The following is a 223,967-nucleotide window of genomic DNA, read 5'->3' on the forward strand; positions in this document are numbered from 1 at the left end:
TCGAAGGAAGCCATGCAGGTGCTGGCGGATCAGCTCATCGACAATATCGACGCCTTCGTCGCGGGCGAGCCGCGCAATGTGGTGACGGCGTAAAGAAGGGAAGGAAATGATCCCGATTGTCTCCCGCGCCGTCATGCCCGCGCTTGTCGCGGGCATCCACGCGGTGCAGCAGCGGGGCATTCCCAGCAAGCGATTTCGTAGCGTCCCGGCGTTATGGCCGGGACAAGCCCGGCCATAACGCGTGGCGGGTTTGCGCCTGAGGAACACTAATGACCAAGAAGCTTCTTTTCCTTTTCGACACGGATCCCGTCGCCAGCGTCTTCGACACGGTCGTCGGTTACGACGGCGGCGCCGATCACATCATCGGTTATGGCGGCGTGACGCCGGAGAGCGTCGGCGCGCTCGTCGACGGCTGCATCTACACGCGCGGCCCCAAGGAAAAGCAATTTACGGCGATCTTCGTCGGCGGCGGTTCGATGACCGCGGGCGAGGCCGTGTTCAAGGCGGTGAAGAAGCGCTTCTTCTCCAACTTCCGCGTCTCGGCCATGCTCGACTCCAACGGCTCGAACACGACCGCCGCCGCCGGCGTCGCGCTGCTCGCCAAGGCCGGCAATCTCAAGGGCAAGAAGGCCGTCGTCCTCGCCGGCACCGGCCCCGTCGGCATGCGCGCCGCCGCCATGCTGAACATCGAGGGCGCCGAAGTCGCCATCACCTCGCGCGACAAGTCGCGCGCCGACGCGGCCGCCAAAGCCATTCAGGAGCGCTTCGGCTTCACGCCCGTCGCGATCGAGGCCAAGGACAACGCCGCCCGCGCGGCCGCCGTCAAGGGCGCGCAGGTCGTGTTCGCGGCGGGCGCCATCGGCGTGACGCTGCTCGACGAAGCCGACTGGCAGAACGATCCGACAATCGAGCTTCTCGCCGACTGCAACGCGCAGCCGCCGCTCGGCATCGGCGGCGTCGAGGCGATCGACAAGGCCAAGGAGCGCCACGGCAAGATCGTCATCGGCGCGCTGGGCCTCGGCGGCCTCAAGCTGAAACTGCATCGCGAATGCGTCGGCAAGCTGTTCGAAAGCTCCGACCAGTTGTTCGACTGCGAAAACATTTACGCCCAAGCGAAGGTGCTGGCCTGATATGAGCGCGAAGACGGAAACGATCGGCAAATTCCTCGACGAACTCGCGAGCAGCGCGCCGACTCCTGGCGGCGGCGGCGCGGCGGCGCTCTCGGGCGCCATGGGCGCGGCGCTGGTGTCGATGGTCTGCAATCTGACCATCGGCAAGAAGAACTATGAAGCCGTTTCCGAGGATCTGAAGAAGACCCTCGCCCGCGCCGAGGCGCTACGTGAAGAGCTGACCAAGGGCATCGACGAGGACGTCGTCGCCTTCAACACGCTGATGGGCGCCTATGGCCTGCCGAAGGCGACGGACGAAGAGAAGGCTGCGCGCACCGCCGCCATCCAGGAAGCGCTGAAGGTCGCGACGCTCGCCCCGCTTGCGACCTGCAAGGTCTGCTACGAGGTGATCGCGCTGTCCAAGGAAGCGGCCGACAAGGGCAATCTCGGCGTCATCAGCGACGCGGGCGTCGCCGTGCTCGCCGCTAATGCGGGTCTGCGTAGCTGCGCGCTGAACGTCTTCATCAACGCCAAGTCGATCAAGGACCGAGATTTCGCCGAGACGCAGCTTGCCGAGGTCAATGCGCTGCTCGCCAAGGCGGCGGCCGAGACCGAAGCGGTCTATGAGGTCGTGCGCGGAAAGATTGGCTAACGCCATGAACGGCGGCTGACGCGCCTGCGCGCGCCGGCCGCCCAATAAGCGCGAAAGAACCGCGAGGGAGGAACCGATGGACGTCCACGAGTATCAAGCCAAGGAAATTCTGGCCGCGCATGGCGTCGCCATTCCGCCCGGCACCGTGGCCTTCAGCCCGGACCAGGCCGTCTATGCGGCGACCGAGCTCGGCGGTTCCCATTGGGTCGTCAAGGCGCAAATCCACGCCGGCGCGCGCGGCAAAGCGGGCGGCGTGAAGCTCTGCCGCACTTATCACGAAGTGCAGCAGGCGGCGCGCGACCTTCTCGGCAAGCGTCTCGTGACGGGGCAGACGGGGCCGGAAGGCAAGCCCGTGCAGCGCGTCTATGTGGAGGTCGCTGATCCCTTCGAGCGCGAGATTTATTTGGGCTACGTTCTCGACCGCAAGCTCGAACGCGTGCGCGTCATCGCCTCCAAGCATGGCGGCATGGAGATCGAAGAGATCGCGCGCACCATGCCCGACGAAATCCTGCAGGTGATCGTCGAGCCGGCGGTTGGCCTGCAGCAGTTCCAGGCCCGCGAGCTCGCCTTCCAGCTCGGCCTCAATATCAAGCAGGTCTCGCGCGCGGTGCAGACGATCATGGGCGCCTATCGCGCCTTCCGCGACAATGACGCGACCATGCTCGAGATCAATCCGCTCGTCGTCACCAAGGACGACAAGGTGCTCGCGCTCGACGCCAAAATGTCCTTCGACGATAATGCGCTGTTCCGTCGCCGTCACATCGTCGAATTGAATGATCCCTCGCAGAGCGATCCGCGCGAGGCGCAGGCGCATGAGCACAGCCTGAACTACATCGGTCTCGACGGCGAGATCGGCTGCATCGTCAATGGCGCCGGCCTCGCCATGGCGACCATGGACATGATCAAGCACGCTGGCGGCAATCCGGCGAACTTCCTCGACGTCGGCGGCGGCGCCTCGCCCGAGCGCGTCGCGACGGCCTTCCGTCTCGTGCTGTCCGACCGCCGCGTGAAGGTGGTGCTCGTCAATATCTTCGCCGGCATCAACCGCTGTGACTGGGTCGCGCAGGGCGTCGTCGACGCGGTGCGTCAGGAGAAGATCGAGGGCGTGCCGCTCGTCGTGCGCCTCGCCGGCACGAATGTCGAAGCCGGCAAGAAGATCATCAGCGAGAGCGGCATTCCGATCATCCAGGCCGATACGCTCGCCGACGCCGCCCAAAAGGCCGTCGCCGCGTGGCAGAGCGTGAAGTAAAGCGCCGGGAGGGCATCATGAGCATTCTCATCGACGAAAAGACGCCGATCCTCATCCAGGGCATCACCGGCGACAAGGGCAGCTTCCACGCCAAGGAAATGATCGACTACGGCAGCAATGTCGTGGCCGGCGTCACGCCCGGCAAGGGCGGTAAGAGCCATCACGGCGTGCCGGTGTTCAACACGGTGAAGGAAGCCGTGCGTGAAACGGGCGCGCAGGCCTCGATCACTTTCGTCGCGCCGGCCTTCTGCGCCGACGCGATCATGGAGGCCGCCGACGCCGGCATCCGCCTCATCTGCTCCATCACCGACGGCATTCCGGCGCAGGACATGATGAAGGTGAAGCGCTATTTCCTGCGCTTCCCGAAGGATCGCCGGCCGATGCTCGTCGGCCCGAATTGCGCCGGCATCATCTCGCCCGGCAAAGCCATGCTCGGCATCATGCCCGGCCATATCTACAAACAGGGCCCGGTCGGCCTCATCTCGCGCTCCGGCACGCTCGGTTATGAGGCCGCCTCGCAGCTCAAAGAACTGGGGCTCGGCATCTCGACCTCCGTGGGCATCGGCGGCGACCCGATCAACGGCTCGTCCTTCCTCGATCACCTCGTCCTCTTCGACAAGGACCCGGAGACGGAAGCCGTGCTGATCATCGGCGAGATCGGCGGCCCGCAGGAAGCCGAGGCTTCCGCCTGGATCAAGGAAAACTTCTCCAAGCCGGTCGTCGGCTTCGTCGCGGGTCTCACGGCGCCCAAGGGAAGGCGCATGGGCCATGCCGGCGCCATCATCTCGGCGACGGGCGACAGCGCGGCGGAGAAGACCGAGATCATGAAGTCCTACGGCCTCACCGTGGCGCCCAATCCGGCCGAGTTCGGCTCGACGGTCGCGAAAGTGCTCAAGCGGGCCTGACGGCGCCATCATCGAGCTTTCGCGTTCTCGATATAGATCGTGAAAGCTCGGTTGCCGTCTTCTTGTGAAGGATGCGCCGGCGCGGACCGCCGGCCTGGCGTTTCGTACGCTTTTAGGGAGCTTCTATGACCGCCGAGAACCAGAACACGACAAGCGCGATCAGCCTTCCCTCGGCTTTCGCGACGCGTTCTGTCACGGAGGCTTCCGCCTTCCTGCGCGAGCAATTGCTCGCCGTCATCCGCCGCCATATGCCCGAGATCGAGGCCGTGGTTCGCGACTCGAAGGCGGGCGCAGGCCTTGCGCCGAAACAGATGGCGCGCGCGCTGCAGGCGCAGGGGATTATCTTCCAGCTCGTCTCCATCGCCGAGCAGGCTTACGCCATGCGCCGCCGCCGGCGCATCGAGCGCGAAAGAGGGCACGACAAGCTGCTCGGCACGTTCGATTACGTGCTCTCCAGCGCCGCCAATGCGGGCGTCGGCGCGGCGGAAGTGCGCGCGCAATTGCAGACGCTGCGCATCCGCCCGGTCATCACGGCGCATCCGACCGAAGCCAAGCGCGTTTCGATCCTCGAAAAATACCGCCGCATCTATCTGCTGATGCGCGAATTGGAATCCACGCGTTGGACCGACCGCGAGCGCGAAGCTTTGGTGAAGTCGATCTACGACCTCATCGAGCTTTTGTGGCTTACCGGCGAATTGCATCTGGAAAAGCCCACGGTCGAGCATGAAGTGCTCTGGGGACAGCATTTCTTCCAGGAAAGCATCTTCGATCTCGCGCCGGAGCTTCTCTCCTCCTTCGAGCGCGCGCTGAAGCGCCACTATCCGCAAGAGAAGTTCGAGGTCACGCCCTTCTTCCAGTTCGGCTCCTGGATCGGCGGCGACCGCGACGGCAATCCATTCGTCACCAATGAGGTGACGCGCCAGACGATGCGGCTGAACGCGACGGCGAGCCTCAATTATTATCGCAACCGCGTCGTCGATCTCGTGCGCATGCTGTCGATCAGCGAGCGCGCCGCCGTGATTCCGCCCGCCTTCAAGGAAGAGCTGTCGCGCCGCCTCAAGGAGCTGCCGGACGGCGCATCCATCGCGCAGCGCAACTTCAACGAGCCCTATCGCCAGTTCGTCACGACGATCCTGCGCAAGATCGACAACACGCTTGCGGCGACGAATGACGAGCCGACGACGGGTCCGCGCTATACCAGCGCAGACAAGCTCATCGGCGATCTGCTGCTGCTCGAATCCGTGCTGATCGACGCCAAGAGCGAGGCGCTCGCGACCGACCTCGTGCGCCCGCTGCGCCGCGCTGTGGAAATCTTCCGCTTCAGCACGGTGCGCCTCGACATTCGCCAGAACACCACGCGCACCACCGCGGCGCTGCAGGAGTTGTGGCGCATCAAGACCGAGGGCGAGACGCCGCCGGAAGCGACGTCCGACGAATGGCGCGCGTGGCTAATGAAGGAGCTCGAAGCGCCGCGCGCAGCGCCAATCCCGCGTGACACGCTGACTGCTGATACGCGCGACATCATCGAGATGTTCGAGGTCGTCGCCGATATGCGCGCGCGGCTCGATCGTGAGGCCTTCGGCAGCTTCATCCTGTCGATGACCTCCTCCGCCAATGACGTCCTGGGCATCTATCTGCTGGCGAAAGAGGCGGGCCTCTTCGCCGACGCCGCGGGCGTCGACCATCTCACTCTACCGATCGTGCCGCTCTTCGAGACGATCACCGATCTGCAGGACGCGCCGGCGATCATGCGCGATCTGCTGCAGATTCCGCTCATCCGCCGCTGCACCCGGGCGCAGGGCGATCTGCAGGAAGTCATGATCGGCTATTCCGACTCCAACAAGGACGGCGGCTTCCTGTCGTCGAACTGGGAGCTGTTCAAGGCGCAGGCGCGGCTCACGGAAGTGGGGCAGGAGATGGACATCGCCATCGCCTTCTTCCATGGCCGGGGCGGCTCCGTCTCGCGCGGCGGCGCGCCGACCGGCCACGCCATCGCGGCGCAGCCGGCGGGCTCGATCCGCGGCCGTTTCCGCGTCACCGAGCAGGGCGAAGTCGTCTCCTTCAAATACGCCAATCGCGGCACGGCCGCCTATCAGATGGAGCTGCTCGCATCCTCCGTCTTCCAGCATGCGTTGAAATCCGAGCGCGAGGACGCGCTGGTGCCGCGCAAGGATTTCGACGAGGCGCTCGAGGAAATTTCCTTCGCGTCCTTCGCCGTCTATGAGCGGCTCGTCTCCGACCCGGATATCGTCACTTATTTCCAGGCTGCGAGCCCGCTCGAAGAGATCTCGCTGCTCAACATCGGCTCGCGTCCGGCGCGCCGCTTCGGCGCCAAGAGCCTCGCCGACTTGCGCGCGATCCCCTGGGTCTTCGCCTGGGCGCAGAACCGCCATTCGATCACCGGCTGGTATGGCGTGGGCTCCGGCCTCAAGGCCTATCTCGATACGCATGGCGATCGCGGCCTCGAATTGCTGCGCTGGATGTTCGAGGATTCGCGGCTCTTCCGTCTCATTCTCGATGAGGTCGAGAAGACGTTGGCGCTCGTCGATCTCTCGATCGCCAGGGCCTACGCCAGTCTCGTCGCCGACGAAGCCGTCCGCGAGAAGATCTTCAAGATGATCGAGGACGAATATGCGCTCACCCGCGAGATGGTGCTGCGCGTGACTGGCGATCGCGATCTCACCGACCGCTTCAAGGAATATGCCGCGCGGCTAGAGCACCGGCTGCCGGTCATCAACGAAGTCAATCGCGAACAGGTCGAATTGCTGCGCCGTTTCCGTTCGGCGCAAGACGAGAACGAGAAGGAGGCTGTGAAAGCGCCTCTGCTCATCTCCATCAGTTGCATCGCCGCCGGCCTCGGGGCCACTGGCTAAATGCATCCTGACGCGCTTCCAGCAGGCGCATCTTTGGGACCAATGAAGAAAGGAAAGTCGTTATGAGCTTTACCCTGATCGAGCAGGCCACGCCGCGCCTGCACCGCTCCGAACTCGCCGTGCCGGGCTCCGCGCCGGGCATGTTCGAGAAGGCCGCCCAGTCGAAGGCCGACCAGATCTTCCTCGACCTGGAAGACGCCGTCGCGCCGGACGACAAGGAGCAGGCGCGCAAGAACATCATCCAGGGCCTCAACGACATCGATTGGGGCAAGAAGGTGATGACGCTGCGCATCAACGGCCTCGACACGCAGTATTGCTATCGCGACGTCGTCGACGTTCTCGAGAACTGCCCGCGTCTCGACGTCGTGCTGATCCCGAAGGTCGGCGTGCCGGCCGACGTCTACGCGATCGACATGATGATCACGCAGATCGAGCAGTACAAGAAGCGCACCAAGCGCATCGGCATCGAAATCCTGATCGAGACCGCGCTCGGCATGGCCAATGTCGAAGCCATCGCCCAGTCCTCCAAGCGCCTTGAGGCCATGTCCTTCGGCGTCGCCGATTACGCCGCCTCGACCCGCGCCCGCACCACCGTCATCGGCGGCGTGAACCCGGACTACGGCGTTCTCACCGACAAGGACGAGAAGGGCAACCGCGACTACTACTGGATGGATCAGTGGCACGCCGCCCAGACACGCATGATGGTCGCCTGCCGCGCCTATGGCCTGCGCCCGATCGACGGCCCGTTCGGCGACTTCAACGATCCGGAAGGCTATAAGGCCGCCGCCAAGCGCGCCGCCGTTCTCGGCTACGAAGGCAAGTGGGCGATCCACCCCTCGCAGATCGAGCTGGCCAACGAGGTCTTCACGCCGTCGGAAGCGGAAGTGAATAAGGCCCGCCGCATCCTCGATGCGATGGCCCAGGCCGCCAAAGAAGGCAAGGGCGCCGTGTCGCTCGACGGCCGCCTCATCGACATCGCCTCGATCCGCATGGCCGAGGCGCTCATCGAGAAGGCCAACGCCATGGGGGCGTAATGAACTCACCCTCTCCCCGCTTTTGCGGGGAGAGGGATTCTCCCTTCTCCCGCTTGCGGGAGAAGGCGTGACGGATGAGGGCCCTCACCCGACCCCTGCTGAGGCAGGGGCCACCCTCTCCCGCAAGCGGGAGAGGGAAGTCAGCTTCATCTAGATTGCCGATCGTGAGCGTCCCCTCTCCCGCTTGCGGGGGAGGGACAGGGAGGGGGCGCCCCAAAGCCCCGCATCTTTCTGGAAAACCGCTAATGTCCGACGACCACCGCCAGCTTCTCCGCGCCATGTTCGACGCCGCCGTCGGCGCCGCGCATCCGTCCCTTTGCCTGCCCAAGCACCTCGAAAAGGTCGCGCCGCCCAAGGGCCGCACGATCGTCATCGGCGCCGGCAAGGCGGCCGCCTCCATGGCGGCGGCGGTCGAGGCGCATTGGAAGGGCGGGCCGCTCGAAGGCCTGGTCGTCACCCGCTACGAGCACGGCGCCGAAACCAAGCAGATCGAGGTGATCGAAGCCTCGCACCCGGTCCCGGACGCCGCGGGCCGCGAGGCCGCCAAGCGCATTCTGCAAAAGGTGCAGGGCCTCACCGAGGACGATCTCGTGCTGGCGCTCATCTCCGGCGGCGGCTCGGCGCTGATGGCGCTGCCGGCCGAGGGTGTGACGCTCGAAGAAAAGCAGACCGTCAACAAGGCGCTTTTGAAGAGCGGCGCCAATATCTCCGAAATGAATTGCGTGCGTAAGCACCTCTCGGCGATCAAGGGCGGCCGTCTTGCGCGCGCCGCCGCGCCCGCGCGCGTCGTGGCGGTGATGATTTCCGACGTGCCGAACGATGATCTCTCCGTCATCGCCTCCGGCCCCACCGTGCCCGATCCCTCGACGCGCGAGGACGCGCTCGCGGTCATCGCCAAATATAAGATCGACGCGCCGGCCGCCGTGCTGAAGCATCTCGCGAGCCCTGATTGCGAAACGCCCAAGCCCGGCGACGCCATCTTCAACCGCGTCGAGAACATCCTCATCGCGACGCCGCAAGGCTCGCTCGACGCCGCTGCGGCGGTCGCCAAGGCCGCGGGCTTTACGCCTTGCATCCTCGGCGATCTCGAAGGCGAGTCGCGCGACGTGGCGCTGGTTCACGCTGGCGTCGCCAAGCAGATCGCGCTCCACAATCAGCCGTTCCAGCCGCCCGTCGCCATCATCTCCGGCGGCGAGACGACCGTCACCGTGCGCGGCAACGGCAAGGGCGGCCGCGACGCGGAGTTCCTGCTGGGCCTGATGCTGGCGTTGGAAGGCTTCGGCGGCATCTCCGCCATCGCCTGCGACACCGATGGCATCGATGGCGTCGAGACCAACGCCGGCGCCATCATGACGCCCGACAGCTTCGCGCGCGCGCAGGCCAAGGGCGTCGATCTCAAGGCGCTCTTCGCCAACAACGACGCCTTCACGGCCTTCGAGGCGCTCGGTGATCTCGTGGTGACGGGGCCGACGCGCACCAACGTCAACGACTTCCGCGTGATCCTGGTGCCGAAGCAGGGCTGACGACACGCGCGGCGCAAGCCTCTTTGGGAAGCTGCGCCGCGCAATATAAAAACACTACAAGCGTCGCCGTTTCCAAACGAGCCAGTTTGGAAACGGCTGCGCGTCGGCTTGTGCCGCCTCGCATCAGGGCTCCGAATCCAGGTTAACAAACCCTACGCAGCCGCGTCATGCCCGCGCTTGTCGCGGGCATCCACGCCAGGACATTGCGACGCGCGGGTGCGTTATTCCGCTCATGTTCTCAGCTTTCCGCGTCGGCGCGGCGTGGATGGCCGCGACAAGCGCGGCCATGACGCCAGTGCACGTCTACTCGTTAACCCGAATTCGGAGCTCTGCGTCCCAAGTCAACCAGCTTGACACAGCCTCACGGGCCCTATTCATTCAAGATAACGGTTCCTTTCGGATCAAAAGGGAATGCGGTGCGGGCTCTTCGGCCCAATGCCGCAGCTGCCCCCGCAACTGTAAGCGGTGAGCTTGAAGCCAGACAGCCACTGGGCGCAAGCTCGGGAAGGCGGCCTCACGTGACGACCCGCGAGCCAGGAGACCTGCCGTTGTTCGTGGTCACGCGCGAAAGCGCCGGGCGGGGTGCACCGGGGCGGTCATCGGCTTCTGTCGTAAGGCGACGAGGTTGCGGCCATTCGCAGTGACGGTCCACGTCCGCTGCGAGTCAGCCCATGTTTTTGCGCCGCCGTTTTGGCCTGCTTCTCTCTATCACTGTTGCTCTCCCGAACGCCGCTTCCGCCCAGCAAGCGTTACCAACCATCAGCATTAGCGCGCGGCCGGCGGCGCGCGTAGCGACGCCCGCTCGCCCACGACAGCCTCTACCCTCGTCGCCGGTCATCGCCGCCGCCACGCGGCCCGCGCCCTCAGCGAGCGATCTTGCGGGACCCACGCCGCCGCCGATCACGGCGGCAAGCGAGAAGTTCTTCACCGGCAAGGACGTCAATTCCATCCCTTTCGCGCGCCCTGGCGAGGCTCTGGAGATCGTGCCCGGCCTCGTCGTCACGCAGCACTCAGGGGACGGCAAAGCCAACCAATATTTCCTGCGCGGTTTCAACCTCGACCACGGCACGGATCTCGCGCTCTATCTCGACAGCATGCCGCTGAACATGCGCACCCATGGGCACGCCCAGGGCTACGCGGATTCAAATTTTCTGATCCCCGAGCTGCTCGGCTATGTGCTTGCCCGCAAGGGCCCCTATGATGCACAGGACGGCGACTTCTCCTCGGCCGGCTCGGTCTATCTCCAATACAAGGACAAGATCGAGGCGGGCTTTTATCAGCTCACCGGCGGCAATTTCGGTTATGGGCGCGCGCTCGCCGTCGCGCCTTACAAGGATTTTGCCGGCGGCTCCGCCTATGGCGCGGTCGAGTCGCAATATTACAACGGACCCTGGGAGCGCGGCGACAATCTGCGAAAGTTCAACAGCGTGTTTCGCTGGTCGCGCGGCGCGCAGGAGGACGGCGCGTCCGTCACCTTCATGGGCTACGCCAATAAGTGGTATGCGACCAACCAGATTCCGGAACGCGCGGTCTATGCCGGTCTTATCCCGCTGTGGGGAACGCTGAACCCCACTGACGGCGGCGACACGACGCGCTTTTCGCTTTCCGCGCGCTGGAGCCAGACGGAAGGCAATCACGCGAGCCGCGTCGAGGCCTATGTCGTCCGCTCGACGCTCGATCTCTACAACGACTTCACGTACTTTCTCGCGAACCCGTCCCTCGGCGATCAATTCCGTCAGTTCGACCGGCGCTGGATCGCGGGCGTCAATGCCCAGCACAATATCAAATGGGACAGTTTCGGGCTGCCGGTCGAGACGCGCTTCGGCTTGCAGGGCCGCTATGACGATATTCGCCTCGGCTTGCAGGACTCGTTTAGGCGTACGCCCTATGACACGATCCGCAACGATGCGGTCGGCGAGGGCAGTATCAGCCTCTGGACGGATACGAGCGTACGTTGGACGCCTTGGTTGAAGACGGTCGCGGGCGGGCGTTTCGATTATTTCAACGCCAATGTCGCTTCGCTGCAATCGCTCTGGGGCGCGCCGGTCGTGGCGACCAGCGCCGGCCTGCCCGCCTTCCTGTGGACAGGCCCGTGGAACAGCGGCTCGAAGGACGCCGCGCTCTTCAGCCCCAAAGCGTCGATCATTCTCGGCCCCTTTGCGAAGACGGAGCTCTTCGCTAATTACGGCGAGGGCTTCCACTCGACCGACGCGCGCGGCGCGGCGCAGAGGTTCGACACGTCTACTTTATCGGATCAAGACACATTCATGCGCGTCGCGCCCATTCCGCTGCTGGTGAAGTCGCGCGGCGCCGAGATCGGCGCGCGCACGAAATTCATCGAGGGGCTCGAGTCGAGCGTCAGCTTTTTCTGGCTCAATCTCGACTCGGAAAATCAATTCGAGGGTGACAGCGGCACGACGACTTACGGCCGCCCGAGCCGCCGTTACGGCGTCGAGATCGCCAACCATTACCGTCCCATGTCCTGGATCAATTTCGACGGCGACGTCGCGCTTGTGCACGCGCGTTATCGCGGCTTCGACACCGCGCAGACGCTCGCCTACGCGGATCTGTTGACGCCGGACGCTATGCCTTACGGAACCTTCCTCGGCAACGCGCCCGGGAATTTCCTGCAAAACGCCGTCGCCGTGACGGCGATGGGCGGGCTGGAGCTGGGTGAGGCGACGGGCTGGTTCGGGGCGATCAAATATCGCTACATCGGCTCCCGTCCGCTGACCGAGGACGGCTATCGGAAATCGCCGGCGACGGGTACGGTCAATGCGAGGCTCGGCTATCGCTGGTCCGACGGCTGGCGGTTGCAACTCGACGCCTTCAACATCTTCAACTCGCGCTCCGACCAGATCACCTATGGCTATGGCTCGCTGTTGCCGACCGACGCCCTTTACAGCCAGTGTCGCGTCAATATCGCCCCCACGCAGGTCTGTGCGAGCGGCGTGATGGATCGCCACTTCAAGCCCGTAGAGTCGCCCGCCGTGCGCGTGACTTTCTCGGGGCCGTTGAACTTCGACACGTCGGTGACAATGCTGCCGGATGTAGCGGAGCCTCTCCGAGCGTTTTCGAACTAACGCGGGGCCACCGACAGCTTCGCCCGCGCGCGGGCAAAGGGCGTTGACGTCGAGCGCGTGGGGGGGCTCCGCTGGGGAGCCGCCCCAGGGCGCCGAATTCGGGTTAACGAGCAGACGTGTACCGGCGTCATGGCCGCGCTTGTCGCCGCCATCCACGCCGCCCGACCCGGAAAACTGAGAACATGAACGGAACAAGGCCGCTTCTTCTCCCCGCGTGTCGTAATGTCCTGACGTGGATGCCCGCGACAAGCGCGGGCATAACGCGGCTTCGTAGGGTTTGTTAACCTGGATTCCGAGCCCTGGGAGCCGCCCGCGCGCCATAGACCGTCAAATGATTTTTTGCTATCGTTCGATGTGTGCCTCTGATGGGCCAACGGTCCGCGTAAAGGGCTCAGCCCAATCAATATGCCAAGTGCATAGAACCTGACTTCCTGCCCGATCGACGCGGACACCGGGCAATGATGGAAGGAAGGTTTCATGGCTCCTCAAATCACTGCGCGCGCCTCACGGGCCTTGCCAGAACGTCCCAATCTCGAGCACCTACGAAAGGAAGCGAAGCAGCGGCTGAAGCTACTTCGCCACTCCGATCCATTGGCCGCCCTTGCCGTAGCTCAACGGGAGGTTGCTCGCGATTATGGTTTTTCCAGTTGGCGGCGCTTGGTGGCGCTATTCCGTCCGACCGCCGGGTTTGCTTCGGATGCTCTCGACTGGCGGGATCATTGGGCGCGGCAAGCCCGGATACTGGAAGCCCGGGATCGCGGCGATTGGCGCGCGATGGAGAAGGCCTACCGAGAGCTGATCGCTAATGCCCGGCCAACCCAGCGCAATTCACTGGAGGCGGATTTCGCCTTTTCCCTTGTGCAATATTCTAAGAAGCCGGAAGAGGCCCGTCGCATATTTGATCGACTGATGCGCAAGCCGACGCCGGAGACCATGGCTTACTGCGCGCGGTTTGCTCACATGATCGGCGAAACCGATATATGGACCAATGGGAAGCCATGCTTCGCCGCGCCATAGCGCTTGGCGACAATGCCGTGGCGTTCAATCACTATGCCAATTTCCTTTGGAGAAAGCGCAACAATCGCTCTGAGGCGGAGCGCTGGTTTCGCAAGGCAGCCGAAATGGACACAGGGTCTCCTGGGTTAGATGCTGCAATGCGTGGAATCTACGCGACGTTCCTCTGGGAAGGGGGCGACCCGGTCACAGCCGAAACTTGGTTTCACTTGGCGTTCCTCAAATCACGGATGGATTTGCAAGCGATATCGGCTTTCGCGGCAATGCTGACAGCCATTGGCCGCGTCGACGCGGGACTGGCTTTGGTGACGGAGCTCTTGAGCCATCCGCGTTTGCAGGAGTCGCCAAAGCGTATCGCTTGCGGGTTCGAACTGCTCGGCTGGTTCTTGCGCTACGCCCACGGCGATGAGGGCATGCGCAGACACGCATTGACCGAAATCCGTGCGCGCCTCGCCGGCTGCCAACCATTAGGACGATTTCTTGACCTTAGTCGCAACGCTAAAGCCGCCGCAGCCGCCGGGCACCCAGCCACCGATCTCGTTGCGGCTTTAGTAAAAGCGATGCAATCCGATGCCGGCAGAGCCACAGAGGCGCTTGCCGAAGTCGAGCGCTGCCCGGCATGGCGGGACTAAGACAGGCAGTCGGCGCTCTAACCAACTGAGCTACTCCCCGCGCGGCGCGTGCCCCTTTGGGAGCTGCGCCGCGCGTTGTGGTTCCGCGCCACCCGCCGACTTTTTCCCGCGTCGCTCGAAGATCAGCGGCGTCGCTGAGCGTCAGGCGTGAGCCTCGTTGAGCTGTTCATTATCCAATCCACGCGTTCCGGCCACCAGGACTCACGGAGCGCCTTTCAGGATTTCGTCGGCGGTCTTTTTCTGCTCCTTGCTCAAGCTCGCATAGAGTGGTTGCAGCGCCGCGTCCAGCACGCGCAAGGCCTCAAGCTGTTCGCTCAACTGGTCTTCCTTGATCTTGATCGACTCTGGCAGGCTGGCGGCCATCATCGAGCGACTCTGCTCCTGCGCCACTTTGCAGCTCTGGTGCTGCTTTTCCTTGTTTCCCCGGAAAACATTGGCGAAGACGTTCCACTGAGACTCCTGCGCGGCCGTGATTTTGAGCTCGGTCTTTATGTAGGCGAGTTGACCGTCGACGCGCTCATAGGCGCGGCACATCATGCCGTGCCTCGCCGTCGTCGCGCCCCCTTGCCCGATAGCGCCGGCGTCCTGCGCGCTGACGGGGCTCAAAAGGCTCAGCAGCGCCGCCAACGCGATTGCAAGCTTGCTCGATTTCATGACGCTTCCTCGTATGGACCGGACGTTGCGCCGGCCGGATGAAAGGGGCAATTTCTTCGCCGCGCCGAGATCCCTCGGAGGCTCACCAGAGCGGCACGCCGTAAGATACAGCGGTCAGGGGCGCATCGTCGTAGGCGGCGGATGCATAGCCGTAGTCATAGACAGGGGCGGCCCCATAGGCGTAAGGCGGCGCATAGGCGGCCGGAACGCCGTAGCCGTAAAGAGGATAGGGAGCCCCGTAAAACGGGCTTGCATAAAGCGGGTAGGAGAAGGCGAAGGGCGAGTATCCATAGAAGGCGCTCGTCAGCCCGAGGCCGAGCGCAAGCCCAGCCAAACCCAATCCCCAGTTGTAACCGCCCCAGCCGCAGCAACCATAGCCGCCCCATCCGTAGAGCGGATATCCGACCCCATAGAGGGGGGCGGCATAGTAGGGAAAGGCCATGGGTGGATAAGCATAATAGGCGCTCGCCAATCCGAGCCCAAAGGCAAGTCCGGCCGCGCCCAGCCCCCAACCGTAACCTGGCCAGCCATAGCCGCCCCCGCCATAGCCGGGCCAGCCGTAACCTCCCCAGCCTCCGCCGTAACCTCCCCAGCCGGCGCTTCGAATTAACCCGCCCGCCAGGCCCCGCATTCCATTGTAGCCGAGGGGCGGGCCGAAACCGCGCGGACCGGCAAAGCCCTGATGGCCGCCGAAGCCGCGTGGGCTCGCAAAGCCATGCCCGCCGCCGAAACCGCGCGGACCGCTGAAGCCGGGGATTCCGCCAAAGCCATGCCCGCCGCCGAGACCATGGCCGCCGCCGAAGCCGGGTAGTCCGCCGAAGCCATGCCCACCGCCGAAACCGTGCCCACCCCCGAAGCCGGGTAGGCCGCCAAAGCCATGCCCACCCCCGAAGCCGTGGCCGCCGCCAAAGCCATGTCCGCCGCCTCCGAAGCCTCCGAAACCGCCGCCTCCACCGCCACCCCCAAAACCGCCATGCCCGCCGCCAAAAGCGGGAACCAATGTTGCGTCCAGCGCCAGCGAAAGAGCGACGAGTGCGACAAAGAGCGGCTTGAACAGCTTGAGCATGCGCCTTTACCTCCGCTTGCGAGCGGGCTTTTAATGAATCCGCGAAACGTCGCGGCGGCGCGCCGAAAGCGCTCCAACGGGGTTGTTTTGTGAGAGCAATGAGCCTTTTCCGCGGCGTTATTGGCGCGGGATATTTCTCGACGACATCTCTATTGCTGTCGCTACTTGCGAAAACCCAGAGAAGAGCGCGAATCTGCGGGCGGCTCGGCTGCTTAGTTTGGTTTGAAAAAACTGGCAGGCGTAACGAGGATCGTCTGCGACGAGCCCGGGAAAATCGGCAAATGGCGATTCCTTTGGCGCGCCCTTGGGTCGCGTCGTGTAACCTACTTGGCGCCGGGTGCGTTTTCCGCTCGCGTATCACGTGAGTATGAGAAATCGCGCACAGTATAAAAACGCAGGAACATTCTTATCCCAAAAGCATGTCGGCTTTTGCAGAATGTGTTCTGAGGTCTGTCTGGTGAGTTAATGGCGAGAGAGACGGGGCTCGAACCCGCGACCTCCGGCGTGACAGGCCGAATATTTAATCGAGTTTTCAAAGCGATAGGTTTCGGAACTGCTCAGGAATAGCCGTTTAAAATCAGTGACGGCCAAGGGCAGATTCGGAATGAATAATTCCCCGCGGAGCGGTCGCCGCGCCAGTAGAGGGTAGGGCGCCCTTGAGCGAGATAACGACGCCGAGAGTATCGGGCCCGATCAGCACGAGGGCTCTGAAACCTCCCCTTTGCGCACCTCGGTGCGGAAAAGCCCTGATCTTCCCTCTGGAGCGCGAATGGCCTACCCTCCCGCAAATGCCGCCCTCAGCCCGTTACATCGGCCCCGCCATGGACCTTGCGAACATGCGCAGCCTGGGTGTGTGCGCCGTTAACGTGCAATGTGCCTGCGGTCGCCGAGAGAGCGTCGATGTGTCGGGGCTGCCCGGCTCGGTTGAAGTGCCGTCACTCAAGCGGCGCCTGAGATGCACGGTCTGCGGCGGGAGACCAAGCGACGTGCGGCCGGATTGGGCGCAGCACAGGGCGAGCGGGATGGGGCGGTGAGGCCAAGCTTGGTGGCGGCCCGTAAGGGCTGCGCTTGGGCGTTATGAGAGCGGAGAGAAACCGCCGCCCTCATCCGAAATGGCCGGTTATATATTTTTTGGTGCACTCTTTTTTCGGCCTGGTGAAAATCTCGTCCGTCTCGCCGAATTCGACGAGTTCGCCCAAATACATGAAGGCGGCATAGTCGGAGACGCGCACGGCTTGCCCCATATTATGCGTGACGATGGCGATCGTGTAGACCCTCGACAATTCGTCGATCAGATTTTCAATTTTTGCAGTGGCGATCGGGTCGAGCGCTGAACATGGCTCGTCGAACAAAATAACCTCGGGCCGAGCGGCAATCGTGCGGGCAATACACAGCCTTTGTTGTTGCCCGCCTGACAGGCTCTGGCCGCTGGAGCGAAGTTGGTCCTTCACCTCGTCCCACAGAGCGGCCGCCCGTAATGCCTCCTCGACCCTTTGGTCGACTTCCCTTCGCTTGAGCCGCTCGAAAACCTTGATGCCGAAGGCGATATTGTCGCGGATCGACATTGGGAAAGGCTCCGGCTTTTGAAACACCATGCCGATTCTGGCCCGGAGCACCGCGAGGTTGGTTTCCTGGTGCAAAATATTCTCGCCATCGAGAAGGACTTCACCTTCCGCCCGCTGGTCCGGATAAAGCTCGTAAATGCGGTTGAAGACCCGCAAGAGCGTCGACTTTCCGCAACCGGAAGGGCCGATGAAGGCCGTCACCTTGTTCTCATAGAGCGGCACGGAAATCGACTTCAGCGCATGCACGTTTCCATAAAAGAAATTCAGTGAGCGCGCGGAGATCTTGGGCCGAGGCGGGGTCGCGGGAACGGGAGTAGCACTGCTCATCGAACCATGCCTAAGCAGAAGCGCGACACTTAACGATAGGTTCAAGATTTATTATGTGTTTTCAAACAGTTCGCATTTAAAAATGACAACCAGATGACGCAGTAAGCCGAGTGACGCAGAGGCCGCGAAACTCATGACACGCCTCGCACACGCTGGAGGATGAATCGATTAATGCTCTCGCCCCGGTCCCTGGCGGCTTACTCTCGTGAAAGGTCGGGCGATGAGGAACTCCCGCTTTAGTTTCGCCGCCTAGCTGGCTGCTCTTTGTGATTGTATTTTTAGCAGTGCTGTCCCTTGAATGAGCTGTTCCAAATTCGCAGATGACCGTTCGGTGACTCTCTGGAGAGGAGGACTCCATGGCGCTGTTCGAAGATCTGCTGGAAGAAGCATTGGGACCTGTAGCGATCGGCATCGGAGCGCTTCTTGTGGTTCCGGCTGTGTTTCCCTCCGTTGGCCGCGCGCTGCGGCCGGTAGCCAAGGGAGCAATCAAAGCCGGCATCTCGATCTATGAAAGCACCGTTGCGACGTTCTCAGAGGCGACAGGAGATCTGATCGCCGAGGCGCGCTCGGAGCTTGAAAGCGAGTCCCGTCATGTCGCGGGCCCGAAGGGCGCAGCTGCCCACGCCTCTTAAAGGCTTGTTCCGAGGGTGCTGGTTCGCGCCCTCGGCGCTTTGCTGCGTTGCAGGCGCGGCGCGAGCGCCGTCCCCTGCTGGATGTCTCTCAAAGCACCGGCAGTCCCGATTAAACTTTTTCCGCTTGCCGATCTTCGCGAAGTAGAAGCCCAATCTCGTAGATGCGCCCTATCACCTTATTGTCAGCGCCCGGGCGAGTAACGGCAAAGAAGGCGGCGCGTCTTATGGCCTTCAGCGCCGCGTCAGGAATTTCTTCCTAACGCACTCAATCAGCTTCGATCCGCTGAACCCTTCAAGGGCGCATTCGGCGAGACCAGCCGCAATTAACTTTTCCTGAGCGTCGAACATGTGAGCTAAACCGTGGCAGTTATCTTATTGTTTTCAAGTATTTGGAGGGGAATGACGCTAGACAACGCGACAAGGTGTCGCTGGTTGCTTGCCGCATTGGGCCGGGGAGCGCAGGGCGCTAGGGCAATTCCAGAAGGTTTATCTACGGCTTTCGCGCCTCGACCACTTAGGAACATTTGCGAACATATTTCTCCCTCACCTATGGGCATGGTGAGCCAGTCAAAAAGTATAAACAAACAGGTGCTTGGATTTTTCTTGGTAGGCTGGAGGAAGACGAAATATACATGCAATTCAATACCATATAAAAAAGTGAGGGAAAACTAGACCTAGGGAGACGCTTATCTTTTCGCTTTCGCTCCCTCACCTTTTTCCAGAGTCAAATCTCGGGGAGAAAGCCCGATGAGCGGATGATCCGGAGCCCAAAAGGGCGGGCATGCCTTGCACAAGGGCGAGGGCGCGGCGTTTTGTCCAGGGCTGCCAAGCTTGCTGTCGCATGATCGGTACGGTCTTAAACCTTGGCGTTGAGCAAAGGTCGCCTCTTTGTCAGCCCAAACAGCCTGAGCGCGCCAAGCCCGCGCTCAGGCTGTTTCTTAGCACGGCGTGGGGCCGTCGCGTCAGCTGACCGCGCCTTCTGATAGAAGTCTTGCAAGCTGGGTGCACAACTCATCAGCTTGAACGGGCTTGTTCAATACAGAGATCTCTTCAGCAGCCTCGGTCGAGTAACCGGTAAGCATCAGCACCGGTAGATCGGGGGCGTAACGGCGCGCTTCACGCGCAAGCTCCGCGCCGGTCATACCCTTCATTGCAAAATCGGTAATCAGCGCATCGACGGTATGAGGGGCGCGAAGGTAATCCAACGCTACGTCGCCGGAGGGGGCGTCAACAACCCGATAACCGCACTCCTCGAGCATCAAAGCGATGCCGTGGCGAATGAGATCATCGTCGTCCACGACGAGAATTGTCTGGCCCTCGCCAGAACACGTCGACGCATGCGGCAATATGGCCTCCGGCTCGGCCTCCGCGCATGGCAGGTAGAGGGTGACAGTCGTTCCCACGCCAATCCGGCTGGAGACATGAACCGCGCCCCCCATCTGCGACGCCATCCCGTGGACCATTGATAAACCGAGCCCTGAGCCCTTGCCCACCTCTTTGGTAGTAAAAAACGGCTCAAAGACCCGGTCGACCGTCTCTTGATCCATGCCCGTGCCCGTATCTTCGACCTGAACGACGACATACGGGCCATCCTTGAGATCGGATGACGCGGATAGAGGATTCGCTGAAGTGATCGAGGTGTTGAAAGCGCGCAGGGTGAAGGTCCCTCCTTCCGGCATGGCGTCGCGGGCGTTGATCGCAAGATTGACGATCGCGGTCTCCAGTTGCGCGGCGTCGACCAGGGCTGGCCGCGTGGAGGCGTCGATCTCGCTGCGGCAAGAGATCAACCCACCCATGGTGCGCTCCAGCAGGTGCAAGATTCGCTCGAACAGGCGGCTAATATCCGTGGGCGCCGGTTGCAAAGCTTGACAGCGGGCAAACGCAAGGAGGGATTGAGTCAGACGCGCCCCGCGCTCGACGCATCGCTGGGCCGCTTCGAGCAGGCGACGCTCCTTGCCGGCAGGAACGTGACGGTCCAGAACCGTCATGCAGGATGCGACGCCCTGAAGGACGTTGTTGAAGTCGTGCGCAATGCCACCCGTAAGCCGGCCAATCGCCTCCAGCTTCTGCGCCTGGAAAAGCGCGGCTTCCGCGCGTTGACGTTCAGCCATTTCGAGTTCGAGCTGGCGTCGGGATTCGGCCGCCGCCCGCTCCGCCGCCACGCGCTCGGTGATGTCGCTGCATGTGCCGATCCACTCGCGGACGCTGCCATCATCTTCGATGACAGGCGCCCCACGCGTGGAAAAATAGCGATATTCGCCGTCTGACCGTCGCAACCGATAGTCGATCTCGTAGCGTGTCAGGGCCGTTACCGCGCGCGACCAGGTTGCGACAACCCGCTCTCGGTCCTCGGGATGCAGGGCATCGGCCCAGCCAAAGCTAGACATTTGCTGGGCTGTTTGCCCGGTGAAGGCCCCCCACGACGGTTGGTTTTCAATCACCTTGCCGTCCCGGTCCGTGGTCCAGACGATATCGGCCGTGGCCATGATCAAGGTCCGATAGCGTTCCTCGTTCCGTCGTAGCGCCTCTTCGGCGCGCTTGCGATCGGTCACCTCGTTGAGCGAAAAAACCAAGAACTCGATCTCGCCTGCCGAGTCGAAAACAGGCGCCAGCGTCCAGTCCCAATAGGTGACGCCGCGCTCAGGCTGGTCAGGAAAGACGAATGCCCGACTGAAAGTTTGGCAGGGACGCTTTGTGCGGACGACTTCGTCGAAGATAAGCTTCGTGTCCGACGGATACATTTCGAAATGATTCTTGCCGACGAAGTCGGCGACCTGCTTTCGGCATGCCCTAGCGTAGGTCTCATTGACGCGGATGAAGTTGTACTCGCGGTCTAGGATGACAAGGCCGCTGACGTTGCTGTTGAAGACAACCTCCGCAAGCTTGGCGCGTTGGAGCGCCTCCATCTCCGGACCTTCTAACGCCGAAAGCGCCACATTTCGCTCCGTTTAATGCAAAGGCCGAGGCGTGTTCTTTTGGGCCTTTATGCCCCGCACGACCAAAATGTCACGGACAAAGGAAAAACCCCGGCGCGGCCATCGCGGCGCCGGGTCCTATTTGTGCAAAAAATGCACAAAAGTTCAAATAGATGTGAGGTGATTTTTAGTGCGACTGACCGGGCGCCTTAGGTTGTCGCGCTTCAGGTGGTTCGTCATCGAACTTTGAACCGCGCGTCTGATCTTAAGGCGAACCGGCGTCGCCTCGCGCAACTCAGTCGCTCGCTTGCGTATCACGGGCAGCCCCCCCAAAGCACGCACCGGATGCTCCAGGCAAACATCAGCATTAATCCGGTGAGGACGGCAACTCCCGCTAAACTTGGCCGCAGGGGCCATCCAAGGTTAGAGAAAGTGACCCAGTGGAATTTGATACAATAACCCCAGGGGGTGAGCTGCATGGCGCCGGTCCGGATTTTGGCATAGCGTCCCTGATTGGTCTTAACCGCAAGCACCACACCCTCGGGAATCCCGTTAAAGCCAAAATCGGGCCACGGCGTATTGGAGTATTGCTGCGCTTTCAACGTGTCGAGTGACACCGAATCGAAGTCCGGCTTACCAAGAACCGCGAGTAAGGCTCCGTTTACCGGCACGAAGCCGCAGTCCCCGGAAAACCAGAGGTCTGCGTCGGGTGGAACGGTATTTCCGTCGGGCGGATCACTTCCAAATAATACGACCCCACCATCGAAGTCGAACCCCTGCCACACGATAACTCCGTTGTCTCCTTCAGAATAAATACCAGAAAGAAAATTTGCCCCGCTCATCTTTGTAACCCTCCTCGTTTACCGGGCTCCCAACGAAGCTCTCTCCGCGACCGCTGCCGGTCTCCTAGGCAGTTTCGCCGTGGCGTTTCAGCGCAGCGCAACACTAAGCAACCGAGCCAATCGCGCGCCAGCCAACGCCACCTGCTGTTGCGCGACGCGATGGGCGTCCGCCTGATAGGCGTCGGTCAGCGCGAAAGGTCCCGCGCCGTCGCCGATCGGCCCGGTATAGACGAACTGCTCCGCCAATCGCTCGCTTTCGCTCACCCATTTCGCAGGGTCGTCGATGGTGGCCGCTGTTGCGTCGGGGGCGGGCAGGGTGGCTGCAAGAGTGTCGGCGTCTGATGGCCCGCCCCGATCCCCCAAAAGCCCATCCCAATAGGCGTGCAGCTTGGCCCCACAGGTGAAGGCGAGGCAGATGGTTTCGTTGTTGCCGCCCCGATCGCCTTTCGGGAGCGCGCGAGAGAAGCGCGTCGTGGCGTGCAATGGCTGGTGGACATCGCCTACCAGGTGGAGAAGCCAGACGAGATCGTAGGACTTCACGTCATCGTTTACATCGGAGGCGAGCGCTTTGCGAAAGGCTTCAATTTGCGTCAGCGCATTCGGCGCCTGAGGGGATTGGGCGGGCGTTCCATCCGGCGAGAAAGGCATGTCGACGAAATGCCAATAATCGTGGACCTTGTGGTCAGCGTAACCGATGTTCGCGGCGGCCTCTTCGCCATCATGGGCGACCGAGCCGCGTTCGTAATCGTCGCGCCGCTTTATGTCGTCGGCCCAGGTCGCCGCATGAATAAAGGCGACGCGGTCCTGCTGGTCGGCCGGCAGGCCGCGCACCCAAATGTCGAAATCTGGGTTGAGCCGTAACAGCGAGGCGACGCGCGCCCGCGCCGAGGGCGTAAGCTGCTGATAGGCGACCGCGGCGACGGTCATATGGCCCATATCCCACCAGGCGCTGGCGGAGGGTGAGAGAAATAGGAACGAGAGGGCCGTGGCCGCTCCGAGCAATCTTTTCATTATATCCCCTCCTTAGAAAAGCCCGCTGCGGGAAGCTCCGCCTTGCCGCTCAGCAGACGCCGATCAACTCGCAGAGTTTGCTGACAATTATCTCGACAGAACCAGCGGCGGCAGCCACGAGGGCGGCGACAACTGCCAAGGCCACTTGGCTGCTCACGCTGAGGAGCGCCGCTACCGCGACGACCGGCGCCGAGGTCGTTGTGAGTAAGGCGACGGCGCCCACTCCGATAGCGGCGACGCCCACCGCAGCGACATAGCAGGCGATTTGACATGCCGTGCAAACCCAAAACGGCACGCTATCCAGCGATTGTCCGGCGGCGATGGCGGCGTGCAGTGCCTGCACTCCGCTGTGTGAGCGATAGAATCTATCGAAATCTGCAACGTATTCATTGGGAATCGCATATCCAGCTGCGTCGAAGACGGAGGCTGGCGCTGCGAGCAGCAGTTGGAAGTAGTTAGAGTCGGCGTGGGCGGCGTTGAAAACGGTCTTCACAACCGAGACCGGAGCAGGAGGTTCGACGCCGGTGGCTTCGTTGATGGCCGTCTCTTTTCCATTGACGGTCCAAAACGCCGCTTGCATCGTCCAATATTCGTCGAGTTTCACTTTTCCGTCGTTCTCGCTCCAGGAATAGATTGGCTGGTTGTCCTGGGCGGCATTGCTGTTGATGCTCAGAAAGATCGGGTGAACGGGATCGAACATGCCGAGCGCCGCGTAGGGCCCGTTTTGATAATCTTGCCACGCTAGCCGCCACAATTGTTGGGCGATCTGAGACCCGTAGGGGGCGACAGTAACAGCCGTGTTCGGGCCATTGTACTGCAAAGCCAAGCGCGGACCGTGATTTGGGGATGGGATTGTGAAAGCCAACCCAATCCAAGATCGGTCGTTCTGCGTCACAGTGAGCGCTTCCCGCCGCCAGAGTTGGGTGGAGGACCACTTCGGGTCGTTTGCCCTCTGGAGCACCGCGCTATAGACGCCATCATTGTTGTGGGAACCCAACGTGACCGCGGCCGGCGCCCCGTCGCCGTACTTCACTCTGCTAACCAGTTTTATGAGATCAGCCATTGGAAACCCCTCGTTTGAAAATCGAGGGACCGTAGTGTGTCGCACGGGCGCCAGTCAACGGCTGCGTAGCAATCCCATGTCCAGACAGATTCAGATATAGGCGATGATTACGGCCACTTTAATCGGCCACTGACGCTTTACCCTAAGCCTTCAGGCTTCAAAGGGCCGTCTTCGAAAAAGAAAGTCTGCCGCTGGCGGAACATGCCTCGACGCGCACCCCTGCCGCTCGTTGACCGGCGGGGCAAAGTCTAGCGTGGTGATTTGAGCTGAAACCTAAGCGGCTTGCGGATAATCCCTCGTCGCAAGCCCGTGCGGCCCGACCAAGAATTCACTGGCCGGGCCGCCTAGGGCTCTGACTGCCAGAAAGGTGCATTTTATGTCTTGCTCACTGACAAGCCGAGTTAATGCTTCCCTTTCTAGGCAGGGCATCCTGAGCGGTTACTCTAATTTGCTGCGATCGACCGGCCTTCATTGGCCGGCTCTGCCGTTCGCAATTTCCTCTGGCGGCTGCCAGATTATTTTTGACGCCACGCTGGCGTTATTGCTGTTACTCGCCTTTGTAGGTCCCCGATGGTCTGCGACCGCCTTTTCAGCAATCTGCCACTCTTCATCGCTCCAGTTTTTAGACGCTGTTTGCGCCGAGGGCGAACCCACGGAAGGGATCATCGCTGTGATACCTTCCTTTAGCTTCTGGCCAAGCGTTTCTTCGGAACCTCGCGCTGATCCATAGGCGTTGGGTGGGACTTGCTTGAGTTGAGACAGGAAATTCTCATTCCAAGGCGTCTCTGCTGAAATGTTCTGGGCGATTGCAAGGTCTGCCTCGGGGAGGCTTGCGACACGACGGTAATTTATCGAGTTCGCCGCGTAGCCTAAAACCACCAGCGCCGCCAATATTGCGGAAGCCCCGACGACGTGTCGATTGATGGTTGATGGCAGCTTCATCATAACTCGCTCCTGATTTGGCAGGGAGGTATGGAGTAAGGGCCTTCGGCCCAACCGATGCGCCTATAGGTAGCGTCAACTAGGTGATTTCCAGTCTTGCCAGGGAAGATGGAAAACAGGCTGAAGCTTTCGGGGTTGCTTGCCTGAGAAGCAATGACCTTCGCAGAGGTGGAGAGGAAAATGGCTGCACTGACGGAACTTGCAAAATTGGACGGCGTCGTCCTCGCATTTGAGTTCGCCCCGGACGGCCGCCTGCTTGATCACGAAGCGACCGCCGAGACGCCGCCCGGGATGACTGAGATGGCTGCGGCTGCACAGTTTTGTGCGTCGGTAACGACCAACTTCAACGCGCTTGCCGAAGCATTCTCCAAACTGAGCGGCATGCAATGGATACCCCAACAGGGGTGGGCGTATTCCGGGGGTGAGTATACGATAGCCATCGGCTGCAACGGCTATCGCGGGGTTTTCATCAAGACCGAAAAGGCCGACTTCAACCAACTGTTTGAACTGCTGGTTGCCAGCAAATAGCTGGCTTGCGATGAGCGCAGCGCGGGCTATGGATGGCGCAGCCGCGCGGATAGGTCCGTCCCGGCGATCGGCGCGCCATAGCGTCGATGAGGGGGCGGCGTTAATATCGCCCCCATGTGCGGACGGTTCACACAATCCTACACATGGGCGGAGGTCGAGCGCTTCCTGAGCGTCATCGGCCCGGCGCGCAATCTACGGCCGCGCTACAACATTGCGCCGACCACTCCAATCGACGTCCTACGGCTTGGGGGGGCGGGCCGCGAGCTCGTCTCCATGCGCTGGGGCCTTGTCCCGTCCTGGTGGAAGAAATCGCTCAGCGAACTGCCGGCGACCTTCAACGCCCGCGCCGAGACGCTTGCCGAAAAGCCGATGTTCCGCTCGGCGCTCAAGTCGCGTCGCTGCATCATCCCGGCGTCGGGCTTCTATGAATGGACCGGCAAGCCGGGGGCAAAAACGCCCCACTATTTCTCGGCGCGCGACGGCCGCCCGCTGGCTTTTGCGGGCCTATGGGAGTGCTGGCGCGATCCTGAGACACAGGAGCCCATGGAGTCCGCAACGATTGTCGTGGGGCCCGCAAACGAGTGGATGCGGCCCTTTCATGACCGCATGCCCGTCATTCTCGACTGGTGCGACGCCGGCGCCTGGATGGCGGGAGAGCGCCTTGGGGAGCTTCTTTGTCACCCGCCCGAGAACGCGCTACACGAATGGATCGTATCGTCGCGGGTGAACCGCTCTGGCGTCGGGGACGATGATCCGGCGCTAATCGAACCCTCGCGGGCGGCCTAATTATGCTGCCGCCCAATCCCGCTCGCCCTAGCTTGTGTCTCACGTTCCCGGCTTGCGCGGCCGCTGCCTTTGTCAGTGATCGGCGTGCGCTCCCCAGTGCCCGTGGCCAATCGGCGTCAAAAGCACATGGAAGAGAAGAACGCCGAAGCGGCGCTTCTGCGCATCGTCGAGACTGTCGAAGAGCGGCTTCGCAGCGTCCGCGAGCTTGCTTAGCTCTGCGCCCCGTGAAGTAAGCCCCTGAGAGCGCAGTCGTAGCCCCTCGACGACGTTGTGATGCTCGCGAATGTCTTTCCATTTCCCGCGGAACTCCGCGGCGCGATCCGCGCGAGCTTTCCATACCTCGCGCAAAGCGGTTTCGAGCGCGGGCCATGATTTTTCCTGCGCCGCAGTAAGCTTCAAACCCGATTTTAGCGCTGCTACCCGGGCGTCCAAGAAAGCCGCGCGGTCTTCAGGAGAGAAGCCTTGATCCCCGGCCTGAGCGGGCTGATCGGTTGCGGGTGGGTCGGCAAGGGCGGTCCCTGCCAGACCTGCGGCAGCGAGCATCGCCGCGGACATCGTGGTGAGGAGTCGTTTACGCAAGACGCAGCCTCGATGGTGTAGGAATGGACGGTTAGCCCGATGTATGTCTGCACCTAAGAATGGCAAATTAAGCTTCTGTAACCAGTGACTTGCTCGCTCGAGCGATCAAACAGCGAGGGGCTTGAAGGGCAGCCACGCGGCTCTACCTCAAAAATATCAAGGGCGCGTCATCCGCCCATCCCCATCCCAGGGGATCCGCGCCCAGCCCGGCCCTGAGCGGCCGGGCTTCGTCGCTTTCGAGGAGGTGGAAGCCAATATGGACGAAGCCGCTGGCGTCATTGCAGAAGACAAACAAAGCGAGCCGGAACAGCCCGGCATCACGTTTGAGCAATTGCGAGAGGGCCGCTGCAAGTTTCCGCTAGGGCGCCTTAGCGACCCGCCAGAGCGCTTCTGCGGGGAGCCGGTGGCGATGAGCTCGCCATACTGTGGCGCGTGCAGGCTTACCGTCTACGCGCGGAGCGTGCGACGCCGAGGTAGACTGCGTTCAAAATCCGGAAACGTTGTCGAAAAGCCCAGACCACGGGTGACCGTCTAGTTTCGGCTGCCCTCGATTCGCCCCCCAAGCCCCCGAGGGCGCAGGTCCTCGGTAGCCCACCGGCGCCGAGGGCCTGCTTTCTAAGTTTCAAGAGCGCGAGCCGCGCTCAGGCCACTGGCGCAGTGGATGGCGCTGATCCCAGACTACGCATGCTAGCGAGGTCCTTTGCAGGGCCGGTGTAGGCGGAGGCCGCGGCAAGAGTTTCACTGCCTAGCGCAGCTTTCGTAGTTGACGAAATGCGCAATTACGCCATGTCCGCCCAATTGCCGGTTCGTCGGCAACGGAGGAAGACGCCCATGACGTATCTCATGCTCCGAGCGACCCTTGCTGGCGCAGCGCTGTTCTCTGGCGCACTACTCGCTCAAGCTCAGTCAGTCCCACCGATCGATGCTCCTGCTCAGATGGCGCCAGCCCCCGATGACCAAGGAGGCCCCGCCGATCTCCCAACTACGCCAGGCGTGCCCGAGCCCGACGACGACTCGGATGGTGGCTGATACAGAAGCGGGTTTCTGCAACTGCAGGCTATACAGAAGGGTGATCACCTGCTCGCGCAGCTAGCGGGCTCTGATGCGCATCTAAACAAAGCCCGCCCCTATAGAAGCCGTCGAGGCGCTGCGTCGATGCGCCAGGTGGGGGCAATGCAGCGGGCGGCTCGGCGCGGGAGCCGAAGGGCTTGTCCCAGAAACCGAGCCGCCTTACCCGGTTGGCAGATGACGGCCGGGCGACCTTGTTTTACACCGCCATCAACCGCCCGCAATTGGGGGGAATACTCAGCAAGCACTCGAGCAGCGCGCCGCTTGGTCAAGCGCGACCGTGAGTTACCAAATACGTAGATTTACGAAATTGAAAAATAGCCCCGAGGTGCGGCAATCTGTCGCAGAGCGAGAAGAGTGAGGGCGAAAAATGTTGAGTGTTCAGGGTATTAGCGCCATCCCAGGCCTGCCCGCCAGTGAGTTAGTCCTAGGGTTAGGGTCGTCGCCCGCCAAGCCCCGAGTGTTGCTCTCGTCCTACCTGCTCAACCTCTGGCGCGGACCTGAAGCTGTGCGCGACATGATCGTAGCTGACTTCTGCTCAGCGACCGATATGGGGGCGTCAGCGCACGCGGCTGACTTGTTGGCGGTTCTGCGTCAGTTCCTCGACGATTTCCCCGAAGCGCGTGTTTTTTCGTGCGCCTGCCATCAGCTGGGGTGAGAGCCTGTCTACGTACTTCGCAACATAGGCCGCGCCACCTACTTTGAGCGCCTATGCTGGCATTGTCCGCCAAACGCCGCCAAGCCCTGCATGAACCCTGCCGAATTCGAGAGCAGCGTAGGACCTCACGTTCAGCCGCCCGCGACCGCCATGGCGAGGCCACCCATCGTCGCGACAACGATCGACAGCAGCACTGCGTTCGCGATTTGCGCACGGATGAACATGCCCGAGAAATTAACGCCCTGCCTTGGTCATCACAATTAGCAGAAACCGAGCGGTGGATTGTCGCACGGAGGCGACGCTACAGGATTGCGGACCTACGCCTTTGACCAGAGAAACCTTGGAATTCTCGCCACGTTTGCCGCAGGTGAGGGTCATCTAGCGGTATCGTGGGATGTTTTTGGGCAAAGCGATCGTCAAACGCTCTGCGAAAATGGCGGTCTTTGCCAATTGCCGGGTCAACGCGGCGGGCTCGGTTTGGAGCAAGCCCGGTGTTGCAGTCACCTCCCAAAAATGGGAGGTTGACGAGAACGCGCCCAAATGACGCAAAACGCGGCGATAGCCTGCCTTACTTGCTGACGTATTTCGAAATTCCGGGCCAGAACCAGGCGATCGTCACTGTCCCGGCAATTCCAAGCAGCCACCAGAAGAGCTTTTCCCCGCCCTGGCGGGCGCCGATGCGCATGGCGCGCAAAAACTCCATATCCTTGCGCGTCTCGGCGCGCTCTTCGATGTCGTTGCAGTCGATCCCGAAGGTGCGCTCGATTTTTTCGGCCACAACCGCCCGCGTATCCGCCATAGCCTCGCGGACAGCCTCCTTGATCTCCTCTTTCGTGAGCTCCGCCATCGCTATCCCCAATGCTTCCTGATTCCGACGAGCAAGGCCCCGCCGATGACGATCGCTAACGCGACAAAGATCGCCGTCTGAGCTTCGGCGGGCGCCATGGTCACCGCGCCCCGAAGTCGCGCCGCACGTCTCCGTAGAAGGCGGCGTCGCCGGCAAGGCGGCGATTGGCTTCCTCGGCCGCGGCGCGGTTCTCGAGCGCGAAGACGTCGAGCCGCTTTCCTGCCGTCGCCACGGGAAGCGCGACCCCCGCGCCGAAATTAGCGGGCGGCTCCGGCAGGCGCTCCCGCTCCATGACCGGCTGCGTCGAAGTCGCGCACCCGGCGAGCAAGAGCGTCGTCAACGACACAAGGGCGAGCCGCCTCCGCAGGGATAGCGGCGCGGATGGGAGCGGCGTTCTCGGCAGGCTTTGCGACATGGGCAGGCTCCGATTTGAGGCGATCGATGATCTGTTGCTGTGCGCTCGCGGCGGCGGCGTATTCCTCGGCGCGCTGTGTCGCCGCGGCGGCGATCTCGCGGGTCGCCGCTTTCTCGCGGGCGAGCTCGGCTTGGTGTGCGGCCGCAAGCGCGGCGCGCTCGGCCGCCTCTCGCGTAGCGCATGCTTGCGACGCGTGATGATGACCGACGCCATAGGCAACGGCGGCGGCGAGGATGATCTGCCCCAGGCGCGAGGTCACAAAGGACGAGGCGGCCGAGGCGATGGGCTGGAGGGCGGAAAGGGCTGCGAAGATGGGCATGGGCGGCTCCGGGGCGGCGCTGATCAACGGGAGGGATTGACGCCGCTACGCGCGTCATCCACACGCGCGGCCTCAGCCTGTGATGCGCCGCGCCAAATCTGCCAGAGCGCCACGATGACGAGGATCGCGCCGGCGACGATCGCCAGCGCTTTCCAATGGCCCTCGGCCCAGGCCAGCGCGGCCGAGCCGCTCTGCACGGCGCCCGTCACGGAATCGGCCGCGTCCGACATCTGCCCGGCAATGCTGTTGACTGTCGAAGTGGTAGCGGTAACGGCGGCGACGCCTGTCGTGAGGTTCGCGAGGCCAACCTTGACGCGATCCGTCCCAGCGATGGTGCGTGAGCCGGTCGCGCGCAGATCGCGCGCCGTTACTTTCCTCGGGGCTTCTTCGACGCCCGACACGCGCGAGACTTGAGTCTCGGCGCTAAGCAGCCGCACGGTCTTATCGTAGGCCGTCTCGCGCTCGGGAAGACCGTTCTTCCCGCCATTGATGTGCAGGGTCTGCCGGGTCACATCGCCGGAGTCGGCATAGGGCTGGACGCCGAGCAACTTGTAGAGGGCGCACGCGTATTCGAGCGCATAGGCCGGATCGGTCAGCCGCTCCGCGGCAACCTCCGCCGACACGCCGAACAGCTTGCCCAGCGCGGTGACGTTTTTGCGGCCCGTCTCGTTCCACACGCCCTTGCCGCGGAACGTCCAGCCGTCATCCGTTCCCGGCCGATTGCCCATGCGATCGCCATAGACCTTGATCGCCAAGGCATGCGGATTGTGAGCAAAAGGCGCGGCGCTCGCGACGGTCGGGAAGCGCTTGGGCCAGACTTCATGGAGGCGCTCGGCTGTGTAATCGAGATCTTCGTCGAGCCGCTGAAAATATCCGCGTCTGTTTCCAGTCTCGACAGCGGCATGCGCAATGATGCAGGCCTGCCGGCGCACGGTCGTAATGCCATAGCGCGGAAAGACATCGTCGGCATGATCGGCGATCATCGCAATGATATCGTCACGCCCATGCGGCGCCAGCGCGCGGAGAACGCGTGTCCAGTTGGTCATTGGTGCTTCCTCGGGATTTTGTGCAAAAAAATGCACGAAAGTCAGATCGAAGGCGCGCGGATCGCGATAACGCCGCGAAGCGAACGGCCGCAGCGATTCTCGACCCGCCCATGCTCGTTGCCGCCGATCCCGCATGTGCGGCCATCGGTCGAGACGAAGACGTGATGCGGCTTGGAGACGATGGCGCCCGGCACAAGGCGCGACGGGCGCCCGAAACGCGCCCAATCCCGCGCGCGAAGGATATGCGGGTTGCGGCCGGTGTAGAGCGCGACCCACTCGCTCATTGCCGCCCCGCACCACGGACCGCGAAAGCCGGTGAAATTTCCGCGCCCGACAAAGCTCTGCGCGACCGACGCGAGCCCGCTGCGATGCATCGCAACCCACGACGCCGAACCGCCAAACAGATCGGAGAGAAAATCGGCACGCGCGGGCGTCGAGGCGATGGCGAGCGCCATCGCCCCCGCGAGGAGGTGCTTTTTCATGGATTGCCTTCGCGCTATTGAGTGAGCTGGAAGCGGCGGGGATCGCCCGTTACAGCGAGTGTGTGGCCCAGTCGACCGCGAAAGAGAGCTGCTTGCCGCCTCTCTCGCTACTTCACGACGTCGACAGTTTCTTTCGGGCGCCCATTCGGCCAGAAGTGACGTGGCGCGCATGTTTCACAGAGCGTCGCCCTGCAATCCAGGCACCTGATTTCACCCCCGTAGGCGATCGCGCTTTTGCATTCGATGCACTCAAACGCCTGCGCCTCGCGATAGGCGCTTATGGCCTCGGAAACCAGATTCCAGTCTCTTTTCCGATAGCCGCTTTCGGGTGGCTTCTCGCCAATTTTCTCGAAAGCCGTTTCGAGCGCGGCGCGCGTGTCGCGCCAATCGCCGAAGAGCATCTTTTTCGCCCTACGAAGTCGGCCAGGTCGCCGCGTCGATCTGCGCGAGCGTTGTGATGGCTCCGGAGTTGATCTGCTCGATCAGGCTCTGTGCGGCGCCAAAGACTTTGTCAGACCACGTTCCAACCGGCACGGCGAGCGCGACGCATTGAGCGCCAGTGAGCGTGTATTTATTCCAGCCGTTATCGAACCAATCTCGCTTTTCCGTGAGGCCACGAGCGACCTGATCGAGGCCCCACGCGCAGAAGCCGTTCAGATCGTGCCGAGTTTGCGGAAGCCCGTCGCAATGGATGCTAATCGTTGGATGGCCGCTCGCGGCGACGTTGACGACGATGCCCGCGACGAGGATTTTGTCTCTGGCGGCTGTAGTGTACGCAATGAGGTTGGCTTTGGTCGGACCAGGGGCCGGAGACGGCGTGTTCCCAGCCTCAAGCCATGTTTGATAGACCTGCCAGTCGTAGTTGCTTTGATCGTCAGGAATTACAACTCCATCTCCTCGCCTAACATAGTTTGAATTGTCAATAACGGTATAATTCATCATCATATCTCCGCCGAGAGTTCGACCACGCCGGATGCATAACTACTGCCAACATAGCATTGCTGCATCGTCCCAACTGGCTGACCCGTGACATTTAGAGCAAATGTTAACATATTCCCAAGATACCCATAAAACATCCCAAAAGATGCATCTACATTATTGATAGTCATTCCAGAGAACTGCCTTACTGAAGGCGTAGCCCGCATTGCGGCAGGCAAGAAAAATACCGCAACGCAACTTGCGCCTGAGTCTATATAAGCAAAGAACAATCTCGCGTAGGTTCCACCTTTCCAAATATAAAAATATCGGTAGCACATGGATTCTTCTGTTCCTGGCGGTCTCCGCTCAAAAATCGTCGCATACGCCCCCGGCTCAAACTGCGGCAGCAGCAGCGTCCCTATCGAAAACTCGACATTCGTCTGCGTGTTCGCCGCGATGCCGAGAACCGTCTGCGGACAGGTCGCGTAAGAGCCGGTTCCCGTATAACCCGTTCCTTGCCACACGCGCGCTTGCGCCGTCCCTTGGTGCGACAGCGTGTAAGTCCCGCCTTCGATCATCGACGATTCGATCGGCAAGATCAGCGATCCCGCCGTGATCGTGATCGCAGTGTCGATGCCGCTCTGCGCGAAAGTGTAAGTGCAACCGCTCGCGCCCGCCTTTACGCCGTCGAGACCATAGGCGCCGGCAGCGAGCGTCACCGTTCCCGAAACGGCGCGCTGATTGATAGAGAAATTGCCGTTACGCAGGCGATTGCGGAAGCCGGCTAGCGTTCCATCGCCCATACCCTGCGGGAAGGACGGCTTGCCCGTAGTTTTGTCGACGTTCAGCCATTCCTTCCACGCTGAACCGTCCGGACTCACCTTGCCGTGGAAATTGTCATCGCCGAGAAGCCCGAGCTGCGCATGCGCGGCAAAGCTCGTCTCATAGATCGTCGCGGCGTCATTCGCGCTCGCAACCTTGTTGAGGTAATGGCGCATGCTGTCTGTTGGCGCGTTGAAGAGCGCCTGCGGAGCCCTCACCGACAGCGGATTGCTCGGGTCGGGCGGCGTCCCAATGCCAACAGCCGATGCAAAGACGTTTTGCTCGCCCTGCCAGACGGTCCATTTGCTTACGCCGTCGCTCTCGAGCGCGATCGCCGCATAGGCGGCGTTGAGGGTGGCGCTCGTTGCGCCGGAAACCGTGTCGGAGCCGTTCCGATTGACGGCGATATAATTCGCCCCCGAACAGGCGCCGCTTTCGTCGATTACCCACAGCGGAACGCCGGTCGGGAACGCGCTCGCCGCCGGCAATTGCACTGCGCGCGCGGCCGTGAGCGACGTGAAGGCGATGATCCGATCCGTCGCTGTCGCGGTGTAATTCGCGTCCGCAACGGCCGTGCGCGCCGCCGTCACGACCTCCGACAGCTTCGCCATCGGCGTGCCGCCTGCCGTCTCGCCATCCTGCAGATGCAGGCGCTTCGTGTCCGTGTTGTAGATCGCCTCGCCCTGCGGGCCCGTATAGGCCGCCACGTTGGCGTTCGTGTCGCGGCGAAGCTGAACCTGCGATGCCGATCCTGTCATTACGTCAGCGCTCCTAGATCGACGACGCGGCCGAACGGACAGCCGGTCACCGTTCCCCAATCTTCCTGGTTCGCGACGACGTCGGTCGCCGCGCCCCAATCCTCGTTTTGATGCAGTTGCAGCCCCTGCCAGACGGGCGTGATCGCGCCGTTGCCGGTGGGCGTGTAGGTGTAGACGGTCAGAGTCGAAACATCCTGCCAGCCAGAGCCGAAGACATTGAAGCTCTGGAATTTCAGATAAAGCGTCTTGCCGATGTAATTGGGCGGCAAGGCAAACGCCGCGACCGCCCCGTCGAGGCGCGCAAATGCAGCGCCGCTCGCATGCGCCAGCGGGCAGGAATTGAAGAGCCCGCGCGCCAGCCCGGTGAGATTATATTTGTTCGCCGCGGTGAGCGTCGCGGTTTCGAATCCGAGCAATTCGCCGTCGACAAGGCAAAGCGTTTGCCCGGCTTGCGCCGCCGCCTGCGTCGAATTATCGAGCGTCCCGCCGCTTTCCGAAAGGTCGACCGCGAGCGTGTTCGTCGTGTCCCACCCGGTCGCGCTCGCCAGCGGCGCCGTCAGGAAGCCCTGGCGGATCGGGTTCCGGATCGTCGCGATCTGCTGATAGGAAATATTGTCGAGCGATGCATAGACGTTGCATCCGCCCCAGTTCGGATCGGCCGCGCCATTCACGCTCGCCGAGGCCCCGAGCCAGAGTTGCGGCGTATTGTTCGTGAGCGACGGCGGCGGTTCGAAGATCAGCGGCGCATTGACCGGGCCCGCCTGCAGCGCCTGATTCAGCGACCCGCCACCCGATCCGGAGACGGCGTAGGTCTCTGCCGTGGAAACGCCCTGCGCCAACTCTTCGGCGATGATCGTTAGCGCGCCCTCTTCGTCCTCTTCGATATCGATAATGCGGACGGGATATTTCGAGAGGCCGAGATTGACGTCCGTGAGGGTGACGACGTCCATCGGGTCGAGGCGGCAATATTCCCACGACAGTTTGAAAGTGAACTGCTGACGGATGTAAATCTGCCGCTGCAACAAGGTCTGCGCGACGGTCTGGGCAACGGCGAGATCGCAAATTTCGTGCGCAGTGATAGAGCTTCCGACCAGCAATCCAAATTGTTCGATCGCCGCCTGATCATGCACGGAGACCGGCGTCGCCTGATATTGCGGCTGACCCTGGCCCGCCGTGACGCCGGCGCGGTTCAAAACCTCCAGCCATTGAAAATTCGGGATCGTGAAAGGGTCGAGGCGCTGAACCGTGACTGGATCGTCGCCCGCGGTATAGAGGAAGTCGTGATCGTCGAGGTCGTAAACCGGCGTCACAGGCGCGATCCAGGTCACGCCATTGACAGTCAGATTTTGATCTCCATACGGAACGAAGCGCAGCCGATCGCCGGACCAGACCGCCCCCGTGATCAGCAGCTGCGCCCAGCGCTGCAGAATGCTCGCGCCGCTCTCTTGCTGATTGACCAGCGGCGAGAAGCAAATGCCGGTCGCCTTGCAAAAGGTCTGCAGCGAGGAATCGCTGCTCGAGCCGAAGAGGCTGGTCGCGTCGATATTGGCGCCTGGGAATTTGCAACCATATTGCGGGTTGGTCAGGAAATCGGCGATGACCGGCGCCGGATCGGCGTCGACCCCATTGGCGCCCGTGCCGTAAAAGAAGCCTTTGACCTCGAAATTCAGATTGCCGATCGTCGCATTCGTGCCGAGGTCGTAGTTATTCGCGGCGATATAGGCCGTCCCGGAATAATTGAGATTTTCCTGCGGATAGGCTGCCGCAAGATAGCCCCACCCAGCCTGCCCTTGTGCGCCATTGAACAGCGAGAGATGCAGGATCGCCAGCGGGTCCGTGTTTATCGGCTTGCCGAAGGCATTGAATACCGTCGGTGTTTTATATCGATAGGAGATATTGCCGGATTTGCCTGCGTCGGCGCTGTTGAACGTATAGACGCCTGCCGCGACGGAATATTGGCCCGGCCCGGGCGCGCCTGCGACCTGGACCAGCAAAATGCCGGTCGAATTATATTTGACCGAAACATTTTGGACGAAAGACGCCGCCTGGCGAACGGTTATTTGATAGGGCGACACGGCCGGAACGACCCAGTTCTCAGCCGTTTGAGTTGTCGCCCCATAGATTGAATTGTCTTTCCAGACCTGCCCGATCCCCTGAACCGGCCCCTCGCAAAGGCCCATCATCAGGTCGCAGAAATACTCCCAGCTCGAGATGGTGTATTGGGTATGTGTGTGCCCAAACCATCCGCTCACGCCGCTATTCGCGACTTGCTGCGGCTGCAGGTTCGGGATGAAATGAAAGCCGTTATAAAAGATCAAGTTCGGCGCGAGCTTGTTCATCCCGTAGCAGATCGCGACCGGGATCGCGTTGCTCGACGTTTGGATTTGCAGCCCCGAATATTGGGGCAGCGGCATCGCCGATTGCTGCGACTTGGCGGAGGCTCCGCGAAGAAAGCTCATGCTGCGGCGCGCCCGATCACGTCAAAGAAGCGCACAGCGCGGCGCGGATCGGCCATTTCGGCGTTGGAGCCCACATCTTCTTCCAAAACGATCCTTGCCGGGCAGGACGCATGGACGATCGTCAGCGGCGCGGGCCGTGTGACGATACCGCCATGGCTGTAGCAGCGCCCGACGCGAAACAGCGCCACGTCGCCGGGTTGTGGCGTCTCAGCCTCAACCGACCGCGCAAGCAGCGCGTCGAGATAGCGCTCTTCGTCGCGATGCAGATGCCAGTCCGGCGTGTAGGGCGCCGGGCGAAAGGGCTCGACGACCCCGAGATCGGCGAAGACGCGGAGGATCAGAAATCCGCAATCCACGCCAACGCCTTTCAAGTCGGCGCCGTGGTGGAAGGGCGTCCCGATCCACGTCCGCGACTCGGCTATGACCTTTTGGCGGAGATGCATCGTCATCAGAGCGCGCTCTGCGGCGGCGGGATGAAGGGGAAGCCGCGAAACCGGCTGAGATTGTTGAAGACGCCCTTGCAGGTCGCCATCGTGTGATCACAGCCCCAATAGACCGAGAACACGTCGCCGACCGCCGGGACCTCGGGGAGCGGATACATCAGCGTGAGCGACGCGCCGGGCGAGACGGCCTTTATCGTCGCGCGCACGCCGGAATTGACGCCGGTCGAGAAAACAAGCGACCCCTGCACATGCTGCGCGAGCGCGCCGGTGAAATTGATGACGGCCGCCGTCGATCCGGAGCCGGCCGCGCCCTGCGTTCCGAAGGCCGATCGCGCCAGGTTGCAGTTTTCATCATAGAGCGTGTTGAGGCACATCGGCGAATAGACATTGCGCGGCATTTGCTGGTCGAGATGGACCAGCATCGTCGCCACACTGATCTCTGCCTGCGTGCGGCCGACCTGGTCCACGGTCGAGAGACGCCCGAGAAACATCCTTATGCCGCCGGCGAGATTGCCGCCGACGAAATCGGAGAAGAAGACGCGGTCGCGCGCGATGACGCAGCCGTCGAAAGCGCCGTCGCGCAGCCCGACCAAAAACTGCGCGCCCGCATTCGAAATGAGATCGCCGGGCCGCGCCGCGATCGTCACATTCTGCCGGTCGACGTTGAAGCCGATCGTGGATTTATATTTGAGCCCCTGGATCAGCGGGCCGTCGCAGCGGAACAGATTGCCCTTGTAGAGGATCGGAACGTCCGCATTCGTGTAAGTGAGCACCGTTCCCGTGGGCATGGAAAAGGTGAAACACTCGGCGAAAGCGAGCGTCGAGTCGAGTGACGTCCGCGCGGAATCGAGCAGCGTGGCGAGTGCGGCGGGGGCAGGTTTCAAGCGAGCACGCTCCTGAACTTGATGCTCTTCCCCTGCCAGAGATGGTTCATGATCTGCGTCAGCTCGATATTGTCGTCCATGAAGCGGCAGACGAACCGGTAGGAAAAGTTTGCGGTCACCGGGACGCCGGCCGCTGGAGCCGCCGCGAAGCTCAACACATTGGGCGCGACGAGCGACCAGCCCGAGGATTGCGCGACGCCGTTGAGATAAACCGCCGAAACGATCGTCACCTTGCCCACATTGTCGAAGGCGCCCCCGATCGCGCGGCGGAATTTGAAGCCGGTCGTTGCGCCGTCGCCGGTTCCGAGGCTCTGTGCGGTCGCGGCGTTGTCGGTCGGGTCGGTATAGAGAAACGTCCCGAACGCGCCCTGGCATTGGATGTAGAGCTCCACGATCGCCTGCAGCGTCTGCGCGCCGAGCCCGGCGTAGAGCGCAGCGTCGGAGCCGAGCCCGTCGAAGCCGATCTCCCATTCCCAGATATTGCCGTAGATCGCGGTCCGGACCTCGCGGCCCGAGTCGTTGCCGCTCGCCACATTGCTTGCCGTGACGGGCCGTTTGACCGGGAAGAGCTGCCCCTTGAGCGAGGGGAAGACGAGGGAGGTCGTCACGTCAGGCGGCGAAAGCGACCGAGCCCCAATCCTTCACGGTCTGGAGCTTCAGAGATTTGAGGTCGAAGAGGTTGTAAGTGAATTGCTCGAGGTCTTCCGTGTCATCCGAGAAACGGCAAATCCACGTGATTGTCGCATCGATCGAGACGATCGCGCCGAGCGCCGGCGCGGTTGAAAGCGTGACAGCCGCCGGGCCGCCGGTCGATTTGCTCCACGCGCCGGAAGCCTGCGCGATCCCATTCACATAGACGGCGGCGATCGCGATCTTGCCCGGCGCCGGCGTCGCCATCTGGCCGAACGGGTAGGAGACGAAGAAGGTCTTCGTGGACCCGTCGCCCGTTCCGATCTGCGCGCCGGTCACGTTCGACAAATTCGGGAAGGCAAACCAGAATGGTTGCGTCTGCCCCTGTTGCTGCTTGAAGAAGCCGAGCAAGGCCTGTAGCTCGCCGGCGCTGTCCGCACGCAGAAACTCATAGGTCAGCTCGATTTCGTAGAGCGGATAGACCATTTTGGCGCGGCGCGAGGATTTGCCAGAGGCGTGATCATGCGTTTGCGTCGCGAATTTGGGCCGCATCACCGCCGACCATGCCAGGCCCGGCAGTGACGGGAAGGTCGCGAGCGCCGGCATGGCAGGAGGACTCGGCTGCGCGGGCGACGCGACCCCCGGGAACTTGCCGTTGAGCCAATGGCTGTTGGCCCAGTTCTTCCCGTCCGCCCAGATGTCGAGGCGCAGCGGAAAGGTCGGGAAAGGCCGCGCGTCCCAGTTCCAGGCGAACATCATGTCGGTCGCCATCATTGGGACGCTTCCGACCGTCCAATTATTCGCCTGCCAATAGGCGTTGAACGCCTGGTGATAATTGATGCACTGCGCATTATCGATCTTGGGCGCCGAGCCGTCCGGCCGCCAGACTGTCCAGAATTGCGTGCCGCCCGCGACCGAGCCGAGATCGAAGAAGAGGTTCGGCTCATTGGTGCATTTGTCGTTACAGGGTGAGCCATATTCCATGTGCATGATGGATTTTGCGTAAGGAACCCATGAGGTCGGGTTGCCGCGCGGAATCCATCCCTGCCCATCGCCATTGTCGTAGACGGCCTTGTGTTGGTTGCTCCACCACCAACGAACCTTCTTGAGCGCGAGCAGCTCTTGCCCGGCCGCATAAGCGTTGCGCGATTGCGTGAGCCGGTCGCCCTGCGGGGCCGTCACGATCTGCAGCGTGCCGTTCGGGTCATAGGCCTTCGACGAATTGTAATCGCCATACCAATAGTTGAACTTCTCGCCGCCTTCGATCTGCGATTGGAGATAGGCGATGCTGTGGATGTCGGGCGCGCCGGCGAGGCCCAGGCCGATCGTGTTTGGGCTGGCGACGGGCCAGGACGAAGGCGGCGTCCCGCGCCAGTTCAGCGCGTCGAGGCCGCCGTCGCCCGTCGTCCAATCCGACAGCGGGAAGTAATTGTCGAAGGAAACGAGATCGATATTCGCCGCCGAATAAAGATCGTCGAGGTGCGGCCAGACGCCGTTGTAGGGTTGGCCGCCATAGGTCCCGCTGTGCGGCGCGCCGGTCCATTGCGACCAGTCCGGCGAATAGGTGATGAGGTTCTGGCGCGCAGCGAGATTTTTCGCCAAGCCGGCGCCGTCGAAGATTATGCGGATATCATTCGCGAGCGTGACGAGGCCTGTGACGAAGGGATAGTTCCAATGGTTCTTTCCCGAACCGTCGACCGTGCCTTGCGGGGTCCAAGTTGAACCGCGGATCATCTCGAGGCCGCGCAGTTCGCCGTTGATGCAGAACAGGTTCACGCCGCCGGCGACGACCGCGAGATTCGCGTAATGCAGGATGAAGCGGCGGAAAGTGAAATCATATTTGCCGTTCGACGGCAGACCGCTGTTGGAATAGTTCACGGTCAGATTGGCTGCGTCGCGCGTGAACATCGCCGTTGTCGCCGTGCCGAGGAAATGCGCGACCGCCGCATCGGCCGCCGTGCTCATATCGCTCGAATAGACGCACATGCCGCGCCAGGGCTGGCCCGTGACGTCCATATTCATCTGGACATAAAGCGCGACCTTGAGCCCGCGCGCCTTGACCGCCTGAATCGCGCGCACCACGCTCTGATCCGAGCATGTTCCGCCATAAGCGGAATTGACGCCATCCGGCCGGCTGATCGGGATCAGGCCGTTGTTGCAATCCGCCAGGGTGAGGCCGGATACGCGCCAATAGCTTGGCGCGAGGCCGGCGTCCGATGTTCCATCCGCTGGAGCGAAGGCGCCAACCTGTGTCCCGAGCCAATAGGTCGTCGACGGGTAGACCTGGCAGGCCGAAGCGTCGAGGCTATTGCCCATCCATTGGATGACCAAGGCTACAAACTGGCAATTCGGCAGATCCGCCTGCAGCTGATCCAGCGCATATTCGAAATCGGTCTTCGTTCCGCCCGGCGCGTAATAGGTGTTGATGGGCAGGAACGCCGACGCGCCGGGCTGGCGCGCGGTATAGGGGACCGTGTCGTATGTGAACTCGCCACTGGACGGTATGACGTTGATGGCGCCGATCCAGGGGAAGCTCATCTCGGATTGAGCGCCCCAATCCCAAGATGGGCGCCGTCGCGCACCATCTTCCCGAGCGCCTTCATGACCTCGCCGCGGTTGGACATGAGCGTGTCGTGGACGCTCTTGCCATCCATCGCCTGGATATTGAGATGCAGGGCGGGCGAGATGTTGAACGTATGGCCGCCCCCGCCATTGTCTCCGCCGGACCCGCCGCCGCTTTCCAGCATGTTGCGAAGCGCCGACGCAGGGCCGGCCGGCATGATCAGCTCGTTTTTGTGGACCAGCGCCAGCTGCGTGCTGGGAAGGTTGTAGGCGCCCGTGTCGAACGCGGCGACGCTCGCCATGCCCGCCACGGTCGCCATGGCCGCGCCCGCCGGCGCAGCGGCGGCCGGGCCCAACACTGGCGCAAGGAAGCCGAACACGCCAGCGAAGGTCTCAGCCGCGCTCGCCATGATGCTTTTGATGATCGAGAGCGCCTTGGCCGCGAGGCCGGCCGCCGCCGCTCCGGCGTCGATCCCCTGTCGCGCCGCCGCGCCGGCCGCCGTCGCCGCGGTCATTGTCGTTTCGCCGGCCTGCGTCAGGATAACGCGGGTCAGCATGGATTTCGCCCAATCCGCAACAACCTGGACGCCCATCTGAATAAAGTGATTGACGACCGTGCGGGCCATATCGCGAACCACGTCGGAAAATTTCTTCGTGCCGTCGATCAGCTCCATGACCGAGCCCGAAAAGCTCGACGCCATCTGGTCGACGAGCTGATGCCAGGGCTGGATCATTTTCTCGACGGACTGTCGATCGATCTTTTCGAGATCGTCGGCGTGTTTCTCTTCGAGCGCCTTGATCTTGTTGTTGATCGCCTGGATTTGCTGCGGCTTCTGATTGTTGAGCGCCAATTCCTTCTGCAACAGGCCGCGCTCGGCGGAATATTCTTCGTCGATCGCGGCGCGGGTCAGGGCGAGCTTTTTGTCTTCCGAAATGAGTTTGAGCTTCGCCTCTTCGTCGTAGAGGCTTTTCTTTTGCTCGAGCCCGCGTCGCAGCTCGGCAATCTCGCCGTCGATTTCCGTGCGGGCTGCGGCGAGCGCGTCGCCGGCGCCTGAGCGGTGTGCTTTCTTCTCAGGCTCCGGATCGCCCGTGACGCGGCCGCCGAAACCGGGCGTTGCCGATGCGGGCTTCTTCGCACCCTCGCCCCACACCGTTTGCAACGTCGCCTTTGTTTGCTCGCCGATCTTCTTGACGGTCGCGCCGAAATCGACCGCATCCGTCTTGAGGTTGGAAAGCGTCTTGCGCGCCGCCGCACCCGGGTCGCCCTCGGCGCCGAGCGTGACGATCGCGCGCCCAAGCTCCTTGACGACCGAGATCGCGCCGCCAGCCAAATCGACGATTCCAGAGAGGGCCGCCTTCGCCGCCGCGAACATCGTCTCGAATCCGGCCGTGACGAGCGCGAGCGCCGTCACAAGGCCCTTAGCCGCCGCCGCGACAGCGTCGAGCACGAGCGACGTCGCGCCGCCTTCGCGCGAAGCATTGGTGAACCCCTCGACGGAGCTGGCGAGGTTCTGGATCAACGAAGCAAGGCCCTGGATCGCGCCGTCGATCGCGGGCTTGAGGCGCTCATAGACGGCGAGGATCGCGCCCTCGACGGCCTGCTTGAATTCGCCCCACGCCGCGCTGGCGCTTTCCGTGATGGAGATCGTCCCCGCGATTGCTTCTTTCAGGCTCCCGGAGATCGCCGACCCCGAGCGATCCGCTGCGGCATAGAGCTGGTCGAGAAAGCCGACGCCCTGCTGCATCGTCGGATAGAGCTCTTCGAAATTCTTGCCGAGGAGCTTCTGAAACGCGGCGTAGCGATTGGCCGAGTCGCCGTTTTGGTCATAGGCGACCTGAAGCGTGCGCAGCAGGCCCGCCAGGTCTTTCGATTTGAGTTGGTCCGCGCTGACCCCGAGCGCCGAGGCGGCGGCGAGAATATTCTCGTCGCCTTCCCTGGCCTTTTTCGAGACCTCTTGCAGGCTTTCGGCGAGGTCCTTCACCTCGACGCCGCTTTTCGAGGCAACGGCGCCCAAGCGATTCAGCCCCTCGCCGGAGAGGCCGAACTGCGAGGCCATATGCTCGGCCTCCTTGCCGGCCGAGACGGCGTTGAGCCCGACGAAGGCGGCGGTCGCGGCGGCGACGATGGGAGTAAGCCCCCTCAGCGACGTCGCGATCGCTGTGAGCGTGCCGCCGACGCCCGCGTTGCCCATCGAGAAGATTTCCGCGATGCGGCCCCCTTCCATGGCGAGCGCCCGCATCGGGCTTTGGCCCGCCGCCAATTCATCCGCCAGCGCCTTCGTCACATGCATCAGCTCCATCTGCTGCATGCGGTTGAGGCTAGTCGATTTCGCGTGTTCGTCGAGGGCGCTCTTGCCGTCCTTGATGTCTCCCGTCGTCTTTTTCTGCGAGGCGCTCCATGCGTCGAGCCGCCCGGTCATCGAATTGACCTCGGCGCTCCATTTCGAGAGCGACGCAATCATGGGATCGGCGTCGCTTCTCATCTTTTTGATGGAGGCAGAAAGCGAATTCACCTCGCGCTGAGCCGAGGCAGCCTTTGCAGCCGCCTCCTTGAGCGCGCCGCCGAGATTGTCATTGGCCGTGGCGCCTGCGCTGGCGGCCTCCTTCGCCAGACTGCGCACTTCGGCGTTGAACTGCTGCAGGCGCGCCTTCGCAACGGCGACGGCCGAGTCGAGGCCGGTCGTATCGGCGCCGAAAGAGACTTTGACAGCGCTGTCGCTAGACATGCTCAGCCCTTCTGCCCAGCGAGATGCCGGTTCTTATGCGCGAACACGCGCAGCTCCGCGATAGAGAGGCAGCCCTCCGGCGGCGGCGCGTCATAATCCGGCGGCGGCTTGACGCCGAAGAAGGCGCGCAGCAGCGCATCAGCGGACGGGTAATCCCGCCAATGATCGAAGATCATTTCGACGTCGGCCATGCACATTTCGTCGATCTGCTCATAGGATCGTCCGGCCGCCATGAGGCGGCCGTAGATCACGCGCCAGTTGCGTTCGGAGTTGGCGCTCCCGCGCCTTCCCCCGGCTCAGCCTTCTTGAAGCCGCCGAGCTGGAGGATGGCGTTGAAGGCCGCGATGATTTCGCCGGTTTCGCTCTCGAGGTCATCCAGGACCACGTTGCCGTGATCGCGGCTGAGGGCGATTCCGATGACTGTGAAAGGTATGTCACCCGCCACGCTGTCCGGCGCGGAGACCGCTTTTTCGATTTTGCGGATTTGCGCGATCGTGAGCGGCTTGATCGTGAACTTCTGATCGCCGAAAGCGATCTCGATAGGGTCAGGGCGCATTGAAGCTCCTTAGGAAATTTCCGGAAAGACGAGCTTGCCGACATTGCCGACCGGATCGGCGAAGATCGAAAAGTCGAAGTCCGGCATCTGAAAGTCTTCGAGCTTCGACGCGATCGACATCTTCGGGCAGACGCATTTGTTGAAGCGCGCGACGAAGGGCTTGTTGTTGCGCGAGGTGTAGTAGTCGAGTTGGAATGTCGGCGAGAAACCGAGCAGATGGTTCGTGATCGGCAGGGTCTGGCCCGTCGTGACGGTCGACGTGTAGCTGATCAGGACAGCCGCGCTCGCATCGCCGCTGTAGAAGGTGTAGACGCCAGCCGAGACGGAGTATTGGCCGATCGCGGTCACCGCCGCGACCTTCGTGAGCGGAAGTCCCGTCGCCGCATAAATGACGCCGAGGTCTTGATCGAAGGTGGCGCTGTTCGTGACCGTGACGGTGTATGTCGTGACTGCCGGAACGCTGTGCGCCTCGCCGGAGTTCCACTGGATGCCGCCGCTCTGGAAGGTCTCGCCGAAGAAGACGCTGTTCCAGGCGATCCCCGAAATCGTCGCCGCTTTCGCCTTTCCGGTGATCTTCACCGTGCCGCGCGCCACGTCGAGCGGATATTGGTTCTGGCCGTAAAGCTCTTTGACGTTGCTCGAGAAATCGGTCGAGAATTCGTTGGAGTAGCCGATATTGATCGGCGTCGCGTTCTGGATGTCGGTTCGCGTGACATACAAGATGCCGGGGCCGAATGCGTTGAGCATCGTCGCTTACTCCTTTGCGGCGAGGCGGCGCTTGAGGTCTTCCTTCGCCGCATGAAGAAAATTCCAATTCTCGGTGACGCCGCCGATCGCGGTTCCCGGGAAGGTGGCGTTGAACCAGGCGTCGACGATCGCCGATACGGGCGATGGCGATGGCGTCGGCGCGGGCGCCTCCGCAACTGGCGACGGAGGAATGAGAGACGGCGGAATAGCCGCGCCGAGGTTCGGGACGAGCGGGAGATCGGTTGCGTTTGGCATAGGCTCTTGCGCCGGCTCACGCTCGCGCGCGCCGGTCGCCTCCTTGCTGTTACGGAAATCAGGGGATCAGGATGGAGATCGGAACGACCTGGACAGATTTGCCGCTATTCGCATCCTGACCGACGACGGACTCGCCTTCGATCATTGCCGAAAAGACAAGGCCGCCGAGCGTGCATCTGTTAGTGGCGCGATCGTCGGGAGCGAGCGCCGCTTCGATCGCATCCATGCAATCATTGAGCGGCGCTTCGGGGATGGCGTTCTCATCTTCCATCTCGACGCCAGTGTAAACGAAGGCAATGAAATTCAGCGTGCGCTTCGGCGGCAGGTTCGGAGATGGCCGATCGAATTTCTCCGCCTTTTTGACCAGCATCAGCATCGGTAGCTGGTCGATCGGGACGGATTCGTTCGGATCGCGATTGCGCCGCCCCACGGTCTTGAATGCCCCGCTCGCCGCAAACTTCTGGAGAAGCGCGGAGATGATCTGTTCGCGCGTCGCAGCCATCAGAGCGCGCTATCGACCGCGTTGCGCAGATCGGACAGGATTTGCTTGCGCATTTCTTTGAAGGCTCCGTGGATCGGCTGTTGCGCCTTAAGGATCGCCGGCTTTGTCAACACAGCTTTCGCAAAGACGGTCTTGCCGCCGGCTTGGAAGGCCAGAACCTTGGCGACACTGGGGACGATCTTATGCGGCGGGATCTTCGCGCCATATTCGACCCAGATCGCATAGAAGGAGCGGCGCGACCCCTTCGAGTCGCTACCGGTCGGGTTGGCGCCGACTTCGGCCGTGACGCCGGTCGACCCGGAACGAACCTCGCCGGTGACGCTGGCGCGCAGCGCGCCGGTCCGGACAGGAGTCTTGGCTTTGACGTTGTCGACCAGTTGGCCCTTCAGATCCTCAACCACCCTTTCGAGGTTCGAATGGATCTGTTGATCCATCCTGTCGAGGCGCGGGATCAAATTATCGACGTTCGATTCGATCTTGAACACGCTACTGCACCTCGACGACAGTCAGTTCGATCGCGCCGGCGAGCTGGCGCTTATGCGCATCCACGCCGGTCACGTTGCATTTCGTGCCGTCCATCAGCAGCACGCGGTCGTTCTTCTTCACCGGCAGCGGGAAGTGCGCGTCGGCGAGGTCCTGTGCAACGACGATCACCTTGCGCTGGCTTTGGGTGATGGCGCCGATCTGCGAAGACCCATAGCCGGTTTCCGAGACTTCATTCGTTTCCGGCGCATAGGCCTGAACATTCGCCACCACCGTGGCCGAGAAGGTCACGGTCTTTGGCGCCGTGCCGCTCACGCGCTGCACCGTCACCGTTTCGCCCGTCCGCGCGAGGGCGCGACGATACGCGGCTTGCATGGCGAAATCGACCATCAGCGCGCGCAGCCTGTGATGTTCAAGAGCGAGCTGCTTCCGTAGGCGCCGGCCACGACGACGACGGCGCGGAACCGGTCGCCAAGAATGCCGTCGACGGTCTGTCCGGGCGTGAGCGCCTGGTTTGTCGGGATGATCGGCGTCGTCTTCGGAGTCAGACCGGAGAGATTGAGCATCTCCGCGCCGCCCACCGTGGTGAATTGGACCGCAGCAATGTCGATCCACGAATTTCCCTGGTCGATCGATGTTTGAAGGTAGGCCGTGACGCTCGACCCGCCAGAGCCATAGAGGAACTGCGCCTGGAAAGTTATAGCCTGAACGCCGTCGAGACCTTCGACGAAGTCGCCGATCAGCGTTCCGGGCCCGACAATCTGAAAGGCGACGCCGTTTTGCGTGAGTTGGAAGGGACCGGGTTGGTTCACGATGGCTCCTAAGCGATGACAGGCACGCGATAACGCGCGACAGCGTCGGCGACTTGCACAGGGAGATCGCCGGGGCCGCCGGGGCCTGTTCCCCAGAGATATTGTGCCGAATAGACGCCCTGGACGTTCTCCTCTTTGACGCCGGGATCGCGCATGCGCGAGAAATGACGAAACTTCACGTAGCTGATGCAGGCGTCCTCAAGGTCCGAAGGGACGCTCGCATAGCCAGCTTTGTATTGCACGACGATCTGCCACTCATCCCATGGAATGGGATAGGTGTTGACGTCGTAGCGGGTGAGCTGCGCGAGGTCGTAATTCGCGATGTAATCCGAATTCTCCGCGAGAGCTCTGCTGTTCTCGCTCAACGACGAAATCGAGACGAGCGGCCAACGCGTAAGCTGGATCGGGTCAACGCCGCCCGCCGCGATCCGCATGGGCGGGTCGCGGCGCGGATAGAACTGATCCTGGATCGCCTCGACTGCGAAGACGCGATTGCAAAAATTGGCGATTGCCTTCGACCCGGCGGTGATATAGCGCGCCAGCACCTTGTCGCGGGTCGCGTCGGACGTCTTGAGATCGAGCTCTTCCTTGACCGTCGCGAGCGTTGTCAGATCATGGCTTTTCGCGGCGGTCACGACCGTGGAAACGGTCGTGAACCGCGCGGGCGCGCCGTAATACATCCTTAGGCAGCCGCGGGCGCGGTAAGGGCCGTCGGAGCCAACGCCGTCGTGGCGGCCGCCGGGAGTGTGGCGCTCTGAGATCCGGCGGCATTCGTGCTTTCAAAGAACTGCGCCATCTCTTCGAGGACTGTCTCGTATTTTTTCGTCATGTCCGTCAGATCGGCCTTCGCCTTGGCGAGATCGGCCGAGATGGAATCGTGCGCATCGGCTTTCGCCATCAGATCGGAGAGAAGACTCTGGTGCGCCTCCATTGCGATTCTGAGGCGGGTGATGAGATCCATCGGGTTATCCTTTCAGAGGGGGAATGTCGGGGAGTTGGCGCCCACGGCGGGCGGTTTTTGCTGGAAGCGCTGTAGCGTCCGGCGCCGTCACGAGATCGGCGGCGCGGTCGACCACATTGTCCACTGCGGGTTCGGTTTTATTCGTCGTCTCCGCCGGCAGCAGTGGCTTGACGCCATCGATCGCGACCGCTGCGCCCGCCGCGACAAGCGCATCAGCCTCTGCGCCAGTGACGCGCAGAACCATGCCGGCGCCGAGGAGGGCGCCGATGCGATGGCTGACATCCAGCGCCGGGAAGCCGGGCGGCGGTTCGCGGCGATAATCCATCGTCAGCCGCACGCGCTCGAGTGGCGCAGAAAATGTCGCCGGGTTGATCTCGGCGACAACCTGCTTGCCGTTCGCTGATCCGAGGATAATGACGCTGTTGCTCATGTTAGCGCCGCTTCGTCCGGTAGGTCTGGCGCTCTTCCGCAGCCTGCTGCTGCACGGGCGCCTCAGTCGGAAATGACGGCGGGTTCGGATCGACGTCGCCGGCCTCGACGAGCTGCGCAGCGACAACGTCGGGAACGACGCGCGTGTCGCCGGCGCTATGCGGGCGCATGTCGCGGGTGAAAGTGACAAGCTTCATGTTGCCTCGCAGATTGACCGCGCCGGCGACGCCGGCGCGGCAGGAATTGCCTGTTACGCAGGGGCGCGGTCGCCGCAGGAGAGCGTTGCGACCGTTAACGCCTTCGCTGTGTCGGTGTTCGCCGCCGAAAAAGCGGGCGTGTAATTGAGCCGGACGTAGCGATAAGCGTCGGTCAGATCCTGCGCGTAATTCCACTCGCCGTTGACCGTTCCGCCGCCGCCCGGTCCCGTCGCGACGACGCCGGGCGCGGTCGGGGTCGATAACGTCGACCAGTTCGCTCCGTCCTGCGAATGCTGGACGAGCGGGGACGTGATCGAAAACGTGTTGGCGGCGCCGAGAGTCGCCGACCAGATTAGCGACAGAAGCGCGGAGCCGGCTAGCGCGCCGTTGTTCGGGTCGAGGCGGTCGATCGTCGAGCCTGTGACGGCTGCCGCCGCGCCGGCGGTCTGAGAGACGAAGGCGGAAGCGACGACGTTGCGGACATAGGCCGCGACGTTGCGCAGAAGAACAATCGTGTTCATGTGGGTTTCCCGAGGAGAGGAGGAAGAGTGAGCGCGGCGGCGCGCGCCGCCGCGTCACGGATCACGATCAGCCGATGGCCGGCGCCCAGCGCACGCCCTGAATCACGGCGACGGCCTGATCATGACGGAGCTGGAAGTCGTGCTCCGCGATGGCGCGGATGATCGTCTGGTCGCTTTGGAAGGCGCTGATCGTATTGCCGAGCGAGTCGACATAGGTGCCTTCCTGCGACACGGCGAGCTGCATCTGCATCGAGTCGAGGACGATGGCCTCGCTCATCTCGGCCAAGAAGACGAAGGAGAGGTCCTTGTTCGTCCCTGCCGCATCCCAGTAATTCACCGGGATTTGCGTCGAGGTGAAGAAGGGAGAGTTTAGCCATATCCCCTTGTTCATCTCGTCGCGATAGACGTACACGCCGAGGCTGTTCTGGACGTTATAGAGGTAATTTTTGATCCGCGGATTGAAGAACCACGCGCGCTTGTCAGCCGGCACATTCGCCGCATCGAGACGGTTGATCGCGCCGCCGGCCTCGCTCGCAACGGTCGCGAGAGTATAGGCGGAAGTTGAGGTGATGAAGTTGCCGCCGGTCGAATTGGCCGGATCAGCGCCATTCACGGCCATGACCGAATTCGCGGACTGACTCCAGGCACCCGCCGTGCCGCCATTCTGCGTCACCCATCCATTGGCGAAGGAGAGGAAGCCGCGCGGGCTATCCGCCGTTCCGTCGCCGAGGAGGAAGGCCAGGTCCTCGCGGAGTGCCAGCACCTTCACTAGATCGTCGCGCACGAAGGCGTCGACGGCCGGATCAGCGTAGCGCATCATGTCGTTCGAGACGGGCACAAGAGCTGTCAGCTTCTTGTAGCTCGCGACGATCTGGCGCAGAGACGGCTGCGACGGCGAGATCGTCTTCGTTTCCGAGCCATAGCTCGCGGTCGCCGGAGACGCTTGGCCGGGGAGCGTCATCGTGCCACGTGGCATCGGCATGTTACGCGGGCCGGCGGCGCGAACGACCGCCTTTGCGCGCAGCAGCTCGATGATCTCATTGGCGACGTCCGGCGGGACGATGAAGCCGCCCGCCGAACCGGTCGCGGTGACCAGCGCCTTGGTGACGGGATGGTTTTCGCCGTAGAGATCCTTGGCGGCCGTGCGGGCGTTGTAGATATTGCCGCCGCCGAGTGCGATGGCTTTTGCCACAGCGCCGAAGATGATCGACTTCTCCTTGACGTAGCGGTCAGTCTCGACCGCCGCCGGAACCTTGATCTCTTGGCCCGGGGCCGGCTGAGCGGTCGCGGCGGCAAGGGCCTGAGCGTCCTTCGCGCGCTTGATCTCTCCATCCTTTGCTTCGACCTCTGCTTTCAGTCGGTCATATTCCGGCTGGTCGGCGTCGGAGAAATCCTTCTTCGAGGCGTGGGCCTTGAAAGCGTCATAGGCCTTCTCGCGCTCTGCCTGGAGCTCGTGAATCTTCTTCATTTGTCTTCTCGCGTGATAGGTCGCCTCGGCGCGCGGCGCGGCCGGTCGGCGATCGATGCTTTAGGGGGACGATCGGCGTGTCGCGCGATCAGGCTATGTTCGCGAGCCTCAACAGCTCGATCTCGCGCTCGCGCCATGTCAGCGCTTTCGACGCGCCCGCATCCGTGTCGGATTCGGATTGTTCTTCTTCGCTCTCGTCTTCGGCAGGAGCTTGGGAGATCATCTTGTCGAGCGCCTCATGCGCCGACTTGATCTGTTCCATCGCGCCTTTGATGCACTTCTCATTTTCGTCGGAGAAGCGGCGGCCGGCCTTCGCGCGGAGCGCCGCGGCGCGGAGCAACTTGGCGGCACGCGATGGACCGGCCGCGGCGTAGGATTTCTGCTCTGCCGGCAGAAGGTCGGAGAGGCTGGCGAGCGCTTCGCGCGTTTCCTCTTCGCTCATGGCGATGAAAGCCTCGCCGGCGGAGCGGGCGATCTCGGCGAGGATCTCCGGGAGCGCGCTGTCATCGCCTTCGTAGTCGCGTTCCCATTCGGCGCCGAGCGCGAGGCTCACCAGCTGCTGCACGACATAGGAGAGATTGCCGAGATCATACATGCCCTTGCGGCGTGCGACCACGAACGCCTTGACGCGCCGAGAGAGCCGTGCGGATTTGCCGTCGTCTTTCATCTTCGCCTCGTAATGGTCGATGACCTCACGCGCCTTCTTCGCGACGTCGTCAGGCAAGTCAGCTTGGGGGAGGCGGGACGCGGCGGCGCGAATGCCGCTCGCGACGGCCGTCAAACGCCCGTCGACAACTTTCGCAAAGGGGAGCTCGTAGGAACCCTTCAGGTCTGAGTTGCCCGAGTCGTAGGCAAGAAACCCCTTGCGCGCGAATGCGCTGTCCGGATCGTCGCCGTCTAAATCCGCTTTTTCGAAGATCGACTCGGCCGCTTCCGGGCCGTCCCAATCCGAGTCCTCATCGAGAGGCAGGTTGAGCGAGGCGCCAACCTTCCATTTCTCGGAGTTCGCCTTTTCCAGAGAGCGCGCAATGACGAGCGCCTCTGGATTGGCGGGGACAGAGACGAGGGACAGCTCGAGTAGCGACCAGCTCTTGATGCGATCGCCACCGCCACGGATTGGTTCTGCGTCGGTGGGTTCAAATCCGACCGAGACCGCGTTCAACACGCCCGCCTTTGCGAGAGCGCAATACTCATCCGCTTTCGGACTGGCTCCGGCAGGTGCGAAGTCAATCGTCGCCTCGACGCGGCCGTTTTTGATCTCGACTTGCGCGGTCCCGATCGGGCAATTCGGATCGTGATTGGCGAGAACGACCGGATTGACGCGATATTGCGTGAGGTCGCATCCGTCGGGGACCATCACATCCTTGACGCGGTCCGGCGTCGCCGTGCTGGCGACGACGCGGATTTGACGTGGCCCGAGCGCGTCATCCTTAATCGCCGCGCCGGCGATGAATTTGCGCTTCATTCCTCTCCAGGCTCCTTGTTCCCACTACCCGGCGGACGTCCAGCGCCATCCGGCGCCTTCCCGGTGAGATCGCTGCCGAGCTCGACGGTGTTTGCAGGAACCCTGAGCGTTCCAACTTTCGGCTTCGGCGACATATGCTCGGAAATGCGCCATTCCTCCGGGCTGATCAGGCCAGAATTGGAGGCCAGACGTCCGTTATTGATCCGCGTCGCGACATCGGCGCGCAACAGCGCGGATTCGTCGAAGCTGATTTCCAGACCTTCTTCGTCTAGGTCAAAGGTCCGTTCGAATTTCTGCTCCCAGCGCTCGAGATCGGGCATGATCGTCTCATTGACGTAAGCCTGGTCAGCCTGAGCCTGATTGAGCTTCGAATTCGCGTCAGTCACGCCGACCTTGTGTGGCGGCATGCGAAACCAGCGCGTGACGTCTTCGACCGAGAATTTGCGCTGCGCCAAAAATTCCAGATCTGCAGCGCTGAGCGTCATAGGCTTCCATTCGAGCCCCTCCTCGAGGATCGGAACGGCGCCGGCATTCTGAATGCCAGCAAACATGCTCGACCATTGCGCCTGAAGGCGCTTGGCTGCGGCCTCTGAAAGCTGCTTGGCGATTTGCAGGACGCCGCTCGGGCGCGCGCCGTTCTGCATCCAGCGCGCGGCCTGCTGCTCCTGCGCCATGGCGAGGCCGATCGAGTCACGCGCAAAGCTGAGGCGGCCGGAGCCCGCCGTGACGTTGAACGCCAAGCCGCGCAAATGGAACATATCCTCAGCCGGGATCGCGACAGGCAGATCGCGGAGCGCCGCAATCTGAAACAGGCCGATCCGGTTGGTGTTGTAGTAGATCGACCCGTCCGACGCCTCGAGCACCATGACGGCGTCGGGGTTCACCGGGATAAGTTCTTTTGGCCGGCCGCCACTGTCGCGCAGAATGACTGCATAGGCATTGCCACGCAGCAGGAGGGCGGCCTGCATCTGTTCGACGAATTCGAACCATGTCTGCGCCCGATTGGGCCGCTTGAACAGCTTCGCGACGGGATGATCTTCGACGATGTCGAAACTGCCATCCTTGAGCGGCCGTCGAAGCGTCGGCGCGCAGCGGGCGACGTCTTCGCTGCGGATCGAGACGCAGGCGTAGACGGTCGAAACCGTCATCGCCGTCGCCTGGCTGATCAGGACGCCGGCGGCGGAAGGGATCGCCCCGAGAGTCGGAAGAAAGCCCTGAGCCGGAATGCCGCCGCCGATCGATTTTGTGACGGCTGGCGGCGCCGGGGATTTACGCGAGAACGGCCACATGGATCAGCCGCCGATCCTGAGAACGCGCATTTCCTGTTCTTCGTAGATCGACGGTTGGCGGGCCGCGGAGGGCTCTGGATTCATGCTCATCAGCGCAGCCGCGTCGAAAAGCGCCATGAGCGGATCGATTTTCGCCGTGCCGCTCGCCGCCTTGGTGATGAGAGCGGCGTTTCCCTTGAGTTCGACTTTGGCGTTGGACACGGCCCAGGCAAGGAGGCCGGAGCCGGTATGCCAGAAGCTAGCGTCAGCGAGCTTGCGCTCAAGCGTCTTCATCGGGCCCATCAGCTTATAGCCCTGCGAGACCCCGCAGATTTGGTCATCATCGATCCCGGCTTCCGCCAGGGCGTCGACGATCGCGCCGACCCCGGCCGGGTCGAGGCCGATCGCCGCCTTGTCCGGCAGCAAACCAGCATCCGCGAGACGCCGCACAATGGCGACCAGGCCTTTGACATCCTCGCCGAGCGTTTCGACGATGGTGAGGTCGCCCTCGGTCTCGAAAGTCGTCAGCTCTTGCGAGATGCTCTTGCGCCGTGCGAGCGCCGCGCGAAATGCGAAGGCGTGTCCCCAGGCGAGCCATTCGCGCGTCTCGCGATCGCGGCCGATCACGCCGAGACCGAGAAGATCGTCGAGGCCGCCGCCATCGATGCCGACGACGGCGACGTCGCAGCGCTCGATCAGCGTTTCGAGCGTAAGACCGGGGAGGCCGGCGTCGGCCCAATGATCCGCGCCCACCCAGCGGTCCGAGCGCAGGCCAAGACCGACCTCAATATTCAGATGCTGCGAGGCCCAGCCGATAAGTTCGGCTTCGCCGTCCTGTTTCGCGGTCTGGTAAAGCGCGTAGAGGCGCGGGATTGTGATGGAGCGGCCGAGATTTGGGGTCACCATGGGCCAGAGCGCCGGGTCCTCCCATGGATAAGCGCCGTCGGCGTTCTTCTTGGCGCGCCCGATTTCCTCGGGGAACTCGTAGAGCACTGCAAGTAGAGCATCAGCGCGGCGACCGTCGCGGACATCGCGAGCGCGGGTGAGCTCGCGCTTGAAGACGCCCGCGGGAGGCCGCTCCGATTGCGTAGTGATGAAGGCCAAAAAAGCCTCGGGCTGAGAGATCATGCCGCTGCGCAACTGCCTGATGACGCGATCGGCTTCCGGCGCCGTTCCAATGAGGTGCACTTCGTCGATCAACGCGCCGACCGGCTTCGTGCCGGTGAGGACGTTTGGGTCGAAAGATTTGATCTGCAGAAAGCCGCCGGTTTTCGAGTCCGTGATCTTCTTGATGTGGTTTTGCACATGAAAGCGGCCGGAAAGATAAGGGTCGAGGGCGATGGCGCCGAGAGCCTGATTGAATGATAGCTCGGCGATAAGCTTGGTCGGCGCGACGAAGAGAAACGCGGCATTCGGGCGCTCGTTGAGGATGAGCGCGGCGAGCATCAGCAAGGCGCCGCCGGTCGTCTTGCTGTTCTTCTTGGGCACTAGAGCAAACAGCTCCGGAACCATCCGATGGAGAGTTTGTGGCGAGACCGAACCGAGCAGCGCCGCGGCGATCTCACGGAACCATTGACCGGACGCCGACTCCATCGTCGGATTGTCCTTGACGTCCGCGAGCCGCAAACGATTGAATACAGCGACAGCGCGATCCGCCTGGTCGCGGAAGATCGGCAGGTCCGGGATCAGGGAGCGACCCTCCCGGATGCGCTCGCGCCAATCCGGAACGGCGAAATTCCATGCAGCGGTCAATGCGGTCTGTTCGACGCGCCGAGCAGGCGCTCCCATTCGCTTTTCGCGTCGATCGCAGTTTCCGCCGCGTCGTCATCACCGGCAAGCGGCAGGTCTGCCTGACCGGGCGGTGGCGGCGCTTTCGTCGCGAGCAACGCTTGCGTGATAGCGAAGCGATAGCGAGGATTGAGGCCGAGCCTGTCTTCGAGAGAGGCGAGGCACGCCTCGATATCTTTGCGCATCCGAAACTCCGGCCGGGGCCGGACCAGCTCCTCGACATGCTCCGAAGACGTCTTGTAGCTGTGACCCTCCTTTTCGAGAGTGTCGGTCAGCGAAATCCACTCGGCCATGTATTGGACGTAACGCCCCAGCGCGTTGTAATCGGTCGACTGCAGAAAGCGGATCGAAGCCAGCTCCTCGTGCAACTTCACCCAAAGCGCGCGGGCCACACGATTGACCAACCACTTTGGCGCGCTGCCGCGAGTGCTTTTAGGTTTCCGGGCCATCAGACCATGTGAAAAAAAGTTTTCAGACTTTCAGCGGTCAAAAATCTGCGCGTGAGGGGCAGTCCGATTTCTAGTCGGCACGCCGGGCGCGGATTTAACCCCCACCCCCAACCGACCAACAATCATTGGTGGGTTACCGGGCGCGCCTTGCTGCCTTGGCTTTCGCCGTCTTCCGATTGCTGCATGGGGCGCAAAGGGTCTGGCCGTTGTTTGGGTCGAGCCGCGCGCCGCCGTCCTCGATCTCGACGACATGGTCAGCGATCAGTCGGACGCCGTGCCCATGCGCGCCACACTCGACGCATCGATGGCCATCCCGCTGCTTCACCTCCGCGGCCCAAGCCTTATGGGCGGCAGACTGGTAATGCGCGGCGTTCGCTCCGCCGTCTGACGGGAGCATCCTGACGCGCGACGTAGGCGCCGCCTTGATACGCGGTTTGAGGAGCTTGAGGGCCAAGGGCAAGCTTCGCACTTACGCCCGCTTGCGCTGGCGTAGTTTGACGTCGGGCTCGATCGGACGCTTTCGGCATTGCACCACGAGCGCGACGTGGCCGGCTTCAACAAACAAGGGCGCCGACCCGCCGAATTTAGACGTATCGAGTATCAAGCTGCGACGGTTGTCAACCCTCTCGACAACGCCCTTCCATCCGATCGCAGGCCCTTGCGTCACTTCGACAGTGTCGCCAACAGCTATTTGCATAGCCATGACGGCGGTCCCGAACGAGTCGGATTTCTTGTAGAACTCAATCATTTCGGCCGACACGACAACCGGCCTTTCGCCATCCTTGCAGCGCACGACGCCTGCCGCCAAAGGCATGTGGAAAATTTTCTCACAGAGCCCCTTCGTCATCGCCACGCGGAGGAAGATCAGCGGCCCGAAGCGCGAAACTTTGCGAACCGAAGCAGCGCGCCTCATCACGCCGCCCGCCATGATGCGTCGAGTTGTTCGCACGACCTCCACCAAGTGGAGCACTTCTGCGCTTCCCATGAAGGCCGCTTCCAGCGCGATCGAAAGTTCGAACTCCTTCCCCTCGATTGCTTCAACCACATACCAAGCCGGCTCCTGTTCGGCTTGTTCCCAAAACTTCCGATTGACGTCGTTTGCCCGCGCCGTTTGCGCCATCGCCGCTCGCCCTTCCATTTCATCGCCGAACGCCATCCACGCCACACCGACTAAAGTGTCCCACCTGTCCCACCTTGATCAAACAAAAAATAAAGGTGGGACACGCATAACCGTATGATCTCACGCCGTTTGTCCCACCTGTCCCACCTGTCCCACCTATTTTGCCATTCCGACCGCGCCGGCCCTTTTGTCCGAACCGCCGAAAAAGGTGGGACAGGTGGGACAGGTGGGACGACGCCCCTGAATTCAGTTGCTTACAGTGTCCCACCTCTATGCTGCACATGCGAGAAGGTGGGACAGGTGGGACACTTTCAACTCGCGTCTAGCTCCGCTTCTTCGTCGGGCACGGCTTCGCCCCAAGGAAACGCCTGCTTCAGCGCCGCATCGAAACTGCGCTTGCATTGCCCAAGCGAGGGGAAACGCAGGCACCAAACGCGCCGCGTGACCTGGACGGTCTTCAGTGTCTCTTCGTCCCAGACCTCGACTTCTTCGACGGAGCGCACGCGCTCGACACCCGGCACTAAGCGGCGCAGCGCAATCCCGAACTCAGTCTCGCTCGCCTTGCGCCGAACGCCGATCCTCTCATTTGTGCGGAGGTAATCGTTGAAGAGCGTCGCGGCCGGCACTTTCTCGCGCCAGGCGCCCGCACGATGCGTCTGCGCGCCGTCTTCGAGGCGCTGAAGCCACCAGGCCGCAATCGGATCGAGCGACCGAATTTTCTGCTCCAGTAGCGCAGCGGTTTTCGGAATCACGCGGAGGTTAGGCGCGTCCGGCGCGTCGAGATCGACCTCCAGCAAATCCGCCAACAGCGCCTCTCTCCCGCCATCGTTCAGCTCGGCGTAAAGCTTTGCGAAGCGGCCGTGATCTTCCTTCCAATGCTCCGCCACGTCGAAACAGGCGAAGCGGCGTTCATCCATGCCGGCCGGCACAACCCAGCTTTCATTGGACGAGAAGAGCAGCCGCACATAATTGTCGAGGCGTATCGGATCGACGCCCTTGGCTTCGATCATCTGCTTGGGCGCAGTGACGAGCCCCTTCAGCCGGCCTTCCGCCGCCTTGTCGCCGGCCCAAATGCCCTCATCCACCTGCAGAAGGATGCAAGAGCCCATATGGGCGTTGAACTGGCCGACAAGGTAACGCGGATCGTCGACGAGGAAATAATGCGAAGCGAAGAGCGAGCCGATGACGTCGCCGACGACCGTCTTGCCCGTGCCCATCTTGCCGCGCAGCACGATCGCCGTGCCGATGCGCTCGCGCGGCCTCTGGACGAGATGCGCGAACCAGTGCCAAACCCAGCGATAGATTCGATAGTCGCTATCGCAGATGTTCGCCTTCACGTGATCCTGAAAGGTGAAATATTTCTTCCAGCGCTCCTTGGCGGGCGTTTGCCTGTCCGGCGAGACAGAGAAACCTCGCCACAAATTGAAATAGCCCTTCGTCCCCGGCGCGTTGTTGGGATCGGGAAAGAACTCGATGCCGTCATAGGTGCGCCGCCGCGCGTGCTTGAGCCAATAGGGCGCGACGGACACATAGCGGCGGACGGTCTGGTAAGAGCCGTCTTCCTGCCGCTCGCGCTTGAGCACGGGACGAAACTGGTTCTGGAAATAGGCCTTGAAGGCGTCGACCGAGAGAACGCGGGTGCGATCCTCGATCGGCGCGTCGGGCATTTCGCGTATGACAACGGCGCGCGAGCCCATCAGGACGAAGCACCACTCGCAGTTGAACTCGTCTATGAAATCGCGCGGCCCATCATCCCCATCTTCCGGCGGCGGCGCGTCATTCTCCGGCGGCTCAGCGTCGCCGCCATTCTGCGCCTGAGCATCGCCAGGCGCAGCGGCCGCATTGCCCGACGCCAACGCCGCCTTGCGCGCGCCTGGGAAGGCCAGGATTTCGGCGCCCTCGACAACCTGGACGATGTCATCTTTTCCCATCACGCCGCCTCGCCCTCTAACGCGCGCATGCGCATATCGTTGAAATCCGCGCCCTCCTTGCTCATCGCGAGCTTGATGGTGAGAGAGGGATATTCACGCGAAAATCGCTTCGCCCCGCGAAGCAGCGCGAGCCGCGTCGTGAAAGGATCGCTGTCGCCGTCGCCGAGCAGGATCAGCTCTTCGACGGAAGGCGGCACATAGATCACGCGCCAATCGTCCTGCGGCGCGACAAGCGTGTCGTCGCGCACCAACACCGCGCGCGTGCGGCCGCGCGCGTCGACGAAGGTTTTCGTAGGGTGCTTGATGCGGCCCTTGGCCTTGCCGCCGAGATTGTCGAGATCGACGCTCGTCCGAAACTCCGCCCCCTCGACGAGCGGCGAGCCCGCTTCGATCAAAGACCAATAGACGGAGAGAACCGTCTCTATGCCCTCGCCGAGAAACCAGCGCCTCGGTTCGTCGCCGCCGGAGACCATGCGGATCGAACCGCCCTTGAGCGAGCCGCGCACCTTCTTCGCCGGCAGCATCATGCCGGTTTCCGGATCGACCGTTTCCGCCTTGCCCCTGGGCGCGTCGAGATCGATCCAGGTGACATGCACGCCCGTAAAGCGCCCGTCGACGCCTTCGATCGCCGAAATCATCGCCGGGCCCTTGCGGGCGATACAGCGCTTCGTTTCGTTCCAAAGCTCCATTTCCGGCGCGAAGCGCAGGCGTGACGAAGGGTGAGGGCGAATCCGCCGCTTTTCGAGATAGGCCTCGACGGGCGTGCCGGAGAGCTGGAGAGATCGCCGCCAAAATCCCCAGGCGCGGCGACGCTCGGCTTCGCGAAAAACATTGCGTTCATGCGCGCGCCGCTCTTCCTCGGCGATACGCTCTTCCTCGCGCCTGGCGAGCTGCGCCTCGCGCTCGCGCCGCTCTTCAAACGTTTCGCTGGCCTCGCGCCCCGGCGGCGGCCGCCCTGTCACGGCCTCGCACGCGCCGACGAAATCGAGCCCGTCGATATGTTGCGCAAGTGCAATCGCGTCGCCAGAAAAGCCCGACACGCGGCAGTTCCACACATTCTTGCGCGTGTTCACGGAGAAGCGATCCTGCCCGCCGCATCCGGGGCAAGGTTGCCCCGCATCACCCGGTCTGATTTTGATCCCGCGCAGCGTGCAATAGCTCGCGACGCTCACGCGACGCGCTTCTTCGATCCAGTCTCGCCAAGCGAGATCATGTGCGATGGTCATGCAGACTCGCTTTCTTGGCTTGCGCGCACGCCGCGCCATAGCTGGGCTCGACGCCGCGCTTTTTCGCGTTGCTGAGCAATTGATCGATCAAATTCCCACTGGAGAGATCGAGCGCGTCGGCGCATTGAATCGCCGTCAGCCCCAGTCGGCGCAGCGCCACGGCGACGCGCTGCTTCTCGGTCAGGCCGTCGAATTCCGCGTCGCTCAATTGCTCGGCGATAATCGTCGCGATGGCGGCGCGATCGAGCGGCCCGCGCTGGAGCCGACGCCGCACTTCGTCGAGCGGCAAGACCTTGCGTGCGATATCGTTCATTGTCGCTCCCCATCGATCGCATCGAGGACATGGCCGGCGAGCCCTTGCGGGCGGCCTTCGCCGTCGCGCGAGATCGCGCTCGCCAGTTGCGCGGCTGCTGCCCCATGCTGCAGGGCGAGCGAAAGCAACAGCCCCGTGTCGCGCGCCAAATGGTCGAACAGCGTCGTTGTCTTGACGGCGCTGATGAAAACTTCCGCCAGCCGGCCATTGTCGAAGCGGCCATAGGTGACGCGGAAACTTTGGCCTTCGAAAAAGGTCTCAAAGCTCTCGCCCGCGCGGCGGCAGGGGAGGGGCTCGCGACGCCCTTGCGCGTGAATCTCGTCAGCCAAGATGCCTCCGATGTTCTCCGCATGCCCAGATGATGCTTTCCGGCCGACGCACGTCGCCCTTGCCGAAAGGCCCAAAGGCGCCGCAGATGACGCAACGATGCGGCGCCGGCGCGAGGGTGCGCGGTACAGTTCGCGGCGCAACGCGCGGCTTGCCCGGCGCGCGCCGAGGGACCGGAACAAAGAGATCGAGATCGCGTTGCATCTTCGCCCCTCTGGAAACGACCCGGGCCGCGACTTTTATCAGCCGCCCGCCGCGGCCCGGCACTCGACGCTACACGCAACGAAACAAGCGCGAGTCGCTGCGCTACGCCGCGCGCCTCACCTTCTTGCGCCGCTCAACGATCGCACGTAGCGCCGCGAGGTGCGCTTCAATCTCGCAAGCATCGATGAAATCAGCGTCGCTATGTCCCGCGCGCGCAATAGCCAGATCATTTTCGAGCTTTCCGATTTCGCGTTCGGCGGCGCGGATGTATTCGCGGCGGGCTTTTTCATAGAGTTTTACACGGATGTCCTTCAGGCGGCCGCGGAACAGATTTTCCAGCGTTCCGGGCGCTTCCTGCATGCGCGCCGCGAGCAGCGGGCGCGCTTCGTCGCGCGTCACGCCGAGCAGCTTGGCTTCGCTCGCCTCGGCGAAATCGAGCCAATTGCGCGCGCGAATTTCGAACCCTTCCACGATGGACATTTTATCCATTCCCTCTGGACGCATCGACGCTCACTCCCATGCGATTAGAGACGCATGGGGGAGATGACGAACACTCACTCACTGAGCCCCGGCGATTGCGGCGCCGCGGTTAGGCATTTGAGCGCGCGGGACCGTAGTTCCGCGCGCTTCTCATTCAGACCTTCGAGATGCTGTACGAACTCCTCGAATTCGCCCGCGATCTCGCCGACGAAATCCGCTTCCTCTTCCGCATCGGCACGGTCCAGAATGGATCGCAGGTCGGAGAGATCGCGCGTGACGCGCACGGCGATATCAGACGCCGAGGCGAGCAGATCGCCGGCGTCAGGTGCGATCGTGCCGTTCATTGCGCGGCCTCCTCAGTCCCGGCGGGCATGGCGGGTGCATCGTTCTTGAAGAGGAAGAAATCGTTCGGCGTCACAGCCCCTTCGGTTGCGGCATAGATGCGTTCGAGAATTTCTTTTTTTGGGAAGCGATCGCCTTGGGCGTACCGCGTGACGGCGGCCTGCGAGATTCGGATCAGCCTACCGAAATCGGCATGCGTGATGTCGTTTTTGGTGAGGTAATCGGCGAGCTTCATGCACATAAAATACCAGACTGGAATAATTATGCAAGAGCAATATACCATTATGGCGTTAGACTGGCGCAAGGGTGCCAATTACCATTTCGGTATGAACGCGCTCAAAAAAATCCGCGAAACGAAAGGCGTCTCTCAGGCGAGGCTGGCCGAGTTGGCCGGCACGACGCAGCCACAGATTAACAGGCTTGAGGCCGCGAAGCGGAAGCTGACGAAGGAATGGGCTGAGCGCCTAGCGCCACATCTCGGCGTCAAGCCAGTTGAGTTGCTATTCGGCTCTGAAGATGAGGCGTCACCGCAAGCGACCGGCGAGGTCGTGAACTCTGACGGGGAAAAAATCACTCTACCAGAGGGTGCCATCGGCGAGGTTGATTCCAGGGCGGGGCTTGGCGGAGGCCAGCACGTGCCGGAGGCTTTCGAGGCTACCGATGAAGGGTGGCGCGTCGTTGACGCTATGAAGCCAGAGCCGTGGATTCTCCCCCCGAGTTTCGTGCGGAGCGGGTTCCGCGCACCTATCTCAAGCATTATTGCTATGACGACGCAGGGTGAGAGCATGGCGCCTACGATCAATCACGGTGATGTGGTCTTTATCGACACGACGCATCAGCGGATTTCGCCGCCGGGCCTTTACGCCATGCGCGACATTTATGGTGAGATCATAGTTAAACGACTTGAGGCTTTCAGAGAAAAAGGGGAGGCCATGGTCAGGATCGAATCGGACAATCCCTCACATGGGGAACGCTTTGAGCGTATCGCCGATATCCAGATAGTCGGACGAATTTGCGGGATGATGAAGCTGGTATAGGGACGGTAATGGGCTGGCAGGGACAACATAACCGAGACGAAGCCGACGAGGCCGAATGGCGCAAGCTGCCGTTGCGTCAGCGTTATGACTGGCCGAGCCTCGCTCTGTTTGGGGCCTTCCTGGGTGGTTTCGTCTATGCGCTTTGGCAGCGTGAGTGACTAGCCGCCCCAGGACCACGGGGCGATCATGATAAATTGTCTAAGGCGGGTATTGTGAGACTCTGAAATGATCTGAAATGTGTCAGGCTGAAATTCCGGCCCGGAATACGTCGCCGCGCAACTGATCCCCGCTTCGGGCGTCGACCGACCAAATATTTTATGCAGAAGCGACAATGGAGTTGGCGACCGGTGTTCGAGCATCCTCAAATACAAGTCTATGCGTTCGAGGGAATACCCGTTGATCAGGACCTGTGCCTGATGGACGAGAAGTGGATGGTAGAATTCGAGGCCGCGCTGATAAAGTCATTAGACGACGAGGGCGACAGCGCATATTCGGTGGGGTATTATTCAGCGGCAATCGCCAGAGCCTTAGACTGCGATCATATTGAATTGTCTTGGTATCCCAACCGAATCGATCGCTTTCATCAGATCCGCGTCACGCTCCCGCGCTCGGCATTCATTACGTGTATAGCGAGCTGGCAATATGATTATGACCCGGTGATTTTCGTCCGTGGCGATTGGCTGTGCAGTCTACATCTTCGATCGCATTCAATATTCGCGCTCGTTGATGCTATAAACGTGAAAAAGGCACTCGCCAGTGGCGTTCTGACCCGCTCGAAGCTGATCGAGCTACGGGACCGCATCGATGAGATTGCCGCGAAAAACCCCTCCGTCGCCTTCATGTCCTTTGCCGACAGCATACTATTGAAAAGCAATTACTTCGTGGGTCAATATGATAGCGGCACTAAGTATACGTATGAGCCAGAGAGGATTCTTTGGCTCCTACCCGAGATAAGGTCTGCCTATGCCGGCGTGTTGGGACTGGATATATATGCAGTCATCACGCAAGGTGGAAATGAATATTATGATGATGCGTTAATGCATCTTTCGAGAAGTGGAAACCATTTCTCTTTCAACAGTCTTGGCCTTCCATTTGCACAGACTCAGGCGATAGAGCATAGCGCGCGCAGCAATTAGGAAAAAAGCACACGATCCAGCAGGCGCCTATCTGGACGAGACTGTTTATCACTCGCTGCGTTTCAAGAGCGGGTTCGAAAAAAATAAGAGACCAAAGTTCCCCTACGAATTCGCTATGGTAACGGGGTCAAGCTATTATTACCCCGTTAGCTTCGAGTTGCTGTCTGATAGTCTAGAACCATCCGCATAAAGATCGTAGGCCTTCTGCCTCGATCGTTCATCTCACACTCGGGGCTTAAGAACCGCGCCCCTAGAGAGCAGGCTAAATAATCGCCTGGTCATTAAAACTCGACCCGATTCTAACCGGTATTTTCGCGCTAGCTAGCTCGACTGGGCCTAGGGGGAGGTCTTCCTCCTTTTGTCTTTTCGCCGGAACGCCAAGCTCCATGCCATAATGGCATTGACAGAAAAAACCAAAATGGTATCGTCTCTCCACGACTGCCAGTAAATTCCGCTGCAGCCTGGAGGACTAAGATGCACATTCTGACCGACAACCAGTTCGTGACGTTTCTTGTCACTACGCCCTGCCTCATCCTCGCCGCCGGCTTTGCCGCGGGGCAGTGGCTATTCCGCGATCTCCTCACTCACGCCGAATAGGACCGGGGCGCCATTTGCCGCTCGGCCGGCGACAAGCCTCTTTCAGTCGCTCATCAATACAAGCGCGAAAGCGAAAGACCATTTCGCAAATCGGATTTTCCAATGACCACAACGCTCCCCCTTTCGAGCATCACGCGCATTTCGCCGCTCAATCCACGACGCGGAACAGACGACGTCGCCCAGCTCGCCGCAACATTCGCCGCAATTGGCCTCAAGCAGGATTTGATCGTTTGGCCGACGCCGGGGAAGCCCGGCGAATATGAAGTGCTCGACGGCGGCCGCCGCTGGCGGGCGTTGACGCAGCTTGCCGCCGAGGGCGGTCCGGCGCCACGCGGCTTAGGCGATTTCGACGCCATTCCGGTCGAGATACATGAAGGCGACGAAGCCTCGGCGCGCCTTGTCGCGCTCGCCGTTTCCACGACTTCGCGCTCCTTGCATCCCGTCGACGAATATGAGGCCTTCTCCGAGCTTGTCTACGCGGGCATGCGTCTCGCCGATGTCGCCAAGGTCTTTCACGAAACCGAAAAGCATGTCCGCCAGCGCCTGGCGCTCGCGGCGCTCGCCCCGCGCGTGCGGGAAATGTGGCGCAAGGGCGAGATGTCGCGCGAGGCGGCGGAGGCCTACACAATCGCGCCGCTGGAGGCGCAGGAGGCGCTGCTCGACGATTGGGCCGCGCGTGCGCCCCACAAGCTCGATGACGCCTTCGCCATCCGCGCCGCGCTGCGCGGCGACGCCATGGTCGCAAGCGAGCCAGTCGCGAAATTTCTCACCGCCGACGCCGAGCGGCTGGAGGCTTATCTCGAAGCCGGCGGCCGCGTGCTCGACGATCTCTTCGCCGAGCGTCCCGGCCTGCGCGATCCTCGCATCGCAATTCGGGTCGCCAATGATTGCCTGCGCAAAGAGGCGGAGCGCATCGCGGCGGCCGAGGGCTGGGGCTTTGGCCTTGCGAAGGGCGATCGCGCCATCTTCGGCGGCATGGCCGATCCGCCGTTCACCGACGACGAGGACGAACGGCTGAACAAAATCGACGACGCGCTCGAAGAGGAGGGGGCGGACTACATCGCGCTCAATGAAGAGCGCGAAAACATCTTCGCGGCCGCGACGTTGCGCGCTTTCTCTCTCGACGAGCGCGCGCGCGCCGGCGTTGAGGCGTGGCTGAATAGCGAAGGACTGATCTGCTTTTCCCGCGGCGTCGCGCTCCCCGACGAAGCCGCGAGGGCGCCCGGCGGCGATGGGCCAGAATCGCCGCCGGGCGAGAGCGGGCACAAGCTTGCGCTCGCAGATGAACACGCTGAGGCCGAAGATGTTCCGAAGCCTCTCGGCGAGCTTGGCAAGCAGCTGCGCGCTGTCATCGACGTTGCCGCGACGGCGGCATTGCGCGACGCCACGCGCCAACGGCCCGATATCGCCATGATGCTCGCTGTTGCGGCGCTCGGCTGCCAATACGGCGTCTTCAGTATCGGCCTGCGCCCCGTGCAATCGCATGAGCCGGAAGACAATGAGCTGCTGAAGCGCATCCGGCCGCTCAATTTCCCCGATGCGCTCGCCGCATGCGCCGCGGCGTCGACTTGCGATCTCACTGTCGCCTTCGCGCGGATCGTGGCCGCGGGGATCGAAACGCAAGGCGTCGGCTTCGACGCGATCGGCGTTCTGTTCCGCAACGTGGCCGAGCGCGGCGGAGACGTGACAGGCGCGCTCTTCCGCGCCGTCGATCGCAAGGCCTTCTTCGAGGCCGCCGAAAAGGAGCGCACGCTGCGCGTCGTTGGCGCGCTGATCGGCCCGGCCGAGGCCGGCCGCGTGAAGGGCTGGAAGAAAGACAAGCTCGCCGAATATGCGGCAACGCTCTCGAAAGAGCAGGGCCATCTGCCGCCGCCCTTTTCAAATTGGATGGCCTTCCCCACGCGGCCAGGCGCGCTGGAAGAGGCGATCTATTCCGAGCGAGAGACGCCGCTCGCGGAGGCGATGCGCGATGCGATCGACGCCGACGAGGGCAAAGCGGCGCGGCCGGCGCGAAAGGCGAAGAAACAGCCCGCTCCATTCGACGCGAAGATCGCGGAAGCCTGTTCCGCCTATCCGGCCCTGGGCCGGTTCCTGCGCAGCCAGGTTCACTTCGGAAACGAGGCGCTCGACGCCGGTCGCCTGAAGGCCAGCGAACTTTACGAGGCTTATTCCGCTTTCGCCCAAGCGAACAAATCGAAACAGGCCGCCCTTCGCGAATTCGGCGAAGTCATCGCCGCGATCGGCGTTGAAAAGAAGCGGTTCAAGACGGGCGTTCATTACCTCAACATCGCGCTGCGTGATCCGCAGCCAGCAATGAAAGGGGCGCAATGATGGAACGGCTCGCTCTGCAGCATGCCGACGACTCATTCGGCGTCCTGTCCGAAGGAACGACGCTCGAACAGGCGCAAAGGGAGCGCCTCTTTGCCGATATCGACTCGCGTATCGTTCGCGTGTCTCTCACGATCTTGGAAACGGTCTTCGATCCGAAGCTCGAGCCCGCCGCCGACGCGCCCGAGCGCTGCCCGCAATGCGGCCGTAAGTTTGCGGAGTAGGCAATGGCTGGAAGCGTCAACAAAGTGATCCTCGTTGGCCGCCTGGGCCGCGATCCCGACGTGCGCACGACGCAAAGCGGCCAACTCGTCATCAGCTTCTCTCTCGCGACGGACGAGACATGGCGCGACAAGAATTCCGGCGAGCGCAAGCAGAGAACGGAATGGCACAACATCGTGATCTTCAACGAGGGCCTCGCGAAGATCGCCGAGAGCTACCTGCGGAAGGGCTCGCGGGTCTATGTCGAGGGCATGCAATGCACGCGCGACTATACCGATCGAGACGGGAACGCGCGCAAGGTCACCGAGGTCGTGTTGAAGCAATTCCACGGCGAGCTTTGCTTGCTCGACGGCGGCTCCCGCTCCGCGCCGGACGAGGGCAGCTACGGGACCGAGTCGACGCGCGGGGCGACGCAGCAGCCGAAGCGCTATGACGATCCGCGCATGGCGATGGGGGAGGAAGCGCCTCAGCGCTTGGCGGATCAGCTCGATGACGACATTCCGTTTTGAGGCGCCAGATGAGCGTTCGTGCCCCCATCCGTCAGCATGATTTGACGAGAGCCATCCGCGCCCTTGCCGCCGCCGGCATGCCTGTAGCGGCCGTTCGCCTCGACGCGAGCGGCGCGACGATCTTGACGAGCGTGACGCCGGGCGCTCTGCTATCGGCCGGAGATGGGCTGGGTGGCGCGATGGCCGAGACAACGGCCGACGCGGCGCTCGCACGGCTTGACGCGTTGGACGCGGCGGAAACCCATGGGAAGCATCAAGATACCCTATTACCGGGTTAAGCGCGGCAACGGCTTTTGGGAGCCGACGCGCGAGATGCGCGAGGCCGGGTTGGAGCCGCTCGCCTGCGGCCCCGACGGCCCGGATGCCTGGTCGAAGGCGCAAGCCCAAAACGCGCGATGGAAGGCGATCAAGAGCAAGGTCCGCGCGGCGACGCCGACGCAATTGGCTCCGCGAGGATCTCTCGACGAGGCGTTCCGCCGCTATCGCGCGACGCCGGAATGGTCCGCCAAGGCGGAGCGCACGCGAGAGGACTGGGATAGAGCCTGGAAGCATATCGGGCCGATATTCGGGCCCATAGCTCCCTCCGCGGTCACCCTGGAGCTCATCAGCCGTTTCCGCCTGCGCGTCGAGCGCGACGTCTCGATCCGCGAGGCGCATCGCTGCATCAAGATTTGGCGCGCTCTTTGGCGAGTTGCGGCCGCCATGGGCTATTGCCAGCGCGACGCCGATTCGTCGCTTGGCATTCGAAATCACGAACCAAAGCGCCGGCAGGAACTCTGGACGCACGCGGAGGCCCGTCGTCTTGCGAAAGCAGCATGGCGCAGCGGCTATCATGGCCTCGCCGCCATCATCGCGGTCGCATGGGATTCGAGCCTCTCGCCGGTCGACGTGCGCGCCCTTACGCCGGGGCAACGCACGGCGCCGGATGTCTTCTCCGTCTCGCGCGCAAAAACAGGCCGGGCCGCTGCCGCGACGCTCTCGCGGCCCGCGCGGCGTGTCTTAGACGCCTATCTCGCAAGGCTCGGAGCGGAGATCGCGCCGACCGCGCCGATTTTTCGGAACCGCTCCGGCGCACCCTACAGCAAGGACACGCTTGGCGACGATTTCCGCGACATCCGGGAGATGGCCTTTGGGGCAGGGGAGCGGCGCACGCTCGCTGACTTCCGCCGCAGCGGCGCCGTCGAGGCGCTACGGGGTGGGGCGGGGGCGGAGCAAATCGGCGCAAAGCTCGCGAACGATTTCGCGACCAGCACGAACCTGCAGAAGACCTACGCGCCAGTTGATTTGGAGACGGTGAGAAAGGTGGATGAGGCGCGGAAGCGGGCAAGGTTTAGAGGCGAATAAAATTACGGGCGCCAAAAATCTTCCGGAGTGCGTTTCATCCAAAGCGGTCATTTCGAGCGGGCATCTGATCGTGAAGCAAGGTTTAAATGTTGCATACAGTTCTTCCCGCGTAGTTCTCACCTGATCTTTGCGGCGGAGTAACAAGCGGGCTCACCGTAGCTAATTATCAGGGAGTAGCTGGAGTGGCAAAATTTCTTACTGGTTCAGACCTCAGCTCGAAAATTCTTGATCTGCTATCCTTCGAGCATGTTCAGTGCGCTGTTGCATTCTGGGGAGATGGAGCCGCTAAGATTCTAAAAGAGTCTTCACCAAAACATTGGAAAACCGCGAGGATAATATGTGACCTGTCGATGGGCGGGACATACCCACCGGAATTAGAGAAGCTAGGAGCACCTGGCAACGAGAAGCTCCGCTATCTGAACGGGCTTCACGCTAAGGTATACATATCTGACGGAGGAGCTGTCATCGCGTCCGCCAATATGTCCTCTAACGGCATTGGCTTCGCGGAACGAGGTCAAGCAGGACTCATCGAAGCGGGGACGTTTCACGCCCGTGAAGAGCCTGCGTGGGACGAAATAACAAGTTGGTTTAATCGAGCATTCGCAGATGCAAAGCTAATTGACAAAGACGCGCTGGGACTCGCTTGGCGGCGTTGGTCACCTCCAAAAGGTGCCGGAAAAACCAAGTGCATTGCGCGCACGGACTCGCTTTTGGACATGGTCCGGGTGAATCCAGAATTATTTGAAGACATTGGGTTCGTTTTCGTACGATACTTGAGCGATAAAGTCGAAATAGAACGCGCTCGTCGGTCGTTAGGGAAAGTGCACCCAGCGAAGCGTAAAGAGATAAATGAATGGCCATCTAGCAATATATTCGCCGGTTGGAGCGAATCCGAAATAAGAAGATGGCCGTCAACTTTTTTTGAATTCTGGATGCCCGGAGAAAAACTGTCAATAATGGCGCGCGAAGTGGCTTATTTCAACCACGATGACGGCGCGGTTTTTGCTAAATCGGCATGGCAGGCAGTAAAGGCCAGGCTTGATGGGGCACTGCCAACAAGGAATGCGATTGCTAAGGCAGACGGCAAAATTGCCAAGATAATAATAGAGCGCAGCGACGAGGGGCAATTGTTTCAATCGCCAGACGAGCTGTGGAAAGTCCTTGTCAAACTTCAAGCGGACAAAGGCTAGCTGTTTTCTCATTCCGGGCTCGCCGACGGGCGACGACGCCGGATCTTAATTTAACCATAAGGCATTTTTTCAGTGCCAAACGGGTTGTAATCTGGAAAAGTCGAGTTAATATTTCAAGTTAATTCGTGGATATTGATCCGGCTGCTTTCGGAAACGCGCTTTGAGTGAAAACGCTCCTTCTTCTCCGTTCTCTGCGGCCGAGCAGGGGCTAGGATATATATATCAGGCGCGTCTAGCGCTTCTCAAGCTTTTGAGCTTTCCTGAAAGCAGTTGCGTTTTCATCGAAAAAGATGACGACGTTGAGCTTCTCGATGAAGCAGGAAGGCCGTCCTTAGCGTCTCTCAAGCATAAGGCAGTCGGCGAGACCTTGACTGATCTTTCGCCCGATTTCTGGAAATCTGTTCGGATTTGGCTGACGGTCTATAATCGCGATGGGCGCATCGCTTCTGGTGCCAGATTCTTTCTTTTCACTACAGCGGCAGTTGCGAATACGTCGTTGCTCAGCGTCTTCCTAGAAGGTGCGAAACCTCCGGAAACCCCTGTGACCACGCTGATGAAGGAAGTGCTTGAAAAAAGCACCTCAAAAACCATCATCCCTATCCGAGAAGAGCTCGGGAAACTGGAAGAACAAGAATTCGAAGATTTTCTGTCACGCGTAGTGATTTTCGATCGTAGCCCCAGAATAACTGAGGTGCCACAACTGATCGTAGATCAGCACCTGCGAACCGTAAGGCGCGAGGTTCGGCCTTTCGTGTTTGAGCGTTTGGAAGGCTGGTGGATAAATAGAGTCATAGAAATGCTTTCAGGTAAGAGCGCGGAAGGGGTTTTCGGTTATGAAGTTTCCGATAAGCTACTCAGTTTCGCGGAAGAGTACAGATCAGACAACCTTCCGATAACATTTCGAAACAAGGTTCCAGATAGTAAGATCGATGCAGAAAGCGATCCGCGGCTTTTCGTCGAACAGTTGCGCTTTATCGGCTTAAACGCAATTAGAATTCAAAGGGCAATTGTAGATTATTATCGAGCGTTCGAGCAGCGCTCCAGCTGGGCGCGAGAAAATTTACTTATTTCTGGGGAAATTGAAGAGTATGAAGATAGGCTTGTCGACGAATGGAGTCGCTACAAAGAGGTTATATTCGAACGCCTAGACGACGACAGTGGAGAAGAGGCTTGCATTGCGGCTGGCCGAGAACTTTACAAGTGGGCAGAGTTTGAGACAGATAGATTGAGGATTAGGGAGAGGGTGACCGAGCCATATGTGGTGCGTGGTTGCTTCCATATCCTGGCAAATGTGCGGCCGACACCGCGCGTTTTCTGGCATCCGAGATTTCTTAAGCGGCTTGAAGAGCTTTTCACCGAGGCGGTGGCATGAAACGGTGGGATCAGCGACCTATAGAAATAAGAAATCTTTTCAATCCCGCGTTTTGTGGGTTAACGCTTTTCCATGCGCTGAGGGGATATGAGGATGATGATGTGAGGGGGATGCCTTTTTCATTGTCATTACTCATCTTGCCGTTATGCCTTCAGAAAGAATCGCGAGAGATTTTCGCGCGATCAAGCAGAAGCTACCTCCTTAAAATTATCGAAGCTAACCCGCAGTTGCTTGTAGGATTTGCACAGCGCGTGACCGATTTGCTTCCATTTACGTTTGAAGCTCAAGGGTTGCTAATGCATTTTGATTGTTTTGAGGTGGCGGCAGACGGGCGATTCAAGACTAAGGCTGAGCGTGTGCGTAAATCTATAACTGGCACTGATGAGACCAAGGCCTGCCAGAGAACGGCAAGATATCTTGGGAAAGAGTTCGCTCGGATATCTGACAGGATGACCATCTATACCTCATTCGGTATCAGGCCATGAAAATCAAGTCCATCCACATCTACAGCCATGATGGTCGACGCAGAGACGTTACGTTTAACGTAAACGGGCTAAACATCATCACTGGCCGCTCCTCGACGGGCAAATCAGCTCTCTCTGAGATAATCGAGTATTGTATGGGTCGATCTACCTTCAATATTCCAGAGGGCGTAATACGTGATCGAGTCTCGTGGTTTGCTGTAATCTACCAGTTTGAAGGGGAGCAAGTGCTTGTCGCCAAGCCATCGCCAGGGCCAAAGCATAGTAGCTGCAGCCAGGCGATGATTCGTCGGGGGAACGAGATTTTCATTCCAAAATTTGACGAATTAGTCGTGAACGACGACGATGATGCTGTGGTGTCATTGCTCTCAGGCCTTGTTGGTATCCCGGAGAACAGGACAGATGTTCCAATTGAGAATAGTCGCGTTAGTTACGATGCCAATATAAAACATGCTATTTATTATTTATTCCAAAAGCAAACGATCATTGCGAATAAGGATCAGCTATTTTACCGGCAAAACGAAGCTTATCAGCCGCAGGCCATCAAGGACACGCTGCCAATTTTATTGGGGGTTTCTTCAAGAAAAAAATTTGAACTTGAGAGTAAATTAAGAATATTACAACGGGAGCTGAGACTGCATTCCAAACTTTTGGAGCAGGCCAGGAATGCAATCGAGACGTCTGAGGAAAGAGGTTTGGGCCTTCTTTCGGAAGCCATTGGGGTGGGAATCTTGGCTTCAGATCAAGATGCGGGCCAACCCATGTCGGAGCGTCTCCGAACAACTCTTGGATGGAAGCCCACGCCTATCCCGGAGGACGACGGCCAGAGAATCTCGGCGATTGAGAACGATCTTGTATCTTTGAGGCAGCAGCGGCGCGAGGTTCAAAAAAGGATCGACGCGGCTCAGCAATACGCAAGGCGTGCGGCGGGATTCGAGACCGAGGCCGTCGAGCAGAGAGATCGTCTAAATTCGATTAAGGCTCTGCCCGTGAATAAAGAAACGGGTGCGTGGCAATGGCCATTCACTGAGGCAAATTTGTCGTTGGGGAGCCCAATTGCGAACGTATTGCTCGCAGAATTGGAGGCTCTGGACCACGAGATATCTCTGGTCACCGGCGAGCGACCGAAATTGGACGCATATCTTTCGCAAGAGCTGGAAAATGCTGAGCGCCTGGTTGCTAAAATTAGGGAAAAAGAGATCGAACTTTCGGCCGCAATAGCTGCTAACGAAATGTTGGCCAGTATGGAAAATCGAAACAATGCGGCGTCGAGGGTCGTCGGGCGAATAAGTCTCTTTTTGGAAAATCTAACGTCCTCTGGCGAGCTTGTTCGTTTGGAGGCAGAGGAAAAGCGTTTACGTGCCAAAGTCGAGGACATTACGAGTAAGATCGGCCTCGACGATTCTGACCAGAGGTTAGCGTCTACGCTGAATTGCATATCGGCTAATATGTCAGCTTACATATCGGCGCTCGGAGGGGAGTTTGGTCAGTACCCGGCCCGGTTTGATTTGCAGAGCCTGACTGTTGTTATTGATCGTCCCGGTCGACCCATTTACATGCCGCGCACGGGAGGTGGTGAAAATCATCTAGCATACCATCTGGCCGCGCTATTGGCGTTACATGGGTTTGCCGCCAACAATCGTCAGCCGCTTCCACGGTTTCTCCTTATTGACCAGCCCACGCAGGTCTATTTTCCTTCGGAGGCGGTCTACAAAGAGGCGGGAGGTTCGATCGAGAGAACGGAGATCGATGCCGATCTTGAGGCAGTGCGCAAGTTATTCGAAGTTCTTCGAGATTTTACAACCACCGACGCGCCCGGTTTTCAGATCATTGTCACCGAGCACGCGAACCTCCGGGATGAATGGTTCCAAAAAGCGCTTGTCGAAACGCCTTGGACCAAGCCACCCGCTTTGGTGCCGGATAATTGGCCAGATTTACCCGACAGTCCGGCCTAGGCCGTGGCGAGTTTTCGGAACGCATTCCGAAAAATTGCCGGAACGCTTTTCGGAACCGGGTACCAAGTGGCTGATTTTATGGCGAGAGAGACGGGGCTCGAACCCGCGACCTCCGGCGTGACAGGCCGGCGCTCTAACCAACTGAGCTACTCCCCCGCGCGGCGCGTTGTTCGCGCGAGGACTGCGGGATAGGGCAGCGGGATTTGGATGTCAAGCGCTTGTCGCAGGAAAGGCGCCGAGCGCTTTTCTTTCCCGTCGCGCTGGGATAAGCCATGCCGCATGGCGATGCCCGGTTTCCCTAGCGTCGCGGCGAAAAGACCCCGTTCATGATAGATTATCCACAGGCCGGCGACGATCGGCCGAGCGAAAGCGACATCCGCCGTCGGCGTATCCGGGTTCGCGCTTGGCGGCGCGGCATGCGGGAGCTCGACATCCTCATCGGCGGCTTTGTCGACGCCCGCATCGACGCGCTCTCCGAAGCCGAGCTCGACGAGCTCGAAGTCCTGCTCGATCTTCCCGACGCGGAGCTGTTGAGCTGGCTCGCGGGCGGCGCCGAGCCGCCGCAAGAGCGGGACACGGCCCTACTTAAGGCCATCATCGCCTTCCACACGCACGACGGACCGATTCATTGAACAAGACGGCCCTGAAGACCAAGGGCGCCGCTAGCGCGCTGGAGAGCGCGCGGGCGCGTCTCGCCAAGGGCGAGAAGCTGCTGTTCGCCCATGCGCCGGAAGGCTTCGACGCATTTCTTTGCGCCGATCTCGCCCGCGCGCTGGCGCGCGAGGCCGAGGGGCGCCCGGCCGTCTTCGTCCATGTCTCGCGCGACGCGGGCCGTTCAGCGGCCTTTAGAGACGCGTTGCGCTTCGCCAATCCCGATGTCGAGGTTTTGGACATCCCCGGCTGGGACTGCCAACCCTATGACCGCGTCTCGCCGCACGCCAATGTCGTCGCACGGCGCATGACCGCGCTTTCGCGGCTGGCGCGCGCCAGCTCCTCCGCCGAGCGCCCGCGCATCGTGACGACAACGGCGGATTGCCTGCTGCAACGCGTGCCGCCGAAGAAAATGGTCGCGGCGGAAAGCTTCTCGGCCGCGCCGGGCAATGTGGTGAAGCTCGACGAGCTGGCGTTGTGGCTGGAGGCCAACGGCTTTCTGCGCGCCAGCACGGTGCGCGAGACCGGCGAATACGCCCAGCGCGGCGGCTTGATCGATCTCTTTCCGCCGGGCATGCCGGCGCCGATCCGTCTCGATTTCTTCGGCGACACACTGGAATCGATCCGCAGCTTCGATCCCGAGACGCAGCGCGCCACCGGCCAATTGCGCGCGCTCGATCTCACGCCGATGAGCGAGTTGCGGCTCACCTCCGACACCATGCGCCGCTTTCGCCAGAATTATGCGGCGCGCTTCGGTGGCCAGACGCGCGGCGACGCGCTTTACGAGGCCGTGAGCGAGGGCCGGCGCCATCACGGCATGGAGCATTGGCTGCCGCTCTTCTATGAGCGCATGGATACGCTCTTCGATTATCTCGGCGACGCGCCCTTGATGCTCGACGCGCTGGTCGAAGAAGCGGCGCGCGAGCGCGTGAAGCAGGTCGCCGATTATTACGACGCCCGCAAGGAGGCGCACGACCTCGATCCCGCCAACTCCAATTACAAGCCGCTGGAGCCGAGCGCGCTTTATCTGAAACTGGATGAGTGGCGCGACGCGCTGGCCGAGCGCGCCAACGCCCAATTCTCGCCTTTCGCCTCCGAGCGCGCCGACGCCGTCGATTGCGGCGCGCGACCGGGCCGCGATTTCGCACCCGAGCGCAACGAGCCGGAAGTGAATGTCTTCCAGGCGGCGGCGGATCATGTGCAGACGCTGCGCGGCGCCGGCAAGACGGTCGTCGTCGCCGGCTGGTCGGACGGCTCCTGCGAGCGTCTCGGCCATGTGCTGCAAGAGCACGGGCTCAAGGAGCTTGCGCTCGTCGGCTCTCTGCCAGCGGCGCTCGCCAAAGGGCAGGGGGGCGTCTCGCTCGCCGTGCTCGGCGTCGAGCATGGCTTCGAGACCGACGCTTATGCGCTGGTGGGCGAGCAGGACATTCTCGGCGATCGTCTCGTGCGCCGGCGGCGCAAGCGCAAGGCGGAAAATCTCCTCGGCGAAGTTGCGGCGCTCACGGCGGGCGATCTTGTCGTGCATGTCGATCACGGCATCGGGCGCTTCGTCGGGCTGGAGACGATCACCGCCGCCGGCGCGCCGCATGATTGTCTGGAGCTGCATTACGCTGGCGGCGACAAGCTCTATCTGCCGGTCGAGAACATCGAGCTTCTGACCCGCTATGGCGGCGAAGACACCGACGCGCAGCTCGATAAATTGGGCGGCGTCGGCTGGCAGACGCGCAAGGCGCGGCTGAAGAACCGCATCCGCGAAATGGCGAAGGGCCTCATCGCCATCGCCGCGCAGCGGCAATTGCGCCAAGCGCCCAAGCTCATTCCGCCGGAAGGCGTCTGGGACGAATTCTGCGCACGCTTCCCCTATGACGAGACGGAAGATCAGCTCGCCGCGATCGAGGCTGTTCTCGACGATCTCGCGTCGGGACGGCCGATGGATCGGCTCGTTTGCGGCGACGTCGGCTTCGGCAAGACGGAAGTCGCGTTGCGCGCCGCCTTCTGCTCGGCGATCAATGGCAAGCAGGTCGCGGTCGTCGCGCCGACGACACTGCTCGCGCGCCAGCACTACAAGACCTTCACTGAACGCTTCGCCGGCTTGCCGATCAAGATCGGACGGCTGTCGCGCATGGTGGGAACCGCGGAAGCGCGCGAGACCAAGAAGGAGCTTGGCGAAGGCAAGGTCGAGATTCTCGTCGGCACGCATGCGATTTTGGGCAAGGGCGTCAATTTCTCCGACCTCGGCCTCGTCATCATCGACGAAGAGCAGCATTTCGGAGTCGGCCACAAGGAGCGCTTGAAGGAGCTGCGCGCCGAAGTGCATGTGCTGACGCTTTCGGCGACGCCCATTCCGCGCACGCTGCAACTCGCTATGACAGGCGTGCGCGAGCTTTCGCTCATCACCACGCCGCCGGTCGATCGCCTTGCCGTGCGCAGCTTCATCTCGCCCTTCGATCCGCTGATCGTGCGCGAAGCCCTGCTGCGCGAGCGCTATCGCGGCGGACAGGCGTTCTTCGTCTGCCCGCGCATCGAGGATCTGGAAGCCGCCGCCGCTTTCCTGCGCGAGAATTTGCCGGAGGCGAAATTCGTCATCGCACATGGGCAGATGAGCCCGAGCGAACTCGAAGACAAAATGTCGGCTTTCTATGACGGCAAGTTCGACATTCTGCTGTCGACGACGATCGTCGAGTCTGGCCTCGATATTCCTTCCGCCAACACGCTCATCGTGTGGCGCGCCGATATGTTTGGCCTTGCGCAGCTTTATCAATTGCGCGGGCGCGTCGGCCGTTCCAAGACGCGCGCTTACGCGCTCTTCACCACGCCGGCCAATCGCACCATCACGCCACAGGCGCAGAAACGTCTCGAAGTGCTGCAATCGCTCGATACGCTCGGCGCCGGCTTCCAGCTCGCGAGCCACGATCTCGACATTCGCGGCGCCGGCAATCTGCTCGGCGACGAGCAGTCGGGCCATATCAAGGAAGTCGGCTACGAGCTGTATCAGCAGATGCTCTCGGACGCGATCACGCTGCTCAAGGCGGGCGTCGAGGAACCAGAAGAGGAGGTGTGGTCGCCGACCATCGCCATCGGCGCGCCGGTGACGATACCGGAGGATTACATCCCCGATCTCACCCTGCGCCTGCAGCTCTACCGGCGCCTATCGACCCTGGAGACCGACCACGACATCGAGGCCTTCGCCGCCGAGATGATCGACCGCTTCGGCCCCATTCCGCCCGAGGTCGAGCAGCTTCTTGAAATCGTCGCGATCAAGGCGATGTGCCGCCGCGCCCATGTCGAGAAAGTCGATGCGGGACCGAAGGGCGTCATCATCGCCTTCCGCGACAATCTCTTTGCCGACCCGGCCGGGCTCGTGCGCTATGTCGCGGAGCAGGGCGCCTCGGCCAAGGTTCGGCAGGATATGCGCATCGTCTTCATCCGCGAATTCGACACGATGAAGCAGCGTCTCGCCGGCACGCGGCGTATCCTGCGCGCGCTCGTCGGCATTGCGGAGAAAAAGCCGAGCTGACGCGCGATTGGTTCTTCTGCTGCAACGTTTCTGATAGCGTTTCGTGCGGCCGCTCTCGAGCGGCCGCATTTGTTTTAGGCTTTGAAATTTGCCGCCTCGCGACCGATTTGACACGCGACAATTCGCGGGGCGCCGCCGAACGGCGTTCTGTGGCATTGTTTGGGTTGGCGCGGCGGCCAGGACGTATGCTTTGCGGATCAAGAACGTGAGGGAGAGAAAAATGAGAGCTTCGGCCCTTTTCATGACGACAGGCGCGACCGCGCTTACGCTCGCCTGCAGCTTGGTTCTGGCGCGCGCCGAGCCAATAGACCATTCCGCGCATGGAGCCGCCGCGCCTGCGCCAGTTCAATGGGTCGACCCCGGCAAGGGCCAGGCTCCGACCGCCACCATCGCTCAAGCGCCAACGGGAGATGCGTCGAAATCAGATGAGCACGCGGGCCACCATGGCGCCGGCGAAGGCATGGGCGGCATGGATCACGGCGGCGGCATGATGGGCGGCATGGGTGGCATGATGGGGGGAATGGGCTCCGGCGACGGCATGGAGCATGGCGCTGGCGGCGGCATGATGGGCAAGATGATGCACAAGATGATGTGCGGCTTCGCCGACCATCTCGACGGACGGCTGGCATATTTGAAGGCCGAGCTGAAGCTCACCGACCAGCAGCAGTCGGCGTGGAACAGTTTCGCCGACGCGTGGCGCGCCGCGGCGCAGAAAGCGAAAACGATTTGCGCGGCTCCCGAGGAGGCGCCCGATCAGTCCAAATCGCCTGTGCTCGCCAAGCTCTCCATGATGGAAAAGCACATGGTGAACCATCTCGAGATCGTGCGCGCGCAAAAAGCGGCGATCGAGCCGCTGTTTACCGCGCTTTCCGACGAGCAGAAGAAGATCGCCAGCGAAACCATGACGAGCATCATGAAGGTCGGCAAGTCCATGGGCGACGGCGGCATGATGGGTGGGATGATGGGCGGCATGGGCGGCATGATGGGCCACGGCGGCGGTGGCATGCAGCACTGAGATTAATCTAGCGCCCGCCGTCATTGCGAGCGAAGCGAAGCAATCCAGAGCCACATCGCGGCGCTGGATTGCTTCGTCGCTATGCTCCTCGCAATGACGGCGGGCGCTTGCATTTCTTTTCTTTGTTCCCCGCGCCGCGGTGATTCCCTGCTACGGCCCTAAAGCCGTCACATTGTCCACGGCTTTATTGGCTGTCCGTTTTAGAGACCAAACCGCCATGTGCGGCGTCCCGGACGTGCGGGCGCTCGTTGAATGCGCCCATCCAAACCAAAGGACAGAGATGAAACGAATCCGCGTTCTCGCGTGCTTTGCGCTTGCCATGACGGCCGTCCCGGCGCTCGCCAAGCCCTCCGCCGTCGAGGCGGTCAGCGCCGTTCTTTCGCGCCCGACGCAGGTCGCCCGCAAGGTCGAGATCGGCCGCCAGGTCGCGCGCATGTGCAATGTGACGCTTTCCGGCGACGATCTGAACAAGGCGTCGGCCTTTGTCGAGGCGAACCGGGGTAAGGGCGCCGCCTGGGTGGCGGATCAGATCAGCAAGAGCGAGCTGAGCTATGTCTGCGGCGACTGATCGATAGGACCGCGAGCCTTCGGGCTCGCTCCGAAAATGCGCGGACTCAAAAGGCTGAAGCGCATTCTTATCGCAAAAGTCTATCAACTTTTGCGGAATGCGCTCAAAGGCCTCGATCCTTATGGCTTGCCACTTGCTTCGCGGTCCGTCGTCCCGACAGCAAGAGCGCTCCCATGACCGTCGCAGAACTCATCGACAAGCTTCAGCAACTGCCGAGCGAAGCCGTGGTGCTGCTCGAAAGCGAGGCGGGGTTCACCCGCATCGCCGGCGTTACTTTCGAAAAGAGCGCGACGGCCGGCCTTCCCGACGAGGTCGTTCTGTTCACCGACGCCGAAGAATAGGCCGGCACCGCGCGCCTCACTCCACCGAGAACTCGCGCATCATGCCCATGTCCTCATGTTCGAGGTTGTGGCAGTGATACATGAAGCGGCCCTTGAAATCGCCGAAGGGCTTGGCGATGCGGACGCGTTCGCCTCCAGTGACGATGACCGTGTCCTTCAAGCCGCTGTCGATCAGCCCGTCCTTGAAGGTCGCATAGGCTTCCGGGTCGTCGCCGGCATAGCTGCGGCTCAGCACCTCGAATTGCTGGCCGTGCAGATGAACGGGATGGGCCATATTCATCATGCCCATCATGCCCATGCCGCCGCCCATCATCCCCCGGCCCATCATGCCGCCCCCCATGCCCATGCCGCCACCCATCATGCCGTGGCCCATGCCCATTCCGGCCATGCCCATGCCCCCGCCATGGTCGTGGAAGACCTCGAAAAGCTGCACCGTATCGACGGGCACGCGCTCGATGTCCAAAAGATCGTCGGGGGAATAAGTGCGGCCGTTGATCATCACCTGCATATGCCCCATGGACAAGGCGATAGGGCGCGCGTTGTCGCTATTGGCGATCTCTTCCGGGCGGTAATGTTTGATCGTCGAGAGCTTCTCGGGAAGCTTCGGACTGTCGCTCACGGCGCGCGTCACCGTAACAGTGAAGAGCGGATAGTGGTCGCCGACGATGAGCCCCCCGCTCATGCGCTGCGCCATCGGCGGCACGAGGCCGTCGAACGCGCCGCTGCGCATGACGAGCCTGGAGCCAACCGATCGCCCGCTGAAATCGACCCATAGATCGAGGCGCTCGCCCGGCGCCATCATCGCGTAGGGCCGCGTTTCAGGCTTCTCCAGCAGGCCGCCGTCGACGCCGATGATTGTCAGCGGCGTGCGGTCGTCCCATTGCAGCTTATAGATACGCGCGTTGGAGCCGTTCAGGATCCGCAGGCGATAGGCGCGGCTCGCAACATCGAACCTGAAATCGGGGCGGCCGTTAACGAGGACGCTGTCCCCATAGAAGCCAAACATGCTGCGATGCATGCCGCCGCCGTAAAAGAGCTGATTATCGTCGGTGAAGCTGCGGTCCTGGAGCACGATGGGGATTTCGAATTCGCCCGACGGCAGGCCGAGCGCGCGCTCCTCTTCGTCTTCCACGATGATGCCGCCGGCGAGACCGCGATACACCTGCGTCGCCGTCGCCTCATGCGTATGGGGGTGGTAGAAATTGAAGCCAGCGCGATTGCGCATCTCGAATTCATAGACATAGGTCTGGCCGGGATCGATCGCGGCCATCGGATGGCCGTCCGCGTCCATCGGCACATGCAGCCCATGCCAATGCGTAATCGTCGACTCAGGCAGCTCGTTCTTGAGGTGGATGCGAATCTTCTGGCCTTTCACGAATCGCATCACCGGGCCGAGATAGCTGTCTGGCAGGCGCGTCAGCGTATTGGCCGGGCCTTTGAGCAGGTTGCCGGCGTAGCGCCAGACCTGCGTCGGGCCGTCGGAAAGAATCCGGACAGAATCGGTTTTGCAGGCGAGCTCGATGTCGACATCGGGATTGAAGCTCTCGGTAGCCGTTCTCGGCGCCATATGCGCCATGGCTTCGCCTCGGGCGGAGGAGGGGCGGGCGACGGAGGGAATTGTCAGGGTCGCAGCGGACAATAGGAAATTGCGTCGCGTGAGGCCGAGGTTGTTGCGCATGATTCTCCCTTGGCGCCAGAGCGCTCATTGCATTAGTTAATCCTCATATAAGTGGCGAGGGGCGCGCATAAAACCCCCGCTTAGCAAGGCGTTATTCGGATCGTCCCCGATTAATCGCCCCGAAAAACGCCAGAAGATTTGCGAAGCAGGCGGGCCTTATGGCAAATTCCCCCTTGATTTCACCCAGGTTGGCATAAAGCGGCCCCACCGGACGGGTTCCTCCATCGAGATGAACGAAACGGTCAGAGAAAAGCCGCGGGGCGTCGCGCTCGTCGCTGTCGCGATGGAGCGGCTATTCGAGCCGCGCGCGGGCGGCTGGGCGCCGCGTCCGCGTTTTTGGGCCTTTGTTCTCATTGGCCTGCTGCTGCATCTCGCGATTCTCGCCTTTCTGCTGTGGGAGGATCGCAACGCGGATTTCCCGCCGCCGCCCGAAGAGATTCCCGTCGAGGTGATCACCGAGCCGCCGCCGCCTCCCGAAGAGAAGAAGGAGGAGCCGCCGCAGCCGCCCGAGCCCCCGCCGCAGGAAAAGAAGGAGGAGCAGAAGCCGCCGCCCCCACCGCCGCCGCCGGTGGAGGACGAGAAGCCTGCGACCGACGCGCCCAAGCTGGAGAGCAAGGAGAAAAGCGAGCAGAACACGCCGGAGGAGGCGAAGGAGGCCAAGACCAAGCGCAACGAGACGGAGAAATTCGCGCCCAAGGACGACAAGCCGCAGGGACTCAAGGACGGCGAGGACAACGCGGAAGGCGACAAGACGCCCGCGCCCACGCTCGACAAGCAGGTCGACGACAAGCCGGACGCCGAGATCATCGAGCGCGCGGAGAAGAGTCCCACGCCACAGGAGAAGCCCGAGCCCACGGAAAACAAGCCGGCTAAGAAAGGCGACGCCATGTCGATCGCTGACCAGATCGCGGCTCTGGCGCCTTTGCCGGATTTCAAGCTCGCGGCGCCGCCCAAGCTGTCGCCGGTCGCCGGCGGCCAGGCGAAGACGACCTATCTGACGATCCTCTACGGCCTCATCATGCCGCATATGCGCATTCCACCGCGCGTGCGCGCATTGCAGATGCCCTCCAAAGGCGTCGTGGCTTTCTATATCGACGAGTTGGGCAATCTCACCCATCAGGCGGTTTATAAATCGAGCGGCTTGCCCGATCTCGACTCCGCCGCGCTCGCCGCGGTGCGCGCCGCCGCGCCATTTCCGGCGCCGCCGCGAGGGCTGCCGCATTCCATGTTGTTTACGTACGCGACGAAGTAGCTCCCCCTCCCCAACCCTCCCCCGCAAGCGGGAGAGGGAGCAGATTGTCGCCTTCATCGACAATGCCGATCGCGAGCGCCCCCTCTCCCGCGCATAGCCCGTCGAAAGACGGGCGTCTTCCAGACGCCCTATGGCGGGGGAGGGACAGGGAGGGGGTCAGGCAATTAACGCAATCGCCGACACGAGCCGCCCATAATCCGGCTCCTTGCGATGCACGCTGCGGCGATAGCTGAAGCAGCGCGACTCGTCAGTGTAAGTGTCGATCCCCAGCGCCTTGAACGACGCAACACCCAACCGCGCGACGCGATGGGCGATGAAGCCCTGCAGATCGAACATGGCATGACCCTCACGAACTGAGGGCGTGAAAAAGCGCGCGTAGCCTGCGTCTTCTTCTGTGAAGCGCGCGGAAAACTCCGGCCCGACTTCATAGCTCGCCGCGCCGATCGCAGGACCCAGCGCAATGTGAATGTCGGCGCGGCGCGCGCCCTGCGCCTCCATGGCGGCGACGGTCGCCTCGATCATGCCGGTGAGCGCGCCCTTCCAACCCGCATGGCAGGCGCCGATTACGCCGGCGCGCGCGTCGGCGAAGAGCAACATGCCGCAATCGGCGCCCGTGACGCCGAGCGCGAGCGCGGCGTCACGCGTGACGAGCCCGTCGCAGCGCGGCCGCGTCTGTGGCGCCCAGGGTGCGCTGACGGTCAGCGCGTCGGCCGAGTGGATTTGATAGGGCACCAGCAAGCGCTCAGCCGCGACGCCAAGATGCGCGGCCATGCGTGCGCGGTTCTCGGCAACGCGCTCCGGCGCGTCCATCGAGCCGACCCCGCCGTTGAGCGAGCCATAGACGCCTTCTGACACGCCGCCCGCGCGGGTGAAGAAGGCATGGCGCACGCCGGGCAGGTCGAGGTTAGGCGCGGTGAGGGCGGTGGGGATGGTCATGCATGCGTTCCTGTATCGACCGTCATTGCGAGCGGAGCGAAGCAATCCAGGGCCACATCACGGCTCTGGTTTGCTTCGTCGCTTCGCTCCTCGCAATGACGGGATTTCTATACAATGAAGCCCGGCATATCCGGCATATCCGGGTGCGTCACCGCCATGACCTTGAACAAGGCCCCCATTTGCCGGCGCGGGTCCTGCGCGCCTGTCAGGCGGTCGAGAGCGTCGATGATCGCCCGCTGCTGCTCCGGCGTCGCGCGTTTCATCAGCGTTTCGGCGCGACGCTCGATGCCGAGCTGCAGCAGGAAATGCGCCTGCGTCACCGGCCCCATGACTTTGGCCCCGGCTGCGCGGGCGGCGCGGGCGAGGGCGGCGAAATCCACATGGGTGGTCAGATCGGCTTCGCCGGGGGCGGCGAGGGGGTCGACATAGGCGTGTTTCGCCACAGCCTGCAGGCTGTCGCCGAGAGACGTTTCGAGATAGCCGTAGTCGATGACGAGAAACGCGCCGCCCTCGCGCACCAGCCGCGCGGCGATCTCGCTCATGATGCATTGCGCGACGGCGCCCACCTCGATGATCGACCCTTCGCGCGCCGGCACGTTCAGCGAGGCCTCGACCTGGTCGGACAGGCCGAAGGTGAGCTCGCCCATGGCGTCGACGCCCACGAGCCGCTCGCGCCAGCCTTGCGCCGTCTTGACGTAGTGGCGCACCGGCAGCGCGTCGAAAAATTCATTGGCGAGAATGATGGCGGGGCCCGGCGGCGTGTCGTTGACATCGGCGCTCCAGCTCAAGGGCTTCGGCGCGTCGGCGAGCGTCTGCTCCTGGATCGCGCGCAGCGCCGGACTGGTCTCCACAAGATGCACGCTGATGGCGTCGAGGAACGGCGGGGCAATGCGCGCGACGCGCAAGACGTCCGACATCAGCGTGCCGCGTCCGGGGCCAAGCTCGACGAGCCGCGCGGGAGAGGGCGCGCCCGCCATGCGCCAGGCCTCGCTCGCCCAGACGCCCAGCAGCTCGCCGAACATCTGGCTGATCTCCGGCGCCGTGACGAAGTCGCCGACCGCGCCGAAAGGATCGCGCGTCATGTAATAGCCGTAGCTCGGATGTCCGAGGCAGAGGCTCATATATTGTTCGAGCGTCATCGGCCCTTCATGGGCGATCTGCGCGGCGATTTCCTGTTTCAGCGCGGTCATGCGAGCGCGCTCCGGCGGCGCAGCGAGAAGACGAGGATGGCCGCGCCGATGAAGACGAGCGGCAGCGACAGGGCCATGCCCATGGTGAGGCCATTGGGCAGCGCCTCCTGCACAGGGTCCGGCTCTCGGAAGAACTCGCAGAAGATTCGCGCGGCGCCATAGCCGACGCCGAAAAGCCCGGTCACGAGTCCCGGCCGCTTCAAGGCGCCGCCGCGCGCCGCCAGCCACAGAAGGATGAAGAGCGCGACGCCTTCGAGCCCTGCTTCATAGAGCTGGCTCGGATGGCGAGGCATGTCGCCGGCGCCCGGAAAGACCATGGCCCATGGCACGTCGGCGGGCCGCCCCCACATCTCCGGCTTGATGAAATTGGCGAGGCGCCCGAAGAAAAGGCCGATCGGCGCAACCGCCGCGCAAATATCCGAGATGGTGAGGAAGGGCAGGGCGCGCGAGCGCGCGAAAAGCCACATGCCGATGATGCAGCCGATGAGCCCGCCGTGAAAGGCCATGCCGCCCTTCCAGGTTTGGAAAATCTCGAGCGGGTGGGCGAGGTAGAAGGAGGGGTCGTAGATCAGCACATGGCCGAGCCGTCCGCCGATGATGATGCCGAGCGCGGCGTTGACCAGAAGATCGTCCACGCCCTCGCGCGTCGGCCGCGGCTGGTTCGCGGCCCAGAGCCGCTCGTTGGCGACGAGCGCGCGTAGTCCCATCCAGCCGAAAATGAAGCCGCCGATATAGGCGAGCGCATACCAGCGGATCGGCAGCGGGCCGAGATGGACCGCGACCGGATCGACGATGGGGAAGGGCAGGAGGAAGAAAGGCATGAAAAGGATCCGGCGCGGCCCGGATTTCGCGCCGCGTTAAGCTTTCTAGCGGCGGCGGGTGAGGATGTCATGTCCCCCGACGCCGTCATTGCGAGCGGAGCGAAGCAATCCAGGGCGGCAATGGGGCCCTGGATTGCTTCGTCGCTCCGCTCCTCGCAATGACGAGAGAGCTTTTAAGCCGCCTTTTGCTGCGCTCCGAACCGCCCGTAGAAGGTCTCCCCCTTCGCCGCCATGTCGCGCAGAAGCTGCGGCGGCTCGAAGCGGGGGCCGTGCTTGGCGGCGAGCTTGTCGCAGAGCGCGACGAAGGCCTTCGTTCCCATGCCGTCGATATAGCTCAGCGTGCCGCCGGTGAAGGGCGCAAAGCCAAAGCCGAGGATCGAGCCGACATCGGCCTCGCGCGGGTCGGTGACGACGCCCTCGGCGAGCGTGCGGGCGGCCTCGACCGCCTGCGTGACAAGGAAGCGCTGCTTGAGCTCCTCCACGTCGAGCGTATCGGGATCGAGCTTCTCTTCGGCGAGCGCCGAGAGGCCCGGCCAGAGGCTCTTCTTGCCATCCGGATGGTAGTCGTAGAAGCCCTTGCCGTTCTTGCGGCCGAAGCGCCCTTCTTTTTCCACCATGTAGCCGAGCACGCGCTCCTGGGCGGGATCGATCGCCTTTTCGCCGAGGTCCTTCTTCGTCGCCTGCAAAATCTTCCAGCCGAGATCGAGCGCGACTTCGTCGTTGAGCGAGAGAGGGCCAACCGGCATGCCGGCCATGCGCGCGACATTCTCGATCATCGCCGGCGGCACGCCCTCGGTGAGCATGATCTGCCCTTCGCGCACGAAGTTCAGCACGCAGCGATTGGCGTAGAAGCCGCGCGTGTCGTTCACGACGATGGGCGTCTTCTTGATGATGCGGATGAAGTCGAGCGCCGTGGCGAGCGCGCGGTCGCCGGTCTTCTCGCCCATGATCACTTCGACGAGCAGCATCTTCTCGACCGGCGAGAAGAAATGGATGCCGATGAAATTCTCAGGCTTTTGCGCCGTCTCGGCGAGCGAGGTAATTGGCAACGTGGATGTGTTGGAGGCGAAGATCACATCGCCGCCCACGACGTCCTGTGCGCGCTTGGTGACGTCGGCTTTGACCGCGCGGTCTTCGAACACCGCTTCCAGCACGAGATCGCAGCCCGCGAGCGCGGCGTAATCGGCGGTCGTGTGAACGCGCGCGAGCAGCGCATCCTTCTCCGCCGGCGTGGCGCGGCCCTTGGCGACAGAGCCCGAGATGAGCTTGTCGATCGTCGCTTTTCCCTTGTCGGCGCTTTCCTGGTCGCGGTCGATCAGCACGACATCGAGCCCGTTGAGCGCGCTGATATAGGCGACGCCCGCGCCCATGAAGCCCGCGCCGAGAATGCCGATCTTCTTGAGATTGGTCGGCGGAACGTCGGCGGGACGATGGGCGCCCTTCTCCAGCTCGTTCTTCGAGAGGAAGAGCGAGCGGATCATGGCCGCAGCTTCCTTCGAGCGCAGAATATGCGCAAACCAGCGCGCCTCGACGGTGAGCCCCTGATCCATCGGCAATTGCAGGCCTTCATAGACCGCATGCAGAATGGCGCGCGCGGCAGGATAGTTGTTGTAGGTCTCACGACGCAGAATGGCGTTGGCGGCGGGCCAGATCATCATGCCGGTCGGCGAGAACACTTTGCCGGACGGATTCTTGAAGTCCTTCACGTCCCAGGGCGCCAGCGCCTTGCCGCCATTGATGATCCATGCGCGGGCGCGCGCCACGATCTCTTCACGAGGCGCGACCTCGTGAACGAGCTTCGCGCCGAGCGCCGCTTTTGGCTTTGCCTGATCGCCGCGGAACAGGAATTGAAGGGCGTCGCCGGTCTGCATGATGCGCGCGACGCGCTGCGTGCCGCCGGCGCCGGGGAAGAGGCCGACCTTGATTTCCGGCAGTCCCACTTTCGTTTTCTCGTCATCCGCCATCACGCGATAATGGCAGGCGAGCGCCAGCTCGAAAGCGCCGCCCAGGCACACGCCGTTGATGGCGATGGCGAAGGGCTTGCCGCAGGTTTCGAGCTTTCGATAGAGCAGCGAGAGCTTGCGCGAATTTTCGAAGAAGAGCTTGTTGGCGACTTCCTCGCCTTGCTCCTTCAGCGCCTTGGCGTATTGCGCCGCGCCCTGTTGCAGCATGGAAAGATCGGCGCCGCCCGAGAAGGCGCTCTTGCCCGAGGCGATGACGCAACCCTTGATGTCGGCGTTGTTGACCACGGCGTCGATGACAGAGTCGAGCTCCGCCATCACTTCCGGGTTGATGACGTTCATCGAGCGGCCAGGCATGTCCCAGGTAAGGAGCGCAACGCCGTCGGCGCCGGTCTCGAAGCGGAAATTGGCGAGGTTCATTGTTTCGCTCCCAAAAGATCTGTTCGACTCCCTCTCCCGCTCGCGGGAGAGGGTCGCCCCGCGAAGCGGGGTCGGGTGAGGGCCCTCATCCGTCATGCCTTCGGCATGACACCTTCTTCCGCGCGCGGGAGAAGGAGGGGCGCGTCAAACCCGCTCGATAATCGTCGCAGTTCCCATTCCCGCGCCGATGCAAAGCGTCACGAGCGCCGTTCCCTTGCCCGTGCGCTCCAATTCGTCGATCGCCGTGCCGACGAGCATGGCGCCGGTCGCGCCGAGCGGATGGCCCATCGCGATGGCGCCGCCGTTCGGATTCACTTTCGCGGGGTCGAGATCGAAGGCTTGCAGGTAGCGCAGCACGACGGCGGCGAAAGCCTCGTTGATTTCGATGAGGTCGATGTCGTCGAGCGTCATCCCTGAGCGTTCGAGCACCTTCTTCGTCACGTCCACGGGGCCGGTCAGCATGATCGCGGGTTCGGAGCCGATATTGGCGAAGGCGCGAATGCGGGCGCGAGGCTTCAGACCAAGTTTTTCGCCGGCTTCCTTCGAGCCGACGAGAACGGCGGCTGCGCCGTCGACGATGCCCGAAGAATTGCCGGCGTGATGCACGTAGTTCAGCTTTTCGATCGCCGGATAGGCCTGGATCGCCACCGCGTCGAAGCCGCCCTGCTCGGCGAAGAAGCCGAAGGAGGGCTTCAGCGCCGCGAGCGACTGCATATTGGTGTCCGGCCGCATATGCTCGTCGCGGTCGAGGATGGTGAGGCCGTTAACGTCCTTCACCGGCACGACGGATTTCGCGAAGCGGCCTTCCGTCCAGGCGGTCGCGGCGCGCTTTTGCGACTCGACGGCAAAGGCGTCGACGTCGTCGCGCGTAAAACCGTATTTCGTCGCGATGAGATCGGCCGAGACGCCCTGCGGCATGAAATAAGAGGGAATGGCGATGGTCGGATCGACTGGCCAGGCGCCGCCTGAGGCGCCGATGCCGACACGGCTCATGCTCTCGACGCCGCCGCCGATGGTGAGATCGTGCTGGCCCGACATGATTTCGCCAGCCGCGAAATTCACCGAGTCGAGGCCGGAGGCGCAGAAGCGGTTGATCTGCACGCCGGGCACTTTGTACGAATAGCCTGAGGCGATTGCCGAAGCGCGCGCAATGTCGCCGCCTGCTTCTCCAACAGGGTCGACGCAACCGAGAATAACGTCGTCGACCTCGGCGCCGGCAAGGTTGTTGCGCTCCTTGATCGCGGTCAGCGCCGTATTGGCGAGGCCGAGCGAGGAGACCTCATGCAGCGAACCATCCGGCTTGCCGCGCCCGCGCGGCGTGCGAACGGCGTCGTAGATATAGGCTTCGGGCATGATGTTTCCTCTTTCTTATCGCTTTCCCCTCTCCCGCTTGCGGGAGAGGGTGGCCCTCGCGTGCGCGAGGGTCGGGTGAGGGCCCTCATCCATCATGCCATGAGTCATCTCAAAGAAGCTTGCGGCATGACGCCTTCTCCCGCGAGCGGGAGAAGGGATTCGCTTGCTTAAAACATCTCCGGCGCCAGTGACATCATCGTGTCGGCGCCGCTCACGATGCGCGCGAGGCGCAAGCTCGTCTCGGGGAGCATGCGCTCCATATAGAAGCGCGCGGTCGTCAGCTTCGCCTCCATCAGCGCTGCAGTCTCGGGCTCGCGCGCTTTCTTCTCCATCGCCGCGGCGGCGATCTTCACCCACATCAAAGCGAGCGCGACGCGGCCCAGCAGATGCATATAATCATAGGACGCCGCTCCGGCGTTGTCGGGCTTCGCCATGGCGTTCTGCATCAGCCACATGGAGGCCTTCTGCAGATCGGCGAGCGCCGCCTGCGCGGGCGCGACATAGGGCTTCATCGCTTCATTGGCGCTATGGCCGCCCAAAAGCTCCGCGCCTTCCTTGAAGAAAGCCATGATGGCGCGCCCGCCCTCGCGCGGCAGCTTGCGGCCGACGAGGTCGAGCGCCTGAATGCCATTGGCGCCCTCGTAGATCATGGCGATGCGCGCGTCGCGCACGAATTGCTCCATGCCCCATTCACGAATATAGCCATGCCCGCCGAAGACCTGTTGCGCCTTCACGGCGTTCTCGAAGCCGACGTCGGCGAGCATGCCTTTCAAAACCGGCGTCATCAGGCCCAGGCGATCGTCCGCCGCCTGTCGCGCCGCCCGATCGTCGGAGCGATGCGCAATGTCGCTGTCGAGCGCGGCCGAGAGCGCCAAAGCGCGCGCCGCCTCGTTGAAGGCCTTGATCTCGAGCAGCATGCGCCGCACGTCGGGGTGCACGATGATGGGGTCGGCTTTCTTGTCCGGATATTGCGGGCCCGTCAGCGCGCGGCCCTGCAGGCGCTCCTTGGCGTAGGCGAGCGCGTTTTGATACGCGACCTCGGACTGCGCGAGCCCCTGCATGGCGACGCCGAGCCGCGCCTCGTTCATCATCACGAACATGGCGTTGAGGCCGCGATTGGCCTCGCCGATGAGATAGCCCGTCGCGCCGTCGTAATTCATCACGCAAGTGGCGTTGCCGTGAATGCCCATCTTTTCTTCGATGGAGCCGCAGGAGACGCCGTTGCGTTGCCCAAGCGACCCGTCGGCGTTCACCAGCACCTTCGGCGCGATGAAGAGCGAGATGCCCTTCACGCCGGCCGGCGCGCCCTCGATTCGCGCCAGCACGAGGTGGATGATGTTCTCGGAAAGATCGTGCTCGCCAGCGGAGATGAAAATCTTCTGGCCGGTGATGGCGTAGGAGCCGTCTGCGCGCGGGACCGCCTTGGTGGTGAGGAGCCCCAGATCCGTGCCGCATTGCGGCTCGGTCAGATTCATCGTGCCGGTCCAGCGGCCTTCGATCATCGCCGGCGCATAGAGCTTCTTTAGCTCCTGCGAGCCATGCGTGAGCAGCGCCGCCAGCGCCCCCTGGGTGAGCCCCGGATACATCGCGAAGGCCATGTTCGCCGAGGAGGCGAATTCGCTCATGGCCATGGTGAGCGTGTAAGGCAGCGCCTGGCCGCCAAATTCCGGCGGCGCGGAGAGGCCGATCCAGCCCCCGCCGGCATAAGCCTCGAAAGCCGGTTTGAAGCCTGCGGGCGTCGTGACGCTCCCGTCCGGATGGCGCTTGCAGCCATTGGCGTCGCCGGATTGGTTGAGCGGCGCGAGAACCTCTTCGCAGAGCCTACCCGCTTCGCCGAGAATTTGGCCCACCAACTCGGGCGAGGCGTCCGCGAAGCCTTCCAGATTGCCGAAACGTTGAATGTTCAGAACGTCGTTGAGGAGAAACAGCGTGTCGTCGACGGGCGCTTTATAGCTCGGCATCAAAGGCTCCTTGCAGATTCCCCAGAGCCGGGTGGCCCCGACTCGGGGGAGGGACGCCGTTCGCGTCTTAGGTAGAGGGGGCCGCCGGTCCGCGCAATAGGACATGAACGCAGCTCAAAACGGCTTTGAGGGAATGTCTAATTCAGCGATCTTATCCGCAGCTGAGCGATTCGCTTGCTCGAGCCGATCAGATTTGTGTGACCTGAGTGCGCGCGCCCTCGACGCCCAGACTGCGGTTAACGGCTTATTTACCTTGATTGACGGAAAGTCGCCGTCAACGACGCCGCGGCGTCGAGCGTAAAGCGCGATTCGCGCGGTCCCTGCGTCGGTTCTCCTAGTTCCTCTCGAGCTATCCGTCAGTCGGATCCGCCGGACATAGACTTATGAGCAAGGGTCTTTCCCGCAAATACCGTGGTCCCGATTACGATGCGCGCGACGCCGCTCGCGCTGAGGCGCGCCGTTCGGGAAAAAGCCTCGGCGACTGGCTCGACGACGCGATCCGGGAGCCCGCCCAGGATGACGACGAGAACGAACTCGATTCGGACGAGGGCGATCGTCTGGAGGAAATCACTCGCCGCCTCGCCCGCCCGAGCGGCGAGCGCCGTCGTGAACGCGACGATTTCCGTCAGCCGCGTCGTTGGCGGGACGACGTCGATGATATGCGCGCTTCCTCTCGACGGCGTCGAGAAGACGCCTTCGAGGAGGATGAGGAACGCGCGCCCCGGGAACGCGACGGCGTTGCATCCCGTGAGCGCCTTGAGCGGGAACCGGTCGGGCGGCGGCCGCGCGACGAGCGGCGCTTGGATGCGGAGGCCATCGTCGCCGAGGCGACGGAGGTGGTCGAGCGCCGCGTCGCGGCCAGCGAGCGCCACGCGGCGCGCGCCTTCGAAAACCTCGCCGATCTGATCAAGCGCGGCCAGCGCAGCGGCGAAAGCGTCGCGATCAAGCGTGCGGTTTCCGCTTTCGCTGAACGCGCCGACGCCAGCGAGCGTCAGACCGCGCGCGCTTTGAAGAATCTCACGGGCATGCTGGAGCAGCATCAGCGTGGGCGCGAAACCGCGGAGGAAGGGCTTGCCTATCTTGCCGAACGACTCGGACGCATCGAGTCGCGGCTTGCCGAGCAGCCCTCTTCGAATGTGAGCGTGCGGCCGATCCGCTCGGCCTTGGCGCGGCTGGAATCGCGGCTCGATCGTCTGGCGAGCCCCGAACGCGACGCGGATGTCGAAGCGGCGTTGAGCGGCCTGGATCGCCGCCTCGACGATATTTCGCGTCGCCTCGAGAACGAGCAAGCGGCGCCTGCCGCGCCGGCGGCAAACGCCGCGATGAGCGGCGCTAGTTCCGCCGCCTTGGAGCAGGGTCTGCGCTCGGGTCAGCAACTTCCCCGCCGGCCCCTCGTCGACGCCATCGCCGAGATTACACAGCGCCAGCGCGTCCTCGACGAGTCCGTCGCGCCGCCCGCGCCCCCGGCGCCGGCTCCCGCGATGGAGCTTTGGGAAGGCGAACCGCCCGCCAAGCGCTTCGCCGCGCTGACCGCCTCGCTCGAAACCCTGTTGCAGCAAATGGAAAGCCTTCGCCAGCAGGGCGGAGAGCGCGCCGACCAGCAGCTGGTGACGATGCGGCAGGTCGAGGGGCTGCGCCGCGAAATCGAGGAAATGTCGCGGGCCGTCGGCGATCTCGCGCCGCGCGCCTCCGTCGCCGCCGTCGAGGCGGCGCTGCGCGATCTTTCGCGCCGCATCGAGACGCAGCGGGATCGCGGCGTCGCAGAGGACCTTCTGGCGCCGGCCGAGCGGATCGCGGGAGAGCTGCGGTCCGTCGTGAAGGAGCTCGATCCGAGCCCGATCCTGCGCAGCCTCGACGCGGACATTCAGGCGATTGGCCGTCGGCTCGACGCCATGCAGCAGCCCGACGCCGCCGACATGGCGGCGATCCATCAGCTTTCGGCGCAAGCGCGTGAGATCAAGGACCAGCTTGCCGCCATGGCGGCGCGGCCGCTGCCGCTCGAAAAGCTCGAAACCCGGCTTTTCGATCTGACACAGCGCGTCGACGGGCTGGCGCATGCGAGCGCTGGTCCGGCGCAAGCCGCCGCCGCCCTGGACATGGGCGAATTGGTGCGGTCGATCCGCTCGATCGTCGCTTCGGAAACCAGCACGAGCTTCGAGACCTTCAACAGCCGTCTCGAATATCTCGCGGGCAAATTCGACGAAGCCGTTCTCAGCGCGGGCGCCAAGCGCTTCGACGAGCTGGGGCAGCGCATCGATGCGCTCGGCCGTACGCTTGGCGAACGGATTGAAGGCGTCGCCGCTCAAAAGCCCACCGACACAGCGGCGCTCGAGCAGTTGATCGCCAATCTGGGCCGTAAGGTCGACTCCGTCCTCGACGACCGGCCGCATGCGCCCGGTTTCGAGGAGCTTGGCCGCAAGCTCGAGCGCCTGGAAAAGCGTTTCGATCCGGCGGAGATGGCGGCGCGTCCCGTCGCCGATCGGCAATTCGCCGAACTGGCGCAACGCATCGACGTCGTGCGCGAAACCGCGGCGCAGAGTCTCGACCGCAGCGCGCCCGACAATCCTCAGCTGGACGAGATCGCCCAACGTCTCGAGCGCATGCAGAGCGCGCTCGCGCAGCGCGCCGAGGAGTCCTATCGCGTCGAGGCGCAGCACAAGGACCTCACGGCGCTGGTCGAGCAGCTCGCCACGCGCATGAATCAGGCGCTCGATCCGCGCGGCGACGCAGAGGCGTTGAAGGCCCTCGAACGCCAGATCGGCGCCCTGTCGCAGCGCCTCGACCGCAGCGATCGCAACGGCGCGGCGCTAGCGGGCGTCGAAACGCGGATCGCCGCACTCGTCGCGCAGATGGAGGACACGAAGGCGGCGACGACGCTCGCGGCCGAAGAAGCGGTGCGCCGCGCCACGCAGGATATTCTGCGTCAGGCGAACCCCGCGCCGGGCGCGCTTCGGGAAGCGCTGGAGCGAGAGCTTTCAGACATCCGCAAGGCGCAGGATGAAGCCGGCGAGCGCACGCATGAGACCTTGCTCGCCGTGCACGAAACGCTGGAGCGCGTCGTCGATCGTCTGGCGATGTTCGAGGACGAGCTGACCGAAATTCGCGCCGAAGCGCCGACCGCCGCGCAATTCTCCGCCCCCGCCGCATCCCCGCGTCGCGGCGATGCGCGCGCGCCGGAGCTTGCTGTCGAGCCGCGCTCGGCTCCCCGTGCGGGCTCGGGCGACGACGAAAATCTGATGGATTTGCTGGTGCCGCCAGGCGCCCCGCGCCCGCCGCGCCGTGAGCCCGGATTTGCGTCGCCCAGCGCCAAGCCGGAGAGGTCCGAGCCGGTTCAGACCGACTTTATCGCGGCCGCGCGCCGGGCGGCGCAGCAGGCGGCTATGGACGCCGAGACGGCCGAAAAGGCCCAGCAGGCGCGGCGCGCGTCTGGCCGGCAGGCAAGCGCGTCGGCTGCGGAGCAGAACCAGGCCAAGGGGGGCTTGGTCGGGGCCATTCAGGAACGTAAGCGTCCGCTACTCCTCGGCCTCGGCGCGCTGGTGCTGCTCATCGGCGCCTATCAGATCGCGCGCGTCGGCATTCAAAGCGCAGACGTCAACGCTCATGCCAATCACGAGATGAGCGAAGCGGATCCGGTCGGCGCGGAAACAGCGCCGAGCGCCGAGGCCCCGTCCGCCGCGCCGGTCGAGTCGGCTCCGGCGGCTAAAGCTGGAACGCCCGCCGAGCCCGCCCGCGCGCCCGAGACGCCGAAAGCGCCGCCGCCGCCGCGCATGATTGCGCCGCATACCGAAAACAAGCCTGTCGACCCGACCCCGGTCGGATCGATCTCCAGTCCGAATCCGCTGTCGGCGCCCGACGCCATCGGCGTCATCAAATCCTTGGCGCAGCAAGGCATGCCGGCGGCGCAATATGAGCTGGCGGTTCGCTATGCCGACGGACGCGGCGTCGCGCGCGACGCAAAAACCGCTGCGGAGTGGTTCGAGAAGGCGGCGAGCCAAGGCCTGGCGCCGGCGCTATACCGGCTCGGCTCCTTCTATGAGAAGGGGGTAGGCGTCGAGCGCGACTATGCGCGCGCCCGCAAATACTACCTTTCCGCCGCCGAGGCCGGCAACGCTCGCGCCATGCACAATCTCGCGGTGCTGCTTGCCGAGGGTGGGGACGGCGGCAAGCCGGATTACCCCGCGGCCTCGGGATGGTTCCACAAGGCGGCGGAATATGGCGTGCGCGACAGCCAGTATAATCTGGCGATCCTTTACGCTCGGGGGCTCGGCGTCACGCAGAGCCTTACCCAGTCCTATTTGTGGTTCTCCGCAGCAGCGGAGCAGGGCGACGCCGACGCCGGCAAGAAACGCGACGAGGTTGCCGCGCGGCTCGACTCGAAGGAGCTTGCGACCGCCAAATCCCTGGCGGCGGGTTTCCACGCCAAAGAGCCCGTTCGCGAGGCCAATGACGTTCTGCCGCCCAAGGGCGGCTGGGAGAGCGTCAAGGATCCGAGCGCCGCGAAGGGCGGGACGAAGCCAGCACAAAAGGCTAAACTGTCCGCGATTTGAGCGGTATGAAGGACGCCAGCCGTCAAGTTTTCGCCGCTCATTGCGGTTAATCGACGCCTGACGCATAACGTCGCGACGTCGCGGGCTTTTAGGGCCCGTGGCCGCTTCTTGGGAGAATCGGGATGAGAAAGACCACCGCCGCGATCCTCGCCGTTTCGGCGATCGGGGCTTTGACGCTTGCGGCCGCGCCGGCCCGGGCCGATTCGGCTGGCGCCGCTGTGGCCGCCGGCATCGGCGGCTTCGCGCTCGGCGCCATTGCTGGCGGCGCGCTGGCCCAGCCGGCTCCGCCGCCGCCCGTCTATTACGCCCCGCCGCCTCCGCCGCGCTGCTGGGTCGAGCGCCGCCCGGTCTTCGACGAATATGGCGTCGAAATCGGCTCGCGTCCGCGCCGCATCTGCGAATAAGCGACCCTGCGAATAACGCCATTTCCGTTTGAGCAGCTCGCATTGGGGGGTGTCATTCCCAGCGGGCTGAAAGCCCGACCGGGAATCCCGAGCCGCAAAGCGCTGGTTTTGCTCTGGATTCCTGATCGATTGCTTTGCGAGCGTCGGTAATGACACCGAACCAATCAAGCGGAATCTCATAAAAGAGGCAGAGCGCCGGACCGCCGCACGCGGTCCGGCGCTCTGCTTCTATTTATGGCACGTCGGTTGCTCGTTCTTCGCCGCACCAATTCCAATGGCGAAGAGTACCCACATGACGAGCATTCTCGATACCGCCTTCAAGACCCTCGAGGAGCAGGGCCGCCTTCTCAACGCAGTCCTCAAGGGCCCCACGGAAAAGCCCGGCCGTTATGGCTTTCGTGGCGAATTGGCGCTCATTTTCGCGGAGACGCTCGCCGATGAAAAGCGCCCGCCGGAGCGTTCGGTTGATCAGGTGATTGCCATCGCGAATGTCGGAGAACCGACAATTCCGTTCTTCGCTTGTTATCTTCATTCCTTCGAATGGCTGACGAACCTCGCCGAGGTGACGAAGGGCCTGTTCTCGCCCGAGGGGAAGTATTTCATTTTCTGCAACAACATCGACCTCCTCGCCAAATATGAGGTCGAGATCGACGGCATTACCTATAATGTGCTGCCGATCGACGAGGCGACGGTCTATAACGAGGTGCTCGAGCTGCTCTACCTGGAGAAGGGCGACCTCAAGAAGCTCTCGACCGCCGGCAAGACCGACGCCATCGCCGACGCCGCGCTGGGCTTCAACGCCAAATATGATGTCATCAGCTACGCCCAGGGCGTGGAGCGCATGGGGCCGGTCCGCAACAGAAACGCGAATCGCCCGGTGTAACGCACCGAACCAATCAGGCTGATCTTGTAACTTCAAATAAGCTCGACGCCGGCGAGTTTCCTCGCCGGCGTCACGCCGGCGCATGGCCTGTGGGGCGAGCCTTTTGCTTATGGGGCTTTCGCGCTGCCGTCGCCTTTTGCAGCTCTGTGACGAGGAAGGGCGCCAGCGCGGCGGCTAGGGCGACGGCGCCATCCATGATGCTCATCGGCGCAACGCCGAGGAGCCGCCGTATCGGCGGCAACGCCGAGATTGCCGCCTGGGTGACGAGGGAGCCGGCGACGACGCCCATGAGCAGCCGGTTGGGGGGGAGCTCTCTACTGAAGGCGCCATGCTCCCGCGACCGGCAGGCCAAAGCGTGCAGCAGCTGGGCGGCGACGATGTTGGTGAAGCAGATCGTGCGCGCGCGCGGCGACGCGCCATATCTCCAGACGCCGTAGAGATAGGAGCCGAAGGAGGACGCCGTGATCAATCCGGCGTCGCGGCCAAGGGCGGGCGCCGAGCGTGCGTCGATGATATTCTCATGCGCCGTCATGGGCGGCGCGCGAAGGACGTCGCTATGCGGCGGCTCGAGGCCTAGCGCGAGGGCCGGCGCGACGTCAGTCACGAGGTTGATCCACAAGAGCTGGGCCGGCGTCAGCGGCTGTCCGAGGCCCGCAGCCGGCGCGATCAGCATCAGCAGGATCTCGCTCATATTAGTTGCCAGAAGATAACGGATGGCGCGTCGGATATTGGCGTGCGTTGCGCGCCCCTGTTCGATCGCGGGGATCAGCGACTGAAGCCTGTCGTCCTGCAAGACGATGTGCGCCACGTCGCGCGCCGCCTCGCTGCCGCTCAATCCCATGGCGACGCCGATATTCGCGGCTTTCAGCGCGGGGCTGTCATTGACCCCGTCGCCCGTCATTGCGACGACTCGTCCCGAGCGCTGCAAAGCCTCGACGATTTCGAGCTTTTGGCCCGGCGTGACGCGCGCGAAAACATGGGGAGGCTGGCGCTGGTGGTCGGGCGCCGCTTTCAAATCCGCAATCGCGTCGGAGTCGACGATGCGCAGCTCGCCATTGCCGAGATCGAGGGCGCGCGCAACCGCCTCGGCGGTTTTCCGCTGATCGCCCGTGATCATGACGGGGCTGACGCCGGCGCGGCGCAAGGTAGCGAGAAGCTCGGCGACGCCGGGACGCAGCGGGTCAGCGAGGCCGATCAGCCCCAGGAATATCAGTGCGCCGGCTGGCGGCGCGTCGCCTGCGAATTCCTGATAGGCGGCGCCCAGCACGCGCTGGCCCGCGCCAGCGAGCCGGGCGTTTTCCGTCTCGACATCGGCGCGCAGCGCATTGGTCATCTCGATCGCCTCGCGACTCATCAGGATGCGGTTGCAAAGAGCGAGGACTTCTTCGGGACTTCCCTTGACCGCGGCAATCGTCGTCCCGCGCGATGTTTTGTGAAGGGTCGTCATGAAGAGCTGACGCTCGGTTCGATAGGAAACGCGCTCGAGCGGATAAGCGCGGCGCAGCTGCGCAACGTCGATGCCCGCGTCTTCCGAGAATCCGAGCAGCGCCGCCTCCGTCGCGGAAGGCGGTCCATTGCTCATGTGTTCTTCGCCGGGCGTCGGCGCCTCGTTGCACAAGGCGACGATCTGCGCCAATTTTTCCAACCAGGGAACGGCGTCGAGGCGGATGGGCGCCTTGGAGTCGTCGCATATGCGATCGTCCGCGCTATGATAGACGCGACCACCGCAGCTGATCTCGGCGACGGACATTCGGTTGAACGTTAACGTTCCCGTCTTGTCGAGACACACGACCTCGACCGATGCAAGCGTCTCGACCGCGTCGAGACGGCGGATCAGCACATGGTGGCGGCGCATTTCCCTGACGCCGAGCGCGAGCGTCGTCGTTGCGAGAGTCGGCAGGCCTTCGGGGACGGCGGCGACAGCCAGAGCGACAGCGTTTTTCAACGTGGCGAAAAAGCCATAGCCTCGCAATAATCCGACGAAAAAGACGGCGACGCAGGCGCCGCTGGCGATCAAGGTGAGCTGCCGCCCAAGACGGCCCAACTGCTTCTGCAAAGGGGTTTCCGGCGCATTGGCGAGGGAAAGGAAGCTTTGCAGCCGCCCGATCTCGGTGGCCGCGCCCGTGGCGACGACCGCCGCCAGCCCGCTGCCGCCCGTGACCGCCGACCCGCGATAGACGATGTTCGTGCGATCCGCGAGCGCGACATCCACACAAAGAGGCTGCGGCAATTTCTGCACAGGCGCGCTTTCGCCGGTCAGCGTGGCTTCGTTGACCATCAAACCGTCCGCGGCGAGCACCCGCGCATCGGCTGCGATGATAACGCCGGGGCGCAGCTCCAGCACATCGCCCGGTACGGCGCTTTCGATGGATATTGTCTGACTTTTTCCCTCTCGGATAACCGGAACGCCGCTGTCGAAAGGCTGCGAAAGCGCACGCACGGCGCGCTCGGCGCGACTTTCCGTGACAAAGCCGATCCCGGCGTTGAGCGCCACAACCGACAGCACGACCACGGCGTCGGCGCCGCCGCCGGTAAAAAGAGACAAAGCGGCGGCGCCAATGAGCAGCGCGACGGGGAGGCTCTTGAATTGCTCGAGCAGGATTTCCATCCGGGCGCGGCCGGGGATGGTCGGGAGCGCGTTTTCCCCGTAACGCCGCAGCCGGCTCTCGAAGGCTTTGATCGACAGCCCTTTCGTAGAGCTGCGCAGTCGCTTCAGCGCTTCGTCGACCCCTAGCAAATGCCACGGGGCCGGACGCGGCTGTCCGCCCTTGGGCTCGAGCCGACCCGCGCGGTAGCGGGCGAGCGCGTCTTCGATGATGTCGGTGATCCGCGCATTCGTAAGCTTGGGGTCGAAGATGACGAGCAGCGTTCCCGTTGCGGTGCTGGCGCTTGCCTCCTTGACCGCGCGCCCGCTTCTGAGCGCGCCTTCCAATGCGCGCTTCAGCTGCTGGCCTCCCTTTAGGCCCGGCACGCGCACTCGGAGGCGCCCCGGCACAACGGCATGGAGGAGGGTCAGTTCGTCGTGGCGCAGGGGCGCAAGCGGTTCGGCCGTCAACGTCGGCTTGCCCCGAGGGATTTCTTGACGGCGCCGGACGGCCAATCGCGCAGGGCTTCTCCCGCATACCAGAGAAGGGTCAGGCCAGGGGGCCCTATATTGCCGCGCGCCAGCTGGGCGATCCCAAAGACAAGCAGCGCCAGAACAACGGAGGCGCGCGCGTCCTCGCCTGTCAGGCGCGTGAAGGAAGCGCTGATAGCCTCGAGCCGCTCGCGCATTTTTTCGAGATCCAAACCTGCGGCCGGCGCCGAGCCTTTGATTTCGAACGGCGCGTCCGCGCCGATCGCGCTCAACGCCTCCGCTACCCTTTCACCCTGCAAGAGAATGCTCGACGTGCTGGCGTTGGCTTTTGCCTCGACGCCCGGAATTCGCTCCAGCCATTTCGAAGCATGGGCGAAAAAGCTCCTGTCGCCGCGCCGCTCAGGTATCTTCAATCGAATCCTGGAAGGCGTCTTGTGAACGACATAGGCGTCGGGCCTCTCAGCCATGGACCTTCCTCTCAGGCTCGTGAGAGGACTTCGCGCCGAATGGCACGACATGCTCCTCGGCCCCGTCGCCATTGGCTGCGACGCTCCGCTCTTCTTCGAGCTCGTTCTGAACTTCGGCAACGACGTCGCTCATCGTCTCGGTGATCTCGCCGACGACGCCCCGCGCCCGCTCGAACAAGCGGAACCCCGCGCGCACCGCGCCTTTGGCGAGGGAATTCGTCTTTCCGTCCTCACGACGCAACAGGGTGGCGGTGGCGGCGCCGGCCGCCCCGGCAGCCAATGCGAGCATGAGACTGCGACCGATGTGCGCCATGGCGATCTCCCAAAAATCGAGCCCGGCGCCGAAGTCTTTCCTTTCGGCGCCTTATTTTCGAAGCGGGCGGCGGATAGTGAGTGATAGAGCCGCATAGCCGCCCATCAAGCGCCGCCGCAGGCAAGTTGCGCGAATGGAACGGGCGGAGATCGCGGCGGCGAATGAAAAACAACCCTTATTGGGCTACCCTTCCCGCATGAAGGCGAATCACCTCCTCCTGGCCTCGGCCGCGCTTCTCCTCCTTGCGGGTCCCGCCCGCGCGGAATGGTCTTCCTGTCTCTCGGGCCTGCGTCACGCGGCGGCGGGCGCAGGCGTCAGCCAGCAGACGATCGCATCGGCGACGAACGGCCTGGAGCCCAATGACGCCGTGAGCTTCATGGACAAGCAGCCGGAGTTCACGACCCCGGTCTGGGATTATGTCGCCGGCCTCGTCGACGAGGAGCGCGTCGAGGAAGGACGCGCGATGCTGCATAAAAACGGCCATGCGCTGCAGTCGGCGGAGGCGCATTACGGCGTCGACCCGGCGACCGTCGTCGCGGTGTGGGGCGTCGAGAGCGATTTCGGCAAGAGCTTCGGCAAGCGCCCGGTCGTGCAGTCGCTGGCGACGCTCGCCTGCGAGGCCCCGCGCCGCAACGATTATTGGCGCAAGGAATTCGTGGCCGCGCTCAAGATTTTGGACAGCGGCGACATTCGCGCCGACGAGTTCATCGGCTCCTGGGCCGGCGCCTTCGGCCACACGCAATTCATGCCGTCGACCTTCCTGGGCACGGCTGTCGATCTTGATGGCGACGGGCGTCGCAATATTGCGAGCTCGGCCGCCGACTCTCTGGGCTCCACCGCCAATTATCTCAGAAAGAGCGGCTGGCGCTCAGGCGAGCGCTGGGGCTTCGAAGTGCGTCTGCCCGATGGCTATTCCGGCCCCTCCGGCCGTAGCCATAAGCAGCCGATGTCCTTCTGGGAGTCGCGCGGAATCACTCGCCTCGACGGGAGCGGGCTGGGCGGCGGAACCGCGGGCCTGCTGCTGCCGGCGGGCCGCAACGGTCCGGCCTTTCTCGTGACCAAGAATTTCGACGCGGTCTATGCCTATAACGCGGCTGAATCCTACGCGCTCGCCATCTGCGTGCTCTCCGACCGGCTGCGCGGGCGTCCAGGCATTCAGACGCCCTGGCCCACGGATGATCCGGGCCTGTCGCGGGCGGAGCGGCGGGAGCTGCAGTCGCTTCTCATCCGCGCGGGCTATGAGGTCGGCGACCCCGACGGCGTGATCGGGACCAAGACGAAGGAAGCGATCGCCGACTATCAGGGCCGCGTCGGCCTGGCCCGCAACGGCAGGGCGAGTTTGAAGGTCCTGCAGGCGCTGCGCGGGCGCTGACAACGGACCGCGAAGCCTTCCGGCCGCCTGGCGCTGGGTTTCTCTGGGAAATGCGAGCCCTGAAGGCTCGCGCTCCAGGGTCTCTTTAAATGGCTTCCGCCCCTTTACGAGACGAAGACAAAAGCTGGGGCGCCTCCTCCTTGGCGGCGGCCTTTTCCGGCGTCGTCGAGGCGATTTCTTCCGCGACCCAGGCGCTCCCAACCTCCCAGACGACGGCGAGCACGACCGGCCCGACGAAAAGGCCGGCGACGCCGTGGGCGAGCACGCCGCCAATCACGCCGATGAAAATGATCGGGATCGGCGTCGAGAGCCCGTGTGCGAAGATGAAGGGCTTCAGCACATTGTCCATGTAATTGACGCTGAGCATGCAAATCGTCAGGCCAATCGCGCCGGGCGTTGAAAGATTCGTCCAGGCCCAGAAAACTACTGGCGCGACGATCAGCAGCGGCCCGATCTGAATAATGCCGAGCACCAGAATGGCGATGGACAGCAGATTGGCGCCCGGGACATTGGCAAGATACATGCCCAGGCCACCGATCACCGCCTGCATGATCGAGAGGCCCATCACGCCGCGCGAGACGGCGTTGATCGTGGCGCCCGCGAGGCTGAGATATTTTTCGCCGTTCGCCGGATCGATGCGCCGCGCCAAGGCCCGGATGCCGATCATGAGCTGGTTCGCATAGGCGAGCAAAAAGCCCGAGAGAATCACCGACAAAAGGAATTTCAGCGTGCCGACGCCGGCATTGCGGGCCATGTCCAACAGATATTCGCCGACAGGCTTGAGCTCCGGCAGGATCTGCGCGAGCGCGCTTTTGAGATTGGTCGAGGCGAGTTCCCAAAATGCGTGGATTTGCGCGCCGATGATCGGCCAGCTCTTGATCGATTCCGGCGGCGGCGGGACGGCAATGTCGCCATTATTCAAGCCGGCGATCACGCCTTTGACCGGGTCGATGACGCCGACGCCCATCCATGTCACGGGGCCGATGACCAGGAACAACGCTGCGGCGGTGATCAGCGCGGCGGCGATCGTGCTCCGGTCGCCGAGCCAGGACGAGAGTTTGTCGAAGAGGGGAAAGAGCGCAACGGCGACAACGACGCTCCAGACGATCATCGCCCCGAAGGGCTGGATGATGACGAAGGTCCAATAGATCAGGAAGCCGATCACGAAGAGCCGGATCGACAATTCGATGAAAATTGCGTTGAAACGCCCTTGGGCGGGATTGAAGATGTTCGTCTCGTCAGCCACGCGGTAAACCCTGTGATGTGCTGCGTCGCGGCGGAGAGTGGACGCGTGTTGCTCGTATGGCAAGGGGCGCCCGTTCCTTTTGACGGTAAACGCAGCGACCGCCTTTTTCCTCGCGCGGTCAACGCATTCGCCGCCGCGCCCCCGTCGCCGGTAAGCATAATAGGATATGTCGAAAACGAGCGGGGACGCCTCCGCAAAGCGAGGCCCGCGCGTGAAACGGCGTTTATTTCCCGCCTTCTCCGCATATCTGGCGCCGCGCTTCCGCCAATCCAATCGTTACAAAGCGCCTCAAATGCGGGTGGTCACGGCAACCACTGCGTTACGGGCGCATGATACCGCCGTGCACAGCTAACGTTGAGCCGAGGCTGCGATTGTTTCGCGGCCGATGAAAGTGGCTCACGGCATTCTCGTGACCGGACAGGAGCTATTTCGTATGGCAGAGATCGACGAGGCCGAGGCCGCCCATGGTCCCGAAAGCGATCTCGCAAAGCTGGAGCAGGCGCTGGTAGAAGCGCATTACCTCGGCCTGTCCTTGCGGGCGCTGGCCGGGAACCGCAACTTCCGCTATGCGGCGATTACCGTCTCTATCGCAGAATTGCTGATCGGCTGGGCTCGGTTCGTCGGAGAGCGCCTTCAGCAGGGCGAGAATCCATTCGTCGCGGACCCCGGCCCTCGCAGAAAGGAATAATGGCGGATTTTCGACATGCGCCGGCCTTTTCGAATAGGATGGGGAAAGTCTTCCTAACGAATCAGGCGCTATGACCATCAGACTGCACCAAGGCGACCTCCCGTCGGCGGCCGCGATATCGCCCATCGTCGCCATCGACACCGAAACGCTGGGCCTCAATCCGCATCGCGACCGGCTGTGTCTGGTCCAGCTTTCCTTCGGCGACGGCGACGCGGAACTGGTCCAGATCGCCAAGGGCCAGACCAGCGCGCCCAATCTGGTGCGGCTCCTCACCGACCCGAACGTGCTGAAGCTATTCCATTTCGGGCGGTTCGACCTGGCCATTCTCGCCAAGACCTTCGGCGTCATGCCGTCGCCGGTCTATTGCACCAAGATCGCCTCCAAGCTCATCCGCACCTATACCGATCGGCATGGTCTGAAGGATCTCGTACGTGAGCTGGCCGGCGTCGAGATTTCAAAGCAGCAGCAGTCGTCCGACTGGGGCGCGGCGACCCTGACGGACGCCCAGCAGGCCTACGCCGCCTCCGACGTGCTCTACCTGCATCAGCTCAAAGAGAAGCTCGATGCGATGCTGGCGCGCGAGGGGCGGACCGATCTCGCCCAGGCTTGTTTCGATTTCCTGCCGGCGCGCGCGCAGCTCGATATCGCGGGCTGGCCCGAGACGGACATCTTTTCCCATGAGTGAAGCGCCGGCGCCTCGAATTCGCCACCCCGCCGCCCGATGATCCAGGGATGAGCAACAGCGACGCCGCCGACGCGAGGCAGGCCCCGGCTCCTGGCGGCACTTCGTCGCCCGGGAAGGGCCGGCGCGCGCCTCCGCCGCCGCCGGGCGGCCGAGACCGGCTCGCCGCCCTGACCGCCCGCCGCGAAAGCGCCTTTCCCGAGGCCCTGCGCCATACAGCCCGCGTCACGCGGCTGCGGCGCTGGATTCTTTGGGGCGTCGGCGGCACGGTCGGCCTTGTTGCGCTCGGGCTCGTCGCAAGCTCCCTGCGTTTTTTGCCCATCGATCTCAGCCTGTCGCGCATCGCCCTCAAGGGCACGCGCATCGTGATCGAGACGCCAAAGCTCGTCGGTTATCGCAAGGACGGCAAACCCTACGAAATCCGGGCGCGGGTCGGCGTGCAGGACATTACGACGCCGGAGCTTTTTAATCTCGACGGCCTCGATGTGCGCGTCGAAACAGAGGGCGTAGCGCCCGTTGTGCTCACCGCGGCCAAGGCCCTCTATAGCGCGAAGGACGACCGCGCCGATATGAGCGGCGGCGTGGCCATCTTCGATAAGAAGAATTTCGACATGCGGATGGAGTCCGCCGCCATGGATTTCAGGGCGAGCATGATGACCTCGGATAAGCCGGTCACTCTCAAGATAGACGGCGGGCAGGTTGTTGCCGACTCGGTTGAGTTTGCGCAAAAAGAGCGCCGCGCGAGCTTCTCCGGCAATGTACGCTCTGTGCTTTACGGCGAGGACGGGCCGCCGGCCCAGGCAAGCGAGCCGCACGCGGCCCAGTGAGACAAGCATGAAACGTCAGACAATCTTTGCCGGCCTTGCCGCGCTGTTCATCGCCGCGTCGGCGGCGCCCGTCGCCGCCAAGGGCCGTTCGGGCGGCGTGCTACCAGGGGCCACCGCCAAGGACCCGCTCAATATTGACGCAGGGAAGCTCGACTATTTCGACCAGGAGCAGAAGCTCATCTATTCTGGCAGCGTGATCGTCACCAATGGCCCTTCGACGCTGAAGGCCACGCGCCTCACCATCTTCCTCGAGGGCAAGGGCGCGCCGGGCGGCGCGAACAGCAACGACCGCGTGAAGCATATCGAGGCCGACGGGCCCGTGACGCTCGTCTCGAAGGATCAAATCGGCACGGGCGACCACGGCAGCTACGACAAGGCCGAGAGCAAGGTCTATCTCTCCGGCAATGTGACGCTGACGCAGGGCGACAATATCGTGAAAGGCGACAGGCTCGTTTACGACGTGACGAGCGGGATGGCGACCGTGCAGGGCGGCAATGCGCAAGGCGGGCGGGTGCGCTCCACCTTCACGCCCGGTTCCGCCAAGGGGCAGTGACTCACTCCGGCGCCAGCGCTTCCTTATGGAGGAGGCCGAGCATGCCGCGCCGCTTGGCCTCGTAATAATAGCCGCCGGCGTAGAGCCGGATCGCGCGCGTTTCGCTCCCACCCGAGAGCTTATAGGCGTTGGCGAGATAAGGCACGGCGTAGGTGAGGTTGGTCTCGGCGTCGAGCAGCCCGTGCGCCGGGCCTGAATAGCCCATGCCCTTGGCGGTATCGTGCCGGATTTGCATCAAGCCCCAATAGGGGCCGTGGCGGGCGGCCGGATTGTAATTGCTCTCACGCCGCACCGAGCGATGGATGAGTGATTCGGGAATATCGTAGATCCGCGCGAAATGGGCGATGCGGGCGTGGAGCGCATCCTTGCCGGTCAGCGCCGTCTCCGGGCGGGGCTCATTGACGTAGGATTCTGGGGCGGAGGCGACTGGCGATTCCGTCTGGACGCATCCGGCGAGGACGAGAGCCGCCAAGGTCGCGGCACAGGTCATTGACTTCATTCAATACATTCCCTCGATGCGCCCCCGTGAATCTCAATCCGGCTAGCTCGCCACGTCGAGATGGCGAAATCGTGGCGGTAGGCGGGGAGCCTGTGGACAAGCTGAACGGCGGCCATGTGCGCGACCGCACCGTGGCTTAGTAAACAAAGCGTCATCTTGATCGTGTTCGTAGCAATTATTTCAGGGGCAAATCGAGGGGGCTCATGTTTTCAGGAGAAATTTCAGGGATATCGGCCCGGCCGCTCCTGGCGGTCGGGCCTTTCGATCCCGCCGGCGTCGACTAGCTTCTTCCTTCAAGGAAGAGGGCGAATGGCGCGCCGGGACGACAAGAAGGCTTACTGGTCGAACGAGGTCACGCGCCACAGCAATGCGCTCGATCTCGAACCGGGCGTCTTTACGCAAGATGACCCCGAGGAGATCGCTCAGTCGCTGAAACGGTCGGCGGAGGCGAGCACGCGCCGCAAGGCGACGCCATTTCGATCGGCTATGTCGATGCTCACCTTTTATATCAACCGCGCCGGCAAGGATTTGGCCCCGGAGCGGCGGCATGTCCTGGAGGCGGCGAAGGACAAGTTGCGCCAGGCGTTCGGGAGAAAGTAACCGGACGATCTGCGCGAGGCGGGCGCGACCCAGCTCAGGCGGACAATTGATGAAATCTTGGAAATGACCTATTTTCCGTCAAAATAGTCATTTTAGCGAGCGGCCATGTCGAGCTATCCGATTGCAAAAGCTAAGGAACAGCTGTCTCGCCTCGTAGATGAAGCATTGAGCGGCGAGACGGTGACCATTACGCGCCATGGCAAGCCGGTTGTGAAACTGCGACCAAGCTAATCCGATTTCGCAACCAAGCTCTCGGCGCAGGACGCTCTACATCTCGCGATCGCTTGTAACCGAGAGCATCATCTCGTGACTTTCGACCTGCGCCTCGCTGAGGCGGCGCGCGTAAAATCGGTCAGCATGGTTTTACCCGGCTAGCGCAGGAATTCGCTGAACGGGCAAGCGCGTGCCGCGCTCGCCGTCAGCGCAAGCTTACCTTGCAAACTTCTTGTATTTCAGCCGGTGCGGGATGACGCTGTCGATGCCGAGGCGGCGTTTCTTGTCTTCCTCGTAATCGGCGAAGTTCCCCTCGAACCACTCCACATGAGAGTCGCCCTCATAGGCGAGGATATGCGTGGCGATGCGGTCGAGGAAGAAGCGATCATGCGAGATGATGACGGCGCAGCCGGCAAAATCCACGAGGGCTTCCTCGAGCGCGCGCAGCGTGTCGACGTCGAGATCGTTGGTCGGTTCGTCGAGCAGCAGGACATTGGCGCCGCTCTTGAGCATTTTGGCGAGATGCACGCGGTTGCGCTCGCCGCCTGAGAGCTGGCCGACTTTTTTCTGCTGGTCGGAGCCCTTGAAGTTGAAGGCCCCGCAATAGGCGCGGGAGTTGATCTCGCGCTTGCCGAGATAGATCACCTCATTGCCTTCGGAGATCTCTTCCCAGACGGTCTTGTTGGCGTGCAACGCGTCGCGCGACTGGTCGACATAACCGAGCTGCACGCTGTCGCCGATCGCGATCGTTCCTTTGTCGGGCTTTTCCTGGCCCGTGATCATACGGAAGAGCGTGGTCTTGCCGGCGCCGTTCGGGCCGATCACTCCGACGATGCCGCCCGGCGGCAGTTTGAAGGAGAGATCGTCGATCAGGAGGTTTTCCCCGAACCCCTTGGTGATGTGCTCGAAGTCGATGACATTGCCGCCGAGGCGCTCCGCCACGGGAATGACGATCTGCGCGGTTGTCGGGGCCTTGTCGCTCTGCTTGGCGACGAGCTCCTCATAGCGCTGAATGCGCGCCTTGCTCTTCGCCTGGCGGGCCTTGGGCGAGGAGGCGATCCACTCGCTTTCGGCTTCGAGCGCGCGCTGCCGGGCCTTGTCTTCAGAAGACTCCTGCATGAGGCGCTTCTGCTTCTGCTTCAGCCAGCTGGTGTAATTTCCCTCGTAGGGAATGCCGCGGCCGCGATCGAGTTCGAGAATCCAGCCGGTGACATTGTCGAGGAAGTAGCGGTCGTGGGTGACGATCAGGATCGCGCCCGGATAATTGCGCAAATGTCCTTCGAGCCAGTTCACCGTCTCGGCGTCGAGATGGTTCGTCGGCTCGTCGAGCAGCAGCATGTCCGGCTGCTCGAGCAGCAGGCGGCAAAGCGCCACGCGGCGCCGTTCGCCGCCCGAGAGCTTGGTGACGTCGGCGTCGTCGGGCGGGCAGCCGAGCGCGTCCATGGCCTGATCGACCTGGCTGTCCAGGTCCCACAGGCCCTTGGCCTCGATCTCGTCCTGGAGCTTCGTCATCTCGTCGGCGGTCTCGTCAGAATAATTCATGGCGAGATCATTGTAGCGATCGAGAACGGCCTTCTTCTCGGCGACGCCGAGCATGACGTTGTCGCGCGCGGTGAGCGCCGCATCGAGATGCGGCTCCTGCGGCAGATAGCCGACGCGCGCGCCTTCGGCGACGAAGCCTTCGCCGGTGTATTCCTTGTCTATGCCGGCCATGATGCGCAGCAGGGTCGACTTACCCGCGCCGTTGACGCCGAGGACGCCGATCTTGGCGTCCGGGTAGAAGGAGAGATGAATATTGTCCAAGACCTTCTTTCCGCCAGGATAGGTCTTGGTGAGGCCCTGCATGTGGTAGATGAACTGGCGCGCCATATCGCCTCGCAACGAGAGAAGTTGGCGCCGTGTTTAGAGCATTTTCGCGCCCATGGGGAGGGGCTGCGCGCGGCCTGCATCGGCGGTTCATGATGAACTCCCGGTCGGGCGCTGGGCTCGACCGGGATGGCAGAGCGTCAAGGCGTCCGCATGAAGCCCATGACCGTCGCGCTGAGCGTGCTGCCGGTGAGGACGAGCGTGGCGCCCAAGGCGAGCAGCGCGCAGAGATTCAGCGTCAGATCGTTGACATTGCCGGCCAAGGCAAGAATCCCGAGCACGATTGCGGCCAGCCCCGCGAGCGCCTGCAACGCCGCCGAGCCCGAAGCCATTTCGCTTGCGAGCATTTCGCCGCCGATGAGCGACTGCCCCGACGTCATCGCCTGCATGCGCGAGGCGCGGCGCAGCAGGAAGAGATGCCAGACAGCGTTGCTGCTCAGGACGAGCGCCGTGCCGTAAGCGATGACGGCCACGGGCATGAGCACGCCCGAATTAATGCCCAGCAAGGCCAGAATGCCGAGCACGATGCCGGCAGCGCCGACCAGGAAGACGACCGCCAGGCTGTTGCCGCCGAACTGCTCGGCGGTAAAGCCTCTCGTCTCGGCGGGAAAGGCGATCTGCGCATATTCGGAGACCATGGCGCCGCCCTGGATGAGAAGCGCGACTCCGAAGACGATGGTCGCGATGGCAGTCATGTAGACGGGCGCGATATTGACCAGGCCGCAGACGGCCAGGACGATTGTCGCGACGCCGCCGATAGCGTCGATCAAGCCGCCGTAAGCGACCGCATTTTCATGCGTGGCGACCTCTCGGGTGATGGACATTTCTTTACTCCGGCCATGGCCCCCGGGGCCGGTAGCTAGCGCCATATTAAAGGCCAGCAAGCAGAGCGTTCCTTGCTGAAGGGCCATTGTTGCATTTTGTGCGGCGGGCGTCCTAAGCCGGCATTCATAGGCGGAGCAATGAAAGCCTGCTTAGGTTTCTTATTTTGCAGGATTAGCTGCGGAAAACCGGTTTCCACTTTTCCGCAATCCTGCTTAGAAGCGAGCGTTGGTTCAAACGGGCGGAGCGCGCATGAACATTCTTCTCATCGGATCGGGCGGTCGCGAGCACGCTATCGCCAATGCGCTGGCGAAGAGCCCGCTGCTCACCCGCCTATATATCGCGCCCGGCAATCCGGGGACCGAGCGGGTGGGCGAGAATATCGATCTCGACGCCGGGGATCACGGCGCGGTTATCCGCTTCTGCCGCGAGATGGGAATTGCGCTCGTCGTGGTGGGGCCGGAGCAGCCCTTGATCGGCGGGCTCGTGGACGCGCTGGCGCGCGCCGAAATTCTGGCCTTCGGGCCGACGCAGGCGGCCGCGCAGCTCGAGGGCTCCAAGGGCTTCACCAAGGATCTCTGCCGCGAATATGGCATTCCCACCGCGGCCTATGAGCGCTTCGCCGACAAGGACAAAGCGCTTGCCTATCTGCGCGAGAAGGGCGCGCCCATCGTCGTGAAGGCCGATGGCCTCGCAGCGGGCAAGGGCGTCGTCGTGGCGCAGACGCTGGAGGAGGCCGAGCGCGCCGTGGAGGCGATGTTCGCGGGGCTCTTCGGCCGTTCGGGCGCCGAGGTGGTGGTTGAGGAATTCCTCGAAGGCGAGGAGGCGTCCTTCTTCGCGATTTGCGACGGGGCCCGCGCGGCGCCTTTCGCCACGGCGCAGGACCACAAGCGCGTCGGCGACGGCGATACGGGGCCGAACACCGGCGGCATGGGCGCTTATTCCCCGGCCTCCGTCGTGACGCCGGATATCGAGCGCCGCGTCATGGCGGAGATCATCGAGCCCACGATGCGCGCCATGCAGGAGAAGGGCGCGCCCTTTACCGGGGTGCTCTACGCCGGATTGATGCTGACGACGGAGGGGCCGAAGCTCATCGAATACAACAACCGCTTCGGCGATCCGGAAGCGCAGGTCATCCTGCCGCGACTGGAGGATGATTTGCTGTCGATCATGCTCGCCGCAGCGCGCGGGGCGCTCCCCGAGGCGCGCCCGCATTTCTCCGACCGCGTGGCCCTCGCCGTGGTGCTCGCGGCGAAGGGCTATCCAGGCACGCCTTTGACCGGCTCGGAAATTCGCGGCGTCGCAAACGCTGAGGCAATGGCGGACGTCATCGTCACGCACGCCGGCACGCGCCTGGAGGGCGAGCGGCTGCTTGCTGCGGGCGGCCGCGTGCTGAATGTCACCGCGCTCGGCGAAAGCGTCTCGGAGGCGCAGGCCAAAGCCTATGCGGCGGTCGATGCCATCCAATGGCCGGGCGGCTTTTGCCGTCGCGATATCGGCTGGCGCGAGGTCGCGCGGGAGCAGCGCTGCTGATTGATCAGCGAGTTTAGAGCAAACCCGCTCGCATTGGGGATTGTCATTCCCGGCGGGCTGAAAGCCCGACCGGGAATCCAGAGCCACAAGAGCACTGATTCTGCTCTGGATTCCCGATCGCTCGCGCTTTGCGAGCGTCGGGAATGACGGAGGAATATTCGAGAGGTCTATATCACACAGCGGTGCAACGCCGCGTCGTCGCAGCGCTCACCGTCCGCCGCCTTCTTATTCGAAGTTCATCTGGAAGGTGGTGATGGTGCGGTCGAAAGAGTCGACAGGGATATAGCAGAAGGCGTTAGTGGCGACCGGCGCTTCCTTGCAGTGCGAATGGTTGCCGTCCCATTCGTAGCCGGCTTCCTTCATGCAGCCCGTGATGGCGCGGTGTAGGATCGACGGATCGGCGCCCTGGCGCGCTTCGGGATGGGCGCTTTCCGCATCGAGCTCGCAAAGAGAGGTTTTGAGTTGCTGCTCTTTGAGGAAGCCGACGGAGCTGCCGTAAAGGATGATCTCCAGCGCGCCGAGAATCAGCGCGCCTCCGGCAAGAGAGGCCACCGCGTAGCGGGCGTCCTTGAGAAAGCGGATGTTGATGAAATAAAGACCGCCCGCAGCCAGAAGGCCGCAACCGATAATGAGGGCGAAGGGAACGAGAAAGACGGCGAGGTCTTGGTTCATAACAATACTCCTCCTTCTTGCACCGGCGATCGATCAGATCGCGGTCACGACAAAAGCAGGAGTCATCAGCCTTTCCGGCGGTTAAGGGGGCACCCCATCCCCTCGGCGCGGCGATTGTCTCGCCCACGCTCAATGCGAGTGACCTTAGCCTCGATTCCGGCGCAGCGTCAATCGCTCCGAACTAAGTCAATTACGAAAATTGCCGCAGGAGCCATAGGCCGGTGATCAGCCCCGCCACGGACAGGCCAACCGACGCGGCCACATAGAGAGTCGCCACCGCCATCTCGCCGCGTTCATACAGCAAAACGGCCTCCAGCGAGAAGGTCGAGAAGGTCGTGAAGCCGCCGAGGATGCCGGTCGTGAGGAACAGGCGCCACTGCTGGGGAGAGTCGCCCTTCAAGGCGAAATAGCCGATGATCGCGCCCATCAGGGCCGAACCCAGGACGTTGATCGCCAGGGTCCCGAAGGGAAAACTCGAGCTGGTCACGCGAGCGACCAGCAGGTTGACCCCGTGACGCGCGGCGGCGCCCAATCCTCCGCCGAGAAAGACGATGAGAAAGCCCATAGCGACCACGTCTCCAGATGCATGCGAAAAATCCGTGGTCGCAATAACAGCTCAGGTTCAACTCACATAGACCTTATCCGGCAGTTCGTCGCCTTCTTCTCCGGGGGGCGCGGCGCGTGCGAGCAGGCGTGCGCATTCGTCGATCGTTACGACGAAACCTTCCGCGCAGCGGCGTTGCGCGAGGCAGGTCAGCAAGGGCTCGAGCGCCGCCTTCCATTCCGCGTCGGAGATTTTACCGTTCAGTCCCTCGTCGGCGATGATGCGGGCGTAATGCTCAGCGAAGGAGACGAAGATCAGCACGCCCGTGCGGCCTTTGGTGCCCGATATGCCCCGGGAAAAAAACTGCTCGATCGCCACCCGCTCGGCGCGGCGCTTCTTGACGAGGCGCGGGGTGAGCGCAAGCCGGATCGGCGGCCAGGAGACGATGAGCGCCGAAACGATGAAGACGCCGATCTGCGCGGCGTAGATCGTCTTGGCGGAAAGATCAGTGAATTCGGCGAGCGGCCAGGGCGAGACGAGCGCGAAAAAGGCGGCCCAGAGCGGCGGCACATAGGCGTAGTCCGATGCGCGGCGCGCCAAAGCGCAGACGATTTCGCCGGAGGTTTTCTGCTCCGCCTTGCCGATTGCCTGGGCGATTGCGTCGAGGTCTTGCTCCGTCAGCAGCATCACCAATCTCCCGAGGCGCCGCCGCCGCCGGACGAGCCGCCGCCGCCCGAGAAACTGTCGAAGCCGCCGCCGTCGCCGCCGCCCCACGAAGAGCCGCCGCCAAAAGAGCCGCCGTCGCCCCAGTCGCCGCGGCTCGGCGGCAGGATGACGATCGGCGGGCCGCCGCGGCGATAGTGGCGGTAATCCTTCGGACGTCCGGCGCTTCGCGCCATCATGATGAAGATGAAAACGAAGAGCGCGAAGATGAGCAGGGGAAGAAGTTCGTCGACCATCGAGGGCGCAGGCGCAGCCTTCTTCACCCATTCCGCCGAGTCGCCGCTCAGGATTTCGATGATCCCTTCGACGCCGCGCTCGATCCCGGCGCCATAGTCGCCCGCCTTGAATTTCGGCGCGACGGCGCTGGCGAGGATCACCTTGGAGAGCGCGTCGGTCAGCGTGCCTTCCAGCCCATAGCCGACCTCGATGCGCATTTTGCGCTCGCTGGGCGCCACGAGGAAAAGGACGCCATTGTTCTTTTTGGCTTCGCCCAGCTTCCAGGCGCGAAAGAGGCCGTTGGCGTAGGTCTCGATGTCATAGCCGTCGAGCGTCTTGATTGTCGCGACGACGAGCTGGATGCTGGATTTGTCTTCGAGGTCCTTGAGCTTCGTTAGCAGGCTGGCGCGCGTCGCCTCGGGGATGACGCCGGCCTGATCGACGATGCGGCCGGTGAGCGCCGGATAATTCGGGGCGGCCAAGGCCAGCGCCGCGAAAAGGCAGAAGACGAAGACGAGAAAGCCCCGCAGCACCAAGGTCCGAGACGCAAGGGCCGGCGCGTTCATGTCAGGCGCCGGCGCAGCGGGCGCAGCGGCCGGCGATCTCCACGACGCGCGTGCGCGCCTTGAAGCCCGCTTCGCTGGTGAGCGCGGAAAGCTCGCGGGCGAGGCCGGGCGAGGTCGCCTCTTTCACCTCGCCGCATTCCTCGCAAATGAGAAACACCACCGGCTCCTCGGCGCCGTGGCAATGGCCGCAGACGACGAAGGCGTTCTTGGATTCGAGCCGATGCGCCAGGCCATTGTCGAGGAGAAAAGCGAGAGCGCGATAGACCGAGACGGGGGCCGGCCGCTTGCCGTCTGCGCTCGCCATGAGATCGATCATCTCATAGGCGCCGACGGGCCGGTTGGCTTCGACGAGAATGTCGAGCGCGCGACGGCGCGCGGGGGTGAGCCCCGCGATGGTTTTGGCCGTATCTTGCGGCGGATGGCTGCTCATGACGTCATTGTAGCGGCCCGCCGGGCGAAAGACGAGGCCGCGCCGTCACGGCTTGGCGCAGGCCGCGACGAATTTCGTCACCTTCTCGGCGGCGCCCTTCAGCGGCGCAGTCTGTTTGGAGGGACCGACGACCGCGACCAATGTCTCGCCCGTCGCCATCGCTTCGAAGATGGGGTCATTCGCCGGCAGCCGCCCTTCGAAGCTCGGCACGCCCGCTTCTTCATTCGGCAAAAGCTTGCCCGCGATTTTCGTCTGAACGTCGCCGATGGAAAGCGCCGCTGTGGCGCTCTTGCCGGGTTTGAGCTTCTCGCTCGTCTCGGAGACGAAGAAGGTCACGACGCCGCTCTTGGGCTTGCAGCGAAAGGCGCCGAAGCTGTCGTCCGTCTCGGGAACGCCGTAGTTGAGAAAGATCAAGTCTGGCTTCTTTTCCTCAAGACCCGAGAGGGTCCAAACCCGCTCGTCCTTGGCGGGCGCCGGGGCGCAGAGAATGAAAAAAGCGCAATTGGCCAGGGCAAATCTTGCAAGCGAGTTCCTGATCACGGGCTTCTCCTGGAGAGGGAAGGCAGAAACGGAAGCCTAGCGCAGTTCGACCCGCCTCGCTTGTGCTCTTTCGCACACCAAAGATCGCGGCTTCTGTCATCCCAAGCGGGCCGCTGACCACTCGCAACCCCAGGCCCAACGCTTGCGCGCGGCGGCGGCGGGCTTATAACGGCGCCGACCAAGCACCAATACCGAGCCCGACATGACCCGCGCCAAAAAAGACATCAAGAAGGTCGTCCTCGCCTATTCCGGCGGCCTCGACACCTCCATCATCCTCAAATGGCTGCAGACGACCTATGGCGCGGAGGTCGTCACCTTCACGGCCGATCTCGGCCAGGGCGAGGAACTGGGCCCGGCGCGCGACAAGGCGCTGCTCCTCGGCGTGAAGCCCGAGAACATCTTCATCGAGGATCTGCGCGAGGAATTCGTGCGCGACTATGTCTTTCCGATGTTTCGCGCCAACGCCGTCTATGAGGGGCTCTATCTGCTCGGCACCTCCATCGCCCGTCCGCTGATCGCGAAAAAGCAGATCGAGATTGCGAGACAGATGGGGGCGGACGCCGTTTGCCACGGCGCGACCGGCAAGGGCAACGACCAGGTGCGCTTCGAGCTCGGCTATTACGCGCTGGAGCCGGACATCACCGTGATCGCGCCCTGGCGCGAATGGGATTTCCATTCCCGCACCGATCTCATCGCCTTCGCCGAGGCGCATCAGATCCCGATCGCCAGGGACAAGCGCGGTGAGGCGCCTTTCTCCACCGACGCGAACCTGCTGCACACCTCCTCCGAGGGCAAGGTGCTGGAAGACCCGGCGCAGGAGACGCCGGACTACGTCTATTCGCGCACCGGCCATCCCGAGGAGGGGCCGAACGAGCCGCAATATGTCACCATCGATTTCGAGAAGGGCGACGCGGTCGCGGTCGATGGCGTCGCGCTGACGCCGGCGGCGCTGCTCGCCAAGCTCAATGAGCTGGGCCGCCAGCACGGCATTGGCCGGCTCGATCTCGTCGAGAACCGTTTCGTCGGCATGAAGTCGCGCGGCATGTATGAGACGCCCGGCGGCTCGATCCTGCTCGTCGCCCATCGTGGCATAGAGAGCATCACGCTCGACCGCGGCGCGGCGCATCTCAAGGACGAGCTGATGCCGCGTTATTCTGAGCTGATCTACAACGGCTTCTGGTTCTCGCCCGAGCGCGAGATGCTGCAGGCCGCAATCGACAAGAGCCAGGAGCTCGTCACCGGCCGCGTGCGGCTGAAGCTCTACAAGGGATCGGCGACGCTCGTCGGCCGCGAGAGCCCGTGGTCGCTCTACGACCAGGATCTCGTGACCTTTGAGGAGGGCGGCACCTACGACCAGCGCGACGCCGAAGGCTTCATCAAGCTCAATGCGCTGCGGCTGCGCACGCTCGCCAAGCGCGCGGCGCGCGGGGCGAAGAAGTAATCAGACGAAGATAAGGCGGGCGCCTTCCCCCTTAGGGGAGGGCGCAGCGCATTCGGCGACGCGCTGCCGGCTCAAGGGTAGCGCGCGAAGCCAATAAATCGCCCGATAGTTTTTATGTAAGTCGCACGCCCGCAATTCTTTCGAGGCTCGTCAGTGACTGCGTCCAGGCTTCTGGTCTTTTTCACGCCCTTCGGCGCATCGAACCTCGTCTTGTCCGCCTGCGTCGGACTCGCCGCCGGGCTGTGGCTCGTCGGCCTGCGGCGGCCGGCCGCCGCTTTCATCTTTTCCGCCGGCCTGTGCGCGGCGCTGATCTCGGTGGGCAAGATCGTCTTCACCGCCATCCATGGTTTTGGAGAGCTTTACAGCCCCAGCGGGCATGCGGCGCTGGCCTGCTTCTTCTTCTGCTCGTTCGGCAGAATGGCGCAGACGACCCGGTCCCCGGCGGGTTACCTTTTTGCCGCCGCGTCCTGGTCGGTCGCTTTATTGGTGTTCTTCAATCGCTTCCTCGTGGGCGGCCACACTTTTCCCGATGCGGTCGTCGGCGCGTCGGTCGGACTGGCGTGTTCGGTTTTGTTTTTCCGTCTCGCCGGCCCGTTCGACGTCAAGGCGCGCCTCCAGGCGGTCGCGCCGACGCTCGCCTTCACGGCCTCCGTCGCCAGCTATCTCGCTTTCGGCGCGAATATTTCGGAGCGCGCCTTGATGGAGGCCGCCTTCTGGCTCAGGGCAAATCTTGGCCTGTAGCGCGACGACTTATTCGCTCGCGGCGGCGACCGCCACTCTATTTCGCTGGAAGGGAGGCCGCCAACGAAAGGGGAGCATCGCGAGCCGCTCCCCATCGTAGTGGCGGGGCCCATCCAGGGTAGGAAATGAGCTAAACCCACGCTTGGAGCCCCCCAAGGCGCCCCTGCCTCGCCCTTTTCTATTCCCTTCGCCGCCCCGCTCCTGTAAAAGCCGCCGCATCGCAACATAAGTCGCCGCCGCGTCTTCCGGGCCAGTTCAAGCCTGACGGAACGGGTCGCGGCTGTTTAATCGAAAGCCGCCATGCAGCTGCGCAATATCGCCATCATCGCCCACGTCGACCACGGCAAGACCACGCTCGTCGACCGCCTCCTCCAGCAGTCGGGCGCTTTCCGCGAGAACCAGCGCGTCGCCGAGCGCGTGATGGATTCGAACGATCTCGAAAAAGAGCGCGGCATCACGATCATGGCCAAGGCCACGTCCATCACCTGGAAGGATGTGCGCATCAACATCGTCGACACGCCCGGCCACGCCGATTTCGGCGGCGAGGTGGAGCGCATTCTCTCCATGGTCGATGGCGCCATCGTGCTGGTGGACGCTGCCGAAGGCCCGATGCCGCAGACGAAATTCGTCGTCGGCAAGGCGCTCAAGATCGGCCTCAAGCCCATCGTCTGCGTCAACAAGGTCGACAAGCCGGACGCGCGCGTCTCGGAAGTCGTCAACGAGGTCTTCGATCTCTTCGCTGCGCTCGACGCCACCGACGAGCAGCTCGACTTCCCGATCATCTACGGCTCCGCCAAGCAGGGCTGGATGGCCGAGGAGCCGACCGGCCCGCAGGACGGCATGGCCCCGCTGTTCGATCTCGTGCTCAAGCATGTGCCGGAGCCCACGGTCGAAGAAGGCGGCTTCCGCATGCTCGGCACGCTGCTCGAAGCGAACCCCTATCTCGGCCGCATCATCACCGGCCGCGTCTTCGCCGGCAGCGTGAAGCCGAACCAGGCCGTGAAGGTGCTCGACCGCACCGGCAAGGTCGTCGAGCAGGGCCGCGTCTCGAAGATTCTCGCTTTCCGCGGCATCGAGCGCCAGCCGATCGACGAGGCGGAAGCCGGCGACATTGTCGCCATTGCGGGCCTCGAAAAGTTCAACGTCGCCGACACGCTTTGCGCGCTCGAGGTCAACGAGCCGCTGCAGGCGCAGCCGATCGATCCGCCGACGCTGTCCATGACCTTCCTCGTCAATGACTCGCCGCTCGCGGGCACGGAAGGCGACAAGGTCACGAGCCGCATGATCCGCGCGCGACTGATGAAGGAGGCCGAAGGCAATGTCGCCTTGCGCGTCGAAGACGCGCCGATGGGCGACGCCTTCATCGTCTCTGGCCGCGGTGAATTGCAGCTTGGCATTCTGATCGAGACCATGCGCCGCGAGGGCTTCGAGCTGGGCGTCTCGCGTCCCAAGGTCGTCTTCAAGAAGGGCGAGGGCGATGAAATTCTCGAGCCCATCGAGGAGGTCGTCATCGACGTCGACGAGGAGCACTCCGGCGTCGTCGTGCAGAAGATGGCCGAGCGCAAGGCCGAAATGATCGAGATGCGCCCGTCCGGCGGCAATCGCCTGCGCCTCGTGTTCCACGCGCCGACGCGCGGCCTCATCGGCTACCAGGGCGAATTGCTCACCGACACGCGCGGCACGGCGATCATGAACCGCCTGTTCCACAGCTACGCGCCTTATAAGGGCGAGATTCAGGGCCGCCGCAATGGCGTGCTGATCTCGAACGATCAGGGCGAGGCCGTGGCTTACGCGATGTGGAAGCTGGAAGATCGCGGCCCGATGATGATCGAGCCGGGCTGGAAGGTCTATCGCGGCATGATCGTCGGCGAGCACACGCGCGACAATGATCTCGAGATCAATGTGCTCAAGGGCAAGCAGCTCACCAACATCCGCACGCAATCGAAGGACGAAGCGGTGCGCCTGACGCCGCCGATCCAGATGACGCTCGAAAAGGCGCTGGCCTATATCGAGGACGACGAGCGCGTGGAAGTGACGCCGAAGTCGATCCGCCTGCGCAAGGTCTATCTCGATCCGAACGACCGCAAGAAGTTCGGCAAGGCGAAGGCCGCGCTGGTGGAGTGAGGGGCAGCTTAGGGGCGGGGCGCGCGCTGCGCCTTGCCCCGCCGCCGATTAGCTCGACAAAGCGCCTGCGTCTCGGGCGCGGAAGAGAACGCCCGCCTATCCCATGCGTTCAATCAGCGTTCCTTGCACGGGAGCGCTGTCATGCCCAAGCAATCGCCAGAACAGAAGAAAACCGTGAGCCGCGTCATGCACGAATACAAGCATGGCGAACTCGAGAGCGGCACAGGCAAAGAGGTGAAAAACCCCAGGCAGGCGATCGCCATCGCCCTGCATGAGGCCGGCGCCTCCAAGGAGGAAACCCCGCAAAAGAACGCAGAGAACCTCCGCAAGACCAAGGCGAAGGAACGCAGCGGCAAGACGGCTGAGGCGCGAAAGGACGGCGGTTAGCTTCTCTGTCATCCTCGACGCTCGCAAAGCGAGCGATCGGGGATCCAGGGCAACCCGCGCTATCTTGGCTCTGGATTCCCGATCAGGCCTGCGGCCTGTCAGGAATGACAAGTCCCAATGCCAGTCGTTCAAACCATCTTGTTACGGCCGAATGTAGAGATAGCCGTCGCGCTGCAATTCCGCGAGACGGACCGTGCCGGCTTCGACGATCTGAAAGCCGGGCGTTAAATCCTTTTCTTCCATATTGTGCCCGCGCAAGGCGACGGCGCAGATGTAGGGCGTCATCCCACGCTTCGAGAGACCCGCGAAGCGCTCCTGCGTGACGCCCGACCCCTCGCGATGGAACGCGCGGACGGCGGGGCCGTGCACGACGAGGGCGAGAGTCGTCGGGCCGGCTGCGTGCTCATAATGCACGCGCATATTGTGCAGGACGAAGTCGGCCTTCTCGAAATTCGAGAGATGATAGACCACCTTCATCGGCGCGCGTTCCTCGCCCGCCGCCCGCGCAACGCCGAACCAGCCGGTCGCCGCCACTAAAGCCCCCTGAAAAACGCCGCGTCTATCCATGTGCGCCAGCCCTCATGCGAGAAAAGAAAACTATGGCATAGTCCGTGAAACGTCAGAAGCTGGGGAGGGGCGCGTGCGATTTTTAAGATTTGTCGTGGCGATGAGCGCGGCGGTTGTGTCCTTTGTCGCTCGTGCCGACGAGCCCTCGCGTATCGAGAAGATGATCGCCACGCAGGGCAAGCTCTGCTTCGCGAGGGTCTATGACGGCGCCCATCTCGCCGCGCATCCGCGCCAGAAGGTCGAGCGGCTGTTTTTCATGATCGGCAAGGACAAGGCCGCGACCTATTGGGAGGACCCCAATCTGCGCCACAGCGAGGAAAGCCCGCATAAGCACGCCAATCCGGAAGCGGACGCCTCCAACCGCGACACGACCCATGTCGCGGCGCTCGTCACCCTTCGCGGCGCCAAGAAGCCGGAGAACGTCTCAGGCTGGTGCTACAAAAACGATTACGACAACAAGTCGAAAGCCAGCCTGCAATGCGGCGGCGAATGCGATCGCCATATCGGCGGGCTCCGAGCGGAGGACGATGCGCATATGATCTTGGATGGGGTGGGAGCCGACCTTCTGATGGATCCCGAGGAAGGGGAGTCGGATAGCGCCGCAACGAAGCTCGGCTCCGACGATAGAAGCTTCCGTCTGGAGCAGAGGCCGATCGAGGAATGCGTTGCGGAGGCGAACAAGACCAATTCGCCCTATGCCCGCCTGGGTGCGCCGCTGCGCGAGCGGCTCACGCCCGAGGTTCCGTTTTGCTATGGCCGCGATTACTCGGCCGAGCATCTGGCCTCGCATCCGCAGCAGCAGACGGTTTCCGTGCGCGTGTGGCGTGACGAAAAGCAAATCGATGCGGACCGCGCGAAAAAGCTGTTGCCCGACTGGCCGGACGGCGCGAGCGTCTCGGCTTCGGTGACGACGCGAAAGAACGGCAAGCCTGCGACGCTGAAATATAGCTGCACGCCATTCGAGGATCAGTGGGAATGCAGCGCCACCTTCTGCAAGACGGGCAGTGAGGCGGATTGCGCGCCGCAAGACATCGAGAACGCCAAGGCCACAGGCTGCACAACCGGCGAGTCGCGCACAATCTATCTGCGGCGCGGCGAGAAAGGCGTGATGACGCTCGGCGCCCCCAATATGGGCCTGCAGCTCGAAGCCTATTGCGGGCAAGAGAAGAAGACGCAGAGCGACGACAAGGTCTATCGTCTGGAGTCCATGCCGCTCTCAGCTTGCGAGGGGCGTTAATGCGAGCGGATTCTCTCACGTGGTTCACTGTCATTCCCGACGCCCGCAAAGCGGGCGATCGGGAATCCAGGGCAAACCAACGCTGTTTTGGCTCTGGATTCCCGATCGGGCCTCCGGCCCGTCGGGAATGACCCACCGCAGGTCACGTCACTTCACCGCTTCGAACTGCTCCAGCGCGAGTTCCGCCTGTTCGGTCGCCTTGGCAATGCGTTTATCGGAGTTCGTGCCTTTGGCAAGCTTCACCGCCTTGCGCATGAGCTTGATGCCCTTGCGGATCTCGTCGACGGGCGTCTGCCAGACGGCGCTGCGGGCGCGGTCGATCGCTTCGTCGGCGTGCTCGACGAAAGAGCCGGCCTGAAGCTGCTTGCCCGCCGCAATGGCTTCCTTGGTTTCGGCAATCGCGTCCTCAAGGTAAGCGGGGTCGGCGACGGCCGGTTGCGCGAAGACTCCGATGCCCATGCTCAAAGCAATGATGGTTAACCAGCGCGACAACATTCTTTGCCCTCCTCGAGCGGCGATGTCTGGAAATGCGTTTCGCTAATAGCGCTTATTTTTGCCTCGGCCTCAACCGCGCTCAAATCTGTTCGAGCGCCGCCATCAATGCGACGAGGTCCTGCGGCAGGTCGCTCTCGAACATCATCTCCTCGCTCGTGATCGGATGTTCGAAGCCGAGCGTCGCCGCGTGGAGCGCCTGGCGGCCGAGCCTTTCCACCGCCGTGCGCGCCTCTTCGGGGAGCTTAGCGACCTTGGTCTTGAAGCCCGCGCCATAGGTCGCGTCGCCGATCAGCGGATGGCCGATATGCGACATATGAACGCGGATTTGGTGCGTGCGACCTGTTTCGAGCTGGCAGCGGATCAGCGACGCGACGCCATAATCGGCGATCTTTTCCCAATGGGTGATCGCCTCGCGTCCCCGCGACTCCGGCACAACGGCCATGCGCTCGCGCTGGATCGAATGGCGGCCGAGATAGGTTTCGATCGTCCCATGCGCGCGGTCGGGGACGCCCCAGACGAAGGCGAGATATTCGCGCGTGAGCGAGAGCGTGCGGCCATGGTCGGCGAAAAGCGCCGAGAGGCCATGATGCGCAGCGTCGGTTTTGGCGACAACGAGCAGGCCTGTCGTGTCCTTGTCGATGCGATGCACGATGCCGGGCTTCTTCACGCCGCCGACGCCCGAAAGGCTTTCCCCGCAATGGGCGATGAGGGCGTTGACCAGCGTGCCGCTCTCATGTCCGCTCGCGGGATGCACGACGAGCCCCGCCGGCTTGTCGATGACGATGAGATGCGCGTCCTCATAGACGATATTGAGCGCGATATCCTCGGCCTGGGGTTCGGCGGGGGCGGGCGGCGGCACGTCGAGCGTCACGGAGTCGCCAGCCGACAGCTTCTTTGCCGGATCATTTATCGCTGCGCCGCGAAGCGTGACGCGCCCTTCCTCGATCAGCGCCTTGATGCGGCTGCGGGAGAGATGCGCCGCGACGAGCTCCGGCCGTTCCGCCAGATAGCGATCGAGCCGCCCACCGCTCTCGCCTTCGCTGACGAAAAAGTCGAAGCGTTCGCCTTCTGCGTCATTTTGCTGAATTTCATCCGCCGTCATATAAAGTTTACTTCCGCTTGCTGGGGGCCCGTGCTAACTGGGGCGCGACAAAACGCCGGTCAAGAAGCGTGACAAGAGATGGGACAAATCCATCCCCGATTCGCATTTTCCGCCGCCGTTCGCGTGGAGGCCGCTCACATTAACGCCGCCGCCGCTCCGTTCTGCGCTGTGATCGGCGCCGGGCCCGCCGGGCTTTTCGCCGCCGAGATGCTCGCCCGCGCTGGCGCGCGCGTGGTCATCTATGAGCACAAGCCGAGCCCCGCGCGCAAATTTCTCATGGCTGGCCGTGGCGGGCTCAATATCACGCATAGCGAAAATCTCGAGCGATTCATCTCGCGCTACGGCGCGGCGGCGAAGCGCCTCGGGCCATATGTGCGGGCTTTTCCGCCCCAGGCGCTTCGCGATTTCTGCGCCGAGCTCGGCGAGGCGACTTTCGTCGGCAGCAGCGGCCGCGTCTTTCCGGCGAGCTTCAAGGCGTCGCCTTTGCTGCGTGGCTGGCTCGGGCGCCTCGCCCAGCTCGGCGTGACCATTGCTTTGCGTCACTCCTTCCTGGGCTTTGCCCAAGACGGGACTCTACGGCTGAGAGGTCCTGACGGACATGAAGTCTCCCGGGCGGCCGGCGCCGTGGTGCTGGCGCTGGGCGGCGCCTCCTGGCCGAAGCTCGGCTCCGAGGGGGGCTGGGTCGGCCTCTTGAAAGCCACAGGGATCGAGGTGACGCCGCTATCAGCGGCAAACAGCGGCGCGCTTGTCCGTTGGAGCCCGATCTTCCGCGCGGATTTCGAGGGCCAGCCGATCAAGACCGTCCTGCTCCGCCATGGCGAGGCGACGGCGCGCGGCGATATGGTCGTGACGGCCAAGGGGCTCGAGGGCGGGCCGGTCTACGCGCTCTCCTCGCGCCTGCGCGAGGCGACGACAAAGGGCGCGACGGCGCTTCTCGTTGATCTGCGCCCCGACACCAGCCAAGTCTGCCTTGCCCGCAAGCTGTCGCGTCGTCCGCCGAAACAGTCTCACGCGACCTTCCTGCGCCGCGCCGGCTTCTCAAAGGCCGAGATCGGCCTGCTGCGCGAGGCGCAGCCGGAGGGCTTGCCGCGAGACGCCGAGGCCCTGGCCACGCTGATCAAGAACGCGCCGCTCACGGTCACAGGAGTCGCCGGGCTGGAGCGCGCCATTTCAACGGCGGGCGGCGTCGTCTTCGAGGAACTCGACGCCGACCTCATGCTCAAGAAAATGCCGGGCGTCTTCCTTGCGGGGGAAATGCTCGACTATGACGCGCCGACGGGCGGCTATCTGCTTCAGGCGGCTTTCGCCACGGGGCGCGCCGCGGGCAGGGGCGCCGCCCGCTATCTGGGCTTGCTAGGCGTGGCCGATCAGGCGGGCTTATCGCCGAGCCATTTGCCGAATTCGCGCGCGCCCGAGGCGTCGAACAAATACAGCGTATAAAGCTCCGGCGGACCCATCTCCATGCCCGGCGAGCCCATCGGCATGCCGGGCGCGGCGACGCCCGTGATCTTCGGGCGGTCTTTCAGCAGCTGGACGACGGCCTGCGGCGGCACATGGCCTTCGATGACGTAGCCGTCCAGCTCGGCGGTGTGGCAGGAGGCCATTTGCTCCGGCACGCCGAGCCTGGCTTTCACGGCGCTCATGTCGGGCTCTTTGATCTCTTCCACAACAAATCCCGCCGCCCGCATGCGCTCGGCCCAGCCGCCGCAGCAACCGCAGGTCGGGCTCTTGTGCACGATCATCTTCTTGCCGTCCTCCGCGCGCGCGGCGCCGGAGAGAAGCGCGCCAGCGGCGGCGCCGAGAAAGAGCGTCGCCTGACGACGCGACAATTTGAGCGGCACGGTCGGAGTCCTTCGTCTGGTTGGGTTTCAAGCTGAAGATAGCGCGACATTACCGAACTTTAAATTGCCGAGCGCCGGCTGAGACGAAACAATCCGCGACGTGGACAGTCATTTAGGACATATCATGCGTCGTTCTCTTCTTGTTATCGTCACGGCCCTGACTCTCTGCGGCGCGACCGCCGTCGCGCAAGCGGCGAACGCCGAGCCATTCGTTCGCCCCCACCACGTTTCCGTGCAGGACATCGCCGCCTTTGCCGATGCCCGCATCGCCGCATTAAAGGCGGGTCTCCAACTCAAGCCCGATCAGGAGAAGAACTGGCCTGCGCTGGAGACGGCGCTGCGCGAGATCGCCAAGACCCGCGTCGCCCATTTCGAGGAATGGCGCGACAAGGCGCCGCCCTCTCTCGAATCGGATCCCCTCGGCGCCCTGCGCCAGCGGGCGCAACATATGGCCGCACGCGCCGGCGAATTGGATAAGGTCGCCGCCGCCGCCAAGCCGCTCTACGACAATCTCGACGAGGCGCAGAAGCGCCGCTTCGGCGCGCTCGTCCACGCGGCGATCAAAACGCATATGGGCCACATGGGCGGCCACATGGGTGGCGTGGAGCATATGGGCGGCAGGGGACCGGGAGAGTTCGGCGCCGGTCTGGATTGATTGGCGAAAGGCGTCTGAAGACGCGCGCATACTGCTGACAAAGTGGCGTTGACGCCCCTCGTGCTTCAAGACGCCTGCTGCGCAGGCTCCTCAGCATGAGGGTCCTCTGCATCTGCGCCGAACACTTAGGCCTCATCCTGAGGAGCTCGCGTCTCGAAGGACGAGGCCGCCTCGCAGGTTTGTCAACAAACCGAGCGCGTCTGAAGACGCGCGGTCCAATTCACGGAGCGCGAGCCTTCAGGCTCGCATTTTCACCGCAACCGGGCTTTAATCGGCCCATGCTGCCCTCTTGCTTCTGGTCCGAGCTTTCCCTGCGCGACATACGCGCGCATGACATGTCTGGCGTCATCGCCGTGCTGCCCATCGCCGCCGTCGAGCAGCATGGGCCGCATCTGCCGCTCGGCGTCGACGCCATGATCATGGAGGGGTGCATCGAGCGCGTCGCGGCGCGTCTGCCCGAAGACCTCGACGCCGTCTTCCTGCCGATGCAGAGCGTCGGCGTCTCGCTCGAGCATCGCGACTTCCCCGGCTCCTTATGGCTGTCGCACGAGACGGCCTCTCGAATGCTCCTCGACATCGCCGAAGGCGTCGCGCGCGCCGGCGTGAAGAAGCTCGTGCTGATGAATTCTCATGGCGGCAATTCGGCGCTGATCTCCACCGTCGCGCTCGACTTGCGGGCGCATTTCGGCCTTCTCGCCGTCACCTGCTCCTGGGCGCGCTTTGGCTATCCCGACGGGCTCTTCTCGGCGCAGGAGCAACGCCACGGCATTCATGGCGGCGAGATCGAGACCTCGCTCATGCTCGCCTTCCGGCCCGAATTGGTCGACATGGGGCGCGCCAAGAACTTCCCGCCGGCGACGCTCGATTTCGAGCGCGACTTCGCCTGGCTGCGCGCCGATCGGCCGGCGGGCTTCGGCTGGCTGACGCAGGATCTGTCGCCCTCGGGCGCCATGGGCGACGCCTCCCGGGCGACGGCCGAAAAGGGCGAGGCGACGGCGGATTATTGGGCGACGGCTTTCATCGAATTGCTGCGCGATGTGGAGGCTTTCGATCTCGCGCGCCTGAAGAACGAATAGCGGCGTCACGAAGACGGCCGTTTCACGCAAGGCGGCGTAAATAGGCTCCGCCGCGAGGAGTCTCCCCGATGAGCGTCGAGAAGATCGCGCCGCTGCCGCCAGTGACCACGGATGCGCAGAGCCTGCGCGTCGCCAATCGGGCGCCGGCGCCGCCGGCGGCTTCCGCTGCCGCGCCGTCGCCGACAGCCGGCGCGCCGGCTGAGGGAATGTCGCATCTTTTCGACAGCCTCGTTCTGCCCTTGCCGGACATCAAGACCGGCGAGGACCGCCTGCTTTCGGCCGCCGTCGCCAAGGCCTCCTATGCGCAGGAGACCTCCCGGCCGATGATCGCGGAGCTGCGCGACGGCCGGCTGACCGAAGAGTCGATTCTGCGCGAGGCCGAGACATTGCTGCGCAACGCCGCGGAGGATCGCGGCGTCCCCGTGCGCCGGCTAATCGAGTCGGCGTATCAAATCCCGCTCGATCGGCTGCCGTCGGAAAATTCGCCTCAGTCTGTCTATGCGCTCAAAGGGCGTATCCCGGCCTATGACGCCAACGGCGGCGTGCGCTTATTCGATCTTTACCTGGCGCGAATAGACGCCGAGCGGTGGGAGGCCACGGTATTCCCGCATGAGCTGGCGCAAGGCGGTCCGGCCTTTCCCTATCCCACGCGGACAATCGATACCTATCGCCTGCTCATCGACCCCGGCGCGGGGCTCGTTCTCGCCAGCGTCATGGAGCAAATGATGCCGCGCCCCGTCGTGCGGCCGTCCGACACGCCTATTCTTTCCCCCACGGCCCTGCGCGGCATGGTGATCGCGGCCGTTCTCGCGGCGATCGCGCTGCTGCTGGCCAATCTGTTTTCCTGGCGTATTGCGGCGCTTTTCGCCGCTGCTGCGTTCGGCTTCCTGGCGCGCGTCCTCTTCGAGCGGAAGCCACGCTCCTAGCGGGCAGGCGCCGCCGCACGACTCCCTCCGAACGGCTTGAGCTTTAGAATTCTTTTAGCTAGGCGATAGGCTTTGTTTACTCAGTTTGGGTCGGAGTCAGAGAAGAATGGATAAGCAAAACGCGGCTGAGGGAGCCCGAACGACCTCGCTCTGGCAACCGGCGTTAGCGGCTTTGGCGGTTGCGCTGGCCCTGGTCGTCGCGGCGGCCTTCGCCGAACGGATCGACCGTAATGGCTGGCTGGAGAAGCAGCGCGACGAAGCGGTCGCTGATTTGGAGGCGATGAGCAGCGGGGCGACGCGGGATCTGACGCAAAAGGTCGCCGTCGTGCAGGGCCTCAGCGCATTGGTCGGCGCCAATCCGAACATCGACCAGCAAGCATATTCGAATTACATCCGCCCGTTCATCCGCGAGAATCCAGACCTGCGCCGGGTTTTCCTCGTGAAGAACGGAAAGGTGGCGCGGATCGAGCCCTTCACCGAAAACCGCGCCGCGCTCGACCGGATCGAGACGCATATCCTGGCGTCCGATCCTTCTGTGGCGCGGTCGATCGAAAAGGGAACGCCCGCTCTCGTCGGCCCCTTCGCGTTACGCGACGGCGAGCCGGGCTTGCTCTATGCGCGTCCCGTTTTCACTGAAGGATCTCCGGGTCCTGGCGCCAAACCCGCTTTCGTCGGCATAACTCTCGAAGCCGGACCGGCCGTAGAATGCAAATTCGGTCTTTGCGAGCCGCGCCCGAAATATCGCATCGCGATGAAGATCTTTGTCGATCAGCAATATCGCGGCATGTTGCGCGGCGAGCCGGGTCTCTTCGACGCTGCCGGACAGCCAGCGCTTACGGCCGTGCGCTTCCCCGGCGTGCGGATCGAGATCGCCGCCCTGCCTTCTGACGGATGGAACCAGGACTCGCCCAATCGGTGGGCCATCCGCGGCCTTGCGCTTCTTCTTTCCCTCTTTTGCGGAACGGTCGCCTTTGTTTGGCTGCGCGGCGCGGCCGGCTTGCCGCTCGGCAGCCGCCTGTGGGCTTTTGGGGCGTCTGCTTCCGTGTTTCTGGTTCTCCTCGGGCTGGCGACGATCCTCGATCGGCTGGAAGTGAGCCGCGCGGCAGGCGCCTCTCGCGACGCCACGCAGAAGGAACTCGGCCTCGTCACCAGCCGTGCGACGCGCGACGTGACGGAAGAGCTCTCGGTCAGCAGCAATCTTTCGGCCTTTGTGTCGGCGCATCCGGATTTCTCCGATGCCGAGTTCCGCCAATTCGCCCAACGGCTCCGGCGCGGGAATCCGGACGTCATATCGATTCGCCTCGCGCGCGGCGGCAAGATCAGCCACGTCGAGCCTCCCGATTCGATCGATCCGGCGCTGATCGGCCACGATCTGGCCCATTCCGCCGCCGACGCGGCCGCGAACCAACGGGCCTTGGAGACCGGGCTCCCCGTGTTCTCCGGCCCGGTCAACATGCCCAACGGCGATCAGGCGTTCCTCTATCGGCGTCCCGTGTTCCTTGGGGATCAAGGGCCGTCGCGCGACAATTTCTGGGGCTTCGCCACGGTGCTGATCGATCGCAAGGCGCTCGTCTGCCGCCTGGGCGTTTGCGCTGAGCCGCAGAAATACCGCTTCGCCATGCGGTTGGAGCAGGATGGGACGGCGCAACCGGCTTTTCAGGGCGATCAGAAACTTTTCGACGAGGGATCGGACGCGCTGGAGACGGCGGTGCGCCTCCCCGGAGCGCAGATCGACATTGCCGCCGTTCCGTTCGAGGGGTGGTCCGGCGGCGCCGATCGCCGCTGGCTTATTTGGACGCTGGCGATCCCCTTCGCCTTCACATCCGCCGGCGCCCTGCTGTTCGTCTTCGCCCGCTGGCCAGAGGCCAGCTTACGCGTCCTGGTCGGGCTGGCGGCTTTCGCCGGCGGCAATATTGCGGCTTATCTCGCGCCCGACATCGAAGCGCTCGTCAAGGCGACGGGGCTCGGCGTCGAAAAAGCGGTTTGGCCGAGCATCGTCGCCTGGATCGCCTTTGCTTGCGCCTACACGTTCAATTCCTGGCTCGAAGGGCACGTCTGGAAAGCGGTCGCGGATTCTGCCGACCCGCAGCGCGCGCCGGCGATATTGCGGTCGGTCGTTTCCTTCCTGATCTATGGCGTGGCCCTGCTGTGGGCCGGCCATTTTTTGTTCGGCCTGGATTTGCAAGGCGTGGGGCTGACATCCGGGCTCGTCGGGATCGTGGTCGGTTTCGCTGTCCAGAAACTCATTCTCGACTTCTTCGCGGGCGTCATGATCGGCATGGAGAAGCCTTTCGTGCTCGGCGACTGGATCGAGATTTCGAGAGGCGAGATTCGCGGCATGGTCACAGAGATGACCTGGCGCACCACGACGATCCGCACGACCTCGCCGGACTATGTGATGGTGCCCAACTCGGTGCTCGCCGGGGCGACGATCGTCAATCGCTCCCGTCCGGCCTCTTGGTCGGAGTCAACCATCATTGTCTCGACCTTCGCCGGCGTTCCGACCGCTCTTATTCGCAAGGCGCTGGAAGAGGCGATCGACGCCGCGCTTCCCCAAATCGACAACATCAGCCGCGAAAAGGCTCCCCGTGTCGAGGTCTACGACAGCAGGGAAGGCCAAATTCAATATATCCTGCGCTTCTATGTTCACTTCGGGCTGAAGAGCGACGCCCCGGCGAGAAGCGCTTTGCTGGCCGCGATCCAAACCGCTTTCGACGCTCATGGCGTCGAATTCGCTTGGGGTAGAACGGGCCGCCCCGAAAAGAAAACGCCGGCGCTTAACGGCGACGGCGCGATGAAGCCGGTCGGCGCTTTCGAGCTTGGCTAAGCTAGGGGCGGCGCCTCAGGTTCCCGACGGCGCCGTCCAGGGATAGGTCCAGGTCTCCGTCAGCGTGCGACCGTTCGCGCGCAGGAAGAGCCGCAGATCCGCGGTGTCGCCCGGTTTCACCGAGACGTCGAAGAGCGCCCGCAGCCCGTCGATATGTTGATTGGCCGTCACGCTCGCGCGCAGCACACGGCCGGAAGAGGTGGAGGCGACCGCTTCGACCTGCGCCGGATCGGAAACATAGTAGCTGAGGTCGCCGCCGGCAAAGTCCACGAGAAAACGCCTTGCGCCGGGATTGTTCGGCTCGGACGAGCCGAGCGCCCGCGCCGGCGCCTCGAAGGTATGGACGACGCGACCGTTCGGCGCGAGGCGCGGCATGTCGAGCCCGGCGGTGACGCGGTAGGCGAAGGAGAAGGGCTTGTCGGGCTCGGGGGGCGTCGCGGGCGCCCAGCTCGCCACGATATTGTCGTTGGTTTCGTCCGGGGTCGGCAGCTCGATGAGCTCGACGCGGCCCTCGCCCCAATCGCCGACAGGCTCGACGAAATAGCTCGGCCGGTTCTGATAGGCGAGGTCGAGGTCCTGATAGGATTCGAAGGTGCGGTCGCGCTGCAGCAGGCCGAATCCGCGCGGATCGCGATCTAGAAAAGACGACATGCGTTCGCGCGCCGGATTGCCCAGCGGGCGCCAGAGCCACTCGTCCGAGCCGGTGCGAACGAGCAGCCCGTCGGAATCATGCAGCTCGTCGCGGAAGCCGTCGCGCACGCGGCGGTCGTTTTCGCCGGTGAGATACATCGAGGTGAGCGGCGCAAGGCCGAACTTCACGCCCGCACGGCGCGGAAACAGCGTCGCCTGCACGTCGAGCGTGCTTTCCTGCCCGACCGTGAGATCGAAGCGATAGGCCCCCGTCGCCGCTTCGCCGTCGAGCAAAGCGTAGATCGTGATGTGGTTGTTGCCCGAAACCGGCGTCTCCACCCAGAACTCGCGGAAGAAGGGGAAGGTCTCCCGGCTCGTGCCCGCTTCGACGCAGAGCGCGCGGGCCGAGAGGCCATATTGCTGATCGCGACCGAGGAAGCGGAAATAGCTCGCTCCCAGAAACGAGATCGCCTCATCCTCGACGTGCGGATCATTGACAGGGAAATGCAGGCGGAAGCCGGCGAAGCCGGTGTTGACCGCGGGCGACTTGTCGAGCTTCAGCCTGCCATAGTCGAACATGGCGGGCGAATAGGGAATCGGCGCGGCGATGCCGTCGCGGATCGTGTTGATCGTGACGGCGCGGCGGTAGAGGAAGCCCAGGTGAAAGGTCTGGAGCCGGAAGCCGCCGGTGAGATTGGAAAACAGCGCGTGGTCCGGCTTGTAGCGGATGTCGCGCCACGTGTCGTACTCGAGCGCATTGAAAGGGTCGGGCAGGCGTGGCGTCGCATCTTCGAAAGGCGCCCGGGCGAGACCGCGCGCGCGCGCCACGACTTCGTCGAAGCCGAATTTCGGAGCGGGGCTTTGGCTCTGCCCGTAGGCGGGAAAGGCGATCTGCGCGCCTGACGCGGCCAAGGCGCCGATCATTTGGCGCCGGGTGATGTTCATCATCTTCGATTACCGAAGCAGCGCTTGTTTTCTGCATCTGCATGTGCAGCGCGCGGCTAAAGCTGCTCTAGCGTTAACGCCCCGGTTGCGCAAGCCGTTGCCTCTCCCGCGCTCGCGGGGCGCCGCCTCGACTACGCTGCGCCATGGCCGAAAAAATTCCCGACAAAGGTCAAAAAAGGCTTGTGTCGGACCGAAAAGGGCGTATCTACAGCCTTGCCCAAATCGCACGTGCCTGTGGTCGTGTGTCGGTCGGCGGGGATCCGGACAAGAGGCCGGTTAACCACCGTTAAAAAAACCGGCAGCCGGAGGCGAACCGGCGAACTCCGCTCTCAGCGGAGGATCGCGACTTAAAGCAACGACGGACCGGGCTTTTTTGGTCTCTGTCAGCCCTCCAAAGGCCGACTTACCGAAGAGGCTTGTCTTTCTTGCCGGGCGTGCGGAAAGGGTTCTTCCCCTTCCAATCGAGGCTGTTCTGATACCGAGCGACATGCGTCTGTGCGCGTGTTTTTCGTTGTCCGACTGGCCGACGGCGCATCACCGGATTGTTCGCGCGCAAGCGTGGCGATCCTGGATTGCTGGCGCATTCAACCGTCGTCGCGTCTCCACCACGCGCGCGAGGGAACGGCGTCGTGCATCCGCCGAAGCAACTTGGTTCCTGGCGCGGCTCGACCCGCGCCCTTCGAAGGGGATGCCGCAATGACCGACCGTATCCAAGAATTCCTCGCCGAGCGCCGCCGCGGCGGCCGCGACACGGGTCCCTGCCTCGTCGTCGATCTCGATGTCGTGCGCGAGAACTATCTCGGCTTCGCCAAATCGCTGCCCGACACGCGCGTCTTCTACGCCGTGAAGGCCAATCCGGCGCCGGAAGTGCTCTCGCTGCTCGCGTCGCTGGGCTCCTGCTTCGACACGGCCTCGCTCGTCGAGATCGAGCAGGCGCTCGCCGCCGGCGCTACGCCTGATCGCATCTCCTTCGGCAATACGATCAAGAAGGAGCGCGACATTGCGCGCGCCTTCGAGTTCGGCATCCGCCTCTTTGCGGTCGATTGCGTCGAGGAAGTCGAGAAGATCGCGCGCGCCGCGCCGGGCTCGAAAGTGTTCTGCCGCATCCTCTGCGACGGCTCGGGCGCCGAATGGCCGCTGTCGCGCAAATTCGGCTGCGTCCCGGAGATGGCGACGCGCGTGCTGGAACATGCGCATCGCCTGGGCCTGCAGGCCTATGGCGTCTCCTTCCATGTCGGCTCGCAGCAGACCGACCCGCGCAAGTGGGACGGCGCGCTGAAGTCGGCGGCCGACATTTTCCGTGATCTCGCTGAGCGCGGCATCAATATTCAGATGGTCAATCTCGGCGGCGGTTTCCCGACGAAATATCTGAAGAACGTGCCGGCGGTGAAACAGTATGGCAACGCCATCTTCCGCGCGTTGTCGAAGCATTTCGGCAACCGCATTCCGGAGACGATCATCGAGCCGGGCCGCGGCATGGTGGGCAACGCCGGGATCATCGAGGCGGAAATCGTGCTGATCTCGAAGAAGTCGGAAGCCGAGGGCGAGCTGCGCTGGGTCTACCTCGACATCGGTAAGTTCAACGGCCTCGCTGAGACGATCGACGAGATGATCCGCTACCCGATTCGCACGGAAGCGGACGGCGCGCCGACCGAGCCTTGCGTCATCGCGGGCCCGAGCTGCGATTCGGTGGACGTGCTCTATGAGAAGGCGCCCTATGCGCTGCCGATTTCGCTCGAGATCGGCACGAAGGTGCTGATCGAGGGAACGGGAGCCTATACGACCACCTATTCGGCAGTCGGCTTCAACGGCTTCCCGCCGCTCGAGACCTTCATCATCTGAGCGATTCGTCGCTCGACTCGCAACGTCATGGCCGGGCTCATCCCGGCCATCCACGCCAGCGCGATCTCGCATCGCGTGGATGGATGCGCGCGTGGGCATGACGCTCGAAAGAACATGATCCCATCCCGCAGACGCATGCGTCTGCGGAGCGAGATCGAAATCCTAGTAAAACCAGTCCCGTACGGCGGGCGCGTCGCCACGCGCCAGGCGCGAGGGTCGCTTGTCCTCTGAGGGAGGAACAGATGACCTTTAACCTTCACACCGACCTCTTCGCGCCCATCGCAGCCCCCGTGGCGCTGCCGAGCGCGTCCTTTGCGATTCGCGAAGAGACGGCGGCGGATGTCGGCGCGCGCGAAGCCCTGCTCGACGCCGCTTTCGGACCCGCGCGATTCCTCAAGACCTGCGAAAGGCTGCGCGAGGGGCATGTGCCCGCAGAGGGGCTGGCGCTTGTCGCCAGGGACGATGAGGGCGAGCTGCTCGCGACGATTCGCTTGTGGCCGGTCTTCGCCGGCGGACGCCGTCCGGCGCTGCTGCTCGGCCCGCTGGCGGTCGCCGAGCACGCCCGCTCGCTGGGGCTCGGCGGCGAGATGATGCGCGCGTCTCTGGATCGTGCGACGGCGCTCGGCCATAGCGCGGTGCTGCTTGTCGGCGACGAACCCTACTATCGTCGCTTCGGCTTCGAGCGCCGCTTCACCGAGGAGCTGACGCTACCGGGCCCGGTGGAGCGTGCGCGCTTTCTGGGGCTGGAACTAATCCCGGGCGCGCTCGAAGGCGCCAGGGGCCGCGTGAGCGCGGCGCCTGCCGAGGCGCCGCTGACGCTCCCGCGCGCGGCCTAGAAAAGCGCGAGCGCGTAAGTCGACAGCGGGAAGGCGAGGCCGAGGCCGAGCGCTATGCCGGCGATGACGTCGCTCGGATAGTGATGCGCTGTCGCGATCCGCGACCAGGCCATGGAGATCACGAGGACCACCGCGGAAGCGCTCATCGCCGGCCACGCAAGGACGATCGGCGCCAGCACGCCGGTCAGCGTCATGGCGTGGCCACTCGGGAAGGAGTGCTCGTCCAGCGTCTTCAGCAGCGACGGCAGGCGCTGATCGACATGGAAGGGGCGCTTGCGGCAAAAGCGGCGCTTGATGATCGGATAGAGAATGTGCAGCAGCGCGGCGTTGGCGGCGGCGAGCAGCACGACATGCCAGCCCCGCCAGCCGAGCCCGAGGAAGACGATGGTGAGGAGGATCGGATAGATCCAGCCATTGCCGAGCTTGCTCACGCCAATGGCGAGAAAGCGGATAGCCTTGGGCCGCGCCGAGCGGGAGAAGAGGTGAACGGCGGCAAGATCAGCGTCCAGAAGACGTTGCAGCCATTGGCCGGAGAGGCCGGTTTGCGGGAGGGATGACGCATCGCGCGTCAGCTTCGCCGCTAGATCCGTCGTAAACGCCATGACGCAAGGCTAGGGATATTGCGCTGCGTTTTCGCGACGTTGCGACTGCGTTTGCGTGACGGTTGGATTGAGCTTGCATGACGGCGCTGTGATGGTTCAGTGACAGCGTGGCCGTATCACTCCGTCATTGCGAGGAGCAAAGCGACGAAGCAATCCAGGGCCGTGATGTGGCTCTGGAGTGCTTCGCTCCGCTCGCAATGACGGTTTCTCCGCTCAAATCGCCTGCGTCGCCTCTCTCAGCCACCGGCGCGTCTTGGCGTCCAATAGCGGCGAGAGCGTCTTGCGCACATAAGCGTGATAGGCGTTGAGCCAGGCGCTCTCTTCGACGTTCATCAACTTCGGCTCGATGCAGTTCAAATCGAAAGGCGCGAGCGTGATGCTCTCGAAGCCATACATTTCGCGCTCGGCGCCGGCGATCTCACGCTTTTCTACGATGATGAGATTTTCGAGCCTGATTCCATATTCGCCGGCGCGGTAATAGCCGGGCTCATTCGAGAGGATCATGCCGGGCTGCAAGGGCGTCGCGCCCATCTTGGAAATGCGCTGCGGCCCCTCGTGCACGGAAAGATATGAGCCGACGCCATGGCCGACGCCATGATCGAAATCGAGCCCCGCCTCCCACAAATAACGCCGCGCGAAAGCGTCGAGCTGCGCGCCCGTGACGCCTTTGGGAAACACCGCCCGCGCAATGGCGATATGGCCCTTGAGCACGCGGGTGAAATGATCCTTCAATTGCTTCGAGGCGCGGCCGACGACGACCGTGCGCGTTACATCCGTCGTGCCGTCGATATATTGCGCGCCGCTGTCGATGAGATAGACGCCCTTGCCGATCTTGAGATTGCTTTTCTCGGTCACGCGATAATGCGGGATCGCCGCATGCTCGCCGAAGGCGGAGATCGTCGGGAAGGAAATGTCGCGCAGATCGCCGCTCTCGCGGCGGAAGGTCTCCGCGGCTTCGGCCGCTGTGATTTCGGTGAGCGCGCCCTTGGGCGCCGCTTCGGCGAACCAGGCGAGGAAGCGCGTCAGCGCGGCGCCGTCGCGGATATGCGCTTCGCGCGCGCCGGCGAGCTCGGCTTTGTTCTTGATGGCCTTTGGCAGCGCCGCGGGGTCGTCGGTCACGCGTGGCTTGCCGCCGGCGGCGCGCAGCGTCTCGACGAGCTTCACGGGCGCAGTGGCGGCGTCGAACATCACCGTCTCGCCACACTTGCCGGCTTCCGTCAGATCGCTGATCAGCTCGGAGGGGGCGCGCAGCGCAAGGAATTTTTCCAGAGCGGCGCGCGTTTTCGCGTCGAGCTTGGCGTCGTCGACGTAAAGCGCCGGCGCGCCTTCCTTGGGCAGAAGCGCGAAAGCGAGGACAATTGGCGTATGCGCCACATCCGCGCCGCGTATGTTGAACGCCCAGCAGATGGCGTGCGGATCGGACATCAGCGCCGCGTCGGCGCCCTTGAGCGCCTCGCGCAGCTTCTTGATTTTGGAGGCGGCCGTTTCGCCCGCACAGCGCGCGGGATGGATGGCGACAGGCCCCACGGGCTCGCTCGGGCGATCGGCCCAAAGCGCGTCGATCGGATTGGCGTCGAGCGGGACGAGCGCGATCTTCTTGCCCTCGACCGCCTTGGCGAAGCGCTCGATCTGGCCGCTCGTATGCACCCAGGGATCATAGCCGATGCGGGCGCTCTCGCGCGCATGCTCCGCGAGCCATTGCGAAGGCGCGGTCTCAGAGATGTCGACGGGCGTGATGATCTTGCCGTCGATCTCCTGGCGCACCTGGATCACATAGCGCCCATCGACGAAGATCGCCGCTTCCTGCGCGAGAACCACGGCGAATCCGGCGGAGCCGGTGAAGCCTGTCAGCCAGGCGAGGCGCTCGGCGCTTTTGGGCACATATTCGTTCTGATGCGCGTCGGCGCGCGGAACGAGGAAGCCGTCGAGGTTTTGGCGCGCGAGTTCCTCGCGCAGCGCGGCGATCCGCGTGGCGCTGTCATGCGAGGAGGAGGCGTCGGCGAAGGATTGGAATTTTGCTTCGAACATGAAGCAAAGCTAGTTCGTGAAGGGATCATGAGCAATGGTTTGTCGTCGCCGCAAGCGCCCCCTCCCTGTCCCTCCCCCGCGATCCGCGGGAGAGGGGACGCTCGCGATTAGCATCGTCAATGAAGGCTGCAATCTGCTCCCGCTCCAGCGATAGCGGGGGAGGGCTGGGGAGGGGGCTATCGCAACCGCAGCGCCATCAGCGCCTCGCCGAGATAATCGCCGTCGCCGAGCTTCGCCGCATGGGGCTCGACGCCATAGGTCTCGAAACCCCAGCGTTCGTAGAATCGCTTCGCTCGCGGGTTCTCATTGACGACTGTCAGCGTGACGATCTCCACCCGAGCGCGGGCCTGTTCGATCAGCGCTTCCATCAGCCTGTCGGCCGCGCCCGAGCCACGATGCGCCGCGCGCAGATACATGCCCCAGAGCAGCGCCTTGTGACCCAACTTCGCGCCCGAGAAAAAGGCCAGCCCTGCGGCGCCCGCAAGCGCGTCGCCGGCGAAGTAGCCGACGACGAAATCGCGCTCCAGCCGAGCCGCCTTCTCTGCAGCTCCGCCGCCCGCCTCGTCCTGCGGGGCATAGCGAAAGCAGCGCGGCTCGAGGCGGAAGGCCTCCAACCGCAGATGATGGAACGCCTCCGCATCCGCAGCGCGGAGGCGGCGGATCGTCACCGCGCGCCGCCGCGTCTCAACACCAGCGTCGCCCAGCCGTCGATGTCGCCGCGTTCGGCGAGCGAAAAGCCCTGGGAGCGATAGGCCGAGAGAACGCCGGCCACGTCGCGGGCGAGGAGGCCCGAGAGCACCAGCTCCGCCCCCGGCGCTGCGGCTGCGGCGATGGACGGCGCGAGCAGCCGCAAGGGCTTCGCCAAAATATTCGCGAGGATGAGGTCGTATTTTCCGACGATGGCTTCATGGCGCAGCCCCACGGCCACGACCGGCCGCACATAGGCGCCGGCGTTATTGGCCACCGCATTGGCGCGGGCCGTTTCGACCGCGACAGGGTCGATGTCGCCGCAGGCCACAGGCTGATGCAGGAGCTTGGCCGCCGCGATCGCCAGCACGCCCGTCCCGGTGCCGACGTCGAGCACGCGGCGGGGGCGGCGGCGTTTCAAAACGCGATCCAGCGCGCGGAGACACCCTAGCGTGGTGCCGTGGTGGCCGGTGCCGAAGGCGAGCGCCGCCTCGATCTCGACGCCGATGTCATTCGCTCGCACCCGCTCACGATCGTGCGAGCCATGCACCAGCACGCGGCCGGCGCGCACCGGCTCGAGCCCGGCGAGCGATTTCTGAACCCAGTCTTCCTTGGCGATCTCGGAGAATTCTGCGCGCGCGGCGGTCTCGGCGTCGGCCACCACCTCGATCAGCGCGCGGATTTCATCTTCGTCGGGCGCATCAGCGAAATAGACCTCGACCGTCCAGACTGGGCCGTCGTCGACCTCGAAGGCGCCGGCGGCTGTCTCGGTGGGGTCGAACGTCTCGACGATGATGTCCGCGACGGCGCGGGCGCGCCGCTCGTCCGTGGAGAGGCGCAGCACATGGCTGGCGCCGTTGGGGGGAAGGCCTTCGAGCATGAGGCGCGCTTAGCACGGCGAGCCGGGGCGCGTCACCTTTTGGAGGCGATATCGTCCTTCGTGGAATTCGCCTCGGCGCCAGGGGCATTGAGCCAGACTAACGCAAGCCCACTGTTTGCCTGCTGACCCCGCGCGCCGTTAACGCGCCGCGGGGCGCTTGCTGTCGCTAGAGGGGGCGCTCTGCGACTACCGCCACCGCGATGGCCCCCGCCGCGTTGCCGTCCTCCTTTCCCGCATCGCTCTCGCCCTGTATGGTCCCGCTCGTAAGGGAGCGGAAATGACCGAAAAACTAACGGTTTGTCTCGTTGGGCCCAAGAAGGGCGGCAAGTCCTCGCTTCTGGCGTCGCTCGTCGATTGCGTCGCGCAGAGCGCCTTCGGCTATCCGCCCCGCTTGCGGCCGGCGCTGCAGCCGATCTCGCAGGCCGAGTTTGCCGCCGGGCCGGTCGACCTGCGTCGCGCCGATTTTTTCGCGGCCGAGAAGGGCGACTATGAGCGCCTTAAACAGGAATTCTCGGACGGCGGCGTCGCAACCGACACGCTGAACACCTACGAATATTATTTCCGCCTCTCGGTGAATGGCGAGGCGCCGCCCGAGGTCGTGACGCGCGGCCCCTGGTTGGTGGAGATCGTCGACTCGGCGGGCGAAATCGCCGCGCCGCCGGATGGCGCGGAGGTCGCCATTCTCAATGACGTGAAAGCCAAGCTCGCGCGTCAGATGCTGGAGGCCGATGCGCTGGTGATGGTGCTGCCGCTGGTGCGGCTCGAAGATTCAGCCTGGATGGGCGCGCTGGCGCGGCTCGTCGACCGTCTCGCGCTCGCGCGTGAAAAGAAGCTCAAGCGCCTCGTCGTCGTCTTTTCGCAATATGAGCGGCTGTTCACGCGGCTCGGACCGAGCGCTTTCACCTATGCCTGTGATCCGGCCGTGGCGCTGCATGTCTTGCGCAAGTCGCTGCGCTCGGCGCAATGGCTCTCGCGGCTCAGGGCGCTGGAGGCCGTCGGCGTCTCGGTGCGCTACACGGTCTGCTCGGCTTACGGCTTCGCCAAACGCTTCCAGAACCCGAATATGGACCCGCATCAGCCCGGCGAGCGCCGCTTCCGCCGTCCCGGTCTCGAAGGCGCGCGCGTCCACAGCGAATATTGGCGGCCGTTTCTGACCGCCGAGCCCATTCTCTACGCCGCCCTCGGCCTCGACAGCGCCTTCACATTCTCCCACATTCAAATCGACGCGCGGGAGGAGGAAATTCTGGCCGCCGCAATTCTCGCGTAATGATATTTTGCTATTTTTCGTAAAACGCAAAATGCGTTGCGAGGGCAAGGCTTATGGCTAGGGGAGCGCCGTCTGGCGCCAGTGAGGCGGTCGTCACGTTTCATCGCCTGCATTACGGCAAGCTCGGCGAGGGCGAGGAGCGACGCATTCCCGCGTCCGAGGGCTATGCCGTCACGCGCCGTTCTGCGGGCCTCGATCGCGCCTGGGATCCGCATCTTTCGCCTTTGCGTCTGACGGGCCTGCGCCGATTCGAGCCGGACGCCATCGACATCGGAGCGCGCAGCGCCGGTTGCCTGGTGGCGCGGGCCGTTGGCGACAGCATGATTTTCATGCGCGCCCGCTTCCGGCCCGAGGATGGCGAGCGCGGCTCTGGGCGGCTGCATCAACAGGCGGCGATCCTGGTCGGCTCCTTCGAATCCTTTCGCGGGCATCCGGCTGGCTGCCTCTCCATCGCGGCGCATGATTTGCGGGCGTTGCCCGATCTCGCGAGCGAGGGCGCGGCCGTGCGGCTGAACGAGGCGCCGCTCCGCTGGCGGGTCTCGCGGCCAGATCCCGAAGGCGTGCGCCGCATTTTGGAGCGCGCGCCCTGGGCCTTTCCAATGCTCGAAACGCTGCTCGACGGCGCAGATAATTGCGCCGACGCCTGCCGCGACTTCGGCGCTCGCGACTTCCCCGATGAAGGCGCTTTCCTCGCCGCCGTGGGCTTCGTGCTGGAGCTCCTGCCGTCGGCCTATCCACGCTGGCGCGACGTCAGCGTCGTTTCGGGCCTCGCCAATCCGTTGCCGGGCCTTTGCCTGCGTTATGTCCCGTCCCTGGGACGAGCGCAGGCGGCGTGATCGCCCGGATCGGAGGGATGCGCCAAAGAAATGTCATGCAGGTGTAATTTTATCAGGCTAAGTATTTGTACCACCAACACTAAAGTCGGCTGCCAGATGGTCCTTCACCTGCACCATGTTCCGGGACGACTGCGGGTCTGCCTCGCCAAGCTCATCGGCGACTCGCGCGCGATTATCCCCCTTCATTCGGCGTTGCTTGCCGTTCCCGGCGTGAGATCGGCTTCGATCAACGCCCACACCGGCAGCGTGACGGTGCTTTATCACCGAAACGACTTCGACCTGGAGGCGTTTTGGGGAACGTTGCGGCGGCAGGGTTGTCTCAGCGACCCGTCGACCGCCGAGCCCGCCGTTTCATCCAGGCGAGATTCCGTGGCGGCAGGCGCGGCCTCCGCTGTTGGCGAAGCGCTGGCCTCTGCGGTCGTCAAGCACCTTTTCGACCGTTCGGCGCTCTCGCTGGTCAAATTGCTGGTCTGATCGCGAGCAGCTCGATCCTTTGAGATAAATCGCTCGCCCGGGCGCCCGCGCGCCGCTCTTGAATGCGCGTTTGGCGCAACTATCGTTTCATCGACAGATCGCCTCGCCCGGAGAAGAAGGCGTCGGCGCCTATTCGGGAGACGCGCCATGACGGACAATCATGGATTTCACGTCGCGCACGCCACGCCTCGGCGGCTACGACTCCAGGCGCCGCACAAACGCGGCGATCGTTCATTTTTCCGGTCCGTGCAAGACCAGCTGTCGCAATGGCCGGATGTCGAGCGCGTGGACGTCAATCCGTTTTCCACGAGCGTCGTGATCCATTCTTCGGACGCCAAAGCGGTAATGAACTTGCTCGAGTCGAGCGGCATGCTGCGGGTGATCGAAGCTCTCGCGCCGGCCCATGAGGCCGAGCTGGAACGCCGCCCGCCGAAACCAACGCAGGGCAGGCCGGACGCGCAAATCCAGCAATGGAGCCGCGGCCGCGTCAATGTGGCGCGTATCTCGGTTTTTGCCGTTGTGGGGGTGAGCGTCGCAATCAAGCTGGCGCGCGGCAACAATGTCGCCGCGGCGGCCATGGTGCTGCTCTATGGCGGCCGGGCGGCGCAACGCTGGTTGGGTTCCCGTCAGGGCGGGAAGCGCGCCGCCGCACCTTTCGTCCGGCCTCTGCTACCATCGGGCGGGTGAGGGAGCAGACTTTGCCGCTTCTGCGGAGTTCCGGCTAACTCAAAGATTTTGAGAGTATTTTTTATACACGGCTTTCCCTTGAAGGCGCGATGCGAATGCGCACATGACCCCCCGATGACACCCTAGAGGAGGACGGCATGGCCCTGTTCGAAGATCTCATGGAAGAAGCATTGGGACCCGTGGCGATCGGCATTGGGGCGCTTCTCGTCGTTCCGGCGTTGTTCCCCTCGGTCGGGCGCGCGCTGCGGCCGGTAGCCAAGGGAGCGATCAAAACCGGCATCTCCGTCTATGAGAGGACTGTCTCCACCATAGCCGAGGCGACAGGCGATCTTGTTGCGGAGGCGCGTTCCGAGCTCGAGAGCGAGTCGCACCAAGTCGCGGGCCCGCAGCGTCACGAGCCGGCTCACGGGCACGCCCACGCGCCGGCCGGCTGATCGGATTGCACTAAGCAAAATGCTGGCCGAGGGCGCTCAGATCGCCGTCGGCTGAGCCTTTTTACATCCGCGCGACGACGACGAGACGGCGCACGTCGCCGCGCTTATAGGCCTGTAGAAAAGCGTTGTAGTCTCGGAAGGAGACGCAGCCATTCGAGTCGCCGTTTGGACCCAGCATGAAGGTATGGGCAAGGAGACCGGCGCGCCCATAGATGTTGTTTCCGCCGACGGGCGTGAGCCGAAGCGCCTCCACGCCGTGGAACAACGCCTCGCGCGGCGAAAGGGCGTAGATGCTCGGCGGGGTCGGGCCCTTCATCCGAATATGCACAAATCTCGGGTCGTCGAGATGCTGGCCGAGGCCGGAATGCGCCTCCAGCTTGGTCCCGTCCGGCATGTAAACCGTGTGGGCGGAAATGTCGTAGACCGCCGTGCCGGCGCCGGGGCGAGCCGCCGCGGTCGATTGAGCGGGGACGGAGGGCGCGACCGCGCTGGTCAGGCCGCCAAAGAGGCCGCCGGTCGTTTCCTGGGGAGCATAGGCTAAAGCCTGGGTCTGCCCCGGAGCGGCGACCGCCTGCTGCTGTCGGCGCGCGCCGCGGCCCAAGGCGGGCTGGGGCTGGGCAGCCTGCTGCTGCTCGGCGCCGGCGCCGCCGAAAACCTTTTCGAAGAAGCTGCGGTTGTCCGCCGGCGCGGGCGCCGGCTCGCTCGGCAGCGCCGCTTGGCGCATGGGCGCCGGCTCGGACGCGTGGCTCATGGAATTTTTTAGCTCGGCCGGGCGACGCGGCGGCAATGGCGCGCCCTCTTCCTCGGCGCCCTGGGCTATGTCGGAGGGCGTCGGCTCGACGTTGTCACGAGGCGCGGCCGACTCGATCTTGGCGTCAAGCGCGGCGGACTGTTCCAGCGCGGGCGCCGTCGCCGTGGCGCTGCGCGCCCAGGGGCCGAGCCCCACCACCATTGGGCCATAGGGATTGGGGCCGGGCGTCGGCTGCGCGGCCTCAGCGAGGACCGGGGCGGGCGTCGGCCGCTGCGGAAGTTCATGCCAAGCGGCGAAAAAGCCCGCGGACAGCGCGCCCGCGCCCAGCACCGTATAAGCGAGCGGCCGGCCATGGTCGCGTGACAACATGCCATGTAGCGTATGGGTTTTCTTCAACGTCCGCCCCCGAAAGGATCGCCGGCGCGCGCCACCTGCGGCTTTCGGAGTCCGACTGCAACCGAATCGACACCCCAGCCAGGAACTTGGCGCGCGCTATAGCGCCATGGCAACACTTTGGAAAAGCATCACGGCCTTGCTTGGGCTCAATTCGGGCGAATTCTTGGCCGTAAACAGGCTCTTCGGGGAACGGGGCCGGAGCGGAACGGGCGGGAATATCTCGCCCAGTCAGTGCCTTAGAGGTGGGAGACCACCGCGAGGCGCCGGATTTCGCCTCTCTTATAGGCGTTGAGGAAGGCCTCATAGTCGCGGAAGGAGACGCATCCGTTCGAGTCGCCGTTGGGACCGAGCATGTAAGTATGCGCCAGCAATCCGGCGCGATTGTAGATCGCCCCGCCGCCGCCCACAGGATTGAGCCGCAGCGCCTCCACGCCATGGAACAGCGCCTCGCGCGGCCTCAGGTCATAAAGATGCGGCGGAGTCGGCCCCCTCATGCGCAGATGCACATAGCGGGGGTCGTCGAGGTGCTCGCGCAGGCCGGAATGGGCCTCCAGCCGCTGGCCGCTCGGCATGTAAACCGTGCGGGCGGAAATGTCGTAGACGGCCGTGTAGCGGTCGAAGCGCGCGCTCGGATTCGACGGCGCCACGGCGCTATGCAGCCCGCCGAAAAGCCCGACCGGATCGGAAGGGTTGGCATAGGCCATGGCCTCGCGGCGATTTGCTGACCCCGGCCCGGCGGCCTGCGGCGCGCCGCCGAAAAGCCGCTCGAAGAAGCCGCGGTTGTCCGCCGGAGCCGCCGGAACGGCGGTGGCGCCCTCGAGGCGCGATATCCGGCGCGGCGCCGGTTCCTGCCGGGCGGCGAGAGGTTGCTCCTTCGGCGCCGCCGGCAGCAGCGCGGCCGAGAGCTCCGTCGGCCGATGGGGCGGGGTCGGGACATCCACCGTGACATGGGGAGGCTCGACGATCGTTGCGACGCCGGCGTTTCTAAGCTCAGAGGGGCGCGCCGGCGGCGTCGGCGGCTCGGGGGTCCTCGCCAAAGGCGCGGGCGTCGCAGCCTCGGCCTCCGCCACGAAACGATACTGCGGCTTCGAGCGGGCCTCACGCGGCGCGAAGGCGCTCGTCGCATGCGGGCCAATGTCGGAGAGATAAGAGCCGCGCAGGCCAATATTGTTCACGCCTGCGGCCTCAGCCTCGGGCGCCGGGTCGATGGGCGACTGCGGAAAGAGCAGGGCGCCTGCCAGGAGGCAGATGCTTATCGCCCCGAGCGCCGGAACGATCCGGCGGAGTTCTCGGGACGAAAAAACGCGAGGATACTGAACCATGTTACGCATGGTTCGACGCTAGCGCCGGGAACTTTCGGAATGGTTGCCAAGCCCTTTCCGCTCAACCAGGCTTTTGGCTTAAATTGAGACGATCTCCGCGCGCCGACGCGCCCATTGACCACGCGGCGCGACAACCGTAACTGCTTCGTCGCAAGATCCGGCGGATGGGTTGCGGCAAGGGGTTTGGGATATGAGCGCCAATCAAAGCAAGGAAACTGCCGCCGCGAACGCGTCTCCGCGCGATCGCGGGGCTGCCGACTATCTCTCCCCCACGCGCTCCTTCCAGGGCCTGATTCTCACGCTGCAGAATTACTGGGCGGCGCAGGGGTGCGTCATTTTGCAGCCCTATGACATGGAGATGGGCGCGGCGACCTTTCATCCGGGGACCACGCTGCGCGCGCTCGGCCCCAAGCCCTGGCGCGCCGCTTATGCGCAGCCATGTCGGCGGCCCAAGGACGGGCGCTATGGCGAGAACCCAAATCGTGTGCAGCATTATTATCAGTTCCAGGTGATCCTGAAGCCGTCGCCGCCGAATCTGCAGGAGCTGTATCTTGGCTCGCTCGCCGCCATCGGCCTCGACGCCCGGCTGCATGACATTCGTTTCGTCGAGGACGACTGGGAGAGCCCGACGCTCGGGGCCTGGGGACTCGGCTGGGAGTGCTGGTGCGACGGCATGGAAGTCTCGCAGTTTACCTATTTCCAGCAGGTCGCCGGCTTCGAATGCGCGCCGGTCGCGGGCGAGCTGACCTATGGGCTCGAGCGCCTCGCCTGCTATCTGCAGGGCGTGGACAGCATCATGGAGCTGAATTTCAACGGCCGCGACGGCGACGAGAGGGTCACCTACGCCGACGTCTTCCTGCAGGCCGAGCAGGAATATTCCCGCCACAATTTCGAGGCCGCTGATACGGCGAAGCTTTTCGAGAATTTCAAGGACGCCGAGGCCGAGTGCCGGCGCCTCCTCGATTTCGGCGCGGGCTCGGGCGATGAAATGCACCGCATGGCGCTGCCGGCCTATGACCAGTGCATTAAGGCGAGCCACGCCTTCAATCTGCTCGATGCGCGCGGCGTGATCTCGGTGACCGAGCGCCAGAGCTATATTCTGCGCGTGCGCGAATTGGCCAAGGCCTGCGGCGCGGCTTGGCTGAAGACCGCTGGGGGCGGGGCCAACGCCTAAGACGACGTCGCGAGGCCTTCCTTTTCTCCAAATATTGCCCACGCTCCTGCGCGCGCCCGATGGCGCTCGCCGGTGGCTTTGCCTCGGCTTGAAACAGGAGCTTGACCCTCCCATTTCGTAATGAGCGTCGTCGTCCGGCATGTGTGTTGGCGCACATTCTGTCGGCCCTATGCGAGGCATAAACGCGTCGAGACGGGTTGCCGTCTTGCGTCGCGCGGCAGGCGCGACGCGGGCGCGCCCGCCGGAGCCTTGTTCAGGAACCCGGGGTTTCGGCGGCGCGCGCCTTGACAGTGTACTGTGTTTGTTCTAATTGTGTTCTCGTTCTGCTCCCGCTTTGCAGGGTCGTCATGCAACGCTACGCCTTTTCCCTTTCACGCGCCCGGCGGGCTGTTACCCCTCGCGGGCAAGAGCTCGATTCTCTCGCAGGGTCGGAGGCGCTACGCGGCCGCTTCTTTTCCTGGCGCGGCGCAACGGGGCGGCGTTACGTCTGTTCGGTGTTTCAGCGCGGCGAGGAGGGCTTTGTCTCCGACGTGGAGAGCGGCGCGCTCATTGGCGTCGCGCGCGACGGCGGAGTCTTGCGGCCTGTCTGCGTTCTCGCGGCCGGGGAGCGCCGCTCCCGCGATACGCTGGGCAGGCTGGCGCGCGAGCTTGGCGTGGCTGAATGGCACGTGCATTTCTGCCCTGAGATCGAGGCGGTGCGCGATCTGGCCGGGTCGCTGCTGAATTGAGTGCATGTCGCGTTGGTGGCGTTTGTCGCGTGCTTGGCTTTGATGAGGCGTTGCGTGGGCGTTCGTGCTGCTTGTTCGTGAGCGTGCCAGTCGGCGTTTGAAGTCATTCCCGGCGGGCTGAAAGCCCGACCGGGAATCCTCTCAATGGCCGGGGTTCGCCCCGGCCTTTTTTTGCGCGGGGGCCGTGCGGCAGGAGCATTGGTCGAGCCGGCGGACGACTTCGGCAAGCTTGGCGTCATGAATGTCGAGCTGGAGCAGATGTTCGTATGTGTTCCGGACATAGGCCGGGTTGTCGCCGGCGAGCCCGAGCCCTTCGGCGATGAGCTTCGTCATCTCATCGTACGGTAGTCTCCCGGCATATTGGCAGTGGCTGCGGTCGACCACATAGGCCAAGGCGTTGACGCAGCCCCCCTCGGCGAAGCGGACGCCGACTGTTTTTTCCAGATAAACCGAGGTTACGAGCTCCCGCTCACGCAGGTAATCAACAGTCCTTTCCCGGTCTTTCGCGGCCACGCGGAAAGCCACCCCCTGGCAGGAGCCGCCCCGGTCGAGGCCAAGCACAAGCCCCGGACGCTCCGGCGTGCCGCGATGGACGTGGGAGAAGATGCAGAGAGAGCGGTGGTAGCCATGAACCCAGGCGAGGGCGCTTTCGACATAGTCGAAGCCTGGGCGCCACATCAGCGAGCCATAGCCGAAAACCCAAAGATCGCCGCCAGAAGCCGTCGCCGCCAAGCTCATCCTCGAACGAGAGTTAGGATCATGAGGCCGTCGCGATTCACCTCGACGCCCCATTTTTCCGGCTGAATCCCTCCAGCGCAATAGGAAAATGGGGGCGCTTTCGCCGCCGCCGTAAGGCCCGCGAGATCGCTTCCCGAGGGCGCGCCGTTCTTCCCACAAGATATTGCGGGCGTTTCCTTGCATTCGTCATTCTTTTGTGGCGCATTTTTGCCTATGAAATTCGAGCGCCTCAGACTTCTTGGCTTCAAGAGCTTCTGCGAGTCGGCCGACTTCCTGATCCAGCCGGGCCTCACCGGCGTGGTCGGGCCGAACGGTTGCGGCAAGTCGAATCTCGTCGAGGCCCTGCGCTGGGTCATGGGCGAAAACTCCTACAAAAACATGCGCGCGTCCGGCATGGACGACGTGATCTTTTCGGGCGGCGGCTCCCGTCCGGCGCGCAATTTCGCAGAAGTGGGCCTCGTCCTCGACAATTCCGCCCGCCTGGCTCCGGCAGCCTTCAACGACGCCGACACGATCGAGGTCACCCGCCGCATCGAGCGCGAGCAGGGCTCGACCTATCGCGTCAATGGCAAGGAAGTCCGCGCCCGCGACGTGCAGCTCCTCTTCGCCGACGCCGCCACCGGCGCGCGCTCGCCCTCGCTGGTGCGCCAGGGCCAGATCGGCGAGATCATCTCCGCCAAGCCGCAGGCCCGCCGCCGCATTCTGGAGGACGCCGCCGGCGTCGCCGGTCTCCATACCCGCCGCCATGAGGCCGAGCTGCGGCTCAATGCGGCGTCCGAAAATCTCACGCGCCTCGAGGACGTCCTGAAACAGGTCGAGAGCCAGGGCGACAGCCTGCGCCGTCAGGCGCGCCAGGCCGCCCGCTACCGCGAGATCGCCGCCAAAATCCGCCAGAACGAGGCGCTCGTCGCTTTGGTTTCCTATCAGATCGCCGCCGACAGTCTGCGCGACGCCGCAGCGAAGCTCGAAGCCGACATCGCCGATGTTCAAGCCCGCACGCTGGAGCAGGCGGAGAGCGCGAAGTTTCAGGCCATCGCCGCGCATGAATTGCCGAAGCTGCGCGAGAAGGAGGCGGAAGCCGGCGCCGCCGTGCACCGTCTCGTCGCCGCGCGCCAGTCTCTCGAGGCCGATGAAGAGCGCGCCAAGCAGCGCATCTCGGAGCTTGCCCGCCAGATCGAGCAGTTTATGCGCGATCTCGAGCGCGAACGCGCGTTGATCGAGGACGCCGCCCAGGTGGCCGAACGGTTAGAGGAGGAGCGCGCCGAGCTGCTCGGCGCCGACACTTTCGACGGCGAGCGCGAGGCGGAAGCGAATGCCCGCCTTGCGGAGATCGAGGCGGCGCTGGTCGAGACCGAATCAGAACTCTCCGACGCGCAACAGCAGCTCGCCGGGGTCAACGCCCGCCGGGCCTCGATCGAGTCGGCGTTGCGCGATGAAAATCAGCGCGTCGCGCGCTTCGAAGCGGAGCTCACCCGCCTCGATACGGAATTTGCCCTCATCGCCGGCCAGGGCGGAGGCGCCGAAGAGGCTGAACGGCTCGCCGAAGCCTTCGAAATGGCGGTCGAAGCAGCCCACGCCGCCGACGAGGCCGCCCAAATGGCGGAAGAGGCTCAGCGGGCGGCGCGCGACGCCGAATCCGCCGCTCGCCAGCCGGTGGAGCAGGCGGCGCTGAAGGCGCAGCGGCTGGAGACGGAAGTCCGCACGCTCGAAAATCTGCTCCAGTCCGGCTCGGGCGGGCTCTGGGCCCCCGTGGTCGAGAGCATGACAGTCGAGAAGGGCTATGAGACCGCGCTCGGGGCGGCGCTCGGCGACGATCTCGACGCCTCCGCCGAAACCTCCGCGCCCGCCCATTGGGCGGTCACCTCCAACATTGGCGATCCTGCGCTGCCGCCCGGGGTCCGCTCGCTCGGCGAGATGGTCGAGGCGCCGCCGGCGCTGCGCCGCCGTCTGGCGCAGATCGGCGTCGTTCTGCGCGCCGAGGGCGAAAGCCTGCGCAAGCTCTTGAAGCCCGGCCAGCGGCTCGTCTCCAAAGAGGGCGATCTGTGGCGCTGGGACGGCTTCACCCAGGCCGCCGAGGCTCCGACGCCGGCCGCCCGCCGTCTCGCCGAAAAGAACCGGCTCGAAGATCTGCGCACTGAGGCCGAACGCGCCCGCGCCCAAGCGGATGCGCTTGCCGAGGAGCTCGACGCCGCGCGCGAGGCCACCCGTCTCGCCGCCATGGCCGACGCCGAGGCTCGTGACGCCCAGCGTCGTTCCCGCGCTCAGCTCGAGGAGGCGCGTGAGCGCCACAGCGCGGCGGAGCGGCGTCTCGCACAGATCGGCCAGCGCCTCTCGGCGCTGGAGGAGGCCAAGGCCCACACGCTCGCCAATCGCGACGAGGCCGCGCAAAAGCGCGACACGCTTTGCGCGCAGCTCGATGCGCTGGAGGAGCCCGCGTCGCTCGCCGGCATGCTGGAGAGTCTGCGCTCTCGCGCCATGGTCGAGCGCGCCCAGGCGGGCGAGGCCCGCGCCGCGCTCACGAGCCTGCGCAACGAAGCGAGCGCCCGCGCCTCCCGCATCAACGCGATTGCCCGCGAGATCGCTTCCTGGGCGGAGCGGCGCGACCGCGCCCAGGATCGTCTCGGCGAATTGGAGGAACGCCTCGAATCGGCGCGCGAGGAGCAGGAGCGCCTCGCCGAATCGCCCGACGCCTTCCTCGAACAGCGCCGCGCGCTGATGAACGCGCTCGAAGACGCCGAAGCCGCCCGCCGCGCCGCCTCGGACGCCCGCGCCGAGGCCGAAACACGGCTCGCCGAATCGGATCGCGCCGCGCGCGCCGCGCTCGACGCCATGAGCGCCGCCCGTGAGGCCAAGGCGCGCAGCGAAGCGCAATTGGAGGCGGCCAAACAACGCGCCGCCGACATAGAGCGCGCCATCCAGCACGATCTCGAAACGACCCCCGCCGCGCTTGCGGGCATCGCCGGCGTGAAGGAGGGTGACGAGCTTCCTGAGATTGCCGAGGTCGAAAAGCGGCTCGAAATTCTACGGGCTGATCGCGAGCGGCTCGGCGCTGTGAACCTGCGCGCCGAGGAAGAGCTCTCCGAGATCGATTCGACGCGCGACAAGATGATCGCCGAACGCGACGATCTTGCGGAAGCCATCAAGAAGCTGCGCGCCGCCATCGCCAGCCTCAACAAGGAAGGCCGCGAGCGCCTGCTCGCCGCCTTCGACAAGGTCAATGCGCATTTCAAGGAGCTGTTCACGATCCTCTTCGGCGGCGGCTCGGCGGAATTGCAGCTCGTCGAAAGCGACGATCCGCTGGAAGCGGGCCTCGACATTCTCGCCCGCCCGCCGGGCAAGAAGCCCGCGGCCATGTCGCTGCTCTCAGGCGGCGAGCAGGCGCTGACCGCTATGTCTTTGATCTTCGCGGTATTCTTGACCAACCCCTCGCCGATCTGCGTGCTCGACGAAGTCGACGCGCCGCTCGACGATTACAACGTCGAGCGCTTCTGCGACCTCATCGACGAAATGCGCAAGAAGACCGACACGCGCTTCGTGACGATCACCCACAACCCGATCACCATGGCGCGCATGGACCGGCTCTTCGGCGTGACCCAAGCCGAGCGCGGAATTTCGCAGCTCGTGTCGGTGGATCTGGAGCAGGCGGAGAAGTTCGCGCTGGCGAGCTGATGAAGCGCGGTTTCCTGAGTTGAAATCAGCTCTCGGTAGAAAACACCGTCGGCAGGTCCCGCCGTCCATCGAGCACTCTGACGACCTCGACTGCATCGACGGCGACCCGGCAGAACAAGACTGTAGGGTAGACAACGATCGACCGGACGCCCGGGCGTAATTCGTCGCGTTGCCGGCTAAGGAAAGGGTGCTCAATCAGCCGGTTGGCAGCTGCATGAATGTCGCGCAGATGAGTGTCCGCGATTTCAGTTGAAAAACGCCGCGCGCCTTCGCCCCAAATGTCGAGCAAATCTGCTTCCGACTCGGGCGACCAGAAGAGGCGGAGCTTATGGTCGGAAATGGAGCGCGTGGGCGCGCGAGATCACATCCTCGATATCGAGTTCTCGACCGTCACCCGCGTCGAGCGACGCAATCCCATGGTCGAGGTCTGTGCGCAATCGACGCAACGCCTCGACATATCGATCGAGGTCGCGCCCGATTCGATTCTGATCGCTATCGGAAAGCTCGTGGGCCTTTGCGATTGCCTGGTCGAGAACATTGGATGACATCTATGCATTATAGCACGCTTGAGGCGGCAGGGCACGTCCGGGCAGCCAGCGGCGTCAGCGTCGAGGTTTCATTCCGTTTCCGGCCGCACTGGGGCTCTTCGCAAATGCACAAACTTTAAGCCGGCGCAAATCGTCCCGATCTGTCCTTTTTCATTCAAAATCAGTTGTATTGCGCAATTCCCAGCCGCCTTGACTTCACCGTGGCCCGTCAATATGTTGCGCGCGGCTCGAAAGGGGACGGCTGAAAGGCCGGGCTTTTTCGATCAAGCCGCTCCCGGAACCGGATAATCCCCCGAACAAGCCGCCCTCGGCCATGGTTCAATTTTGCGCGCCAATCCGGCGCGACGGAGAGAGCCGATGAACGAGGACGACAAGCGGAACGCCGAAATGGACGCGCTCAACGCGCGGCTCGAGAAGCTCAACGCGGCGCTGCGTCAGCGCGAGGAAGAGCAGATCGCCAAGGAGGCGCCGCCGCCCGAGAGAAGGGGCCTGTCGCGGGCGTTGAGCGTCGGGCTCAATGCGTTTTCCGAATTCGTGGGCGCAGTGCTGGTTGGCGGGCTGGTCGGCTGGAAAGCCGACGAATGGCTCGGGACCAAGCCCTGGCTGATGATCGTCTTGCTCGGTCTCGGCATAGCGGCTGGTTTTTGGAATATTTATCGCGTGGCGAAGCCGCAGGCTTGAAGCCGTCGCGATCGAGACGAGACCTAGGGCGCGGTTGTCGCGCGATCAATCGAGGGCCGGGCGGAGACGCCCGGGCAGGGACGATGAGCACAGAAGCAGCGGCCGCGCCGAATCCGATCGAACAGTTCGAACTGCACCGCTACTTCCCGCATCAGATGGCGGGCGTCGAAACCTCCTTCACCAACGCCTCGCTCTACATGCTGCTCGCCGCGCTCGGCGTGGTGTTCCTGATGGTCCTCGCTACCTCGCGCAAGGCGATCGTGCCGGGCCGCTTCCAGGCGCTGGCGGAGATGCTCTACGAGTTCGTCGCGGGCACGGTGCGCTCGACGGCGGGTAAGGAGGGGATGAAGTTCTTCCCCTTCGTCTTCTCGCTGTTTTCCTTCATCCTCATCTCCAATCTGATCGGGCTCATCCCCTACACCTATTCGGTGACGAGCCAGATCGTCGTGACGGGCGCCTTTGCGTTGCTGGTCATCTCGCTGGTGACCGCCTACGGCTTCTATCGCCACGGCTTCGGCTTCCTGAACCTCTTCGTGCCGCATGGCGTGCCGCTGCCGGTGCTGGTGATCCTCGTGCCGATCGAGGTCATCTCCTTCCTGTCGCGGCCGGTGTCGCTCTCCATTCGTCTTTTCGCCAACATCCTCGCGGGCCACGTGACGCTCGCGGTGTTCGGCGGCTTCGTTGTGCTGCTGCTTGCGGCCGGCGGCGTCTATCAGGCGCTCGCGCCGGTGCCGCTGCTCGCAATCGTCGCGCTCTATGCGCTGGAGCTGCTTGTCGCCTGTCTGCAGGCCTTCGTCTTCAGCGTCCTCACTTGCGTCTATCTCAACGACGCGATCCATCCGGGCCACTGATAAACATCCAACAATAAACGCTGGTCCTTAGAAACAGGAGAGTATTATGGCTACCGAAATGCAACTGGTTGGCGCGGGTCTCGCCGCGATCGGCACCGGCGCTGCGGCGATCGGCGTCGGCATCATCTTCGGCAATTTCGTCAACGGCGCGCTGCGCAATCCGTCGGCGGCCGCTTCCCAGTTCACCAACGCCATCATCGGCGCGGCGCTCGCGGAAGGCCTGGGCATCTTCGCCTTCGTCATCGCGCTGCTGCTGTATCTGAAGGCCTAAGGCTTTCCTGATCTCTTTGTGGGGCGCGCCTCGATTGCGCGCCTCGCATCTTATGCCCCGTAGAGGCGTCCGCGTCCCATCGCGCGCCGCGTCGAAGACTTTGGATCATGTCCATGGCGATCATCTCTTCCGCCCACGCCGCTGAGGCCGAGCAGGAAACCCAAGCGACGCATGAGTCGGTGGGCGCGTCGGGCGGCGAAGCCCATCACGAAGGCGGCTTTCCGCCCTTCCAGACCGAGAATTTCGCGCCGCAGCTCTTCTGGCTCGTCCTGATCTTCGGCTTCCTCTACATTCTCATGTCGCGCATCGCGCTGCCGCGCGTCGGCGGCATCATCGAGAATCGCGAGCAGAAGATCGCCTCCGATCTCGACGCCTCTCGCGAGATGCAGGCCAAGGCGCAGGCCGCGGCCGCCGCCAATGACGAAAATCTGCGCTTGCGTCGCGAAGAGGCGCAGGCCATCGGCCGTGAGGCTCAGCAGAAGATCGCCAATGAGACGGCTGCGCAGCGCGCCCGCGCCGAATCCGAGGCCGGCGAAAAAATTCGCGCGGCCGAAGAGCGCATCAACGTCGCCAAGTCCGCTGCGCTCGCCAATGTCGAAGAGATCGCGCTCGACGCTGCAGCCTCGATCGTCGAGAAGCTGACCGGCGTTCCGGCGGATCGCGCCCGGCTTGCCGCCGAATACAAGTCCGTGAACTGAGGAGACGCGTTTCCATGCATTTCGACGCGGAATTCTACGTCGCCGTCGGCTTCACGATCTTTGTGCTCGTGCTGCTCTGGGTCGGCGCCCATTCGAAATTCGCTGCGCTGATCGACGCACGCATCAACCGCATCAAGAGCGAACTCGCCGAGGCCGAGCGTCTGCGCGCAGAAGCCGAGGCGCTGCTGGCGTCCTTTGAAAAGAAGCGTGAGGAAGCCGAGGCCGAAGCCAAGGCGATCGTCGCGCAGGCGAAGGAAGAGGCCGAACTGATCGCCTCCGAAGGCAAGCGCCGCGTCGAGGAATTCACCGCGCGCAGCGTGAAGCAGGTCGAGCAGAAGATCGCTCAAGCCGAGGCGCACGCCGCCGCGGAAGTGCGCGCTGCCGCCGCCGACGCGGCCGCGAAGGTCGCCGAGCGCGTGCTTGCCAGCGGCGCAGCCGGCAAAGACTTCGTCATGGCCGGCATCAATGACGTAAAATCGCTCGCCGAGCCGGCCCGCTACGTCTCGAACTAATCGAGCGGCGCGCCTTAGCTCAGCGTTTCCTTTTTGATGGGCCGGCAGCCTTTTAGCGCCGGCCCTTCTTCTTTTTGTGAACCGGCGCGTCATCGGCGGCGGCGCCATCGGTGAAGCCGACGAGGATTTCATAATCCTCCTGAGCCTTCGCGACCGTCGGCGCGACGATGGGGTCGGCAAGAAGACGGAAATCGGCCCGCGCGGCGCCCGAAGGAATGGCCGCGCTCACCCGGTAAGTTTTCGACGATAAGATGGAATCGTCCTTGGTTCGGCGCAGCGCCACGCGGATAGCGCCCCCGTAAGACCCAGGGGCGCCGACGGGACCCAACATGGCGTCACCCTCGATCCCAACCCTGATCGCCAGATGATCGCCTTCAACGATGCACTCCCGCGCCGTCGATTTGATCGACAGCTGGTGATGCACGGACGCCGCATCGGCGCCAGCAGGCGAACGAATCATATGCGATCCGTTCTCATTCACGATGACAGGGCAGTCGGCCGTGGCGCCGGGCGCCAGGGCTTCGCCTTTCGAGTCGCCTCCGAACCAATCGGGAACGCCGACCTTGGGAAGCTCGAATGCCGCCGCGCCGAATGTGGAGAGCCCCGCGGCGACGGCCAGCGCTCCTAAACCAATAAAGCCAGCTTTCATATAAACGCGCCCATCCTTATGGAAGCTTTGCGAAGCCTTCTTTGAAGCCCTGGAGGGTCAGCGGAAGGCCGATTCCTTCCTCTGGCACCTGATGAATGATGAAGGTCGCCGTTTTGCCATTCTTGAGCTGCTCGATCAGCTTGTCGTCCATGACGACCTCCGCCACGCAACCTGTTGGCAGACATTTGACAAAACCGGCGCGACCAATGTCGGTTTCGTCGATTTTCAGACCTAGCCCATTGGGTAGGAGAACCCCGAGCGGCGCGATCACCCTGAGCAAACGGCTTTTTCCGTCGCTCGTCTTCAAGACGATGACGACCAGATTGACGTTGCTCTTGTCTTCGGCGACGACGCTTTGGATCAAGGCGCATTGCTCTGCGGAGGCGCCTAATGGCGTTTCGCAGCGAATTTCCCAGTCGCCGAACTTGGATTTCACGACGCCTTGCGCGGTCGCCGCGCCGACACAGCCGATCGTCAGGATCATTCCGGCAAGGCCCGCGACTGTTTGTCGCAAGGGGGCCACGTATGACGCGGCGCGCAAAGGATTCATGGTCGCTCCAGCAGCAGTTGCTCTTCTTCGCCGATCCTGCGATCCAATCTCGGCCGCATAGCGGCGACCTGCGATGAGGGCCGCCGTTGCCTAGCAAATGGACCCGTCCTGTCAAGCCGACGCGAAAACCCGGGAGACTTTGGCGATAGCGCGACGTTTTGTCATTCAAATGTGGCGTCGCAGTAATTGCGCGAGGCTGCCGTTTGTGGTTGAACCGGGCCGGGTCGGGCGAGAGCTTTTGGCGGCGGAAGCGCGTCCGAAAATTGCATGAAAAACATCGAAACTGGCTGACGAATAAGGTGCGAAAGGCGACCTGCATGTCCAAGGGCAATCGAAAATTCATGTCTGGAGGAGCGCTCGCTGCGCTAGTTGCGCTTCCGGTCGTCCTCTTTGCGGGCCTCGCCTTTGCTCAGGTGGAAGGGCAACCCACGCCGGGCGGCATCGGCCTCCCTGCGACGGTTACTGACGTCGGGCACGAGACGCAGTTTTTCTACAATGGCATCCTTCTGCCGATCATCACCTTCATCGCCCTGTCCGTGCTGGGTCTGCTGCTCTACGTATCGTGGCGGTACAATGAGCAGTCCAATCCGGTGCCGTCGAAGCTCACGCATCACACGGGCCTCGAGATCGCCTGGACGCTGCTCCCGATCCTTATTCTGGTCTTCATCGCTATTCCGTCCTTCCGCATTCTCGCGCATCAGGTCGAAATCCCCGAGTCGAAGATCACCATCAAGGTGACGGGCAATCAGTGGTACTGGTCCTACAAATATCCGGAGGATCAGGGCGGCGGCTTCGGTTTCGATCAGCTCATGAAGCAGGAGAACGAGTTGAAGGACGGCGAGCCGCGCCTCCTCGCCGTGGACAACGAAGCCTATGTCCCGGTCAATGAAGTCGTGAAGCTGCAGATCACTGCGGCGGATGTCATTCATTCCTTCGTCATTCCGGCTTTCGGCGTCCGCATGGACGCGGTGCCGGGTCGTCTCAACGAGACCTGGTTCAGGGCTGAGAAGGAAGGCGTCTATTACGGCCAGTGCTCCAAGATTTGCGGCAAGGACCACGCCTTCATGCCCATGGCGATCCGCGTCGTCAGCCGCGACAAATATGATGCGTGGTTGGTCGAGGCCAAGAAGAAGTTCGCGGCGGCCGAGTCGCATACGCGCCTCGCTTCGAACGAACAGGCCCGCTGAAACAGACGCAAGACAACATAAGACATCGAGGAACAAACGATGGCGAGTTCGACTGCCGGAGCGCATGACCATCCGAGAGGCCTGCGCCGCTTTCTCTTCTCCACGAACCACAAGGATATCGGCACCCTTTACCTGATCCTCGCCGTCATTGGCGGGATGGTGGGTCTGCTGATGTCGATCGGCATTCGCGCCGAGCTGATGTATCCGGGCATCAATGTATTCCCGGGTCTCGCCAAGCTGATCAACGGCGCCGATCCGTCGATGGGCCTCGATCCGGCTAAGAACCTCTACAATGTGTTCATCACCGCCCATGGCGTGCTCATGATCTTCTTCATGGTCATGCCGGCGCTGATGGGCGGGTACGCCAACTGGTTCGTGCCGATCATGATCGGCGCGCCTGATATGGCGTTTCCGCGCCTCAACAACATCTCCTTCTGGTTCCTCGCGGTTTCGCTGATCCTGCTGGTGCTGTCGATGTTCGTCGAGGGCGCGCCGGGCATGCTTGGTTTCGGCGGCGGCTGGGTGTTCTATCCGCCGCTATCGTCGAACACCGGCCATCCGGGTCCGGCGATGGATTTCGTGATCCTCTCGCTGCATCTCGCGGGCGCGTCGTCGATCCTGGGTTCGATCAACTTCATCACCACGATCTTCAACATGCGCGCGCCGGGCATGACGCTGCACAAGATGCCGCTCTTCGCCTGGGCCATGCTGGTCACGGCCTTCCTGCTGGTTCTCACGCTCCCGGTTCTCGCCGGCGCGATCACCATGCTGCTGACGGACCGCAACTTCGGCACCATGTTCTACGATCCGGCCGGCGGCGGCGACCCGCTGCTGTTCCAGCATCTGTTCTGGTTCTTCGGCCATCCGGAAGTCTATGTGCTGATCCTGCCGGGATTCGGCCTCATCAGCCACATCGTGTCGACCTTCTCGAAGAAGCCGGTTTTCGGTTATCTCGGCATGGCCTACGCCATGGTCGCCATCGGCTTCCTGGGCTGCATCGTGTGGGCGCACCACATGTATACGGTCGGCCTGTCGCTGAACGCGCAGCGCTACTTCGTCTTCGCCACAATGGTGATCGCGGTGCCGACCGGCATCAAGATCTTCTCGTGGATCGCGACGATGTGGGGCGGTTCGATCAGCTTCCGCGCGCCGATGATCTGGGCGATCGGCTTCATCTTCGTGTTCACCATGGGCGGCGTCACCGGCGTCGTTCTCGCGAACGCCTCGGCCGACCGCCAGCTCCACGAGACCTATTTCGTGGTGGCGCACTTCCATTACACGATGTCGCTCGGCGCCGTCTTCGCCGTCTTCGCGGGCTTCTATTACTGGTTCCCGAAGATGACGGGCTATCTCTACAATGAGACGCTCTCGAAGGCGCATTTCATCGTGCTCTTCATCGGCGTCAACATGACCTTCTTCCCGCAGCATTTCCTCGGCCTCGCCGGCATGCCGCGCCGCTACATCGACTATCCGGACGCTTTCGCGCTCTGGAACTACATCTCCTCGGTGGGCGCGTTCATCGGCGGTCTGAGCATGCTGATCTTCTTCTATGCGATCTTCGAGGCCTTCTCGAAGAAGCGTGAAGCGGGCGCTAATCCGTGGGGCGTGGGCGCCACGACGTTGGAATGGACGCTGCCGTCGCCGCCGCCGTTCCATCAGTTCGAGGTCCTGCCGCGCATCTCCGGCCAGGGCCACCAGTAAAGAGAACAGGGTTGGCGCGGCTGCCTGGCCGCGCCAACCCCTGCACTAGAGAACGACCGAGCTCGCGTTTTATCTAATCAAGAGCGAACCAAGCGATGAGCGACGCTTCCTATCTCGAAGGCGCCAAAGCGGCGCGTAGCGTGCCGCAAATTCCGATCGCCGCGCCTTCGGATTATTTGCTGCTGCTGAAGCCGCGCGTAATGTCGCTGGTCGTTCTCACCGCGCTCGCCGGTATTCTGCTCGCGCCTGTTCCCCCGCATCCGCTCGTTGCTTTCGCCGCGCTTCTCTCCATCGCCGTCGGCGCTGGCGCCTCCGGCGCGCTCAACATGTGGTACGACGCCGACATTGACGCGATCATGACGCGCACGGCGCGCCGCCCGATTCCGGCGGGTCGCATGGAGCCCGAATCGGCGTTGGCCTTCGGCCTCGTGCTGTCCATGCTTTCCGTGTTCACGCTGGGCTTTGCGACCAACTGGCTGGCCGCCGCGCTCCTGGCTTTCACGATTTTCTTCTATGTCATTATCTACACGATGTGGCTGAAGCGTTCGACGCCTCAGAACATCGTCATCGGCGGCGCTGCGGGCGCCTTGCCGCCCATGGTCGGCTATGCCGCTGCGACGGGGCAGATCGGCCTCGCAAGCATCATCCTCTTCGCCATCATCTTCGTCTGGACGCCGCCGCATTTCTGGGCTCTGGCGCTGGTGAAACATGACGATTACGGCCGCGCCGGCGTGCCGATGATGCCGAATGTGCTTGGGGCCGACCGTACGCGGCGCGAGATTCTCGCTTATTCCCTGTTGCTTGCGCCCCTGGGCGTGGCGCCATGGTTGATGGGGTTCGCGGGCTTTGTGTATGGCGCCGTGGCGATTGTCGCGGGGCTCTATCTCACATGGCTCGCTGTCGAGGTCTATCGCAAGCGGGAGGGCGATATCGCCCGCCGGGCCTCGATGAAACTGTTCTTTTTCTCGATCTCCTATCTCTTCCTGCTGTTCCTGATCATAGTCGGTGAGCGCCTGCTGACGATCGCCGGAATCATCTGAAGGGAGATGAGATGAACGTCGAGCACAACCCGAATATCGAAGAGGGCGTCGTCCTCACGCCGGAGCAGGCGCGTAGCCGCCGCGCCCGCAATATCGCCATCGCCGTGACCGTCGCCTTGCTCGCGGTGCTGTTCTACGCGCTGACCCTCGTCAAGCTCGGCGGCGCCGTCGCCAATCGGCAGATCTGACATGTCCGAGCCCGCTCACAAGCCCCCCAGGAAGCCCGGCGCGATCGCCGCGGCGCTGGTCGTCGGCTCTTTGGGCATGCTTGGGCTTTCCTTCGCCTCGGTTCCCCTCTATCGCGCCTTTTGCGCGGCGACCGGTTTCGGCGGAACGCCCCAGATCGCCAAAGCGAACCCAACGGTGCAGGGCGAACGTCGCCTCGCCGTCCGATTCGACGCCAACGTCTCTCGGGAGCTCCCCTGGCGTTTCGAGCCCGAGGTTCCGAAAATCTCTTTGCGCACGGGCGAGACCACGACCGTCTATTACAAAGCGACCAACCTCTCCGATAAGGAGACCCGCGGGCAGGCGGCCTATAACGTCAGTCCCGATCAGGCGGGCGCGTTTTTCGTGAAGGTCGCCTGTTTCTGCTTCGACGAACAAAGGCTCGGCCCGGGTGAGACGGCCGAATGGCCCGTCGTCTTCTATCTCGACCCTGCGCTCGAAAAGGACGAGGCGATGCGCCGCGTCGAGGAGATTACGCTTTCCTATTCCTTCTTCCCGACCAAGGCGCCGGCCACAGCCAAGACCAACGCCGAAGTCGGGCAGAAGCCCAAATCCTGACCGCCGGCGGCGCCGGGGGGATTTCAACCTGGAACACGCCGGGCGACCGGCGAATGACGAGGAAAAGAAGAATGGCCGACGGACACGCGAAACCGCAACATGACTATCATCTTGTCGATCCGAGTCCGTGGCCGATCGCCGGGGCCTTCTCGGCGCTGTTTACGGCCATCGGCGCCATCATGTGGATGGCGCAGCACAAGGGCGCCCCGATTTATGGCCAGACCTGGGGCGGCGTGCTCTTCTTCGTCGGCCTCGCGCTGATTCTCGCGGTCATGTACGCCTGGTGGAGCGACGTGGTTCGCGAGGCGCAGGTCGAAGGTCATCACACGCCCGTCGTCCAGCTCCATCACCGCTACGGGATGATCCTGTTCATCCTCTCCGAGGTGATGTTCTTCGTCGCCTGGTTCTGGGCCTTCTTCAATTCCAGCATCTTCCCCGGCGACATCTGGCAGGTCACGCGCACTGAGATCTTCCATGGCGTATGGCCGCCGCAAGGCATCGAGGTTCTGAGCCCCTGGAAGCTGCCGCTGCTCAATACGGTGATCCTGCTGACCTCCGGCGCGACGCTGACCTGGGCGCATCACGGCTTGCTTCACGACAACCGCGATCAGCTCAAGAAGGGCCTGATGGCGACGATTGGCCTGGGCCTGCTCTTCACCCTGATTCAGGGTTATGAGTATGCGCACGCTCCCTTCGCCTTCTCCTTCGATCCGGCGCATCCGGCGGCGACCAATTACGGCTCGACCTTCTTCATGGCGACGGGCTTCCATGGTTTCCACGTCATCGTCGGCACGATCTTCCTGATTGTCTGCCTGGCGCGCACCCTCAAGGGGCATTTCACGTCGGGCCAGCACCTCGGCTTCGAATTCGCCGCGTGGTATTGGCACTTCGTCGACGTGGTCTGGTTGTTCCTGTTCTGCTGCATATATGTGTGGGGGAACTGGGGCGGCGCGATGGAGTAATCGCGCGGCTGCGCGGTTCGCGCGCCCGCCTCATAGCTGAAATCGACGGTCACGGCGCCGCCGTGGCCGTTTTCTTTAGGAAGCGAGCTTGAAAATGGCTGAAGAGCAGATTTACCCGCCGGCGCAAATCTATATCGACGGTCTGCTCGGTAGGTGCCCCCGCTGCAGCAAGGGCCATATGATCAAAGGGCTGCTGCAGGTTGCGCCCAAATGCGAAGTCTGCGGCCTTGATTTCTCTTTCGCCGACACAGGCGATGGCCCCGCCATTTTCGTGATGATGATCGCAGGTTTCCTCATTGTCGGCCTCGCGTGGTACATTGAGGTCGTCTATCAACCGCCTTATTGGGTGCATGCGCTCATCTTCCTGCCGTTCTCGGCGATCGTCTGCATCGGCCTGCTCCGGCCGGCAAAAGGCCTTTTGATCGCGCTTCAATATTTCAACAAGGCCGAAGAGGGTCAGCGCGAATCATGAGAGCGGGCGCGCGGGCGCTGCTATGGCCCGCAGTCGCAACGGCGCTGGCCTGCGCTCTGCTTGCCAGCCTCGGCGTCTGGCAGGTCAGGCGCCTGGGCGAAAAGGAAGCCTTGATCGCGCGCGTCGAGGCGCGTGTACATCTTGCGCCGAACGCGCTTCCGCCAAGCGAGGCCTGGTCGACGCTTGCGCCTGCAGATTATGAATTTACCCATGCCGAGACCAGCGGGCATTACCTCCCGGGCCGCGACGCTCTGATCTTTATGAAGCCGCCCGAAGGCTATGGCCTGGAGCCCGGCTATATGGTCGTGACGCCCTTCGCACTGAAGACCGGCGGCGTTCTGCTTGTCGAGCGCGGGTTCACCCCCGTCTCCAAGATTGATAACGCCGAAGGCCGCGCGCCACCCGCGGGCGAGACGGAGATCTCCGGCTTGCTGCGCGCTCCACAGATGCGAAACCCCTTCACGCCGGCGGACTCTCCCAACCGCCTGATCTGGTATACGCGCGACCCTGCGGCGATTGCCGCCGCCCTCGGCGTCGGCGGCGCGGCTCCCTTCACATTGGCCTTGATCGGCCCGACGAGCGCAGGCTCCAACGGCTTTCCGCGCCTTGTCGAGGCCACGCCCGAATTCGTGAATAATCACCTCTCCTACGCCTTTACCTGGTTCTCGCTCGCCGCTGCGCTTCTTGTCATTTTCGTCCTATATGCGCGCGGGCGCTCGGGAGGCGCCGCTTAAAGAGGCGACGAGCCTTGCGGCCAGCGTCGATATGGTATGAAAAGGCGTTGACGCGTCATGCTTCGCGCCGCCTGCGAGATGGAACTGAAATTGCGCTACCTTTCGACGCGTGGCGAAGCCGCGCAGCTTGATTTTGACGACGTTTTGCTCGCTGGCCTCGCTACGGACGGCGGTCTCTACACGCCTCTCGCCTATCCGCATGTCTCGCCCAAGGACATCGCCGCCCTTGCGGGCCAATCCTACGCCGAGACCGCCGCGCGCCTTATCGCGCCCTTCCTGACGGAGGAGGCCTCCCGGGAGGCGCTTCGTGATCAGACGCAGGCGGCCTATGCGAGCTTCCGGCATCGCGCCATCGCCCCGCTGACGCAGATTGCCGACAATCTCTTCGTGCTGGAGCTCTTCCACGGCCCGACCCTGGCGTTCAAGGATCTGGCCATGCAGCTCCTCGGCCGCATGATGAACGACGTGCTGGAGAAACGAAATCTGCGCGCCACCATCGTCGGCGCGACCTCCGGCGATACGGGCGCCGCGGCGATCGAAGCGTTTCGCGGCCTGCCGCGCGTCGACGTTTTCATTCTTTATCCGCACGGCCGCGTCTCCGACGTGCAGCGCAAGCAGATGACCTGCGTCGCCGATGAAAATATCCACACCATCGCGTTGCAGGGCACATTCGACGACGCGCAGAACATTCTAAAGCGTCTGTTCCGAAACCAGCCGTTTCGCGAAGGCGTCGGCCTCGCCGGCGTGAATTCCATCAACTGGGCGCGCGTCGTCGCCCAGACGGTCTACTATTTCACGAGCGCCGTCTCTCTCGGCGCGCCGCATCGGCGTGTTTCCTTTGCCGTCCCGACAGGAAATTTCGGCGATGTGCTCGCGGGCTATATCGCCAAACATATGGGCCTGCCGATCGAGCGGCTGATCGTCGCCACCAACGCCAACGATATTCTCGCCCGCGCCATTGCGACCGGGCGCTACGAGCCGCGCGGCGTGACCCCGACGCAATCACCCTCGATGGACATACAAGTCTCGTCGAATTTCGAGCGCCTGCTGTTCGACGCCGCCGGACGCGATCATACGGCGATTCGCGCCGTCTTCGCTTCGCTCGAGCAATCCGGCGCCTTCGAGATCCCCGCCGCCGCGCTCGCCGCCATTCGCGCAGAGTTCGACGCGACCTCGGTCGGCGAAGCCGAGACGACCGATGAGATCGCGCGCACATGGCGGGACGCCGGCTATGTGCTCGACCCGCATACGGCGACCGGCGTGCGTGCGGCGCGGGCGCGGCTGACGCAGGACCCCTCAACGCCCGTCGTCGCGCTATCGACCGCTCATCCGGCGAAATTTCCTGACGCCATTGAACGCGCCATTGGCAAGCGCCCGCTTCTCCCCGAATCGATTGCGGCGCGGCTCGAAGGGCCCGAGCGCTTCACCATCTTGGAAAATGACGAAGCGCGCATCGCCGCCTTCATTGCGGAGCGCGCCCGAGCGGCGCGAGCATGACTTCCATGGCTCTCTTTGGCGTCTTAGGCCGTCGCGACATGCCCATCAGGGGCGAGGGGCTCTATCTGCGGCCCTCCGAGATGCGCGACTATCTGGAGTGGTCGTCGCTGCGTGAGAGAAGCCGCGCCTTCCTTACGCCATGGGAGCCGATCTGGCCCGTCGACGATCTCACGCGCGCAAGCTTTCGCTATCGGGTCCGCCGCCATGCGGAAGAGATGGCCCGGGACGAAGCCTATTCCTTTTTTGTTTTTCGCGAAGAGGATGACGCCCTCCTGGGCGGGCTCTCCTTCGGCCATGTGCGACGCGGCGTTTCTCAGGCGGCAACGCTCGGCTATTGGATGGGCGAGCCCTATGCAGGCAAGGGCTATATGACTCGCGCGGTGCGCGCCGCCTGCGCCTATATTTTCGAGAAACAGGGCCTGCATCGCATCGAGGCGGCCTGCTTACCCACGAATGAGCCTTCCAAGCGGCTCCTGGAGCGCGTTGGCTTCAAGCATGAGGGATATGCCCGCTCCTATTTGAACATCAATGGCCAGTGGCGCGACCATCTGCTCTTCGCGCTTTTGGAGACGGACCCCATCCCGCCGGGCAAGCCGGTGTAACGCTAAGTCTCCGCTCTGCATGGTTTATCCGAAATCGCTAACGCGCGTTAATCGGATTTCGAGCATCGAGAAAGCATTCGATTGAGGGTATTCCCAGCGACTTGCTGATTTTCCTCGGATTATGCGTAGGCTCTAACAGCCAAGACGTGAGACGAGGATTGTTCCGTGAGTATCGAAAACATCGACGCGACGGTTGTGGGCGGCTGTTCGGTGGCTTGCCTCGGGCTCAAAGAAACAGCGCGCTTGATGTTGGACCTCGCACGCGCGCCGGCGCGAAAGGAAGGTCCTTATTACTTGACCTCCGTCAACGGCGAAGTGATCGCGCGCCGCTTCTTCGACCGGAAATTTGCCAAGTCGATCGACTGCGCCGATTCGATCGCCGCCGACGGCCAGCCGCTGGTTGTGGCCTCCAAGCTCTTTTCAAAGAAAAAGCCGTTGCCGGAGCGCGTCGCGACAACGGACCTCTATCCGCTTGTTGCGCGCATGGCGCAGGACGCGGGCGCGAGCTTTTATCTCCTGGGCGCCTCAGAGGAGGTCAATCGCGCCGCCTATGAGGCGACCAAGCGCATGGTGCCGCGCCTCAATATTGTTGGCCGATCGCATGGGTTCCTGAAAGGCGCGGCGCTCGAGGAAAAGCTCGACGAGATCAACGCGCTCGCTCCGGATATTCTCTGGCTGGCCATGGGCGTGCCGCTGGAGCAGCAATTCGTGCGCGACCATGCGCGCCGGCTCAAAAACGTGAAGATGATCAAGACGTCGGGCGGCCTGTTTGACTTTGTCGCCGGCGCCAAGAAGCGCGCCCCAACCTGGATGCAGCTTATCGGCCTAGAATGGGCGTTCCGGCTCATGCTGGAGCCGCGTCGGCTGTTGAAACGCTATCTCACCACGAATCCTATCGCGGCCTATTTGCTGCTGACGCAGACGCATTAAAGCGCATGCGCTCGGGCGGGCTCGCAAAGCGAGCGACCGGGAAGCCAACCAGCGATATTCTGGCGTCCCCGGTCGGCTTCCAGTCGGCCCATCCCCTCAAAGCGAATTATTCAAGCGGATACGGCTTCAAGCCGCCCGGCCAGTTTTCCCCAAAGGGCGTTGCCGGCTTTGAAAACATAATCGAGCTTGGCGCTTGTCACGCTCTGGGCGCCCTTGCCGATCAACCAATCCGCGAGGGCCGCGACCTGTTTGGCAGGACAGGCGAAGGTCGTCGTTTCGCCATTGCGTTCTCGCAACGTGGCGCCGAAATTGGTCTGAGCCTCGCCTAAAGCCTCGTCGCTCAACGAAATTGCCGCCCGCACCTCGCGTGTCGCGCGGGCTTCCTCTTCCGCCGCGATGCGCGAGAGAATGACGCGCGCGGCCTCCTTCGCCGTTTCGCTCCAGGGCGCTGAGAGCGACGCCACGAGATTGGCCTGCGAGCGCAGGATCACGCCGTCGTCGAGAATCTTGAGCGCGTTGGCGGCGAGCGTCGCGCCGGTGGTGGTGATGTCAACGATGAGGTCGGCGGAGCCGGCGGCGGGCGCGCCTTCGGTGGCGCCGGAGCTTTCCACGATGCGATAGTCGCCGACGCCATGTTGCGCGAAGAAGCGGCGCGTGGTGTTGAGATATTTCGTCGCGACGCGCAGGCCGCGCCCATGGCGCGCGCGAAAGCTGTCGGCGATGTCCGCGAGATCGGCCATGGCGCGCACGTCGATCCATGCCTGTGGGACCGCGACGACGACATTGGCGTGGCCGAAGCCCAGCGGCGCCAGCAGCTCCACTTTGCTCTCTGGATCGGCGATCTCCTCGCGCACCAGGTCTTCGCCGGTAATGCCGAAATGAACGTCGCCGCGCGCGAGGCGGCCGGTGATCTCGGAGGCCGAGAGATAAGCCACTTCGGCGCCGTCGAGCCCGGCGATGGCGCCGCGATAATCGCGGGCGCCGCGTCCCTGCGTCAGCTCCAGGCCGGCGCGGGCGAAGAAGGCGTTGGCGTTTTCCTGCAAGCGGCCCTTGGAGGGCGTCCCCACGATGAGCTTCTGCGTCATGCCGCGTCTCCCGCGCGCGCGGCGCTGGCTATTCTATCGATCCAGATGGCGGCGCCCACGGCCGGAATATCGGCCTTGGCGCCGAGCGTCTTCAAAAGCCGGTCGTAACGGCCGCCGCCGATGACAGGCGCGTTTTCGCCCGCGGCTCGCGCTTCGAAGACGAAGCCCGAGTAATAATCGAGATGGCGGGCGAAGCTCGCCGAGAAAACCATGTCGTCGAGGTTCAAGCCGCGAGCGGCGATGAAGCTTGCGCGGGTGTCGAAGGAATCGAGCGCCGCCGTGAGATCGAGCCCGGCGTCTTCGGCGAGTTTGCGCAGCGTCGCGGAAGCGATGTCCGGCGCGCCCTCTACGGCGAAGAAGGCCTCCGCCAGGGCGCGTTTCTCAGGCGAGACGCCGGCGCCCTCGGTGAGCGTCGCCTGATCGAGGAAGCGCTCGGCGATCTCCGCCGCGCTGCGGCCGCCGACCGGCGTGATGCCGGCGATGGCGAGAAGGTCTTCCACCAGCCGGCGGGCGTCGGCGGGATCAACCTTGGCGAGCGCTGCGAGCACGCCGGATTGTTCGGCGCCGCGGCGGCTCGGCGGCGTGAATATCTCCGCGATCGACTGGGCGCGCGCATGGCCCGACTCGACGCGTCGGCGCCAAACCGGCGGCAGGTCGAGCCCGTCGAGAAAGGCCGACACCAACCCGGCGTCGCCGATGCTCACCGAAAGCGTCTTGGCTCCGCCGGCGGCGGCCGCGTCCAGCGCCGCGCCGAGAATTTCGGCGTCAGCCGCCTCACGATCGTCGCGGCCGAAGCTCTCTATGCCGGCCTGCAGAAATTCCCCATCGCCCGACGCCTCGCGCAAAGGCGCGCGGAAGATCGAACCGCCATAGGCGAAGGCGGCGGCCTCTCCCGCTTGCGACGTGGCGAGATAATCCAGGCAGACGGGAATTGTATATTCCGGCCGCAGGCAGAGTTCGGCGCCGGAGGCGTCCGTCGTCAAATAGAGATGGCCGCGAAAATCCTCGCCCGAGCGATCAAGAAAGACGCCTGCGGGCTGCAGGAGCCGGGGCTCGTGGCGCGTAAAGCCCGCCCGTTCGAAATGCGCAAGAATGGCCGCGAGCCTATCGGCGGCGATTCTCTCGGGGGCTTGGCGATCGGTGGCTTTGTCGGCGGTCACGCGGGAATTTTCCTCTCGATTTTGCGTTTTCTTTAGCAATTGCCTGGGTCGCGCGCACCCGCTTTCGGCGCGAAAGGTGAATGTGGCCCATCCAAAGAAAGAGCCGCGGGGACGCCGCGGCTCGATTACGATCGGAATGTGACGGGAAATGCTCAGCGTCGATGCTCCCAGCCCCGGCGCGAAGCCTCGGAGTGGCGTTTGGGGTCGCCGTGCCAGCCTCGATGCTGAGAAGACTGGCCGCCGCGCTCTTCCTCGCGGCCGCGCGCGCCTCGCGCCTCGTCGCCCCGGCGTTCCTCCCAGCCGCTGCGGGCCCCGCGAGGCTCCTCCTCGCCGCGCCGGCGTCCTTCCTCCTCGCGGCCGCCCCAGGGCGACCGGCGCTCTTCTTCCTCCCACCCGCGTCCTTCCTCGCCGCGCCGGCTTTCCCAGCTTTCGCGCCCGCGGCCGCCACCGCGCTCGGCGCCCCGGCCAGGCGGCTCGGCCCAGACTTCCTCCTCCTGGGCCAGCTGGATATGCAGGGTCTTGGGCTGCGGCAGCAGCAGCTCCTCGGAGAATTGCTCCATCAGCTCCTCGCGCCGCGCCGTCATGCGCTTGCCGAGCGCCGCCGTGTCGACGCCGCCTTCCAGCGCCTTGGCGAAGATGCTGTCGGGGCTCTTTTCCTCCTCCTGGATATGCCGGCGCATATATTCCGCCAGCACCATCACCTTGGCGTCGAAAAACGGATCGCTCTGCGGCGTGCCCATGGCGATTTCCGCGGTGAGGATTTTCGCGGTGTCGTGCTCGACCTGCGCTTCGTCGAGCAGCGGGTCGTCCACATGCTCGCGGCAGGCCGGATAGAAGATTTCCTCTTCCAGCTCCGCATGAATCGTGAGCTCGAGGCAGATCTGCTGCGCGAGCTTGGATTTCTCGGCGCGCCGCTTCGCCTGCTCATATTTGTCGAACAAAGATTCGACGCGGCGGTGGTCCGACTTCAGCATTTCGATGGCGTCGGCTTTCTGCTTTTCACCGTTGCCGCTGGTCTTCTCCTGCATTCCCTTGGTCGAACCCTTTTCGTCCCATTCGTCCATCTGCTTCGCCATGGGTTTCCTCGACGCGCTTGACTGAAACGCCCCTTTCAGCCGTTCGAAGCGCGTAACGCGGGGCGTGCTTGGGCTGTTCCAAATGGCGAAGGCGGGGCAGGACGCGGGCATAATAGCTTTCTTGGCGCGTTCCATCCCGGTATGCTGGGCAAAATTGGAGAGCGAAGATGGCTGACCTCGAACGGCTCACCGTCACCCTGCCGAGCGATATGGTCGCCGCTGTGAAATCCGCCGTAACCGCCGGGGACTATGCGTCGGCGAGCGAGCTCGTGCGCGAGGCCATCAGCGAATGGAAGACCAAGCGCTATGCGCAGGCTCAGGAATTCGAGGCGCTCAAAGCCGATATTGACAAAGGCCTGGCTGACGTCGCCGAGGGCCGAACGAAGGATTTCGACGCCGAAAGCATTATTGCCCGTGGGAGAAAGCTATTAGCCAACCGCTCCGACTCCGCCTGACAGAGACGGCGGAAGCCGACCTCGCTGAGATATGGGCCTATATTTCAGAGGATTCGGAGCATGCGGCGACGCGCTTGCTCGAGCGGGTCAAGAAGGCCTGCGTGCGTCTGCTAGAATTTCCGCTATCGGGAGCGTCGCGTGAGCAGCTCGGTTGCGGCCTACGCGTGATATTCCAAGGCAATTACGCGATTTATTACCTTGTCCAGGCGCGAGAAGTTGTCGTCGTGCGCGTCTTGCACGGCGCCCGCGACGCGGCCGCGCTCGCGGAGCAGGGCGGCTTCGCCGCCAACTGAGGCGGAACTCCCCGCCGAGCTCACTTTCCCGCCCGCTCCAGCAATTGCTCCAACGGCTGCGCGCTCACCCCCTTAGGCGGCGCGAAAGGTTCCTCCACGGAGGCGACGAGGGAGATGGCGACGATGGCCGCAGCGCCAAAGATCGCCTGCGCCAGCAGCTGCGACCTTGCGCGCTCGAGATGCACGACGGCGAGGGCGATCTGCGTGATGAAGGCGATGATGATCACCGCGGCCCATTTGCGGTCGTCCGGATAGGCGCCCGCGATGGCGAGACGCTGCTCGCGCGCCGAGCGCAGCTTCATCACCGTGTCGACCAACGCGCGCTGGAAGGCGGGCTCGATTCTGGCGCTGCTTGCGGCTCGCGTCAGCCCATTGAGCGCCGCCTCGGCCTCGGGCGCCTCCTCGCCGTTTTGCATCGTCTTCCATTCTAGCCCGACGACCGACTCGATATAGTTGCGGATGGCTTTCGGCAGATCGCTCGTGTCGGCGCCATGATTGCCGTCCAGCGCCATCAGCGTCACCAATTGCTCGCGCTCCAGGGCGACGGCGCGATAGGCGCGGCGGTTGGCGTCCCAGACATCCTGCGACAGGAACGTCATGAGAAGACCGAAGAGCGTCGCCGGCACGCCCACGAAAGGCGGAACGACGCCCTTCCAATTTTGCGTGCGGGGCGCAAGGGGCGAGGCGAAGCTCAACCAGCAGAGGAATAGCGCCAGCGCCGTCATTGTCCCACTCAGCGTCAGCGCCATGACTGTTGTCGTCTGGGACATCCACCAGTGAATAAGCGTCAGGTTCTCCACTATTCCCTCCGGAGCCGAAAACTTGGCCTCTTGGGTAAGGTGGAGGGCGCCGAACGGCAAGCGTTGCGGCTCGGGCTTCGCTTTACCAGGCTCTTTCCAAAGCTGCTTGTTGGCGTGCTACTGGAGTGGTTTGATTGTCCCTATATCGAAAAAGCAGGGTTCTCGCGGCGATGCCCCAAACGATGATCGAAATCTCCCGCTTTCTGACTGGCGTTCCGGGCCTCGATGAGGTCTTGCAGGGAGGGCTTCCGCGCGGCGCATTGATCTTGGTCGAGGGGCCTCCTGGCAGCGGGAAGACGACCGTCGCATTGCAGTTTCTGCTTGCCGCCGCGCAGAGGGGAGAGACCTGCCTGCTGGCCTCCAACGCCGAGACGCCCGAGCAGCTCAAGCTCATCGTCGCATCCCACGGCTGGAGTCTGGAAGGCGTTCACGTCACCTCATTATCGGAGGGGTGCAGCGGCGCAGAGGAGGCTCCCGCCTTGGATTATACGCTTTTTCCGGAAGCCGAGGTGGAGATCGGCGAAACGCTCCAGCACCTCTTCTCGGAAGTAGAAAGATTAAAGCCGACGCTGTTGGTCCTCGACACGATTTCGAGCCTGAGAATAGTCGCGCCCACGCCCGCCTTCCATCGACGCCAGCTCAAGCGCATTCGGGATTTCATGGCCGCGCGCGCCTGCACGACCGTGATGCTGGACGAAGCCTCGATGACCGAAAAGGACTTGCGCAGCCAGACGCTTTCCGACGGTCTTATCGAGCTGCAGCAAGTCGATTTCCATTACGGCGCCGATCGGCGTCGCCTCAGGGTTCGCAAGCTTCGAGGCTGCCGATATCTGAGTGGCGCGCATGATTTCACGATCATGACGGGGGGGCTCGAGGTCTATCCCCGGCTCGTCGCGCAGAGCTATGCGGACGCCCCGTGTTCGGAGGCGCTCGAAAGCGGAATTCCAGAAATCGACACGCTGACCGGCGGCGGTATTCCGCGCGGCTCGAGCACGCTCGTCGTTGGGCCCGCCGGTATCGGCAAGTCAACAATATCCACGCTTTACGTGATTGCTGCGGCGGCGCGCGGCGAAAAAAGCTGCGTGCTTCTCTTCGACGAGAATGTCGAAACCTATATGACGCGAAGCGAGGGTCTCGGACTCAAAATGAGAGCTGCAAAGGAGGCAGGGCTTGTCAGCATTATACACCTTGATCCGGCGGAGCTCAGCGCGGGCCAGGTCGCCAGCCTTCTCATCCGTCACGTCGAAGCGGATGGCGCGAAGGTGGTGGTCATCGACACTTTGAACGGTTACCTTCAGTCTGCGACAGAGGAGCCGAGCGTGTTCCTGCACATCAGGGAGCTCATCTCCTATCTGAGCCGTCGCCAGGTCATGATACTGATCACTCTCACCCAGCACGGGATTCTCGGTCTGGAGATGGCGACGCCGATCGATCTCAGCTTCCTCGCCGACAATGTCTTCTTGCTGCGTTACTTCGAGATGAAGGGCGCCCTTCATAAGGCTTTGTCGGTCGTCAAGAAGCGGACTGGCGGGCACGAACACACAATTCGTGAACTCACGGTGGGGAACGGCCGCATTGATGTCAGCGAACCTCTCGAAGGGTTTAGCGGGGTGCTCACCGGCACGCCTGTCTTCGCGGATGAGGCCAGCCGGAAGGGGATATGAATGAGTTGGCGCGACTCCTGCGGAGCCGGCGGCGACGGGAAGGATTTTCGCGTTCTGATCCTCACGCCGCATGGCCGCGACGCTGTTCTCGCCCAGCAGACGCTCAGCCGCACGGGCCTGCGTAGCTGCGTCTGTTGCGATCTGAAGCAACTCTGCCTGGAGATTGCCGGAGGAGCGGGCGCGGTAATGGTCTCGGAGGAGGCGCTGCCGCGCGCTCACCCGGGTGAATTGGGGGCGCTGTTTGGCGCGGACCCCCCTTGGTCTTCCTTGCCGATTGTCGTCCTGCTGGGGAGAGGCGCCTCCTTCCATAATTTTCCGTTGCTGCGTGCGCTCGAAATACGGCCCAATGTCAGCTTCCTGGAACGGCCCGTTCCGAGGCGCACGCTGGTCAGCGCGCTTCGCGCCGCCATCGAGGCGCGCCGCCTGCAGTACCAAATTCGCGACGCGCTCAATGAGCAGAAGGCGGCCAATCGCAAGAAGGATGAGTTTATCGCCACGCTGTCGCATGAGCTGCGTAACCCGCTGGCGCCCATCCGAAGCGCGGTTTATGTTTTGAGAAGCTTGGGGGACGACGCGGGAGCCAAAGACAAGGCAGGCAGATTGCTCGCGATGGTCGAACGGCAAACGGACCATCTCGTCCAGCTTGTCGACGATCTTCTAGAGGCGTCCCGCATTACGACCGGCAAGGTCGCGCTCAAGCGACGCCCTGTCACCCTCGCCGAAACAATCCATCAGGCCTTCGAGATAAGCGAGCCTCTGATCGCGAACGGGCGTCACAATTTGAGCGTCTCGCTGGAGGAGGAGCCGCTGGTCGTAGACGGCGATCCGGTGCGCCTCACGCAAATATTCGCAAATCTCCTCAATAACGCGGCGAAATACACGCCGCCCGAGGGCCATATCGAGGTCTCGCTCAAGCGGGACGGGGAGCGCGCTATTGTCAGCGTGGTAGACGATGGGATTGGCATTCCTCAGGGAATGCTGTCCCACATCTTCGATCTCTTTTCGCAGGCCGACCGGGCCGCAGGCCGCATGCAGGGTGGCCTCGGCATTGGGCTCGCCCTCGTGAAGAGCCTTGTCGAAATGCATGGCGGCAGCGTGGTCGCGTATAGCCGCGGCTCCGATCAGGGTAGTGAATTTATCGTGACTTTGCCTTTGGCGACTACCGCGAGCAATGATTGCGAAAGCGCTGATGGCGTCACGCCGATGCGGCTTTACCGACGGGTCCTGGTTGTCGACGACGAGGTCGACGTCGCGAATAGCCTGGCCTTGTTGCTCGAAACCATGGGTGCCGAGGTTCGGGTCGTCTTCAGCGGCGTCGAGGCGCTTTCCTGCGTGGTCGAATTCAAGCCCGATGTCGCCTTCCTCGACATCGGCATGCCGGCGATCGACGGCTATGAAGCTGCGCGGCGGATACGCGCCATGCGCGAAGGCGCGGGCCTCTGCATGATTGCTCTGAGCGGCTGGGGGCGAGACGAAGATCGAGAGCGAGCCCTTGAGGCGGGTTTCGACCAGCATCTGACGAAGCCCGTGAGCGCCGACGCCTTGAGAAAGGTGATGGCTTCAACGGCGTGTCATTGATACGCGGATAGTATACGAGCCCTCTTGCATCGCCGTGCGACCTCTGCCACATAGGGCCCGGGAGGTTGGCGTTGGACGTTTCACTCGCCAACCGGGTCAGATCCGGAAGGAAGCAGCCCTAACGAGCTTGAGCGGGTCTTCGTCCAGCCTCCTACCTTTGGTCCGCGCGAGGAGCTGCTGATGAGTGAGGCGTCTTACCGCGGCTCCTGCCAGTGTCAGGCCGTCGTCTTCGATGCGACGCTCGACCTCGACCACACCATCACCTGCAATTGCTCCCGATGCCAGCGGCTGGGCTCGGTGTTGAGCTTCGCGCCCGCAGAAAAGTTCCACCTGCAAAAGGGCGCCGAGGCGCTGACCGAATATCGCTTCAACTCGAAGAAGATCGGTCACCAGTTCTGCAAAATCTGCGGGATCGAGCCTTTCGCTTATGGCGAGACGGCGGAGGGCGCGCCGACGGTCGCCGTGAACGTCAACTGCCTTGATGGCGTCGACCCACGTGCGTTGAAGCCGGCGCATTACGATGGGCGAAGCCGTTAGATTTTTGCCGCAGGGCGGTAGAAAAGGCGTTCGCAAGCCTTTAGTACTTCGTCATGGACGACGCGCTGTTTTCTGATCCGCAAGGCGCCGGCGCGCCTCCCGCCGCCTATCGCGTCCTTGCGCGCAAATATCGGCCTTCGAGCTTCGCCGATCTTATCGGCCAGGAGCCGATGGTGCGCACGCTCGAGAACGCTTTCGATCTCGGCCGCATCCATCAGGCCTATCTGCTGACCGGCGTGCGCGGCGTCGGCAAGACCACGACCGCCCGCATTCTCGCCCGCGCCTTCAATTACGAGCTGCCCGCCGCGGACGGCCGCCCGGCGGTCAACCAGCCGACGATCCATATGGATGCGCTCGGCGTGCATTGTCAGGCGATCATCGACTCCCGCCACGTCGACGTGCTGGAGATGGACGCCGCCTCCCACACCGGCATCGACGACGTCCGCGAGATCATCGACAACGCCCGTTATCGCCCGGTGATGGCGCGCACCAAGGTCTATATCATCGACGAAGTGCACATGCTCTCCAAGGCCGCCTTCAATGGCCTGCTGAAGACGCTGGAAGAGCCGCCGGAGCATGTGAAATTCATTTTCGCCACGACCGAGATCGACAAGGTGCCGGTCACCGTGCGCTCGCGCTGCCAGCGCTTCGATCTGCGCCGCATCGACGCCGGGCTTCTCGCCGAGCATCTCCGCAAAATCTGCGACAAGGAGAGCGTCGAGATCGAGCACGACGCCCTCGCCATGATCGCCCGCGCGGCGGAAGGGTCTGTCCGCGATTCGCTGTCGCTGCTCGACCAGGCGATCGCCTATGGCTCGGCGCACAGCGCCAATGGAGCGATTAAAGCCGACGATCTGCGGCTGATGCTCGGCGTCGCCGACAAGTCGCGGGTGATCGACCTCTTCGAGGCGGTGATGGCGGGCGACGTGGCCAAGGCCATCGCTTTGCTCGAAGACCAATATAACGGCGGGGCCGATCCGGCGCAGGCGCTTCTGGAAATGGCGGAGTTCGCCCATCTGGCCACGCGCCTGAAGCTGGCGCCGGAGACGGCGCAGTCCGCCGCGCTGACGCCGGAGGAAAAGCGACGCGGGCAAGACGCCGCCGAGCGGCTCTCCGTGCCGGCGCTGACCCGCGCCTGGCAGATTTTGATGAAGGGCGTCGACGAGCTGCGCGGCTCGCAGCGGCCCTTGCAGGCGGCCGATATGGTGCTCGTGCGGCTGGCTTATGCCGCCGATATGCCGACGCCCGGCGACGTGCTCAAGCAACTCGGCTACGGCGCGCCGGGAGCGGCCGCTGCGCCGACCGCCCCTGCGAGCGCCCCGCGCGGCGCGCCCGTTGCAACGAGCATCGCCGCGCCGGTCTCACGCGGGCCTGTCGCCGCGAGGCCCGCCTTGGCGCAGCCTGCGCCCGCCGCGCCCGGCGTGGCTATCGCAAGCTTCGAGGCGCTTGTCGCCCTCGCCGAGGAAAAACGCGAGATTCGGCTGAAAATCTCGCTCGAATCCGACGTGCGGCTGGTGCGCTTCGAGCAAGGGCGTATCGAATTCGAGCTCGCGCCGGGCGGTTCGCGCGAGTTGGCGTCCGCTTTGATGCAGAGGCTGCAGCTCTGGACAAATGAGCGCTGGATGGTGTCGATCGTCGCCGCCGGCGGCGCGCCGACGCTGAAGGAAAAGCGCGACGCGCAAGAGCGCGAGCGCCGCTCGGGGCTGGAGGCTGATCCGGTTGTGGCCAGCGTGCTGGCGCATTTTCCGGGGGCGCAGATTATCGCCGTGCGCAGCAGGGACGACCAAGCCTCGCGCGCTGGCGTGGAGGAGGCGGATGAGCAATATGACGACATGTCGCCGCCCGAGGAAGATTGAGGAGAAGCGTCGATGATGGACTTCATGGGCCTGATGAAACAGGCGCAGCAGATGCAGGCCAAAATGGCCGAAGCGCAGCTCGAACTCGAAAACGTCGAGGTCGAGGGCGAGGCGGGCGGCGGCCTGGTGCGGGTGAAGCTCTCCGCCAAGGGCGCGATGAAGTCGATCTTCATCGATGAGAGCCTCGTGAAGCCGCAGGAGAAGGAAATCCTCGAAGACCTGATCCTGACCGCCCATATGCAGGCGCGCGCCAAGGCGGACGAGGTGATGGCGGAGAAGATGAAGGCGATGACCGGGGGGCTGCAACTGCCGCCGGGCTTCAAGCTGCCATTCTGATCCAAATCATGGACCGTCATTGCAAGCGGAGCGAAGCAATCCAGAGCCGTGATGACGCTTCTGGGTTGCTTCGTCGCTGCCGCTCCTCGCAATGACGGAAGCGCTCGATGGCTGAACGCGTCGCTGGTCCTGAAATAGAGAGGCTCGTGCAGCTTCTCGCGCGGCTGCCGGGGCTCGGTCCGCGCTCGGCGCGGCGCGCCGTGCTGCATCTCATCCGCAAGCGCGAGGAGCTTCTGAGCCCGCTTGCCGACGCCATGCGCGTCGCGCAGGAGAAGATCGTCGGTTGTTCGGTCTGCGGCAATATCGATACGAGCGACCCCTGCACCATCTGCCGCGACGCGCGGCGCGATCCCTCGATCCTGGTGGTGGTCGAGACGGTCGCCGATCTCTGGGCGCTGGAGCGCGCGGGGCTGCTCAATGCGCGCTATCATGTGCTCGGCGGCGTGCTTTCGCCGCTCGACGGAGTCGGGCCGGAAGATTTGACGATCGCAAGTCTGATCGAGCGCGCGCGCGCCGGGGAGGTTCGCGAGATCGTGCTCGCCGTCAACGCCACCGTCGACGGCCAGACGACGGCGCATTACATCGCCGATCTCCTGGTGCCGATCGGCGTGAAAGTAACGCGCCTCGCCCATGGCGTGCCGGTCGGCGGCGAGCTCGATTATCTCGACGAAGGCACGCTGGCGGCGGCGCTGGAGCGGCGGACAGTGTTTTAGGCCTGATCGTCCGGGTCGCAGCTGTGCTTTGCGAAATCCGCTCGACCGGTTCGTTGTCATTCCCGACGCTCGCGAAGCGAGGATCGGGAATCCAGAGCAGCGTCGTCATATTTGCTCTGGACTCCCGATCGGGCCTTTGGCCCGTCGGGCATGACAAAGCCGTTCGAGCTGCTCAATTCGCGCGGTGCTTCAGTTTCCTTCTTGGCTTATTTGGCCGGCGTCTTCGCGGCGATGATCTTGCCAAAATCGTCGACGGTGATTTCGCCGGTATATTTGTCGCCGTTCACAAAGAAGGTCGGCGTGGAGTTGATTCCGAACTTCTCATTGGCGCGGTTGCGCACGGCGTTCACCTTCTCGTAGAGCGCCTGATCCTTCAGGATCGCTTCGAATTTATCCTGGGGGAGACCCGCCTGCTTGAGCACATTGGCGAGACCATCCAGCGGCTTGTCGACGAAAGCCCAGTTCTTCTGCTGCGCGAAGAGCAAATCCACCACCGCGTCGCGCTTGTCGCCGAGTTCGCGCGCCAACATGAAGGCGGCGGTGGCGAGCGGGTCCAGCGGAAACTCCCGCAGAATGAATTTTGCCTTGCCCGTGTCGATGTAATTCTTCTTGAGCGCCGGATAGACCTCGTGGTGGAAAGCCGCGCAATGGCTGCAGGTCATGGAGGCGTATTCGACGATCGTCACCGGCGCATTGGCGTCGCCCTCGACGATGTCGGGCAGGGCGTTCGGAGCCATCAGCTCCTCGACCGAAACCTTGCCGGCGGGGGCTTTGTCGGCGAGCGCCGGACCGGCGATGAAAAGCGCGCCGGCGGCGACGATCAGGCGGCGGCGGGAAAGAGAGAAAAACGAAAACGACATGTTGGCCTGTTCCTTGGGAGAGGGCGCAGCGACCATAATCGCTCCGCCGCTTCGGGCAAAGATTCTTTGGCGGAAGAGGAGAGTGCTATTTGCGCTTGGTCGGAATGCCGTGAGTAGGCCGGAAGAAATAATAGACGAGCGCAATGGCGGCGAAGACGCCGCCCGCCCAAAAGACGACGTCGCCAATCATCAGGTCCTTCATGCTGAAGCTCGCAACGCTGATGAGAAGGCCCGTGATCGCGAACCACAAAGGCGTCTGGCTGCGTTCTTCCTGGGGTTGCGGCCGCGGGCGGTTCGGGAATTGAGACATTGTTGTTTCCCCCTTTGAGATTTTTTGGGGATCATACAGCGTCCTTGGCTGAACAAGGAAGGAGGGCGCGGGCGGGGGCAGGAGGCGACAAAGGAAGAAGGAGACGCCGCTTGCGGCGCTCGTCATTCCCGACGCTCGCAAAGCGAGCGATCGGGAATCCAGAGCAAAACCAGCGCTTTTTGTGGCCTCTGGATTCCCGCTCGGGCCTTTAGCTTGCCGGGAATGACAAGTCCCCACGCGAGCTATTCAAGCGGAAACGGTATTACGCTGCGCTCGGCAGCTCCATCGCGGCAGGCGCGCTCAAAGCGGCAAGGGGGATTTGCGCCGCGACTTTGACGCCTCTCGCGGCCTGGCCGATTGTCAGCCTCCCGCCAAATGCGGCGACGCGCTCGCGCATGCCCAGAACCCCTTGCCCGGTCGACTGATCGAGTCTGGCGGGGTCGCCGCCGCCGTCGTCTTCAACTGTCAGAGCGATGATTCCGTCATTGGCGGCGAGGCGCTCGACTCGCAGATAGACGTCGTGGGGATCGCCATGGCGCATGGCGTTCGTCAGGCATTCCTGGGCGATGCGATAGAGGCTCGTCGAGACGGAAGCGGGAACGGCGGCGAGGTTCCCCAAGACATCGAGATGGACGACCGCCTTGGGCGACGTCTGCGCGTTCCAGCCGGCCACGAGCTGCATGAGGCAGGCCTCAAGGCCCAATTCCTCGAGATCCTGGGAGCGAAGCCGCGCGAGGGCCTGACGCAGGGTGGCCATCATGCGCTTGGCCGTTCGACCGATGGCGCGTGCGTCTTGCGCGAGGTCGGGCCGATCGGGCGCGCCCGCCTCGATCGCCGCGGCGAAGGCGATGGTCGCGGTGAGGCATTGTCCGAACTCGTCGTGAAGATCGCGGGCGAGCGCGCGGCGCTCCTCCTCCTGAACTTCGAACAGGCGTTTCGTCAGCGCCATGCGCTCGGCGGTGATTTGCGCAAGGCGCGCCGCCAGATCGTTCACGGCGCGGGCGATCAGGCCGAATTCGCCCGCGTCCGCAACGTCTATGCGACCCCGGTAGTTTCCGGTCTCCAGATCGCGCAGGCCGGCCACGATCCGTCCGGTCGGCGCCAGAGCATGGGCGATGGCGAAGGCGGCCAAGAAACAAATTCCGATCGCCATTGTCGCGGCGACCGTCAGGACCACCGAAATCTGGCGCCAGGCCTGACGAACCGCCGCGGCGGAATCGGCTGTCGCGACGACGAGAGCGTCGGGATCGCGCACCGAAACCCGACGAGCGACCGACGGCTGCCCGCCGAAGAGGCTCTCATAGGCGGCGGCGAACCATTGCGGGGCAGGGGTGCCCACGCCTTCGATCTGGCTGCACAGCCGGCGCGGTTCCTGATTGGCGCCGGAGCGGAAGGAGATGCAAACGCCCGGCGCGATCAGCTTGAGCGTCTCCAGCGTTTCCCATTCGGTCTGGGGCAAGAGCAGCCGATCGTTGCGCAGGCTTCGACGCCAGAGGATCTCGCGCCAGAAGAGATTTTCGAGCCCTATCGCGCTGCGTTCGGCCGAGGCCACCGTCTCCGAGCCGATCGTGCGGTGGGCGTCCGCCATCACCCAGCCCGCTGTGATCGCCAGGCACAGCAGGACGATGCCGATGAGGCGCAGGATGAGACGAAGCATCAATTGCATCATAGGCTCCGGAACAAGAAAGCGGGCGTCCGCGAAAAGTAGCCGACGGCACAACCGCCTTCAACGATGCGGCGGCGTCTCGGCGCGACGTCGGGCAAATTTCCCAAAGCGGCGAAGGTCGTATTCCCAAGAAAGCTGACCAAGCGCGCGCGATGAGTGGGCATCGATCAACTCGAGGTCGAAACTCAAAAGGAGAGCGTCTTGGAAGTCTTGCTCATCGGTTCGGCCGCCTGCGTCACCGCCCTCATAACGACCGCCTGGCTCATGACACTGGCGAAGTGGTTTCCGATCAAAGCGATCGATCGTTTCGTCGTCGATTACAAGACGATGATCAGGGCGCATGTCGACTATGCGCTGATGGCGCTCTTCGGCGCGGCATTCTATGGAGCCGGCGTGGAGTTGCCGGTGGTCGCCTGCTGGTGTGTCGCGGTTGGCGGTTTCTCGAATCCAACCGTGTTCACGATTGCCGCTTTCGACCCGAACTTCTGGAGCAAGAAAATCTGGCGCGCCTATACGGCGCTCAGCTTTACCGTGTCTTCGGTCGGGTTCTTGTGGATCGCCTATGCTTTCGCCGCACATGCGATAAAGCATTGGGCCTGAGCCGAGAGGCGGAGCGGCGCCCCGAGGCGACACTATACGTGTCTTACAAACGAAACGGGCCCCGAAACGGGGCCCGCAAACTTGTCGCCCGCAGGCGTATGTCGTCGATCAGCGCGAATAGAATTCGATGACGAGGTTCGGCTCCATCTGGACCGGGTAGGGCACCTCGGTCGCGTGCGGGACGCGCGAGAGCTTGGCGGTCATCTTGGAGTGATCGACGTCGTAATATTCCGGCACGTCGCGCTCGGCGAGGCCGACAGCTTCAAGAACCGTCACAGCCTGCTTCGAGGATTCCTTCACCTCGATCACATCGCCGACCTTCACGAGATAGGACGGGATGTTCACGCGGCGGCCGTTGACCCGGATATGGCCGTGATTGACGAACTGGCGCGCGGCGAAGACCGTCGGCACGAATTTGGCGCGATAGACGATCGCGTCGAGACGGCGCTCCAGCAGGCCGATGAGATTGTCGCCCGAGTCGCCCTTCATGCGGATGGCTTCGGCGTAATACTTACGGAACTGCTTCTCGGAGATGTTGCCGTAATAGCCCTTGAGCTTCTGCTTCGCCTTGAGCTGCGTGCCGTAGTCGGAGAGCTTGCCCTTGCGGCGCTGACCGTGCTGGCCGGGGCCATATTCGCGGCGGTTCACGGGGCTCTTCGGGCGGCCCCAGATGTTCTGGCCCAGGCGGCGATCGAGCTTATATTTGGCTTCTGCGCGCTTCGTCACTTTACTTTCGTCCTCTCATAATCGCGTCCGATGTGCGAGAGGCGAAAAAGACGGTAAAGCGCCCGGAGCGGATCGCTCGGGCGCAACGCCTTCAAAATCGCGCCTCTTCACACGCGCCCGGCGGCGCCGGGGATGAAGAACGCGCCCTCCTCTGCCGGAAGATCACCGGCCGACAGGCGTACGATCGAACGCCACGGGTGCTGGCCTGAAGCGGCGTTCCCGCCTCAGGATCATGGGGAGCTAAAGAAAGTCGCTCCCCGAGTCAAGTCGTTTACGGCCAGTCGAACGGCAGGCCCTCGTCGTAGGGCACGATCATGTCCGTGTTGTAGGGCGGCCGCTGCGGGGCGGTCTCCTGCATATACCAGCTGCGCTGATTGGCCTCGATCGGGTCGTGATTGAGATAGGTCTGCTGCAGCATGTAGCGGTTGGTGCTGCCAACCGGCACCTTGGTGCCCGGATCAAGCCAGCTGCGGCGCTCGACCTCGACCGGGGCGCGGCCGTTGGCGGCGAGCTGGCTATGCGAAACGGAATAAGCAGGCCGGCGATGCGACTTGGCGAGGGCGTCGCCGCCCGCGGCGATCGCAATCAGGCAGGCGAGGCCCACCGAGAAATTCAGTCCTTTGCGCATCTCCAACCTCTTGAGCTCGACGCTTTGCCTACATCATATATAGTATCGCACCGCAAAAGCGAGACGAAGCTTGCCTATTGTTCGCCTTCGGCCGCCTGCTGCACGACGGCCGCCGGTTGCGCCGCCACATGGGCTTTTTTCTTCGCTTTGGCGACCGGTTTGCTGACGCTCGGCTTGCCGGCGTTCGCCTTGGCGTGCGCCGCCTTTTGCAGCGGGATGGAGGCCGTGAGATCGTCGCGCGAGACATTGGCGCAGCCCGGGCCGCGCGCGAGCTCCGCATTGAGGAAGAAGTCGTTGAGCGCCTTGTTGTCGGCGCCCGCCGAATAGCTCAACTTGTCCAGAGCGCAGGCGAGGGCGACGCGGTCCATCGGCTTGCCCGCCGCGCCGCAGGCGATGCCGGCGATTTCGAGCGACGCCTTGGGTTCGACGAGGCGCGTGGCGAGGCAGGCGCGTTCGCTCGCCTCGGCGCCTTCGCCGCCCGTCTGGGCGAGGCGGATATCCGCCGTCTCGAAGGCGCCGAACCGAGTGGAAACCGTCGAGCGCTGGGCGATCTTTGCGGCGGAGAGGCCGGCCGCCGAGGCGTGATTCTTCATATCGAGGTAGAAATCGGCGTTCGTCGCCCGGGGATCGAGATTTGGATGAACGTCGATGCGCAGGAACGTCCCGCTCCCGGCGAATTGCCCGATCGTCAGGCTGTCGACGCGTGGCGTCCCGTCTTTCTTCTCCCCGACCGCGACCACTTTCTTCTCACGCCTGAACTCGGTCGAGGCGATATCGAGCGCCGCCCCGACCGGACTTTCGATCTCCGTCGACGCCTTCGCCGTGATCTTTGCCGGAGTCTCGACGGCGACCGGGCCGGCGTCCGCCGTCTCGGGGGTCGGCGCTGGCAGGCGAATCAGTAATGCGGCGCCGGCGAGAATGACAGAGGCGACAACGCCCATCCCCAGGGCGGCTTGGGCGCCCTCCGGCCGCGCACGCAGCGGACCCCGGTAGACGGTTTCGGCAGGGTTATGGTCGAAAGAGGTCGCACGCATCGCTCAACTCCGGCGCTCGCGCGCTCAGCGCGCGTCAACATTTGCCGCATGTTGCGCAAATCTAGGAAAAACTAAGGTTAACGGGGCTCTAGCGCCTGCCGGCATGGTAAATGGACGGTAAATCGGCGGTCCCCGGCGTTCATCGAACGAAAAAAAGGCCTGCGCGAGCGGGTCGCGCAGGCCTTCCGATTTTCAAACCTCAGATCGCTCGGAGGATTAGCCCTTCTTCGGACCCTCTTCGCGGGCCTTCAGGGCCGCGCCGAGGATGTCGCCGAGCGACGCGCCCGAGTCGGCCGAGCCGTATTGGGCGATCGCCTCCTTCTCTTCGGCGACTTCCAGCGCCTTGATCGAGACGGCGACCTTGCGCGCCTTGCGGTCGAACAGGGTGATGCGGGCGTCGACCTTCTCGCCAACGGCGAAGCGCTCGGGGCGCTGGTCGGCGCGGTCGCGAGCCAGCTCGCTGCGCTTGATGAAGGTCGTGAGATCCGAGCCGGCGATCTTCACGTCGAGGCCGGAATCCTTGACCTCGATCACCTCGCAGGTGACCACGGCGCCCTTCCTGATCTCGCCGTCCTCGCCGCCAGCGGTGGCGAAGGGATCGCCCGCAAGCTGCTTGACGCCGAGCGAGATGCGCTCCTTCTCGACGTCGACGTCGAGAACCTGGGCCTTGATCACGTCGCCCTTCTTGTACTCCTCGATGACCTGCTCGCCCGGACGGTTCCAGTCGAGGTCGGAGAGATGGACCATGCCGTCCACATCGCCGTCGAGGCCGATGAAGAGACCGAACTCGGTCTTGTTCTTGACCTCGCCTTCGACTTCAGAGCCGACCGGGTGCTTCTCGGCGAAGGCTTCCCACGGATTCTGCAGGGTCTGCTTGAGGCCCAGCGAAATACGGCGCTTGACCGGATCGACCTCGAGCACCTGAACGTCGACTTCCTGGCTGGTCGAGACGATCTTGCCGGGGTGGACGTTCTTCTTGGTCCAGCTCATCTCGGAGACGTGGACCAGGCCCTCGATGCCCGGCTCCAGCTCGACGAAGGCGCCGTAGTCGGTGATGTTGGTCACGCGGCCATGGAACTTCGCGCCGATCGGATATTTGGCCTCGATGCCCTGCCACGGATCCTCGAGCAGCTGCTTCATACCGAGCGAGATGCGGTGCGTCTCGTGATTGATCTTGATGATCTTCACCTTGACGGTCTGACCGATGGTCAGCACCTCGGACGGATGATTGACGCGGCGCCAGGCGATGTCGGTGACATGCAGCAGGCCGTCGATGCCGCCCAGGTCCACGAAGGCGCCGTAATCCGTGATGTTCTTCACGACGCCGTCGATCACCTGCCCCTCTTCGAGGTTGGCGACGATCTCGTGACGCTGCTCGGCGCGGCTCTCCTCCAGCACCGTGCGGCGGGAGACGACGATATTGCCGCGGCGGCGGTCCATCTTCAGGATGTGGAACGGCTGCGGCACGTTCATCAGCGGCGCGACGTCGCGGATCGGACGGATGTCGACCTGCGAGCGCGGCAGGAAGGCCACGGCGCCGTCGAGGTCGACGGTGAAGCCGCCCTTGACCTGATTGAAGATGACGCCCTCGACCTTCTCATTGGTCTCGAAGGCCTTTTCGAGCTTGACCCAGCTCTCCTCGCGACGCGCCTTGTCGCGCGAGATGACGGCTTCGCCCAGCGCATTCTCGACGCGCTCGAGATAGACCTCGACCTCTTCGCCGACGGCGGGGGCGGGATCACGGCCATAGCCGGTGAATTCCTTGAGGGCGACGCGGCCTTCGGTCTTCAGACCGATGTCGATGACGGCGACGTCCTTCTCGATGGCGACGACGCGCCCCTTGATGACGGAACCTTCGAAAGCCTCGTTATCGCCGTAGCTCTGCTCGAGCAGGGCGGCAAAATCTTCGCGCGTGGGGGCGCGATCGGTCGTGGCGGACATTTGTTCTCCTGAGAGCCCTGGTCGGGCGGCGCCGGCTTGGGGTTGGCGTTGCGGAGGGTTTCGGCGATCGGAACGTCTCGGGCGCGGCAAAACGCTCTCAAAGACGAAAAGTTCGTAAAACGAACTGGCCGGCGCGGCCCGATCACAAAAACCAAGTGACACGCGCCGAGCGAAAGGTTCGACGCGCTGGGGGTTTTATCAGCGCGTCGCCGGCCCCGCAAGCGCCGCCGTGCGCCTTTTATCATGTTGCGCCGCACTTCTGTAGCGGCTGCGGCCACGTTGTATTAGTAATCACTGCATAGTGTCGCAATCTGAGCCAATACCTGCTAGCTAGACAGGCGCCAATGACAACGCCTGAGCTCGGGGCTGTCTGGCGTTCGTGTGCTGGAGAATTTTATGAAGCCGAACATCCTTTCAGGCGCCGCCCTGGCTGCGGCTGCTCTCTCTCTCGCTATTGCTGGGGCCGCTCCTGCAGAGGCCAAGCACAAGGCCCATCATCGTCCATCCAAGGAGACGGCCGAGAAGCACAAATGCAGCGGCAAGAACAGCTGCCCTGCCAAGGCCGAGAGCAAGGAAGCGCCCGCCGACGCCAGGCCAGCCGAAGGAAAGCCGGGCGAGGGCAAGTAATTCTGTTTCGGCGCACGAGGCCAATTGGCGGCGCCGATTATCGCCCCTCGTGGGGTTTTTCGAAGGAGGAAGTGGATGAAGACGAAAATCGTTTCGGGGGCGGCGTTGGCCGCTGCGGCTGTCGGCCTGGCGCTCAGCGGCGCTGTCGTCAGCCCCGCCGCCGCCCATGGGTCGCATCTGTGCAATATGTCCAAGGGCCAGTGCGGCGGCAAGACCGCCTGCATGACCAAAACCGGCGTCTGCAAGCACAATGTCGGAAAGAGCAAGGCTTCCTGCCGCCATGGCTGCCATCACAAGTCGTCCTGCCACCACAACAAGGGCGCTTGCAACATGAAGAGCAAGTGCCACACGAAGTAAGGTTTTGGCGCCGGCTCCGCTGGGGCCGGCGCCCATTTTAGGCAGGGGACGTTCGAATGCAGAAGCCAGCCCCGCTCGGCTATGGTCTTGGCCTCCGCCCCATCTATTACGATGAGATCATGTCGGACCGGCCGCCGGTCGACTGGTTCGAGATCATCTCCGAAAACTACATGGTCGCGGGTGGACGTCCGCTCTCGATGCTGGACGCGGTTCGCGCCGATTATCCGATCGTCATGCATGGCGTCGCCATGTCGCTCGCCTCGACCGATCCGCTGGATTTCGACTATCTCGCCCAGTTGAAAGCACTGATCGAACGCGTGCAGCCGGCCTGGGTCTCGGACCATGTCGCCTGGACAGGCGTCCATGGCCTCTCGCTGCACGACCTTCTGCCGATCCCCTATACGCGAGAGTCGCTCGACCATATCGTTGAGCGCATCTGCCGGGTGCAGGATTTTCTCAAGCGCCAGCTCGTGGTCGAGAACGCTTCGACCTATGTTTCCTTCGTGTCGTCGGAGATGAGTGAGCAGGACTTCGTGAAGGAGATGGCCGAGCGCGCCGATTGCCTGCTGCTGTTCGACATCAACAATGTCTTCGTGTCCTGCTTCAATCACGGCTATGATCCGGTCGCCTTTATCGACGCCGTTCCGGTCGAGCGCGTGGTCCAATTCCACATGGCAGGCCATACGAACCACGAGACGCATCGCGTCGACACCCATGATCAGCCGATCTGCGAGGAGGTCTGGGGGCTCTACGAACATGCGCGACGCCGCTTCGGCGACGTTTCGGCGATGATCGAACGCGACGACAATTTCCCGCCTTTCTCGGAGCTGCTCGACGAATTGCAGCGCATGCGCGACATAGACGCCCGCATCGCGGCGGAAAAGGCGTTGAGCGCGGCATGAAGCTCGCCGACTTTCAGGCGCTATTCCAGGCGCGCATACTCGCTGGCCCGAGCGACGAGGATGCGCCGCTCCTGGAGGAGCTGCGCGAGTCGCAGCGGGGCGCCGGGCGCGACGAGCTTCTGCATGTCTATCAGTCGGGCTACCGCATCCGGCTGGAGAGCTTTCTCTATGAGGATCATCCGGGCTTGCGCGCGCTGATCGGCGATGACGCCTTCGAGGCGCTGATCGGCGAATATGTGGCCGCCAATCCGCCGCAGTGCCGCAACGCCCGTTGGTACACGACCGGCCTACCAGACTATATGCGCGAACATGCGCCCTGGCGCGGCGACGCGCGCGCGATTGCGATGGCGTTTCTGGAGCGCGCGATGGTCGACGCCTTCGACGCGCCGAACGCCGAGCCGTTCACAATACAGGCGCTCGCGGGCATTGCGCCCGAGGACTCGCCGCGCCTCGTTTTCGAATTCCATCCAAGCCTCATCCTGCTGGCGCAACCGGCGGGCGTCCTGGCCGCTTATCAAGATGCAGCGGCTGAGGATGAAGAGGAGCCAGGGGAGGAGGCTGGCGAAGGCGACTTCGAGTCCGAGCCCGCGGAGGGGACCGAAACCGTTGCGGTTTGGCGCTGCAATGAAGAGACGGCCTATCGCGAGCTCGAGCCCGCGGAATATGTCGCGCTCTGCGAAGCCAGGGCCGGCCGCGCCTTCGGCGACATCTGCCAGATGGCGGCCTTCCAGCAATCGGGCGACATCGAACCCGAGCGGCTGGCGCAATTTCTGGCGAGCTGGTTCGATGACGGCATGGTTACCGGCGTGTCGCTGCGCGATTGAGGCTTCAAATCCTACGCTTTTGCTATAATTAAAGGGCGAGCGGCGACGCGTCCGCTCGACGGCGGAGGCATGCGCGTGAACGAGACCAGTCTTTCGGCGCCCGTAGATGACGCCAGCGTTCTGCGTCAGGCCGAGAGCTGGCGTCGGATGGGACGGGGCGTCGCCCTTGCAACGGTCGTAGAAACTTTCGGATCGGCGCCGCGCCCCGTGGGCTCCCATCTTGCCGTCGACGAAGCGGGGGCCTTCTGCGGCTCGGTATCCGCCGGCTGCGTCGAGGGAGAGGTCATAACGGCGGCCCAGGACGCCATAGCCGACGGCGCGCCGCGTTTTCTGGAGTTTGGCGTCGCTGACGAGGTCGCCTGGCGCGTCGGCCTCTCCTGCGGCGGGCGCATTGCAGTTCATGTCGAGAGAATTGACCCAGACCGCCTCGTCTTGCTTTCCGCCCTGAATGGCGAGATCGCCGCTCGGCGCCCCTGCGCCGTTATCACGCCGCTGGATGGCGGCGCGATGCAGCTTATTCGCGCGGGTGATTTTGCGGCGCACCCGCGCGCGCTACCCGCGCAATTGCGCGACGGCGACAGCGGACTCGTCCTGCACGAAGGACGGCGGCTTTTCATCAGTCACCACCGACCGGGGCCTCGTCTCCTCGTCGTCGGCGCGGTGCATGTCGCGCAGGCGCTGGCGGCCATTGCGACCCTTGCCGGTTTCGACGTGACGGTCATCGACCCGCGCGGCGCCTATGCCTCGGCCGAGCGCTTCCCCCAGGCCCGGCTCGATATGCGCTGGCCCGACGAGGCGCTGCCGGAGATCGGGCTCGACGCCGCCACCGCGATCGCGATTCTCACGCATGATCCCAAGATCGACGACCCCGCGCTGCGCCTCGCGCTCGCCTCGGATTGCTTCTACGTCGGCGCTCTCGGATCGCGCGCCACTCATGCGCGGCGCGCCGAACGCCTGAAAGCAAGCGGGGTAACGCCCTTCGCGCTGGAGCGCCTGCGTGCGCCGATCGGCCTCGACATCGCCGCCATAAGCCCGGCCGAGATCGCGGTGTCGATCCTGGCGGAAGTCATTCTCGCGCGCGGCCAGAAGCCGCTGCGCCAGCTGCTGCAGCACGCCACTGCAACAAGCTGTGGCGCAGGCTGATGAGCGGGACGCCGAACGTCGCCGCCATCATTCTCGCAGCCGGGCGCGGCGCGCGTTTCAGCGCGAACGAAAATAAGCTTTTGGCGCCGCTCGATGGGAAGCCTCTGTTGCGTCACGTCGCCGAGGCGGCGCTCGCTTCGCGTGCAAGCCGCGTCATTGTCGTGACAGGAGATAAGCGCGACCAGATCGCGGCGGCCCTCGCCGGCCTGTCGATCAGCTATGCGCATAACGCAGATTTCGCGAATGGCTTGGCGTCCTCGCTACGCGCCGGACTGGCCGCCGCCGCCGAGGCGGATGGCGCGCTCGTTCTACTCGGCGATATGCCGGGCGTTGCAGCGCCGGTTCTCGATGCGCTCATCATGGCGTTCGGAGACGCACCCCATTGCGCCGCCGTCGTTCCGGTCTGCCAGGGCTGGTGGGGAAACCCGGTTCTGCTCGCGCGCGCGCTCTTCCCGCAACTGACTCGGCTTCAGGGCGACGAAGGCGCGCGGCGCCTGTTGCGTTCGAGCGAGGGCGTCGTCGAACTTCCGCTCGACGACCCAAACATATTGGCGGACGTCGACACGCCCGCCGACCTCGCTTCGTTTAGACGAATCTGATGTTTGCTTCCTTGAGCGGGATCGACCGGATGCGCTTGCCCGTCGCCGCGAAATAGGCGTTGAGCACCGCTGGCGCGGCGACGCAGATGGTCGGTTCGCCGACGCCGCCCCAGAAGCCGCCGCTCGGCATGACGATGGATTCGACCTTCGGCATATCCTTGAGGCGCATCGACTCGTAGCTGTCGAAATTCTCCTGCTCGACGCGGCCGTCCTTGATGGTGATCCCGCCATGAAAGAGCGCGGAGAGGCCATAGACGAAAGAGCCGGAAATCTGACGCTCGATCTGCGCCGGATTGACCGCGTGGCCGGGGTCCGTCGCCGCGACGATGCGATGGATCTTGATCTTGTCGTCCGCGGCGACTGAGATTTCCGCGACCGCTGCGACATAGCTGCCATAGCCCATATAGCCGGCGATGCCGCGATGAATGCCTTCCGGCGCCGGCTTGTTCCAGCCGGCGCGCTCGGCGACGGCCTCGAGCACGCCGAGATGCTTGGGATGATTCGCCATCAGCTTGCGCCGGAAGGCTAGCGGGTCCTCGCCGGTCGCATGGGCGAGCTCGTCCATGAAACATTCGAGATAGATGGCGTTTTGGTTGATGTTGACCCCGCGCCAGAAGCCCGGCGGGACGGGCGGGTTCCGCATCGAATGTTCGACGAGGAGATTGGGGAAATCATAGCCGATCTGCGCGTCGCCCGTCGCCGCCAGCCCCTGAAACACCGCCGGATCGACGCCGTTCTTCACCGCCTGCGGCCGCACGCTGGAAAGGATCGATTGGCCGGAAATGCGCATGTGCAGGGCGGTGAGCTTATTGTCGGCGTCGAAGGCGCCGGTGAGCTTGCATTGCGTGACAGGGTGATATTTGCCCTGCGTCATATCCTCTTCGCGCGACCAAAGCAGCTTCACGGGCGTGCCCGGAAGCTGCTTCGCGATCAGCACCGCCTGGGTCACATAGTCGGTAAAGCCCTTACGCCCGAAGCCGCCGCCGAGGATGAGCTTGTGCACGTCGCATTTTTCGGGCGGTAGGCCCGAAGCCTGAACGACCGCATCGAAAGCCGCCTCGCCATTCTGCGTGCCGGTCCAGACCTCGCATTTGTCGGGCGTATAGAGCGCCGTCGCGTTCAGCGGCTCCATCGCCGCGTGGTTCTGGTGTGGATAGCTATAGACGGCCTCGACGACCTTGGCGGCTTTGGCGATGGCCGCCTGCGCGCTGCCGTTCTGATTGCCGGCGACGGCGGGCTGCGAATCGTGCAGGCCCTCCGCAAGCCATTTCGCCGTGTCGGCGCTGGAGGTCTTGGCGTTCGGGCCTTCGTCCCAAACAATGGGAAGCGCGTCGAGCGCCGTCTTCGCATGCCACCAGGTGTCAGCGACGACGGCGATGGCATTGTCGCCGACGCGCACGACCCTCTTCACGCCCTTGAAATTGGCGATCTTGCTTTCGTCATAGCTCGCGAGCTTGCCGCCGAACACCGGGCAGGCCTTGATCGCGGCGTTCAGCATCCCCGGCAGCTTGACGTCGACGCCATAGGTCATCTTGCCGGTCGTCTTGTCGGAGGTGTCGAGTCGCAGCAAGCCCTTGCCGGCGATTTTCCAGTCGCGCGGGTCCTTGAGCGCCACGTCGGCCGGCGGGGGGAGCTTCGCGGCCGCGTCCGCGACCTTGCCATAGCTCGTCGCGCGGCCCGAGGCGGCGTGGGTGATCACGCCCTTTTCGGCCCGGCATTCTTTCGCGGGAACGTTCCACTCATTGGCCGCAGCCTGGATCAGCATGGCGCGCGCGACGGCGCCGCCCTTGCGCACATAATCCTGCGAGGAGCGAATGCCGCGGCTGCCGCCGGTCGAGAAATCGCCCCACACGCGGCTGCGCGCCGCGTTCTCGCCGGGCGTGGGATATTCCGTCGTCACCTTGGTCCAGTCGCAATCGAGCTCCTCGGCGACAAGCTGCGCAAGTCCTGTCAGCGTGCCCTGGCCCATTTCCGACCGCGCAATTCGGATAACCACCGTGTCATCCGGCTTGACCACGACCCAGGCGTTGACCTCGGGCTTTGTCAGCGGCGCGGCCGTCGCCGTCTCGCTCCCGAAGGGGATGTCGAGGCCGAGCGCTAGGCCGCCGCCGAGCGAGGCGGCGCCGATGAGAAAGCCGCGGCGGCCGATGTCGTCGATGCTGTTGCTCATATCGATCGTCCCTTAGGCCTTGGCGGCGGCGTGGATGGCCTCGCGCACCTGCTGGAAGGTTCCGCAGCGGCAGATGTTGGTGATGGCGTTGTCGATGTCCTGGTCGCTCGGACTCGGCTTCTCTGCGAGAAGCGCCGCGACCGCCATAATCATGCCGCTCTGGCAATAGCCGCATTGCGGCACGTCGAGAGCAATCCAGGCCTGTTGCACGCGATGCAAGACGCCGTTTTGCGCAAGGCCCTCGATCGTCGTGATCTTCTTGCCCGCGGCGTCGCCGACCGTCACGCTGCAGGAGCGCACGGCTTGCCCGTCGATATGGACCGTGCAGGCGCCGCATTGCGCGATGCCGCAGCCATATTTGGTGCCGGTGAGCCCCGCATTCTCACGCAATGCCCAGAGGAGCGGCGTATCCGGCTCGACATCCACGTCGATCTTCGCGCCATTGACGAAAAGAACCGTCATTGCATCTTTCCTCGCCGCTCGATTTCATTTCCGAAATCCTACCAAATGAGAGGGGTTTCGCCAAGCCACTCCCGCGATTTGCCCGCCTATTTAGGGCGACGCCGATGCGCCGCGAGGGCGGCAATTTTGGCGCGGCGGAAGAGAAGACACGTTGGTTTAGCAATGAATGCAAGGGCGCGATTGCGAATCACCTTGTAAATCGTTAGCAATTTGCATTGTCGGCGCGGGCACGCGGCATTTGGCGGCCAATCGCGACGAGGAGAAAAGCTTATGGCCAAGGCAAAAACCACCAAGGCTGCCGCGACCGCCAAGGTCAGCGGCAGGGAAGCTCCCACTGTTCGTCCGGTCAAGGAGACCATGACGAAGGCGGCGCTGATCAACTATATCGCTGAGCAGAACGAGCTGCCGCGCAAGACGGCGGCGGCGGTCTACGCTACGCTGGAAGGCGTGTTTCTGGGTTCGGTGCATCCCAAGGGCGTCGGCGAATTCACGCTGCCGGGCCTTTTGAAGGTGACGCTGCGCAAGGTGCCGGCGCGCAAGGCCGGAACGCTCGTGCGCAATCCCGCCACCGGCGAAATGGTGAAGGCCGCAGCCAAGCCCGCGAGCGTTCGCGTCAAGATTCGCGCGCTTTCCAAGCTGAAAACGGCGGCGACCAAATAATCTGGCGACATCGCCGGCGGCGCCCTGCCGGTCGGCGATGTCCGCGGCGTTTTAACTAAAATCATTTCTCGCGCCGTCGCGCGCGCTTCATATTCGGGGTACAATTTCCCTCGAACAGCCAAGCGCAAGAATGAGCGATGTCGGAAGCAGCGAGCGGCGCCATCCCTGAACGTTCCGTGATTTCGGTCGACGGGCTGGGCGCTTTGATCGAAGCCCTGCGGCTCCGGGGCAGGCGGGTCGTCGCGCCCACGATCGGCGACGACGCCATCATCTATGACGAAATCGACAGTCTCGACGATTTGCCGCGCGGCGTCACCGACGAGCAGGAGCCCGGCCGCTACAAGCTTGCGCAGCGTGAAGACGGCGTCTTTTTCGGCTATGCGGTCGGCCCGCACTCATGGAAGAAATTCTTGCACAAGCCGCTGCTGAATTTGTGGCGCGCCAAGCGGCAGGGCAGTGCGATCGAGGTCGAGGCCGAGCCGCTCGATCCGCAGAACTATGCTTTTCTCGGCGTGCGGGCCTGTGAGCTCAACGCGATCGCCATACAGGACCGCGTCCTGATGGGGGGCGACTATGTCGACCCGCATTACAAAGCGCAGCGGGAAGGCGCCTTTATCGTCGCGCTGAATTGCAGCAAGGCAGGCGGGACCTGCTTTTGCGTCTCGATGAAAACCGGCCCAAAAGTTACGAATGGCTTCGATCTCGCGCTTACGGAGCTTATGTCGGCCCACGCGCATGAATTTCTCGTCGAGGCCGGCTCCCCGGCAGGCGCCGAGATTCTCGCCGAATTGCCGCGCCGCCCCGCGACGCAGCAAGACCTCGACGCCGCAAATGCGATCATCGCGCAAACCGCCGCCTCGATGGGTCGGCGCATGCCGGACGAAGACCTGCCGGCGCTGCTGATGCGTAATCTTCAGCATCCGCGCTGGCAGGAGGTCGCGCAGCGCTGCCTGTCTTGCGCCAATTGCACCATGGTCTGCCCGACCTGCTTCTGCACCTCCGTCGAGGACCACAATGATCTCGCGGGCGTCGAGTCCTCGCGCAGCCGGCGCTGGGACTCCTGCTTCACCATGGATTATTCCTACATCCACGGCGGGTCGGTGCGGCCGAGCGTCTCGTCGCGCTATCGGCAGTGGATGACGCATAAGCTCGCAACTTGGCACGAGCAATTCGGCACGACGGGCTGCGTGGGCTGCGGCCGCTGCATCACCTGGTGTCCTGTCGGCATCGACATCACCGAGGAAACGCAGGCCATTTTCGACAGCGAGAAAAGCGCGAGGAACCCCTGATGGAGAACTTAGAGCGCATCCTCTCCGACCATCCATTCTTCCATGGGGTCAATAAGGGTTTCGTCGAGCTTGCCGCGGGCTGCGCCAAGAATGCGCGTTTCGAGGCCGGCGATTTCATCTTCCACGAAGGCGAGGCGGCCGATCAATTTTACCTTGTCCGTGAGGGCCGCGTGGCCTTGCAGGTTGCGGCTCCGGGGCGCGGGGCGGCGACCTTTCTCACGCTCGGCGCGGGGGAGGTTTTCGGCGTCAATTGGCTCGTGCCGCCCTATCGCTGGGTCTATGACGCCAAGGCGCTCGAACGCTGCCGCCTGATCGCCATGGACGCGAAATGCCTGCGCGGCAAATGTGAAGCCGACCACAGCCTCGGCTACGACATCATGAAACGCCTGATGCCGGTGCTGATCGACCGTCTGCATGAGACGCGGCTGCAATTCCTCGACCTCTATGGCTCCCACGGCTGAGACGATGATGTCCGAGACAGCGGCTCTCCTGCACGCAAGGCCGATGGTTCCGCAGATCGCCCATGTGCACCGGCGCCGCCATGACGCGCCGGACGCCTGGACATTGGAGCTGGAAATGGCGAGCGGCGAGCGTTTTCATTATGCGCCCGGCCAGTTCAACATGCTCACCGCCTTCGGCGTCGGCGAAGCGGCGATCAGCGTCAGCGGCGACCCGGCCGACGGCCCGCTCATCCATACGATCCGCGCCGTCGGCCCCGTCTCCAAAGCGCTCACGCAGCTCGGCCCGGGCGACCCGATCGGCGTTCGTGGGCCTTTCGGCGTCGGCTGGCCCATGGCGCAGGCCGAGGGCAGGGACGTCGTCGTCGTCGCCGGCGGATTGGGTCTCGCACCCTTGCGGCCGGCGCTCTACCGCCTGCTGGGCGAGCGCGATCGTTTCGGAAAGGTGACGCTGCTCTTCGGCGCGCGGCGGCCGGAAGAGATCGTCTTTCGGCGCGAGGTCGAGCATTGGCGCAGTCGGCTCGACATAGACGTCGAAGTCATAGTGGATCATGCGACGGGCGACTGGCATGGCAATGTCGGCGTTGTCACCAATCTGATCTCGCGCCTCGGCGTCGACCCGGCCAAAACCCTCGCCATGGTTTGCGGCCCCGAGGTTATGATGCGCTTCGTCTCGATGGCGCTCGTCGACAAGGGCGTCGGCGAAGAGGCGATCTATCTTTCGATGGAACGCAATATGAAATGCGCCATCGGCCAGTGCGGCCACTGCCAGCTTGGCCCGACCTTCATCTGCCGCGACGGGCCGGTCTTCACCTATGAGCGGCTGAAGCCCCTTCTCGCGATCAAGGAGCTTTGACATGGAGGCCAGGAAGCCGCGTCTTGCGGTATGGAAATTCGCCTCCTGCGATGGATGCCAATTGAGCCTGCTCGATTGCGAGGACGAGCTTCTCGCCATCGCCGGCGCGATCGACATCGCCTATTTTCCCGAGGCGACGCGCGGCGAGGTCAAGGGCGTCTATGACCTCTCGCTTGTCGAAGGCTCGGTGACGACAGCCCATGACGTCGAGCGCATCCACGAGGTGCGCCGCCGCTCGAAAACGCTGATCACCATCGGCGCCTGCGCCACCTCCGGCGGCATTCAGGCGCTGCGCAATTTCGCCGACGTGCGCGAATATATCTCCATCGTTTACGCGCATCCCGAATATATCCACACGCTCGAAACCTCGACGGCGATCTCGGAGCATGTGCCCGTGGATTTCGAGCTGCGCGGCTGCCCGATCAACAAGGGACAGCTTGTCGACGTCGTCTCGGCCTTTCTCGCCGGTCGGCGCCCGAACACGCAGGCGCACAGCGTCTGCATCCAGTGCAAGCTCAAGGGCAATGTCTGCGTGATGGTCGCAAAGGCGACGCCCTGCCTGGGGCCGGTGACGCATGAGGGCTGCGGCGCGCTGTGCCCCTCTTATGACCGCGGCTGCTATGGCTGCTTCGGCCCCAAGGAGACGCCCAACGCTCCCTCCCTGAGCGGCTGGTTCGCCCGCATGGGCATGGACTCGAAGGGCCTCGGACGCATCTACCGCACCTTCAACGCCAATGCCGAACCCTTCCGCAAGGAGAGCGAACGCCATGACGCGCAAGACCGTAAAGGTTGACGTTCTTGCCCGCGTCGAGGGTGAGGGGGCGCTGAAGGTCGTGCTGCGCGACGGCAAAGTCGAGAGCGCCGAGTTCAACATCTTCGAGCCGCCGCGCTTCTTCGAGGCCTTTCTGCGCGGCCGTCATTTCGCCGAGACGCCGGACATCGTCGCGCGCATCTGCGGCATTTGCCCGATCGCTTATCAGATGAGCGCAGTTCACGCGCTCGAAAATCTTTTGGGCGTGAAGGTCGAGGGCCCGCTTCGCGATCTGCGCCGGTTGATCTATTGCGGCGAATGGATCGAGTCGCATGTGCTGCATATCTACATGCTGCATGCGCCCGACTTTCTGGGCTATGACGGCGGCGTGCAAATGGCGCGCGACCATGGCGAGGCGGTCAAGCGCGGCCTGCAGCTCAAGAAGGTCGGCAACGAAATTTTGCAGCTGCTCGGCGGCCGCGAAATCCATCCCGTGAATGTGCGCGTTGGCGGCTTCCATCGCGCGCCGCGCAGGCGCGAGCTGGCGCCCCTTGCCGAGAAGCTGAAATGGGCGCGCGAGGCGGCGCTGGAGACAGCGCGCTGGGTCGCGACCTTCAACTTTCCAGAGCGCGAGCGCGACTACACTTTCGTCGCGCTGCGACATCCGGGCGAATATCCCTTCAATGAAGGCCGGATCGTTTCCAACAAGGGCCTCGATATTCCGGCGTCCGAATATGACGCGCATTTCGAGGAGACGCATGTCGCCCATTCGACCGCGCTGCATTCGCATCTGCGCAATGGCGGCGGCTCTTATCTGACGGGACCGATGGCCCGCTACAATCTGGCCTTCGATCAGCTATCGGCGCTGGCGAAAGAGACCGCGCGAGAGATCGGCCTCGGCGAAAGCTGTCGCAGTCCCTATCGCAGCATAATGGTGCGCGCGGTTGAGACGGTCTACGCTTGCGACGAAGCGCTGCGTGTGATCGAGAGCTATGAGCAGCCCGACCGGCCTTTCGTCCCTGTGGAGCCCCGCGCCGGCGTCGGCTATGCCGCCACCGAGGCGCCGCGCGGCACGCTCTATCATCGCTACCATATCGACGACACGGGCACGATCACCGACGCGCAGATTGTGCCGCCGACCTCACAGAACCAGGCCTGTCTCGAAGAGGATCTCCTAGACTTCATCGGCGGCTTCTCCGATCTGCCTCACAAAGAATTACAGTGCCGCTGCGAGCAAACCGTACGCAATTACGACCCCTGCATTTCCTGCGCGACGCATTTCCTAAAGCTGGAGATCGACAGGGGTTAACGCCGTGACGCAAGGCCGGGTGGTGGTCATCGGCGTCGGCAGCCTCGATCGAGGCGACGACGCCGCCGGCCGTGAGGTTGCCAGACGTCTGCGGGTCACGTGCGAGAGCCATGCCGAAATCCTCGAGCTCGAGGGAGAGGCGACAGGCATTCTCGCGGCGCTCGAAAAAGCCGAGGCTGCATTCGTCATCGACGCCTGCCTATCGGGCGCGGCAGCGGGAACCATTCGACGTTTCGACGTTGCCGAGGGGCTTCCGGCGGCCCTTAGCTTTGGCCTTTCATCCCACGGCTTCGGCCTCGCCGAAGCGGTGGAGCTGGCGAAGGCGCTCGGCGCATTGCCGCCGCGTTGCATCGTTTACGCAATAGAAGGCGAATCTTTTGAGATAAGCGCGCCCGTTTCCGCCGCTGTCACTCGCGCGATCGAAGAGGTCGCGATGCGCGTGCGCGATGAGATTCACGTTCTTCTGAGGCGCGAATAATACTATCTCCGTTTGAACAGCTCGCATGGGCTTGTCATTCCCGGCGGGCTGAAAGCCCGACCGGGAATCCAGAGCCACAAGAGCACTGGCTGCTCTGGATTCCCGATCGCTCGCTGCGCGAGCGTCGGGAATGACACGGGCCCAATCAAGCGGATCTCGTATAACGCTTCGCTTGCGTTTCAGCGCGACACTGAAGCCCTCAGCCGCTCGGCCGCGCTCTCGGGTGTGATGTCCCGTTGCGGCGAGCCCAGCAATTCGAAACCGACCATGAACTTCCGGATCGTCGCCGAGCGCAGCAGCGGCGGATAGAAATGGCCGTGAAAATGCCAGTGTGGATGCGCGGCGCCATCACTCGGACGCTGATGGAAACCCATCGAATAAGGGAAGGGCGTGGAGAAGAGATGATCGTAGCATTTGGTGATCTGGCTCAGAATATCCGCGAGCGCGCGCGAGTCGCTTTCGCCGAATTCGTCGAGGGCGACCATGTGGCGGCGCGGCAGCAACATCGTTTCGAAAGGCCAGGTCGCCCAAAACGGCACAAGCGCGACAAAGCCGTCGTTCTCACAAACGATGCGCTCGCGCTTCTCGAGCTCGAGCGCCAGATAGTCACATAGCAGGCACGATCCGCGGCTCTCGAAATAAGCGTGCTGGCGGACCGATTCTTTCAGGATTTCGTTTGGCACGCTCTGCGTCGCCCAAATCTGGCAGTGCGGATGAGGATTGCTCGCGCCCATCATCGCGCCGCGATTTTCGAAAATCTGAACAAAGCCGACCAAGGGATTGGCGTCGAGGCGGGCGAATTCTTCCCGCCAGAGTTCGACGACCTTTGTGATGTCGTCCACGCTCATGCGGGACAAGGTGAGATCGTGGCGGGGCGAGAAACACACGACGCGGCAGAAGCCCGGCTCCCCTTGCGCGACGATCAGACCCTTGTCGTTGACCTCTTCCCGTGGCGCGTCCGCCAGGAGCGCGGCAAAATCATTGTCGAAGGAGAAGACGTCTTCGTAAGCCGGATTGCGCTCGCCATTTGCGCGCGCGTTACCGGGGCAAAGATAGCAGCCGGGGTCATACGACGGGATGACGGCCTCGGCTTTGGCCTCGGTCTGGCCCTGCCAGGGTCGGTTCGTGCGATGCGGGGAGACGAGCACCCACTCGCCGGTCAGGGCGTTGAGGCGGCGGTGTGAGTCGTGTTGCAATCGCAGCATATGGGTATCCGTCAAAATATGGCGGGCCCGGCTCCGGGGCCGGGAAAGCAGGTGAAGATCATCGGCGATAAATTTGTCGCCTTTTCGTAGGCTGGACCGACAGCGTCGGCAAAATGCGCAGCTGCGGACGCTTCGACGAGCGCCACGACACAGCCGCCGAAGCCGCCGCCCGTCATGCGCGCGCCGTAGACGCCGGGGACGGCGCGGGCAAGCTCGGCCATCAGATCAAGCTCGGCGCAGCTGACGTTATAGTCATTGCGCAGGCTCTCGTGAGAGGCGTTCATCAGCTGCCCGAATTCGGCGAAATCGCGCGCCTCCAGCGCGGCCACCGCGGCGAGCGCGCGGGCGTTTTCGGTGACCACATGCCGTGCGCGCTTGAGGATCGTCGCCGGAAGACGCGCCGCATGCTCCTCCAGCTGCTCGACGCCGACATCGCGCAGCGCCGTTACGCCTTCGATCGAAGAAGACAGAAGCGCGACCGCTTCCTCACACTCGCGGCGACGCTGGGTGTATTCGCTGCTTGCCAACTGATGGTGAACCATCGTGTTGCAGATCACGATCCGAACCGACGGGTCGATGCGCACGGTTCGGTGTTCGAGGCTGCGGCAATCGAGCAGCAAGGCGGCGCCTTCGACGCCGTGGCAGGAAATGAACTGGTCCATGATCCCGCAGCGCATGCCGACGAAATTATTCTCGGCGCGCTGGCAGATTTTGGCGAGATCGAGAAGGTCGATCTCCTCGCCGGAGACGTTCAGCAGCGCATAGCCGACCGCGACTTCGAGCGCCGCAGAGGCCGAGAGCCCCGAGCCCATCGGCAATGTGCTGAACACCATGATGTCGGCGCCAAGCAGCCTGTAGCCGGACTTTTCCAGTTCGACGGCGACGCCGCAGATATAATCGCTCCATGCGCCAACGCGGCTTTGCGGCTGGTCGAGATCAAACGAAAAATCGCTGTTCAAATTGACCGAGTGAATGCGGATCACGCCGTCCGACCGCCTTGCGATCGCTGCATAAGTCGAAAGATCGAGCGCCGCCGGCAGCACGAAACCATCATTGTAGTCCGTGTGCTCGCCAATCAGATTGACGCGCCCGGGCGCGCGGAAAACAAGCGGCTCCGCGCCGAAGCGGCGCTGGAACAGAAGCGGCAGATCCTTGGCGTCGAGCGTCTGCATATCGATCCGGTCGGTCCCCTGATTGCCCAGCTTCACCTTACAAAAATCTCATGTCACGCCCAAGGCGCGGGGGTAAAATGGCTGGCCTTTTTACGTATATTCGCGTAGGGATTTTTCTCATCGCGCAGATCGCATATTCGCAGTTCAACATCATCTTCTATTCGTCCCTCGGACGGGCCAGGTTTCTGGCCAGGGAAGACCTCGGTGAAGAAAGCGCGTATCAGCCTCGATGGCATGTGGGAGTTCCAATATCTCGGCGGCGGCGTCTCTGCGCGCGCCGAGCGGCGGAGCATTGTCGTTCCCAGTCCCTGGCAAGCTCAGTTTCCCGACTTGAGCATGCGCGGCGGCGTCGGCGTTTATCGCCGCAGCGTCGACGTGCCGGCGGATTGGTTGTCGCAACGCATCTTCATCCATTTCGGCGCCGTGTTCCATATAGCGCATCTGTTCGTGAATGGCGCCTTGGTCGGCAGCCATGTCGGCGGCTTTCTGCCCTTCTACTTCGACATCACGGACCGCCTCGCGGGGGGGCGCGCCGAGATCGAAGTGCGCGTCGAAAGCCCGACCGACGACCCTGCCGAATTCCCCCACACGCCATTCGCTGAGATGCCGTTTGGCAAGCAGAGCTGGTATGGCCCTCTCTCGGGCATATGGCAGTCTGTCTATCTGGAGCGCAACATTCCCGATCGGGTGACCTGCTTGCGCGTGCGCGCCGATCTCGACTCCGGCGACATCGCCGCTCTGCTTCAGTACGAGCGCGCGCTTTGCGCGAGGACGGAAGCCTTATTGGAAGTGTTCGGCCCGCAGGGAGAATGCGTGGCCTCGACCAAGACGGAGCTCGCCGGCGGCGCCGAGCATACGACGTTGCGCGCCCAGGCGCCGAACCCGCAAGCTTGGTCGCCGGATGCGCCCAATCTTTATCGTCTGCGCGTGCGACTGATGCGGGACGGCGCGGTCATCGACGAGAAGGAGACGACGTTCGGCTTCCGCAAGATCGAGACGCGGGAGGGGAAACTTTATCTCAACGGCAAGCCCTTCTATCTGCGCGCGGCGCTGGACCAGGATTACTATCCGGATACGATCTGCACGCCGCCGTCGCTGGAGTTCATCGAGGATCGCTTCCGCAAAGCCAAGGCGCTCGGCCTCAATGCGCTGCGCTGTCACATCAAGGCGCCTGACCCGCGCTATTACGAAGCGGCCGACAGGCTGGGGCTGCTGGTCTGGGCCGAATTGCCGAACGGCGGATATTCCACCGAGCGTTCGCGCGAGCGTAAGGAGACGACGCTCAAGGGCATCATCGACCGCGACGGCAACCATCCGTCGATCTTTTGCTGGACGCTCATCAACGAGAACTGGGGCGTCGATCTCGTGCACGACGCCAAGCATCGCGCCTGGCTGCGGCGGCTCTATCTGTGGCTGAAGGCCTATGATCCGACGCGCCTCGTTGTCGATAATTCGCCGCTCGCGCCGAGCTTCCACGTGCAGAGCGATCTTGCGGATTACCACTTCTACGCGGCGATTCCCGACAGCCGCCATGATTGGGACCGTTTCGTCGACGCGCTCGCCGATCGCGGCGATTGGCTGTTCAGTCCCGAGGGCGACGCCGTGACGACGGGCCAGGAGCCGCTGCTCTGCTCGGAGTTTGGCAATTGGGGGCTTCCCGATCCCGAGAAGCTCAACGACGCCGTTGGGCGTGAACCCTGGTGGTTCGAGACCGGTCACGACTGGGGCGAGGGCGTCATGTATCCGCATGGCGTGCTCAACCGCTTCCACGATTGGAGCCTCGACCGCGTCTTCGGCAGTTTCGAGGCGTTTATTGAGGCCACGCAATGGCAGCAGTTTCGCGCTCTCAAATATGAGATCGAAGCCATGCGGCGGCGCGCCGAGATCTCAGGCTATGTCATCACCGAGCTGACCGATTGCCATTGGGAGTCGAACGGCCTCCTCGACATGCGCTCCAACACGCGCGCCTTCCACGATGTCTTCCACAGGATCAACGCCGATACGGTGATCGTGCCGCGTCTCGAGCGCGCGGCCTTTTGGTCGGGGGAAACGCTGCAGGTCCCCGTGCGCATTGCGCATGGCGGTTCGGATGCGCTCGACCCGGGAACGCTGGAAATACTATCCGACTGGTCGCAGACCCTGCCGACGCCGCGCATCGAAGCGGGCTCGGTGGCGGAGATGGGCGTGATATCCTTCGAGCTGCCCGACGTCGAAAAACCGTCGATGCGCTGCGTTTCGTTTCATCTGCGTGCGGCCAATGGCGAGATCGTCGCTTCGAACGAGTTCGAGTTTGCGCTGCATCCGGCGCGCGCCACGCCGCCGGCGCTGTCTCTATGGTCGCCGGAGCCCGATGTGCGGGTGCGCCTTCAGTCTTATGGCTATCGCCTCGCCACGGGGATGAATGACGCGGATGTCGTCGTGGCTCTGCGCAATACGAGCGAGCTTGCGGATCATGTGCGCGGGGGCGGGCGCGCCGTGCTTCTCCCTGAAGACGAAGGCACGCTGACTCCGTTTTTCCCGCACTGGCAAAATGTGAAGGTCGTGGCGCGCGACGGCACGCTGTGGCGCGGCGACTGGGCTTCGTCCTTCGCCTGGCTGCGGCGGCGCGGACCTTTCCACGGCTTGCCCGGCGGCCCCATGATTGACCAGACTTTCGACCGCGTTATACCAACGCATGTGATTTCGGGCTGCAACCTCCTCGATTTCCATGCGCGCGTGCACGCCGCTCTGGCGGTCGGTTGGATTCACAAGCCTGTGGGCCTTGCGGTCGAGCGCTTCTATGGCGAAGGCCATATCGTAATCTCGACCTTCCGGTTGCTGCGCGATCCCCCCGGCGTGGATCCGACCGCGACGGTCCTGTTCGACGCGCTGATCGACACGGCTGCGAAAAAAACAGAGACGCCCGCGGTAGAGCCGGTCAAGCTCGAATCTGCGTGACCCTCTCATCACCATTTCCGTTTGAACAGCTCGTATTGGGGGATGTCATTCCCGGCGGGTTGCCCGACCGCGAATCCAGAGCCGCGAAACAAAATACGCTGGTTTTGCTCTGGATTCTCGATTGCTCGCTTTGCGATCGTCGAGAATGACACCCCAACCGATCAAGCTAATTTTGTATCACGTAGATTCGCAGCGCGGCGCCGCATCTTTGACCTCGCGATCCACAAAGGGCGCGAAAGGCTCGAAATTAGCGTGGAACATCTCGACGAGCTTGCGCGCCGTATTCGCGTAATCCTCGCGGGACGACCAAGTGGACGCGGGATCGAGCAGGGACGAGTCGACGCCCGGCGCCAAGAGCGGCGTCTCTAATCCGAAATAAGAGTCGCGGCGGAACGCGCCGTGCGCGAGCGCGCCGTCGAGAGCGGCGCGCAATAGCGCCCGGGTTGTCGCGATCGGCATGCGTTTTCCGTCGCCGAACCGCCCCTCCGTCCATCCGGTGTTGAGGAGCCAGCAATTGACGCCGTGGCGCGCGATGCGCTCGCGCAGCAGATTGCCATATGCGGATGGATGGCGCGGCATGAAGGGCGCGCCGAAACAAGTCGAAAACACCGCTTGAGGCTCGCGCAGGCCATTCTCGGTTCCTGCGACGCGCGCGGTATAGCCCGAGAGAAAGTGATACATCGCCTGGGCCGGATCGAGTCGGGCGATCGGCGGCAGGACGCCGAAGGCGTCGCAGGTCAGCATGATGATGTTTTTGGGATGGCCCGCGCGTCCTTCGCTCGATGCGTTGGAGATGAAATCCAGCGGATAGGCGATACGCGTGTTCTCCGTTTTGCTGTCGTCGTCGAAATCGACGCGGCGCGTTTCCGGGTCGATCCCGACATTTTCTAATATGACGCCGAAGCGTTCTGAGGCCGCATGGATCTCGGGCTCGAATTCGCGGGAGAGACGAATGGCTTTTGCATAGCAGCCGCCTTCGAAATTGAAGACACCGCTTTCGCCCCAGCCATGTTCGTCGTCGCCAACGAGCGCGCGTTGGGGATCGGCCGAGAGAGTCGTTTTTCCTGTGCCGGAGAGGCCGAAAAAGACAGCCGCGCCGCTGGCGTGGTCATTCGCTGCGCAATGCATCGGCAACACGCCTCGCGCCGGAAGAAGAAAATTGAGAAATGTGAAAACCGCCTTTTTGATCTCTCCCGCGTAGCGCGTGCCGCCGATCAGCGCGATGCGGCGCGTGAAGTCGAGGGCGATCACCGTCTGCGAGCGGCATCCGTGCCGGCTCGGAGTCGCCTTGAAGGAGGGCGACACTAATATCGTGAGATCCGCAGCCGAACGCGCCTCTCCGCGCGGCGGCCGGATGAGAAGATTGCGGATGAACAAGGAGTGCCAGGCGAATTCGCACTGGACGCGTATTCGCAGCTGATGCTCAGGGTCCGCGCAACACAGCAGATTCTGGGTGAATATGTCGCGCTCGCGCGCGTGCTGCGACATATCGTCGTAAAGCTGGTCGAATTGCGCCGCGCTCATCGACTGATTGTTATCCCACCAGACCGCTTTATCTGTGAGTTCGTCGCGGACGACGAATTTGTCGTTCGGGGACCGGCCGGTATGCGGCGCGGTTTCAACGACGAGCGCGCCGCTTCTTGCGATGACGCCTTCCTTGCGTTTCAGCGCCTCTTCATAGAGCCGGGCGGCTTCGAGGTCATGAAATTCATCGAGGGAGAAAGTTGCTTCAACCGGACGATCGAACGTCACCCTCGTCTGCGCCGTCATTTTTCCTCGGTCCTTTTCGCGCTAATCTCTGAGAGAACGCTTGCGCGCGAGCCCGTGTTCCGACTTGGCCGTCAGCGCGCCCGCGCTATTGCGGAGGAGGGGATTATGGCGGAAACGATCGGCGGCTACCTTATTCGGCGCCTTGGCGAGGAAGGCGTCGGCCATGTCTTCGGCGTTCCCGGCGATTATTGTCTCACCTTCTTTTCCTTGCTCGAAAAGAGGTCGCTGCAAATCATCAATACCTGCGATGAACAGGGCGCGGGTTTCGCCGCAGACGCCTATGCGCGCATCAACGGGCTCGGGGTTGTCGCTCTCACCTATTGCGTGGGCGGCCTGAAGGCCGCCAATGCGATCGCCCAGGCTTATGCCGAGCGTTCGCCTGTCATTCTGATCAGCGGGGCGCCGGGCGCGCGCGAACAGGCGCGCAATCCGCTCCTCCACCACCGGGTTCGCGATTTCGATACGCAGCTCAAGGTGTTTCGGGAGCTTACCGTCGCGACCGCCGTGCTCGACGACCCGACGACAGCAGCAAGTGAAATCGATCGGGTGATCGCGCTGGCGCGGCGTCACAGCCGGCCGGTCTATATCGAATTGCCGCGCGACATGGCGCTTGCCGAGATCTCGCCGGCGCCGATCAGGCCATTGCCCGCAGAGGCGAGCGATCCGGAGGCGCTCGCCTATGCGGTCGCCGAGGCCGTGGACAAGATCGCGGCGTCAAAACGCCCGGTCATTCTCGCGGGAGAGGAGCTGCATCGCTTCCGTCTGCAGGATCGCCTCATGGCGCTCGTCCAAAAGTCGGGCATTCCCGTTGCGGCCAGTATCATGGGCAAGTCGGTGTTTCCGGAATCGCATCCCGCTTACATGGGCGTCTATGAAGGCGCGATGGGCCGCGAGGATCTTCGCGATTACGTCGAGAGCAGCGATTGCCTTGTTCTGCTCGGCGCGATGATGACCGACGTCAATCTCGGCATCTATACCGCGCATATCGACCGCCATTCGGCCATCTACGCCGGCAAGGACCGGGTCGCCATCGGGCTTCACGCCTATGACGACGTGCGGATGGAGGATTTCATCACGGCGCTGGCGGAACGTCCGTGGGAGAAGCGCGCGATCCCGCCTTTCGTCCATCCCGAGCATCCGGGGCCGTTCGAGGCGAGCGACCGAAAGATGACGGTCGAGGCTCTGTTCCGGCAGATCAACGCCTTCCTGGAGGAAGAGATGATCGTAATCGCCGACCCCGGCGACGCCCTGCTCGGCGCCTCGGACCTTTTCATCAGCGACGGCGCACATTTCCTTGCCACCGCTTATTACACCTCGCTCGGCTTCGCGGTGCCGGCGTCGCTCGGCGTGAAGGCGGCCGCCCCGAGGCTGCGGCCGCTCGTGCTCGTGGGCGATGGGGCCTTCCAGATGACCGGGATGGAGATTTCGACCGCGGCCCGATTCGGAATGAATCCGATTGTGATTCTCTTCGACAATGACGGATATGGCACGGAGCGCCCCATGCTCGACGGCGGTTTCAACGACATCAAGCGCTGGAATTATGCGGGGCTGGATCAGGTGATCGGCGGCGGCCTCGGCGTCAGGGTCGAGACCGAGCGCGAGATGGCCGCCGCTCTGGCCCGCGCCCGCGCCAATGAAGCAGGGTGGTCGCTGATTCAGGTGACGCTGGACCGCGACGACAAATCGCCCGCCCTAAGGCGACTGACCGCCAAGCTCGCCGAGCGTGTTGGCGGCAAAATTTGAGGGCGGGATTTTGAGGTTGACAGGCGGGGCGCGAGCAACGCATATGCCGCTACCGATTGGCCGCCTCTGGCGGCCAACTCTCGCTCAATGCGAGAAGATGGGGGAATGTCCCGAGCGGCAAAGGGGGCGGACTGTAAATCCGCTGGCTAAGCCTTCGTAGGTTCGAGTCCTACTTCCCCCACCATTACATCAAAGTTTTGTTGGGGCTCGTCATGAGGCGTAAGCCCACTTCAGGCTTCGCGGGCTACGGGCGGGGCCATCAGTCGATCGGCAAACCGACTGCGATATCGCCGACTATCCAGTCCGCCATCTTACTCAAACTTGATGCAAAATCCTTATGTTTCGGATGCGCCGCGTAGTTCCGTAAAGCATCCTCATTTTCAAAAATCGAAACGACCATCAGGTGGTAATTTTTACGCCGATCCAGATTCCAGTCTGCTTTCCAAAAGAGAATGCCGGCGTCACGGCCGCCGCAATTATTCCCGAGCTGACGGAAATTAAATAGCGCCTCTTCTCGCGCAGCCTGCGAAAGCTCCGAGTAAAACGATACCAGGACCACATGCGTTAATTGTGTGGAGCTCATTTTTTGGTTCATCCGCTGAGTAGCTGAACCCATCGCCTTGCGCGTTGTAAGGCGCGCAAGATGACCACACGGTTCCTTAACGAAGGCGCTATGGCGGCGATTGCCCGCCTCGGTCGCGGGGAGTTTCTGTCTGCCAATCTACGAAGCGCTCGCTCATCCTCAGCGATCACACGCTCCTCAAAGCTCCCTGGGGAGTCCGTGCAGCCGTAACGTAACGAGCGAGAGGGGCTGCTGCTTCGGCCCTCAGTTTCTCGGACTGGCCTCGTTCTTCTGACCCGTAGAACGAGCGTGAGTTCCACCGGGCGAAAATTTGTCGGCTGGCGGGGGCGCGCCGGGGGCCGCAAAGCCGACGATATTGGCCGGACGAGCAGGCGGCAGCAACAGGCTGGGCGCCGCTGCGCGGGCGGCTGAACGGACCGCTGTAATTGGCGCAGCCAGCGCCGGGCGGGCGGAAACATGCGCCGCCGGCGCCGCCGCAGTCAGCGTGTTGAAATTCGAGCGGTCGAGGCGGGCAGGAACAAGATCGGCCTTCTCTGAGAACGTCTTCTGCCCGGGCCTGGCGTTGTCTGCGTCATGCGTCGCGGCGCCCTGCGGCGCATAGGCGAGGGCGGGGTCGTCCTTGTTTGCCTGCTCGTCCGGTTGATCTACAATTTTTGCGATGGCGTGGGAGGCGCTGTTGCGGCGCGCTTGCTCCTGCCGCCGCTCGGGTGGGGGCGGGGCGTCAGTCTCGTGCGAGGCGAGGGCCATAAGCCCCGATGGGCGTCGAGGAGGCGTTGGCGCGTTTACGAAATGATGTGGCGTCGACGCTTCTGCGGGTTCGCTTTCCGGCGTGTCAACGGAAGAGCGCAGCTCTCGCGCGCCATTGGGCTCGAGCGCCGCGACCTCCGTCGCCTTTTGCTCGAGCGGCGTCGGCTTATCGAGAGAGGCGGGTCGTCCTGGCGGTGGCAGCGGCACATGGGCGTATTTCGGCTTTCTCTCTTCTTCTTGCGGCGCCTCGGCCCCAGTCTCCGTCGAGGCGGGCGGCGCAGCGGTCAACGGCGCGCGGTTCGACTCGGGCGCAACCGCGACGGCGCCTGTCGCCGTCATAGCCGTCTCGCCGCGCGGGAGGTCTGTCTCGGCTCTGGCGATCTGATTGCGCCCGCGTCGGCTGGTCGGTTGCTCGACGCCGCCTTCTTCGCCGCCCTCGGCATCCGCCGCCGCGCCGCGTGCATTGCGCGGAGCGAGCGCGGCCCATTGTTTGCGCGTGCTCGGCGGCGGCGCGGCGATCTCGGCGTCCTCGTCCTCGCCGCTGCTCATGCCGAACAAGGCTGCGAAGAAGCCGCCGAAGCTCCGTCGCGGCGCAGTGACATAGGCGCCATTGCCGCGCGCTTCGATTTCCGCTTTCGCTACATCATAGCCCGGGAGCGGCTGGCCATTCGTCGGCAGATGGACTGTTTTCCCGTCCGGGAAAAGGCGAACGAGCTGGTCATAGCTCATGCGCGGCCAGGAGCGCACATTGCCGACGTCGAGATGCACGAAGGGCGTGTTGGCGTTGGGATAATAGCCGACCCCGCCGCGCTGCATGCGCATGCCGATCTCGCGAACGTCCGACATCGGCATGCCGGGCATGGTGGTGTCCATCGCCTTGCCGAGCATATGCTGGGAATATTTGGCGACAGCGCGCGAACGGGCGCGCAGCATGGCGTTGGTCTCCGGCGAGCGATAGGCGGAGACGACATTGATGACCTGATTGCTCGCGCCGGCGGTGCGATAAGCCTCCCACACCACGTCGAAGAGGCGGGGGTCCATGGTCGTCGGTTCGTCTCGGCGCCAGTCGCGCAGGAACCAGTTCAACTGCTCGAGAACGCGGGTGTCATATTGGCCGTTGACGAGATAGGTCGCGGCGATGTCCTCGCCCGTATGGGCGTGATGGAGATAGATCGTGCGCGTGTCGCCGTTCGCTACGGCGGTTTCCGTGATGCTCGGCGTAAGGAAAGCCATAAAGGAGGCGAAAAAGCCGAGTGCGATCGAGAGCGGCGGGTTGGGGTGGCGTTTGTCGCTGTCGCGCGGCGTCGTCAATAGAATCGCTTCCCCGTCTGGGCTCGTGGCCGGGCCTCGTCAGCCTGGCCTGAAACCATGCTAGTTTTACCTGGGCGCCCGGGATGACTTGTTCCCGGTTTGCCAGAAGATCCGCCCGCCAAGTCGTATTTCCGCAAACGCCATGACGGCTATGTTAACATCATGGCCAAAAATTGCTCAACAGCCGGCCTTAGGCTTGCGGGATATCGTTAACGCGTTTCGAGGCGGACGAATTTTGCGCTGAGAATCGGCTGGGATCCCGGGATCTGCGAGAAACGCGGCTGGGCGTCATTCGTCGTAAACGCCTCGGACGGCGGGCGTCGGGGCGGAAGCGGCACATCGACGCGGAGGGCCCCTATCGGCGCCTCAGAGCGCGCGACGGCGTCGGACGTCACCCGCGCGTCGATGCGTTCACGATCGGCGACAGCGACCCGAATGGATCCGCTAGGCTGCGCCTCCGGGCCGGAAAGCGCGCTGGCGACGGCGCTTTGCACTTTGCTCGCAATGTCGCCCCAAGAACTCGGATTAGCCGTCGGCGCGGCGCTCGCGACCGAAGCCGCCGGCGCCTGTCGTTGCCTGCGACTCGCGATCAGCACGGGATTGTCGCCTTCGCAATTTCGCATGCCGAGCGCGATCAGCTCCCGGCCGCTCAGCACCCTGTATTCGCGGGTCAAATAGCCGAGTCGAGCCTGCACCGCCGCCGGATAGGAGGCGAAAAGCTTGGAGGAAATGCCGAGATCGACCTCTCTCGTGAGCGCATTATAGGCCTGATGGAATTTTACCTGAGCGTCCGGATAGACGCAGACATTCGGCAGGCTGAGCGCCAGCGTGCAGGCGGAACGGCACTCGTGAAGCCGCACCTCGCGATTTTCGCGGCGGTATTGCTCGGTCTGCGCCTCATAGTCCGAGACGAGCCCGCCGACGTCCTTATAGACGACGACCGGGGCCGGCGACGGCGGCGGCGAAAGATAGCCCAAGACGCACCTCTACGCATTACGGACGCGACGCGATCAAGGGAATGTTCACCATGTTAGGGTGAACAATATCTTAAAGAGCAAATCAGCTCCTGATGCCCACGCGAAGGCCCGGCGAGGGTCGTTCTTGCAGAACATTGCGGCGAAAATGGAATAAAGCTGCAGGACGTCCGCCTGTCCTTAACGACATTTCTCCGGTCGGCTCCACGATCGCCGATGTTTCGACCAGCCGGCGGAAATTCTGCTTGTGAAGATGGCGCCCGGCAATCGCCTCGACTGTCCGTTGAAGCTCGGTGAGCGTAAAAGCTTCCGGCATCAACTCGAAAATGACGGGCCGATATTTCATTTTGGCGCGCAGCCGGCCCATGGCCGTCGCGAGGATGCGGCGATGGTCGTGGCGCATCGGAGCGCCGAGCGGCTCGAGCTTTCCTCGCCGCGCCGCCGCTTCGCGCCCGTCGCGCAGCGCCTCCTCGATCATTCCGGCCTCATAAAGAAGCTCATAGCGCTCGAGGACATTCTCCTCGTTGAAGCCGCGTGCGCCGAACAACAAATCGACTCGCTGTCGGCGCGAAAGCGTCGCCGCCGAGACGGCGTTGGGCGCTTCCTCCACCCATTCGCGCAGGCCGGGGAGGATCGTGGTTTCGATGATCTCCGGCCGGGCCTTGCGCCAATCTTCCCAGGGAAAGAAATCATGCCAGCTGCGCCAGGCGCCGACGGCGGGACGTCTGATGTCGTCGCAGATGCGCGTCAGCGCCAGATAGCCGATGGAGACGACATGGGGATCGCGGTCGCCCGCTCGAGCGTGGCGGCCCCGATCGCCGAAGGTGTAGAGCTGCTCGACATAGCCGAGCGGCGCGCCGGTCTGCTCGGCCACCCAGGCGCGCAGGCCGATCTCGAAGGTGCGGTGGCGAACGGGGTCGAAGGGGCCGGCGGGCAGGGCGGCAACGCCGCTCTCGTCATCGGCGCCGGTGGTGAGTATCAGCGGCTCGTCGCCGCGTACGGCGACGATCGCCGCGGTCAGCCCGATCTCGACCGGCGGGGAGAGTGTCTCTGCACGTATTTCCAGGCTTGTGTCGGTCAGGCGAGCTCAAGCGCGAAAGGCGCCCCCTCGAAACAATCGGCCCCCCGGCCGATGGCGGCGATGGCCGCCACCATCCGTCCCTCGCGTCCCATGCGTCGGTCGGCGAGGGCGACGAGCCGGCGGTTCGGGGTCGCTGTGGGCGAGAGGCGGCGTAAATCCTGGGCGAGCTCGAACTCGCAGCGATGCGGCGCCAGCGCGCAGGCGGCGATATAGGCAGCCGCCGGAGAACGGCTCACGCCCGCGTAGCAATGGATCACCATGGGATTTGTCTGATCCCATTGTTCCAGGAAGGCGAGCAGCCTATCGATATGCTCTTCGCCCGGCAGCACGTGCCCATCGACCGCTTTATCGATGTCCGAGACGGCGATGCGCAAATGGCGCTCGCGCGTGATTTCGCAAGGGCGCACCAAGGAGGCGCCGGCGGTCAGAATCGTGATGAGCGAGCGGGCCCCACTGGCGCGCACGGTGTCGACCACTTTGGTCATGGAACAGACGTAAAGTCGCCCGCACGACATCTGAACCCTCTTGGCCTTGCCCTAGCCGCGGTCGATATCCTGAAACCGGGCGAGGAACCGCGCCTGTACAGCATCTATGGGCGCAGGCGCAATCTCGTCCTTCAGCGCCTGCAACGAGATAGCAGGGCGACCGAAGATGCGCTCGGCTTCTCCCCGTGTAAAGCCGGCGAGCGACACCGCCTCGAAAAATGCCGCCGCCCGGTCGGCCCGCTTGGCGAGCTTGAGGAGGGCGGGCGAAGGCGTCGCCTGGAGCGAAAAGCGTAGCAATATCGCTGAGAGAATCCTGTTTTCAACGGACTTGTAAGCGTCGCCGATGACCGCCTTGAAAGGAGAGATCATGTCGCCGATGACATATTCCGGGGCGTCGTGGAGCAACATGAACAGCCGTTCGGCGCGGCCCACCGATGGCTCGATCTGCGCCGCGATCCGCTCGACGAGCAGGCTATGCTGGGCAACGGAAAAAATATGAGGGCCGAGCGTTTGCCCGTTCCAGCGCGCGACGCGGGCGAGGCCGTGGGCGATGTCTTCTATCTCGATGTCGACCGGCGAAGGGTCGAGAAGATCGAGCCGCCGCCCGGAAAGCATCCGCTGCCAGGCGCGGGGCGGGGCGTCCTTGGCCGCGCGTTTTTTGATCGGCGCCTGCGTCATTCAGTTTGATTTCCGAACGTGACAATCCACGAGATGGTCGTTCACCATCCCCACCGCCTGCATGAAGGCGTAGACGATCGTCGGGCCGCAGAATTTGAAGCCCCGCGCCTTCAAGTCCTTCGAGAGACGCAGCGAGATGGCGCTCTGCGTCGGAACGTCGCTGATGCGTTTGGGATGATTGACGATTGGGGCTCCGTCGACGAAGTCCCAGAGATAGGCTGAGAAGCCCTGCCCAGCCTCGATCTCCAGCCAGGCGCGCGCCGACAGAATGGCGCCCTCTATTTTGGCGCGGTTGCGAACAATACCGTCATCCTGCATCAAATCATGCACGCGCTGGTCATTAAAACGGGCGATCGCTTGAGGATCAAAGCCGTCGAACGCCTTTCGAAACGCCTCACGCTTCCTCAGGATCGTGATCCACGAGAGGCCTGCCTGAAAGCCGTCGAGAATGAGTTTTTCGAACAAGGCTCGACTATCCGCTTCGGGTTGCCCCCATTCTTCGTCGTGATAGGCAATATAAAGTGGATCGTGTCCCGGCCAGGGGCAGCGGGCCAGCCCGTCTTCGTGTAGAATGACGCTGTCCCCCCAGCTTGCCGGTTGTTCGCGGGCGGGCGGCAAGAGGCTTTTCTCCATCAGAATAGGTGCGGCATCGAGGCAATTCGCTTTATCGCCTCTTCAGATTGCGTTCACAACATCAATCGGACTATCGTTGCGCCGCCGCGAGACACGTCGCTGACAAAAATGGCGCCCGCTGTGCTTGACCGCGCCGTCGCAAGTCGCTGCCGAATATCAAGCGGCTTCCATAAGGGAGAATTTATATGGTGATCCGTCTCGTTGTTTCCCGCGCTGCGGTCGGCCTCGTCGCCATGGGCCTCGGCGTGGCCATTTCGGGCGAAGCCTTCGCCCAGGCCAATGTGCTGAAGGAATGCGGATCTCGTTATCAGGCCAAGAAGGCCGCCAATGAACTCGCCGGCCAGAGCTGGCAGGATTTTCTGAAGGATTGCCGCGCGAGCCTCGCCGAGCCGGCCGCCGCCCCGGCTGAGGCTGCGAAACCCGCCGCCGAGCCGGCGAAGCCCGCCGAAGCTGCGGCGCCGACGCCTGCGCCGGCAGAGGCCGCCAAGCCGGTTGAATCCGCTAAGCCGGCCGAAGCTGCGAAGCCGGCCGAGGCCGCAAAGCCCGCCACCGACACCAAGGCCGCCACGCAGTCCCGTCAGAAGAAGTGCGCCGCCGAGTGGAAAGCGAAGAAGGCCGAGCTTCTCAAGACCGATAAGAAGATCACCTGGCCGAAATACTGGAGCCAGTGCAACAAGCGTCTCAAAGAGGCCGGCGAATAAAAAGGCGCGATTCCCATGCTGGCGCCCGGCGGTTTCGCCGGGCGTTTATTTTGCGAAAATCCTATCTTGCCCGGCTCGCTGGATCATGTCACAGGACTGAAAAGATTGAGCATCTCTTGGGAGGCGCGGGTGGAAAAAGGCGAATTGCGAAAGCTGCAGGCGTTTCTGCGTCGCTCCTTCGGCAATGAGGATATCCGCGTCGGCCTCGATCCGAAGAACACGGAAAACGCCGCGGTTCACCTCGGCGAGCGCAACATAGCAACCATCTCGGTCGACGACGAGGACGGAGACCGTTCCTTCGCGTTCGAGATGAAGATCCCCGTCGGCCGCGAGGTGCTGCAGTCCTATCTGCGGAAGCTTTTCGAGAACGACCGGCTGACCATCGTGGCGCGCGGGCGCAAAACCGACTCCGTCGAGCTCAACAGCGACGGCGAGTTTCTCGGAGTCATCTCCGCGGACGACCCGAAACTATCGAGCTTCACGCTGCAGATTGCGATTCTCGACTTCGATCTCGAGGAAGAAGAGTAATCATTACCATTTCCGGTTGAACAGCACGGTTGGGGTGTTGTCATTCCCGGCGAGCTGAAAGCCCCACCGAAAATCCAGAGCCGCAAAAGCGCTGGTTTTGCCCTGGATTCCCGATCGCTCGCTGTGCGAGCGTCGGGAATGACAGGATTTCTTAAAGCACAGACGCAGAAGGCCCTCGCGCAGAGGAGCCTGCGCCGCAGGTGTCTCGAAGCGCGAGAGGCCAACGCTCCTTTATCAGCGATCTGAGTAAATCAGCGCTTCTTTCTTCTTGGCGCGGTCATTCTGGACAGCAGCGTCTGCGCGCCCTCGTAGAGCGCATCCCAATTTTCGAGAAGCGCCGGAGCGAAGCGCAACTCGACGTCGAGAGCGCCTTTGCGAAAGACGGAAATGCAGCCCTCACCTGGCGCGCCAGTCTCCGGCTTCGGGCACCGCGCGAAAAATGTTCGCCCGTCCGGCGGCGCGATGAAGAGTTCTTCCGAATCATACGGCGAACCCTGCTCGAAGTGGCGCAGCACCAGGCCGCCCGGGCCATCGAGCGTCTCGGGAGTCAGGAAACGGGCGTAGAGCTTCGCCGGGCGCTCGCTGGGATCGAGTCCGTCGTCTTTTGCGGTGACGGTAAAAGTCACCGACTCGCCTGCGCGGGCCTTCGCCTTTAGAGGCGCGAATGCGGGGAACGAGGCGGTGAAGCTCAATCTATCCGCCATCCCGCCGACGCGGGTCGCTTCATCCCGCGCATAGGCGCGCGCATAGGAGAAGCCTATGCCGGCGACTTCGGCATGGATCGCCTCATTCGGCGCATCCACTCGGGGTGAGAACAGCAAGACGGTCACGATGGCGATGCTGACCGCCAGCAGAGCGAATGCGATGAGCAGTCTCATCGACGCGACGACAGCCGGGTCAGCTCGTCACCCGCCATTCGCCGTTCTCGCGGCAGGCTTGGCCCTTCGCCTCCTGCGGCCGGCCATTGACGAAGATCTTATGGGTATAGTTCCGGCAGGGGCCATTCTCGGCGTCCGGCGTGACAAAGCCATAGGAGCCTTTCTCCCCCCGCCAGCTCTTGCGGGCGCCGGTGGAGACGGCTTCCTGCTGAGCGGCGATCGCCGTGGCGCGGTCTTTTTCTCCAAGAGACTGGCCGATGGACCCGCCGATGACGCCTGGGGCAGGGGGCGGCGGAGTTGTGACGACAGGCGCCTCCGCGGCCACATTCGCCGGCGCCGGCGTGGAATTGCAGGCGGAGAGGCCAGAGGCCGCGCAGAGGAGGCTCATCGCCAAGGTCGCTTTCGCGCACGTCGTCGACAAATCCATTCTCCAATGATGGTCGAAATCGCGCTTCTCATGCAGGATCGACCGGCGGCTGTCAAAACCCTGGCAGGCGCAGCCGCGCGCGCAGGCCGCCTGTCGGGCTGTCGTCCAATTCCAACGCGCCGCCATAGGCGACGGCGAGATCGACGACAATGGAAAGACCGAGCCCCGACCCCGGCTTGGTCTCGTCCAGTCGGCGGCCGCGCTCTGTCGCCTGCGCGCGCAAATGCGGCGCGAGGCCGGGGCCGTCGTCGTCAATCGTCACGATCAGCGCGCTGCGGCTCGCGCCGCTCGTCGATGATTCAAGCGCGACGGAGATCGTGACGGCGCTCTCTGCCCATTTCCCCGCGTTGTCGAGCAGATTGCCGATCATCTCCTCGAGATCCTGGCGTTCGCCAAGAAAGCGCAGCTCCTGGCGGATGTCGCCCGAGAAGGCGACGCTCCTCTCGCCGTAGATTTTCGTGAAGGTGCGCAGCAGCGCTTCGACGCAGGGCGCAATGGGCGTGGCGGCGCCGAGCGCGCCGCCACGGGCCGCCGCGCGCGCGCGATCGAGATAAAAGGAAATCTGGTCGCGCATGATGCGCGCTTGTTCGCTGGTCTTGTCGGCCAGCGGCGAAGGCGCGGCGTCGGCTTCATTGACGATGACGCTGAGCGGCGTCTTCAACGCATGCGCGAGATTGCCAACCTGGGTGCGGGCGCGCTCCAGAATGTCGCGATTGGCGCCGATGAGCAGATTGAGCTCGTCGGCGAGTGGGGCAATCTCGCTGGGATAGACGCCCGTGATGCGATCGCGCTCCGCCCGACGAATGGCGGCGAGCTCGCGCTGCAGAAGGCGCAGCGGGCGCAACCCAAAACGCACCTGAAAGGCGGCGACGAGCGCGAGCGCGATGGCCAGCGCTGCGAAGGCGATGATCAAAGCGAAACGGAAGCGCGTGATCAGCTCTTCCATTTCCTCGATGCTGGCGGCGACCTGGACCAGATAGATGCCCGTGTCTTCCGCGTCGATGACGCGCTCGATGATCCGCAATTTGCGGCCGTCCGGCCCCAGCGCATAGCCGCGCCGGGAGCCGCCGGCTTCCGCTGGCACGCCGAGGTCGGAGAGCTTGGGGAGGCGATCGGCGAAGAGCGAACGCGACGCCTTTATCTCATGCGCCGCGTCATCCATCCGCGTGATCTGCCAATACCAGCCCGAGCCAGGGAGCTCGAATTGAGGGTCGCCGAGCTGGCTTGGTCCCGTTCGTCCCTCCTGGCCCGATTCCGAGACATCGGCGACAATGGCGCGAAGATAGACGTCGAGGCGGCGCTCGAAAATTTCCTCGGCCTCTCGCCGGTAATAGGCGGTGAAGAAAAGGCTGGCGACGAGCAGCACCACAGAACTCAGCGCCGCCGCGGTCAGGAACAATCGCGTCGCGATGGAGCGGGTCGTGAAGCTCGGCAGGCGCATCGTTCTTCAGCGTTTCCCGCCGCCGTCCTCTGGGCTCGCGACCGCCATATAGCCCAGCCCGCGAATGGTGTGAATTAGCTCCACGCCGAGCTTCTTTCGCAGACGCCCGACGAAGACCTCGATGGTGTTGGAGTCCCGGTCGAAATCCTGGTCGTAAATATGCTCGATGATCTCGCTGCGGGAGACGACGCGTCCGCTGTGATGCATGAGATAGGCGAGCAGACGGTATTCATGCGAGGTGAGCTTTACCGGCGCGCCGTCGACCACGACGCGGCCCGCCTTGGTGTCGAGCCGCACGGGGCCGCAAACGATCTCATTAGTCGCATGCCCAGCCGCGCGGCGCAGCAAAGCGCGAATACGCGCAAGCACCTCCTCCATATGAAAGGGCTTGGCGACATAGTCGTCGGCGCCGGCGTCGAAGCCCTGCACCTTTTCGCTCCAGCGGTCGCGCGCCGTCAGGATCAGAACCGGCATGACGCGGCCATTCGCGCGCCATTGCTCCAAAACGGTGATGCCGTCCTTCTTGGGCAGACCGACGTCGAGCACAACCGCGTCATAGGTTTCCGTCTCACCCAGAAAATGCCCTTCTTCGCCATCGAACGCGCGGTCCACGGCATAGCCGGACTGCTCCAGAGCCTGCGCGATCTGGCGGTTCAAATCCTTATCGTCTTCGACGATGAGCAGCCGCAACTTTCGCCCTCCCCAAGAAACCGGTGTTGTCTTAATTATCCTTGCGGCCGGAATGCGGCTTTCCCGTCGCGGCGTCGAACAAAAGTTTGACGATACGCCCGTCAGGCCGCAGCACGCTGATCTCGTAGATGAAGAGTTCTTCGTGCCGGCAAAGCCGCGCGCCCAGCGCTTCGCCGTTGAGCTCACGGGCGGCGGCGCGCATGCAGGCGAGAGGCTCAGTGAGTTTATGCGCCTCGATTTTTTCCCGCGTCTGGCTCGTGGAATAGCATTGGCGGCGGACTGGCTGACGCTCGGCTATCCGTTCGGGAGCCTCTTCGGCGTGCACTAAGCCAAGCGTCGCCGCGATCGCGGCGGCGGCCAAAGCGCAGCGAAACCTGAAGAAGGCGACAGGCATTTTTACTCCTGCACTATCCTCCGCTTTTGGCCATGAACGGCAAATGAACGCCGCCGAAGGCCGCAGCCTGGCTCGCTTTTTAGCATCATGGCGGCCTTCGGAGGCATAGTGCAAATTTAGCGGGGCGCGCGAAGCAGCGCGGAGATTTTCCCCGGCGGCGTCGAGGTAAAGGCCCGCATCACCGCCGTTGGCGATTATGTATTTGACGAACCACTGCAGGAGATGTAGCTTCAGAGTCAAGGAGCTAGATCAATGTCCGTTCTGTCGAAACCTTACTTTCATTGCGAGGAAGCCGCTTTCGCCCATCTCGAAAGCATCCTGTGGCCGAATGGCCCGGGTTGCCCGCACTGCAGTTCGGTTTCTGAGAAGCACTACGACCTTCGCAAGACGCGTCTCGGCCTTCGCAAGTGCTGCAACTGCCGCAAACAATTCACGGTGAAGGTTGGGACCGTTTTCGAGTCCGCGCATATCCCGCTCAACAAGATGCTTCAGGCCGTCTACCTCATGTCGGCTTCGAAGAAGGGCATTAGCGCCCATCAACTGCATCGCGTTCTAGAGGTTCAGTATAAGACTGCGTGGTTCCTCGCCCATCGCATCCGCGAAGCCATGCGCGACGGCACGCTTGCCCCCATGGGCGGCGCTGGCAACGTTGTGGAGGCCGATGAAACCTACTTCGGCGAGACGGAGGTTCAGCCGACCCTCACCAAGGAAGGCAAGCCATATAAGTCTCGCCGCCGCAAGTTCGGCCCTGCCGGCAAGCGCGCGGTTGTCGCCCTTGTTGAGCGCGGCGGCTCGGTTCGCTCCTTCCACGTTGATAAGGCCACAAAGGCGAATGTCGCTTCGATCGTCGAGGAGAACATTGACCGCGAAGCTTCGCTCTACACCGACGAAAGCGGCCTCTATCCAGAGGTTGGCAAGAAGTTTGCGGATCACGCCACGGTTCGCCACAGTGCCGACGAATATGTTCGCGGTGACGTGCACACGAACACGATTGAGGGCTACTTCAGCATCTTCAAGCGCGGTATGAAAGGCGTCTACCAGCTTTGCTGCGAGAAGCATCTTCACCGCTACCTCGCGGAGTTTGATTTCCGCTACAACAATCGTTCGAAGCTTGGTTGTGAGGATCAGGAGCGCGGCGATCGTGCGTTGAAGGGCATCAGTGGCAAGCGGTTGACGTATAAGGGGCCTAGTCAAGACGACTCGCTCTAAAGGTGCCATTACAATTGGCATACTTGAAAAAGCGGACGTAATGCACTACGATTTTGTTGTGCGCCCCTCGCTTGGTGATATGAGCCCCTGGGCACTTTCGACGGAATAGCCAAGATCGCGGATTGCGCGGGGCACACATCTCCTCTAATAGTAATATGTATTCCCGCTTCGCCACAGATCGTATTCGTACGTGACTCGATCTCGGATCAGATCATACGATCTCGTATCGTTTCGCTCCCACTTCCGCTGTATAGCCCAAGCGCAATAGTCTGCTACTTGCAAGCATGGGTCGGCATGGGCTGGCATGAAATCAGTGCGCCATGTTTGTGGCTTGCGCGTCTGCTTCAGCACATCGCCAACCGATTCCTCAAAGGCTATTCTTTCCCGCCATCTTTTCCAGCGAATGGAAGGATGCGCTATGGGCCAGGTTCTCCACGGGAGCGCCCGCACGACTGAGGCGGTGCGTCGAGCGATACAACATAGTCAAGAGAGCCTGAGAGCTCTCGCCAAGCGGTATGGCGTCAACCAGAAGACGATCGCCAAGTGGAAGAAGCGGGCGTCGGTTTGCGACGAGCGCACGGGGCCTAAAGAGACCAGATCCACGGTTCTCACGATCGAGGAGGAGGCGATCATTGTCGCCTTCCGCCGTCACACATTGCTGCCCTTGGACGACTGCCTCTATGCCCTCCAGGCGACTATTCCCCACCTGACGCGATCGTCGCTGCATCGCTGTCTTCAGCGCCACGGCATCTCACGGTTGCCGAGCGTCGAGGGCGAGGTCTCCGCCAAGCGGAAGTTCAAAGCCTATCCGATTGGCTATTTCCATATCGACATCGCCGAAGTGCGCACGGCCGAAGCCAAGCTCTACATGTTCGTGGCGATCGACCGAACGTCGAAATTCGCTTTCGTCGAACTGCATGAGAAGGCCACGACGCGGATCGCCGCCGACTTCCTGTTCGCGTTGATCAATAATGGAACGCACTTTACTGATCCCCGCGCGAGACCTGGACCCCTGCGGAAATCAAGCAAATGCTGGCGGAGGGGCGACCCTTCAGGGCGCATGCGTTCGAGTTCGCCTGCGCCCGCGCCGATATCGATCATCGCCTGACCAAGCCCAAGCATCCTTGGACCAATGGTCAGGTTGAGCGCATGAGCCGCACGATCAAGGAAGCGACGGTTAAGCGCTACTTCTATGAAACGCACGTAGAGCTGCGAACGCATCTCGACCACTTCGTCACCGCATACAATTTCGCCCGCCGCTTGAAGACCCTCAAAGGCCTCACGCCGTACGAATTCATCTGCAAACTCTGGACGAAAGAGCCAGACAGATTCATACTCGATCCGCTCCATCAGATGCCGGGACTAAACATCTAACAGGCTGCTTGTCAGTGGTGGCGTGGGAAATATTCTCCAACCTCTGCCCCTTCCCAAGCCAATTTTCGCCTTAAATCCAATAGGCTCTGAGCGACGGAGCAACTCTCCATCGTAACTGTGCAAAGGATGAAAAACCGGCTTACATTTGGCTCGCGATTGAACGCGAAGCAACCGGCTTCATCAGCAAAGACAAATGTGTCTGGCATAGGGAGTGATTCGTGGCAGCCAGGGAATCCAAACTTAACAAGAAATCTCAGGGTCAGTCATTCATCGAAACGGCCAAGGCACTCGGCTGCGACGAATCCGAAGAGCGCTTTGACGAAGCACTCAAGAAGGTCGTACGGCATGAAGAACCTAGCAAGAAAGAAAAGGATCGATCGAATGTGCGAAGTCAAGAACAACGCAAAGACAAAGGCTGATCAGCTTATCGAAGCGATAAATAAGCTGACCAGCGCTGTTCAAGGTATTCTGTCTATAGAATCTTAGAGAGCAATGAAAGATGCGCCTGAAAAGCAACCCCAGGCACTTCCAGAGCGGTCCCCATAGCAAGACGCGCCTTTCAGTGAAAGATGAACTACATCGCGCCCAAAAACTGAGCCTGGGCCAATTGGTGAGTGCCGCCCAGTCGTAACCGATGCCGATAATGTGCCCTCGTTCGCCTCATATGTCCCAACATAAAAAAGCGCGGCATCTCCTCCTGTAAGAAGCCCATCTCTAAGGGTAACTACGCCAGCTCCTTGCCCAAGCGGTGTCTGGAATCGAACGCTATAAAGGCCGTTCTTCACGAAGAGTCTCCTCTGTCAGAAACTGACAAGGAGCCTACTCGATTCTCCATGGTTCGCAAACTACACAATCGCAACCGGCTGTCAAGAATAAAATCCTATTAGGGGAAAAAATTCAGGATCGCTAATACCGCGCCTTCTTCGGCCAACGCTTCGGCCACAGCCGGATGTAGTCGGGCGTATCCTCCTCGTCGATGTCCGCCTCGCTGACTTCGACCTTCCCGCGCACTGAGACCCCGACGCGATGCACGCTTTCGGGGTCGCCCGACATCAGCGGGTGCCAGGGGGGCAGGGGCTTGCCGGCGTCGCGCAGCACATAGGCGCAGGTCGGCGGCAGCCAGTCGATCTCCTGCAGCTTCTTCAAGGTCAAGCGCACGCAATCGGGCACATGGTCGCGACGGTTCTTATAGTCGCCGCATTGGCAGGATTCGTGGTCCAGCATCTTGCAGGAGACGCTCGTATGGTAGATTGCGCCGGTGTCCTCATCCTCGAGCTTTACCAGGCAGCAGCGCCCGCAACCGTCGCAGAGCTTCTCCCATTGTGCGCGCGTAAGTTCCGATAGCGGCTTTTCCCAAAATGGGGTCGCCGCGCCTTTTTCGCCTTTTTCCCCTGACATTCTTCCCTGTCCGGCTGTTCCGCCATCGGGCGGAAACCATAATCGGAATGGGGGGCCGCGCCGGCGTCGTCAAGATGGTTTAAAAGATGCTAACGTTGCGCGCCGCGATTTAATTGTTCCGCCGGGAGCCTGCGAGCCTTGTTCGAGCGTCTTTGGTCCTCGCCCTTTGTGAAGCGCATCAGGCGCATTCTGCTGTCGGCGGACGCGCTCATCGATTCGAGCGTCTTCGACAGCGGCCGCAGGTCGCGCGAGCTTTACGAGAATTTCTCGACCTTCATGGAGCGGTTCCATGTCTCGGGCTTCGCGCGCCTCGGGGTCGAGCTTGCCTGCGAAACGCTCACCTGGGGCGTCATCGGGCTGATCGGCATGGCGGCGCTCGCAAGCTCGGCCTTCCAAATGACCAGCGAGG

At 63.2% G+C, this 223,967-nt stretch carries 225 protein-coding genes, 2 tRNA genes, 1 other RNA gene, 2 pseudogenes and 2 riboswitches (2 of these 232 cut by a window edge); of the genes and pseudogenes, 114 read left to right on the forward strand and 116 right to left on the reverse strand.

What is annotated here, in order from left to right; translation table 11 throughout:
• The 11 genes from OGR47_RS02490 to OGR47_RS02540 all read left to right on the forward strand — a co-directional run.
• A protein-coding gene (locus OGR47_RS02490) for a D-2-hydroxyacid dehydrogenase (protein ID WP_165055705.1) crosses the window boundary here: on the forward strand, positions 1-93 show its final stretch. It extends 849 nt beyond the left edge of the window; only the last 93 of its 942 coding nucleotides appear in the window; its start codon lies off the left edge, out of view; it ends in the stop codon at positions 91-93.
• 176 nt (positions 94-269) lie between these two features.
• Positions 270-1,130: an NADP-dependent methylenetetrahydromethanopterin/methylenetetrahydrofolate dehydrogenase gene (locus OGR47_RS02495; RefSeq protein WP_165055704.1), complete on the forward strand. Its 861-nt coding sequence runs from the start codon at positions 270-272 to the stop codon at positions 1,128-1,130.
• 1 nt (position 1,131) lies between these two features.
• Positions 1,132-1,761 (forward strand): methenyltetrahydrofolate cyclohydrolase, encoded by a 630-nt coding sequence (gene fchA / locus OGR47_RS02500; protein ID WP_165055702.1) that lies wholly within the window; start codon positions 1,132-1,134, stop codon positions 1,759-1,761.
• Between the two features lie 76 nt (positions 1,762-1,837).
• A complete protein-coding gene (locus OGR47_RS02505; protein WP_165055700.1) occupies positions 1,838-3,010 on the forward strand; it encodes a malate--CoA ligase subunit beta in 1,173 nt (390 codons plus the stop codon).
• Positions 3,011-3,027: 17 nt separating this feature from the next.
• Positions 3,028-3,915: a succinate--CoA ligase subunit alpha gene (gene sucD, locus OGR47_RS02510; RefSeq protein WP_165055698.1), complete on the forward strand. Its 888-nt coding sequence runs from the start codon at positions 3,028-3,030 to the stop codon at positions 3,913-3,915.
• A 125-nt stretch (positions 3,916-4,040) separates the two neighbouring features.
• The gene (locus tag OGR47_RS02515; protein ID WP_165055696.1) at positions 4,041-6,788 is read left to right on the forward strand and encodes a phosphoenolpyruvate carboxylase; all 2,748 of its coding nucleotides are present in this window, start codon (positions 4,041-4,043) and stop codon (positions 6,786-6,788) included.
• A 62-nt stretch (positions 6,789-6,850) separates the two neighbouring features.
• Entirely contained in the window at positions 6,851-7,822 is a 972-nt protein-coding gene (locus tag OGR47_RS02520; RefSeq protein WP_165055694.1) for an HpcH/HpaI aldolase/citrate lyase family protein, read from the forward strand.
• Between the two features lie 245 nt (positions 7,823-8,067).
• Complete coding sequence (locus tag OGR47_RS02525) at positions 8,068-9,345, forward strand: glycerate kinase type-2 family protein (protein WP_165055692.1); 1,278 nt, start codon at positions 8,068-8,070, stop codon at positions 9,343-9,345.
• A gap of 370 nt (positions 9,346-9,715) precedes the next feature.
• A riboswitch (cobalamin riboswitch) is annotated at positions 9,716-9,910 on the forward strand.
• A 106-nt stretch (positions 9,911-10,016) separates the two neighbouring features.
• Complete coding sequence (locus tag OGR47_RS02530) at positions 10,017-12,428, forward strand: TonB-dependent receptor (RefSeq protein WP_165055690.1); 2,412 nt, start codon at positions 10,017-10,019, stop codon at positions 12,426-12,428.
• Between the two features lie 477 nt (positions 12,429-12,905).
• Positions 12,906-13,445 (forward strand): hypothetical protein, encoded by a 540-nt coding sequence (locus tag OGR47_RS02535; protein ID WP_165055688.1) that lies wholly within the window; start codon positions 12,906-12,908, stop codon positions 13,443-13,445.
• Positions 13,409-14,074, forward strand: a complete 666-nt coding sequence (locus OGR47_RS02540; protein WP_165055686.1) for a hypothetical protein — start codon at positions 13,409-13,411, stop codon at positions 14,072-14,074. The genes OGR47_RS02535 and OGR47_RS02540 overlap by 37 nt, the downstream gene beginning before the upstream one ends.
• Before the next feature lie 201 nt (positions 14,075-14,275).
• Here the strand turns inward: OGR47_RS02540 and OGR47_RS02545 are convergent, their stop codons facing one another.
• The 3 genes from OGR47_RS02545 to pstB all read right to left on the reverse strand — a co-directional run bounded on the left by OGR47_RS02545 (position 14,276) and on the right by pstB (position 17,686).
• A complete protein-coding gene (locus OGR47_RS02545; RefSeq protein ID WP_165055684.1) occupies positions 14,276-14,728 on the reverse strand; it encodes a Spy/CpxP family protein refolding chaperone in 453 nt (150 codons plus the stop codon).
• Positions 14,729-14,810: 82 nt separating this feature from the next.
• A complete protein-coding gene (locus tag OGR47_RS02550; RefSeq protein ID WP_165055668.1) occupies positions 14,811-15,794 on the reverse strand; it encodes a hypothetical protein in 984 nt (327 codons plus the stop codon).
• Positions 15,795-16,897: 1,103 nt separating this feature from the next.
• Complete coding sequence (gene pstB / locus OGR47_RS02555) at positions 16,898-17,686, reverse strand: phosphate ABC transporter ATP-binding protein PstB (protein ID WP_165055682.1); 789 nt, start codon at positions 17,684-17,686, stop codon at positions 16,898-16,900.
• A gap of 356 nt (positions 17,687-18,042) precedes the next feature.
• Between pstB and OGR47_RS02560 the strand changes: the two genes are divergently transcribed.
• The gene (locus OGR47_RS02560; protein ID WP_165055680.1) at positions 18,043-18,318 is read left to right on the forward strand and encodes a DUF5132 domain-containing protein; all 276 of its coding nucleotides are present in this window, start codon (positions 18,043-18,045) and stop codon (positions 18,316-18,318) included.
• Between the two features lie 962 nt (positions 18,319-19,280).
• Here OGR47_RS02560 and OGR47_RS02565 read toward each other — a convergent pair.
• The 5 genes from OGR47_RS02565 to OGR47_RS02585 form a co-directional block, all read right to left on the reverse strand.
• Positions 19,281-21,254, reverse strand: coding sequence for a hybrid sensor histidine kinase/response regulator (locus tag OGR47_RS02565; RefSeq protein ID WP_165055678.1), 1,974 nt, complete (start codon positions 21,252-21,254; stop codon positions 19,281-19,283).
• Between the two features lie 293 nt (positions 21,255-21,547).
• The gene (locus tag OGR47_RS02570; RefSeq protein WP_165055676.1) at positions 21,548-22,075 is read right to left on the reverse strand and encodes a hypothetical protein; all 528 of its coding nucleotides are present in this window, start codon (positions 22,073-22,075) and stop codon (positions 21,548-21,550) included.
• 87 nt (positions 22,076-22,162) lie between these two features.
• Positions 22,163-23,086 carry a S1/P1 nuclease gene (locus tag OGR47_RS02575; protein ID WP_165055674.1) on the reverse strand — a complete coding sequence of 308 codons (924 nt, stop codon included), beginning with the start codon at positions 23,084-23,086 and terminating at the stop codon, positions 22,163-22,165.
• 49 nt (positions 23,087-23,135) lie between these two features.
• A complete protein-coding gene (locus tag OGR47_RS02580) occupies positions 23,136-24,149 on the reverse strand; it encodes a hypothetical protein (RefSeq protein ID WP_165055672.1) in 1,014 nt (337 codons plus the stop codon).
• Between the two features lie 468 nt (positions 24,150-24,617).
• A complete protein-coding gene (locus tag OGR47_RS02585) occupies positions 24,618-25,094 on the reverse strand; it encodes a hypothetical protein (RefSeq protein WP_165055670.1) in 477 nt (158 codons plus the stop codon).
• Between the two features lie 177 nt (positions 25,095-25,271).
• Here OGR47_RS02585 and OGR47_RS02590 point away from each other — a divergent pair, with 177 nt between their 5' ends.
• Together OGR47_RS02590 and OGR47_RS02595 are read left to right on the forward strand one after the other, a co-directional pair.
• Positions 25,272-25,619: a DUF2173 family protein gene (locus OGR47_RS02590; protein WP_216697882.1), complete on the forward strand. Its 348-nt coding sequence runs from the start codon at positions 25,272-25,274 to the stop codon at positions 25,617-25,619.
• Positions 25,620-25,733: 114 nt separating this feature from the next.
• The gene (locus OGR47_RS02595; RefSeq protein WP_216697883.1) at positions 25,734-26,405 is read left to right on the forward strand and encodes an SOS response-associated peptidase; all 672 of its coding nucleotides are present in this window, start codon (positions 25,734-25,736) and stop codon (positions 26,403-26,405) included.
• Between the two features lie 72 nt (positions 26,406-26,477).
• Here OGR47_RS02595 and OGR47_RS02600 read toward each other — a convergent pair whose 3' ends face one another.
• On the reverse strand, positions 26,478-26,984 hold the full coding sequence (locus OGR47_RS02600) for a Spy/CpxP family protein refolding chaperone (RefSeq protein ID WP_246729668.1): 507 nt from the start codon (positions 26,982-26,984) through the stop codon (positions 26,478-26,480).
• Between the two features lie 256 nt (positions 26,985-27,240).
• On the opposite strand from OGR47_RS02600, the gene OGR47_RS21845 reads away from it, so the two are divergent.
• Positions 27,241-27,519 (forward strand): hypothetical protein, encoded by a 279-nt coding sequence (locus tag OGR47_RS21845; RefSeq protein WP_416374447.1) that lies wholly within the window; start codon positions 27,241-27,243, stop codon positions 27,517-27,519.
• A gap of 1,759 nt (positions 27,520-29,278) precedes the next feature.
• On the opposite strand, the gene OGR47_RS02605 is transcribed toward OGR47_RS21845, so the two are convergent.
• The 41 genes from OGR47_RS02605 to OGR47_RS02805 form a co-directional block, all read right to left on the reverse strand.
• On the reverse strand, positions 29,279-29,557 hold the full coding sequence (locus OGR47_RS02605; RefSeq protein WP_165051608.1) for a hypothetical protein: 279 nt from the start codon (positions 29,555-29,557) through the stop codon (positions 29,279-29,281).
• Positions 29,558-29,657: 100 nt separating this feature from the next.
• Complete coding sequence (locus OGR47_RS02610; RefSeq protein WP_165051606.1) at positions 29,658-29,849, reverse strand: hypothetical protein; 192 nt, start codon at positions 29,847-29,849, stop codon at positions 29,658-29,660.
• Positions 29,815-30,291, reverse strand: coding sequence for a hypothetical protein (locus OGR47_RS02615; RefSeq protein WP_165051604.1), 477 nt, complete (start codon positions 30,289-30,291; stop codon positions 29,815-29,817). Before OGR47_RS02615 ends, OGR47_RS02610 begins: the two co-directional genes overlap by 35 nt.
• Before the next feature lie 23 nt (positions 30,292-30,314).
• Positions 30,315-31,337 carry a glycoside hydrolase family 19 protein gene (locus OGR47_RS02620; RefSeq protein WP_165051601.1) on the reverse strand — a complete coding sequence of 341 codons (1,023 nt, stop codon included), beginning with the start codon at positions 31,335-31,337 and terminating at the stop codon, positions 30,315-30,317.
• A 41-nt stretch (positions 31,338-31,378) separates the two neighbouring features.
• On the reverse strand, positions 31,379-31,819 hold the full coding sequence (locus tag OGR47_RS02625) for a hypothetical protein (protein WP_165051599.1): 441 nt from the start codon (positions 31,817-31,819) through the stop codon (positions 31,379-31,381).
• Positions 31,820-31,926: 107 nt separating this feature from the next.
• Positions 31,927-32,220, reverse strand: coding sequence for a hypothetical protein (locus OGR47_RS02630; protein WP_165051597.1), 294 nt, complete (start codon positions 32,218-32,220; stop codon positions 31,927-31,929).
• Positions 32,221-32,230: 10 nt separating this feature from the next.
• Positions 32,231-32,764: a hypothetical protein gene (locus OGR47_RS02635; protein ID WP_165051595.1), complete on the reverse strand. Its 534-nt coding sequence runs from the start codon at positions 32,762-32,764 to the stop codon at positions 32,231-32,233.
• Positions 32,761-34,317: a hypothetical protein gene (locus OGR47_RS02640; protein ID WP_165051592.1), complete on the reverse strand. Its 1,557-nt coding sequence runs from the start codon at positions 34,315-34,317 to the stop codon at positions 32,761-32,763. The genes OGR47_RS02635 and OGR47_RS02640 overlap by 4 nt, the downstream gene beginning before the upstream one ends.
• Entirely contained in the window at positions 34,317-36,776 is a 2,460-nt protein-coding gene (locus OGR47_RS02645) for a phage tail protein (protein ID WP_165051590.1), read from the reverse strand. The genes OGR47_RS02640 and OGR47_RS02645 overlap by 1 nt, the downstream gene beginning before the upstream one ends.
• Positions 36,773-37,225 carry a hypothetical protein gene (locus OGR47_RS02650; RefSeq protein ID WP_165051588.1) on the reverse strand — a complete coding sequence of 151 codons (453 nt, stop codon included), beginning with the start codon at positions 37,223-37,225 and terminating at the stop codon, positions 36,773-36,775. Before OGR47_RS02650 ends, OGR47_RS02645 begins: the two co-directional genes overlap by 4 nt.
• Positions 37,225-38,103 (reverse strand): DUF2163 domain-containing protein, encoded by an 879-nt coding sequence (locus tag OGR47_RS02655; RefSeq protein ID WP_165051586.1) that lies wholly within the window; start codon positions 38,101-38,103, stop codon positions 37,225-37,227. Before OGR47_RS02655 ends, OGR47_RS02650 begins: the two co-directional genes overlap by 1 nt.
• Entirely contained in the window at positions 38,100-38,711 is a 612-nt protein-coding gene (locus OGR47_RS02660; RefSeq protein ID WP_165051584.1) for a DUF2460 domain-containing protein, read from the reverse strand. Before OGR47_RS02660 ends, OGR47_RS02655 begins: the two co-directional genes overlap by 4 nt.
• Position 38,712: 1 nt before the next feature.
• Positions 38,713-41,271, reverse strand: a complete 2,559-nt coding sequence (locus OGR47_RS02665; protein WP_165051582.1) for a baseplate megatron protein TIM-barrel domain-containing protein — start codon at positions 41,269-41,271, stop codon at positions 38,713-38,715.
• The gene (locus tag OGR47_RS02670; RefSeq protein ID WP_165051580.1) at positions 41,268-44,021 is read right to left on the reverse strand and encodes a phage tail length tape measure family protein; all 2,754 of its coding nucleotides are present in this window, start codon (positions 44,019-44,021) and stop codon (positions 41,268-41,270) included. The genes OGR47_RS02665 and OGR47_RS02670 overlap by 4 nt, the downstream gene beginning before the upstream one ends.
• 2 nt (positions 44,022-44,023) lie before the next feature.
• A complete protein-coding gene (locus OGR47_RS02675; RefSeq protein WP_165051578.1) occupies positions 44,024-44,272 on the reverse strand; it encodes a hypothetical protein in 249 nt (82 codons plus the stop codon).
• Positions 44,269-44,577, reverse strand: coding sequence for a hypothetical protein (locus OGR47_RS02680; protein ID WP_165051576.1), 309 nt, complete (start codon positions 44,575-44,577; stop codon positions 44,269-44,271). Before OGR47_RS02680 ends, OGR47_RS02675 begins: the two co-directional genes overlap by 4 nt.
• Positions 44,578-44,586: 9 nt before the next feature.
• Complete coding sequence (locus OGR47_RS02685) at positions 44,587-45,324, reverse strand: hypothetical protein (RefSeq protein WP_165051574.1); 738 nt, start codon at positions 45,322-45,324, stop codon at positions 44,587-44,589.
• A 6-nt stretch (positions 45,325-45,330) separates the two neighbouring features.
• Positions 45,331-45,579, reverse strand: coding sequence for a hypothetical protein (locus OGR47_RS02690; protein WP_165051571.1), 249 nt, complete (start codon positions 45,577-45,579; stop codon positions 45,331-45,333).
• Positions 45,580-45,637: 58 nt separating this feature from the next.
• Complete coding sequence (locus tag OGR47_RS02695; protein ID WP_165051569.1) at positions 45,638-46,081, reverse strand: hypothetical protein; 444 nt, start codon at positions 46,079-46,081, stop codon at positions 45,638-45,640.
• On the reverse strand, positions 46,081-46,566 hold the full coding sequence (locus tag OGR47_RS02700) for an HK97 gp10 family phage protein (protein ID WP_165051567.1): 486 nt from the start codon (positions 46,564-46,566) through the stop codon (positions 46,081-46,083). The genes OGR47_RS02695 and OGR47_RS02700 overlap by 1 nt, the downstream gene beginning before the upstream one ends.
• Before the next feature lies 1 nt (position 46,567).
• Entirely contained in the window at positions 46,568-46,954 is a 387-nt protein-coding gene (locus OGR47_RS02705; protein ID WP_165051564.1) for a hypothetical protein, read from the reverse strand.
• Entirely contained in the window at positions 46,954-47,376 is a 423-nt protein-coding gene (locus OGR47_RS02710; protein WP_165051562.1) for a hypothetical protein, read from the reverse strand. The genes OGR47_RS02705 and OGR47_RS02710 overlap by 1 nt, the downstream gene beginning before the upstream one ends.
• Before the next feature lie 8 nt (positions 47,377-47,384).
• On the reverse strand, positions 47,385-48,056 hold the full coding sequence (locus OGR47_RS02715) for a hypothetical protein (RefSeq protein WP_165051560.1): 672 nt from the start codon (positions 48,054-48,056) through the stop codon (positions 47,385-47,387).
• Between the two features lie 2 nt (positions 48,057-48,058).
• Positions 48,059-48,337, reverse strand: coding sequence for a hypothetical protein (locus OGR47_RS02720; protein ID WP_165051558.1), 279 nt, complete (start codon positions 48,335-48,337; stop codon positions 48,059-48,061).
• 4 nt (positions 48,338-48,341) lie between these two features.
• Entirely contained in the window at positions 48,342-48,767 is a 426-nt protein-coding gene (locus OGR47_RS02725) for a hypothetical protein (protein ID WP_165051555.1), read from the reverse strand.
• A 1-nt stretch (position 48,768) separates the two neighbouring features.
• Positions 48,769-48,963: a hypothetical protein gene (locus OGR47_RS02730; RefSeq protein WP_165051553.1), complete on the reverse strand. Its 195-nt coding sequence runs from the start codon at positions 48,961-48,963 to the stop codon at positions 48,769-48,771.
• A gap of 53 nt (positions 48,964-49,016) precedes the next feature.
• Entirely contained in the window at positions 49,017-49,484 is a 468-nt protein-coding gene (locus tag OGR47_RS02735; RefSeq protein ID WP_165051551.1) for a hypothetical protein, read from the reverse strand.
• A 67-nt stretch (positions 49,485-49,551) separates the two neighbouring features.
• Positions 49,552-50,952 (reverse strand): phage major capsid protein, encoded by a 1,401-nt coding sequence (locus OGR47_RS02740; protein WP_165051549.1) that lies wholly within the window; start codon positions 50,950-50,952, stop codon positions 49,552-49,554.
• An 88-nt stretch (positions 50,953-51,040) separates the two neighbouring features.
• Positions 51,041-52,417, reverse strand: coding sequence for an HK97 family phage prohead protease (locus OGR47_RS02745; RefSeq protein WP_165051547.1), 1,377 nt, complete (start codon positions 52,415-52,417; stop codon positions 51,041-51,043).
• Positions 52,414-53,706 carry a phage portal protein gene (locus OGR47_RS02750; protein WP_165051544.1) on the reverse strand — a complete coding sequence of 431 codons (1,293 nt, stop codon included), beginning with the start codon at positions 53,704-53,706 and terminating at the stop codon, positions 52,414-52,416. Before OGR47_RS02750 ends, OGR47_RS02745 begins: the two co-directional genes overlap by 4 nt.
• 3 nt (positions 53,707-53,709) lie before the next feature.
• The gene (locus tag OGR47_RS02755) at positions 53,710-55,473 is read right to left on the reverse strand and encodes a terminase TerL endonuclease subunit (RefSeq protein ID WP_165051542.1); all 1,764 of its coding nucleotides are present in this window, start codon (positions 55,471-55,473) and stop codon (positions 53,710-53,712) included.
• On the reverse strand, positions 55,434-55,877 hold the full coding sequence (locus OGR47_RS02760) for a phage terminase small subunit P27 family (RefSeq protein ID WP_165051540.1): 444 nt from the start codon (positions 55,875-55,877) through the stop codon (positions 55,434-55,436). The genes OGR47_RS02755 and OGR47_RS02760 overlap by 40 nt, the downstream gene beginning before the upstream one ends.
• A 178-nt stretch (positions 55,878-56,055) precedes the next feature.
• The gene (locus OGR47_RS02765) at positions 56,056-56,319 is read right to left on the reverse strand and encodes an HNH endonuclease (protein ID WP_165051538.1); all 264 of its coding nucleotides are present in this window, start codon (positions 56,317-56,319) and stop codon (positions 56,056-56,058) included.
• Positions 56,320-56,391: 72 nt separating this feature from the next.
• Entirely contained in the window at positions 56,392-57,042 is a 651-nt protein-coding gene (nusG, locus tag OGR47_RS02770; RefSeq protein WP_165051536.1) for a transcription termination/antitermination protein NusG, read from the reverse strand.
• 311 nt (positions 57,043-57,353) lie between these two features.
• Entirely contained in the window at positions 57,354-58,973 is a 1,620-nt protein-coding gene (locus OGR47_RS02775) for a DUF5906 domain-containing protein (RefSeq protein WP_165051533.1), read from the reverse strand.
• Positions 58,973-60,199, reverse strand: a complete 1,227-nt coding sequence (locus OGR47_RS02780; protein WP_165051531.1) for a DNA primase — start codon at positions 60,197-60,199, stop codon at positions 58,973-58,975. The genes OGR47_RS02775 and OGR47_RS02780 overlap by 1 nt, the downstream gene beginning before the upstream one ends.
• Positions 60,183-60,512, reverse strand: a complete 330-nt coding sequence (locus OGR47_RS02785) for a hypothetical protein (RefSeq protein ID WP_165051529.1) — start codon at positions 60,510-60,512, stop codon at positions 60,183-60,185. Before OGR47_RS02785 ends, OGR47_RS02780 begins: the two co-directional genes overlap by 17 nt.
• Positions 60,509-60,841, reverse strand: coding sequence for a hypothetical protein (locus OGR47_RS02790; protein WP_165051526.1), 333 nt, complete (start codon positions 60,839-60,841; stop codon positions 60,509-60,511). The genes OGR47_RS02785 and OGR47_RS02790 overlap by 4 nt, the downstream gene beginning before the upstream one ends.
• A gap of 304 nt (positions 60,842-61,145) precedes the next feature.
• On the reverse strand, positions 61,146-61,523 hold the full coding sequence (locus tag OGR47_RS02795) for a hypothetical protein (protein WP_165051524.1): 378 nt from the start codon (positions 61,521-61,523) through the stop codon (positions 61,146-61,148).
• Between the two features lie 74 nt (positions 61,524-61,597).
• Positions 61,598-61,867 carry a hypothetical protein gene (locus OGR47_RS02800; protein WP_165051521.1) on the reverse strand — a complete coding sequence of 90 codons (270 nt, stop codon included), beginning with the start codon at positions 61,865-61,867 and terminating at the stop codon, positions 61,598-61,600.
• The gene (locus tag OGR47_RS02805; RefSeq protein WP_165051518.1) at positions 61,864-62,100 is read right to left on the reverse strand and encodes a helix-turn-helix transcriptional regulator; all 237 of its coding nucleotides are present in this window, start codon (positions 62,098-62,100) and stop codon (positions 61,864-61,866) included. The genes OGR47_RS02800 and OGR47_RS02805 overlap by 4 nt, the downstream gene beginning before the upstream one ends.
• Positions 62,101-62,128: 28 nt before the next feature.
• Here OGR47_RS02805 and OGR47_RS02810 point away from each other — a divergent pair, with 28 nt between their 5' ends.
• The 13 genes from OGR47_RS02810 (at position 62,129) to OGR47_RS02870 (ending at position 74,037) form a co-directional block, all read left to right on the forward strand.
• Complete coding sequence (locus tag OGR47_RS02810) at positions 62,129-62,902, forward strand: XRE family transcriptional regulator (protein ID WP_165051516.1); 774 nt, start codon at positions 62,129-62,131, stop codon at positions 62,900-62,902.
• Between the two features lie 8 nt (positions 62,903-62,910).
• Positions 62,911-63,060 carry a hypothetical protein gene (locus tag OGR47_RS02815; protein WP_165051514.1) on the forward strand — a complete coding sequence of 50 codons (150 nt, stop codon included), beginning with the start codon at positions 62,911-62,913 and terminating at the stop codon, positions 63,058-63,060.
• 189 nt (positions 63,061-63,249) lie between these two features.
• A complete protein-coding gene (locus OGR47_RS02820) occupies positions 63,250-64,038 on the forward strand; it encodes a hypothetical protein (RefSeq protein ID WP_165051511.1) in 789 nt (262 codons plus the stop codon).
• 474 nt (positions 64,039-64,512) lie between these two features.
• Complete coding sequence (locus tag OGR47_RS02825; protein ID WP_256367628.1) at positions 64,513-64,635, forward strand: hypothetical protein; 123 nt, start codon at positions 64,513-64,515, stop codon at positions 64,633-64,635.
• 102 nt (positions 64,636-64,737) lie between these two features.
• Positions 64,738-66,966: a ParB/RepB/Spo0J family partition protein gene (locus tag OGR47_RS02830; RefSeq protein ID WP_165051509.1), complete on the forward strand. Its 2,229-nt coding sequence runs from the start codon at positions 64,738-64,740 to the stop codon at positions 66,964-66,966.
• Entirely contained in the window at positions 66,963-67,187 is a 225-nt protein-coding gene (locus OGR47_RS02835; protein ID WP_165051507.1) for a hypothetical protein, read from the forward strand. The genes OGR47_RS02830 and OGR47_RS02835 overlap by 4 nt, the downstream gene beginning before the upstream one ends.
• Before the next feature lie 3 nt (positions 67,188-67,190).
• Positions 67,191-67,694: a single-stranded DNA-binding protein gene (gene ssb / locus OGR47_RS02840; protein ID WP_165051505.1), complete on the forward strand. Its 504-nt coding sequence runs from the start codon at positions 67,191-67,193 to the stop codon at positions 67,692-67,694.
• Between the two features lie 8 nt (positions 67,695-67,702).
• Entirely contained in the window at positions 67,703-67,972 is a 270-nt protein-coding gene (locus OGR47_RS02845) for a hypothetical protein (RefSeq protein ID WP_165051503.1), read from the forward strand.
• Positions 67,938-69,038 (forward strand): tyrosine-type recombinase/integrase, encoded by a 1,101-nt coding sequence (locus tag OGR47_RS02850; RefSeq protein WP_165051500.1) that lies wholly within the window; start codon positions 67,938-67,940, stop codon positions 69,036-69,038. The genes OGR47_RS02845 and OGR47_RS02850 overlap by 35 nt, the downstream gene beginning before the upstream one ends.
• Positions 69,039-69,220: 182 nt before the next feature.
• Positions 69,221-70,228, forward strand: coding sequence for a phospholipase D family protein (locus OGR47_RS02855; protein WP_165051498.1), 1,008 nt, complete (start codon positions 69,221-69,223; stop codon positions 70,226-70,228).
• Between the two features lie 160 nt (positions 70,229-70,388).
• Positions 70,389-71,600, forward strand: coding sequence for an ABC-three component system protein (locus OGR47_RS02860; RefSeq protein ID WP_165051495.1), 1,212 nt, complete (start codon positions 70,389-70,391; stop codon positions 71,598-71,600).
• A complete protein-coding gene (locus OGR47_RS02865) occupies positions 71,597-72,085 on the forward strand; it encodes a three component ABC system middle component (RefSeq protein WP_165051493.1) in 489 nt (162 codons plus the stop codon). The genes OGR47_RS02860 and OGR47_RS02865 overlap by 4 nt, the downstream gene beginning before the upstream one ends.
• Complete coding sequence (locus tag OGR47_RS02870) at positions 72,082-74,037, forward strand: DUF3732 domain-containing protein (protein WP_165051491.1); 1,956 nt, start codon at positions 72,082-72,084, stop codon at positions 74,035-74,037. Before OGR47_RS02865 ends, OGR47_RS02870 begins: the two co-directional genes overlap by 4 nt.
• 79 nt (positions 74,038-74,116) lie before the next feature.
• On the opposite strand, the gene OGR47_RS02875 is transcribed toward OGR47_RS02870, so the two are convergent.
• Positions 74,117-74,193 (reverse strand) — tRNA-Asp (locus OGR47_RS02875).
• A gap of 170 nt (positions 74,194-74,363) precedes the next feature.
• Here OGR47_RS02875 and OGR47_RS02880 point away from each other — a divergent pair.
• The 5 genes from OGR47_RS02880 (at position 74,364) to OGR47_RS02900 (ending at position 80,129) form a co-directional block, all read left to right on the forward strand.
• Positions 74,364-74,669: a succinate dehydrogenase assembly factor 2 gene (locus tag OGR47_RS02880; RefSeq protein WP_165051489.1), complete on the forward strand. Its 306-nt coding sequence runs from the start codon at positions 74,364-74,366 to the stop codon at positions 74,667-74,669.
• A complete protein-coding gene (mfd, locus tag OGR47_RS02885) occupies positions 74,666-78,205 on the forward strand; it encodes a transcription-repair coupling factor (protein ID WP_165051486.1) in 3,540 nt (1,179 codons plus the stop codon). Before OGR47_RS02880 ends, mfd begins: the two co-directional genes overlap by 4 nt.
• A 220-nt stretch (positions 78,206-78,425) precedes the next feature.
• The gene (locus tag OGR47_RS02890) at positions 78,426-79,220 is read left to right on the forward strand and encodes a Spy/CpxP family protein refolding chaperone (RefSeq protein WP_165051484.1); all 795 of its coding nucleotides are present in this window, start codon (positions 78,426-78,428) and stop codon (positions 79,218-79,220) included.
• Between the two features lie 280 nt (positions 79,221-79,500).
• A complete protein-coding gene (locus OGR47_RS02895; RefSeq protein ID WP_165051482.1) occupies positions 79,501-79,788 on the forward strand; it encodes a hypothetical protein in 288 nt (95 codons plus the stop codon).
• A 173-nt stretch (positions 79,789-79,961) separates the two neighbouring features.
• On the forward strand, positions 79,962-80,129 hold the full coding sequence (locus tag OGR47_RS02900) for a hypothetical protein (protein ID WP_165051479.1): 168 nt from the start codon (positions 79,962-79,964) through the stop codon (positions 80,127-80,129).
• Positions 80,130-80,145: 16 nt separating this feature from the next.
• On the opposite strand, the gene OGR47_RS02905 is transcribed toward OGR47_RS02900, so the two are convergent.
• Positions 80,146-81,807 carry a multicopper oxidase family protein gene (locus OGR47_RS02905; protein ID WP_165051477.1) on the reverse strand — a complete coding sequence of 554 codons (1,662 nt, stop codon included), beginning with the start codon at positions 81,805-81,807 and terminating at the stop codon, positions 80,146-80,148.
• Between the two features lie 229 nt (positions 81,808-82,036).
• Here OGR47_RS02905 and OGR47_RS02910 point away from each other — a divergent pair, with 229 nt between their 5' ends.
• Positions 82,037-83,059, forward strand: a complete 1,023-nt coding sequence (locus OGR47_RS02910; RefSeq protein WP_165051474.1) for a TonB family protein — start codon at positions 82,037-82,039, stop codon at positions 83,057-83,059.
• 156 nt (positions 83,060-83,215) lie between these two features.
• On the opposite strand, the gene pgeF is transcribed toward OGR47_RS02910, so the two are convergent.
• From pgeF to OGR47_RS02945, 7 genes are all read right to left on the reverse strand, one after another.
• Complete coding sequence (pgeF, locus tag OGR47_RS02915; RefSeq protein ID WP_165051472.1) at positions 83,216-83,995, reverse strand: peptidoglycan editing factor PgeF; 780 nt, start codon at positions 83,993-83,995, stop codon at positions 83,216-83,218.
• Between the two features lie 107 nt (positions 83,996-84,102).
• Positions 84,103-85,185: a class I SAM-dependent methyltransferase gene (locus OGR47_RS02920; RefSeq protein ID WP_165051469.1), complete on the reverse strand. Its 1,083-nt coding sequence runs from the start codon at positions 85,183-85,185 to the stop codon at positions 84,103-84,105.
• Entirely contained in the window at positions 85,182-86,006 is an 825-nt protein-coding gene (gene lgt / locus OGR47_RS02925; protein ID WP_165051467.1) for a prolipoprotein diacylglyceryl transferase, read from the reverse strand. The genes OGR47_RS02920 and lgt overlap by 4 nt, the downstream gene beginning before the upstream one ends.
• A 173-nt stretch (positions 86,007-86,179) precedes the next feature.
• Entirely contained in the window at positions 86,180-88,387 is a 2,208-nt protein-coding gene (locus OGR47_RS02930) for a 3-hydroxyacyl-CoA dehydrogenase NAD-binding domain-containing protein (RefSeq protein WP_165051465.1), read from the reverse strand.
• A gap of 144 nt (positions 88,388-88,531) precedes the next feature.
• The gene (locus OGR47_RS02935) at positions 88,532-89,740 is read right to left on the reverse strand and encodes an acetyl-CoA C-acetyltransferase (protein WP_165051463.1); all 1,209 of its coding nucleotides are present in this window, start codon (positions 89,738-89,740) and stop codon (positions 88,532-88,534) included.
• A gap of 167 nt (positions 89,741-89,907) precedes the next feature.
• Entirely contained in the window at positions 89,908-91,701 is a 1,794-nt protein-coding gene (locus OGR47_RS02940; RefSeq protein WP_165051461.1) for an acyl-CoA dehydrogenase C-terminal domain-containing protein, read from the reverse strand.
• Positions 91,702-92,057: 356 nt separating this feature from the next.
• Positions 92,058-92,573 carry a hypothetical protein gene (locus tag OGR47_RS02945; protein ID WP_165051458.1) on the reverse strand — a complete coding sequence of 172 codons (516 nt, stop codon included), beginning with the start codon at positions 92,571-92,573 and terminating at the stop codon, positions 92,058-92,060.
• On the opposite strand from OGR47_RS02945, the gene OGR47_RS02950 reads away from it, so the two are divergent.
• From OGR47_RS02950 to OGR47_RS02960, 3 genes are all read left to right on the forward strand, one after another.
• Positions 92,538-96,248 (forward strand): SEL1-like repeat protein, encoded by a 3,711-nt coding sequence (locus OGR47_RS02950; RefSeq protein WP_165051456.1) that lies wholly within the window; start codon positions 92,538-92,540, stop codon positions 96,246-96,248. The genes OGR47_RS02945 and OGR47_RS02950 overlap by 36 nt on opposite strands.
• A 122-nt stretch (positions 96,249-96,370) precedes the next feature.
• Positions 96,371-96,652: a hypothetical protein gene (locus OGR47_RS02955; RefSeq protein ID WP_165051454.1), complete on the forward strand. Its 282-nt coding sequence runs from the start codon at positions 96,371-96,373 to the stop codon at positions 96,650-96,652.
• A 292-nt stretch (positions 96,653-96,944) separates the two neighbouring features.
• Complete coding sequence (locus OGR47_RS02960) at positions 96,945-97,535, forward strand: hypothetical protein (protein WP_165051452.1); 591 nt, start codon at positions 96,945-96,947, stop codon at positions 97,533-97,535.
• 70 nt (positions 97,536-97,605) lie between these two features.
• Here the strand turns inward: OGR47_RS02960 and OGR47_RS02965 are convergent, their stop codons facing one another.
• Genes OGR47_RS02965 through OGR47_RS02975 form a run of 3 tightly spaced genes read right to left on the reverse strand, consistent with a single transcriptional unit; the run spans position 97,606 to position 101,391 of the window.
• Entirely contained in the window at positions 97,606-100,590 is a 2,985-nt protein-coding gene (locus tag OGR47_RS02965; RefSeq protein WP_165051449.1) for a cation-translocating P-type ATPase, read from the reverse strand.
• Positions 100,587-101,078, reverse strand: a complete 492-nt coding sequence (locus OGR47_RS02970; protein WP_165051447.1) for a hypothetical protein — start codon at positions 101,076-101,078, stop codon at positions 100,587-100,589. Before OGR47_RS02970 ends, OGR47_RS02965 begins: the two co-directional genes overlap by 4 nt.
• A complete protein-coding gene (locus OGR47_RS02975) occupies positions 101,071-101,391 on the reverse strand; it encodes a DUF5132 domain-containing protein (protein ID WP_165051445.1) in 321 nt (106 codons plus the stop codon). The genes OGR47_RS02970 and OGR47_RS02975 overlap by 8 nt, the downstream gene beginning before the upstream one ends.
• Positions 101,392-101,587: 196 nt before the next feature.
• Between OGR47_RS02975 and OGR47_RS02980 the strand changes: the two genes are divergently transcribed.
• Complete coding sequence (locus tag OGR47_RS02980; protein ID WP_165051650.1) at positions 101,588-102,763, forward strand: lytic murein transglycosylase; 1,176 nt, start codon at positions 101,588-101,590, stop codon at positions 102,761-102,763.
• Positions 102,764-102,848: 85 nt separating this feature from the next.
• Here OGR47_RS02980 and OGR47_RS02985 read toward each other — a convergent pair whose 3' ends face one another.
• Complete coding sequence (locus OGR47_RS02985; protein ID WP_165051443.1) at positions 102,849-104,009, reverse strand: AI-2E family transporter; 1,161 nt, start codon at positions 104,007-104,009, stop codon at positions 102,849-102,851.
• Between the two features lie 433 nt (positions 104,010-104,442).
• On the opposite strand from OGR47_RS02985, the gene OGR47_RS02990 reads away from it, so the two are divergent.
• The 4 genes from OGR47_RS02990 (at position 104,443) to lptA (ending at position 106,759) form a co-directional block, all read left to right on the forward strand.
• Positions 104,443-104,697, forward strand: a complete 255-nt coding sequence (locus tag OGR47_RS02990) for a hypothetical protein (RefSeq protein WP_165051441.1) — start codon at positions 104,443-104,445, stop codon at positions 104,695-104,697.
• A gap of 70 nt (positions 104,698-104,767) precedes the next feature.
• Complete coding sequence (locus OGR47_RS02995) at positions 104,768-105,382, forward strand: ribonuclease D (RefSeq protein WP_165051438.1); 615 nt, start codon at positions 104,768-104,770, stop codon at positions 105,380-105,382.
• Positions 105,383-105,429: 47 nt separating this feature from the next.
• On the forward strand, positions 105,430-106,206 hold the full coding sequence (lptC, locus tag OGR47_RS03000) for an LPS export ABC transporter periplasmic protein LptC (RefSeq protein WP_165051436.1): 777 nt from the start codon (positions 105,430-105,432) through the stop codon (positions 106,204-106,206).
• 7 nt (positions 106,207-106,213) lie between these two features.
• A complete protein-coding gene (lptA, locus tag OGR47_RS03005; protein ID WP_165051434.1) occupies positions 106,214-106,759 on the forward strand; it encodes a lipopolysaccharide transport periplasmic protein LptA in 546 nt (181 codons plus the stop codon).
• A 1-nt stretch (position 106,760) separates the two neighbouring features.
• Here the strand turns inward: lptA and OGR47_RS03010 are convergent, their stop codons facing one another.
• Entirely contained in the window at positions 106,761-107,258 is a 498-nt protein-coding gene (locus OGR47_RS03010; RefSeq protein WP_165051432.1) for a lytic transglycosylase domain-containing protein, read from the reverse strand.
• 309 nt (positions 107,259-107,567) lie between these two features.
• Here OGR47_RS03010 and OGR47_RS03015 point away from each other — a divergent pair, with 309 nt between their 5' ends.
• Positions 107,568-107,858: a DUF3175 domain-containing protein gene (locus tag OGR47_RS03015; RefSeq protein ID WP_165051430.1), complete on the forward strand. Its 291-nt coding sequence runs from the start codon at positions 107,568-107,570 to the stop codon at positions 107,856-107,858.
• 105 nt (positions 107,859-107,963) lie between these two features.
• Positions 107,964-108,083 (forward strand): annotated as a pseudogene (locus OGR47_RS03020) (type II toxin-antitoxin system Phd/YefM family antitoxin); the annotation flags it as partial.
• Positions 108,084-108,287: 204 nt separating this feature from the next.
• Here the strand turns inward: OGR47_RS03020 and ettA are convergent.
• Complete coding sequence (gene ettA, locus OGR47_RS03025) at positions 108,288-109,940, reverse strand: energy-dependent translational throttle protein EttA (protein ID WP_165051428.1); 1,653 nt, start codon at positions 109,938-109,940, stop codon at positions 108,288-108,290.
• Between the two features lie 137 nt (positions 109,941-110,077).
• A complete protein-coding gene (locus tag OGR47_RS03030) occupies positions 110,078-110,761 on the reverse strand; it encodes a hypothetical protein (protein ID WP_165051426.1) in 684 nt (227 codons plus the stop codon).
• Positions 110,762-111,011: 250 nt separating this feature from the next.
• On the opposite strand from OGR47_RS03030, the gene purD reads away from it, so the two are divergent.
• Complete coding sequence (gene purD, locus OGR47_RS03035) at positions 111,012-112,292, forward strand: phosphoribosylamine--glycine ligase (RefSeq protein WP_165051424.1); 1,281 nt, start codon at positions 111,012-111,014, stop codon at positions 112,290-112,292.
• Between the two features lie 225 nt (positions 112,293-112,517).
• On the opposite strand, the gene OGR47_RS03040 is transcribed toward purD, so the two are convergent.
• The 6 genes from OGR47_RS03040 to OGR47_RS03065 form a co-directional block, all read right to left on the reverse strand.
• The gene (locus tag OGR47_RS03040; protein WP_165051422.1) at positions 112,518-112,964 is read right to left on the reverse strand and encodes a hypothetical protein; all 447 of its coding nucleotides are present in this window, start codon (positions 112,962-112,964) and stop codon (positions 112,518-112,520) included.
• Between the two features lie 49 nt (positions 112,965-113,013).
• Positions 113,014-113,075, reverse strand: a riboswitch (Fluoride riboswitch).
• Between the two features lie 79 nt (positions 113,076-113,154).
• A complete protein-coding gene (gene crcB, locus OGR47_RS03045; RefSeq protein ID WP_165051418.1) occupies positions 113,155-113,529 on the reverse strand; it encodes a fluoride efflux transporter CrcB in 375 nt (124 codons plus the stop codon).
• A 57-nt stretch (positions 113,530-113,586) separates the two neighbouring features.
• Positions 113,587-114,195 (reverse strand): TPM domain-containing protein, encoded by a 609-nt coding sequence (locus tag OGR47_RS03050; RefSeq protein WP_165051416.1) that lies wholly within the window; start codon positions 114,193-114,195, stop codon positions 113,587-113,589.
• Entirely contained in the window at positions 114,195-115,013 is an 819-nt protein-coding gene (locus OGR47_RS03055; protein WP_165051413.1) for a TPM domain-containing protein, read from the reverse strand. The genes OGR47_RS03050 and OGR47_RS03055 overlap by 1 nt, the downstream gene beginning before the upstream one ends.
• A gap of 1 nt (position 115,014) precedes the next feature.
• Complete coding sequence (locus OGR47_RS03060; RefSeq protein WP_165051411.1) at positions 115,015-115,443, reverse strand: Fur family transcriptional regulator; 429 nt, start codon at positions 115,441-115,443, stop codon at positions 115,015-115,017.
• A gap of 45 nt (positions 115,444-115,488) precedes the next feature.
• Positions 115,489-115,983, reverse strand: a complete 495-nt coding sequence (locus OGR47_RS03065; RefSeq protein WP_246729665.1) for a hypothetical protein — start codon at positions 115,981-115,983, stop codon at positions 115,489-115,491.
• Between the two features lie 202 nt (positions 115,984-116,185).
• Here OGR47_RS03065 and OGR47_RS03070 point away from each other — a divergent pair, with 202 nt between their 5' ends.
• The 4 genes from OGR47_RS03070 (at position 116,186) to OGR47_RS03085 (ending at position 120,676) form a co-directional block, all read left to right on the forward strand.
• On the forward strand, positions 116,186-117,424 hold the full coding sequence (locus OGR47_RS03070) for an argininosuccinate synthase (protein ID WP_165051409.1): 1,239 nt from the start codon (positions 116,186-116,188) through the stop codon (positions 117,422-117,424).
• Positions 117,425-117,577: 153 nt separating this feature from the next.
• Entirely contained in the window at positions 117,578-118,165 is a 588-nt protein-coding gene (locus OGR47_RS03075) for a phosphatase PAP2 family protein (protein ID WP_165051407.1), read from the forward strand.
• 300 nt (positions 118,166-118,465) lie between these two features.
• Positions 118,466-120,289, forward strand: a complete 1,824-nt coding sequence (gene typA / locus OGR47_RS03080) for a translational GTPase TypA (protein ID WP_165051404.1) — start codon at positions 118,466-118,468, stop codon at positions 120,287-120,289.
• Positions 120,290-120,430: 141 nt separating this feature from the next.
• Entirely contained in the window at positions 120,431-120,676 is a 246-nt protein-coding gene (locus OGR47_RS03085) for a DUF6496 domain-containing protein (protein WP_165051402.1), read from the forward strand.
• Positions 120,677-120,817: 141 nt separating this feature from the next.
• On the opposite strand, the gene OGR47_RS03090 is transcribed toward OGR47_RS03085, so the two are convergent.
• Entirely contained in the window at positions 120,818-121,243 is a 426-nt protein-coding gene (locus tag OGR47_RS03090; RefSeq protein WP_165051399.1) for a DsrE family protein, read from the reverse strand.
• A 73-nt stretch (positions 121,244-121,316) separates the two neighbouring features.
• Here OGR47_RS03090 and OGR47_RS03095 point away from each other — a divergent pair, with 73 nt between their 5' ends.
• Positions 121,317-122,480, forward strand: coding sequence for a hypothetical protein (locus tag OGR47_RS03095; protein ID WP_165051397.1), 1,164 nt, complete (start codon positions 121,317-121,319; stop codon positions 122,478-122,480).
• A gap of 147 nt (positions 122,481-122,627) precedes the next feature.
• On the opposite strand, the gene smbP is transcribed toward OGR47_RS03095, so the two are convergent.
• Together smbP and OGR47_RS03105 are read right to left on the reverse strand one after the other, a co-directional pair.
• Positions 122,628-122,975: a small metal-binding protein SmbP gene (gene smbP / locus OGR47_RS03100; protein WP_165051395.1), complete on the reverse strand. Its 348-nt coding sequence runs from the start codon at positions 122,973-122,975 to the stop codon at positions 122,628-122,630.
• 79 nt (positions 122,976-123,054) lie between these two features.
• Complete coding sequence (locus tag OGR47_RS03105; RefSeq protein ID WP_165051393.1) at positions 123,055-124,077, reverse strand: RluA family pseudouridine synthase; 1,023 nt, start codon at positions 124,075-124,077, stop codon at positions 123,055-123,057.
• Positions 124,078-124,155: 78 nt separating this feature from the next.
• On the opposite strand from OGR47_RS03105, the gene OGR47_RS03110 reads away from it, so the two are divergent.
• The gene (locus OGR47_RS03110) at positions 124,156-125,517 is read left to right on the forward strand and encodes an NAD(P)/FAD-dependent oxidoreductase (RefSeq protein ID WP_165051390.1); all 1,362 of its coding nucleotides are present in this window, start codon (positions 124,156-124,158) and stop codon (positions 125,515-125,517) included.
• On the opposite strand, the gene OGR47_RS03115 is transcribed toward OGR47_RS03110, so the two are convergent.
• Positions 125,445-125,918 carry a DUF411 domain-containing protein gene (locus OGR47_RS03115; RefSeq protein ID WP_206527435.1) on the reverse strand — a complete coding sequence of 158 codons (474 nt, stop codon included), beginning with the start codon at positions 125,916-125,918 and terminating at the stop codon, positions 125,445-125,447. The two genes, OGR47_RS03110 and OGR47_RS03115, sit on opposite strands and share 73 nt — an antisense overlap.
• Positions 125,919-126,042: 124 nt before the next feature.
• On the opposite strand from OGR47_RS03115, the gene OGR47_RS03120 reads away from it, so the two are divergent.
• The 4 genes from OGR47_RS03120 (at position 126,043) to OGR47_RS03135 (ending at position 131,402) form a co-directional block, all read left to right on the forward strand.
• Entirely contained in the window at positions 126,043-126,573 is a 531-nt protein-coding gene (locus OGR47_RS03120) for a Spy/CpxP family protein refolding chaperone (protein WP_165051388.1), read from the forward strand.
• Between the two features lie 278 nt (positions 126,574-126,851).
• Positions 126,852-127,649, forward strand: coding sequence for a creatininase family protein (locus tag OGR47_RS03125; RefSeq protein ID WP_165051386.1), 798 nt, complete (start codon positions 126,852-126,854; stop codon positions 127,647-127,649).
• Between the two features lie 68 nt (positions 127,650-127,717).
• Positions 127,718-128,575, forward strand: coding sequence for a hypothetical protein (locus OGR47_RS03130; RefSeq protein WP_165051383.1), 858 nt, complete (start codon positions 127,718-127,720; stop codon positions 128,573-128,575).
• A gap of 106 nt (positions 128,576-128,681) precedes the next feature.
• Positions 128,682-131,402 carry a mechanosensitive ion channel domain-containing protein gene (locus OGR47_RS03135; RefSeq protein WP_165051381.1) on the forward strand — a complete coding sequence of 907 codons (2,721 nt, stop codon included), beginning with the start codon at positions 128,682-128,684 and terminating at the stop codon, positions 131,400-131,402.
• A 15-nt stretch (positions 131,403-131,417) separates the two neighbouring features.
• On the opposite strand, the gene OGR47_RS03140 is transcribed toward OGR47_RS03135, so the two are convergent.
• A complete protein-coding gene (locus tag OGR47_RS03140; RefSeq protein ID WP_165051379.1) occupies positions 131,418-132,980 on the reverse strand; it encodes a glucan biosynthesis protein in 1,563 nt (520 codons plus the stop codon).
• Between the two features lie 693 nt (positions 132,981-133,673).
• Between OGR47_RS03140 and OGR47_RS03145 the strand changes: the two genes are divergently transcribed.
• The gene (locus OGR47_RS03145) at positions 133,674-134,819 is read left to right on the forward strand and encodes a type III PLP-dependent enzyme (RefSeq protein ID WP_165051377.1); all 1,146 of its coding nucleotides are present in this window, start codon (positions 133,674-133,676) and stop codon (positions 134,817-134,819) included.
• Positions 134,820-135,061: 242 nt separating this feature from the next.
• The gene (locus OGR47_RS03150; protein WP_165051374.1) at positions 135,062-135,655 is read left to right on the forward strand and encodes a GNAT family N-acetyltransferase; all 594 of its coding nucleotides are present in this window, start codon (positions 135,062-135,064) and stop codon (positions 135,653-135,655) included.
• Here the strand turns inward: OGR47_RS03150 and OGR47_RS03155 are convergent.
• The 4 genes from OGR47_RS03155 to OGR47_RS03170 all read right to left on the reverse strand — a co-directional run bounded on the left by OGR47_RS03155 (position 135,652) and on the right by OGR47_RS03170 (position 139,852).
• Positions 135,652-136,257: a phosphatase PAP2 family protein gene (locus OGR47_RS03155; RefSeq protein ID WP_165051372.1), complete on the reverse strand. Its 606-nt coding sequence runs from the start codon at positions 136,255-136,257 to the stop codon at positions 135,652-135,654. The two genes, OGR47_RS03150 and OGR47_RS03155, sit on opposite strands and share 4 nt — an antisense overlap.
• Positions 136,258-136,470: 213 nt before the next feature.
• Complete coding sequence (locus OGR47_RS03160) at positions 136,471-138,285, reverse strand: aminopeptidase P family protein (RefSeq protein ID WP_165051370.1); 1,815 nt, start codon at positions 138,283-138,285, stop codon at positions 136,471-136,473.
• Between the two features lie 176 nt (positions 138,286-138,461).
• Positions 138,462-138,953: a GNAT family N-acetyltransferase gene (locus OGR47_RS03165; protein ID WP_246729664.1), complete on the reverse strand. Its 492-nt coding sequence runs from the start codon at positions 138,951-138,953 to the stop codon at positions 138,462-138,464.
• Positions 138,950-139,852 carry a 50S ribosomal protein L11 methyltransferase gene (locus tag OGR47_RS03170; RefSeq protein WP_165051368.1) on the reverse strand — a complete coding sequence of 301 codons (903 nt, stop codon included), beginning with the start codon at positions 139,850-139,852 and terminating at the stop codon, positions 138,950-138,952. Before OGR47_RS03170 ends, OGR47_RS03165 begins: the two co-directional genes overlap by 4 nt.
• Positions 139,853-140,129: 277 nt before the next feature.
• Here OGR47_RS03170 and OGR47_RS03175 point away from each other — a divergent pair, with 277 nt between their 5' ends.
• The 5 genes from OGR47_RS03175 (at position 140,130) to OGR47_RS03195 (ending at position 143,550) form a co-directional block, all read left to right on the forward strand.
• Positions 140,130-141,119 carry a hypothetical protein gene (locus OGR47_RS03175; RefSeq protein ID WP_165051366.1) on the forward strand — a complete coding sequence of 330 codons (990 nt, stop codon included), beginning with the start codon at positions 140,130-140,132 and terminating at the stop codon, positions 141,117-141,119.
• A 53-nt stretch (positions 141,120-141,172) separates the two neighbouring features.
• Positions 141,173-141,955 carry a hypothetical protein gene (locus tag OGR47_RS03180; RefSeq protein ID WP_165051363.1) on the forward strand — a complete coding sequence of 261 codons (783 nt, stop codon included), beginning with the start codon at positions 141,173-141,175 and terminating at the stop codon, positions 141,953-141,955.
• A 96-nt stretch (positions 141,956-142,051) separates the two neighbouring features.
• On the forward strand, positions 142,052-142,429 hold the full coding sequence (locus tag OGR47_RS03185; RefSeq protein ID WP_165051361.1) for an HMA2 domain-containing protein: 378 nt from the start codon (positions 142,052-142,054) through the stop codon (positions 142,427-142,429).
• 147 nt (positions 142,430-142,576) lie between these two features.
• Positions 142,577-143,116, forward strand: coding sequence for a hypothetical protein (locus tag OGR47_RS03190; protein ID WP_165051359.1), 540 nt, complete (start codon positions 142,577-142,579; stop codon positions 143,114-143,116).
• Between the two features lie 137 nt (positions 143,117-143,253).
• Positions 143,254-143,550 carry a DUF5132 domain-containing protein gene (locus OGR47_RS03195; RefSeq protein ID WP_165051357.1) on the forward strand — a complete coding sequence of 99 codons (297 nt, stop codon included), beginning with the start codon at positions 143,254-143,256 and terminating at the stop codon, positions 143,548-143,550.
• Between the two features lie 61 nt (positions 143,551-143,611).
• Here the strand turns inward: OGR47_RS03195 and OGR47_RS03200 are convergent, their stop codons facing one another.
• A complete protein-coding gene (locus tag OGR47_RS03200; RefSeq protein WP_165051641.1) occupies positions 143,612-144,670 on the reverse strand; it encodes a DUF2778 domain-containing protein in 1,059 nt (352 codons plus the stop codon).
• Positions 144,671-144,933: 263 nt separating this feature from the next.
• Positions 144,934-146,028 carry a DUF2778 domain-containing protein gene (locus OGR47_RS03205; RefSeq protein WP_165051355.1) on the reverse strand — a complete coding sequence of 365 codons (1,095 nt, stop codon included), beginning with the start codon at positions 146,026-146,028 and terminating at the stop codon, positions 144,934-144,936.
• A 181-nt stretch (positions 146,029-146,209) separates the two neighbouring features.
• Here OGR47_RS03205 and OGR47_RS03210 point away from each other — a divergent pair, with 181 nt between their 5' ends.
• Positions 146,210-147,193, forward strand: a complete 984-nt coding sequence (locus OGR47_RS03210; RefSeq protein WP_246729662.1) for a glycine--tRNA ligase subunit alpha — start codon at positions 146,210-146,212, stop codon at positions 147,191-147,193.
• Between the two features lie 347 nt (positions 147,194-147,540).
• Complete coding sequence (locus tag OGR47_RS03215; protein ID WP_165051352.1) at positions 147,541-147,921, forward strand: hypothetical protein; 381 nt, start codon at positions 147,541-147,543, stop codon at positions 147,919-147,921.
• A gap of 141 nt (positions 147,922-148,062) precedes the next feature.
• On the opposite strand, the gene OGR47_RS03220 is transcribed toward OGR47_RS03215, so the two are convergent.
• Positions 148,063-148,599 carry a gamma-glutamylcyclotransferase gene (locus tag OGR47_RS03220; RefSeq protein WP_246729671.1) on the reverse strand — a complete coding sequence of 179 codons (537 nt, stop codon included), beginning with the start codon at positions 148,597-148,599 and terminating at the stop codon, positions 148,063-148,065.
• Positions 148,600-148,872: 273 nt separating this feature from the next.
• Here OGR47_RS03220 and OGR47_RS03225 point away from each other — a divergent pair, with 273 nt between their 5' ends.
• Positions 148,873-152,328: an AAA family ATPase gene (locus OGR47_RS03225; protein ID WP_165051348.1), complete on the forward strand. Its 3,456-nt coding sequence runs from the start codon at positions 148,873-148,875 to the stop codon at positions 152,326-152,328.
• Between the two features lie 25 nt (positions 152,329-152,353).
• Here the strand turns inward: OGR47_RS03225 and OGR47_RS03230 are convergent, their stop codons facing one another.
• Positions 152,354-152,617 carry a type II toxin-antitoxin system RelE/ParE family toxin gene (locus tag OGR47_RS03230; protein WP_165051346.1) on the reverse strand — a complete coding sequence of 88 codons (264 nt, stop codon included), beginning with the start codon at positions 152,615-152,617 and terminating at the stop codon, positions 152,354-152,356.
• 58 nt (positions 152,618-152,675) lie between these two features.
• On the opposite strand from OGR47_RS03230, the gene OGR47_RS03235 reads away from it, so the two are divergent.
• The 6 genes from OGR47_RS03235 (at position 152,676) to OGR47_RS03260 (ending at position 155,889) form a co-directional block, all read left to right on the forward strand.
• On the forward strand, positions 152,676-152,873 hold the full coding sequence (locus OGR47_RS03235; RefSeq protein ID WP_165051343.1) for a hypothetical protein: 198 nt from the start codon (positions 152,676-152,678) through the stop codon (positions 152,871-152,873).
• Between the two features lie 360 nt (positions 152,874-153,233).
• Positions 153,234-153,557: an AtpZ/AtpI family protein gene (locus tag OGR47_RS03240; protein ID WP_165051341.1), complete on the forward strand. Its 324-nt coding sequence runs from the start codon at positions 153,234-153,236 to the stop codon at positions 153,555-153,557.
• Between the two features lie 83 nt (positions 153,558-153,640).
• Entirely contained in the window at positions 153,641-154,408 is a 768-nt protein-coding gene (locus OGR47_RS03245; protein ID WP_165051339.1) for a F0F1 ATP synthase subunit A, read from the forward strand.
• A gap of 46 nt (positions 154,409-154,454) precedes the next feature.
• Positions 154,455-154,679, forward strand: a complete 225-nt coding sequence (locus tag OGR47_RS03250) for a F0F1 ATP synthase subunit C (protein ID WP_016920243.1) — start codon at positions 154,455-154,457, stop codon at positions 154,677-154,679.
• 113 nt (positions 154,680-154,792) lie between these two features.
• The gene (locus OGR47_RS03255; protein ID WP_165051337.1) at positions 154,793-155,377 is read left to right on the forward strand and encodes an ATPase; all 585 of its coding nucleotides are present in this window, start codon (positions 154,793-154,795) and stop codon (positions 155,375-155,377) included.
• A gap of 14 nt (positions 155,378-155,391) precedes the next feature.
• Positions 155,392-155,889 carry an ATP F0F1 synthase subunit B gene (locus tag OGR47_RS03260; protein ID WP_165051335.1) on the forward strand — a complete coding sequence of 166 codons (498 nt, stop codon included), beginning with the start codon at positions 155,392-155,394 and terminating at the stop codon, positions 155,887-155,889.
• A 52-nt stretch (positions 155,890-155,941) separates the two neighbouring features.
• Here the strand turns inward: OGR47_RS03260 and OGR47_RS03265 are convergent, their stop codons facing one another.
• Both OGR47_RS03265 and OGR47_RS03270 read right to left on the reverse strand, forming a co-directional pair.
• A complete protein-coding gene (locus tag OGR47_RS03265; RefSeq protein WP_165051333.1) occupies positions 155,942-156,538 on the reverse strand; it encodes a hypothetical protein in 597 nt (198 codons plus the stop codon).
• 16 nt (positions 156,539-156,554) lie between these two features.
• On the reverse strand, positions 156,555-157,088 hold the full coding sequence (locus OGR47_RS03270; RefSeq protein ID WP_206527434.1) for an invasion associated locus B family protein: 534 nt from the start codon (positions 157,086-157,088) through the stop codon (positions 156,555-156,557).
• Between the two features lie 317 nt (positions 157,089-157,405).
• Between OGR47_RS03270 and coxB the strand changes: the two genes are divergently transcribed.
• The 11 genes from coxB to OGR47_RS03325 all read left to right on the forward strand — a co-directional run bounded on the left by coxB (position 157,406) and on the right by OGR47_RS03325 (position 166,996).
• On the forward strand, positions 157,406-158,275 hold the full coding sequence (coxB, locus tag OGR47_RS03275) for a cytochrome c oxidase subunit II (RefSeq protein ID WP_165051331.1): 870 nt from the start codon (positions 157,406-157,408) through the stop codon (positions 158,273-158,275).
• Between the two features lie 39 nt (positions 158,276-158,314).
• Positions 158,315-159,976, forward strand: a complete 1,662-nt coding sequence (ctaD, locus tag OGR47_RS03280; protein ID WP_165051329.1) for a cytochrome c oxidase subunit I — start codon at positions 158,315-158,317, stop codon at positions 159,974-159,976.
• A gap of 95 nt (positions 159,977-160,071) precedes the next feature.
• Entirely contained in the window at positions 160,072-161,016 is a 945-nt protein-coding gene (locus OGR47_RS03285; RefSeq protein ID WP_165051327.1) for a heme o synthase, read from the forward strand.
• Positions 161,017-161,027: 11 nt separating this feature from the next.
• Positions 161,028-161,204, forward strand: coding sequence for a hypothetical protein (locus OGR47_RS03290; RefSeq protein ID WP_165051325.1), 177 nt, complete (start codon positions 161,028-161,030; stop codon positions 161,202-161,204).
• 1 nt (position 161,205) lies between these two features.
• Positions 161,206-161,799, forward strand: coding sequence for a cytochrome c oxidase assembly protein (locus tag OGR47_RS03295; protein WP_165051322.1), 594 nt, complete (start codon positions 161,206-161,208; stop codon positions 161,797-161,799).
• A gap of 71 nt (positions 161,800-161,870) precedes the next feature.
• Positions 161,871-162,761, forward strand: a complete 891-nt coding sequence (locus tag OGR47_RS03300; protein WP_165051319.1) for a cytochrome c oxidase subunit 3 — start codon at positions 161,871-161,873, stop codon at positions 162,759-162,761.
• Positions 162,762-162,855: 94 nt separating this feature from the next.
• Entirely contained in the window at positions 162,856-163,233 is a 378-nt protein-coding gene (locus OGR47_RS03305; RefSeq protein ID WP_165051317.1) for a DUF983 domain-containing protein, read from the forward strand.
• Entirely contained in the window at positions 163,230-163,967 is a 738-nt protein-coding gene (locus OGR47_RS03310) for an SURF1 family protein (RefSeq protein WP_165051315.1), read from the forward strand. The genes OGR47_RS03305 and OGR47_RS03310 overlap by 4 nt, the downstream gene beginning before the upstream one ends.
• 90 nt (positions 163,968-164,057) lie before the next feature.
• Entirely contained in the window at positions 164,058-165,464 is a 1,407-nt protein-coding gene (gene thrC / locus OGR47_RS03315) for a threonine synthase (protein WP_165051635.1), read from the forward strand.
• 5 nt (positions 165,465-165,469) lie between these two features.
• The gene (locus OGR47_RS03320; protein ID WP_165051632.1) at positions 165,470-166,066 is read left to right on the forward strand and encodes a GNAT family N-acetyltransferase; all 597 of its coding nucleotides are present in this window, start codon (positions 165,470-165,472) and stop codon (positions 166,064-166,066) included.
• Between the two features lie 165 nt (positions 166,067-166,231).
• Complete coding sequence (locus tag OGR47_RS03325; RefSeq protein ID WP_246729661.1) at positions 166,232-166,996, forward strand: WecB/TagA/CpsF family glycosyltransferase; 765 nt, start codon at positions 166,232-166,234, stop codon at positions 166,994-166,996.
• Positions 166,997-167,106: 110 nt separating this feature from the next.
• Here OGR47_RS03325 and hisG read toward each other — a convergent pair whose 3' ends face one another.
• The 3 genes from hisG to OGR47_RS03340 all read right to left on the reverse strand — a co-directional run bounded on the left by hisG (position 167,107) and on the right by OGR47_RS03340 (position 170,317).
• On the reverse strand, positions 167,107-168,081 hold the full coding sequence (hisG, locus tag OGR47_RS03330) for an ATP phosphoribosyltransferase (protein WP_165051312.1): 975 nt from the start codon (positions 168,079-168,081) through the stop codon (positions 167,107-167,109).
• A complete protein-coding gene (locus tag OGR47_RS03335) occupies positions 168,078-169,241 on the reverse strand; it encodes an ATP phosphoribosyltransferase regulatory subunit (protein WP_246729660.1) in 1,164 nt (387 codons plus the stop codon). Before OGR47_RS03335 ends, hisG begins: the two co-directional genes overlap by 4 nt.
• Positions 169,242-169,393: 152 nt before the next feature.
• Positions 169,394-170,317: a hemerythrin domain-containing protein gene (locus tag OGR47_RS03340; RefSeq protein WP_206527432.1), complete on the reverse strand. Its 924-nt coding sequence runs from the start codon at positions 170,315-170,317 to the stop codon at positions 169,394-169,396.
• A 167-nt stretch (positions 170,318-170,484) separates the two neighbouring features.
• On the opposite strand from OGR47_RS03340, the gene OGR47_RS03345 reads away from it, so the two are divergent.
• Both OGR47_RS03345 and OGR47_RS03350 read left to right on the forward strand, forming a co-directional pair.
• Positions 170,485-170,772, forward strand: coding sequence for a ribbon-helix-helix domain-containing protein (locus OGR47_RS03345; protein WP_165051309.1), 288 nt, complete (start codon positions 170,485-170,487; stop codon positions 170,770-170,772).
• 41 nt (positions 170,773-170,813) lie between these two features.
• Complete coding sequence (locus OGR47_RS03350) at positions 170,814-171,065, forward strand: type II toxin-antitoxin system RelE/ParE family toxin (RefSeq protein ID WP_246729670.1); 252 nt, start codon at positions 170,814-170,816, stop codon at positions 171,063-171,065.
• A gap of 20 nt (positions 171,066-171,085) precedes the next feature.
• Here the strand turns inward: OGR47_RS03350 and OGR47_RS03355 are convergent, their stop codons facing one another.
• On the reverse strand, positions 171,086-171,865 hold the full coding sequence (locus OGR47_RS03355) for a hypothetical protein (RefSeq protein ID WP_246729659.1): 780 nt from the start codon (positions 171,863-171,865) through the stop codon (positions 171,086-171,088).
• A gap of 182 nt (positions 171,866-172,047) precedes the next feature.
• Between OGR47_RS03355 and OGR47_RS03360 the strand changes: the two genes are divergently transcribed.
• From OGR47_RS03360 to recR, 7 genes are all read left to right on the forward strand, one after another.
• Complete coding sequence (locus OGR47_RS03360) at positions 172,048-173,529, forward strand: ATPase domain-containing protein (RefSeq protein ID WP_246729658.1); 1,482 nt, start codon at positions 172,048-172,050, stop codon at positions 173,527-173,529.
• Positions 173,530-175,107 carry an ATP-binding protein gene (locus OGR47_RS03365; RefSeq protein WP_165051304.1) on the forward strand — a complete coding sequence of 526 codons (1,578 nt, stop codon included), beginning with the start codon at positions 173,530-173,532 and terminating at the stop codon, positions 175,105-175,107.
• A gap of 59 nt (positions 175,108-175,166) precedes the next feature.
• An RNA gene (gene ffs, locus OGR47_RS03370) (signal recognition particle sRNA small type) lies at positions 175,167-175,263 on the forward strand.
• Between the two features lie 24 nt (positions 175,264-175,287).
• The gene (locus tag OGR47_RS03375) at positions 175,288-175,644 is read left to right on the forward strand and encodes a GFA family protein (RefSeq protein WP_165051302.1); all 357 of its coding nucleotides are present in this window, start codon (positions 175,288-175,290) and stop codon (positions 175,642-175,644) included.
• A 53-nt stretch (positions 175,645-175,697) separates the two neighbouring features.
• Entirely contained in the window at positions 175,698-177,500 is a 1,803-nt protein-coding gene (locus OGR47_RS03380; protein ID WP_165051300.1) for a DNA polymerase III subunit gamma/tau, read from the forward strand.
• Between the two features lie 12 nt (positions 177,501-177,512).
• A complete protein-coding gene (locus OGR47_RS03385; RefSeq protein ID WP_165051297.1) occupies positions 177,513-177,836 on the forward strand; it encodes a YbaB/EbfC family nucleoid-associated protein in 324 nt (107 codons plus the stop codon).
• A 107-nt stretch (positions 177,837-177,943) separates the two neighbouring features.
• Positions 177,944-178,549 (forward strand): recombination mediator RecR, encoded by a 606-nt coding sequence (gene recR / locus OGR47_RS03390; protein ID WP_165051295.1) that lies wholly within the window; start codon positions 177,944-177,946, stop codon positions 178,547-178,549.
• 206 nt (positions 178,550-178,755) lie between these two features.
• Here the strand turns inward: recR and OGR47_RS03395 are convergent, their stop codons facing one another.
• The 3 genes from OGR47_RS03395 to OGR47_RS03405 form a co-directional block, all read right to left on the reverse strand.
• Positions 178,756-179,409 (reverse strand): DsbA family protein, encoded by a 654-nt coding sequence (locus OGR47_RS03395; RefSeq protein ID WP_165051293.1) that lies wholly within the window; start codon positions 179,407-179,409, stop codon positions 178,756-178,758.
• Positions 179,410-179,494: 85 nt separating this feature from the next.
• On the reverse strand, positions 179,495-179,719 hold the full coding sequence (locus tag OGR47_RS03400; RefSeq protein WP_165051290.1) for a hypothetical protein: 225 nt from the start codon (positions 179,717-179,719) through the stop codon (positions 179,495-179,497).
• Positions 179,720-179,981: 262 nt separating this feature from the next.
• Positions 179,982-181,376 (reverse strand): histidine kinase, encoded by a 1,395-nt coding sequence (locus OGR47_RS03405; RefSeq protein WP_371824411.1) that lies wholly within the window; start codon positions 181,374-181,376, stop codon positions 179,982-179,984.
• Between the two features lie 210 nt (positions 181,377-181,586).
• Here OGR47_RS03405 and OGR47_RS03410 point away from each other — a divergent pair, with 210 nt between their 5' ends.
• Entirely contained in the window at positions 181,587-181,985 is a 399-nt protein-coding gene (locus tag OGR47_RS03410) for a hypothetical protein (RefSeq protein WP_165051287.1), read from the forward strand.
• Between the two features lie 108 nt (positions 181,986-182,093).
• Here OGR47_RS03410 and rpsD read toward each other — a convergent pair whose 3' ends face one another.
• The 4 genes from rpsD to rpsA form a co-directional block, all read right to left on the reverse strand.
• Positions 182,094-182,711 carry a 30S ribosomal protein S4 gene (rpsD, locus tag OGR47_RS03415; protein WP_165051284.1) on the reverse strand — a complete coding sequence of 206 codons (618 nt, stop codon included), beginning with the start codon at positions 182,709-182,711 and terminating at the stop codon, positions 182,094-182,096.
• Positions 182,712-182,982: 271 nt separating this feature from the next.
• Positions 182,983-183,339, reverse strand: coding sequence for a hypothetical protein (locus tag OGR47_RS03420; RefSeq protein WP_165051273.1), 357 nt, complete (start codon positions 183,337-183,339; stop codon positions 182,983-182,985).
• A gap of 74 nt (positions 183,340-183,413) precedes the next feature.
• The gene (locus OGR47_RS03425) at positions 183,414-184,373 is read right to left on the reverse strand and encodes a hypothetical protein (RefSeq protein ID WP_165051271.1); all 960 of its coding nucleotides are present in this window, start codon (positions 184,371-184,373) and stop codon (positions 183,414-183,416) included.
• A gap of 216 nt (positions 184,374-184,589) precedes the next feature.
• On the reverse strand, positions 184,590-186,314 hold the full coding sequence (gene rpsA / locus OGR47_RS03430) for a 30S ribosomal protein S1 (RefSeq protein WP_165051268.1): 1,725 nt from the start codon (positions 186,312-186,314) through the stop codon (positions 184,590-184,592).
• A 396-nt stretch (positions 186,315-186,710) separates the two neighbouring features.
• Here rpsA and OGR47_RS03435 point away from each other — a divergent pair, with 396 nt between their 5' ends.
• The 6 genes from OGR47_RS03435 to OGR47_RS03460 all read left to right on the forward strand — a co-directional run bounded on the left by OGR47_RS03435 (position 186,711) and on the right by OGR47_RS03460 (position 190,766).
• Positions 186,711-186,941 carry a hypothetical protein gene (locus OGR47_RS03435; RefSeq protein WP_165051266.1) on the forward strand — a complete coding sequence of 77 codons (231 nt, stop codon included), beginning with the start codon at positions 186,711-186,713 and terminating at the stop codon, positions 186,939-186,941.
• Positions 186,942-187,016: 75 nt separating this feature from the next.
• Positions 187,017-187,298 (forward strand): hypothetical protein, encoded by a 282-nt coding sequence (locus tag OGR47_RS03440; protein ID WP_165051264.1) that lies wholly within the window; start codon positions 187,017-187,019, stop codon positions 187,296-187,298.
• A gap of 56 nt (positions 187,299-187,354) precedes the next feature.
• Positions 187,355-188,200, forward strand: a complete 846-nt coding sequence (locus OGR47_RS03445) for a DUF692 domain-containing protein (protein WP_165051262.1) — start codon at positions 187,355-187,357, stop codon at positions 188,198-188,200.
• Positions 188,197-189,024, forward strand: coding sequence for a DNA-binding domain-containing protein (locus OGR47_RS03450; RefSeq protein ID WP_165051260.1), 828 nt, complete (start codon positions 188,197-188,199; stop codon positions 189,022-189,024). Before OGR47_RS03445 ends, OGR47_RS03450 begins: the two co-directional genes overlap by 4 nt.
• 75 nt (positions 189,025-189,099) lie before the next feature.
• A complete protein-coding gene (locus tag OGR47_RS03455; RefSeq protein ID WP_246729657.1) occupies positions 189,100-190,167 on the forward strand; it encodes an XdhC family protein in 1,068 nt (355 codons plus the stop codon).
• Positions 190,167-190,766 carry a nucleotidyltransferase family protein gene (locus OGR47_RS03460; RefSeq protein WP_165051254.1) on the forward strand — a complete coding sequence of 200 codons (600 nt, stop codon included), beginning with the start codon at positions 190,167-190,169 and terminating at the stop codon, positions 190,764-190,766. The genes OGR47_RS03455 and OGR47_RS03460 overlap by 1 nt, the downstream gene beginning before the upstream one ends.
• On the opposite strand, the gene OGR47_RS03465 is transcribed toward OGR47_RS03460, so the two are convergent.
• A complete protein-coding gene (locus OGR47_RS03465; RefSeq protein ID WP_165051253.1) occupies positions 190,753-192,936 on the reverse strand; it encodes a xanthine dehydrogenase family protein molybdopterin-binding subunit in 2,184 nt (727 codons plus the stop codon). The two genes, OGR47_RS03460 and OGR47_RS03465, sit on opposite strands and share 14 nt — an antisense overlap.
• 12 nt (positions 192,937-192,948) lie before the next feature.
• The gene (locus OGR47_RS03470; protein ID WP_165051249.1) at positions 192,949-193,398 is read right to left on the reverse strand and encodes a (2Fe-2S)-binding protein; all 450 of its coding nucleotides are present in this window, start codon (positions 193,396-193,398) and stop codon (positions 192,949-192,951) included.
• Between the two features lie 270 nt (positions 193,399-193,668).
• On the opposite strand from OGR47_RS03470, the gene OGR47_RS03475 reads away from it, so the two are divergent.
• The 7 genes from OGR47_RS03475 to OGR47_RS03505 all read left to right on the forward strand — a co-directional run bounded on the left by OGR47_RS03475 (position 193,669) and on the right by OGR47_RS03505 (position 199,199).
• Positions 193,669-194,058, forward strand: coding sequence for an HU family DNA-binding protein (locus tag OGR47_RS03475; RefSeq protein WP_165051247.1), 390 nt, complete (start codon positions 193,669-193,671; stop codon positions 194,056-194,058).
• A 137-nt stretch (positions 194,059-194,195) separates the two neighbouring features.
• Positions 194,196-195,347 (forward strand): 4Fe-4S dicluster domain-containing protein, encoded by a 1,152-nt coding sequence (locus OGR47_RS03480; protein ID WP_165051245.1) that lies wholly within the window; start codon positions 194,196-194,198, stop codon positions 195,345-195,347.
• A complete protein-coding gene (locus OGR47_RS03485; RefSeq protein WP_165051243.1) occupies positions 195,347-195,808 on the forward strand; it encodes a cyclic nucleotide-binding domain-containing protein in 462 nt (153 codons plus the stop codon). The genes OGR47_RS03480 and OGR47_RS03485 overlap by 1 nt, the downstream gene beginning before the upstream one ends.
• 4 nt (positions 195,809-195,812) lie before the next feature.
• Positions 195,813-196,661, forward strand: coding sequence for an FAD/NAD(P)-binding protein (locus tag OGR47_RS03490; protein WP_246729656.1), 849 nt, complete (start codon positions 195,813-195,815; stop codon positions 196,659-196,661).
• A 1-nt stretch (position 196,662) separates the two neighbouring features.
• Positions 196,663-197,454, forward strand: a complete 792-nt coding sequence (locus OGR47_RS03495; RefSeq protein ID WP_165051238.1) for an oxidoreductase — start codon at positions 196,663-196,665, stop codon at positions 197,452-197,454.
• Positions 197,429-198,721 carry a Ni/Fe hydrogenase subunit alpha gene (locus tag OGR47_RS03500; RefSeq protein WP_165051236.1) on the forward strand — a complete coding sequence of 431 codons (1,293 nt, stop codon included), beginning with the start codon at positions 197,429-197,431 and terminating at the stop codon, positions 198,719-198,721. Before OGR47_RS03495 ends, OGR47_RS03500 begins: the two co-directional genes overlap by 26 nt.
• Before the next feature lie 4 nt (positions 198,722-198,725).
• Positions 198,726-199,199, forward strand: coding sequence for a hydrogenase maturation protease (locus OGR47_RS03505; RefSeq protein ID WP_165051234.1), 474 nt, complete (start codon positions 198,726-198,728; stop codon positions 199,197-199,199).
• Between the two features lie 179 nt (positions 199,200-199,378).
• Here the strand turns inward: OGR47_RS03505 and OGR47_RS03510 are convergent, their stop codons facing one another.
• Positions 199,379-200,404: a UDP-glucose--hexose-1-phosphate uridylyltransferase gene (locus OGR47_RS03510; RefSeq protein WP_165051232.1), complete on the reverse strand. Its 1,026-nt coding sequence runs from the start codon at positions 200,402-200,404 to the stop codon at positions 199,379-199,381.
• Between the two features lie 11 nt (positions 200,405-200,415).
• Positions 200,416-201,612 (reverse strand): galactokinase, encoded by a 1,197-nt coding sequence (gene galK / locus OGR47_RS03515; protein ID WP_246729655.1) that lies wholly within the window; start codon positions 201,610-201,612, stop codon positions 200,416-200,418.
• 168 nt (positions 201,613-201,780) lie between these two features.
• Between galK and OGR47_RS03520 the strand changes: the two genes are divergently transcribed.
• Positions 201,781-204,513 (forward strand): glycoside hydrolase family 2 protein, encoded by a 2,733-nt coding sequence (locus OGR47_RS03520; protein ID WP_165051230.1) that lies wholly within the window; start codon positions 201,781-201,783, stop codon positions 204,511-204,513.
• Positions 204,514-204,690: 177 nt separating this feature from the next.
• Here OGR47_RS03520 and OGR47_RS03525 read toward each other — a convergent pair whose 3' ends face one another.
• Positions 204,691-206,283 (reverse strand): phosphoenolpyruvate carboxykinase, encoded by a 1,593-nt coding sequence (locus tag OGR47_RS03525; RefSeq protein ID WP_165051228.1) that lies wholly within the window; start codon positions 206,281-206,283, stop codon positions 204,691-204,693.
• Positions 206,284-206,388: 105 nt separating this feature from the next.
• On the opposite strand from OGR47_RS03525, the gene OGR47_RS03530 reads away from it, so the two are divergent.
• Together OGR47_RS03530 and OGR47_RS03535 are read left to right on the forward strand one after the other, a co-directional pair.
• Positions 206,389-208,026, forward strand: coding sequence for an alpha-keto acid decarboxylase family protein (locus OGR47_RS03530; RefSeq protein WP_165051226.1), 1,638 nt, complete (start codon positions 206,389-206,391; stop codon positions 208,024-208,026).
• Positions 208,027-208,125: 99 nt separating this feature from the next.
• Positions 208,126-208,210 (forward strand) — tRNA-Tyr (locus OGR47_RS03535).
• 75 nt (positions 208,211-208,285) lie between these two features.
• On the opposite strand, the gene OGR47_RS03540 is transcribed toward OGR47_RS03535, so the two are convergent.
• The 7 genes from OGR47_RS03540 to OGR47_RS03570 form a co-directional block, all read right to left on the reverse strand.
• Positions 208,286-208,609, reverse strand: coding sequence for a Dabb family protein (locus tag OGR47_RS03540; protein WP_165051224.1), 324 nt, complete (start codon positions 208,607-208,609; stop codon positions 208,286-208,288).
• Between the two features lie 243 nt (positions 208,610-208,852).
• Positions 208,853-210,667, reverse strand: coding sequence for a DUF882 domain-containing protein (locus OGR47_RS03545; protein ID WP_371824412.1), 1,815 nt, complete (start codon positions 210,665-210,667; stop codon positions 208,853-208,855).
• A gap of 209 nt (positions 210,668-210,876) precedes the next feature.
• Positions 210,877-211,644: a hypothetical protein gene (locus OGR47_RS03550; RefSeq protein ID WP_165051222.1), complete on the reverse strand. Its 768-nt coding sequence runs from the start codon at positions 211,642-211,644 to the stop codon at positions 210,877-210,879.
• Between the two features lie 82 nt (positions 211,645-211,726).
• The gene (locus tag OGR47_RS03555) at positions 211,727-212,707 is read right to left on the reverse strand and encodes an NUDIX hydrolase (protein ID WP_246729669.1); all 981 of its coding nucleotides are present in this window, start codon (positions 212,705-212,707) and stop codon (positions 211,727-211,729) included.
• A gap of 11 nt (positions 212,708-212,718) precedes the next feature.
• Positions 212,719-213,207 carry a tyrosine phosphatase family protein gene (locus tag OGR47_RS03560; RefSeq protein ID WP_246729654.1) on the reverse strand — a complete coding sequence of 163 codons (489 nt, stop codon included), beginning with the start codon at positions 213,205-213,207 and terminating at the stop codon, positions 212,719-212,721.
• Positions 213,208-213,258: 51 nt separating this feature from the next.
• Positions 213,259-213,885: an HD family hydrolase gene (locus tag OGR47_RS03565; protein ID WP_165051218.1), complete on the reverse strand. Its 627-nt coding sequence runs from the start codon at positions 213,883-213,885 to the stop codon at positions 213,259-213,261.
• A complete protein-coding gene (locus OGR47_RS03570; RefSeq protein WP_246729653.1) occupies positions 213,886-214,503 on the reverse strand; it encodes a DNA-3-methyladenine glycosylase I in 618 nt (205 codons plus the stop codon).
• A 200-nt stretch (positions 214,504-214,703) separates the two neighbouring features.
• Here OGR47_RS03570 and OGR47_RS03575 point away from each other — a divergent pair, with 200 nt between their 5' ends.
• A complete protein-coding gene (locus tag OGR47_RS03575) occupies positions 214,704-215,219 on the forward strand; it encodes a hypothetical protein (protein ID WP_165051214.1) in 516 nt (171 codons plus the stop codon).
• A gap of 129 nt (positions 215,220-215,348) precedes the next feature.
• Positions 215,349-215,747 carry a DUF3126 family protein gene (locus OGR47_RS03580; RefSeq protein ID WP_165051615.1) on the forward strand — a complete coding sequence of 133 codons (399 nt, stop codon included), beginning with the start codon at positions 215,349-215,351 and terminating at the stop codon, positions 215,745-215,747.
• 251 nt (positions 215,748-215,998) lie between these two features.
• On the opposite strand, the gene OGR47_RS03585 is transcribed toward OGR47_RS03580, so the two are convergent.
• Genes OGR47_RS03585 through OGR47_RS03605 form a run of 5 tightly spaced genes read right to left on the reverse strand, consistent with a single transcriptional unit; the run spans position 215,999 to position 219,577 of the window.
• Positions 215,999-216,625: a hypothetical protein gene (locus OGR47_RS03585; RefSeq protein WP_165051212.1), complete on the reverse strand. Its 627-nt coding sequence runs from the start codon at positions 216,623-216,625 to the stop codon at positions 215,999-216,001.
• A 19-nt stretch (positions 216,626-216,644) separates the two neighbouring features.
• Entirely contained in the window at positions 216,645-217,046 is a 402-nt protein-coding gene (locus tag OGR47_RS03590) for a hypothetical protein (protein ID WP_165051209.1), read from the reverse strand.
• Between the two features lie 58 nt (positions 217,047-217,104).
• Positions 217,105-218,493, reverse strand: a complete 1,389-nt coding sequence (locus OGR47_RS03595) for a sensor histidine kinase (protein ID WP_165051207.1) — start codon at positions 218,491-218,493, stop codon at positions 217,105-217,107.
• Between the two features lie 6 nt (positions 218,494-218,499).
• A complete protein-coding gene (locus OGR47_RS03600) occupies positions 218,500-219,183 on the reverse strand; it encodes a response regulator transcription factor (protein ID WP_165051205.1) in 684 nt (227 codons plus the stop codon).
• 31 nt (positions 219,184-219,214) lie between these two features.
• Positions 219,215-219,577 carry a PepSY domain-containing protein gene (locus OGR47_RS03605; RefSeq protein ID WP_165051203.1) on the reverse strand — a complete coding sequence of 121 codons (363 nt, stop codon included), beginning with the start codon at positions 219,575-219,577 and terminating at the stop codon, positions 219,215-219,217.
• Positions 219,578-219,829: 252 nt separating this feature from the next.
• Here OGR47_RS03605 and OGR47_RS03610 point away from each other — a divergent pair, with 252 nt between their 5' ends.
• The 3 genes and pseudogenes from OGR47_RS03610 to OGR47_RS03620 all read left to right on the forward strand — a co-directional run bounded on the left by OGR47_RS03610 (position 219,830) and on the right by OGR47_RS03620 (position 222,579).
• The gene (locus OGR47_RS03610) at positions 219,830-220,786 is read left to right on the forward strand and encodes an IS1595 family transposase (RefSeq protein ID WP_165051200.1); all 957 of its coding nucleotides are present in this window, start codon (positions 219,830-219,832) and stop codon (positions 220,784-220,786) included.
• A gap of 418 nt (positions 220,787-221,204) precedes the next feature.
• Positions 221,205-222,160, forward strand: a pseudogene (locus OGR47_RS03615) (IS481 family transposase).
• A 218-nt stretch (positions 222,161-222,378) separates the two neighbouring features.
• Positions 222,379-222,579, forward strand: a complete 201-nt coding sequence (locus OGR47_RS03620; RefSeq protein WP_165051155.1) for a hypothetical protein — start codon at positions 222,379-222,381, stop codon at positions 222,577-222,579.
• 487 nt (positions 222,580-223,066) lie between these two features.
• Here OGR47_RS03620 and OGR47_RS03625 read toward each other — a convergent pair whose 3' ends face one another.
• Positions 223,067-223,558, reverse strand: a complete 492-nt coding sequence (locus OGR47_RS03625) for a YcgN family cysteine cluster protein (protein ID WP_165051151.1) — start codon at positions 223,556-223,558, stop codon at positions 223,067-223,069.
• Positions 223,559-223,696: 138 nt separating this feature from the next.
• Here OGR47_RS03625 and OGR47_RS03630 point away from each other — a divergent pair, with 138 nt between their 5' ends.
• A protein-coding gene (locus OGR47_RS03630) for a transglycosylase domain-containing protein (protein ID WP_165051149.1) crosses the window boundary here: on the forward strand, positions 223,697-223,967 show its start. It continues 1,952 nt past the right edge of the window; the window shows 271 of its 2,223 coding nt (coding positions 1-271); its start codon is at positions 223,697-223,699; the stop codon falls past the right edge of the window.

The sequence above is a fragment of the Methylocystis sp. MJC1 genome (genome assembly GCF_026427715.1).
Lineage (GTDB): Bacteria > Pseudomonadota > Alphaproteobacteria > Rhizobiales > Beijerinckiaceae > Methylocystis.

Coding starts and splice junctions, on each gene's coding strand:
- OGR47_RS02960 (WP_165051452.1), top strand. CDS start 96,945: ATGACGAGCATTCTCGATACCGCCTTCAAGACCCTCGAGGAGCAGGGC.
- OGR47_RS02810 (WP_165051516.1), top strand. CDS start 62,129: ATGCAAGAGCAATATACCATTATGGCGTTAGACTGGCGCAAGGGTGCC.
- OGR47_RS02645 (WP_165051590.1), bottom strand. CDS start 36,776: ATGAGCTTTCTTCGCGGAGCCTCCGCCAAGTCGCAGCAATCGGCGATG.
- OGR47_RS03120 (WP_165051388.1), top strand. CDS start 126,043: ATGCGTCGTTCTCTTCTTGTTATCGTCACGGCCCTGACTCTCTGCGGC.
- OGR47_RS03575 (WP_165051214.1), top strand. CDS start 214,704: ATGGTGATCCGTCTCGTTGTTTCCCGCGCTGCGGTCGGCCTCGTCGCC.
- OGR47_RS02615 (WP_165051604.1), bottom strand. CDS start 30,291: ATGCCCATCTTCGCAGCCCTTTCCGCCCTCCAGCCCATCGCCTCGGCC.
- OGR47_RS03625 (WP_165051151.1), bottom strand. CDS start 223,558: ATGTCAGGGGAAAAAGGCGAAAAAGGCGCGGCGACCCCATTTTGGGAA.
- OGR47_RS03465 (WP_165051253.1), bottom strand. CDS start 192,936: ATGAGCAACAGCATCGACGACATCGGCCGCCGCGGCTTTCTCATCGGC.
- OGR47_RS03060 (WP_165051411.1), bottom strand. CDS start 115,443: ATGAGCAGCCATCCGCCGCAAGATACGGCCAAAACCATCGCGGGGCTC.
- OGR47_RS02995 (WP_165051438.1), top strand. CDS start 104,768: ATGACCATCAGACTGCACCAAGGCGACCTCCCGTCGGCGGCCGCGATA.
- lptA (WP_165051434.1), top strand. CDS start 106,214: ATGAAACGTCAGACAATCTTTGCCGGCCTTGCCGCGCTGTTCATCGCC.
- OGR47_RS03040 (WP_165051422.1), bottom strand. CDS start 112,964: ATGAACCAAGACCTCGCCGTCTTTCTCGTTCCCTTCGCCCTCATTATC.
- ctaD (WP_165051329.1), top strand. CDS start 158,315: ATGGCGAGTTCGACTGCCGGAGCGCATGACCATCCGAGAGGCCTGCGC.
- OGR47_RS03560 (WP_246729654.1), bottom strand. CDS start 213,207: ATGACCAAAGTGGTCGACACCGTGCGCGCCAGTGGGGCCCGCTCGCTC.
- OGR47_RS02605 (WP_165051608.1), bottom strand. CDS start 29,557: ATGGCGGAGCTCACGAAAGAGGAGATCAAGGAGGCTGTCCGCGAGGCT.
- OGR47_RS03565 (WP_165051218.1), bottom strand. CDS start 213,885: ATGACGCAGGCGCCGATCAAAAAACGCGCGGCCAAGGACGCCCCGCCC.
- OGR47_RS03425 (WP_165051271.1), bottom strand. CDS start 184,373: ATGCGTGCGACCTCTTTCGACCATAACCCTGCCGAAACCGTCTACCGG.
- OGR47_RS03490 (WP_246729656.1), top strand. CDS start 195,813: ATGATGTCCGAGACAGCGGCTCTCCTGCACGCAAGGCCGATGGTTCCG.
- OGR47_RS03495 (WP_165051238.1), top strand. CDS start 196,663: ATGGAGGCCAGGAAGCCGCGTCTTGCGGTATGGAAATTCGCCTCCTGC.
- OGR47_RS02910 (WP_165051474.1), top strand. CDS start 82,037: ATGAACGAAACGGTCAGAGAAAAGCCGCGGGGCGTCGCGCTCGTCGCT.
- OGR47_RS03510 (WP_165051232.1), bottom strand. CDS start 200,404: ATGCTGCGATTGCAACACGACTCACACCGCCGCCTCAACGCCCTGACC.
- OGR47_RS03305 (WP_165051317.1), top strand. CDS start 162,856: ATGGCTGAAGAGCAGATTTACCCGCCGGCGCAAATCTATATCGACGGT.
- OGR47_RS03015 (WP_165051430.1), top strand. CDS start 107,568: ATGGCGCGCCGGGACGACAAGAAGGCTTACTGGTCGAACGAGGTCACG.
- OGR47_RS02505 (WP_165055700.1), top strand. CDS start 1,838: ATGGACGTCCACGAGTATCAAGCCAAGGAAATTCTGGCCGCGCATGGC.
- nusG (WP_165051536.1), bottom strand. CDS start 57,042: ATGGCGCAAACGGCGCGGGCAAACGACGTCAATCGGAAGTTTTGGGAA.
- OGR47_RS03010 (WP_165051432.1), bottom strand. CDS start 107,258: ATGAAGTCAATGACCTGTGCCGCGACCTTGGCGGCTCTCGTCCTCGCC.
- OGR47_RS03175 (WP_165051366.1), top strand. CDS start 140,130: ATGACCGAAAAACTAACGGTTTGTCTCGTTGGGCCCAAGAAGGGCGGC.
- smbP (WP_165051395.1), bottom strand. CDS start 122,975: ATGTTGTCGCGCTGGTTAACCATCATTGCTTTGAGCATGGGCATCGGA.
- OGR47_RS02550 (WP_165055668.1), bottom strand. CDS start 15,794: ATGCTCAAGCTGTTCAAGCCGCTCTTTGTCGCACTCGTCGCTCTTTCG.
- OGR47_RS03135 (WP_165051381.1), top strand. CDS start 128,682: ATGGATAAGCAAAACGCGGCTGAGGGAGCCCGAACGACCTCGCTCTGG.
- OGR47_RS02730 (WP_165051553.1), bottom strand. CDS start 48,963: ATGAAGCTTGTCACTTTCACCCGCGACATGCGCCCGCATAGCGCCGGC.
- pstB (WP_165055682.1), bottom strand. CDS start 17,686: ATGAGCAGTGCTACTCCCGTTCCCGCGACCCCGCCTCGGCCCAAGATC.
- OGR47_RS02795 (WP_165051524.1), bottom strand. CDS start 61,523: ATGTCCATCGTGGAAGGGTTCGAAATTCGCGCGCGCAATTGGCTCGAT.
- OGR47_RS02720 (WP_165051558.1), bottom strand. CDS start 48,337: ATGGATCTCATCACCCGCCTCAGAATCGCAATGGAGGCGCACCAGAGT.
- OGR47_RS02870 (WP_165051491.1), top strand. CDS start 72,082: ATGAAAATCAAGTCCATCCACATCTACAGCCATGATGGTCGACGCAGA.
- OGR47_RS03485 (WP_165051243.1), top strand. CDS start 195,347: ATGGAGAACTTAGAGCGCATCCTCTCCGACCATCCATTCTTCCATGGG.
- OGR47_RS03435 (WP_165051266.1), top strand. CDS start 186,711: ATGAAGCCGAACATCCTTTCAGGCGCCGCCCTGGCTGCGGCTGCTCTC.
- OGR47_RS02525 (WP_165055692.1), top strand. CDS start 8,068: ATGTCCGACGACCACCGCCAGCTTCTCCGCGCCATGTTCGACGCCGCC.
- OGR47_RS02830 (WP_165051509.1), top strand. CDS start 64,738: ATGACCACAACGCTCCCCCTTTCGAGCATCACGCGCATTTCGCCGCTC.
- OGR47_RS03300 (WP_165051319.1), top strand. CDS start 161,871: ATGGCCGACGGACACGCGAAACCGCAACATGACTATCATCTTGTCGAT.
- OGR47_RS02740 (WP_165051549.1), bottom strand. CDS start 50,952: ATGAAGAAGATTCACGAGCTCCAGGCAGAGCGCGAGAAGGCCTATGAC.
- OGR47_RS02755 (WP_165051542.1), bottom strand. CDS start 55,473: ATGGGAGCGCCTGCTCGGCGCGTCGAACAGACCGCATTGACCGCTGCA.
- OGR47_RS03155 (WP_165051372.1), bottom strand. CDS start 136,257: ATGGCGTTTACGACGGATCTAGCGGCGAAGCTGACGCGCGATGCGTCA.
- OGR47_RS02640 (WP_165051592.1), bottom strand. CDS start 34,317: ATGACAGGATCGGCATCGCAGGTTCAGCTTCGCCGCGACACGAACGCC.
- OGR47_RS02590 (WP_216697882.1), top strand. CDS start 25,272: ATGGCTGCACTGACGGAACTTGCAAAATTGGACGGCGTCGTCCTCGCA.
- OGR47_RS02715 (WP_165051560.1), bottom strand. CDS start 48,056: ATGTATTACGGCGCGCCCGCGCGGTTCACGACCGTTTCCACGGTCGTG.
- OGR47_RS03285 (WP_165051327.1), top strand. CDS start 160,072: ATGAGCGACGCTTCCTATCTCGAAGGCGCCAAAGCGGCGCGTAGCGTG.
- OGR47_RS03360 (WP_246729658.1), top strand. CDS start 172,048: ATGATCGAAATCTCCCGCTTTCTGACTGGCGTTCCGGGCCTCGATGAG.
- OGR47_RS03200 (WP_165051641.1), bottom strand. CDS start 144,670: ATGTTGTCACGCGACCATGGCCGGCCGCTCGCTTATACGGTGCTGGGC.
- OGR47_RS03340 (WP_206527432.1), bottom strand. CDS start 170,317: ATGGCGAAGCAGATGGACGAATGGGACGAAAAGGGTTCGACCAAGGGA.
- OGR47_RS02610 (WP_165051606.1), bottom strand. CDS start 29,849: ATGGAGCGGGAGCGCCTGCCGGAGCCGCCCGCTAATTTCGGCGCGGGG.
- OGR47_RS03180 (WP_165051363.1), top strand. CDS start 141,173: ATGGCTAGGGGAGCGCCGTCTGGCGCCAGTGAGGCGGTCGTCACGTTT.
- OGR47_RS03240 (WP_165051341.1), top strand. CDS start 153,234: ATGAACGAGGACGACAAGCGGAACGCCGAAATGGACGCGCTCAACGCG.
- OGR47_RS02670 (WP_165051580.1), bottom strand. CDS start 44,021: ATGTCTAGCGACAGCGCTGTCAAAGTCTCTTTCGGCGCCGATACGACC.
- OGR47_RS03070 (WP_165051409.1), top strand. CDS start 116,186: ATGACCCGCGCCAAAAAAGACATCAAGAAGGTCGTCCTCGCCTATTCC.
- OGR47_RS02835 (WP_165051507.1), top strand. CDS start 66,963: ATGATGGAACGGCTCGCTCTGCAGCATGCCGACGACTCATTCGGCGTC.
- ettA (WP_165051428.1), bottom strand. CDS start 109,940: ATGGCGCGCCAGTTCATCTACCACATGCAGGGCCTCACCAAGACCTAT.
- OGR47_RS03255 (WP_165051337.1), top strand. CDS start 154,793: ATGGCGATCATCTCTTCCGCCCACGCCGCTGAGGCCGAGCAGGAAACC.
- OGR47_RS03500 (WP_165051236.1), top strand. CDS start 197,429: ATGACGCGCAAGACCGTAAAGGTTGACGTTCTTGCCCGCGTCGAGGGT.
- OGR47_RS03185 (WP_165051361.1), top strand. CDS start 142,052: ATGGTCCTTCACCTGCACCATGTTCCGGGACGACTGCGGGTCTGCCTC.
- OGR47_RS03605 (WP_165051203.1), bottom strand. CDS start 219,577: ATGCCTGTCGCCTTCTTCAGGTTTCGCTGCGCTTTGGCCGCCGCCGCG.
- OGR47_RS02535 (WP_165055688.1), top strand. CDS start 12,906: ATGGCTCCTCAAATCACTGCGCGCGCCTCACGGGCCTTGCCAGAACGT.
- crcB (WP_165051418.1), bottom strand. CDS start 113,529: ATGGGCTTTCTCATCGTCTTTCTCGGCGGAGGATTGGGCGCCGCCGCG.
- OGR47_RS03460 (WP_165051254.1), top strand. CDS start 190,167: ATGAGCGGGACGCCGAACGTCGCCGCCATCATTCTCGCAGCCGGGCGC.
- OGR47_RS03345 (WP_165051309.1), top strand. CDS start 170,485: ATGGCTGACCTCGAACGGCTCACCGTCACCCTGCCGAGCGATATGGTC.
- OGR47_RS02515 (WP_165055696.1), top strand. CDS start 4,041: ATGACCGCCGAGAACCAGAACACGACAAGCGCGATCAGCCTTCCCTCG.
- OGR47_RS03250 (WP_016920243.1), top strand. CDS start 154,455: ATGGCTACCGAAATGCAACTGGTTGGCGCGGGTCTCGCCGCGATCGGC.
- hisG (WP_165051312.1), bottom strand. CDS start 168,081: ATGACGCAGAAGCTCATCGTGGGGACGCCCTCCAAGGGCCGCTTGCAG.
- OGR47_RS02900 (WP_165051479.1), top strand. CDS start 79,962: ATGACCGTCGCAGAACTCATCGACAAGCTTCAGCAACTGCCGAGCGAA.
- OGR47_RS03320 (WP_165051632.1), top strand. CDS start 165,470: ATGGCTCTCTTTGGCGTCTTAGGCCGTCGCGACATGCCCATCAGGGGC.
- fchA (WP_165055702.1), top strand. CDS start 1,132: ATGAGCGCGAAGACGGAAACGATCGGCAAATTCCTCGACGAACTCGCG.
- OGR47_RS03195 (WP_165051357.1), top strand. CDS start 143,254: ATGGCCCTGTTCGAAGATCTCATGGAAGAAGCATTGGGACCCGTGGCG.
- OGR47_RS02975 (WP_165051445.1), bottom strand. CDS start 101,391: ATGGCGCACATCGGTCGCAGTCTCATGCTCGCATTGGCTGCCGGGGCG.
- OGR47_RS03220 (WP_246729671.1), bottom strand. CDS start 148,599: ATGTGGCGCCCAGGCTTCGACTATGTCGAAAGCGCCCTCGCCTGGGTT.
- OGR47_RS02680 (WP_165051576.1), bottom strand. CDS start 44,577: ATGCGCCCTGACCCTATCGAGATCGCTTTCGGCGATCAGAAGTTCACG.
- OGR47_RS02890 (WP_165051484.1), top strand. CDS start 78,426: ATGAGAGCTTCGGCCCTTTTCATGACGACAGGCGCGACCGCGCTTACG.
- OGR47_RS02865 (WP_165051493.1), top strand. CDS start 71,597: ATGAAACGGTGGGATCAGCGACCTATAGAAATAAGAAATCTTTTCAAT.
- OGR47_RS02705 (WP_165051564.1), bottom strand. CDS start 46,954: ATGGTCGATTTCGCCATGCAAGCCGCGTATCGTCGCGCCCTCGCGCGG.
- OGR47_RS03205 (WP_165051355.1), bottom strand. CDS start 146,028: ATGCGTAACATGGTTCAGTATCCTCGCGTTTTTTCGTCCCGAGAACTC.
- OGR47_RS03150 (WP_165051374.1), top strand. CDS start 135,062: ATGACCTTTAACCTTCACACCGACCTCTTCGCGCCCATCGCAGCCCCC.
- pgeF (WP_165051472.1), bottom strand. CDS start 83,995: ATGACCATCCCCACCGCCCTCACCGCGCCTAACCTCGACCTGCCCGGC.
- OGR47_RS03440 (WP_165051264.1), top strand. CDS start 187,017: ATGAAGACGAAAATCGTTTCGGGGGCGGCGTTGGCCGCTGCGGCTGTC.
- OGR47_RS03190 (WP_165051359.1), top strand. CDS start 142,577: ATGACGGACAATCATGGATTTCACGTCGCGCACGCCACGCCTCGGCGG.
- OGR47_RS02850 (WP_165051500.1), top strand. CDS start 67,938: ATGGGAAGCATCAAGATACCCTATTACCGGGTTAAGCGCGGCAACGGC.
- OGR47_RS03475 (WP_165051247.1), top strand. CDS start 193,669: ATGGCCAAGGCAAAAACCACCAAGGCTGCCGCGACCGCCAAGGTCAGC.
- OGR47_RS03085 (WP_165051402.1), top strand. CDS start 120,431: ATGCCCAAGCAATCGCCAGAACAGAAGAAAACCGTGAGCCGCGTCATG.
- OGR47_RS02955 (WP_165051454.1), top strand. CDS start 96,371: ATGAGAAAGACCACCGCCGCGATCCTCGCCGTTTCGGCGATCGGGGCT.
- OGR47_RS02495 (WP_165055704.1), top strand. CDS start 270: ATGACCAAGAAGCTTCTTTTCCTTTTCGACACGGATCCCGTCGCCAGC.
- OGR47_RS02520 (WP_165055694.1), top strand. CDS start 6,851: ATGAGCTTTACCCTGATCGAGCAGGCCACGCCGCGCCTGCACCGCTCC.
- OGR47_RS03480 (WP_165051245.1), top strand. CDS start 194,196: ATGTCGGAAGCAGCGAGCGGCGCCATCCCTGAACGTTCCGTGATTTCG.
- OGR47_RS03610 (WP_165051200.1), top strand. CDS start 219,830: ATGTCCGTTCTGTCGAAACCTTACTTTCATTGCGAGGAAGCCGCTTTC.
- OGR47_RS03365 (WP_165051304.1), top strand. CDS start 173,530: ATGAGTTGGCGCGACTCCTGCGGAGCCGGCGGCGACGGGAAGGATTTT.
- OGR47_RS02540 (WP_165055686.1), top strand. CDS start 13,409: ATGGACCAATGGGAAGCCATGCTTCGCCGCGCCATAGCGCTTGGCGAC.
- OGR47_RS02735 (WP_165051551.1), bottom strand. CDS start 49,484: ATGAACACGATTGTTCTTCTGCGCAACGTCGCGGCCTATGTCCGCAAC.
- OGR47_RS03290 (WP_165051325.1), top strand. CDS start 161,028: ATGAACGTCGAGCACAACCCGAATATCGAAGAGGGCGTCGTCCTCACG.
- OGR47_RS03125 (WP_165051386.1), top strand. CDS start 126,852: ATGCTGCCCTCTTGCTTCTGGTCCGAGCTTTCCCTGCGCGACATACGC.
- OGR47_RS03585 (WP_165051212.1), bottom strand. CDS start 216,625: ATGAGACTGCTCATCGCATTCGCTCTGCTGGCGGTCAGCATCGCCATC.
- OGR47_RS02625 (WP_165051599.1), bottom strand. CDS start 31,819: ATGAAAAAGCACCTCCTCGCGGGGGCGATGGCGCTCGCCATCGCCTCG.
- OGR47_RS02905 (WP_165051477.1), bottom strand. CDS start 81,807: ATGCGCAACAACCTCGGCCTCACGCGACGCAATTTCCTATTGTCCGCT.
- OGR47_RS02895 (WP_165051482.1), top strand. CDS start 79,501: ATGAAACGAATCCGCGTTCTCGCGTGCTTTGCGCTTGCCATGACGGCC.
- OGR47_RS03470 (WP_165051249.1), bottom strand. CDS start 193,398: ATGACGGTTCTTTTCGTCAATGGCGCGAAGATCGACGTGGATGTCGAG.
- OGR47_RS02580 (WP_165055672.1), bottom strand. CDS start 24,149: ATGGCTGATCTCATAAAACTGGTTAGCAGAGTGAAGTACGGCGACGGG.
- OGR47_RS02725 (WP_165051555.1), bottom strand. CDS start 48,767: ATGAGCAACAGCGTCATTATCCTCGGATCAGCGAACGGCAAGCAGGTT.
- OGR47_RS03225 (WP_165051348.1), top strand. CDS start 148,873: ATGAAATTCGAGCGCCTCAGACTTCTTGGCTTCAAGAGCTTCTGCGAG.
- OGR47_RS03450 (WP_165051260.1), top strand. CDS start 188,197: ATGAAGCTCGCCGACTTTCAGGCGCTATTCCAGGCGCGCATACTCGCT.
- OGR47_RS03445 (WP_165051262.1), top strand. CDS start 187,355: ATGCAGAAGCCAGCCCCGCTCGGCTATGGTCTTGGCCTCCGCCCCATC.
- OGR47_RS02990 (WP_165051441.1), top strand. CDS start 104,443: ATGGCAGAGATCGACGAGGCCGAGGCCGCCCATGGTCCCGAAAGCGAT.
- OGR47_RS03540 (WP_165051224.1), bottom strand. CDS start 208,609: ATGAGCTCCACACAATTAACGCATGTGGTCCTGGTATCGTTTTACTCG.
- OGR47_RS03385 (WP_165051297.1), top strand. CDS start 177,513: ATGATGGACTTCATGGGCCTGATGAAACAGGCGCAGCAGATGCAGGCC.
- OGR47_RS03140 (WP_165051379.1), bottom strand. CDS start 132,980: ATGATGAACATCACCCGGCGCCAAATGATCGGCGCCTTGGCCGCGTCA.
- OGR47_RS02980 (WP_165051650.1), top strand. CDS start 101,588: ATGAAGGCGAATCACCTCCTCCTGGCCTCGGCCGCGCTTCTCCTCCTT.
- OGR47_RS02695 (WP_165051569.1), bottom strand. CDS start 46,081: ATGGCTGCGACGCGCGAACAGATCATCTCCGCGCTTCTCCAGAAGTTT.
- OGR47_RS03260 (WP_165051335.1), top strand. CDS start 155,392: ATGCATTTCGACGCGGAATTCTACGTCGCCGTCGGCTTCACGATCTTT.
- OGR47_RS03530 (WP_165051226.1), top strand. CDS start 206,389: ATGGCGGAAACGATCGGCGGCTACCTTATTCGGCGCCTTGGCGAGGAA.
- OGR47_RS02935 (WP_165051463.1), bottom strand. CDS start 89,740: ATGCCCGAAGCCTATATCTACGACGCCGTTCGCACGCCGCGCGGGCGC.
- OGR47_RS02650 (WP_165051588.1), bottom strand. CDS start 37,225: ATGACGATGCATCTCCGCCAAAAGGTCATAGCCGAGTCGCGGACGTGG.
- OGR47_RS02595 (WP_216697883.1), top strand. CDS start 25,734: ATGTGCGGACGGTTCACACAATCCTACACATGGGCGGAGGTCGAGCGC.
- OGR47_RS02745 (WP_165051547.1), bottom strand. CDS start 52,417: ATGAAGCGCAAATTCATCGCCGGCGCGGCGATTAAGGATGACGCGCTC.
- OGR47_RS02920 (WP_165051469.1), bottom strand. CDS start 85,185: ATGACCGCGCTGAAACAGGAAATCGCCGCGCAGATCGCCCATGAAGGG.
- rpsA (WP_165051268.1), bottom strand. CDS start 186,314: ATGTCCGCCACGACCGATCGCGCCCCCACGCGCGAAGATTTTGCCGCC.
- OGR47_RS03395 (WP_165051293.1), bottom strand. CDS start 179,409: ATGTCGTTTTCGTTTTTCTCTCTTTCCCGCCGCCGCCTGATCGTCGCC.
- OGR47_RS03050 (WP_165051416.1), bottom strand. CDS start 114,195: ATGCTGCTGACGGAGCAAGACCTCGACGCAATCGCCCAGGCAATCGGC.
- recR (WP_165051295.1), top strand. CDS start 177,944: ATGGCTGAACGCGTCGCTGGTCCTGAAATAGAGAGGCTCGTGCAGCTT.
- OGR47_RS03595 (WP_165051207.1), bottom strand. CDS start 218,493: ATGCGCCTGCCGAGCTTCACGACCCGCTCCATCGCGACGCGATTGTTC.
- OGR47_RS03310 (WP_165051315.1), top strand. CDS start 163,230: ATGAGAGCGGGCGCGCGGGCGCTGCTATGGCCCGCAGTCGCAACGGCG.
- lptC (WP_165051436.1), top strand. CDS start 105,430: ATGAGCAACAGCGACGCCGCCGACGCGAGGCAGGCCCCGGCTCCTGGC.
- OGR47_RS02685 (WP_165051574.1), bottom strand. CDS start 45,324: ATGCTCAACGCATTCGGCCCCGGCATCTTGTATGTCACGCGAACCGAC.
- purD (WP_165051424.1), top strand. CDS start 111,012: ATGAACATTCTTCTCATCGGATCGGGCGGTCGCGAGCACGCTATCGCC.
- OGR47_RS03145 (WP_165051377.1), top strand. CDS start 133,674: ATGACCGACCGTATCCAAGAATTCCTCGCCGAGCGCCGCCGCGGCGGC.
- OGR47_RS02785 (WP_165051529.1), bottom strand. CDS start 60,512: ATGAACGATATCGCACGCAAGGTCTTGCCGCTCGACGAAGTGCGGCGT.
- ssb (WP_165051505.1), top strand. CDS start 67,191: ATGGCTGGAAGCGTCAACAAAGTGATCCTCGTTGGCCGCCTGGGCCGC.
- OGR47_RS02560 (WP_165055680.1), top strand. CDS start 18,043: ATGGCGCTGTTCGAAGATCTGCTGGAAGAAGCATTGGGACCTGTAGCG.
- OGR47_RS02765 (WP_165051538.1), bottom strand. CDS start 56,319: ATGCTCCCGTCAGACGGCGGAGCGAACGCCGCGCATTACCAGTCTGCC.
- OGR47_RS03405 (WP_371824411.1), bottom strand. CDS start 181,376: ATGCTTCGTCTCATCCTGCGCCTCATCGGCATCGTCCTGCTGTGCCTG.
- OGR47_RS03170 (WP_165051368.1), bottom strand. CDS start 139,852: ATGCTCGAAGGCCTTCCCCCCAACGGCGCCAGCCATGTGCTGCGCCTC.
- OGR47_RS02970 (WP_165051447.1), bottom strand. CDS start 101,078: ATGGCTGAGAGGCCCGACGCCTATGTCGTTCACAAGACGCCTTCCAGG.
- OGR47_RS02930 (WP_165051465.1), bottom strand. CDS start 88,387: ATGAACCTCGCCAATTTCCGCTTCGAGACCGGCGCCGACGGCGTTGCG.
- OGR47_RS02805 (WP_165051518.1), bottom strand. CDS start 62,100: ATGAAGCTCGCCGATTACCTCACCAAAAACGACATCACGCATGCCGAT.
- OGR47_RS03030 (WP_165051426.1), bottom strand. CDS start 110,761: ATGTCCATCACCCGAGAGGTCGCCACGCATGAAAATGCGGTCGCTTAC.
- OGR47_RS03270 (WP_206527434.1), bottom strand. CDS start 157,088: ATGAATCCTTTGCGCGCCGCGTCATACGTGGCCCCCTTGCGACAAACA.
- OGR47_RS02570 (WP_165055676.1), bottom strand. CDS start 22,075: ATGAGCGGGGCAAATTTTCTTTCTGGTATTTATTCTGAAGGAGACAAC.
- OGR47_RS02825 (WP_256367628.1), top strand. CDS start 64,513: ATGCACATTCTGACCGACAACCAGTTCGTGACGTTTCTTGTCACTACG.
- OGR47_RS02940 (WP_165051461.1), bottom strand. CDS start 91,701: ATGCCGAGCTATAAAGCGCCCGTCGACGACACGCTGTTTCTCCTCAAC.
- OGR47_RS03295 (WP_165051322.1), top strand. CDS start 161,206: ATGTCCGAGCCCGCTCACAAGCCCCCCAGGAAGCCCGGCGCGATCGCC.
- OGR47_RS03090 (WP_165051399.1), bottom strand. CDS start 121,243: ATGGATAGACGCGGCGTTTTTCAGGGGGCTTTAGTGGCGGCGACCGGC.
- OGR47_RS03380 (WP_165051300.1), top strand. CDS start 175,698: ATGGACGACGCGCTGTTTTCTGATCCGCAAGGCGCCGGCGCGCCTCCC.
- OGR47_RS03210 (WP_246729662.1), top strand. CDS start 146,210: ATGAGCGCCAATCAAAGCAAGGAAACTGCCGCCGCGAACGCGTCTCCG.
- OGR47_RS02635 (WP_165051595.1), bottom strand. CDS start 32,764: ATGATGATGAATTATACCGTTATTGACAATTCAAACTATGTTAGGCGA.
- OGR47_RS02530 (WP_165055690.1), top strand. CDS start 10,017: ATGTTTTTGCGCCGCCGTTTTGGCCTGCTTCTCTCTATCACTGTTGCT.
- OGR47_RS02620 (WP_165051601.1), bottom strand. CDS start 31,337: ATGACCAACTGGACACGCGTTCTCCGCGCGCTGGCGCCGCATGGGCGT.
- OGR47_RS03265 (WP_165051333.1), bottom strand. CDS start 156,538: ATGAAAGCTGGCTTTATTGGTTTAGGAGCGCTGGCCGTCGCCGCGGGG.
- OGR47_RS02800 (WP_165051521.1), bottom strand. CDS start 61,867: ATGAACGGCACGATCGCACCTGACGCCGGCGATCTGCTCGCCTCGGCG.
- OGR47_RS03130 (WP_165051383.1), top strand. CDS start 127,718: ATGAGCGTCGAGAAGATCGCGCCGCTGCCGCCAGTGACCACGGATGCG.
- OGR47_RS03420 (WP_165051273.1), bottom strand. CDS start 183,339: ATGCGCAAAGGACTGAATTTCTCGGTGGGCCTCGCCTGCCTGATTGCG.
- OGR47_RS02545 (WP_165055684.1), bottom strand. CDS start 14,728: ATGAAATCGAGCAAGCTTGCAATCGCGTTGGCGGCGCTGCTGAGCCTT.
- OGR47_RS02665 (WP_165051582.1), bottom strand. CDS start 41,271: ATGAGCTTCCCCTGGATCGGCGCCATCAACGTCATACCGTCCAGTGGC.
- typA (WP_165051404.1), top strand. CDS start 118,466: ATGCAGCTGCGCAATATCGCCATCATCGCCCACGTCGACCACGGCAAG.
- OGR47_RS02750 (WP_165051544.1), bottom strand. CDS start 53,706: ATGTGGCCGTTCTCGCGTAAATCCCCGGCGCCGCCAGCCGTCACAAAA.
- OGR47_RS03105 (WP_165051393.1), bottom strand. CDS start 124,077: ATGACGGCGGATGAAATTCAGCAAAATGACGCAGAAGGCGAACGCTTC.
- OGR47_RS02815 (WP_165051514.1), top strand. CDS start 62,911: ATGGGCTGGCAGGGACAACATAACCGAGACGAAGCCGACGAGGCCGAA.
- OGR47_RS03245 (WP_165051339.1), top strand. CDS start 153,641: ATGAGCACAGAAGCAGCGGCCGCGCCGAATCCGATCGAACAGTTCGAA.
- OGR47_RS02690 (WP_165051571.1), bottom strand. CDS start 45,579: ATGCCAAACGCAACCGATCTCCCGCTCGTCCCGAACCTCGGCGCGGCT.
- OGR47_RS02845 (WP_165051503.1), top strand. CDS start 67,703: ATGAGCGTTCGTGCCCCCATCCGTCAGCATGATTTGACGAGAGCCATC.
- OGR47_RS02630 (WP_165051597.1), bottom strand. CDS start 32,220: ATGCTCTTCGGCGATTGGCGCGACACGCGCGCCGCGCTCGAAACGGCT.
- OGR47_RS21845 (WP_416374447.1), top strand. CDS start 27,241: ATGGACGAAGCCGCTGGCGTCATTGCAGAAGACAAACAAAGCGAGCCG.
- OGR47_RS03110 (WP_165051390.1), top strand. CDS start 124,156: ATGGGACAAATCCATCCCCGATTCGCATTTTCCGCCGCCGTTCGCGTG.
- sucD (WP_165055698.1), top strand. CDS start 3,028: ATGAGCATTCTCATCGACGAAAAGACGCCGATCCTCATCCAGGGCATC.
- OGR47_RS03375 (WP_165051302.1), top strand. CDS start 175,288: ATGAGTGAGGCGTCTTACCGCGGCTCCTGCCAGTGTCAGGCCGTCGTC.
- OGR47_RS03400 (WP_165051290.1), bottom strand. CDS start 179,719: ATGTCTCAATTCCCGAACCGCCCGCGGCCGCAACCCCAGGAAGAACGC.
- lgt (WP_165051467.1), bottom strand. CDS start 86,006: ATGCCTTTCTTCCTCCTGCCCTTCCCCATCGTCGATCCGGTCGCGGTC.
- OGR47_RS03215 (WP_165051352.1), top strand. CDS start 147,541: ATGCAACGCTACGCCTTTTCCCTTTCACGCGCCCGGCGGGCTGTTACC.
- OGR47_RS03525 (WP_165051228.1), bottom strand. CDS start 206,283: ATGACGGCGCAGACGAGGGTGACGTTCGATCGTCCGGTTGAAGCAACT.
- OGR47_RS02780 (WP_165051531.1), bottom strand. CDS start 60,199: ATGACCATCGCACATGATCTCGCTTGGCGAGACTGGATCGAAGAAGCG.
- OGR47_RS02880 (WP_165051489.1), top strand. CDS start 74,364: ATGATAGATTATCCACAGGCCGGCGACGATCGGCCGAGCGAAAGCGAC.
- coxB (WP_165051331.1), top strand. CDS start 157,406: ATGTCCAAGGGCAATCGAAAATTCATGTCTGGAGGAGCGCTCGCTGCG.
- OGR47_RS02775 (WP_165051533.1), bottom strand. CDS start 58,973: ATGGGAAAAGATGACATCGTCCAGGTTGTCGAGGGCGCCGAAATCCTG.
- OGR47_RS02575 (WP_165055674.1), bottom strand. CDS start 23,086: ATGAAAAGATTGCTCGGAGCGGCCACGGCCCTCTCGTTCCTATTTCTC.
- OGR47_RS02585 (WP_165055670.1), bottom strand. CDS start 25,094: ATGATGAAGCTGCCATCAACCATCAATCGACACGTCGTCGGGGCTTCC.
- OGR47_RS03055 (WP_165051413.1), bottom strand. CDS start 115,013: ATGAACGCGCCGGCCCTTGCGTCTCGGACCTTGGTGCTGCGGGGCTTT.
- OGR47_RS03160 (WP_165051370.1), bottom strand. CDS start 138,285: ATGTTCGAAGCAAAATTCCAATCCTTCGCCGACGCCTCCTCCTCGCAT.